The sequence below is a fragment of the Pseudomonas sp. Cab53 genome (assembly GCF_018325965.1).
Classification (GTDB): Bacteria; Pseudomonadota; Gammaproteobacteria; order Pseudomonadales; family Pseudomonadaceae; genus Aquipseudomonas; species Aquipseudomonas chlororaphis_E.
The window spans coordinates 4,446,196-4,676,881 of sequence record NZ_AP021902.1 but is presented as its reverse complement, the minus strand read 5'-3'; the positions used below and the strand labels follow the sequence as shown (position 1 = coordinate 4,676,881).

193 protein-coding genes, 8 tRNA genes, 9 pseudogenes and 1 riboswitch (2 of these 211 running past the window's edge) are annotated in these 230,686 nt (G+C 62.1%); of the genes and pseudogenes, 124 read left to right on the top strand and 86 right to left on the bottom strand.

The features are described from left to right. From rlmD to KI241_RS20325, 4 genes are all read left to right on the top strand, one after another. A protein-coding gene (rlmD, locus tag KI241_RS20340) for a 23S rRNA (uracil(1939)-C(5))-methyltransferase RlmD (protein WP_042728529.1) crosses the window boundary here: on the top strand, positions 1–1,143 show its 3' portion. Its footprint begins 228 nt before the window's first position; the window shows 1,143 of its 1,371 coding nt (coding positions 229–1,371); the start codon falls outside the window, past its left edge; the stop codon is at positions 1,141–1,143. A 101-nt stretch (positions 1,144–1,244) separates the two neighbouring features. Further along, complete coding sequence (gene relA / locus KI241_RS20335; protein ID WP_042728530.1) at positions 1,245–3,491, top strand: GTP diphosphokinase; 2,247 nt, start codon at positions 1,245–1,247, stop codon at positions 3,489–3,491. Positions 3,492–3,602: 111 nt separating this feature from the next. Further along, a complete protein-coding gene (gene mazG, locus KI241_RS20330) occupies positions 3,603–4,436 on the top strand; it encodes a nucleoside triphosphate pyrophosphohydrolase (protein WP_212802938.1) in 834 nt (277 codons plus the stop codon). Positions 4,437–4,462: 26 nt separating this feature from the next. Continuing rightward, on the top strand, positions 4,463–5,002 hold the full coding sequence (locus KI241_RS20325; RefSeq protein WP_042728532.1) for a DUF2058 domain-containing protein: 540 nt from the start codon (positions 4,463–4,465) through the stop codon (positions 5,000–5,002). A gap of 134 nt (positions 5,003–5,136) precedes the next feature. Here the strand turns inward: KI241_RS20325 and KI241_RS20320 are convergent, their stop codons facing one another. From KI241_RS20320 to purM, 4 genes are all read right to left on the bottom strand, one after another. Continuing rightward, a complete protein-coding gene (locus KI241_RS20320; protein ID WP_042728533.1) occupies positions 5,137–5,331 on the bottom strand; it encodes a hypothetical protein in 195 nt (64 codons plus the stop codon). A 382-nt stretch (positions 5,332–5,713) separates the two neighbouring features. Beyond that, the gene (locus KI241_RS20315; RefSeq protein ID WP_042728534.1) at positions 5,714–6,427 is read right to left on the bottom strand and encodes a DUF3108 domain-containing protein; all 714 of its coding nucleotides are present in this window, start codon (positions 6,425–6,427) and stop codon (positions 5,714–5,716) included. 8 nt (positions 6,428–6,435) lie between these two features. Next, positions 6,436–7,086: a phosphoribosylglycinamide formyltransferase gene (gene purN, locus KI241_RS20310; RefSeq protein WP_042728552.1), complete on the bottom strand. Its 651-nt coding sequence runs from the start codon at positions 7,084–7,086 to the stop codon at positions 6,436–6,438. A gap of 11 nt (positions 7,087–7,097) precedes the next feature. After that, entirely contained in the window at positions 7,098–8,156 is a 1,059-nt protein-coding gene (gene purM / locus KI241_RS20305) for a phosphoribosylformylglycinamidine cyclo-ligase (protein ID WP_042728535.1), read from the bottom strand. Positions 8,157–8,521: 365 nt separating this feature from the next. On the opposite strand from purM, the gene KI241_RS20300 reads away from it, so the two are divergent. The 5 genes from KI241_RS20300 to KI241_RS20280 all read left to right on the top strand — a co-directional run bounded on the left by KI241_RS20300 (position 8,522) and on the right by KI241_RS20280 (position 13,085). Further along, positions 8,522–9,580 (top strand): DUF2066 domain-containing protein, encoded by a 1,059-nt coding sequence (locus KI241_RS20300; protein WP_042728536.1) that lies wholly within the window; start codon positions 8,522–8,524, stop codon positions 9,578–9,580. Positions 9,581–9,612: 32 nt separating this feature from the next. Beyond that, positions 9,613–10,686: an AI-2E family transporter gene (locus tag KI241_RS20295; protein ID WP_047736531.1), complete on the top strand. Its 1,074-nt coding sequence runs from the start codon at positions 9,613–9,615 to the stop codon at positions 10,684–10,686. 156 nt (positions 10,687–10,842) lie between these two features. Next, positions 10,843–11,547, top strand: coding sequence for a DnaA regulatory inactivator Hda (gene hda, locus KI241_RS20290; RefSeq protein ID WP_042728538.1), 705 nt, complete (start codon positions 10,843–10,845; stop codon positions 11,545–11,547). A 212-nt stretch (positions 11,548–11,759) separates the two neighbouring features. Further along, the gene (locus tag KI241_RS20285; RefSeq protein ID WP_042728539.1) at positions 11,760–12,386 is read left to right on the top strand and encodes an NlpC/P60 family protein; all 627 of its coding nucleotides are present in this window, start codon (positions 11,760–11,762) and stop codon (positions 12,384–12,386) included. Positions 12,387–12,551: 165 nt separating this feature from the next. Further along, a complete protein-coding gene (locus tag KI241_RS20280) occupies positions 12,552–13,085 on the top strand; it encodes a C40 family peptidase (protein WP_047739478.1) in 534 nt (177 codons plus the stop codon). A 167-nt stretch (positions 13,086–13,252) separates the two neighbouring features. Here KI241_RS20280 and KI241_RS20275 read toward each other — a convergent pair whose 3' ends face one another. Both KI241_RS20275 and KI241_RS20270 read right to left on the bottom strand, forming a co-directional pair. Further along, positions 13,253–14,563 (bottom strand): sorbosone dehydrogenase family protein, encoded by a 1,311-nt coding sequence (locus tag KI241_RS20275; RefSeq protein ID WP_123578405.1) that lies wholly within the window; start codon positions 14,561–14,563, stop codon positions 13,253–13,255. A gap of 67 nt (positions 14,564–14,630) precedes the next feature. Continuing rightward, positions 14,631–15,215 carry a hypothetical protein gene (locus KI241_RS20270; RefSeq protein WP_047736529.1) on the bottom strand — a complete coding sequence of 195 codons (585 nt, stop codon included), beginning with the start codon at positions 15,213–15,215 and terminating at the stop codon, positions 14,631–14,633. A 149-nt stretch (positions 15,216–15,364) separates the two neighbouring features. After that, positions 15,365–15,602, top strand: a riboswitch (cobalamin riboswitch). Positions 15,603–15,683: 81 nt separating this feature from the next. Between KI241_RS20270 and cobO the strand changes: the two genes are divergently transcribed. From cobO to KI241_RS20205, 13 genes are all read left to right on the top strand, one after another. Next, positions 15,684–16,310 carry a cob(I)yrinic acid a,c-diamide adenosyltransferase gene (cobO, locus tag KI241_RS20265; RefSeq protein WP_212802937.1) on the top strand — a complete coding sequence of 209 codons (627 nt, stop codon included), beginning with the start codon at positions 15,684–15,686 and terminating at the stop codon, positions 16,308–16,310. Further along, positions 16,307–17,698 carry a cobyrinate a,c-diamide synthase gene (locus tag KI241_RS20260; protein ID WP_212802936.1) on the top strand — a complete coding sequence of 464 codons (1,392 nt, stop codon included), beginning with the start codon at positions 16,307–16,309 and terminating at the stop codon, positions 17,696–17,698. The genes cobO and KI241_RS20260 overlap by 4 nt, the downstream gene beginning before the upstream one ends. Beyond that, the gene (gene bluB / locus KI241_RS20255) at positions 17,695–18,345 is read left to right on the top strand and encodes a 5,6-dimethylbenzimidazole synthase (RefSeq protein ID WP_212802935.1); all 651 of its coding nucleotides are present in this window, start codon (positions 17,695–17,697) and stop codon (positions 18,343–18,345) included. Before KI241_RS20260 ends, bluB begins: the two co-directional genes overlap by 4 nt. Further along, a complete protein-coding gene (gene cbiB / locus KI241_RS20250) occupies positions 18,342–19,250 on the top strand; it encodes an adenosylcobinamide-phosphate synthase CbiB (protein ID WP_212802934.1) in 909 nt (302 codons plus the stop codon). The genes bluB and cbiB overlap by 4 nt, the downstream gene beginning before the upstream one ends. Beyond that, positions 19,243–20,235, top strand: coding sequence for a threonine-phosphate decarboxylase CobD (gene cobD / locus KI241_RS20245; protein WP_123578402.1), 993 nt, complete (start codon positions 19,243–19,245; stop codon positions 20,233–20,235). Before cbiB ends, cobD begins: the two co-directional genes overlap by 8 nt. Next, positions 20,232–21,683, top strand: coding sequence for a cobyric acid synthase (locus tag KI241_RS20240; RefSeq protein WP_212802933.1), 1,452 nt, complete (start codon positions 20,232–20,234; stop codon positions 21,681–21,683). Before cobD ends, KI241_RS20240 begins: the two co-directional genes overlap by 4 nt. A gap of 130 nt (positions 21,684–21,813) precedes the next feature. After that, positions 21,814–22,335, top strand: coding sequence for a bifunctional adenosylcobinamide kinase/adenosylcobinamide-phosphate guanylyltransferase (gene cobU / locus KI241_RS20235; protein ID WP_212802932.1), 522 nt, complete (start codon positions 21,814–21,816; stop codon positions 22,333–22,335). Next, positions 22,332–23,387, top strand: a complete 1,056-nt coding sequence (cobT, locus tag KI241_RS20230; RefSeq protein ID WP_212802931.1) for a nicotinate-nucleotide--dimethylbenzimidazole phosphoribosyltransferase — start codon at positions 22,332–22,334, stop codon at positions 23,385–23,387. Before cobU ends, cobT begins: the two co-directional genes overlap by 4 nt. Further along, a complete protein-coding gene (gene cobC / locus KI241_RS20225; RefSeq protein ID WP_212802930.1) occupies positions 23,384–23,959 on the top strand; it encodes an alpha-ribazole phosphatase family protein in 576 nt (191 codons plus the stop codon). Before cobT ends, cobC begins: the two co-directional genes overlap by 4 nt. A 4-nt stretch (positions 23,960–23,963) precedes the next feature. Beyond that, on the top strand, positions 23,964–24,695 hold the full coding sequence (locus KI241_RS20220; RefSeq protein ID WP_212802929.1) for an adenosylcobinamide-GDP ribazoletransferase: 732 nt from the start codon (positions 23,964–23,966) through the stop codon (positions 24,693–24,695). A gap of 197 nt (positions 24,696–24,892) precedes the next feature. Beyond that, positions 24,893–26,860, top strand: coding sequence for a hypothetical protein (locus KI241_RS20215; RefSeq protein WP_042732426.1), 1,968 nt, complete (start codon positions 24,893–24,895; stop codon positions 26,858–26,860). A 198-nt stretch (positions 26,861–27,058) separates the two neighbouring features. Then, positions 27,059–29,263: an autotransporter outer membrane beta-barrel domain-containing protein gene (locus KI241_RS20210; RefSeq protein WP_042732427.1), complete on the top strand. Its 2,205-nt coding sequence runs from the start codon at positions 27,059–27,061 to the stop codon at positions 29,261–29,263. A gap of 166 nt (positions 29,264–29,429) precedes the next feature. After that, positions 29,430–30,926 carry a hypothetical protein gene (locus KI241_RS20205; protein WP_212802928.1) on the top strand — a complete coding sequence of 499 codons (1,497 nt, stop codon included), beginning with the start codon at positions 29,430–29,432 and terminating at the stop codon, positions 30,924–30,926. Positions 30,927–31,067: 141 nt separating this feature from the next. Here the strand turns inward: KI241_RS20205 and KI241_RS20200 are convergent, their stop codons facing one another. The 3 genes from KI241_RS20200 to KI241_RS20190 all read right to left on the bottom strand — a co-directional run bounded on the left by KI241_RS20200 (position 31,068) and on the right by KI241_RS20190 (position 37,319). Then, positions 31,068–36,110 (bottom strand): RHS repeat-associated core domain-containing protein, encoded by a 5,043-nt coding sequence (locus KI241_RS20200; protein WP_212802927.1) that lies wholly within the window; start codon positions 36,108–36,110, stop codon positions 31,068–31,070. A gap of 49 nt (positions 36,111–36,159) precedes the next feature. Next, on the bottom strand, positions 36,160–36,633 hold the full coding sequence (locus tag KI241_RS20195; RefSeq protein WP_212802926.1) for a hypothetical protein: 474 nt from the start codon (positions 36,631–36,633) through the stop codon (positions 36,160–36,162). Between the two features lie 200 nt (positions 36,634–36,833). Continuing rightward, complete coding sequence (locus KI241_RS20190; RefSeq protein WP_123578393.1) at positions 36,834–37,319, bottom strand: hypothetical protein; 486 nt, start codon at positions 37,317–37,319, stop codon at positions 36,834–36,836. A gap of 173 nt (positions 37,320–37,492) precedes the next feature. On the opposite strand from KI241_RS20190, the gene KI241_RS20185 reads away from it, so the two are divergent. From KI241_RS20185 to KI241_RS20160, 6 genes are all read left to right on the top strand, one after another. Next, positions 37,493–39,298, top strand: coding sequence for a hypothetical protein (locus KI241_RS20185; protein WP_212802925.1), 1,806 nt, complete (start codon positions 37,493–37,495; stop codon positions 39,296–39,298). A 46-nt stretch (positions 39,299–39,344) separates the two neighbouring features. After that, positions 39,345–41,738 (top strand): hypothetical protein, encoded by a 2,394-nt coding sequence (locus KI241_RS20180; protein ID WP_212802924.1) that lies wholly within the window; start codon positions 39,345–39,347, stop codon positions 41,736–41,738. Positions 41,739–41,772: 34 nt separating this feature from the next. After that, complete coding sequence (locus KI241_RS20175) at positions 41,773–44,172, top strand: hypothetical protein (RefSeq protein WP_212802923.1); 2,400 nt, start codon at positions 41,773–41,775, stop codon at positions 44,170–44,172. A gap of 41 nt (positions 44,173–44,213) precedes the next feature. Beyond that, positions 44,214–47,108 carry a hypothetical protein gene (locus KI241_RS20170; protein ID WP_212802922.1) on the top strand — a complete coding sequence of 965 codons (2,895 nt, stop codon included), beginning with the start codon at positions 44,214–44,216 and terminating at the stop codon, positions 47,106–47,108. Between the two features lie 126 nt (positions 47,109–47,234). Further along, positions 47,235–50,888, top strand: a complete 3,654-nt coding sequence (locus KI241_RS20165) for an RHS repeat protein (protein WP_212802921.1) — start codon at positions 47,235–47,237, stop codon at positions 50,886–50,888. A gap of 6 nt (positions 50,889–50,894) precedes the next feature. After that, complete coding sequence (locus KI241_RS20160; RefSeq protein WP_148049541.1) at positions 50,895–52,556, top strand: fibronectin type III domain-containing protein; 1,662 nt, start codon at positions 50,895–50,897, stop codon at positions 52,554–52,556. 95 nt (positions 52,557–52,651) lie between these two features. Here KI241_RS20160 and KI241_RS20155 read toward each other — a convergent pair whose 3' ends face one another. Next, positions 52,652–52,927, bottom strand: a complete 276-nt coding sequence (locus KI241_RS20155; RefSeq protein ID WP_042730083.1) for a LuxR C-terminal-related transcriptional regulator — start codon at positions 52,925–52,927, stop codon at positions 52,652–52,654. A 235-nt stretch (positions 52,928–53,162) separates the two neighbouring features. Here KI241_RS20155 and KI241_RS20150 point away from each other — a divergent pair, with 235 nt between their 5' ends. From KI241_RS20150 to KI241_RS20140, 3 genes are all read left to right on the top strand, one after another. Further along, positions 53,163–53,567 carry a MarR family transcriptional regulator gene (locus KI241_RS20150; protein WP_212802920.1) on the top strand — a complete coding sequence of 135 codons (405 nt, stop codon included), beginning with the start codon at positions 53,163–53,165 and terminating at the stop codon, positions 53,565–53,567. Positions 53,568–53,619: 52 nt separating this feature from the next. Further along, on the top strand, positions 53,620–54,828 hold the full coding sequence (locus KI241_RS20145) for an MFS transporter (protein WP_042730081.1): 1,209 nt from the start codon (positions 53,620–53,622) through the stop codon (positions 54,826–54,828). Positions 54,829–55,009: 181 nt separating this feature from the next. Then, positions 55,010–55,561: a glutathione peroxidase gene (locus KI241_RS20140; RefSeq protein WP_047736510.1), complete on the top strand. Its 552-nt coding sequence runs from the start codon at positions 55,010–55,012 to the stop codon at positions 55,559–55,561. Positions 55,562–55,650: 89 nt separating this feature from the next. On the opposite strand, the gene KI241_RS20135 is transcribed toward KI241_RS20140, so the two are convergent. The 3 genes from KI241_RS20135 to KI241_RS20125 all read right to left on the bottom strand — a co-directional run bounded on the left by KI241_RS20135 (position 55,651) and on the right by KI241_RS20125 (position 58,114). Continuing rightward, complete coding sequence (locus KI241_RS20135) at positions 55,651–56,931, bottom strand: outer membrane protein transport protein (RefSeq protein ID WP_042730079.1); 1,281 nt, start codon at positions 56,929–56,931, stop codon at positions 55,651–55,653. Between the two features lie 144 nt (positions 56,932–57,075). Continuing rightward, positions 57,076–57,558 (bottom strand): hypothetical protein, encoded by a 483-nt coding sequence (locus tag KI241_RS20130; protein ID WP_042730078.1) that lies wholly within the window; start codon positions 57,556–57,558, stop codon positions 57,076–57,078. 331 nt (positions 57,559–57,889) lie between these two features. Then, positions 57,890–58,114: a hypothetical protein gene (locus KI241_RS20125; protein WP_212802919.1), complete on the bottom strand. Its 225-nt coding sequence runs from the start codon at positions 58,112–58,114 to the stop codon at positions 57,890–57,892. A gap of 953 nt (positions 58,115–59,067) precedes the next feature. Here KI241_RS20125 and KI241_RS20120 point away from each other — a divergent pair. Together KI241_RS20120 and rmuC are read left to right on the top strand one after the other, a co-directional pair. Then, complete coding sequence (locus KI241_RS20120) at positions 59,068–59,391, top strand: sel1 repeat family protein (protein WP_080922070.1); 324 nt, start codon at positions 59,068–59,070, stop codon at positions 59,389–59,391. 189 nt (positions 59,392–59,580) lie between these two features. After that, positions 59,581–60,957: a DNA recombination protein RmuC gene (rmuC, locus tag KI241_RS20115; protein WP_212803893.1), complete on the top strand. Its 1,377-nt coding sequence runs from the start codon at positions 59,581–59,583 to the stop codon at positions 60,955–60,957. Between the two features lie 190 nt (positions 60,958–61,147). Here rmuC and KI241_RS20110 read toward each other — a convergent pair whose 3' ends face one another. Both KI241_RS20110 and KI241_RS20105 read right to left on the bottom strand, forming a co-directional pair. Further along, the gene (locus KI241_RS20110; protein ID WP_212802918.1) at positions 61,148–64,618 is read right to left on the bottom strand and encodes a PAS domain-containing hybrid sensor histidine kinase/response regulator; all 3,471 of its coding nucleotides are present in this window, start codon (positions 64,616–64,618) and stop codon (positions 61,148–61,150) included. A gap of 245 nt (positions 64,619–64,863) precedes the next feature. After that, entirely contained in the window at positions 64,864–65,403 is a 540-nt protein-coding gene (locus KI241_RS20105) for a TetR/AcrR family transcriptional regulator (protein ID WP_042732026.1), read from the bottom strand. 100 nt (positions 65,404–65,503) lie between these two features. On the opposite strand from KI241_RS20105, the gene KI241_RS20100 reads away from it, so the two are divergent. From KI241_RS20100 to KI241_RS20090, 3 genes are all read left to right on the top strand, one after another. Then, positions 65,504–66,700 (top strand): MFS transporter, encoded by a 1,197-nt coding sequence (locus tag KI241_RS20100; RefSeq protein WP_042732027.1) that lies wholly within the window; start codon positions 65,504–65,506, stop codon positions 66,698–66,700. Positions 66,701–66,803: 103 nt separating this feature from the next. Next, the gene (locus KI241_RS20095; RefSeq protein ID WP_212802917.1) at positions 66,804–67,952 is read left to right on the top strand and encodes a TDT family transporter; all 1,149 of its coding nucleotides are present in this window, start codon (positions 66,804–66,806) and stop codon (positions 67,950–67,952) included. A 101-nt stretch (positions 67,953–68,053) separates the two neighbouring features. After that, complete coding sequence (locus KI241_RS20090; protein ID WP_047736499.1) at positions 68,054–69,928, top strand: MFS transporter; 1,875 nt, start codon at positions 68,054–68,056, stop codon at positions 69,926–69,928. A 105-nt stretch (positions 69,929–70,033) separates the two neighbouring features. Here KI241_RS20090 and sugE read toward each other — a convergent pair whose 3' ends face one another. The 3 genes from sugE to rdgC all read right to left on the bottom strand — a co-directional run bounded on the left by sugE (position 70,034) and on the right by rdgC (position 72,512). After that, a complete protein-coding gene (gene sugE / locus KI241_RS20085) occupies positions 70,034–70,348 on the bottom strand; it encodes a quaternary ammonium compound efflux SMR transporter SugE (protein ID WP_042732581.1) in 315 nt (104 codons plus the stop codon). 129 nt (positions 70,349–70,477) lie between these two features. Further along, positions 70,478–71,446: a bile acid:sodium symporter family protein gene (locus KI241_RS20080; protein ID WP_042732580.1), complete on the bottom strand. Its 969-nt coding sequence runs from the start codon at positions 71,444–71,446 to the stop codon at positions 70,478–70,480. Positions 71,447–71,591: 145 nt separating this feature from the next. Then, positions 71,592–72,512: a recombination-associated protein RdgC gene (gene rdgC / locus KI241_RS20075; RefSeq protein ID WP_042732579.1), complete on the bottom strand. Its 921-nt coding sequence runs from the start codon at positions 72,510–72,512 to the stop codon at positions 71,592–71,594. A 160-nt stretch (positions 72,513–72,672) separates the two neighbouring features. Here rdgC and KI241_RS20070 point away from each other — a divergent pair. The 4 genes from KI241_RS20070 to KI241_RS20055 all read left to right on the top strand — a co-directional run bounded on the left by KI241_RS20070 (position 72,673) and on the right by KI241_RS20055 (position 73,188). Continuing rightward, positions 72,673–72,748 (top strand) — tRNA-Val (locus KI241_RS20070). Between the two features lie 19 nt (positions 72,749–72,767). Then, positions 72,768–72,844: transfer RNA gene (locus tag KI241_RS20065), tRNA-Asp, on the top strand. Between the two features lie 175 nt (positions 72,845–73,019). After that, a tRNA-Val gene (locus KI241_RS20060) sits at positions 73,020–73,095 on the top strand. Between the two features lie 16 nt (positions 73,096–73,111). Next, a tRNA-Asp gene (locus tag KI241_RS20055) sits at positions 73,112–73,188 on the top strand. A gap of 140 nt (positions 73,189–73,328) precedes the next feature. Here the strand turns inward: KI241_RS20055 and KI241_RS20050 are convergent. Together KI241_RS20050 and KI241_RS20045 are read right to left on the bottom strand one after the other, a co-directional pair. Continuing rightward, entirely contained in the window at positions 73,329–74,465 is a 1,137-nt protein-coding gene (locus KI241_RS20050; RefSeq protein ID WP_123578381.1) for a catalase family protein, read from the bottom strand. Positions 74,466–74,496: 31 nt separating this feature from the next. After that, on the bottom strand, positions 74,497–76,302 hold the full coding sequence (locus KI241_RS20045) for a di-heme-cytochrome C peroxidase (RefSeq protein WP_212802916.1): 1,806 nt from the start codon (positions 76,300–76,302) through the stop codon (positions 74,497–74,499). A gap of 270 nt (positions 76,303–76,572) precedes the next feature. On the opposite strand from KI241_RS20045, the gene KI241_RS20040 reads away from it, so the two are divergent. The 9 genes from KI241_RS20040 to KI241_RS20000 all read left to right on the top strand — a co-directional run bounded on the left by KI241_RS20040 (position 76,573) and on the right by KI241_RS20000 (position 86,184). After that, complete coding sequence (locus KI241_RS20040) at positions 76,573–77,286, top strand: FKBP-type peptidyl-prolyl cis-trans isomerase (RefSeq protein WP_003204577.1); 714 nt, start codon at positions 76,573–76,575, stop codon at positions 77,284–77,286. 290 nt (positions 77,287–77,576) lie between these two features. Then, positions 77,577–78,032 (top strand): YkvA family protein, encoded by a 456-nt coding sequence (locus KI241_RS20035; RefSeq protein ID WP_053145990.1) that lies wholly within the window; start codon positions 77,577–77,579, stop codon positions 78,030–78,032. A 115-nt stretch (positions 78,033–78,147) separates the two neighbouring features. Next, the gene (locus tag KI241_RS20030) at positions 78,148–78,489 is read left to right on the top strand and encodes a helix-turn-helix transcriptional regulator (protein ID WP_042728960.1); all 342 of its coding nucleotides are present in this window, start codon (positions 78,148–78,150) and stop codon (positions 78,487–78,489) included. Further along, positions 78,486–78,857, top strand: coding sequence for a hypothetical protein (locus tag KI241_RS20025; RefSeq protein WP_003179080.1), 372 nt, complete (start codon positions 78,486–78,488; stop codon positions 78,855–78,857). The genes KI241_RS20030 and KI241_RS20025 overlap by 4 nt, the downstream gene beginning before the upstream one ends. Beyond that, entirely contained in the window at positions 78,858–79,259 is a 402-nt protein-coding gene (locus tag KI241_RS20020; protein WP_123578379.1) for a sel1 repeat family protein, read from the top strand. It begins immediately after the preceding gene. A 220-nt stretch (positions 79,260–79,479) separates the two neighbouring features. Continuing rightward, positions 79,480–84,249, top strand: a complete 4,770-nt coding sequence (locus KI241_RS20015; protein WP_212802915.1) for an RHS repeat-associated core domain-containing protein — start codon at positions 79,480–79,482, stop codon at positions 84,247–84,249. A 10-nt stretch (positions 84,250–84,259) separates the two neighbouring features. Further along, positions 84,260–84,682: a hypothetical protein gene (locus KI241_RS20010; RefSeq protein WP_244868239.1), complete on the top strand. Its 423-nt coding sequence runs from the start codon at positions 84,260–84,262 to the stop codon at positions 84,680–84,682. Positions 84,683–85,013: 331 nt separating this feature from the next. Beyond that, the gene (locus KI241_RS20005) at positions 85,014–85,367 is read left to right on the top strand and encodes a hypothetical protein (protein ID WP_212802914.1); all 354 of its coding nucleotides are present in this window, start codon (positions 85,014–85,016) and stop codon (positions 85,365–85,367) included. A 478-nt stretch (positions 85,368–85,845) separates the two neighbouring features. Further along, on the top strand, positions 85,846–86,184 hold the full coding sequence (locus KI241_RS20000; RefSeq protein ID WP_244868238.1) for a hypothetical protein: 339 nt from the start codon (positions 85,846–85,848) through the stop codon (positions 86,182–86,184). A 270-nt stretch (positions 86,185–86,454) separates the two neighbouring features. Here the strand turns inward: KI241_RS20000 and KI241_RS19995 are convergent, their stop codons facing one another. Then, positions 86,455–88,242, bottom strand: coding sequence for a bifunctional diguanylate cyclase/phosphodiesterase (locus tag KI241_RS19995; RefSeq protein ID WP_212802913.1), 1,788 nt, complete (start codon positions 88,240–88,242; stop codon positions 86,455–86,457). A gap of 127 nt (positions 88,243–88,369) precedes the next feature. Continuing rightward, entirely contained in the window at positions 88,370–90,448 is a 2,079-nt protein-coding gene (locus KI241_RS19990) for a carboxy terminal-processing peptidase (RefSeq protein ID WP_185057641.1), read from the bottom strand. A 139-nt stretch (positions 90,449–90,587) separates the two neighbouring features. Here KI241_RS19990 and KI241_RS19985 point away from each other — a divergent pair, with 139 nt between their 5' ends. Then, positions 90,588–91,550 carry a zinc-binding dehydrogenase gene (locus KI241_RS19985; protein ID WP_042728943.1) on the top strand — a complete coding sequence of 321 codons (963 nt, stop codon included), beginning with the start codon at positions 90,588–90,590 and terminating at the stop codon, positions 91,548–91,550. Between the two features lie 147 nt (positions 91,551–91,697). Here KI241_RS19985 and KI241_RS19980 read toward each other — a convergent pair whose 3' ends face one another. The 6 genes from KI241_RS19980 to KI241_RS19955 form a co-directional block, all read right to left on the bottom strand. Next, the gene (locus KI241_RS19980) at positions 91,698–92,351 is read right to left on the bottom strand and encodes an HAD family hydrolase (protein WP_042728944.1); all 654 of its coding nucleotides are present in this window, start codon (positions 92,349–92,351) and stop codon (positions 91,698–91,700) included. A 34-nt stretch (positions 92,352–92,385) separates the two neighbouring features. After that, positions 92,386–93,375, bottom strand: a complete 990-nt coding sequence (locus tag KI241_RS19975; RefSeq protein WP_212802912.1) for an ABC transporter ATP-binding protein — start codon at positions 93,373–93,375, stop codon at positions 92,386–92,388. Further along, positions 93,372–94,172 carry an ABC transporter permease gene (locus tag KI241_RS19970; RefSeq protein WP_047736488.1) on the bottom strand — a complete coding sequence of 267 codons (801 nt, stop codon included), beginning with the start codon at positions 94,170–94,172 and terminating at the stop codon, positions 93,372–93,374. Before KI241_RS19970 ends, KI241_RS19975 begins: the two co-directional genes overlap by 4 nt. Next, positions 94,159–94,995, bottom strand: a complete 837-nt coding sequence (locus KI241_RS19965) for an ABC transporter permease subunit (protein ID WP_161796101.1) — start codon at positions 94,993–94,995, stop codon at positions 94,159–94,161. The genes KI241_RS19970 and KI241_RS19965 overlap by 14 nt, the downstream gene beginning before the upstream one ends. Positions 94,996–95,000: 5 nt before the next feature. After that, the gene (locus KI241_RS19960) at positions 95,001–95,807 is read right to left on the bottom strand and encodes an alkaline phosphatase family protein (RefSeq protein WP_047736487.1); all 807 of its coding nucleotides are present in this window, start codon (positions 95,805–95,807) and stop codon (positions 95,001–95,003) included. A gap of 186 nt (positions 95,808–95,993) precedes the next feature. Next, the gene (locus KI241_RS19955) at positions 95,994–97,061 is read right to left on the bottom strand and encodes an ABC transporter substrate-binding protein (protein WP_042728949.1); all 1,068 of its coding nucleotides are present in this window, start codon (positions 97,059–97,061) and stop codon (positions 95,994–95,996) included. Between the two features lie 350 nt (positions 97,062–97,411). On the opposite strand from KI241_RS19955, the gene KI241_RS19950 reads away from it, so the two are divergent. Continuing rightward, positions 97,412–98,143: a UTRA domain-containing protein gene (locus KI241_RS19950; protein ID WP_042728950.1), complete on the top strand. Its 732-nt coding sequence runs from the start codon at positions 97,412–97,414 to the stop codon at positions 98,141–98,143. 8 nt (positions 98,144–98,151) lie between these two features. Here the strand turns inward: KI241_RS19950 and KI241_RS19945 are convergent, their stop codons facing one another. The 7 genes from KI241_RS19945 to minC form a co-directional block, all read right to left on the bottom strand. After that, entirely contained in the window at positions 98,152–98,334 is a 183-nt protein-coding gene (locus KI241_RS19945) for a hypothetical protein (protein ID WP_003179103.1), read from the bottom strand. Between the two features lie 139 nt (positions 98,335–98,473). Then, entirely contained in the window at positions 98,474–99,763 is a 1,290-nt protein-coding gene (locus KI241_RS19940; protein WP_042728951.1) for a M18 family aminopeptidase, read from the bottom strand. 101 nt (positions 99,764–99,864) lie between these two features. Further along, entirely contained in the window at positions 99,865–100,959 is a 1,095-nt protein-coding gene (locus KI241_RS19935) for a hypothetical protein (RefSeq protein WP_212802911.1), read from the bottom strand. A gap of 55 nt (positions 100,960–101,014) precedes the next feature. Continuing rightward, complete coding sequence (locus KI241_RS19930) at positions 101,015–101,650, bottom strand: RluA family pseudouridine synthase (protein WP_042728953.1); 636 nt, start codon at positions 101,648–101,650, stop codon at positions 101,015–101,017. Between the two features lie 183 nt (positions 101,651–101,833). Next, positions 101,834–102,088, bottom strand: coding sequence for a cell division topological specificity factor MinE (gene minE, locus KI241_RS19925; protein WP_003179111.1), 255 nt, complete (start codon positions 102,086–102,088; stop codon positions 101,834–101,836). Beyond that, on the bottom strand, positions 102,088–102,900 hold the full coding sequence (gene minD, locus KI241_RS19920) for a septum site-determining protein MinD (protein ID WP_042728954.1): 813 nt from the start codon (positions 102,898–102,900) through the stop codon (positions 102,088–102,090). Before minD ends, minE begins: the two co-directional genes overlap by 1 nt. A 201-nt stretch (positions 102,901–103,101) precedes the next feature. After that, positions 103,102–103,839, bottom strand: a complete 738-nt coding sequence (gene minC / locus KI241_RS19915) for a septum site-determining protein MinC (protein ID WP_042728955.1) — start codon at positions 103,837–103,839, stop codon at positions 103,102–103,104. A gap of 118 nt (positions 103,840–103,957) precedes the next feature. Between minC and KI241_RS19910 the strand changes: the two genes are divergently transcribed. Both KI241_RS19910 and KI241_RS19905 read left to right on the top strand, forming a co-directional pair. Further along, complete coding sequence (locus tag KI241_RS19910) at positions 103,958–104,890, top strand: lipid A biosynthesis lauroyl acyltransferase (protein ID WP_042728956.1); 933 nt, start codon at positions 103,958–103,960, stop codon at positions 104,888–104,890. 36 nt (positions 104,891–104,926) lie between these two features. Continuing rightward, on the top strand, positions 104,927–106,087 hold the full coding sequence (locus tag KI241_RS19905) for a patatin-like phospholipase family protein (RefSeq protein WP_042728957.1): 1,161 nt from the start codon (positions 104,927–104,929) through the stop codon (positions 106,085–106,087). A 142-nt stretch (positions 106,088–106,229) separates the two neighbouring features. Here the strand turns inward: KI241_RS19905 and KI241_RS19900 are convergent, their stop codons facing one another. The 6 genes from KI241_RS19900 to puuE form a co-directional block, all read right to left on the bottom strand. After that, positions 106,230–107,015 carry an outer membrane protein OmpK gene (locus KI241_RS19900; protein ID WP_042728958.1) on the bottom strand — a complete coding sequence of 262 codons (786 nt, stop codon included), beginning with the start codon at positions 107,013–107,015 and terminating at the stop codon, positions 106,230–106,232. 472 nt (positions 107,016–107,487) lie between these two features. Then, positions 107,488–108,768: a urate hydroxylase PuuD gene (locus tag KI241_RS19895; RefSeq protein ID WP_212802910.1), complete on the bottom strand. Its 1,281-nt coding sequence runs from the start codon at positions 108,766–108,768 to the stop codon at positions 107,488–107,490. Between the two features lie 52 nt (positions 108,769–108,820). Then, positions 108,821–109,324, bottom strand: a complete 504-nt coding sequence (locus KI241_RS19890; RefSeq protein WP_053146020.1) for an ureidoglycolate lyase — start codon at positions 109,322–109,324, stop codon at positions 108,821–108,823. Between the two features lie 122 nt (positions 109,325–109,446). Further along, positions 109,447–110,442, bottom strand: coding sequence for an allantoicase (gene alc, locus KI241_RS19885; protein WP_212802909.1), 996 nt, complete (start codon positions 110,440–110,442; stop codon positions 109,447–109,449). A 64-nt stretch (positions 110,443–110,506) separates the two neighbouring features. After that, on the bottom strand, positions 110,507–111,022 hold the full coding sequence (gene uraD / locus KI241_RS19880) for a 2-oxo-4-hydroxy-4-carboxy-5-ureidoimidazoline decarboxylase (RefSeq protein ID WP_212802908.1): 516 nt from the start codon (positions 111,020–111,022) through the stop codon (positions 110,507–110,509). After that, positions 111,019–111,960 (bottom strand): allantoinase PuuE, encoded by a 942-nt coding sequence (gene puuE / locus KI241_RS19875; protein ID WP_042732410.1) that lies wholly within the window; start codon positions 111,958–111,960, stop codon positions 111,019–111,021. The genes uraD and puuE overlap by 4 nt, the downstream gene beginning before the upstream one ends. Positions 111,961–112,372: 412 nt before the next feature. On the opposite strand from puuE, the pseudogene uraH reads away from it, so the two are divergent. Continuing rightward, positions 112,373–112,725: pseudogene (gene uraH / locus KI241_RS19870) on the top strand (hydroxyisourate hydrolase). A 94-nt stretch (positions 112,726–112,819) separates the two neighbouring features. Here the strand turns inward: uraH and KI241_RS19865 are convergent. The 5 genes and pseudogenes from KI241_RS19865 to KI241_RS19845 all read right to left on the bottom strand — a co-directional run bounded on the left by KI241_RS19865 (position 112,820) and on the right by KI241_RS19845 (position 121,169). Continuing rightward, complete coding sequence (locus KI241_RS19865; protein WP_212802907.1) at positions 112,820–114,418, bottom strand: hypothetical protein; 1,599 nt, start codon at positions 114,416–114,418, stop codon at positions 112,820–112,822. Positions 114,419–114,568: 150 nt separating this feature from the next. Continuing rightward, complete coding sequence (locus tag KI241_RS19860) at positions 114,569–118,288, bottom strand: calcium-binding protein (RefSeq protein ID WP_212802906.1); 3,720 nt, start codon at positions 118,286–118,288, stop codon at positions 114,569–114,571. A 138-nt stretch (positions 118,289–118,426) separates the two neighbouring features. After that, positions 118,427–119,055, bottom strand: a pseudogene (locus KI241_RS19855) (LysE family translocator). Between the two features lie 61 nt (positions 119,056–119,116). Next, positions 119,117–120,466, bottom strand: coding sequence for an NCS2 family permease (locus KI241_RS19850; protein WP_047736479.1), 1,350 nt, complete (start codon positions 120,464–120,466; stop codon positions 119,117–119,119). Positions 120,467–120,728: 262 nt separating this feature from the next. Continuing rightward, positions 120,729–121,169 (bottom strand): MarR family transcriptional regulator, encoded by a 441-nt coding sequence (locus KI241_RS19845; protein ID WP_047736478.1) that lies wholly within the window; start codon positions 121,167–121,169, stop codon positions 120,729–120,731. Positions 121,170–121,250: 81 nt separating this feature from the next. Here KI241_RS19845 and KI241_RS19840 point away from each other — a divergent pair, with 81 nt between their 5' ends. Then, positions 121,251–122,417, top strand: a complete 1,167-nt coding sequence (locus KI241_RS19840; protein WP_042732862.1) for a PLP-dependent aminotransferase family protein — start codon at positions 121,251–121,253, stop codon at positions 122,415–122,417. Between the two features lie 149 nt (positions 122,418–122,566). Here the strand turns inward: KI241_RS19840 and KI241_RS19835 are convergent, their stop codons facing one another. The 5 genes from KI241_RS19835 to KI241_RS19815 form a co-directional block, all read right to left on the bottom strand. Further along, the gene (locus KI241_RS19835) at positions 122,567–122,938 is read right to left on the bottom strand and encodes a glutathione S-transferase N-terminal domain-containing protein (protein WP_212802905.1); all 372 of its coding nucleotides are present in this window, start codon (positions 122,936–122,938) and stop codon (positions 122,567–122,569) included. 100 nt (positions 122,939–123,038) lie between these two features. Next, entirely contained in the window at positions 123,039–123,584 is a 546-nt protein-coding gene (folE, locus tag KI241_RS19830; RefSeq protein ID WP_042732311.1) for a GTP cyclohydrolase I FolE, read from the bottom strand. Positions 123,585–123,661: 77 nt separating this feature from the next. Next, the gene (locus KI241_RS19825; protein WP_053146321.1) at positions 123,662–124,219 is read right to left on the bottom strand and encodes a Smr/MutS family protein; all 558 of its coding nucleotides are present in this window, start codon (positions 124,217–124,219) and stop codon (positions 123,662–123,664) included. A gap of 73 nt (positions 124,220–124,292) precedes the next feature. Further along, positions 124,293–124,613, bottom strand: coding sequence for a hypothetical protein (locus tag KI241_RS19820; RefSeq protein WP_042732310.1), 321 nt, complete (start codon positions 124,611–124,613; stop codon positions 124,293–124,295). A gap of 132 nt (positions 124,614–124,745) precedes the next feature. Beyond that, a complete protein-coding gene (locus KI241_RS19815) occupies positions 124,746–125,336 on the bottom strand; it encodes a cysteine hydrolase family protein (RefSeq protein ID WP_042732309.1) in 591 nt (196 codons plus the stop codon). 253 nt (positions 125,337–125,589) lie between these two features. Here KI241_RS19815 and prmB point away from each other — a divergent pair, with 253 nt between their 5' ends. Beyond that, positions 125,590–126,498 carry a 50S ribosomal protein L3 N(5)-glutamine methyltransferase gene (gene prmB, locus KI241_RS19810; RefSeq protein ID WP_042732308.1) on the top strand — a complete coding sequence of 303 codons (909 nt, stop codon included), beginning with the start codon at positions 125,590–125,592 and terminating at the stop codon, positions 126,496–126,498. Positions 126,499–126,561: 63 nt separating this feature from the next. Here the strand turns inward: prmB and KI241_RS19805 are convergent, their stop codons facing one another. Further along, positions 126,562–127,356 carry a hypothetical protein gene (locus KI241_RS19805; RefSeq protein WP_042732307.1) on the bottom strand — a complete coding sequence of 265 codons (795 nt, stop codon included), beginning with the start codon at positions 127,354–127,356 and terminating at the stop codon, positions 126,562–126,564. 98 nt (positions 127,357–127,454) lie between these two features. Further along, on the bottom strand, positions 127,455–128,420 hold the full coding sequence (locus tag KI241_RS19800; protein WP_212802904.1) for an alpha/beta fold hydrolase: 966 nt from the start codon (positions 128,418–128,420) through the stop codon (positions 127,455–127,457). Between the two features lie 142 nt (positions 128,421–128,562). On the opposite strand from KI241_RS19800, the gene aroC reads away from it, so the two are divergent. From aroC to KI241_RS19785, 3 genes are read left to right on the top strand one after another with little or no spacing between them, the layout of a single operon-like run. Beyond that, positions 128,563–129,654: a chorismate synthase gene (gene aroC, locus KI241_RS19795; protein WP_047736471.1), complete on the top strand. Its 1,092-nt coding sequence runs from the start codon at positions 128,563–128,565 to the stop codon at positions 129,652–129,654. 34 nt (positions 129,655–129,688) lie between these two features. After that, positions 129,689–130,834, top strand: coding sequence for an MFS transporter (locus KI241_RS19790; RefSeq protein ID WP_212802903.1), 1,146 nt, complete (start codon positions 129,689–129,691; stop codon positions 130,832–130,834). A 34-nt stretch (positions 130,835–130,868) separates the two neighbouring features. After that, positions 130,869–131,411 carry an acireductone dioxygenase gene (locus KI241_RS19785; protein ID WP_212802902.1) on the top strand — a complete coding sequence of 181 codons (543 nt, stop codon included), beginning with the start codon at positions 130,869–130,871 and terminating at the stop codon, positions 131,409–131,411. Positions 131,412–131,539: 128 nt separating this feature from the next. Here KI241_RS19785 and KI241_RS19780 read toward each other — a convergent pair whose 3' ends face one another. Then, positions 131,540–131,818 (bottom strand): DUF3509 domain-containing protein, encoded by a 279-nt coding sequence (locus KI241_RS19780; RefSeq protein ID WP_042732342.1) that lies wholly within the window; start codon positions 131,816–131,818, stop codon positions 131,540–131,542. Between the two features lie 362 nt (positions 131,819–132,180). Between KI241_RS19780 and KI241_RS19775 the strand changes: the two genes are divergently transcribed. The 4 genes from KI241_RS19775 (at position 132,181) to KI241_RS19760 (ending at position 135,655) form a co-directional block, all read left to right on the top strand. Continuing rightward, the gene (locus tag KI241_RS19775) at positions 132,181–134,007 is read left to right on the top strand and encodes a long-chain-acyl-CoA synthetase (RefSeq protein WP_042732341.1); all 1,827 of its coding nucleotides are present in this window, start codon (positions 132,181–132,183) and stop codon (positions 134,005–134,007) included. A gap of 94 nt (positions 134,008–134,101) precedes the next feature. Continuing rightward, the gene (locus tag KI241_RS19770) at positions 134,102–134,620 is read left to right on the top strand and encodes an ankyrin repeat domain-containing protein (RefSeq protein WP_042732340.1); all 519 of its coding nucleotides are present in this window, start codon (positions 134,102–134,104) and stop codon (positions 134,618–134,620) included. A 242-nt stretch (positions 134,621–134,862) separates the two neighbouring features. Further along, positions 134,863–135,393: a hypothetical protein gene (locus KI241_RS19765; protein ID WP_047736468.1), complete on the top strand. Its 531-nt coding sequence runs from the start codon at positions 134,863–134,865 to the stop codon at positions 135,391–135,393. 70 nt (positions 135,394–135,463) lie between these two features. Continuing rightward, positions 135,464–135,655, top strand: coding sequence for a PLDc N-terminal domain-containing protein (locus KI241_RS19760; RefSeq protein ID WP_042731740.1), 192 nt, complete (start codon positions 135,464–135,466; stop codon positions 135,653–135,655). A 60-nt stretch (positions 135,656–135,715) separates the two neighbouring features. On the opposite strand, the gene KI241_RS19755 is transcribed toward KI241_RS19760, so the two are convergent. From KI241_RS19755 to gcl, 9 genes and pseudogenes are all read right to left on the bottom strand, one after another. Next, positions 135,716–136,921 (bottom strand): MFS transporter, encoded by a 1,206-nt coding sequence (locus KI241_RS19755; protein WP_042731741.1) that lies wholly within the window; start codon positions 136,919–136,921, stop codon positions 135,716–135,718. 294 nt (positions 136,922–137,215) lie between these two features. Then, a complete protein-coding gene (locus KI241_RS19750; protein ID WP_042731742.1) occupies positions 137,216–138,214 on the bottom strand; it encodes a sulfate ABC transporter substrate-binding protein in 999 nt (332 codons plus the stop codon). 85 nt (positions 138,215–138,299) lie between these two features. Further along, the gene (locus KI241_RS19745; protein WP_042731743.1) at positions 138,300–139,124 is read right to left on the bottom strand and encodes an ion transporter; all 825 of its coding nucleotides are present in this window, start codon (positions 139,122–139,124) and stop codon (positions 138,300–138,302) included. Positions 139,125–139,145: 21 nt separating this feature from the next. Continuing rightward, a complete protein-coding gene (locus KI241_RS19740) occupies positions 139,146–140,048 on the bottom strand; it encodes an urea transporter (protein ID WP_042731744.1) in 903 nt (300 codons plus the stop codon). Positions 140,049–140,216: 168 nt separating this feature from the next. Continuing rightward, positions 140,217–141,631: pseudogene (pyk, locus tag KI241_RS19735) on the bottom strand (pyruvate kinase). Beyond that, positions 141,621–142,900 (bottom strand): annotated as a pseudogene (locus KI241_RS19730) (glycerate kinase). Before KI241_RS19730 ends, pyk begins: the two co-directional pseudogenes overlap by 11 nt. A 149-nt stretch (positions 142,901–143,049) precedes the next feature. After that, positions 143,050–143,940 carry a 2-hydroxy-3-oxopropionate reductase gene (locus KI241_RS19725; protein ID WP_042731747.1) on the bottom strand — a complete coding sequence of 297 codons (891 nt, stop codon included), beginning with the start codon at positions 143,938–143,940 and terminating at the stop codon, positions 143,050–143,052. Positions 143,941–144,102: 162 nt separating this feature from the next. Beyond that, positions 144,103–144,885: a hydroxypyruvate isomerase gene (hyi, locus tag KI241_RS19720; RefSeq protein ID WP_212802901.1), complete on the bottom strand. Its 783-nt coding sequence runs from the start codon at positions 144,883–144,885 to the stop codon at positions 144,103–144,105. Positions 144,886–145,053: 168 nt separating this feature from the next. Then, positions 145,054–146,828, bottom strand: a pseudogene (gcl, locus tag KI241_RS19715) (glyoxylate carboligase). Positions 146,829–147,095: 267 nt separating this feature from the next. Here gcl and KI241_RS19710 point away from each other — a divergent pair. Together KI241_RS19710 and KI241_RS19705 are read left to right on the top strand one after the other, a co-directional pair. Continuing rightward, complete coding sequence (locus tag KI241_RS19710) at positions 147,096–147,536, top strand: heme-binding protein (protein WP_123578363.1); 441 nt, start codon at positions 147,096–147,098, stop codon at positions 147,534–147,536. A 209-nt stretch (positions 147,537–147,745) separates the two neighbouring features. After that, a complete protein-coding gene (locus KI241_RS19705) occupies positions 147,746–148,204 on the top strand; it encodes a transposase (protein WP_212802900.1) in 459 nt (152 codons plus the stop codon). Positions 148,205–148,334: 130 nt separating this feature from the next. Here the strand turns inward: KI241_RS19705 and KI241_RS19700 are convergent, their stop codons facing one another. Beyond that, positions 148,335–148,940, bottom strand: a complete 606-nt coding sequence (locus KI241_RS19700; RefSeq protein ID WP_047736459.1) for a TetR/AcrR family transcriptional regulator — start codon at positions 148,938–148,940, stop codon at positions 148,335–148,337. 130 nt (positions 148,941–149,070) lie between these two features. On the opposite strand from KI241_RS19700, the gene KI241_RS19695 reads away from it, so the two are divergent. Continuing rightward, the gene (locus tag KI241_RS19695; RefSeq protein ID WP_047736458.1) at positions 149,071–149,985 is read left to right on the top strand and encodes a DUF808 domain-containing protein; all 915 of its coding nucleotides are present in this window, start codon (positions 149,071–149,073) and stop codon (positions 149,983–149,985) included. Between the two features lie 131 nt (positions 149,986–150,116). Here the strand turns inward: KI241_RS19695 and KI241_RS19690 are convergent, their stop codons facing one another. Next, positions 150,117–150,905 (bottom strand): VacJ family lipoprotein, encoded by a 789-nt coding sequence (locus KI241_RS19690; protein WP_042731486.1) that lies wholly within the window; start codon positions 150,903–150,905, stop codon positions 150,117–150,119. After that, a complete protein-coding gene (locus KI241_RS19685; RefSeq protein ID WP_042731485.1) occupies positions 150,898–152,196 on the bottom strand; it encodes a serine/threonine protein kinase in 1,299 nt (432 codons plus the stop codon). The genes KI241_RS19690 and KI241_RS19685 overlap by 8 nt, the downstream gene beginning before the upstream one ends. 372 nt (positions 152,197–152,568) lie before the next feature. On the opposite strand from KI241_RS19685, the gene KI241_RS19680 reads away from it, so the two are divergent. From KI241_RS19680 to KI241_RS19670, 3 genes are all read left to right on the top strand, one after another. Then, a complete protein-coding gene (locus tag KI241_RS19680; RefSeq protein ID WP_042731484.1) occupies positions 152,569–153,423 on the top strand; it encodes a glycine betaine ABC transporter substrate-binding protein in 855 nt (284 codons plus the stop codon). 311 nt (positions 153,424–153,734) lie between these two features. Continuing rightward, positions 153,735–154,046 carry a DUF485 domain-containing protein gene (locus KI241_RS19675; RefSeq protein ID WP_042731483.1) on the top strand — a complete coding sequence of 104 codons (312 nt, stop codon included), beginning with the start codon at positions 153,735–153,737 and terminating at the stop codon, positions 154,044–154,046. Beyond that, a complete protein-coding gene (locus tag KI241_RS19670; RefSeq protein ID WP_042731482.1) occupies positions 154,043–155,701 on the top strand; it encodes a cation acetate symporter in 1,659 nt (552 codons plus the stop codon). The genes KI241_RS19675 and KI241_RS19670 overlap by 4 nt, the downstream gene beginning before the upstream one ends. Before the next feature lie 308 nt (positions 155,702–156,009). Here KI241_RS19670 and gltA read toward each other — a convergent pair whose 3' ends face one another. Beyond that, on the bottom strand, positions 156,010–157,299 hold the full coding sequence (gene gltA, locus KI241_RS19665) for a citrate synthase (protein ID WP_042731481.1): 1,290 nt from the start codon (positions 157,297–157,299) through the stop codon (positions 156,010–156,012). Positions 157,300–157,664: 365 nt separating this feature from the next. Between gltA and sdhC the strand changes: the two genes are divergently transcribed. From sdhC to KI241_RS19610, 11 genes are all read left to right on the top strand, one after another. Continuing rightward, positions 157,665–158,039 carry a succinate dehydrogenase, cytochrome b556 subunit gene (sdhC, locus tag KI241_RS19660; RefSeq protein ID WP_024780620.1) on the top strand — a complete coding sequence of 125 codons (375 nt, stop codon included), beginning with the start codon at positions 157,665–157,667 and terminating at the stop codon, positions 158,037–158,039. Further along, positions 158,033–158,401 (top strand): succinate dehydrogenase, hydrophobic membrane anchor protein, encoded by a 369-nt coding sequence (gene sdhD / locus KI241_RS19655; RefSeq protein WP_042731480.1) that lies wholly within the window; start codon positions 158,033–158,035, stop codon positions 158,399–158,401. The genes sdhC and sdhD overlap by 7 nt, the downstream gene beginning before the upstream one ends. Positions 158,402–158,404: 3 nt before the next feature. Then, positions 158,405–160,177, top strand: a complete 1,773-nt coding sequence (gene sdhA, locus KI241_RS19650) for a succinate dehydrogenase flavoprotein subunit (RefSeq protein WP_042731479.1) — start codon at positions 158,405–158,407, stop codon at positions 160,175–160,177. An 11-nt stretch (positions 160,178–160,188) separates the two neighbouring features. Then, the gene (locus KI241_RS19645) at positions 160,189–160,893 is read left to right on the top strand and encodes a succinate dehydrogenase iron-sulfur subunit (RefSeq protein ID WP_039594133.1); all 705 of its coding nucleotides are present in this window, start codon (positions 160,189–160,191) and stop codon (positions 160,891–160,893) included. A gap of 261 nt (positions 160,894–161,154) precedes the next feature. Then, entirely contained in the window at positions 161,155–163,986 is a 2,832-nt protein-coding gene (locus KI241_RS19640) for a 2-oxoglutarate dehydrogenase E1 component (RefSeq protein WP_042731940.1), read from the top strand. A gap of 42 nt (positions 163,987–164,028) precedes the next feature. After that, entirely contained in the window at positions 164,029–165,255 is a 1,227-nt protein-coding gene (gene odhB, locus KI241_RS19635) for a 2-oxoglutarate dehydrogenase complex dihydrolipoyllysine-residue succinyltransferase (protein WP_042731939.1), read from the top strand. 110 nt (positions 165,256–165,365) lie between these two features. Next, positions 165,366–166,802, top strand: a complete 1,437-nt coding sequence (lpdA, locus tag KI241_RS19630) for a dihydrolipoyl dehydrogenase (protein ID WP_042731938.1) — start codon at positions 165,366–165,368, stop codon at positions 166,800–166,802. Positions 166,803–166,997: 195 nt separating this feature from the next. After that, a complete protein-coding gene (gene sucC / locus KI241_RS19625) occupies positions 166,998–168,164 on the top strand; it encodes an ADP-forming succinate--CoA ligase subunit beta (protein WP_003179235.1) in 1,167 nt (388 codons plus the stop codon). Further along, positions 168,164–169,048 (top strand): succinate--CoA ligase subunit alpha, encoded by an 885-nt coding sequence (sucD, locus tag KI241_RS19620; protein WP_003179236.1) that lies wholly within the window; start codon positions 168,164–168,166, stop codon positions 169,046–169,048. Before sucC ends, sucD begins: the two co-directional genes overlap by 1 nt. A 483-nt stretch (positions 169,049–169,531) precedes the next feature. Beyond that, entirely contained in the window at positions 169,532–170,845 is a 1,314-nt protein-coding gene (brnQ, locus tag KI241_RS19615) for a branched-chain amino acid transport system II carrier protein (protein ID WP_047736455.1), read from the top strand. Positions 170,846–171,121: 276 nt separating this feature from the next. Further along, positions 171,122–171,859, top strand: coding sequence for a DUF599 family protein (locus KI241_RS19610; protein WP_042732018.1), 738 nt, complete (start codon positions 171,122–171,124; stop codon positions 171,857–171,859). Between the two features lie 73 nt (positions 171,860–171,932). Here KI241_RS19610 and KI241_RS19605 read toward each other — a convergent pair whose 3' ends face one another. Continuing rightward, positions 171,933–172,184, bottom strand: a complete 252-nt coding sequence (locus KI241_RS19605; protein ID WP_041024944.1) for a hypothetical protein — start codon at positions 172,182–172,184, stop codon at positions 171,933–171,935. A 157-nt stretch (positions 172,185–172,341) separates the two neighbouring features. Here KI241_RS19605 and KI241_RS19600 point away from each other — a divergent pair, with 157 nt between their 5' ends. The 4 genes from KI241_RS19600 to KI241_RS19585 all read left to right on the top strand — a co-directional run bounded on the left by KI241_RS19600 (position 172,342) and on the right by KI241_RS19585 (position 176,066). Beyond that, complete coding sequence (locus tag KI241_RS19600) at positions 172,342–172,818, top strand: PaaI family thioesterase (protein ID WP_042732019.1); 477 nt, start codon at positions 172,342–172,344, stop codon at positions 172,816–172,818. After that, complete coding sequence (locus KI241_RS19595) at positions 172,815–173,276, top strand: PaaI family thioesterase (RefSeq protein ID WP_042732020.1); 462 nt, start codon at positions 172,815–172,817, stop codon at positions 173,274–173,276. Before KI241_RS19600 ends, KI241_RS19595 begins: the two co-directional genes overlap by 4 nt. Before the next feature lie 87 nt (positions 173,277–173,363). Continuing rightward, a complete protein-coding gene (gene htpG / locus KI241_RS19590) occupies positions 173,364–175,268 on the top strand; it encodes a molecular chaperone HtpG (protein WP_212802899.1) in 1,905 nt (634 codons plus the stop codon). A gap of 69 nt (positions 175,269–175,337) precedes the next feature. Beyond that, positions 175,338–176,066, top strand: a complete 729-nt coding sequence (locus tag KI241_RS19585; RefSeq protein WP_212802898.1) for a dienelactone hydrolase family protein — start codon at positions 175,338–175,340, stop codon at positions 176,064–176,066. Between the two features lie 159 nt (positions 176,067–176,225). Here the strand turns inward: KI241_RS19585 and KI241_RS19580 are convergent, their stop codons facing one another. After that, entirely contained in the window at positions 176,226–177,086 is an 861-nt protein-coding gene (locus KI241_RS19580) for a pirin family protein (RefSeq protein WP_047736453.1), read from the bottom strand. A 142-nt stretch (positions 177,087–177,228) separates the two neighbouring features. Between KI241_RS19580 and KI241_RS19575 the strand changes: the two genes are divergently transcribed. After that, the gene (locus KI241_RS19575; protein WP_212803891.1) at positions 177,229–178,221 is read left to right on the top strand and encodes an amidohydrolase family protein; all 993 of its coding nucleotides are present in this window, start codon (positions 177,229–177,231) and stop codon (positions 178,219–178,221) included. 92 nt (positions 178,222–178,313) lie between these two features. Beyond that, positions 178,314–178,778, top strand: coding sequence for a DUF3859 domain-containing protein (locus KI241_RS19570; protein WP_042732938.1), 465 nt, complete (start codon positions 178,314–178,316; stop codon positions 178,776–178,778). 222 nt (positions 178,779–179,000) lie between these two features. Here the strand turns inward: KI241_RS19570 and fabB are convergent, their stop codons facing one another. The 5 genes from fabB to KI241_RS19545 all read right to left on the bottom strand — a co-directional run bounded on the left by fabB (position 179,001) and on the right by KI241_RS19545 (position 185,942). Further along, positions 179,001–180,221, bottom strand: a complete 1,221-nt coding sequence (gene fabB, locus KI241_RS19565; RefSeq protein WP_042732937.1) for a beta-ketoacyl-ACP synthase I — start codon at positions 180,219–180,221, stop codon at positions 179,001–179,003. 11 nt (positions 180,222–180,232) lie between these two features. Next, a complete protein-coding gene (fabA, locus tag KI241_RS19560; RefSeq protein WP_003204400.1) occupies positions 180,233–180,748 on the bottom strand; it encodes a 3-hydroxyacyl-[acyl-carrier-protein] dehydratase FabA in 516 nt (171 codons plus the stop codon). A 236-nt stretch (positions 180,749–180,984) separates the two neighbouring features. Continuing rightward, positions 180,985–182,886, bottom strand: coding sequence for an ATP-binding protein (locus KI241_RS19555; RefSeq protein WP_042732924.1), 1,902 nt, complete (start codon positions 182,884–182,886; stop codon positions 180,985–180,987). Beyond that, the gene (locus tag KI241_RS19550) at positions 182,883–183,815 is read right to left on the bottom strand and encodes an ABC transporter substrate-binding protein (protein ID WP_212802897.1); all 933 of its coding nucleotides are present in this window, start codon (positions 183,813–183,815) and stop codon (positions 182,883–182,885) included. The genes KI241_RS19555 and KI241_RS19550 overlap by 4 nt, the downstream gene beginning before the upstream one ends. Next, positions 183,816–185,942, bottom strand: a complete 2,127-nt coding sequence (locus tag KI241_RS19545) for a TonB-dependent receptor (RefSeq protein ID WP_042732865.1) — start codon at positions 185,940–185,942, stop codon at positions 183,816–183,818. Between the two features lie 199 nt (positions 185,943–186,141). Here KI241_RS19545 and KI241_RS19540 point away from each other — a divergent pair, with 199 nt between their 5' ends. The 8 genes and pseudogenes from KI241_RS19540 to KI241_RS19505 all read left to right on the top strand — a co-directional run bounded on the left by KI241_RS19540 (position 186,142) and on the right by KI241_RS19505 (position 192,482). Then, complete coding sequence (locus KI241_RS19540) at positions 186,142–187,167, top strand: NAD(P)H-dependent glycerol-3-phosphate dehydrogenase (RefSeq protein ID WP_047736449.1); 1,026 nt, start codon at positions 186,142–186,144, stop codon at positions 187,165–187,167. Positions 187,168–187,195: 28 nt separating this feature from the next. Further along, on the top strand, positions 187,196–187,543 hold the full coding sequence (locus tag KI241_RS19535; RefSeq protein WP_042732571.1) for a DUF4389 domain-containing protein: 348 nt from the start codon (positions 187,196–187,198) through the stop codon (positions 187,541–187,543). Next, positions 187,540–187,992: a phosphohistidine phosphatase SixA gene (gene sixA, locus KI241_RS19530; protein WP_042732570.1), complete on the top strand. Its 453-nt coding sequence runs from the start codon at positions 187,540–187,542 to the stop codon at positions 187,990–187,992. The genes KI241_RS19535 and sixA overlap by 4 nt, the downstream gene beginning before the upstream one ends. A gap of 209 nt (positions 187,993–188,201) precedes the next feature. Beyond that, positions 188,202–188,645: a hotdog fold thioesterase gene (locus KI241_RS19525; RefSeq protein WP_042732569.1), complete on the top strand. Its 444-nt coding sequence runs from the start codon at positions 188,202–188,204 to the stop codon at positions 188,643–188,645. 151 nt (positions 188,646–188,796) lie between these two features. Further along, the gene (locus tag KI241_RS19520; RefSeq protein ID WP_042732568.1) at positions 188,797–189,591 is read left to right on the top strand and encodes an alpha/beta hydrolase; all 795 of its coding nucleotides are present in this window, start codon (positions 188,797–188,799) and stop codon (positions 189,589–189,591) included. Beyond that, positions 189,588–190,439: an alpha/beta hydrolase gene (locus KI241_RS19515; RefSeq protein ID WP_042732567.1), complete on the top strand. Its 852-nt coding sequence runs from the start codon at positions 189,588–189,590 to the stop codon at positions 190,437–190,439. The genes KI241_RS19520 and KI241_RS19515 overlap by 4 nt, the downstream gene beginning before the upstream one ends. 129 nt (positions 190,440–190,568) lie before the next feature. Further along, positions 190,569–191,385, top strand: a pseudogene (locus KI241_RS19510) (DUF4892 domain-containing protein). Positions 191,386–191,445: 60 nt separating this feature from the next. Next, a pseudogene (locus tag KI241_RS19505) lies at positions 191,446–192,482 on the top strand (AI-2E family transporter). 138 nt (positions 192,483–192,620) lie between these two features. On the opposite strand, the pseudogene KI241_RS19500 reads toward KI241_RS19505, so the two are convergent. The 3 genes and pseudogenes from KI241_RS19500 to KI241_RS19490 form a co-directional block, all read right to left on the bottom strand. Next, positions 192,621–193,354 (bottom strand): annotated as a pseudogene (locus KI241_RS19500) (EF-hand domain-containing protein). 143 nt (positions 193,355–193,497) lie between these two features. After that, positions 193,498–194,541, bottom strand: a complete 1,044-nt coding sequence (locus KI241_RS19495) for a HAMP domain-containing sensor histidine kinase (protein WP_212802896.1) — start codon at positions 194,539–194,541, stop codon at positions 193,498–193,500. Beyond that, positions 194,541–195,299 carry a response regulator gene (locus KI241_RS19490; RefSeq protein WP_042729943.1) on the bottom strand — a complete coding sequence of 253 codons (759 nt, stop codon included), beginning with the start codon at positions 195,297–195,299 and terminating at the stop codon, positions 194,541–194,543. The genes KI241_RS19495 and KI241_RS19490 overlap by 1 nt, the downstream gene beginning before the upstream one ends. 291 nt (positions 195,300–195,590) lie before the next feature. Between KI241_RS19490 and pyrF the strand changes: the two genes are divergently transcribed. Beyond that, entirely contained in the window at positions 195,591–196,289 is a 699-nt protein-coding gene (gene pyrF / locus KI241_RS19485; RefSeq protein WP_161796108.1) for an orotidine-5'-phosphate decarboxylase, read from the top strand. A 125-nt stretch (positions 196,290–196,414) separates the two neighbouring features. On the opposite strand, the gene KI241_RS19480 is transcribed toward pyrF, so the two are convergent. Beyond that, on the bottom strand, positions 196,415–197,419 hold the full coding sequence (locus KI241_RS19480; RefSeq protein WP_047736445.1) for an NADP-dependent oxidoreductase: 1,005 nt from the start codon (positions 197,417–197,419) through the stop codon (positions 196,415–196,417). 224 nt (positions 197,420–197,643) lie between these two features. Here KI241_RS19480 and KI241_RS19475 point away from each other — a divergent pair, with 224 nt between their 5' ends. From KI241_RS19475 to KI241_RS19465, 3 genes are all read left to right on the top strand, one after another. Next, the gene (locus tag KI241_RS19475; RefSeq protein WP_212802895.1) at positions 197,644–198,405 is read left to right on the top strand and encodes an SDR family oxidoreductase; all 762 of its coding nucleotides are present in this window, start codon (positions 197,644–197,646) and stop codon (positions 198,403–198,405) included. A 205-nt stretch (positions 198,406–198,610) separates the two neighbouring features. Beyond that, complete coding sequence (locus KI241_RS19470) at positions 198,611–200,008, top strand: PLP-dependent aminotransferase family protein (protein ID WP_212802894.1); 1,398 nt, start codon at positions 198,611–198,613, stop codon at positions 200,006–200,008. A 110-nt stretch (positions 200,009–200,118) separates the two neighbouring features. Further along, complete coding sequence (locus KI241_RS19465) at positions 200,119–202,083, top strand: methyl-accepting chemotaxis protein (protein ID WP_042729938.1); 1,965 nt, start codon at positions 200,119–200,121, stop codon at positions 202,081–202,083. Between the two features lie 142 nt (positions 202,084–202,225). Here the strand turns inward: KI241_RS19465 and KI241_RS19460 are convergent, their stop codons facing one another. Beyond that, positions 202,226–202,984, bottom strand: a complete 759-nt coding sequence (locus KI241_RS19460) for a hypothetical protein (protein WP_042729937.1) — start codon at positions 202,982–202,984, stop codon at positions 202,226–202,228. 371 nt (positions 202,985–203,355) lie between these two features. Here KI241_RS19460 and KI241_RS19455 point away from each other — a divergent pair. The 4 genes from KI241_RS19455 (at position 203,356) to KI241_RS19440 (ending at position 203,769) form a co-directional block, all read left to right on the top strand. Beyond that, positions 203,356–203,431 (top strand) — tRNA-Glu (locus KI241_RS19455). Positions 203,432–203,433: 2 nt separating this feature from the next. Continuing rightward, a tRNA-Gly gene (locus KI241_RS19450) sits at positions 203,434–203,509 on the top strand. A 105-nt stretch (positions 203,510–203,614) separates the two neighbouring features. Next, positions 203,615–203,690, top strand: a tRNA-Glu gene (locus KI241_RS19445). A gap of 3 nt (positions 203,691–203,693) precedes the next feature. After that, a tRNA-Gly gene (locus KI241_RS19440) sits at positions 203,694–203,769 on the top strand. A gap of 102 nt (positions 203,770–203,871) precedes the next feature. Here KI241_RS19440 and KI241_RS19435 read toward each other — a convergent pair. Next, a complete protein-coding gene (locus KI241_RS19435; protein ID WP_212802893.1) occupies positions 203,872–204,741 on the bottom strand; it encodes a response regulator transcription factor in 870 nt (289 codons plus the stop codon). 275 nt (positions 204,742–205,016) lie between these two features. Here KI241_RS19435 and KI241_RS19430 point away from each other — a divergent pair, with 275 nt between their 5' ends. From KI241_RS19430 to KI241_RS19375, 12 genes and pseudogenes are all read left to right on the top strand, one after another. Continuing rightward, positions 205,017–205,208, top strand: a complete 192-nt coding sequence (locus tag KI241_RS19430) for a pilus assembly protein PilA (RefSeq protein WP_042729935.1) — start codon at positions 205,017–205,019, stop codon at positions 205,206–205,208. Positions 205,209–205,345: 137 nt separating this feature from the next. Next, positions 205,346–205,537: a Flp family type IVb pilin gene (locus KI241_RS19425; protein ID WP_042729934.1), complete on the top strand. Its 192-nt coding sequence runs from the start codon at positions 205,346–205,348 to the stop codon at positions 205,535–205,537. 144 nt (positions 205,538–205,681) lie between these two features. Beyond that, entirely contained in the window at positions 205,682–206,212 is a 531-nt protein-coding gene (locus KI241_RS19420; protein ID WP_042729933.1) for a prepilin peptidase, read from the top strand. Between the two features lie 2 nt (positions 206,213–206,214). Continuing rightward, positions 206,215–207,543: an ATPase AAA gene (locus tag KI241_RS19415; protein ID WP_042729932.1), complete on the top strand. Its 1,329-nt coding sequence runs from the start codon at positions 206,215–206,217 to the stop codon at positions 207,541–207,543. Positions 207,544–207,558: 15 nt separating this feature from the next. After that, positions 207,559–208,370: pseudogene (gene cpaB / locus KI241_RS19410) on the top strand (Flp pilus assembly protein CpaB). Between the two features lie 74 nt (positions 208,371–208,444). Further along, on the top strand, positions 208,445–209,779 hold the full coding sequence (locus KI241_RS19405; RefSeq protein WP_123578348.1) for a TadE/TadG family type IV pilus assembly protein: 1,335 nt from the start codon (positions 208,445–208,447) through the stop codon (positions 209,777–209,779). A gap of 8 nt (positions 209,780–209,787) precedes the next feature. After that, positions 209,788–210,267: a TadE/TadG family type IV pilus assembly protein gene (locus KI241_RS19400; protein WP_047736442.1), complete on the top strand. Its 480-nt coding sequence runs from the start codon at positions 209,788–209,790 to the stop codon at positions 210,265–210,267. Further along, positions 210,267–210,761, top strand: coding sequence for a TadE/TadG family type IV pilus assembly protein (locus tag KI241_RS19395; RefSeq protein ID WP_047736441.1), 495 nt, complete (start codon positions 210,267–210,269; stop codon positions 210,759–210,761). The genes KI241_RS19400 and KI241_RS19395 overlap by 1 nt, the downstream gene beginning before the upstream one ends. Next, entirely contained in the window at positions 210,755–211,975 is a 1,221-nt protein-coding gene (locus KI241_RS19390; RefSeq protein ID WP_042729927.1) for an AAA family ATPase, read from the top strand. Before KI241_RS19395 ends, KI241_RS19390 begins: the two co-directional genes overlap by 7 nt. A gap of 3 nt (positions 211,976–211,978) precedes the next feature. Then, complete coding sequence (locus tag KI241_RS19385) at positions 211,979–213,415, top strand: CpaF family protein (RefSeq protein WP_047736440.1); 1,437 nt, start codon at positions 211,979–211,981, stop codon at positions 213,413–213,415. Then, positions 213,412–214,398: a type II secretion system F family protein gene (locus KI241_RS19380; protein WP_042732753.1), complete on the top strand. Its 987-nt coding sequence runs from the start codon at positions 213,412–213,414 to the stop codon at positions 214,396–214,398. Before KI241_RS19385 ends, KI241_RS19380 begins: the two co-directional genes overlap by 4 nt. 27 nt (positions 214,399–214,425) lie before the next feature. Next, positions 214,426–215,391, top strand: a complete 966-nt coding sequence (locus KI241_RS19375; RefSeq protein WP_042732752.1) for a type II secretion system F family protein — start codon at positions 214,426–214,428, stop codon at positions 215,389–215,391. 456 nt (positions 215,392–215,847) lie between these two features. Here KI241_RS19375 and KI241_RS19370 read toward each other — a convergent pair whose 3' ends face one another. The 5 genes from KI241_RS19370 to KI241_RS19350 form a co-directional block, all read right to left on the bottom strand. Continuing rightward, positions 215,848–216,120: a DUF3613 domain-containing protein gene (locus KI241_RS19370; RefSeq protein ID WP_042732918.1), complete on the bottom strand. Its 273-nt coding sequence runs from the start codon at positions 216,118–216,120 to the stop codon at positions 215,848–215,850. Positions 216,121–216,142: 22 nt separating this feature from the next. Further along, the gene (locus tag KI241_RS19365) at positions 216,143–216,856 is read right to left on the bottom strand and encodes a tetratricopeptide repeat protein (protein ID WP_123578347.1); all 714 of its coding nucleotides are present in this window, start codon (positions 216,854–216,856) and stop codon (positions 216,143–216,145) included. Positions 216,857–216,912: 56 nt separating this feature from the next. Further along, the gene (locus KI241_RS19360) at positions 216,913–218,136 is read right to left on the bottom strand and encodes a type II and III secretion system protein family protein (protein WP_042732920.1); all 1,224 of its coding nucleotides are present in this window, start codon (positions 218,134–218,136) and stop codon (positions 216,913–216,915) included. Positions 218,137–218,577: 441 nt separating this feature from the next. Next, on the bottom strand, positions 218,578–218,985 hold the full coding sequence (locus tag KI241_RS19355; protein WP_024776930.1) for a PA2817 family protein: 408 nt from the start codon (positions 218,983–218,985) through the stop codon (positions 218,578–218,580). 139 nt (positions 218,986–219,124) lie between these two features. Next, positions 219,125–221,572 (bottom strand): acyl-CoA dehydrogenase, encoded by a 2,448-nt coding sequence (locus KI241_RS19350; RefSeq protein WP_212802892.1) that lies wholly within the window; start codon positions 221,570–221,572, stop codon positions 219,125–219,127. 275 nt (positions 221,573–221,847) lie between these two features. Between KI241_RS19350 and KI241_RS19345 the strand changes: the two genes are divergently transcribed. From KI241_RS19345 to KI241_RS19330, 4 genes are all read left to right on the top strand, one after another. Continuing rightward, on the top strand, positions 221,848–222,507 hold the full coding sequence (locus tag KI241_RS19345) for a transglutaminase family protein (protein WP_212802891.1): 660 nt from the start codon (positions 221,848–221,850) through the stop codon (positions 222,505–222,507). 46 nt (positions 222,508–222,553) lie between these two features. Beyond that, on the top strand, positions 222,554–223,177 hold the full coding sequence (locus tag KI241_RS19340) for a glutathione S-transferase (RefSeq protein ID WP_042728803.1): 624 nt from the start codon (positions 222,554–222,556) through the stop codon (positions 223,175–223,177). Between the two features lie 132 nt (positions 223,178–223,309). Beyond that, positions 223,310–224,242, top strand: coding sequence for an ABC transporter ATP-binding protein (locus KI241_RS19335; protein ID WP_042728804.1), 933 nt, complete (start codon positions 223,310–223,312; stop codon positions 224,240–224,242). Further along, entirely contained in the window at positions 224,239–225,018 is a 780-nt protein-coding gene (locus KI241_RS19330; protein WP_042728805.1) for an ABC transporter permease, read from the top strand. Before KI241_RS19335 ends, KI241_RS19330 begins: the two co-directional genes overlap by 4 nt. 93 nt (positions 225,019–225,111) lie before the next feature. Here the strand turns inward: KI241_RS19330 and KI241_RS19325 are convergent, their stop codons facing one another. Further along, a complete protein-coding gene (locus KI241_RS19325) occupies positions 225,112–225,627 on the bottom strand; it encodes a DUF2062 domain-containing protein (RefSeq protein ID WP_042728806.1) in 516 nt (171 codons plus the stop codon). A 144-nt stretch (positions 225,628–225,771) separates the two neighbouring features. Here KI241_RS19325 and KI241_RS19320 point away from each other — a divergent pair, with 144 nt between their 5' ends. From KI241_RS19320 to kdsB, 6 genes are all read left to right on the top strand, one after another. Then, positions 225,772–228,018 (top strand): DNA internalization-related competence protein ComEC/Rec2, encoded by a 2,247-nt coding sequence (locus KI241_RS19320; RefSeq protein WP_212802890.1) that lies wholly within the window; start codon positions 225,772–225,774, stop codon positions 228,016–228,018. A gap of 95 nt (positions 228,019–228,113) precedes the next feature. Continuing rightward, complete coding sequence (locus tag KI241_RS19315) at positions 228,114–228,749, top strand: MotA/TolQ/ExbB proton channel family protein (RefSeq protein ID WP_161796100.1); 636 nt, start codon at positions 228,114–228,116, stop codon at positions 228,747–228,749. Next, on the top strand, positions 228,746–229,174 hold the full coding sequence (locus tag KI241_RS19310) for a biopolymer transporter ExbD (protein ID WP_042728809.1): 429 nt from the start codon (positions 228,746–228,748) through the stop codon (positions 229,172–229,174). The genes KI241_RS19315 and KI241_RS19310 overlap by 4 nt, the downstream gene beginning before the upstream one ends. Next, positions 229,174–230,184: a tetraacyldisaccharide 4'-kinase gene (gene lpxK / locus KI241_RS19305; RefSeq protein WP_212802889.1), complete on the top strand. Its 1,011-nt coding sequence runs from the start codon at positions 229,174–229,176 to the stop codon at positions 230,182–230,184. Before KI241_RS19310 ends, lpxK begins: the two co-directional genes overlap by 1 nt. 25 nt (positions 230,185–230,209) lie before the next feature. Continuing rightward, positions 230,210–230,395 (top strand): Trm112 family protein, encoded by a 186-nt coding sequence (locus KI241_RS19300; protein WP_042728811.1) that lies wholly within the window; start codon positions 230,210–230,212, stop codon positions 230,393–230,395. After that, positions 230,392–230,686: the 5' end (the start) of a 3-deoxy-manno-octulosonate cytidylyltransferase gene (gene kdsB, locus KI241_RS19295; protein ID WP_212802888.1), read on the top strand. Its footprint extends 470 nt past the window's final position; 295 of the gene's 765 nt are visible here — the first part of the coding sequence; its start codon is at positions 230,392–230,394; its stop codon lies off the right edge, out of view. Before KI241_RS19300 ends, kdsB begins: the two co-directional genes overlap by 4 nt.

Here is a 230,686-nt window from a genome sequence, read left to right as displayed (position 1 = left end):
GAGCGGGTGTTCCTGCCCAGTGAACTGCGGCGCCCGGCGCCTTGCGTGCACGCCGGTCGCTGTGGCGGTTGCAGCGTCCAGCATCTGCCCCACGCCGAACAGCTTGCCCTGAAACAGCGCATGCTCGCCGAGCAATTGTCGCGGGTGGCCGGTGTGGAACCGGAGCAATGGGCCGCGCCACTGAGTGGCGCCGAATTCGCTTATCGGCGCCGTGCCCGCGTGGCCGTGCGCTGGGATCAGAAGGCGAAACGACTCGAGGTGGGGTTTCGCGCCGCTGGCAGCCAGGACATCGTCGCCATTGATGATTGCCCGGTGCTGGTACAGCCCTTGCAGCCGATCATGAGCCGCTTGCCGGACATGCTCAGGCGCTTGAGCAAACCCCAGGCGCTGGGACATGTGGAGTTGTTCGCCGGTTCGTCCCTGGCAGTGCTGCTGCGGCACATGGCGCCGCTGTCCGAGGCCGACCTGACGATCCTCAAGGATTTTTGCGACTTCCATCAGGCCCAGCTGTGGCTGCACGGCGAGGGCGAGCCGCAACCGGTGGCGCCGGGCCAGGCCCTGGGTTACCGCCTGGACACCTGGGCGCTGGAGCTGGCCTACCGGCCGGGGGATTTCATCCAGGTGAACGCCCAGGTCAATGAGGCGATGATCGTTCAGGCCTTGCAATGGCTGGCGCCGCAGCCCGATGAGCGGGTGCTGGACCTGTTCTGCGGCCTGGGCAATTTCGCCTTGCCGCTGGCCCGGACGGTGCGTGAAGTGGTAGCCGTGGAAGGCGTGCAGACCATGGTGGACCGTGCGGCGGCCAACGCTGTCAGCAACAATTTGAATAACACTGCCTTTTTTCAGGCCGATTTATCCCAGCCCCTGACGGCTGCGCAGTGGATCGGCGAAGGCTTTTCTGCGGTACTCTTGGACCCACCCCGTGACGGCGCTTTCGAGGTGGTACGCAAGCTGGCGTCCCTGGGCGCCAAACGGTTGGTTTATGTATCGTGCAACCCGGCAACTTTGGCCCGGGACACGGTCGAACTGATCAAGCAGGGCTACCGGTTAAAACGTGCCGGGATTCTCGATATGTTTCCTCAGACGGCGCATGTCGAGGCCATGGCGTTATTTGAAGCGAGCCAGGATGGCTTGTCCGACTGACCCGTTCGTGCCACCCCGCCACGGTCCTGGGCGGACACACGGGCAATGAAGGTCAGCGATGTTGACGCATTGAATCTGCGTCGTAGGGAAGGTAAGCAAAGATGGTACAGGTGAGAGCGCACCAGCCGATCAACACCGACGGCAGTATCAATCTCGAGGCTTGGCTCGATCACACGGTCAGTATCGACATGGTGCTCGATCGTGAAGCCTTGAAAGAGGCCTGCGAGTTCGCTCGTGAGGCCGAGCAACAACACAATGCGGCGAAGAACCTCTGGTCCGAGGGCACCTCGAGTTTCCAGACGGGGCTTGAGATCGCCGAGATCCTTGCCGACCTCAAGCTCGACCAGGATTCGCTGGTGGCGGCGGTCTTGTACCGTGGCGTGCGCGAAGGCCAGATCCAGCTCTCGGTGGTCAGCCAGCGCTTCGGCCCGGTGGTCGCCAAGCTGATCGACGGCGTGTTGCGCATGGCCGCTATCAGCGCCAGTCTCAGCCCGCGCCACTCCATGGTCCTGGGCACCCAGGGCCAGGTGGAGAACCTGCGCAAGATGCTTGTGGCGATGGTCGATGACGTGCGCGTCGCGCTGATCAAGCTGGCCGAGCGCACGTGCGCCATCCGCGCCGTCAAGGCGGCGGACGATGAAAAGCGCAACCGGGTCGCCCGGGAGGTGTTCGACATCTATGCGCCCCTGGCCCACCGCCTAGGCATCGGTCATATCAAGTGGGAGCTGGAAGACCTGTCTTTCCGCTACCTGGAGCCGGATCAGTACAAGCAGATCGCCAAGCTGTTGCATGAGCGGCGCCTGGACCGCGAGCGCTTCATCACCGACGTGATGACCCAGTTGCGCGAAGAGCTGCAGGCCACCGGCGTGGAAGCCGACATCAGCGGCCGGGCCAAGCACATCTATTCGATCTGGCGCAAAATGCAGCGCAAGGGCCTGGAATTCAGCCAGATCTACGACGTTCGCGCCGTTCGGGTGCTGGTCCCGGAAATGCGCGATTGCTACACCGCGCTGGGGATCGTCCACACCTTGTGGCGGCACATCCCCAAGGAATTCGACGACTACATCGCCAACCCCAAGGAAAACGGCTATCGCTCGCTGCACACCGCGGTGATCGGCCCCGAGGGCAAGGTGCTGGAAGTGCAGATCCGCACCCACGCCATGCACGAGGAAGCCGAGCTGGGTGTTTGCGCGCACTGGAAATACAAGGGCACCGACGTCAAGTCCGGGTCCAACCACTACGAAGAGAAAATCTCCTGGCTGCGCCAGGTCCTTGAGTGGCATGAGGAACTGGGCGACATCGGTGGCCTGGCGGAACAACTGCGCGTGGACATCGAGCCGGACCGGGTCTACATCTTCACCCCCGACGGCCACGCCATCGACCTGCCCAAGGGCGCGACGCCGCTGGACTTTGCCTACCGGGTCCACACCGAGATCGGCCACAACTGCCGTGGCGCCAAGATCAACGGGCGGATCGTGCCGCTCAACTACAGCCTGCAGACCGGCGAGCAGGTCGAGATCATCACCAGCAAGCACGGTACGCCGAGCCGCGACTGGCTGAACCCGAACCTGGGCTACATCACGACTTCGCGGGCACGGGCGAAGATCGTCCACTGGTTCAAGTTGCAGGCCCGCGACCAGAACGTCGCCGCCGGCAAGACCCTGATCGAGCGCGAACTCAGTCGCCTGGGCCTGCCCCAGGTGGATTTCGACAAGCTGGCCGAAAAGGCCAACATGAAAACCGCCGAAGACATGTTCGCCGCCCTCGGTGCTGGCGACCTGCGCCTGGCGCAACTGGTCAACCTGGCCCAGCAACTGGTGGAGCCGGAACGCGGCAACGAGCAACTGGAGCTGATCCCGCGCAAGGCCACCGGCTACAAGCCCGGCAAGCGCGGCGACATCCAGATCCAGGGCGTGGGCAACCTGATGACCCAGATGGCCGGCTGCTGCCAGCCGTTGCCGGGGGACGCGATCGTGGGCTACATCACCCAGGGCCGTGGCGTCAGCATCCACCGCCAGGATTGCGCCTCGGTGCTGCAACTGGCCGGCCGCGAGCCGGAGCGGATCATCCAGGTCAGTTGGGGACCGGTGCCGGTGCTCACCTACCCGGTGGACATCGTCATCCGCGCCTACGACCGCTCCGGTCTGCTGCGTGACGTGTCCCAGGTGTTGCTCAATGAGCGGATCAACGTGCTGGCGGTCAACACCCGCTCGAACAAGGAGGACAACACCGCGCTGATGTCCCTGACCATCGAGATTCCGGGGCTGGATGCGCTGGGGCGGTTGTTGGGGCGGATTTCCCAGTTGCCGAACATCATCGAGACCCGGCGTAATCGGACGCCGGGTTGAGCCCCTCACTGATTGTGGGAGCGGGCTTGCTCGCGAAGGCGGTATGTCAGAAACACTAATGTTGACTGACCCACCGCCTTCGCGAGCAAGCCCGCTCCCACAGGGTTACTTATGTACAGCCTTGAAGACCTGCTCCACCTGATGAACCGCCTGCGGGATCCGCAATACGGCTGCCCGTGGGACGTCAAGCAAACCTACGCAACCATCGTCCCCCACACCCTGGAAGAAGCCTATGAAGTGGCCGATGCCATCGAGCGCGGGGACTTCGATCATTTGCAGGGAGAGTTGGGCGACCTGCTGTTCCAGGTGGTGTATTACAGCCAGTTGGCGCGGGAAGAAAACCGTTTCGAATTCGCTGGCGTTGTCGACAGCATCACCCGCAAGCTGATTCGTCGCCATCCCCATGTGTTTCCCACTGGCGACCTATACGCGCCGCTGGATGTGCCGCGCCTGAATGAAGAACAGGTCAAGCAGCGTTGGGAAGCGATCAAGGCAGAGGAGCGGGCCGAGAAAGCCTCGGCGCCCGAGCAATTGTCGTTGCTCGACGATGTGCCCGGTGCCTTGCCGGCGCTGTCGCGCTCGGCGAAATTGCAGAAGCGTGCCGCCCAGGTCGGTTTCGACTGGCCCGGCCCGTTGCCGGTGCTCGACAAGGTCCGGGAGGAGCTGGACGAAGTGCTTGAAGCCATGGCCGACAACGACGCGGCGGCCATCAGCGACGAGATCGGCGACCTGCTGTTCAGCGTGGTGAACCTGGCCCGCCACCTCAAGGTGGACCCGGAAACAGCCTTGCGCGGCGCCATTGGCAAGTTCGAGCGGCGGTTCCGATTTATCGAACAGGCATTGCGCGACACCCGCCGTCCCATGGAAGATTGCACCCTCGAAGAGTTGGACGCCTTGTGGGGCGAAGCCAAACGTCAGGAAAAGAATTTGCCCAGCTGTGGCTGAGGCCGTTGCCTAAGTGAGTAAGCACCATGAGCCTTTCCCTTCGCGACCAGTTGCTCAAAGCAGGGCTGGTCAACCAAAAGCAGGCCAAGCAGGTCGGCAAAGAGAAACAGAAGCAGCAGCGCCTGGCCCACAAAGGCCAGATCGAACTCGATGACTCCCAGCAGCGTGCCGCCCAGGAAGCCATGGCCGAGAAGGTCAAGCGCGACCAGGAGCTTAATCGCCAGCAGCAGGAAAAAGCCGAGCAGAAGGCCCGGGCCGCGCAGATCAAGCAATTGATCGAGGTCTCGCGCCTGCCGAAGCTGAACACCGAGGATTACTACAACTTCGTCGACGACAAGAAGGTCAAGCGCCTCTCGGTCAACGCCCTGATGCGCAACAAGCTGAGCAGCGGCTCGCTGGCGATCGTCCATCATGCCGGCGGCTACGAAGTGATTCCGCGCGAGGCGGCCCTGAAGATTCAGGAGCGCGACCCCAAGCGCATCGTCCAGCTCAACACCCAGACCGAAGAAGTGGACGCGGACGATCCGTACGCGGCGTATCAGATTCCTGATGATTTGATGTGGTAAGCCGGACGGCGAGGTAAACGCGGAACCTGTGGGAGCGGGCTTGCCCGCGAAGACGGTGTGTCAGGCAACGATTGTGTCGACTGACCCACTGCTATCGCGAGCAAGCCCGCTCCCACAAGTGTTCAGCGCTGATCTCAGGATTCAGCCGTCTCCCGCGAGCGCGTCATTTCCTGGTATTCCAGCTCGGCCTTGTAACGGTTCGCCTCGGTCTCCGAGTGGAACATCCCCACCAGCAAATCCTGTTGATGCACATCCCAGATCCGGATACCCGCCGCAATGGCTTCGTGGGACATGTGGGCATCATCGCGTTCATTTACTTTCACAGTCATCTTGCAAGCTCCAATCTCTGTCATCTGCAGCAAGGCGTGTGCAGGACTTTGTTATAGATTTGGATAGCCAGCTAAGTAAATGCCTGGAAGCGTTAAGAAGTTTTCATGAAAAGTGCAGCAGTCCTGCAGGCCAGGCAGGGCGTGGCATTCGGTCGCAGGTGGTTTTTCATGAAGAAGTTTTCATGTTGCGGCGGTAAACCTTGAGTGAAAGCGCAACCCTGTGGGAGCGGGCTTGCTCGCGAAGGCGGAGTGTCAGTCGGCCTCAATGTTGTTTGACACACTGCTTTCGCGAGCAAGCCCGCTCCCACAGGGTCATTGGGTGGTCATGAAATCCAGGCAACAAAAAGCCCCGCGTTGGCGGGGCTCTTGATCGCGGTGTGGATCAGCTGCCTTTCACAGCCTTCCCGTTGACCGTACCGTCCTGGAGCATGATGTTGTACTCCTTGCCGTCGGTCTCGACCTGTTGCAGGCGCACCAGCAGGTAGTCCCAGTCCTTGGCGAACCAGAGCACGGTGATGCGCTTGCTTTGCGTCGGGTCGCGCACGCGCTCGACCTTGATGGCGTCGATCTGGCCGGCCTTGGTCTCGACTTTTTCCGAACCCAGCACGCGGAAGTCATAGGTGTCGACTTCGCCATCGTCGACCACCTGATAACTCATGCTTTTCTTGCCGGCCGCGACGTCGTGCTGCAAGGCCAGTTGATAGGTGGACTTGTCGACCATGCCCCGGTTGAGCGGCAGCTTGACCGCATCGCCACGGTCGGTGCCGGTGACCATCTTGGTGTTCCAGTCGAAGTCCAGGTCGGCCTTCTTGGCCTTGCCCAGGCCACCGCGTTCGAAGTGGTAGGACTGGGGCAGCAGGGTGTCCTTGTCCAGGGTCAGGGTGCTTTCTTCGGTCAGGCTGGCGATCATCATCGAAGCCTTGAAGCTCAGCTTCCAGGTGCCGTTGGCTTCCTTGGTCAGGCTGCGTTCGGCGGTGCCGCTCATGGGCAGCTGTTTCCAGTCGGCGGTGTAGCTGGCGGAGAACGGTTGAAGTTCCGAAGCCTGTGCCAGGGGCAGGGCAAGCAGAGCGCAAGCGAAGAGCAGGGCGCGACGCATAAAATCTCCTAGTGTCGAATCAAATGGCCGCTGGCGGCGAGCAACTGGCCGTCCAGTGAGGCCCCACGATCGTCGAGGGTAAGCCGTCCTTCGGCAAACCAACGCACGGCCATCGGGTAGATCTGGTGCTCCCGGGCGTGAACCCGTTGCGCCAGGCTTTGCGGCGTGTCGTGCAACTCTACCGGTATTACTGCCTGTACGACCAGTGGTCCGCCATCGAGTTCCTCGGTGACGAAGTGCACGGAGCAGCCGTGTTCCGTGTCTCCGGCCTCCAGGGCACGCTGGTGAGTGTGTAACCCTTTGTATTTGGGCAGCAGCGAGGGATGGATGTTGAACAAGCGGCCCTGGTAGTGCCGCACGAAGCCCGCGCTGAGGATGCGCATGAAGCCGGCCAGCACCACCAGTTGCGGATTGAAGGTGTCGATCTGTTCGATCAGCGCGGCGTCGAAGGCTTCGCGGCCTTCGAAGGCCTTGTGATCGAGGACGCAGGTGTCGATACCCGCGTCCCGGGCGCGTTGCAGGCCGTAGGCGTCGGCGCGGTTGGAAATCACCGCGCGGATACGGACCGGGCTGTCGCCGGTCCGCGTGCTGTCGATCAGGGCCTGCAGGTTACTGCCGGTGCCGGACAGCAGCACCACGACGTTACAGGTTGCAGGCATCCGTTCGTGCATCAGTGCGCCTTGAGGTTTTGCAGCTCGACCTGGGCAGCGCCTTCGGCGGCGGTGGCGATCTGGCCGATCACCCAAGGCTGTTCGCCGGCTTCACGCAGCACGTTCAGGGCGGTTTCGACGTGCTCCTGGGCCACGCAGATGACCATGCCCACGCCGCAGTTCAGCACGCGGTGCATCTCGGTTTCGTCGACGTTGCCTTTTTCCTGCAGCCAGTCGAACACCGCCGGGCGGGTCCAGCTCGCCACGTCGACCACGGCCTGGGCGCCTTTTGGCAGCACGCGCGGGATGTTGTCCAGCAGGCCGCCACCGGTGATGTGGGCCATGGCCTTGACGGCGCCCGTGTCCTTGATCAGCTTGAGCAGAGGCTTGACGTAGATGCGGGTCGGGGCCATCAGCAGGTCGGTCAGCGGCTTGCCGTCGAGCTGGGTGTTCTCGATGTCGGCACCCGAGACTTCGATGATCTTGCGGATCAGCGAGTAGCCGTTGGAGTGCGGGCCGGAAGACGGCAGGGCGAGCAGGGCGTCGCCGGCGGCGACTTTCGAGCCGTCGATGATCTCGGCTTTCTCGACCACGCCGACGCAGAAGCCGGCCAGGTCGTAGTCTTCGCCTTCGTACATGCCAGGCATTTCAGCCGTTTCGCCGCCCACCAGGGAGCAACCCGACAGTTCGCAGCCGGCACCGATGCCGGTCACGACCTGGGCGGCGGTGTCGACGTTCAGCTTGCCGGTGGCATAGTAATCGAGGAAGAACAGTGGCTCGGCGCCGCAGACCACCAGGTCGTTCACGCACATGGCGACCAGGTCGATGCCGATGCTGTCGTGCTTGTTCAGGTTCAAGGCCAGGCGCAGCTTGGTGCCGACGCCGTCGGTGCCCGACACCAGCACCGGTTGCTTGTAGCCGGCCGGGATCTCGCAGAGGGCGCCGAAACCGCCCAGGCCGCCCATGACTTCCGGGCGCGCAGTGCGCTTGGCGACGCTCTTGATGCGTTCGACCAATGCTTCACCGGCGTCGATGTCTACACCGGCGTCCTTGTAGCTCAGGGAGGGTTGCTTGCTCATGATCCAGGCCTTTAGGGGGGATTTCTGGGTAACGACCGACTGCCGGGGCCATTGAATAACCGTTGTACGAATTATTCCGGATGCCCGACGGTTGCCGGTCTGCGAAGGCGCGCGATTTTATCAGGCTTGTGGGGCAGCGGCCATCCTCGCGCCGACGGGCAGGGACATATCCACGGAAAAAAACCGATATTTCTTATTTTGGTACTGCGCGACGCGGCTGTATAAGGTGGAGCGGTAACCGGCTATGGTGATGACAGTGCGAAACTTCCATCGGGTGGGTGAATGTTTTGCCCGATGCCGTGGTCACAGCCATGCTCAATCTTCTCCACACGGCCTGTTCCAGCCGTTATGTCCGGGAATCTTCCATGCGTTTGTTCAAATTCTTGTCCGTGGGTTGCCTGTCGCTGATCAGCCTGGCGAGCCATGCCGAAACCGTCAATGGCCTCTATCAAGTATTCGAGCCGGTCAGCAACCAGACGCCGGAGGAGCGCAACCAGGCGACGCTGCGCGCCCTGGACACGCTGGTGCTGCGCCTGACCGGCGACGCCAAGGCCGCACAGAACCCCGGCCTGGCGGCGGTCCGCAAGGACCCGCAGCAAATCATTCTCCAGTACGGCTACGACGCGGGCCCTCCGGAAAGCCTGAAGGTCGACTTCGACCCGGCGAGCACCGACCGTGCGCTGCGCTCGGCGGGGTTGTCGCTGTGGAGCGCGAACCGGCCGTCGATCCTGGGCTGGTGGCTGAACGATTCGGTCGAGGGCTCCAGCCTGGTGGGTGATGGCCAGGCCAGCGCGGCGCCACTACGGCGTGCCGCGCAACATCGGGGCCTGGCATTGCACCTGCCGCTGGCGGACCTGAGCGAGCAGATCGTCGCCACCGCGCCGAACCTGGAAGGCACCGACCCGGCGCCGTTGCAGGCAGCGTCGGAGCGTTACGCGGCGGATGCGTTGCTGGCAGTCCATGCCAAGGAAGAGGGCGGGCAGTGGCACGGCACCTGGCGCCTGTGGCTGGGCGACCAGCGCGAGCAAGGCACGGCCCAAGGGGCCGATCCGGCGGCGCTGGCCGACGCGGTCATGCTGGCGGTGAGCCAACGCCTGGCGCCGCGCTTCGTCGCCAAGCCGGGCCTGGCCAGCGAGCAACTGCTGGAAGTGCAGGGCATGAACCTTGAGCGCTACGCGGCGCTGTCGCGCCTGCTCGAACCGTTCGCTGGGCAGTTGCAGCGGGTCGACGCTGACCGGGTCCTCTATCGGGTCAACGGCAGTGCCGACCAGTTGAAGGCGCAATTGGCCCTGGCGAAACTGCAAGAGATCCCGGTGGGTGACGCCCCGGCACCCGCACCACAGACGCCACCCGCCGTCGATGGCGCGGCCCCGGTAGCGGCGCCTGCGCCGGCGCCAACCGCCAATCTGCGTTTCCGCTGGTAGGTTTTCTTTCTTTATATAGCTAGGAGTGGTTCATGGGTGATACGCGGCGTTGGTTCTGGTTGGGTGGGGTCGCCCTGCTGTTTGCATTCATCTATCTGCTGCACCCGATCCTCACGCCGTTCCTGGTTGCGTTGCTGCTGGCCTATCTGTTCGATCCGGTGGTCGATCGCCTGGAAAAATTCGGCCTGTCGCGAACCTGGGGCGTGGTGGCGGTGTTCGCCCTGTTCACCTTGATTGTCAGCGCCTTGTTGTTGGTGCTGGTCCCGATGCTCGCCAAGCAGTTGGTGCGCCTGTATGAGTTGGCCCCGCAGATGCTGGACTGGTTGCAGCACACCGCGATGCCTTGGGTGCAGTCGAAGCTGGGGCTGGCGGACGGCTTCTGGAAGTTCGACAAGGTCAAGGCGGCGATCAGCGAGCACATGGGCCAGACCACCGACATCGTCGGCGTGGTGCTGAGCCAGGCCACGGCCTCGAGCCTGGCGCTGATCGGCTGGCTGGCGAACGTGGTGCTGATTCCGGTGGTGGCCTTCTACCTGTTGCGGGACTGGGACCTGATGATGGCGAAGATCCGCAGCCTGCTGCCTCGTCATCGCGAAGAACACATCATGGCCCTGACCGGCGAATGCCACGAGGTGCTGGGGGCGTTCGTGCGTGGGCAACTGCTGGTGATGGTCGCGCTGGGCTTCATCTATGCGGCCGGGTTGATGCTGGTAGGGCTGGAACTGGGCCTGTTGATCGGCATGATCGCCGGGTTGGCGGCCATCGTGCCGTACATGGGCTTCGTGATCGGTATCGGCGCGGCATTGATTGCCGGGTTGTTCCAGTTCGGCGGCGACCTGTACCCCATGGTGGGCATTGTGGCGGTGTTCATGGTGGGCCAGGCGCTGGAAGGCATGGTGCTGACACCGTTGCTGGTGGGCGACCGGATCGGCCTGCATCCGGTGGCGGTGATCTTCGCGATCCTGGCGGGCGGCGAGTTGTTCGGCTTCACCGGAATCCTGCTGGCGCTACCGGTGGCGGCGGTGATCATGGTGCTGGTGCGACACATGCACGACCTGTACAAGGATTCGGACATCTACAGCGGCACCGAAGACCCCGAGCTGTAGGAGCAACGTCAGGAAAACCGTCGATCCCTGGTGCTGTCGCTGCAAACCTTTGATTTTGCTCGTGGTCCGGCGCATTGTGCGGTCCGCGCCACGGGTATAAACTTTGCCAACTTTACACAGAGGCCACTCGCGGCTCCCCGCAGCCGTTCAGTCAGCATGAAACCGATTCAGCTGCCCCTAGGTGTGCGTCTGCGTGATGACGCCACCTTTATCAACTACTACCCAGGCGCCAATGCCGCTGCACTCGGCTATGTCGAGCGGCTTTGCGAAGCCGACGCTGGCTGGACCGAGAGTCTGATTTATCTGTGGGGCAAGGACGGAGTAGGGCGCACGCACCTGTTGCAGGCCGCTTGCCTGCGGTTCGAGCAGTTGGGCGAGCCGGCGGTGTACCTGCCGCTGGCCGAGTTGCTGGACCGCGGTGTGGAAATCCTCGACAACCTTGAGCAGTACGAACTGGTCTGTCTGGACGATCTCCAGGCCGTTGCCGGCAAGGCCGACTGGGAAGAAGCCCTGTTCCATCTGTTCAACCGCTTGCGCGACAGCGGTCGGCGCTTGCTGATCGCCGCCTCGACGTCGCCACGGGAGCTGCCGGTGAAGCTGGCGGATCTCAAGTCCCGGCTCACCCTGGCACTGATTTTCCAGATGCGCGCGCTGTCCGATGAAGACAAGCTGCGTGCCTTGCAACTGCGTGCTTCCCGTCGTGGCCTGCACCTGACCGACGAAGTCGGGCATTTCATCCTCACCCGTGGCACCCGCAGCATGAGCGCGCTGTTCGAATTGCTCGAACGTCTCGACCAGGCTTCCCTCCAGGCTCAGCGCAAGCTGACTATTCCTTTTTTGAAAGAAACTTTGGGCTGGTAGAACCGTTGTCTGTAGTGGCCCTTGGCCGTGTCCGGACGCGACGAAACCCGCGTTCCTGCTGGGTTGCAGGCTACGTGACATTCAAAATGGGCTTAAGTGCTTAGATGTAAACGCAAAACCGGGAAGTCACATTTTCATCGATTGAATTTGCAAATGAGGTTGATAGAGGGCATAGTCTCGCCATCTTTACTACTTCAGCCACGGTCGTGCCCATGCTAAATCGCTTCGCACCCCTCGTGCCTCTCGCACTCGTTACCCTGTTGTTCGGTTGCGCTGCCCACACTCCAGTGTCTCAGCAAGTACAACAACCACAGGTTCAGAACACCGTTACCGCCCAGTCTTCCTCCGTGTCCTTCCAGGAAGAGATGGCCAACGACAAAGAGCTGGCAGCGTTCGCCGGCAACAAGCCTTACCAGCTTCCGGTGCTGGCCGACAGCATCCTGGAACGCGGCATGTCGTTGATCGGCACCCGTTACCGCTTTGGCGGCACCTCCGAAGCCGGCTTCGATTGCAGCGGTTTCATCGGCTACCTGTTCCGCGAAGAGGCCGGCATGAGCCTGCCACGTTCGACGCGGGAAATGATCAACGTGAACGCCCCGCTGGTAGCGCGCAATCAACTGGAACCTGGTGACCTGCTGTTCTTCAGCACCAGCGGCCGTCGCGGGCGCGTCAGCCACGCCGGTATCTACCTGGGCGACAACCAGTTCATCCATTCCAGCAGCCGCCGCAGCGGCGGCGTGCGAATCGACAGCCTGGGCGACAGCTACTGGAGCAAGACCTTCATCGAAGCCAAGCGCGCCCTCGCCATGGCTCCGACTGTGGTCACCGCTCGCAAGTAAGCGCACAGTTTGTAAGGCAAACTTAAAGTCTTACTTGAAGTTTGCCTCATAGCCGCTAGAATCCATGATCATTGATTGATGGCAATCCGCCTGCGTACCTCGCAGGCGGATTTGTTTTCATGCCCACGGCAGAAAAGCCGCATCCAGATCAGGATTGTTCTGCATATGTCGACGTCGGCCCGCCTTGCTCTCATGTGTCTCGCCGCGCTGCTCAGCGCTTGCGCCAGCCGTACACCGCCACCCGCGCCGGTACGGGCTCCGGTGGTCTTTGCCCCCTCACAAACCTTTTCCCCGGCCGCTGAAGACGTGCTCTTCCGGGCGTTGGGCCTGGTGGGCACGCCGTATCGCTGGGGCGGCAATACGCCGGATTCGGGGTTTGATTGCAGTGGCCTGATCGGCTACGTCTACCGCGACGCCGCCGGTATCTCGTTGCCGCGCTCCACGCGCGAAATGATCGGCATGCGCGCGCCGGACGTCGGCAAGGAGGCGTTGCAGACCGGTGACCTGGTTTTCTTCGCCACCAATGGCGGCTCACAGGTCAGCCATGCGGGGATCTATGTGGGGGAGGGGCGTTTCGTGCATGCGCCGGCCACAGGCGGGACGGTCAAGCTCGACAGCCTGTCCAAGGCCTATTGGCAGAAAGCCTACCTGGGTGCCAAGCGGGTATTGCAGCCGGAGCATCTGGCGCGTAATCCCTGAGTGGTTGCGCTGACCTTTGTGGCGAGGGGATTTATCCCCGTTGGGCTGCGAAGCAGCCCTAAAAATAGCTGCCTAACCGCGAGAACCCGACACAACGGGGTTTCCGGCTTTAGGACTGCTTCGCAGCCCAACGGGGATAAATCCCCTCGCCACAAAGGTGAGCGGCGTTACTTACCCGACACCCGCCAGATCTTGTTCCCCACGTCGTCAGCCACCAACAGCCCGCCCTGTTTATCGATTACCACGCCTACCGGCCGGCCCTGGGCTTTTTCGTCGGCATTGAGGAACCCGGTCAGCACATCCACCGGTTGTCCTACCGGCTTGCCGCCGCTGAACGGTACGAAAATCACTTTATAGCCACTGTGAGGCTTGCGGTTCCAGGAACCGTGCTGGCCGATGAAGGCACCTTCGGTGAAGGGCGCGGGCAAGCGGCTGCCTTCGGCGAAGGTCAGGCCCAGTGACGCCGTGTGGGGGCCGACGGCGTAGTCCGGGGCGATGGCCTTGGCCACCAGCGCCGGGTTCTGCGGTTCGACGCGCACATCGACGTTCTGCCCGTAGTAGCTGTAGGGCCAGCCATAGAAGGCGCCGTCCTTGACCGAGGTGATGTAGTCCGGCACCAGGTCGCTGCCGATCTCATCCCGCTCGTTCACCGCCGTCCACAGCGCGCCGCTGCTCGGCTCCCAGGCCAGGCCGTTGGGGTTGCGCAGGCCCGAAGCGAAGATGCGGTGGCTGCCGCTGGCCCGATCGACTTCCCAGATCGCCGCCCGGCCTTCTTCGGCCTCCATGCCGTTCTCCGCCACGTTGCTGTTCGAGCCCGTGGTGACGTACAGCTTGCTGCCGTCGCGACTGGCGATGACGTTCTTGGTCCAGTGATGGTTGAGGGTGCCGCCGGGCAGGTCGACGACCTTGGTCGGCTGAGCGGTGATTTGCGTGTCGCCTTCCTTGTAGGGGAAGCGAATCAGCCGGTCCGTGTCGGCCACGTACAGGTCGTTGCCCACCAGGGTCATGCCGAACGGCGAGTTGAGGTTCTCCAGGAAGACGGTGCGGGTCTCGGCGACGCCATCGTGATTGGCGTCGCGCAGCAGCGTGATGCGGTTGGGGCTGGGCACCCCGGCACCGGCGCGGCCCATGACCTTCTTCATCACCCAGCCACGGATGCCCTTGGCGTCATCCGGTTTGGGCGGGGCGTTGGTCTCGGCCACCAGCACATCGCCATTGGGCAGGACGTAGAGCCAGCGCGGATGGTCCAGCCCTTGGGCGAATGCGCCCACTTGCAGGCCCGGGGCCGCGGTCGGCTTGGCACCCTGTGGCCAGCCGATGGCTTCGGCGATGTTGACGGTGGGAATCAGGGTCTTGTTCGGCTCGGGCAGTTTCGGCGCCGGGCCGGTGCCGTCGGACACCTGCAAGGTAGAAGACTCGCCACAGGCGGCGAGCCCGACGGCAAGGGCGAGGATCAGTAAATGGGGTGGCTTGAGCATGCTGGCTTCCCTATGAATGCATGTGGTTATTCATAGAGAAGCGTAGATGCCCGTATGGTTCAACCCATCAGCCGTGGGCCTGCTTGAACAGCACGGCAATGCCCGGATGGTAATGGCCGCTCTCGTTGCGCAACTTGCGATAGGCGTAGGGGAAGTACCAGGCCACGGCGCAGGTGTTTTCCTTCTGCAGGTCGTCGAGCATGTCCTGCAATTCTTCCGGCGTGGCGCTCTGCTGGGCTTTTTGCGGCGCCACGAACAGGCAGCCGAGCTTCAAGTCGCTGGCATAGCTGATGCGCTTGGCATCGCTGGTGATTTCGGCCAGAGGCTGGGTCAGGTTCAGGTGGCTGACCTTGGGCCAGCGCTGGGTGGCCTGGATGAAGGCGCGCTCCTCGCTGCTGGCAATGAACAGATCGGCGCTGGCGTTGCGTTCGCCTTCTTCGTTCTGCTTGCGGGTGGGGGTGTCTTGCAGCGTGACCATCTCGGCCATCCAAGCCGCGGCCGACAGCAATCCGAGGTTGGCCTTTTCATCGTGCCAGTAGGGCGTGTCGTTATCGCCGCGCAGGGCGTTGTAGCGGTCGATGCAGTCAAACCAGCGCTCCAGCATCGGGCGCAGGAATTCCAGCTTCGGATTGCTGATGATCATGCCTTGCATACATTTTGCCCTCTTATTCTTGTGATATCGGGGTAATGTCTATTTGATATCACTTGCTGCAGCCTGACACAAGATTGGCGTCACTTTATTGATCCGGGCCAATGGCCGGTGAACCAGCTTTAATTGACGCTCCACCCCCAACCCTCTAACCTTCGCCGCTTGTTTCAGGTGCTTTGTGGCCATGGCCGACAGAGTGAAACAGGGAAGCCGGTGAGTGCACACGAACCCGGCGCTGCCCCCGCAACGGTAAATGAGTCAAGGTTGCCCACAAGCCACTGTGTCCTAGGATGTGTACGAAATAGTTACATAGCCTAGCCATGGGAAGGCGCGCAGCCCGGCACACGCCACTCATGAGCCCGGAGACCGGCCTGATTCATCCAACGGCGTCACGGTGGGCGATGCCAGGCTTTGTTGCCGTCCTTTTTCGTGCCTGCCCGCCGTTATTCCATCCCAACGGAGGCTTCCCCCATGTCCGGTTCCCCCCACATTGACGCGCCCGATCGCGACGAGCGCCACCTGGCGCGCATGCTGCGCAAGAAGGCGGTGATCGACGAACGCATCGCCAACTCGCCGAATGAATGCGGCCTGCTGCTGGTGCTGACCGGCAACGGCAAGGGCAAGAGCAGCTCGGCGTTCGGCATGCTGGCCCGGGCCATGGGCCACGGCATGCAATGCGGCGTGGTGCAGTTCATCAAGGGGCGCAACAGCACCGGCGAGGAACTGTTTTTCCGCCGTTGCCCCGAGCAGGTGCGCTTTCACGTCATGGGCGAAGGCTTCACCTGGGAAACCCAGGACCGCCAGCGCGACATCGCCGCCGCCGAAGCGGCCTGGGCCGTCTCGCGGCAATTGCTCAGCGATCCGGCCATCGGCCTGGTGGTGCTCGACGAGTTGAACATCGCCCTCAAGCACGGTTACCTCGACCTCGATCAGGTGCTCAGTGATTTGCAGGCGCGTCCGCCGATGCAGCATGTCGTAGTGACCGGACGCGGCGCCAAGCCTGAGATGATCGAGCTGGCCGATACCGTGACCGAGATGGGCATGATCAAGCATGCGTTCCAGGCCGGGATCAAGGCGCAGAAGGGCGTCGAACTGTGAGTGATGTCGCCCTGAGCCGCCATTGTCCGGCGGTGCTGATCGCGGCCCCCGCTTCGGGCCAAGGCAAGACCACCGTCACCGCCGCCCTGGCGCGCCTGCATCGCAATCGAGGGCGCAAGGTGCGCGTCTTCAAGTGCGGCCCGGACTTCCTCGACCCGATGATCCTCGAGCGTGCCAGCGGCGCGCCGGTCTACCAGTTGGATATGTGGATGGTCGGCGAGCAGGAAAGCCGGCGACTGCTATGGGAAGCCGCCGCCGAGGCGGACCTGATTCTGATCGAAGGGGTGATGGGTTTGTTCGACGGCACCCCGTCCAGTGCCGACCTGGCGCGGCATTTCGGCGTGCCGGTGCTGGCGGTCATCGACGGCACGGCCATGGCCCAGACGTTCGGCGCCCTGGCCCTGGGCTTGGCGCGCTACCAGCCGGACCTGCCATTCGCCGGAGTGCTGGCCAACCGTGTCGGCACCTTGCGCCACGCGCAGTTGCTCGAAGGCAGCTTGACCGAAGGCCTGCGTTGGTACGGGGCGCTCTCGCGGGAAACCGGCATCGAGTTACCCAGCCGCCACCTCGGTCTGGTCCAGGCCAGCGAATTGAATGACCTCGACCTGCGCCTCGATGCCGCCGCCGATGCCCTGGCCGGCAGTTGCGAGGTCGCGTTGCCGCCCGCCGTCGAGTTCGCCGCGCCTGAAGTCATCAACCCCGAGCCCTGGCTCGACGGCGTGCGCATCGCTGTGGCCCGGGACGAAGCGTTTGCGTTCACCTACGGCGCGAGCCTGGACCTGTTGCGGGCCATGGGCGCGAAACTGCACTTCTTTTCGCCGATTCATGACACCGAGCTGCCTGAGGCTGACAGCCTTTACTTGCCCGGCGGTTACCCCGAGCTGCACCACGTTGCGTTGGCTGAAAATGCCGCGATGCTGGCGGCGATCCGGGCTCATCATTCAGCCGGCAAGCCATTGCTCGCGGAGTGCGGTGGCATGCTGTATCTGCTGGATTGCTTGACCGACGTCGACGGCACCCGCGCTGAACTGCTGGGCTTGCTGGCCGGCGAAGCGCAGATGCAAAAACGCCTGGCGGCCCTGGCGCTGCAATCGGTGGAGCTGCCGGAAGGCACCTTGCGCGGGCACACTTATCATCATTCGTTGACCAGCACCGAGCTTGCGCCGATTGCCCGGGGGCACAGTCCCAATGGCGGGCGTGGCGCGGAAGCGGTTTTCCGGCAAGGACGGATGACGGCTTCCTATGTGCATTTTTATTTTCCGTCCAATCCGCGGGCGATTGCCGCGTTGTTTGCGCCTGATCTTGAGGCCGCCTTCGCGAGCAAGCCCGCTCCCACATTTGAACACCTGACCCCTGTGGGAGCGGGCTTGCTCGCGAAGAGCCCATGACCGACACCGCTTTCTCCCAGGCCGAACGCGACGCTGTCTACCGCGCCATCGCCGAGCGCCGCGACATGCGCCATTTCAGCGGCGGCACGGTCGAGCCGGCCTTGTTGCGCCGCTTGCTGGAGGCTGCGCACCAGGCGCCCAGCGTCGGCCTGATGCAACCCTGGCGCTTCATCCGCATCAGCGACCGCGCCTTGCGCCGCGACATCCATCGGCTGGTGGAGCAGGAGCGCGTGCGCACCGCCGAGGCCCTGGGCGAGCGCAGCGATGCATTCATGAAACTCAAGGTCGAAGGCATCAACGATTGCGCCGAAGTGTTGGTGGCAGCGTTGATGGACGACCGCGAGCGGCACATCTTCGGTCGCCGGACCTTGCCGGAAATGGACCTGGCCTCGCTGTCCTGCGCGATCCAGAATCTGTGGTTGGCCTCCCGCGCCGAAGGGCTGGGGATGGGCTGGGTGTCGCTGTTTGAGCCCCAGGCCCTGGCCGATCTGCTGGGCTTGCCCGCCGGCGCCAAGCCGCTGGCGATCCTCTGCCTGGGCCCGGTCGAGGGGTTTTATCCGGCGCCGATGCTCGCCCTCGAAGGCTGGGCGCAGCCGCGTCCGCTGAATGAACTGCTGTATGAAAACCGTTGGGGAGTGAGCCCATGAGCGTGGCGTTGCTCAGTGCCGCCGCGGTGGCCCTGGATGCGCTGCTGGGCGAGCCCCGGCGCGGCCATCCACTGGTGGCATTCGGCGGTTTCGCCGAGCGTATCGAACGGCGTTTCAATGCTGGAGGGCGTGGCTGGCGCAGCCATGGGGTGACGGCCTGGATCATCGCCGTGGTGCCGCTGACATTGCTTGCCACGGCACTGTCCTGGGCACCGATGGTGGGGTGGCTGGTGGAGATCCTGACGTTGTACTGCGCCCTTGGCCTGCGCAGCCTCGGTGAGCACGTCGAACCGGTGGCCCAGGCGTTGCGCAGCGGCGATCTCGAAAAGGCGCGCCAGCGCGTCGGCTACCTGGTCAGCCGCGAAACCCGCGAGCTGGACGAAACCGCCGTGGCCCGCGCCGCCACCGAATCGGTCCTGGAAAACGGCAGCGACGCAGTGTTCGCCGCGCTGTTCTGGTTCGCCGTGGCCGGCGCGCCTGGCGTGGTGTTGTACCGGTTGAGCAACACCCTCGACGCCATGTGGGGCTACCGCAACGAACGCTTCGAGCGCTTCGGTTGGGCGGCGGCAAAAATCGATGACTTGCTCAACTACATCCCGGCGCGTTTGGTGGCGCTGACCTACGCGCTGCTCGGCAAGACCCGCCTGGCCCTCACGTGCTGGCGCCGCCAGGGCCCGACCTGGGACAGCCCGAATGCCGGGCCGGTGATGGCCGCCGGTGCCGGTGCCCTGGGGGTCGAGCTGGGCGGGGCGGCGGTGTATCACGGCGAACTGCACCAGCGCCCGCCGCTGGGCGAGGGCGTGCCGGCGAGTGCCGACTCCATCGATCGCGGCTGGCAATTGGTCCAGCGGGGGGTATGGTTGTGGTTGCTGATTCTTTGCCTGGGAGCTGAGTTCTATGCTTGAGCACGGTGGGCGCCTGCGCAACGCGGCCCTGCACTATGGCATCGCCGAGGCTGACTGGCTCGACTTGTCCAGTGGCCTTGCGCCGTGGCCATTCGACATTCCGCCGATACCGCCGCGCGCCTGGGCTCGTTTGCCGGAGACCGACGACGGCCTGGAGCAGGCAGCCTGCGACTACTATGGTGCGGCGCAGGTGTTGCCGGTGGCCGGTTCGCAGATGGCGATCCAACTGCTGCCGCGCTTGCGCCGGGCCGGCAAGGTCGGCGTGTTATCACCGTGCTATGCCGAGCACGCTGAAGCTTGGCGTCGCAGCGGCTACATCGTGCGCGAAGTGCTCGAAGCCGAAGTGGATTTCTTCCTCGACAGCCTCGACGTGTTGGTGGTGGTCAACCCGAACAACCCCACCGGCGTGAGCCTGGACCCCGAGCGCCTGCTGGACTGGCACGCCCGGCTGGCCCAGCGCGGTGGCTGGCTGGTGGTGGACGAAGCCTTCATGGACGTCACCCCGCAACACAGCCTGGCCAGGCACAGCCATCAGGTCGGGCTGATCGTGCTGCGTTCCTTCGGCAAGTTTTTTGGCCTGGCCGGGGTGCGCCTGGGGTTTGTCCTGGCCGAGCGGCATTTGCTCAGGCTGCTCTCTGAACAAGTCGGGCCGTGGGCCGTCAGCGGGCCGACCCGGGTGCTGGGCCAGACGTGCCTGCTGGACACCGCCGCCCAACTGCGCCAGCGCCAACGCTGCGAGCACACCAGCCAGCGCCTGGCCTCCACGCTGGAGCGGCATGGCTTCAAGCCCCAGGGCGGTTGCGGATTGTTCCAATGGCTGGTGACCGAACACGCCCAACCGCTTCACGGGTTCATGGCCCGGCGCGGCATTCTCCTGCGCGTGTTCGTGAACACCAGCAGCCTGCGCTTCGGGCTCCCGGCCGATGACCGCGAATTCCTGCGCCTCGAACAGGCTTTAGAGGCCTACGCCAAGGACACTCCATGACCACCCTGATGGTGCAAGGCACCACCTCCGATGCCGGCAAAAGTACCCTGGTCACGGCGCTGTGCCGCTGGGTTCGGCGCCAAGGCATCAGCGTGGTGCCGTTCAAGCCGCAGAACATGGCCCTCAACAGCGCGGTGACGGCCGACGGCGGCGAGATCGGCCGCGCCCAGGCGGTGCAGGCCCAGGCTGCCGGCCTTGAGCCGCACACCGACATGAACCCGGTGCTGCTCAAGCCCAACAGCGACACCGGCGCCCAGGTGATCATCCATGGCCGCGCCGTCACCAGCATGAACGCCGTGGCCTACCACGATTACAAGGCCATCGCGATGCAGGCGGTGCTGGCTTCCCACGCGCGCTTGAGCGCGGCCTACCCGGTGGTGATGGTGGAGGGTGCCGGGTCGCCGGCGGAGATCAACCTGCGCGCCGGCGACATCGCCAACATGGGCTTTGCCGAGGCGGTGGACTGCCCCGTGCTGCTGATCGCCGATATCAATCGCGGCGGGGTGTTCGCCCATCTGGTGGGCACCCTGGAGTTGCTGTCGCCCAGCGAACAGGCGCGGGTCAAGGGCTTCGTCATCAACCGCTTTCGTGGCGACATCGCCTTGTTGCAACCGGGGCTGGACTGGCTCGAAGCGCGTACCGGTAAACCGGTGGTGGGCGTGTTGCCCTACGTGATGGACCTGCACCTGGAAGCCGAGGACGGTCTCGACCAGCGCCAGGCCGACAAGGCCGAACAGGTGCTCAAAGTGGTGGTGCCGGTGCTGCCGCGCATCAGCAATCACACCGACTTCGATCCGCTGCGCCTGCACCCGCAGGTCGACCTGCAATTCATTGGCCCCGGCCAGGCGATCCCGCCGGCCGACCTGATCATCCTGCCGGGCTCCAAAAGCGTGCGCAGCGACTTGGCCTACCTGCGCACCAACGGCTGGGAAGCCGCGTTGCAGCGGCACCTGCGTTACGGCGGCAAGCTGTTGGGCATTTGCGGCGGCTTGCAGATGCTCGGCGAGCAGGTCCACGACCCGTTGGGCCTGGAAGGTGCGGCGGGCTCCAGTGCCGGCCTGGGTTTGCTGGACTTTGAAACGACGCTGGAATGCGAGAAGCAACTGCGCAATGTGCGAGGACGGTTGACTCTGGAAGACGCCGAGGTCCGCGGCTATGAGATCCACGCGGGCGTCACCACAGGCCCAGCCTTGGAACACCCAGCGGTGCAACTGGATGATGGCCGTTGCGATGGCGCCCAGAGCCTCGACGGGCAGATTTTCGGCACCTACCTGCATGGATTGTTCGAATCGCCTGCGGCCAGTAGCGCCTTGTTGCGTTGGGCGGGGTTGCTGGATGTACAGGCGGTGGACTACCACGGGTTGCGCGAGCGGGACATCGAGCGGTTGGCGGACCTGGTGGAGCAGCATCTGGATGTTGGGGTGTTGCGTGAACTCTGTGGGATCTAGGGTGATTGTGAGGCCCTCATCGCGAGCAAGCTCGCTCCCACAATGGGACGGTGTTCACAATCTCCTGTGGGAGCGAGCTTGCTCGCGATGAGGCCAGCCGCCACGGCGCCAATTTTGAAGGTAATGCACCATGCTCCAACTGATCCTGGGCGGCGCCCGCTCCGGCAAAAGCCGCCTGGCAGAAAAACTCGCCACCGACAGCCAATTGCCCGTGACCTACATCGCCACCAGCCAACCCCTGGACGGCGAGATGAACGCTCGCGTCGCCCAGCACCGTGCCCGGCGCCCGGCCGAATGGGCGCTGGTGGAGGAACCGCTGGCCCTGGCCCGAGTGCTGCGAGAACACGCCGCGCCTGGTCGCTGCCTGCTGGTGGACTGCCTGACCCTGTGGCTGACCAACCTGCTGATGCTCGACGACCCGCAGACCCTGAGTGCCGAGCGCGAAGCCTTGCTCGATGGTGTGGCCGCGCTGCCCGGTGAAATCATTTTTGTCAGCAACGAAACCGGCATGGGTGTCGTGCCGCTGGGCGAGCTGACTCGCCGTTATGTCGATGAAGCCGGTTGGCTGCATCAAGCCCTGGCCGAACGTTGTCAGCGCGTCGTGCTGACCGTCGCCGGCCTGCCCCTGACTCTCAAAGGTAGTGCGTTATGAATCACCGCTGGTGGCTGGACCCGTGCAAGCCCCTCGACACCCAGGCCCTGGAACAGGCCGCGGCCCGTCAGCAACAATTGACCAAGCCGGCCGGCTCCCTCGGGCAACTGGAAACGGTCGCGGTGCAGCTGGCGGGGCTGCAAGGACAGGTCAAGCCGAGGCTGGAGGCCGTGTCGATTGCGATTTTCGCCGGTGACCATGGCGTGGTGGCCGAAGGTGTGTCGGCGTTTCCCCAGGAAGTCACCGGGCAGATGCTGCTCAACTTCGTCAGCGGCGGGGCGGCGATCAGCGTCCTGGCGCGACAGTTGGGAGCCACGCTGGAGGTGGTGGACCTGGGTACGGTGACGCCGGCGCTGGACCTGCCCGGTGTACGCCATCTGCGCGTCGGGCCTGGCACGGCGAACTTCGCCCTGGGCCCGGCCATGACCGTGGCCCAGGGTGAGCAGGCATTGCAGGCCGGAGGCGACAGTGTGTTGCGGGCTGTCGCCGCCGGCAGCCAGTTGTTCATCGGCGGCGAGATGGGCATCGGCAACACCACGGCCGCCAGCGCCTTGGCCTGCGCCTTGCTCGATTGCCCGGTGGCGCATCTGGTCGGGCCCGGCACCGGATTGGACGCAGCCGGTGTCAATCGCAAGGCCCAGGTGATCGAACGTGCCCTGGCGTTGCACGCGGCCCAGCGCCACGACCCGTTGCAGACGCTGTTCAACCTCGGCGGGTTTGAAATCGCCGCGTTGGCCGGGGCTTACCTGGCCTGCGCCCAGCAGGGTGTCGCGGCGCTGGTGGACGGCTTCATTTGCAGCGTCGCCGCGTTGCTGGCGGTGCGTCTGAACCCCGAATGCCGGCCATGGCTGCTGTTCAGCCATCGCGGCGCCGAGCCCGGCCATCGCCATGTGCTGGAAACCCTCGGCGCCGAACCGCTGCTCGACCTCGGCCTGCGCCTGGGCGAGGGCAGTGGCGCGGCGCTGGCGGTGCCGTTGTTGCGACTGGCCTGTGACCTGCACGGGCAGATGGCGACGTTTGCCGAAGCGGCCGTGGCGGACCGCCCGGCATGACCTTGCACCTGGACCTGCTGCGCCACGGCGAAACCGAGTTGGGTGGCGGCTTGCGCGGCAGCCTCGACGACGCGCTGACCGCCAAGGGCTGGGAACAGATGCACGCGGCAGTCGCCCAAGGCGGCCCGTGGGATCGGCTGGTGAGTTCGCCACTGCAACGTTGCGCCCGTTTCGCCGAGCAGCTCGGTGCCCGCCTCGGCGTGCCGGTGCAGGTGGACAAGGACCTGCAGGAACTGCATTTTGGCGCCTGGGAAGGGCGCAGCGCGGCGGCGTTGATGGACACCGATGCCGACGCCCTGGGCCGCTTCTGGGCCGACCCCTACGGTTTCACGCCCCCCGACGGCGAGCCGGTGCTGGCGTTTTCCAGGCGGGTGCTGGCGGCCATCGAACGCTTGCACTGCGCCTATGCCGGACAGCGGGTCCTGCTGGTCAGCCACGGTGGCGTGATGCGCTTGCTGCTGGCCCAGGCCCGGGGCCTGCCGCGCGAACAACTGCTCAATGTCGAGGTCGGCCACGGCGCGTTGTTCGCCCTGCGGGTGACGTCCGGCCCGACCTTGACGGAAGAGGCCTGAGCCGATGCTGCCGTTCTGGATCGCCCTGCAATTTCTCAGCAGTCTGCCAGTGCGCTTGCCGGGCATGCCCGAGCCCGAACAACTGGGCCGCTCATTGCTGTTCTATCCGTTGGTAGGGTTGTTGTTCGGCGGCCTGCTCTGGTTGCTCGATGCGCTGCTGGGTGGGTCGCCGCCACCGCTTCACGCCGCATTGCTGTTGAGCGCCTGGGTCCTGCTCAGCGGCGGCCTGCACCTCGACGGCCTGGCCGACAGCGCCGATGCCTGGCTCGGCGGCTTCGGCGACCGTGAACGCACCTTGCTCATCATGAAAGACCCACGCAGCGGACCGATCGCCGTCATCACGCTGGTGCTGGTACTGCTGCTCAAATTCACCGCGCTGCTGGCGCTGATCGAGCAAGGCCAGTCCCTGGCGCTGCTCATCGTCCCGGTATTGGGGCGCGGCGCGTTGCTCGCTTTGTTTCTGACCACGCCTTACGTGCGCGCCGGTGGGTTGGGGCAGGCATTGGCCGATCATCTCCCACGGCGCGCCGGTTGGCAGGTGTTGCTAGGCGCTGCGCTGGGCTGCGTGTGGCTGGCGGGATGGTTGGGTGTGCTGGCCCTGCTGGTGGTCGCGGCGGTGTTCATCGGCGTGCGCCGGATGATGGTGAACCGGCTGGGGGGCTGCACCGGGGATACGGCGGGGGCGTTGTTGGAGTTGCTGGAGGTGGCGGTGTTGGTGGGGGTGGTGTTGGGTTGAACCGGGCTGGGTGACCTGTCAACTCTGACAGTATCGTGCTTCGAAAAATCGGCGCTTAATTTTGCTCAGGCTTCTAGAGCCGGGCGGAGCGACAGGGCTGGTGTTTCCTTTGGGCCGTGAGTCGAACCGCCGAACGCGTTTTGACAGGCCATGAAATCCCTTCATGGCTAAACCCAAACGGTTTTGGAGCGGCGAGCATGGCAGGTTCAAGCACACGTCCAACGGCGGAACAGGTACGGGCCAACTATCGCAAACAACTCTTCAAAGGAGGCGAGACGCTGGAGTTCAGAGCGCCCATCGTGGTGGATGCCATCCCCGGCGACGCCGACGGTTTGATACCCATCAGCAAAATCGACGCGCCCTTGCAGATCAAGATTCCTGAATGGCCAAATCGTCCGGATCCGGGACTTCCGTTCTTCAATAAGCTGTACTTGGATTGGAAACCTGCCAGTTCGTCGGAGTTTTTGGAGTTTCACAGTGAAGATGTTCCCGACAGCGGTGCGCTGCCCTCTGATCAATTTCCTCTGGACCGGCAAATTCCGCTGACGATCTTTGAAAGCTATGAAGGGACGTTTCAGCTCCGGTACCGAGTGAAGGAGTGGAACTCGTCCACAGAAACGCTATCTTTCACGGCGCCGATTACGATCGATAGGACGGGGCCCATCAGGCCCGACGTACCGGAGCGCATCATCATCCTGCCCCAACAGCCGATCACGACGGCCATCCTGGATCAGGATGGTGGCGTCAGATGCGAGATTCCTGATTTCACTGAAGACAAGAAAGAGTTTGTCACTGTTGCCGTAGCCTGGCTGGATAAGCCACCGACTTCGGACATGGATCCTGCGGACTTGGCGTATCTGGGATTGCTCCCTCCGACTCGGCAGATACTGGTGCCTAAAGATATCGTGACGCGCCTGGGCTCGAAACTTCACTATGTCGTGTATTTCCTGTTCGACAAGGCGGGTAACCGCAGCGATATGCCGTTCCCGGTTGAAGTCGTGGTCGCCTTGGGCAATCTACCGACCAATTTACGTGCTCCCAGCGTCCCGTTGGCTGCCGACAACCTCATTGATTGGGTCGATGCGGGTTTTCCAACCAAGGTGGAGATTGGCGAATACACGAACTGGGACGCCTACGACGGAATTGTCATCCGATGGGGAACCACCAAGCTTGCTGAGACGCCGGTTGGCTCGCACCTTCCGTTCCCGCTGCAAATCACCGTGCCCTGGACGCATATAAGGGATGAATATGACTTTAACGGCACTAATGTGCAGGTGACGGAAGTGGATTATGAGGTGCTGCGAGGTCCGTACCCGACTGCGTCTCCGGGCAAAATCGACGTCAACGTGGACTTGGCAATCCCTGGCCCGGGAACCGGGGATCCGGGGCCCATTAACCCAGCGTTGGAGTTGATCAGGTTCAAGAGCCACTCGAACAGCGATACCGAGTTGATCGAGGCTGATATTGGTGAACCCGCCTCGGCTTTCATAACGCTATACGATGATCCGCAGGTGGGCGACACGTTGACGCTTTACTGGAACGGCGTGGCGGTGTCCTCCCCTTATATCGTCGATGGCAGTGAAACGCCTAACCAGGAAGTTGAAAGAATCATTCCCTGGAGCGTCATACAACAGACGCCCGTGATGTCCCAATTGCCGATGTACTACACCCTGACTCGGACGGGTTTCACGAACAAACCGGAGTCGCGTCGTACCTTCGTCGATGTCAATGTCGAAGTTATTGATCTCGAAGAGCCTACCTTCCCGGATCAAGACGTTCCTTATCCGTTGAATTGCGAGGCGCTGGTTGAGCAAAACGGCGTATGGGGGATCCGGGTTCTTATTCCACCCTCCGTCCATGTGAAGAAGGATGTAGAGGTCAAGGCCGAATGGAAAACCTACGATAAGAGCGGCAGTGTAGAGTTGCCGAACACCGATCTTAAAGAAGACATCACCGTGACGGAGGACCAGGAAAGAGACGGCATTCATTGGTTCATTGAGTATGACAAGTATCTGAAACCGACCTATGACACCGGCGATCAGTACGGCTATGGAAAAGTGAAGTACACGATCAACATCCGCGGTCAGGACGTCAGTTCTGATCTGGTGACCGTGATGATCGCCGTATTCGAAAACGGGGGGCACTGTGTGATTCCCAGGCCGTGACGTGTTGCCTCGTTCGGTAGCAGGAGGGCGGTTGTCCTCCTGTTGCTGATGACAGGGTAATTCTTCCTGGTTGAATTCGGATTATTCCTACATACCCTGAGGAGCTGTCTCTCTATTATTCGCCGCCTTTGCAAGTTCAAGCACAGATCGTCGGTCACGGCGAACCTACTCTTTGACAGTTTACTTTTGCGGTGTCTGATGAAAGCTAAGAACTCCTTCGTATTGAGCCCATTATCGATATCTTTGAAGTGGGTAGCCCTCCTGCCATTGTTGATGGGCAGCACGCCTTTGCTGGCGCGGATCATCGACAACGACACGTTGGCGATCGACGGCAGCGTCGCCACCGATAACTACCTGCTCAGAAACAATGCCAGCCTGACGGCCAACGGTGCGACGACGAATCAGATTCGGGCTGAGCGCGGATCGTCCCTGACGCTCAACGGCTCGGTCGTGACCTCGGGTACCAGCAGCATCGGCATCGACTTGCTCGACAGCAACGCAACCATCCAAGGCAGCAACATCACCGGCACTGGCACCGGGCTGTCGTTGGGCAACGCGACGGGCAGTCTGCAAGGGTCCGCAGCCACCGTCACGGGCAGCACTATTTCCGGCGGTAATGTGGGGGCATTGGTCGGTGGGTTGAGTCAGTTGGACCTGAACCAAACCGTGCTGACGGGCACCAACGCGAACAGTTTTGGGCTGCAACTGGCCAATGGCCGGGTATCGGCCACCGCCAGTACGATTCGTGGTGGGCTCAATGGCATTGTGATGACCACGGACCAGAACGTATCGACCCCCGGGCGGCTGGTGCTCGATGGCACGACGGTCCAGGGCCAGACCGGTTCAGCGATCGTTGTCAATGATTTTGGCCTGCCGGCCACGACGGCCGACATTCATGTCGGCAACGGTTCGACCCTGATCGGTGGCAACGGCAGAATCCTGGAAGTCAAAGGCTCCTCGACCGCCAACATGACCGTCGACAACAGTCAGTTGGTCGGTGATGTCGTCGCTGACGGCGGGGCCACGGCCAATGTCACTCTGCAAAACCAGGCAACCCTGACCGGCCGGCTGGAGAATGTCGCTAACCTGGCAATCAATAGCCAGGCCCAATGGAACATGGTTGATAACGGCGCCGTGGGCAATCTGTCCATGGATGGCGGGTCGATCAAGTTCGGCAGCCCGACCGAGTTCTATAAACTGTCGGTCGGTGATCTGTCGGGCAACGGCACGTTCATCATGGATGCCAACTTCGCCACCGGCCAGGTCGATACGCTTGAGGTCACCGGTACGGCCACCGGCAACCACACGGTGCTAATGGGCAGCAGTGGCGCCGACCCGACCGGAGCGGGCGCCATACCGGTTATCCATATTGCCGCCGGTGATGCCCAGTTCTCCATGCTGAACGGGCCGGTGGATCTGGGCGCCTATTCCTACGACCTGATCAAACAGGGCGACAATGACTGGTACCTGGACATTGCCTCGCGGATCATCAGCCCTGGCACTCGGTCGGTGCTGGCGCTGTTCAACACCGCGCCGACGGTCTGGTATGGCGAGCTCAGCACGTTGCGCAGTCGCATGGGTGAAGTACGCAGGGATGCCAACAAGGCGGGTGGCTGGGTGCGTGCCTATGGCAACAAGTTCGATGTCAGCGCCAGCTCCGGCGTGGGCTATCAGCAGACCCAACAGGGGCTGTCGTTCGGTGCAGATGCGCCGTTGCCGATGGGGGACGGACAGTGGCTGGTCGGCTTGTTGGGCGGCTACAGCAAATCCGACCTGGATTTGAGCCGTGGCACCAGCGGTACGGTCGATAGTTATTACCTGGGCGCCTACACCACCTGGCTGGATGACGAAAGCGGCTACTACTTTGACGGCGTGATCAAGTTCAACCGCTTCCAGAATGAGTCCAAGGTGCAGCTGAGCGACGGCAAGAAAACCAAGGGCAACTATGACAACCATGGCGTCGGTGGGTCCCTGGAGTTCGGCCGGCACATTGCCCTGGCCGACGATTATTTCGTCGAACCTTATACCCAACTCTCGGGCGTGATTATCCAGGGCAAGGATTATGACCTGGATAACGGTCTGTCCGCTGAAGGTGACCGCGCTCATTCGCTGCTCGGCAAATTGGGGGCAACAGCCGGACGCAATTTCAATCTGGGCGAAGGCAAGGTGGTGCAGCCGTATGTGCGTGTCGCCTATGCCCATGAGTTCGCCAACAACAACGAAGTCAGGGTCAACGATAACAAGTTCAACAACGACTTGTCGGGATCTCGGGGCGAGCTGGGCGCGGGCGTGTCCATGACGCTGACCGACAAGGTCTCGATGCACGCGGATCTGGACTACAGCAACGGTGACAAGATCGAACAGCCGTGGGGTGTCAATTTTGGTGTTCGTTACAACTGGTGATCTGAGCGCTCACGAGGGGAGGGCCTCAGGGGCCGCCCGCGTGGTTTATAAGTGCGGTCATGAGGGCCAGACGTGAATGGGTGAGAACTGAATTTCATATTTCAACGCCCGCCGGCCAGGCCGACCACGCTAATGAGCCGGCTCGCTTTTTAGTGAGGCAACAGCCATGTCGAGTTCCAGAGACCAGCAGCGTTTCAATGAACCTAAAGTGGACCTCTCTCCGCCCGATATCATCGGAGTGCTCGACCCGGCTCCCGGTGGTGAAGAGAACCTGCTGCGCAAGGACGCCTGGCTGTTGCCGCTACGGGTTGAGTTCGACCTATGGAGTGACGCCGCTCAAGAACCCGGGATGACCGATACCGTTCGGTTGTTTTGGAGAGGGGCTAAGGTCGACGAAAAATTCCTGCAGGGCCCGGTCCAGGAGGCGGACCTCTGGTTGAGGGTGCCTGTCACCGAGCTGGATGAGGGCGTCCATTCCTTGTACTACCAAGTGTTGCCCTGGAATGGTTCGGTACCTCGTGAATGCGTCCCGGTGAACGTCACCATCGATAAAACCCCTCCCATACTGGCTGCCGACAGCGAACTGGTTTTCCCCTCTGAAGTCCTGCCTCCCAACAAGCTCACCGCCCATTACCTCGAATTGAACAACGACGAGGTGCGGGTCGATCTGCCAGCCTACACAATCCCGCGACCCTGGGACCGGATCACCTGGTACTGGGGCACCACCCCGGGCACCCAGGATCAGGCCGGCGTCATCGAGCTGGATGACCGGAATTTTTCCGACCCGGTGGTCGTCACGATCCCGGGCGACTTGATCCGGGACAGGGGAGAGGGCTGGCGCTACGTGTGGTATCAGGTGCAGGACCGTGCGGGTAACCTGAGCTTGCGTTCCGAGCCGGTCGAGTTGGATGTTTCCGCGACGCCTGTGCCGCGAGTGTTGCCGTGGCCTGCCGTCGAAGGTGCCGTGGGGGCCGGGCAGCAACAGACACTGGACCCGTTGGTGCCGCTTAACGGCGTGGTCATTGTGCAGGTCCCGCCAGAGGCGGTGATCTACCCTGGCGAAAAAGTCTGGGTGCAGTGGGGCGAACCGGGGACCCTGGGCGCGACCCGGGTGGAGCAGCCTGTCAGTTCCGGTTCACGTCGTTATCAGGTCGACATGCCGTACCTGGCCGCCCATATCGGCAGGGCGTTACCGGTGTCCTATGGGGTGATTGACGCCAGGGAGCAGGAACACCTGTCCGCAATACGTCAGTTGCAAGTGCAAACCCTTCCCAGCCAGCGACTCGAGGCCGTCCAGTGCGACGGCCTTTCCGGTGGCAACCTGAGCTACACCTCAGTGGCGCCTGAAGGCGCTCGATTGACACTGAAGAAATGGCCGCTTATCACCACGGATCATTGGGTCCTGATCACGATGACCGGCGTCAGCACGACAGGCCAGGACTCGTCGTTCGAAGCGGTGAGAAAACGCCCGGTGACGACGCAGGAGCTGGTTGCCGGGATTGGTTTCAGCACGGATGTCAGGGTGTCCAAGGTCTTCTTGAACACCCTGCAGCGCAACAGGCCGTTAACCGGAAAGGTTTATGTGAGTTTCGATGGCGGGCAGACATGGCCGCCGTTGGCGGCGCCTAATTTTCCGTTGTTGCAGTTGACGTTGGTGGGGTGAGGATGATCAAGTTTTTAGATTTTTAACGTGAATGTTGTGAGTGTTGTAAAGAGTAATTTGTGCCGAGGGATCTAGAGGAAAAGCCACAGAGTATGTGATTTTAGGGAACACATGCTCTGTGGCTTTTTTGATTCCTGATTATTAGTAGCCTGACGCTCCGTTGGTTGTTTTTACAACTAGTCCTCGCATAAGTCTAGCTTTCTTTCTTAGAGTTCCGGCGAGATCGTTGGATTCCTGTGCTGCTTTAGATAGTACCGGCGCGGCCGGCACCAAAACTCGAGAGTCGGTTGAGCTTGCACTTCTATCGCTAGTAGTGCTGCTACGGTGGCTGTTACTGCGGCTGCCAATACTATAGTCGATCTCTGGATCATCGCCTGGATAGGCTTGGACATCGCCTAACCCAAACTCGCGCGTCTGGTTGGAGTTTCGAGCAACGGGCTCGATATTACGAATGGCATTACTTGGCTGAGCCTTGGCGTTGCTCATAGACACATTGACACGAGGGAGTTTCATTGCACTTGTATTACCCATACTCCCTTTGCTTAAAGAAGCAGCAGCCCCAATCCCAACCCCAACCCCAACCCCAGTTGTAGCTGTAGCCCCCGCCCCGGCCCCCGCTCCGGCTCCCGCTGCCGCCGCTCTACTAAAAGTAGACCAGACACCTAGACTTACTAGACTGCCTATCGCAAGCAGGATGCCACCAATCGATATCATCGTAACGTTGTTCGTTGCCGCTCCTACTGACATCACTACAGCCCCAACACCCACTAGCGCTAAACCGACAAGGGCCGTGGCCGCCCCCCCGGTCGCCACCGCGGCCGCGACCGCAAAAACCAACGCCACAGCGGCACCCACCCAAACGCCCATCTTCTCCCAGAAGGACATCTTCTGCTTCGGCTGCTGGATCGGGTCGATGTAGTCCGGGTTGTCCGGGCGCGGTCCCCTGGCCCGATGCCCGGTCGGATCGCGAAGCGCAATCGGATTGCCCAGGCAATAGGCATAGGGGTTGGTCCCGCCCGCGTCGAACGGGCTGTCGGAATCCGGGCTGTGAAAGCGCATCAGGTTGGGGTTGTACACGCGGTAGCCGCGCCCCAGCAGGTACCAGTTGTCGTCGTCTTCACACACCTCACTGTTGAAAGCCAGCAGGCTTTGCAATTCATCATCGCTGCTGCGCATGCCGTAGGCGCTGTAGACGGCCGTGCGCACCTGCGATTGCGAGCATTCTCCGATGACGTTGGGGCTGGCATCGGTCATCAGCAAGACGGCCTGTTCATGGCCATCGATGGGCTGCTGGCCCAGGGGGCGCTCATCGTGGAACAGGTATTGGGTGCCGGTGCCGTTTTGCAGGGTGTGGCTCAGGGTATAGCCTTGGTAGAACCGCAGGGTTTCCTGTTCGTTACCGCGGCGAACACCCACCAGATGATTATGTCCGTCATAGCGATAGCTCAGTAGGGTCTGCCCCTGGGCATCCTTGACCGCCACCAGGCGTCCATGGTTGTCGTAGACCAATTGCCGGTTCTGGTCATCATTGAGCATCTGGCCGTTGGCGTCGTAGCTGAATTCCAGGAGGGCAGGGTAACCGCCGCTGGTGTAGGTGTGGGTGATGCGCTCCAACCGGCAAGGATCATCGGCGGCATAGGTGAACGCCGCGACGTCGGTAAGGTTGTCAGCGAATTGGGTGGTCACCCGTAGCAGGTTATCCAGATCATCGAACCGGAACACCTGGCTGGCGATGGCATTGCCATAGGCATCTTTGGGCAGGGTGCTGCCCGTGCATTTATGCTGGATGAGCCGGCTGCGCGCGTCATAGGCAAACTCCTCGTGGAGCAGGCTCTGGCCTTCCAGGAAGACGTGCCGCTCCTTGAGTTGATTGTCGTCCTGCCAGGCCTGGGTAATGACCCGCGGCGGTTGATTGTCGAAGGCCAACGTCCGTTCAATCTCACGACCCAGGGTGTCGTATGTGACGTCGGCGGTCAGGGTCGATTGCGGGCTGCGGGTCGTGGTGCGGTGCAGGCGGCCGAGTGTGTCGTAGGCGAATTCGGCCTGCAGCGCACCCTGGATGACCGTTTCGGCGCGTCCGGCAGCGTCATAGGTGTACCGGGTATCCAGGCCGTCGGTATGACTGCGCAACATCTGCCGCCCATGCAGGGAGGTCCGGTAAGTGGTTGCCATCCGCGTGCCGTCGGTGTCGGTCCAGCTTTCGTATTCCAGTTCACCGGTATCGGCGTAGCGATATTCACGCTGGCCATGCGTGTTTTGCGCGTGGGTGATCGCCCCGGTCTTGAGGTCATAGACATACGTCGCTGATTCATCCTTGGAGGTGGTGATCGCCAACGGCTGCTGGGTCAGTTCGGGTTTGTATTGGTAGTCGAAGACGTCGTTCGCCGGTGTAATCCGCTGGCTGGGCTGCATCTGGCCGCCGATGTAGCGAAACGCCTCGATGCGTGGGTTGGCCGTCGGACCGACACGGCGCTCCGTCAGACGCTGGAGGCTGTCAAACGACTGGGTGCCCAATTCCACTTCCGGCTTGGCGTTTCCCGTTACGGCGAGGCGGGTGATCTGCTCGTCAATGCAATGTGCGGCAAATGTCCGGCTGATGAGCGTGTTGTCGGGCAGCGTCGTGGTTTTCATGCGGTCATGGGCGTCGTAGGCAAAGTGCGTCGTGCGCTCCTGGCCATCGGCCAGCTCTTTTTGCTGGACGCAGTTGCTCTTGCCGTCATAGGTGTATTCGACCGCGCCGACGATGGGCAGCCCGCTTGTTTCAAGCAACTCGCGCAGATGTTCCGCGACCGGACGTTCAGGGTGTCCGTGGCATCGATCGATCAGCGGCTGCGCATCGAAGCGCTGGCTGCGCTCGAGCTTGCCGAATGCGTTGTACTCGGCTGCGCTCAGGTTGCTGATGAGCATCGTCGTTTCTGTGGCCGGCGTTTCCAGCCAGCGGTGCTCGGTCGGCCCGTTGCGGCCGAACGGTGACCACAGGTAGCGACTCACGACGCCATCGGCCTGGGTTACACGGTGGGCAAACCCCCAGGCATCGTATTCAAAGCCCTGGCGCAGGGGCATGGCGTTGTCGTCCAGCCAGTCGTAGTGGACTTCTTCAATCAGGTTGTCCAGCTTGTCGTACGCGGCGGTCAGCACCCGACGGGGCGCCTTGGCCTTCTCGGCCCGTTCCTGATAGACCACGCGTCCCAGGCCATCGAAGTGGCTGTAAGTCGTGACGCCCTTGACGTCCGTCATGCTCTGCGAGGCTTTCTGTCCGTCCGCGTTGGCCAACGTATAGGTGAAAATGCGTTCAGCCTGGGCGTCGGGCGACTCAGGTGAAACTGTTTCCTTGACGACCCGGCCCAGCGCGTCGTATTGGCGAAGCAACTGCACGCCATCGAGATCGTTGGACAGCACGGTTTCGCCGGTGATCAGCGAGTCTTGGCGGGACATGGTTTGCTCGATGCCGTCAAAACCGGTGAACAGCTCGCGAGTCTCCAGCACCGTCTCCCCGGCCAGCACGCTGACGAGCTTGGCGTACTCGTACCGATACGTACTGGTGGTGCCATTGAGCATGACTCGCTGGTTGAGCAGGCGGCCATGCAGGAAGGCGTCCCCAGGCAGTTCGTGGTATTCGAGCAGGGTTTGTTGCAGGGTCGTTTCCTGGGTGCCTTCCACCTGTACCAGGGTTTCGCTGTCGACTGCCAGCCAGGTGTCCACCCCACTGTTGATCAGCGGCGGATGCTCCGTATAACGCCGGCGGGTGCGCAAGGTCGGTGCCCCAGGCTCGCCCTGGGGCGAGGGAAACACGGTGGTGTCCTTGAGACGGCGGGTGAAGCGATCTGGCGGGCAACCGTCTTCCCCATGCTTGGAATAATAGTCATAGACGGTCCTGAGGCCGTCGGGCTCGACCCGCTCGGTCTGGTTACCGTTTTCATCGTAGGCGCTGCGCTCGGTTTCGGCGCGGTATTGGCTCGCGTCATTGTCCAGCTCCCAGCTGGTGGTGACCGCCTTGGGCATCTGGAACTGCGGAACCTGGCGCTCGAACGCCACGTCCTCGGCGTAATACTGGGTCGCAACACGCATGACGCAATGTTCCTGCGTGGTTTTTTCTTCGGTCAGCAAATGGAATCGGTTGTAGCGGCGCTCCACCTGGCGTACCGCGTTGCCACCGATCATCAGGCTGGCGGTACTGCCGTATTCGTAGCTGGCGCTCAGTTTGTACAGCGGGTCCATCCCTTCTTCCCAACTGACGGTTGCGCCGGCACCGAGGAAGTTGTGGGCGGTGTAGCTGAAGACTATCTCGACCATCGTGTCGTCGGCGGTGTCCAGGCCGAAATCGGGATAACTGCGATGGCGGGTCACCCGTGGCAGGTTGGGGCGCGTAACGCCACCGGGGTAGGGATGCCCGCTGTCGGTGTACTCGATGGTTTCACGACCACCGACCGGGGTCTTGACCTCGTGCAGGCAGAGTATGTTGCGAATCGGCCCGTTGCCGTAGCCAAAGCGCCAGGAGCCCTTGTCGGGGGTGGGCAGGATAATTTCGGTGACCCAACCGCTGGCGTTGAGCTTCATTTCATAGCGCGCCAACGCCGCGCCGCCGGGGCCGGCGTCGGGGCGCACGAGGATCTCCACCCATTCATCACCGCCGTGACGATTGATGCGCAGCAGTTCGCCCTGGGCGTCGCTGATGCTTTGCAGGCGCTGGCCACCACGGAACAACACGTAGGCCAGGGTCAGGCTGTGGCCGGTGGGCGCGGTGATGCTCACGGGCAAGGCCACCCGGTCGTTCTGGCTGCCACCGACCTGCAGGTGTTCGACCATGCCCGACTTGTGCAGGATGCGATAGCGTTCGTTGCCGAGGTTTTCGAAGTGGAAGGTGTCGAGTTTCTTCTCGCGAATGTCGGGAGTCGTCCCGCTGCCGGTGACCTTGAAGGTTTCGCCGGTGCTCAGGGCGAGGATGCCGTCATGGGGCGTGAATTGGGTCAGGTTGAGGTTCCAGCCGACCCCAAAGCCGGAGTCCAGGGTGTTGATCGGGTTGAAGGCCAGGCTCAATGGAAAGGCCGGGCCATTTAGCCAATTGTTCTTGACCTCGGGCAAGTCGATGGACACGGTGTACTGGCCGGTGCGCGGGTCAACGCCGCCCTGTACAAAACTCATGAAACCGAACGCCTGGGAGTTCACGGCTTTTGATGTGGTCATGGTCCGTTTCTCAACTATTAAGAGTCAATGCTTGAACATGATTTAAGATTTAAGGTGAAGGAGGTGCGGCCGATGTTTTGACTTGGACACAAGAAACTTTATCGCGGAATTCGGTTTTTATATTCAGGTCGACCATTTGCAGGGCGGGTTCGATGATCTCGCTTTTTTGAAAGGTGGTCAGGTATTCAATGGCAATAATGGTAGTGTTAGACTGCTTTTTTTTGGTTTTCAATAATACCCAGGAAGAGTTATCCAATAGTGCACATGAGACGTTGTCTGTCAGAAGAATAGTGGTGGCCGACGGTACTTCTGCCAGTTCGATTGTACGCGCCCTATCGCTCCAATCCTTGCACGGCTGTCCACTAAGAAAGCTGTAGGTCTTGGTTTCGCCAGGCCCCGGTACGGGTAAGGAACAAATCGCATTGTCCTTGTCCCTCAATATGATTTCTGAAAAGGCCGCGGTCGAATAGATCAGTTGACTGCCTAATAATAAACCGGCAGCCATTATTTTGATGTGGTTCATGATTGACATGTCCATATCGATAGAGAAGGAAAGTGCACAAGCAACATTAGCCTCAACGGTATCACCTCGAAGTTGATCTGAAACCTAACAGTTCTGTTAGTGGACAGTGTCGCGCCTGGAAATCTAGAGTGTGGTCTCCAATGTCCTGGAGGTTGAGCCGCCGCCAAGGGCCGCATAAAGCGTCCGGTTACCCAGTCCAATCAAGGCGAGGGCGGTGTGGCCGAGGTGGTGATATGGATGCAGGAAACCTTGTCCCTGAATTCGTTTTTTATTTGCAGGTCGATCATCTGCAAGCCTGGTTCTATGATCTGGTTCTTTTGAAAGGTCGTCAGGTATTCAATGGCAATGATGGTCGAGTTGGTCTGCTTTTTTGTGGTTTTCATGACCAGCCATGAATTGCTGGAGTATCGCCCGCAATCGCCTGATTCACTCATGATAATGGTCGTGGCAGAAGGGACGTTCGTCAGTTGAATGGAGCGGGCTCTATCGTTCCATCTCTCGCATTGCAGTGGCGCGTTGACAAAACTGTAGGCTTTAGTGTTACCAGGTTCCGGCACGGGTAAAGAGCAAATAGCGTTTTCGTTATCCCTCAATATAATTGTGCCCGTCGTTGAAAAGGCGGCGGCTGAATAAAGCAGTTGGCTGCCTAGCAATAAGCCGACAGCGATCGCTTTGATAGAAGGCATAGCACGTTCCATATCAATCATGAAAGAAGGCGGCACAACAGTAATTAGCCTCACGTTAACACTTTCATGGTGATCTGGAACCTAGCAGTTCTGTTAGTGGACAGTGTCTCGCCTGGAAACCTAGAGTGTGATCTCCGATGTCCTGTTGCACTCGAATTTTCGAGGACTATCAAATGGCGGATGTGAACCCTCGCCCGGAAATACCGGCGTTACAACCGGGTGATTGGATCGATCTGGAGCACATGCGCGGCGCTCCGCTGCTCAGCTATATCAAGTTTCCCGGCATGGGCATCGGCGACACGCTTTGGCTGAACTGGCAAGGGTGCGGCGCCCAGGGCGAAGCGGTCGATCTCATTGATTTTCGAGTGCAGGTGAGTAGCGAGGGTGGGTACACCCCGGAGCGGGGCATGCCGGTGAATCTGCCCAATGAGCTGCTTCAACGCCTGGACCAGGGATGGGGGCTCTATTCCTATGCCGTGGGTTCGCTGGATGCCCCCAACGACCCCAATGCAAAGGGGCCGGAATCGCTTCGCGTATTCTGCTACGTGGGAAGGCACCCTGAAGCCGTCAACAAGCTTCCCGTCCCGCACATAAAGGAATCTCATGACCGTTCGATAGACGCTGCGACCATCGGTTCGTCAGGTGCCATCGCGGTGATACCGCCTTACCAGGCCATGAGTGTCGGGGATACCGTGACCTTCCGTTGGCAAGGCTACTTTGCAGACAGCCCGGAACCCGTGCACGAGGACACCAGGGCAATCAGGGCCGAGCACGTGCGCCAGCCATTGACGTTTACCGTGCCCTTTATCGAAATTATCGGCATCGCGGGTGACTACGCCGATGTCAGTTACCGCGTCGAGTACGCTGGGCAGTCTGCGCCTGCCCGGTACAGCGAGTCGCAACAGCAGCGAATCGATATCGTGGCGCCCGGCTCCGCCTTGTTGCCCGCCATTACCGTCAAGGACTACACCGGTGGCCCGATCAACCCCGGGCACTATCCCGACGGTCTGACGCTGCTGGTCGAACCGGTCTATCCGGACATCCAGGAAGACGACTGGGTGGTGCTGTACTGGACGGGAAGCGAATCGGCCAAGAGTGTCACTCAAGCGCTACGGGTCGATCCCTCGATCGTGGACAGCACACGCATCGAATTTCACATCGAGCCTCAATGGCTGGCAGCCAACAGCAATGGCCAGGTGAAGGTGCTTTACCAGTACGCGCGAGCCGGCACGGCCCAAACGGCCGAACCCCTGGTGCTGGAGATCAGCAAGCCTCTGCATTTGCCGGCTCCGAGTGTCGAGGGCGCCACCGCGAATGGGGAAAACCAGGGCACATGGCCGGCAAGCACCAACGGCACTTTCGTCACCGTGCCCGACACGGCGGAAATCGGCTCGGGCACGGTGGAAGTGCATTGGCAGGGGCATCCCAATGGGGGGCGGTACATTACGACGACGCCAGTCTCGGGCAGGCGTTTTCAGATTCCTGCCACCGCTATTGCGGCCAACATGTCGACGGTCGCGCAAGGTCGCTATTTTCCGGTGTTCTATCGAGTGAACGGCGAGGACTCCGTCCATTTCAACCTGCTCGTCACGCCGCTGGACGCCAACCGCTACCCCTCGACGAGCTCCGTGCATATTACGGGCAACCAGATGTCTCGGAGCAACGTCCCCTTCAGCGGGGCCGATCTGGTCATTGAGTCCTCGGGCTACGACGCCTGGCCCTTCATGGCCGAGGGGCAACTGTTGACGATGGAAGCCGCGGGTATCAGCGATGCCGGCCCGGTCGTATTGCCGGTGCGTAACGCCCTGCCTGTGTCAGAGGCCGAATTCAGAAACAAGAAAATTACGGAAAAGTTACCGAAAAGCTTTTTGGAAATCTTACAGCTCAATGAACAGTTTTCATTAAAAGCACGTGTCAGTTTTGACGGCGGTGAAACGTTCACGGTCTTTAGAGATACCACGGCGACGCTGGTTAGATAAATCGAACTGCCGTTGCCGATCCGCTTTAGTGAGAGAGGGACTTATCATGGACAACAATTCCGTCGATACCTTGTTGGACTGGCTCAAGGAAAAACCCCGGACATTAGGTTGGGGGGCAATTCTGGCGTATGGGCGTAGTGAAACCAACAAGGTGTTGTTGCAGGAATACATCACCCGGTTCAGTTCCGGCGACTTCATGCAGCCCATCACTGAAGAGATTCGCGACAATATGACGCCGACCCATAAGGATTTTCTGCATAACTATCAAATGGACGCACCGCGACTTTCATTTGCCGGTTCCAAACTGCAGAAGTCTTCGGCCAAGTTGACGATGAAAGAAGTCGGCGGCACCCACTTGTCTTTCAGCAAGCAGGAGGGCGCACAGCAATGGTCGCTTACCCGGGTGTCCGAAAAGGATGTACTGGATGGGCCGGGGTTGAAGTTCGACATCGATCTCATGACGAGCACCGGCTCGGTCACTTCGGCGGGGCGGGTGGAACTGGACATTTCGAATGGCAGCGATTATCGCTTGATCGATATGCCGTCCGAGCATTTGCAGCGGGTAGCGGGGGAACGCTTCCAAGACCATTTCAAGGGGTTGCCGCAAGCGCAGAGAGTATTCGTGTTGAACGATTTGAGGTTCGAACCGGATCAGTTTTTGAAACCTTCGAAGTTTCATATTCGCACCCGTAGCAAGAAGGAATCGGGGGTCAGGTTGTTGGCTGACGAAGACGAAGGCGAGGGCGAGGTATTGCTGTTCGTCGCCATGGAGGGCGATGGGAATGGCACCGTGCCTATCGATAATGCGGACCTGAGGTATTTGTTGCCGGAGGGGCACTCGGCTACGGTGCTTTTGGGAAGCGAAATGTTGTTTAAAAGAATTATCGCTGAAGGCGTCAGGCGGACGCACACGTTGGAAGACGCCTTTCGTGCAGAGTTTGAAACCGTGAACGGCTTCACTGAGATGATCGGCTTTGGGGGGAAAGGGAAATACGCTGAACATTTTTACGACGGTACGCCTACAGCTGATCGCTATATTAAATTTATCCAGGTGGTGTCCTTGATTACCAATTTCTCCGATCACGGGGGAGGGCCGCAGCCAGGTCTTGCTTCGTTTCGTGTCCGTCGTGAGGCTGGAGAAATTGTATTGGATTGGCGAGGGACCAAAGAGCAATCATGCATTATTTTCTATAGTACCTTTCCACCCACTATCAGTGGGAATCTGGGGTCTGCATGGGAGTGTGTTTGGCGATTTAAATATAAGCTGGAGCCGCAAACCGGAAGGATAATGTTGGCGGTTGATGAAAGCAATGAGCTGTTTAAGGTCGATGTAAGTGTTGGGACCTATCAAGATCAGCCGCTTTTAATCCAAGACTTTCCGCGGATCAAGGCAAGTTTCGAGGGGATGATTGCTCCGTTTCTACGGCAGACGATTGAAACGTTTATAAGCCCGACGACAGAAATTAATGTCTTCACGCTTAATAGCTTGTTGTTCCGCAACGAAGACGCCGTCCGGTTCGACAGTGTTCATTGCCCTGGCGACATGGCAGCTTTCGGCCACGTCGGCCCCAGACAATCGGCCTTCAGCATCACTGAGCTGGAGCCCATCATCCCTCATACGGTTGCACACACGTTCACCACTGAGCCGCGTCGAAACGATTTGACGTGGTCGGTGCGCAACATTCTCGGTGAGACTGTTCCCAAGGGAACGATCACCAACACGGGTGTGTACACCCCCCCTACCGATGCTCAAATCCAGCGCAGTTCCGTCCGGGTGGTCATCACCGCCACCGACGGCACCCACACCAGCTCGGCGCTGGTGAGCGTGACGAAACGCAGCCTGTCGGTGAACCCGCTGATCATGATCGCCACGGCCGGTGACTCCCTGGGCCACGACGTCTCGGCCGGCGCCGTGGATGGCGGGCGGTTGGACTGGAGCATCCAGGATCCGGCCTCGGGGGCCGAGGTGCGGCCTAACCCCGCCGAGGGCAAGGACCATAGCTATGTACCGGGACCTGCCATCTCTAAATCCTCGCCCACCGTCGATACCATTGTGGTCACCAACCCACGGACTGGGGTGAGCGAAACCACCAGCGTGCTGGTGCTGCACCGTCAGGCAATCCTCCATGTGGTGATCAATGAAGCGGTCACCTTGCCGGAGAACCAACTCCAGTTGTCGATCATAGGGGACGATGGCCCGATCAATCCCGGTGACTGGAACGAGCAATGGCAGGTATTGCTGGGTGGCGGTTCTGCGCAAATCAATGCCACTACCGGTTTGCTGACGCTGAACCCTGCGGGGCCGGACAAGTTTGTGGTCATCACCGTCCTGGCCCCCCCTGCGAGGCCAGGTGGGGCTTCGGATGACGGCTACATCATTTTGCCGTTACCACTGTTCAGCGTCCCAGAAACAGTCCGGATGCTGTGCGATAACCCATAAATAGCTGGTCGATGCTCAACGAGAGGATTCAGTCATGGACATCAATTCCGTCGACACCTTGCTGGACTGGCTCAAAGAAAAACCCCGGACATTAGGCTGGGGCGCGATTCTGGCGTATGGGCGCAGCGAAACCAACAAGGTGTTGTTGCAGGAGTACATAACGCGGTTCAGTACCGGCGACTTCATGCAGCCCATCACCGAAGAGGTACGCGACAGTACCACGCCGACCCAGAAGAACTTTCTGCACAATTATCAAATGGACGCACCGCGGCTGTCATTTGCCGGTTCCAACCTGCAAAAGTCTGCAGCCAAGTTGACAATGAAAGAAGTGGGCGGCACCCACCTGTCTTTCACCAAGCAAGAAGGTGCCCAACAATGGTCGCTCACCCGGGTGTCCGAAAAAGATGTACTGGATGGGCCTGGGTTGAAGTTCGACATTGATCTCACGGCAAGCGCTGGCTCGGTCACCACGGCGGGGCGGGTGGAACTGGACATATCCAATGGCAGCAATTATCGCTTGATCGATATGCCCTCCGAGCATTTACAGCGGGTGGCGGGCGAACGCTTCAAGAACCATTTCAAGGGGTTGCCGGAAACGCAGAGAGTATTCGTGTTGAACGAGCTGAGATTTGAATCGGATCAGTTCTTGAAACCTTCCAAGTTTCATATTCGCACCCATAACAAAAAGGACTCGGGCGTCAGGCTGTTGGCCGATGAAGACGAGGGGGAAGGTGCCGTAGTCGTGTTTGTCGCCATGGAGGGGGATGAGAATGGCTATGTGCCTATCGATAATGCGGACCTGAAGTATCTCTTACCAGAAGGCCATTCTGTGACGGTGTTGCTTGCTTGCGACATGGTCAAAGAAAAAATTATGGCCAACGGCTTGAGAAAGGTTAATCAGCTTCCTGAGTTTGAGTATGATGACATTATTCGTAATGATGTTTTTTATGGCATTCGTGGAATGAAAGGTGGAATAAAAGAGCCTTGGGGTATGGTAAGTAATTCCAGGTTTGATATTGAAATTCCTAATCTTGAAATAAAGTTTTATAACGTGTATGAGGACTTTCCATCCTATTTTTCCTTTGTTACGCCAGGTTATCCGTCTTGGTTGGAGGAGGGCGCAGAGATAAAGTATTGCGGTTTGGCTGTCGTCGGTGTTCAAGTTCAGCCGAACGTTGTTTTGCGTAAATACAAAGGTGTGGAATATAACGTGCCGGCGCAAATATTACTTGTCTATGGCGGTGGTCTGAGTTTTGAGCTGCTAATAAAAAATGGGAATTTGGTTTTTGAAAGACGGACCGAGATGGTCGGTGCGCACCGATACGTGGCGAGTTCGAATGAGTTGAGTCAGTACCTGACGGCCGAGGATTGGGACGTGCTCGGAGAAATTTACCAGGATAAGTTGGTCGCGACTTTGGAGCCCGCCTATGAGCGTTTTATCTCTACCTTGCCAATCCTCAACGTTTTCACGCTGAACAGCCTGCTTTTTCGTGGTGAAAACTCGATCAGTCTTCAAAGTGCGCATACACCGACCGATTGGGCCTTGTTTGGCCATGTCGGCCCCAATCAATCCGCCTTCAGCATCACCGAGCTGGAGCCCATCATCCCCCATACCGTTCCACTGCAATTTCGGACCGAGCCGCCGCGCAACGACCTGACCTGGTCAGTGCGAAACATCCTCGGTGAGAACGTGCCCAAGGGCGTCATTACGTCCAGCGGCCTCTATACCCCGCCCACCGCCGCTGAAATCCAGCGCAGTTCGGTTCGGGTGGTGATCACCGCCACCGACGGCACCCACACCAGTTCGGCGCTGGTGAGCGTCACGAAACGCAGCCTGTCGGTGAACCCGCTGATCATGATCGCCACGGCCGGCGATTCCCTGGGCCACGACGTCTCGGCCGGTGCCGTGGATGGCGGGCAGTTGGACTGGAGCATCCAGGATCCGAGCTCGGGGGCCGAGGTGCGGCCGAACCCTGCCGAGGGCAAGGACCACAGCTATGTGCCTGGTCCTGCCATTGGCCAGTCATCACCTACCGTCGATACGATCGTGGTCACCAACCCACGGACCCGGGTGAGCGAGACGACCAGCGTGCTGGTGCTGCACCGGCCGACATTTCTTCAGGTGATGATCAATGAGGCGGTCAACTTGCCGGAGAACCAACTCCAACTGTCGATCATGGGCATGGACGGCCCGATCAATCCCGGTGACTGGAATGAGCAATGGCAGGTGCTGCTGGGCGGCGGTTCCGCGCAAATCAACGCTGCTACCGGTTTGCTGACACTGAACCCTGCCGGGCCGGACAGGTTTGTGGTTATCACCGTCCTGGCCCCCCCTGCGAGGCCAGGTGGGGCTTCGGATGATGGCTACATCATCCTACCGCTGCCGTTATTCACCGTGCCCGAGACGATCCGGATGCTCCGCGCCGATGGCTGAGCCAGTCACCGGCCGTTCCTGTTAATTGCTGGAGAATGATGATGTCGAACTCATTGGAAAGTTTGTTGACTCGCATGACGGGGCGCTCCATCACGAATGGATGGGGGGCGATCGTCGCGTTTGGTCGCGAGCAACTCAATCGTTTGCTGGAAACGCAATACCTGACCTGGTTGCACGAGGGGCGTTTCATCCCGCCCATCAGCGGCGTGGCGTACATCGATGATCGAACGGAGTCGATGACGCTGGACGGTTTGCTTCTGGGCAAGCCGGTGCTGTCATTTGCATCGGCATCGTTGAACCAGTCCATGGTGACATTGACCATGAACATCGTCAGCGGCACCTATACCGCCAAGAGTCATCCGGTCGGTGGCGGTGCGGTGCGCTTGTTGTCCAGTTTCACCATCACTGAAGCGATGGGCTACCACATCCAGATGAAGCTCAGCCTCAACCCCATCGTGGGGGAAGTGGATAAGCGCGGGCGGGTGACGCTGGATGTGGCCAGCGACCTGCAAATGACCTGTAACCTGGGCGGCATGACCGGGGTCGATAAGCACCTGGCGGCCTTGATCCAAAGTCGCCTGGCCGTGCTGCCCGAGGACCAGCGAATTTTTGAACTGGGGCTGTTCGATTTCAGTGGGTATAACCCCTTGAGCCCAACCGGCTTCTACATTCGCACACAAAAAGCCCCGGCGTCCGCCAACCCGGAAGATGGCGCGGTCCTGCTGTTCGTTCGGCTGAAGATCCATGACGAAAACGGCGACGGGCTGCCCGTTGAAGGCAGCGATTTCCCTTACCTGATCCCGGACGACAAAGCCGCAGGGAAGCCGCTGTACTCGGCTTCGCTGGTGCTCAACAGTGAGTGGATCGAACTGCTCGACGATGTGCAGCTGGACGTGCTGAAGAACCTGCTTTTTCCAAACGACAATGTGTTCGTCGAAAGTACCAATGGCCGCCATACGCCCCATGATCTCTTGGTGTTGGGCAATATCGAGTCGACCTCCGAAACGGTGACCGTCGAGCCGGCGTTCGTCAGCCTGAAAAGTGGTAGCGGCCCGCAGACGTTTGTCGCGCGTAAGAGCAACGGGTCCAGCGTCAGCGCCCAATGGAGTGTCAGCAATCCCTTGAGCCCATTGTCGGTGGGCGATATCACATCGAGTGGGGTTTATACGCCGCCAAGCCAGACACGCATGGGCAAGGAGCAGCAACCGGTCGTCGTGACCGCGCAATACATGAAAGAGGGCAGGCCGCAAAAGAGTTCAGCCCTGGTACTCAGTGTTTTTGAAAGCATGAACATTTCGCCACGGGTGTCCGTGCGTGGCGTAGGGAGCAACCCAACGCCTGTTGCGCTGACTGTGACGACCCTGGGCACTGGGAGTTTGCGCTGGCCTTCGCTTTCGCCGGACCAAGGCAGGCTGGAGGTCATTGATAACAACCACGCCACCTACACTCCGCCCGCCAGCCAGACCGACCCGTTGGCCATCCAGCGAATCCTGGTGACCGATACACAGACCGGCGAAACGATTGAAGCAAGCATCGTGTTGCTCAGGGCCGTGCACACACTGCCGGTCGAACCGGCCTATGTCGCCGCGATCACCGCCAGCGATCCGATTCAATTGTATGCCGACGTGCACCCTGAGGATGATGTTTTATGGGAGGTGGTCGGTGAGGGGAGTGTGGACGGCAATGGCGTATTCACCCCCCCGGCCCAACCCCGATTCCGGGTCAGTGTGGTGAGGTGTTCCTACCTGGTCAACGGCGTGGCCAGGGCGGCCGGCTTCAGCATCATCCAGCTGTCCCAACAGGTGCAACCGGAACCGCGCTGGCTGGAACTTGCGGAATTTTCAGTTGCGGTCAACAACGGCCTGGACCGTTGTTTCAGCAACGGCTTTCAACAGATACCTGTCATCGTCACCATTGCAACCAGTTCAGTCACCATCGGCGGCCAGGAAGTCTACATTCCAGTGAGCGATGCCGAGCTGGCGACGCTCAGGCTGGTCGATAAATTGACCAACAACACCGTGCCGTTCATTCCGGTAGGCCAGGAAGGCATTGAATATGGCAGCGACATCCCCTGGGCGGTCAGCAAGGCCAGGAATCGTTTCAGGTTCTTTTCGGCCACCGCCGCCAGAACGCAGGCGCTGGCGCCTCCTACACCCAAGAATAATGGCGTGCGTTATCGCGAGCTTTATATCCATGTTGCACGAGAAGGCAGTCATACCTTCTTTGCGCGATTCGATTCGCCCTATGGCACCCATAACTCCACGGACGATAGGGGGGAAAACCATGAGGTGACGGTGCAGGGCATCAGGCCCGCGACTCCCGCGCTGTCGAATTATGAGTTTAAACGTGAGCGCAGGTGGCAGGATAGCGACGGGCATGATGAACCGCCCAGTCAGACAAATCCGGAATGGGATTACTTCGGCTATTACCGTCAATCCGTTGATTACTGGTACCTCAGTTATTTGCGGCGCGGAATCGATCCGATTCTCTTCAGCACGCTGCAGATTGAAAACAATATTTCAACGATACAGTGGGAAAGTGAATTGATCGATGAGACTTACTTTAGCTACACCGGTTACGCCTTCAATCCCGCCAACTTCGAGAATAGCGACAGCCCGGCGCCCGACGGGTTGTCTTTCGATCCTTACTTGTGGGGGATGATGAGGGGCTTGCAGAAGAACCTGAAGACCGCATTCGACGGGGAACGGCCGGCCCAAGGCGAACTGGTGATCAGCCTGCACCGCACGGATGACGTGGAATATTGGTATGACGGACGGGCGGGCGGCGATAAGCGAAAACTGTATCGCCACAAACTGGACCCCGGCCTCCATCTTGTCCTGCTCGATGAAGAAGGCAATCGACATTCGCTGGCGGTTTCGTTCGAATCACCGACTAATGAAGACAGCCGTAACAAGTTGGTGCTGACACGAAGATGATCGGCCCGAATGGCTTGTGGGTGTTTGATGCAAGTCGGTTTGCCATTCAAGACAGGCCGGCTATCGCCTTTCTTTTTCGTGTGAATAAAGCATGTCGGTAGTTGCCTTTAATGAGGAAGATAAACCATGACCACTTCCAGTGCCGTGCACTCCCAGGCATTCAGTTTCATGAGTTATGTACAAGGTGGCGTTGACCCGCGCACCGGCCAGTACACCGTGTCCATCGACTTGCCCGAGGTCAAGAGCAATTGGCTGAACGGCCCGGCCTTTCCATTGAGCCTGGCCTTCAACCCGATCAACACCCTGGACTCCGGCTTTGGGGTCGGCTGGAACCTCAACCTGACCCAATTCACGCCCCATGACGGCATCCTCGCCCTGAGCACCGGCGAAACCTTCAAGGTCACCGGCAGCGGGACGACTCCCGACATTCGCGAGAAGAAACTCGACACCTTCCACTTCGAAAACCTCGGCAACGAACGCTATCGCGTGCTGCACAAGTCGGGCATGGTCGAACACCTGCAGGTCGGTGGCAGCCAGAACGACCGGGTGGCCTTGCCCGTGAGTATCACCGCGCCCACCGGCCACAGCCTGACCCTGGCCTACGTGTTGTTCCGCGGTGGCCAGCGCCTGCAGAGCATCAGCGACGCCCAGGGCGAACTGTTGCGCATCAATCGTCATGGCGGCGATGAATGGGTGGAGATCCTCGTGCGCCCCGACGCCGGCCCCGGCGGCGCGGCGTTGGCACGCTATGAAATGAAGCTCAACGCCAGCGGTTGGGTCACCGAAATTATCCTGCCCACCCCCGACAAGGGCTCCTGGCGCTTTGGCTACGGCAACGGGCCGATTCGCAATATCCTCTGCCTGCACGAGGTCAAGACCCCGGTCGGCGGCCGTGAAACCATCGAGTACGCCGACAGCGGGCATCCCTACCCCGGTGGCGTTACGCGCCCCAACCTGCCACGGGTCACCCGCCATCGCAGTTACCCCGATTTTGGCCAAGGGCACGCCGATGACACGCGGATCGAAACGGTTTACAGCTACACCGCCCACAACTTCCTGGGTGCCGGCGAAACCGTCAGTTGGGAAGAAGGAATGGACCCGCTGTACAAACTGAGCGCCAGCTACGAATACGGCAGTACCGCCAGCCTGATGATCGGTGGCAACGCGGTACGCCAGGTGGAGCGCCGCTACAACCGGTTCCATTTGCTGACCGAAGAAAAAACCACGCAGGAACATTGCGTCATGCGTGTTGCGACCCAGTATTACGCTGAGAACGTGGCGTTCGAGCGCCAGGTGCCGCAGTTCCAGATGCCCAAGGCGGTCACCACCAGTTGGGAACTGGACAATGACCCGAGTCAGTACCGCGCCGAAACCGCACTCAGTGCCTATGATGAAAACGGTAACCAGACCGAGCAGGTCGAGCCCAATGGCATCAAGACCGTCTACACCTACTACTTGAAAAATGGGGAAGACGGTTGTCCGCCGGACCGTTTTACCCGCAACCTCAAAGACACCACCGTGTTCCCTTCGTCCCAGGGCGAGCCTGGGGCACCGACCTTGCGCACTCGCCTGCGCTACACGGGCCATCCGCCGCTGATCAACAGTGGGATGGACGCCTGGCTGGCGGTCGACAGCGAAACCCTGGTACAGGTGGAAGGCGCCCAGGAAACGACCTTGCAGCAGACCCTGCTTGAATACCACGAGCTGCCGGGCGATGCCTTCCTGCATGGCCGCCTGCTCAACCAGCGAGTCATGCTCAATGGCACCACCCGTATGCAACGATACGAGTACGCGACCCTCACCAGCGTGATGGCCGGTGAGACGGTGCTGGAGACCACCGAAACCTTTATTGGACACGATGATGCGCCCGGTTTCGAAGTTCGTAAAAAGGTTGTCAGCGAAGACTCGTTGCTTCACGGGCAGCCTCTGCTGACCCGCGACGACAATGGCGTGAAGATCCGCTACACGTACGATGCGCTGAATCGTGTCGAAACTGAAACCGTTGCACCGGATGAACCGGCGTTCGAAGCCACGCGCCGTTACTCGTACCTGCTGACGGCGATGGATGGGCAACGGGCCGAGCAAGTGGTGACCGACGTCAAGGGCGTCAGGACCCGGACCCTCGTCGACGGGCTCAACCGCCCGGTACATGAAGAGCGTGATGACGCCGACAATCCGCTGCGTGCCCAGGAGTACCGGCAGACGTACTCGGCCAAGTATGACCCGTTGGGGAACCTGATCGAGGAAACGCAATACGATTGGCGGGGGGCGCTACAGGTGGCGCTGACCTCCACGTACGAGTACGACGGGTGGGCCATGCAACGCAGTGTCACCGGGCCGGACGGGGTCACGGTCCATGAAGAAACCAACCCTATGGGATCTGCGCAATGGTCAGGCCCCATCCAGACCCAATGGCGCGAGGGTCGTGGCACCGATGCCAAAGTCAGTGGCAGGACGGTGACCTACCTGAACCTGCTGGAAAAACCTGATCGCATAGAGCGCTTCGAGACCGATGGAACGCTGATCAGTCGGCACCGATACGGTTACGACGGTCTCGGGCGAACCGTCAAGGAGACCGATGCCCGTGATGCAACGACCGAGTACTCCTACGATGCCTTCGATCGCATGCTGACCACCGTCCTGCCCGGCGGCCCGACCGTCCGACGCGGTTACGCACTGCACAGTACAGATGACCTGCCGACCGAAATAAGTGTCGACGGTATCGAATTGGGCCAACAGGTTTTCGATGGATTGGGGCGCATGGTCGAATCGACCACGGGTGGCCGCACGCAGCGTTTTACCTACGAGCCCGGGCAGTCCCAACCGGCGACCCTGACCACTGCCAGCAATCAATTGATCCATTATGTCTATCAACCTCAGTTGGGCGAGGAGCCCAGCCAGCGGCGCTTGCCCGGCGATGTCACGGCCGAATACATACGCGATGGAAAAAACGCTCGACTCGTCAGTTGCAAGGAAAGTGGGCTGGAACTCTCCCGCGAGTACTTTTCGACCGGCGATTTGAAAGCCGAGACGCGCGTGCAAGAGGGCAATACTTATGCGATGAACTATGAATACAGCCGACTGGGCCTGCTGTTGAATTACACCGATGTACTGGCACAAACCCAGTCATACACCTATGACAGGACAACGAACCTGCTTGAGCGGACGCGTCTGGGCACGACATCCTCGGACTTTACCTTCGATAGCCTGGCGCAGCTCAGTTCGATCCGCACCGAGGACAGTAGCAGCGGGCAAAGCGTGACCATCCGCCTGGAGTACGACGGGATGGGGCGAGAAATACAGCGCACGTTTGACCTTGATGGCGTCGAGCAGCAACTGACCCAGGTGTACAACGAAGTGGATGCGTTGACCGAGCGAACCTTGCGCCAGGGACAGGTGTTATTGCGCAAGGAAGTTTACGAGTACGATCCGCGGGGGCGTTTGGTGCTCTACACCTGTGAAGGCAGTGAACCGCCTGTCGATCCTTACGGCAAAATCATTCTCTCGCAGGTATTCGGCTTCGATGCGATCGACAACCTGACCCGTGTGATTACGACGTCCCCCGAAGGTATCAATACGGCCCGCTATACCTACGACACCCAGAACCCGGCGGGGGACCCCGCGCAATTGCGCAAGGTGACCAATACCGGTGTTCCCGGGTATCCACCCGAAATACTGCTCGAATACGACGCAGACGGGCATATGATTCAGGACGAGGAAGGTCGTCATCTGGAGTACGACGCCTTGGGGCGCCTGACGCAAATCAGCGTCGCCGGATGAGCAACCATGGATCGCCCGTCCACCAACGATCCTTGCCAGCGTGCTGTCGTCGCCACGGCAGCACCGACCAGGATCTGCGCGCCAGGTCTTGTCAGGCACACGCAGGCACCGACCGCTGTCACGCTGAGCTGGGATGAGCCTTATGCCACGTGCCCTTTGTGCCCCAATGCAATTGGGTATGAAGTGGCCGTAGAAGGTTTTCCTGTAAAAACGGTGGCGCGCTCGCCCTGTGTAATGACGGGATTGATTGCGGATGTTTCCTACATCGTTCACATCCGGGCCATTGCAGCCGGGAATATTGTTTCCGAGCCTAGTGCGCACTTTATGCGCATAAGGCCTGCGCCTCCCAGCCAACCGGAAGATCTCAGGGTCACTGAAGTGTCGTTTGGGTCGGCGAAGCTTGATTGGGTGCCGTCCGGTAGCAACGTCGATACCGCTCGTTACCGGGTTTATCTGAATGATTTCATTGTCGGGCAGGTTGCTCGACCCACTTTCAACCTGCAGCACCTGCGCAGTGGCGTGCTCTATCGCGTGAAGGTCGTGGCTTTCAATGCAGCCGGTTCATCAGAGCCTGCTTTTGTCACGTTTAAAACCCAGCTCAAGCCGCCCTCGAATCTGAAACTGAAACACCGCGCCGGTGTGTGCAGGCTGTCCTGGGATCCCATGTTCGGTGCCTGGCCGACCCACGAGGTTTCGATTAACGGCAGGCATTTTTCAGCGGGGGCGCTCGGGTTGAATTTCGATCTCGATGAACTGTCTCCCGGTGCTCCGCCGCATGCCTTCAGATTCGAGGTGTATGCCAAGCTTGAAGAGCAGGTGTCGCAAACCACGACGTTCGAAACGATCCTCAATGATGTCGAGCCGCCTACCCAGCCTGGAAAGCCCGTGGCTATCAACATCACGGATCATTCGGTGGACCTGCAATGGCCACCGTCCAGCGACAATGTCGGGGTGACCGGCTACAGGGTTTTCGTGAATGGTTTTCCTTATATCTTCCCAAGTCCTGTTGCCAGCCAGCGAATCCTCGGATTGATCAACGGTGCCTATTACTGGGTGTTTGTGCGCGCGCTGGATGCCGATGGAAATCTTTCGACGCCAGGGCCGGTGACGGTATTCAAGACCGCCGGCGAGGCACCGGTCCCGCCACCCTTTGCGCCGACAGCGGTCAGCATCGCCCCGCTGACGTCGACTTCAGCCCAGTTGCAGTGGACGCAGGGCGAGGGTGAAATGGTGACGGGAACCAGGATCAGCATCAATGAAGAGTACAGAAATATAGGGTTTTCCAGGGAGTGCAGATTGGATGACCTGACCCCCGACATCGAGTATTCGATAACACTGCAAACGTTCGACTATTTCGGGCAGTTGTCCGAACCCTTTACATTGACCTACACACCCAGGGACACAACACCGCCCAGCGTCCCGGCAAATCTGCGAGAAACGGCTTCGACCGGCGACTCGGTGACATTGTCTTGGGATGCGTCAACGGACGACATCGGTGTGTGCGGCTATGTCATCTACAACGATCGCGAGTATTTCGATACCACCCCGCTCACTCACTACACTGTTGTCGACCTGCTTCCCGGTTCCTATACGTTTGGCGTCTGTGCGTTGGACACTTCCGGGAATGCTTCGGAGCCTGCTTCGAGAGTGTTTGAAGTCGGGGGCTAATGGTTCTAGGCGATGTTCGGGTGGGAAGAGGCCTGTGCGACACTTGCGTATCGTCACAGGTGTCCGGACCTGCATGGAAAATGGCAGCAGGGCACTTAGATCAACCCCTGCTCACGCGCAATCTTCCCCGCGAGATGACGGGAGCTGACGCCGAATTTGCGGCGAATGTTGTTGAAATGATAGTTCACGTTGGCTTCGCTGCAGGCGAAGATCACCGCAATCTCCCAGGAGGATTTGCCCACCTCGCTCCATTGCAGGAACTCCTTCTCCCGGTTGGTGAGTCGGACGACTTGGGATGGCTTGCTTTCGGTGGCTGCGAAGGGGGTCTGATACGACGAAGAATGTCCAGAATGCGCAGTGGTGTGGTACATGACTGCAACTCCCAATCATCATTAATGACGTGGGCCGGCGAAGTCTTCCTGCCGTTTGATGGCTGGGTTCGCACGACCTTTCTCCAGGCCCCTGGCCAGGGCTGAGGCACGGGTTTGTTATATCCCGATTCAAGCCCCCTGAAACCTGTCAGACATGACAGGTCGTGGTGTTCGGTCAGATGATTGCTGTCGTTAAAATTTGCATTCCGTCCAACGCGGGTATATACACGCACCCATGCTTGCTTCCCAATGCTTGTGCATCAACCTGCGTCGCGCCGCCCGTGGCGTCAGCAGGTATTACGACGGCGCCCTCGATGGCTTCGGGATCAACGTTGCCCAGTATTCTTTACTGGGCAACCTGGCCCGCCTGGATCAACCGAGTATTTCTTCCCTGGCCGAGGCCATGGGTCTGGACCGCAGCACCTTGGGGCGTAACCTACGGGTGCTGGAGGGCGAGGGGTTGGTGGCGCTGGCCGAGGGCGAGGACCTGCGTAACCGTATTGTCGTGCTGACCGACGCCGGGCATGCCCGGTTGGCGGCGGCGCTGCCGGCCTGGGAGGCGGCGCAACAACGCTTGATCGATAAGCTGGGCGCCGAGAAGCGCACGGCGTTGCTGGCCTTGCTGGACGAACTGGCGTAACGCCGGTTCGTTCGAATACAAGCGGGTATATACCCGCGAGCGGAGAATAATAATGACATCGATGTGGCGTACCTGTGGTTGGGTCCTCGTGGGCAGCGCGCTGATCCTGGCGTTGTCCCTGGGCGTGCGGCATGGCTTCGGCCTGTTCCTCTCACCCATGAGCGCCGAGTTCGGCTGGGGGCGTGGGGTGTTCGCCTTTGCCATCGCCTTGCAGAACCTGATCTGGGGCATGGCGCAGCCCTTCACCGGGGCGTTGGCCGACCGTTTCGGCGCGGCGAAAGTGGTGCTGGTCGGGGGCGTCCTGTATGCCCTCGGCCTGGTGTTCATGGGGCTGTCGGATTCGGCCTGGTCGTTGTCGTTGAGCGCGGGATTGTTGATCGGCATCGGCCTGTCCGGCACCTCGTTCTCGGTGATCCTGGGCGTGGTCGGCCGGGCCGTACCGCCGGAGAAACGCAGCCTGGGCATGGGCATCGCCAGTGCCGCCGGTTCCTTCGGCCAGTTCGCCATGTTGCCGGGCACGTTGGGGCTGATCGGTTGGCTGGGGTGGTCGGCTGCCTTGTTGGTGCTGGGCCTGCTGGTGGCATTGATCGTGCCGTTGGTGAGCATGCTCAAGGACGCGCCGTTGCCGGTGACCGGCCCCGAGCAAACCTTGTCCGAAGCGCTGCGCGAGGCGTGCAGTCATTCGGGGTTCTGGCTGCTGGCCCTGGGGTTTTTCGTCTGTGGTTTCCAGGTGGTGTTCATCGGCGTGCATTTGCCGGCCTACCTGGTGGACCAGCATTTGGCCGCCAGCGTTGGCACGACGGTGCTGGCCTTGGTGGGCCTGTTCAACATCTTCGGCACCTACACCGCCGGTTGGCTGGGCGGGCGCATGTCCAAGCCGCGCTTGTTGACCGGGTTGTACCTGTTGCGGGCCGTGGTGATCGGCCTGTTCCTGTGGCTGCCGGTGACCACCACCACGGCCTATCTGTTCGGCATGGCGATGGGCTTGCTGTGGCTGTCCACGGTGCCGTTGACCAACGGCACCGTCGCCACCTTGTTCGGTGTGCGAAATCTCTCGATGTTGGGTGGGATCGTGTTCCTGTTCCACCAGTTGGGTTCGTTCCTCGGCGGCTGGCTGGGTGGGGTGGTATACGACCGCACCGGCAGCTATGACTTGATCTGGCAGGTGTCGATCCTCCTCAGCCTGCTGGCGGCGGCATTGAACTGGCCTGTGCGTGAACGTCCGGTGGCGCGCCTGCAAGTTCAGGCCGGTGCCGCATGAGCCGCGTCGGCCCGTGGTTGGTGGCGCTCGGCGCCGGCTTGCTGCTGACCTTCGCCTGGTGGGGCTGGCAGCAGGGCGGCCTGGCGTTGATGCAATTGGGCATGGGAACCTGTTGAACGATGGACGAGGTCGGGCTCGGCGAGTAACGTCGTAGGCTGAATGCCTATAAGGAAATGCCGACATGCTGATGCGCTGGCTTGCTGTTCCGACGCTCCTACTGGCCGTAGCCGGCCCCCTATGGGCCGCCGATTGCCCACCGTTGCTGGAGGGCTCCTTGCCCAAGCTGCGGGCCAAGGAAACCATCGACCTTTGCCAGCGCTTCGCCGGCAAGCCGCTGGTGGTGGTCAACACCGCCAGCTTCTGCGGTTTCGCCCCACAGTTCAAAGGCCTCGAGGCGCTGAACCAGCGCTACAAGGACCAAGGGCTGCAAGTGCTGGGCGTGCCCTCCAATGACTTCAAGCAGGAGTCCAAGGACGGCGCTGAAACGGCCAAGGTGTGCTACGTCAATTACGGCGTGACCTTCACCATGACCGAGCCGCAACCGGTGCGCGGCGCCGACGCCATCCCGTTGTTCAGGCACCTGGCGGAACAGTCTGGCGCGCCGAAATGGAATTTCTACAAGTACGTCGTCGACCGCCAGGGCAAGGTCGTCGCCAGTTTCTCCAGCCGCATCAAGCCCGATGACCCCGAGTTCATCAAGGCCGTGGAAGCCGCCATCGCCTCCAAGCCCTGATCGCCGGCCACGAAAAAGCCCCGCGTCTTTGCAGAGTGCGGGGCTTTTTTTGCTTCAGTCGGCGGAGGGTTCAGCTTCGCCGTGAACCATCAGAAGCGGTAGGTTGCACCGACACCGAAGCCGTTGGCGCTGTTTTTGTATTCAGCGCTGTAGGATTGGCCCAGGGCGTTGGTTTGATTGATGCTGACTTTTTCCTCCTTGAGGTAGGAATACGCCACATCGATGGTCAGGTCGTCAGTCGGGCTCCAGCCAGCACCCAGGCTGAAGATGGTCCGGTCGCCGGTTGGGATGCGTGGCGAGCGGTCTTCATTGTTGGTAGGCGACTGGTCGAAGGACAGGCCGGTACGCAGGACCCACTGTTTGTTCAACTGGTAGGAGGTACCGATGGCGTAGGCCCAGGTGTCGTGCCAGTTCTGTTCTTCGGTGATGCTGCCCAGGAACGCAGGGGCCAGGGCGCCGCCAGCTGCCGTTACGCCTTCGTTGTTCACGGTGATTTCTTTCAGGCGGCTCCAACGGGTCCAGGTGCTGCCGGCATAGACCTTCCAGGCATCGTTGATCTCCTGGGTCACCGAGAAGTCCACCGATTCCGGGGTGGTGATATCCAGCGATGCGTCGTAGCGGCCGTTGTTGAGCAGGAAGGCAGGGGTACCGGCGCCTGGGTTCACTTCAGTGTGACCTTCGAGCTTGTACTTGACCTTGGAGTGGTAGGTCAGGCCGACGCGCGTGGTGTCGGTCGCCTGGACCAGCAAGCCGATGTTGTAGCCGTAGCCGATGTCGTCGCCCTTGATTTTCACATCACCGTCATTCGGCGACAGTGGGGTGGTCAGGGTCGATTCCAGCGCGCCGGAAATACGGTTGACGGTCGGACCGAAGCCGATCGAGACCTTGTCGTTGAAGGCATAGCTGACGGTAGGCTGGAAGGTCACGACCTTCACTTCGCTCTTGCTGCCGAAGTTGCCGCCCTGGAAGCCGTTTTCATAATCGGTGATGAGGCCGAACGGTGCGTACACACCGAGGCCGAAGGCCCATTGGTCATCGATCGGTTTGACGTAGAAGCCCATCGGAACGCCGGTGAGCGGGACCATGTCGCCCTTGTTGGTGCCGGCGTGAGTGCCGCTGGCATCGTCGATATCGGTGGAGGCATCAATAGCCGCGAAGCCGCCGGTCACTTGCTGGCGCTTGAGGCGCGACATGCCAGCAGGGTTGCCGAACACGGTGCTCGCATCATCGGCAGCAGAAGAACGACCGGCGAAACCAGTGCCCATGCCACTGATGCTTTGTTCGTTCAAGGCAAAGCCACTGGCGAAAAGTTGAGTGGATGCCAAGGTAACGGCAAGGCCAAGGGTGGTTTTGAGCATGATTTTTTTCATTGTTAGAACTCCTGATGGTCACCGGGGCGAAAATTACCAACATTTTCGTCCAAGCGCTATAGCCTGTATGGCTTGATTTAGAGCGGTTTTGTAGGACAATCCGACCAGATTTACGTCCGTTGTAGGAAGTTTCCAAATTCCCCATCAGCAAGCGACCGGATTCATGGATGAAACGCAGTTTTGCCAAGCGAAGGTGAAGTCTCGCAGGCGCCCCTGCGGGTGAAAGGTCTGGCGCCAGATGCGGGCCATGCCGAGCAGATCGTCGGCGTCGGGCAGGGCGGTGTTCTGTTCTTCCACCAGCAGCCAGGCGATGGCGGTGGCGTAGCGCAGGTTGACGGTCAGTTCCAGGTGCGGGCCGCTGAGAAAGGCGTGCTGGCTGGCCAGGCCACGGACCAGGCTGGCGCGTTCCGGGTCCAGCGCCAGGTAATGGTCCCACAGCGCCCGGTGGCGGGGTTCGGTGATGCGATACAGGCCGTGCCCGCGCCGGTCGTGCAGTGCAGAACCGAGGCCCGATTGGCTGGCGGCAATGCCCAGTAACAAGGATTCCGCCGTTGCGCTGTGGCGCTCCAGGTAAAGGAGCGTCGGGCGGATCACATATCGACACAGTTCGCTGGCAGCGATACCCATAAGACCCTCGAAGCGTGAAAAGGGCGGAGCCTGAAGGGTGTGGGCTTGGCAGCGGTGGATCGGTTCAGGCTCCGCCGGAAGCGGATCATGCCGCTTGAGTTGAAGTCTAGTGTCATATTTGCGCTGTAAAGGACTGTTTTTAAAACATCTTCGGCCAACGGTTATAACCCTTATATCCCTTGGTGCTTACGCCGTTTCGCTTTTCCCGGCCTTGCACGGCCGAATGTTGGGCATTGGCCGAGGCGTTTGCGCGCCCAGCGTGGGAATGATGAGGCAATAAAAAGCCCCGCTTTCTGGGCGGGGCCTTTGGGGTGTCAGCCTTGGCGGCGAATCAGGCAACCAGTGCCTGACGAGTACGCTCGATCACGGCCTGCAGCGGTTCTGCGCTGGAGTACTGATCGGGATACAGGCGTTCGCTGTGACGGGCGATGCCGTGTTCGTTGACTACGGTGAAGCTGAAGCAGCCTTTGCGAGCGGCCATGATCAGGCAGTTCATTGGGGCAAAAGCGTTGGTTAGGGTGCGGATGGCATCCTGGGTCTGGTTTTGAGTCGACATGTTATGGGTGTTCCTACAAATGACACGGTTAAGAACCGTGCAACGTTAAAACGTTCCAGTAACGTCGACCACCATTGGTCGAACGAAGAACCCGACTGGAACAAAGCAGCCAGTTTGAGCGCTATAGACAGTGCGCGCTTGGGCTGGCAGGTAGGTACTTAGGAGGGCAGGCAACACATCAGGGGCAAAGGTTCTGGGCCGGGGTGAAGATCCTGATCAATTTGCAGGTTGGTTCGGTCAGAGCAGTGAGCCTGGCAACACCCTTCGCATTCGATCAAAGGCTGTGTTGGCGCAAGCGTTACCTGGAAACCATCGAGGGGGCCGGTCTCTTTTTTTCGGTCAGGCGTCCGTGTTGGGATGGCTGACCGCAGAGAAGTGTTCGACCCGGAATTGACTTTCAGCTTGGTACTAACGCCGCGGATAGTAACGGATCGAATGACCGAAGGAAAGGAAATTGGTTAAAAAATATTCAAATGCCCGCAGAGACAGGGCGAAGGGGCACTAACTCTAGCACAAACGGCGCAGTGTTCGCTGATGGCTCGAGGCCATGCCCGCCGTGGGTTACACCAGGGTTATCCCCAGCTTCCACTGCGCGATGACACAAAAAAGCAGGCGCTTATAACCGCTTCGGGTGTTACTTGTGCACACTTGCTGCACCACTTGTCACCGTACTGTCATGTCGAAACAAACCCTTGCCAGTGCCTGCATCGAAAATTTAAGTCAATGAAAAACATCGCTTTTTTTTACTGGTGAAAAAATCGTCAGTTTGAGCGCAGGCCCCGTTCCACAGGGCTTTCGGCGAGTTCGAGGGGGGTTGTCCACTGAGTTATCCACAGCTTCTGTGGATTGTCCCAAGCGCTTGCTCTAGCACGGGCGTGCCGGTTTTTTTCGACTTTACCCGTGGGAAAAAAGGAGTAGAGTGGCGCGCCTTTCGATCTGTCCCGCAGTGCTTTATGAAGTTTCGCTCCGTATCAAATCCTGTTACCGGTACCCCTCCCAGTGTTACCCCAACCAAGCGCATTTCGATGCGGGTCGCCGAATGGCTGCTCGACAGCCCGCGCCTGGGAGAAAACCCCAGCGTCAAGCACTTGGCCGGTCGTTTGCTCAAGCAACCGGCCCGTGAAGGTGTGGTCGCCGCGCAAAGTCGTCTTGGACAGTTGATGTGCCGTGAATGCGGAAACGCCCGGGATCGGCGGATCGGGCATGACCTGTTGCGCCAGGCTGCCCGGGCCGGCGATTCCCGCGCCCGTCAGGCCCTCGGTGAAATCGACGACTGAAATCCAAGACCGCGCTGGGCAACGCCCCGCCAGCTTGGGTAACCTTCGGGCTTTATCTCTTACGCGGGAATTGTCATGGCGATGGATTTGACCAGCCTGTTGTTCGGCCTGGCGGGCGCGGCGGTGCCGTTGCTGGGTCTGGCCTGGCACCTGCAACGCCAGGCGAGCGCCGCGCAGGCCGAACAGGCCTTGCTGGAAGAGCGCCTGGCCACCGCGCACATGGCCCACGACGGCCTCAATGCCCAGCTTGATGCCTGCCGCGATGAGATCAGCGACCTCAGCCAGGCCAACGCCGCCAAGCAGGCCGAGCTTGCCGCCGCGTCCCGGGAAGTCGAGCTGTTGCAGATCGAGCGGGACAACGCTCGCGACGCAGCCCACGCCTGGAACCTGGAACGTGCCAACAAGGAAGCGGAACTGCGCCGCCTCGATGCCCAGGCGGCGTCGCTGCAAGCCGAGCTGCGTGAGCAACAGGAAAGCCATCAGCAACGCCTGGATGACCTGCAAGGTTCGCGGGACGCACTGCGGGCACAATTTGCCGAGCTGGCCGGGAAAATCTTCGACGAGCGTGAACAGCGCTTCGCCGAAACCAGCCAGCAACGCCTGGGCCAATTGCTCGACCCCTTGAAGGAGCGCATCCAGTCCTTCGAAAAACGCGTCGAGGAGAGTTACCAGGCCGAGGCGCGGGAGCGGTTCTCGCTGGGCAAGGAGCTGGAGCGGCTGCAACAGCTGAACCTGCGCCTGAGCGACGAGGCCACCAACCTCACGCGCGCGCTCAAGGGCCAGAAAACCCAAGGCAACTGGGGCGAGCTGATCCTGGAACGGGTACTCGAACACGCCGGCCTGGAGAAAGGTCGTGAGTACCAGACCCAGGTCAGCCTCAAGGGCCCGGATGGCGAGCGCTTCCAGCCTGATGTGCTGATTTATCTGCCTGGCGACAAGCAAGTGGTGGTCGATTCCAAGGTCAGCCTCACGGCTTACCAGCAGTATGTGGCCGCCGAGGATGACGCCATTGGCCTGCTCGCCCTCAAGCAACACGTGGGGTCGTTGCGGGCCCACGTCAAAGGCCTGGCCGGCAAGGACTACAAGCGCCTGGACGGTTTGCACAGCCTGGATTTCGTGTTGTTGTTCGTGCCGATCGAGGCGGCGTTTTCCGCTGCCCTGCAAGCCGAGCCGAACCTGTTCCAGGAGGCCTTCGACCGCAACATCGTGATCGTCAGCCCGACCACTTTGCTGGCGACGCTGCGGGTGATCGACAGCTTGTGGAAACAGGAACGCCAGAGCCAGAACGCCCGGGAAATCGCCGAACGGGCCGGGTGGCTGTACGACAAGTTCGTGTTGTTCATCCAGGACCTGGACGAGATCGGCAGTCGTCTGCAGCAGTTGGACAAGGCCTACAGCGCGGCACGCAACAAGCTGACGCAAGGGCGCGGCAACCTGATCAGCCGCAGCGAACAACTCAAGCTCCTCGGCGCCCGGGCCAGCAAGAACCTGCCGGCCGATTTGCTGGAGCGGGCGATGACGGATGGGGATGGGTTGCCGGAGTTGCCGGAAGAAACCCAGGGTTGATGAACTCCTTGAGTTTGGTGCAAAACCTGTGGCGAGGGGATTTATCCCCGTTCGGCTGCGCAGCAGTCGTAAACCGGCTTGTATGGTTCATCTGCTGCATCGCAGTGCCCAGGACTGGGGTCGCTGCGCAACCCAACGGGGATAAATCCCCTCGCCACAGGCTCAGTGCTCGGCTGGAGAACTCCAGTACCTACAACGGCAAATGCCGACTCAACAACGCCCTCAATGCCGCCGGTTTCACCGGCTTGGCCAGGTAATCCAGGCCTGCGGCGTGCACCTGGGCCACCGTTTCCGGCCGACCGTCGGCGCTGATCACCACCCCAGGCACCGGTTCACCCAGGCGCGTGCGCAACCAGGCCATCAGCTCGGTGCCGGTCTCACCGCCGTCCAGGTGAAAATCCACCAGCGCCAGTTGCGGCCGGCCTCCCTGGGCCAGCCAATGCTCGCATTCGTCACGGTTGCGCGCGGTCCACACCTGGCAACCCCAGCGCGTCAGCAGGCTGTTCATGCCGATCAGGATGCTGTCTTCGTTATCGACGCACAGCACCCGCGCGCCGCTGGGCAGATGGCCGTTGGGTTCGACCACCGCGCCAGGTGCGCTGGCCTGGGCCGCGGCCAGGGGCACGCTGACGCTGAATACGCTGCCTTGGCCGGGCCAGGAGCGCACGCGCAGGGTGTGGCCGAGCACGCGACATAGCCCGTCGGCGATCGCCAAGCCCAGCCCCAGGCCTTTTTCGGCGCGGGTCTGGTGGCTGTCCAGGCGTTTGAATTCTTCGAAGATGACTTGCTGTTTATCCTCGGCGATACCCGGCCCGCGGTCCCAGACTTCCAGGCACAGTTCGCCATTGCGTCGCCGGGCGCCCAGCAACACCGGCCCCTTGGCGTAGCGGAAGGCGTTGGTGAGGAAGTTTTGCAGGATGCGCCGCAGCAGCTTGATGTCGCTGTCGATGCGCAGTCGCGAGCCGCGCACCCGGAACTTCAGGCCCTGTTCCTGGGCCAGGACGGTGAACTCCGCGCCGAGGGTGTCGAACAGGTCATTGAGGACGAACGGCTTGCGCTCGGGATTGATCTTGCCGTTCTCCAGGCGGGAAATGTCCAGCAGGTCGGTGATCAGGTCTTCGGCCGAGCGCAGCGAACTGTCCAGGTGTTGCACCAGTTGCCGGGCTTCGCTCGGCAGGCCGTCGTGCTGGTGGGACAGCGCGGCGGAGAACAGGCGTGCGGCGTTGAGCGGCTGCATCAGGTCATGGCTGACGGCGGCGAGGAAGCGGGTCTTCGATTGGTTGGCCGCTTCAGCGGTGCTTTTCGCGTCGGTCAGCGCCAGGTTCAGTTGCGACAGTTCCCAGGTGCGCTCGGCCACCCGCTGCTCCAGGCCTTCGTTGGCTTCGGTCAACGCTTGTTCGGCCTCGCGGAACGCGGTGATGTCGGTGAAGCTCATGACGAAGCCGCCGCCAGGCATCGGGTTGCCGATCAGCTCGATGACCCGCCCGTTGGGGAACATCCGTTCGGACGTGTGGGCGCGACCCTGGCGCATCCAGTGCAAACGCCGGGCGACGTGCACCTCCGCCTCGCCGGGGCCGCAAAGGCCGCGTTCGGCGTTGTAGCGGATGATGTCGGCAATGGGCCGACCGACGCTGATCAAGCCGTCCGGGTAGTTGAACAGTTCCAGGTAGCGGCGGTTCCACGCCACCAACCGCAGCGACTGATCGACCACGCTGATGCCCTGGGTGATGTTCTCGATGGCGCCTTGCAAGAGTGCGCGGTTGAATTGCAGCACTTCCGAGGCTTCGTCGGCGATGCGCACGACGTCTTCGAGTTGCATCTCGCGGCCTTCGATCGCGGCCTTGACCACCGCCCGCGTCGACGAGGCACCGAGGACACCGGCCAGCAGGCGTTCGGTGTGGGCGATCCATTCGTTGTCGGCATTCTGGTTCGGGTTGAAGCCCTTGCCCTGGCGGTAGGCGAAGCGGATGAAGCTCTGCCGGGCCCGTTCCTCGCCCACGAAGCGGGCGGCCAGTTGCAACAGGTCTTCGATGCGCACCGCCAGCATCGAGCGGGCGTTGGGGCGGGCGCTGATTTCCTGGCCGATAAAGCGTCCGGCTTGCCAGTGTTCCGACACGCGGGTGCGCGACAGCACCGAGACCCAGGCAAACAGGGTGAAGTTGCCGGCCAGGGACAGCACCACGCCCTGGGTCAACGGGCTGATCGGCAGGTTCAACGGGTTGCCGTGCAGCCAGGCCAGGCCCGGGAAACTGTCCAGGGACCAGCCGAGGCTGTGGGCGGCGATCGGCAGCACCAGGGTGTAGAACCACAGGAAAATCCCGCTGGCGAGGCCGGCGAACACCCCGCGCCGGTTGGCCTGTTTCCAGTACAGCGCGCCCAGCATGGCGGGGGCCAGTTGCGTGACGGCGGCGAAGGCAATCTGGCCGATGGTCGCCAGGCTCGCGGTCGAGCCCAGCAACCGGTAGCTGACATAGGCCAGCAACAGGATCACCACGATGCTCACGCGGCGCACCGACAGCATCCACTGGCGGAACACCTCGAAGGGCCGCTCGGCGTTGTTGCGGCGCAGCAGCCAGGGCAGCAGCATGTCGTTGGAGACCATGGTGGAGAGCGCCACGCTGGCGACAATCACCATGCCGGTGGCTGCCGAGGCGCCGCCGATGAACGCCAGCAACGCCAGCGCCGGGTGGGCCTGCGCCAAGGGCAGGCTGATGACGAACGAGTCCGGCAGCACCGATCGCGGCAGCATCATTTGCCCGGCCAGGGCGATGGGCACCACGAACAGCGCGGCGAGGGCCAGGTAGGCGGGGAACACCCATTTGGCCAGGCGCAGATCCTGGGGCTCGATGTTTTCCACCACGGTCACGTGGAATTGTCGCGGCAGGCAGATGATCGCCATCATCGCCACGCCGGTCTGTACCACCATGGACGGCCAGTTGATGGTTTCCTTCCAGTATTGCTCCAGCCGTGGTGCGAGCATCGCCTGGTCGAACAGGTCGTCGAAGCCGTCGTAGAGGCCGTACGTCACGAACGCGCCGACCGCCAGGAAGGCGAACAACTTCACCAGGGATTCGAAGGCAATCGCCAGCACCATGCCGCGGTGGTGTTCGGTGGCGTCCAGGTTGCGGGTCCCGAACACGATGGTGAACAGCGCCAGGATCAGCGAGACGATCAGCGCGGTGTCCTGTGCGCGGGTGCCCATGGCGTCGGCGCCGGCACCTATCAACAGGTTCACGCCCAGGACGATGCCCTTGAGCTGCAAGGCAATGTACGGCAGCACGCCCACCAGGCAGATCAGCGCCACCACCACCGCCAGGGATTGGGACTTGCCGTAGCGGGCGGCGATGAAGTCGGCGATGGAGGTGATGTTCTCCTGTTTGCTGATCATCACCATCTTTTGCAAGACCCACGGCGCCAGCACCAGCAGCAGGATCGGCCCGAGGTAGATCGGCAGGAACGACCAGAGCTGTTCGGCGGCCTGGCCCACGGCGCCGAAGAACGTCCAACTGGTGCAGTACACCGCCAGCGACAGGCTGTAGACCCAGGCGCGCACCCGCGGCGGCAGCGGCGTGCTGCGGCGGTCGCCGTAGAAGGCGATGGCGAACATGATGGCCATATAGGCCAGGGCGACAACGGCGATCAGCCCGCTGGACAACGACATGGAGACTCCCGGACAAAGACACCGGGACTCGGGCCCGGCAGGACAGTCTCGCATGCCCGCTCGGGTTCGTCAGTGTCGACCAAGGTCGAGGCGTGGCGGGCTGTCGCGGGCGGGGGGACTCTTAGGTTATGCAGGGGAGGGCCTCATCGCGAGCAAGCTCGCTCCCACATTGCGTCCTGGGCGAACATAGATTTTGCGTTCGCGGCAGATCAAATGTGGGAGCGAGCTTGCTCGCGATGGCGGTCTTACTGAGCCAAAGCCATATCCACTAACCGATACAACTCCCCAACCTCAAGTGGCGCGGTAGCAAAGAGGATGCGGAACACTGTCGGTGCCACCACCAGGTTGATCCACCGTTCGACACCCGGGTTGGGTTCGTCGGGGTAGCGGTCGAAGATGACCTGCAACTGAGCGCCGATGATGCCCACGCAGTGCCCCGGCGTGGCGCAGGCCTGGATGTCGCGCATCATGTTGCGACCCGGTTCGGAGCTCATTTCGTCCAGGTACTGTTCGGCCCAGGCGCGTAGGTCGCCGCGCAGGCTGCCGGTATTGGCCGGCTCACTGTCGGGCCGCATGCGGGCGATGGCAACGTCGGCCAGCAGCGCCGCCAGGTCTCCCCAGCGCCGGTAGATGGTAGACGGCGTCACCCCCGCGCGCGCAGCAATTTGCGGCACGGTCAGGGTGGCGCGGTCCTGCGTTTGCAGCAAGTCGCGGACCGCCGAATGAATCGATTCCTGTACCCGGGCGCTTCTGCCGCCGGGGCGTAAACCTTCTTTGATAGCCATGAGGCGGACCTTAACACAAAGAATTTGCTTTAAGCAGGGGGCGAGTGCAGACTCCACAAAAGCAAATTATTAGCTTTTGTGGATTTGATGGAGCGTGCCCATGTCCCGTCCAGCTTCAACGCGAGCGAGCCTGATGTTCCTGGCGCTTACCTTGCTCGGTTTTCTCGCCGCGTCCAGCGCGCCGACGCCGCTGTATCACCTCTATCAAGAACAATTGCAGTTTTCTGCGGCGGTGCTGACGCTGATCTTCGGGGTCTACGCGTTCAGTCTGCTGGCGGCCCTGCTGACCGTAGGGTCGCTGTCGGATTACCTGGGGCGCAAGCCGGTGATCTTCGCGGCCCTGCTGCTCAACATCGTGGCCATGTTGTTGTTCATCAATGCCGGCAGCATCGGCTGGCTGATCGGCGCCCGGTTGATCCAGGGTTTCGCCACGGGCATGGCCACCAGCGTGCTGGGCGCTGCGTTGCTGGACTTCGACCGTCGCCAGGGGCCGCTGATCACCAGTGTCGCGCCCTTGCTGGGCATGGCGTGCGGGGCATTGGGCTGCGGCCTGCTCGCGGAGTTCGCGCCGCTGCCGCTGCAATTGACGTACTGGCTGCTGCTGGGGCTGTTCCTGGGCCAGGCGATCTATCTCTGGCGCCTGGTCGAAAGTGTCAGCCCACAACCGGGCGCCTGGCGTTCCCTGCGCCCGAGCTTGCATGTGCCGGTGCAAGCGCGTCGAGCCCTCTGGTTGACGCTGCCCTTGAACCTGTCGGCCTGGGCGGTGGGCGGGTTCTACCTGTCCTTGGCGCCGTCCCTGGTGCGGGCCGCGACGGGATCGACCTCCAACCTGATCGGTGGTGCACTGGTGGCCGTCCTGACACTCAGCGGCGCGCTGTCCATCTTCACGCTGCGTAACCAGGCGGCCGAGAGAATCCTGCGCCTGTCGGCCGGTTTGCTGGTGATCGGCCTGACCTTGGTATTACTCGCGGCTCACAGCGCCAGCCTGGCGCTGTTCTTCATCGGCACGCTAGTGACCGGCAGCGGTTTTGGCGGGGGCTTTCTCGGCGCGCTGCGCAGCCTCATGCCACTGGCCTTGCCCCATGAACGCGCCGGCTTGATGTCGGCGTTCTATGTCCTCAGTTACCTGGCATTCAGCCTACCTTCGCTGCTGGCCGGAAACCTGGTGCGCGTGTTCGGACTGATCCCGACCACCGATGGCTATGGCGCTGTGTTGATCGTGCTGGCGGTCGCTGCACTGTGGGGTTTGCTGCGCCAATCGCAAACCGTGGCCATAAAGACTGGAAGCAGTGCCTGAAGGTATTTGCAAAATCGATAACAGATAGAGAAATTACCCGTTATATAGATATTCGAGTCGGCTATAGCATGGCCTCACCTCAACCGAGGACAGGAGTTCTGCCATGCCATGCTGTGCCGCCAAGACCCGCTTGCGTCCCCTGAGCCATTTGCCCAGGCCACTGGAAGCCATTCGCCAATTCACCCCCAACTGGTTCGCCGTCACCATGGGCACCGGCGTGCTGGCGCTGGCCTTGGCGCAATGGCCGGGGAGCGTGCCGGCCTTGCGTGTGGTGGGTGAAGGGTTGTGGGTGTTCAATACGCTGCTGTTCATCCTGTTCGCCGGGCTGTATGCGGCCCGTTGGCTGTTGTTCTTCGATGAAGCGCGAAGGATTTTCGGCCACTCAACGGTCTCGATGTTCTTCGGTACCATTCCCATGGGGCTGGCGACCCTCATCAACGGCTTGCTGGTGTTCGGGCTGCCACGCTGGGGTGACGCCGTGGTGCCGTTGGCGCAAGCGCTGTGGTGGGTTGACGTAGCCATGTCCCTGGCCTGCGGTGTGCTGATTCCCTTCCTGATGTTCACTCGCCAGGAACACCGGATCGACCAGATGACCGCGGTATGGCTGCTGCCGGTGGTGGCCGCTGAAGTCGCCGCCGCCAGCGGCGGGCTGTTGGCGCCGCACTTGGCCGACGCCCACGCGCAACTGATCATGTTGATCACCAGCTACGTGCTCTGGGCCTTTTCCCTGCCGGTGGCGTTCAGCATCCTGACGATCCTGCTGCTGCGCATGGCCTTGCACAAACTGCCTCACGAGAACATGGCGGCGTCGAGCTGGCTGGCCCTTGGCCCGATCGGCACCGGTGCCTTGGGCATGTTGCTGCTGGGGGGCGAGGCTCCGTTGATCTTCACCGCCAATGGCCTGTCGGGTGTGGGTGAAATCGCTGCCGGGCTGGGCCTGGTGGCCGGCATCACCCTGTGGGGGCTGGGGTTCTGGTGGATGTTGATGGCCCTGCTGATCACCGCGCGATACCTGCGTGAGGGCATCCCGTTCAATCTCGGTTGGTGGGGCTTTACCTTTCCCTTGGGGGTGTATGCGCTGACCACCCTGAAACTGGCGGACCTGTTGGGGTTGGGTTTCTTCGACGTGTTCGGCAGCGTGCTGGTGGTGTTGCTGGCGCTGATGTGGCTGATTGTCGGCCGGCGCACGGTGATGGGGGCCTGGCACGGCGAGCTGTTTGTGTCACCGTGCATTGCCGGATTGGCAAAATAATCGCCGCGCCTCTCCAAGCCATGCATGGCGTGGGGTAATGTGTGGCCTGGATCGAAAAACGTTATTCCAATAAGCGTCCAGGCCACTCAGGAACACGGAAGATGAGTCACCCCTCGCAGTTCACCTTGCTACGCACGCGGCGTTTCCTGCCGTTCTTCATCACCCAGTCCCTGGGTGCGTTCAACGACAACGTGTTCAAGCAGTCGCTGATTCTCGCGATCCTTTATCGGCTGACCATCGAGGGCGACCGTTCGATTTGGGTCAACCTGTGTGCGTTGCTGTTCATCCTGCCGTTCTTCCTGTTCTCGGCTCTGGCTGGGCAGTTTGGGGAAAAATTCGCCAAGGATGCGTTGATCCGCCTGATCAAGCTGGGCGAGATCGTCATCATGGCGGTCGGCGCGGTGGGTTTTCTGTTCGATCACCTGTCGCTGATGCTGGTGGCGCTGTTCGCCATGGGCACCCATTCGGCGCTGTTCGGCCCGGTGAAATATTCGATCCTGCCGCAAGCCTTGCGTGAGGATGAGCTGGTCGGCGGCAATGGCCTGGTGGAAATGGGCACCTTCCTGGCGATCCTCGCCGGCACCATCGGCGCGGGGATCATGATGTCCTCGGCGCATTACGCGCCGGTGGTGTCGAGCGCCATCGTCGGCATCGCCGTGCTCGGCTACCTGGCCAGCCGCAGCATCCCGCGCGCGGCGGCGGCCTCGCCGCAGATGCGCCTGAACTGGAACATCTTCAGCCAATCCTGGGCCACCCTGAAACTGGGCCTGGGGCAAACCCCGGCGGTGTCCCGTTCGATTGTCGGCAACTCGTGGTTTTGGTTCGTCGGGGCGATCTACCTGACGCAAATCCCGGCCTACGCCAAAGAGTGGATGCACGGTGATGAAACCGTGGTCACCCTGATCCTGACGGTGTTCTCGGTGGGGATCGCGCTGGGGTCGATGCTCTGTGAGCGGCTCTCCGGGCGCAAGGTCGAGATCGGCCTGGTGCCGTTCGGTTCGTTCGGGTTGACGGTGTTCGGGCTGTTGCTGTGGTGGCACTCCGGCGGGATTCCCGACAGCGTCCAGGGGCATGGCTGGCTCGAGGTGCTCGGCTTCGGTCATGCCTGGCTGGTGCTGATCGACATCCTCGGCCTCGGTGTCTTCGGTGGCTTCTACATCGTGCCGTTGTACGCGCTGATCCAGTCCCGCACCGCCGAAAACGAGCGGGCCCGGGTGATCGCCGCCAACAACATTCTCAATGCCTTGTTCATGGTGGTGTCGGCCATCGTGTCCATCGTGTTGCTGAGCGTCGCCAAGCTGTCGATCCCGCAGCTGTTCCTGGTGGTGTCGCTGCTCAACGTCGGCGTAAACGCCTACATCTTCAAAATCGTGCCCGAGTTCAGCATGCGCTTCATGATCTGGCTGCTGAGCCATTCGATGTACCGCGTGGAGCATCGCAACCTGGACGCGATTCCCGATGAAGGCGCGGCGTTGCTGGTCTGCAACCACGTGTCGTTCGTCGATGCCTTGCTGATTGGCGGCGCGGTGCGTCGGCCGATTCGCTTCGTGATGTACTACAAGATCTACAACCTGCCGGTGCTGAACTTCATCTTCCGCACGGCCGGGACGATTCCGATTGCCGGGCGCCAGGAAGACATCCACATCTACGAAAAGGCCTTCAAGCGCATCGCCCAGTACCTCGCGGAGGGCGAATTGGTGTGCATCTTCCCGGAAGGCAAACTGACCGCCGATGGTGAGATCAATGAGTTCAAGAGCGGCCTGACCCGCATTCTCCAGGAAACCCCGGTGCCGGTGATTCCGCTGGCATTGCAGGGCCTGTGGGGCAGCTTCTTCAGTCGTGACCCGGCCAAGGGGCTGTTTCGCCGGTTGTGGTCGCGTGTGACCCTGGTGGCAGGGCCGGCAGTGGCGGTGGAGCTGGCGGAGCCGGCCAAGTTGCAGGCGTTGGTAGGCGAGTTGCGCGGGAGTGTCAGGTAGCACAGAGCTCCTGTGGGAGCGAGCTTGCTCGCGATAGCGATGTATCAGTCGACATAATGGTTAACTGATACACCGCGTTCGCGAGCAAGCTCGCTCCCACAACGATTATGCGCTGACCTTCAGCCCGATCAGCCCCGCCACGATCAGCGCCACGCTGGCCAACCGAACCAGCGCCATCGACTCACCAAACAGTATGATCCCGGCGATGACCGTGCCCACGGCGCCGACCCCGGTCCAGATCGCATAGGCCGTGCCCAGGGGCAGTTCCTTCATGGCCAGGCCGAGCAGGCCGAGGCTGATTACCATGGCGGCAATCGTCAGTGCAGTGGGGAGCGGGCGGCTGAAACCGTCGGTGTACTTCAGGCCGACTGCCCAGCCAACTTCGGCCAGGCCGGCAAAAAACAGAATGATCCAGGACATCGCAAACCTCCATCGAAGATGGGGTCGTCCCCGGATTGAGACTTGATCGACGGACGATTCAAGTGGCGGGGTCGTCCCCGCGCTCAAGGGGTAGAGTGCCCATTCTCGAGCACTCGATCAAGCCTGCGTTCAATCCACCGCCTGCTTCGCGGCGAGCGCCTCGCGGTCCTGCTTTTCGCTCATGCGCCGGAAATAAGTGGAGAGCAAGGCCCCGGAGATGTTGTGCCAGACGCTGAACAACGCACTGGGCACCGCCGCCAACGGCGAGAAATGCGCGCTGGCCAGGGCTGCTCCCAACCCGGAGTTCTGCATGCCCACTTCCAGCGCCAGGGATTTACGCTGGGCCAGCGGTAGCTTGAACAGGTGGCCGGTGAAATAGCCCAGCAGGAAGCCGAAGCTGTTGTGCAGCATCACCACCGCCATGATCAGCAGGCCCGATTCGGCTATTTTCGCCTGGCTGGCGGCAACGACCGCAGTGACGATGATGACGATGCTCACCACCGACACCAGGGGCAACACTTCCACCGCGTGGCGAACCTTGTCCCCCAGCAGGCGTTGTGCGACCACGCCCAGGACGATCGGCAGCAACACCACTTGCAGGATCGACCAGAACAGCTCCATGAACGACACCGGCAGCCAGGCCGAAGCCAGCAGCCAGATCAGTGCCGGCGTCAGCAGCGGCGCGAGCAGGGTGGTGACGGCGGCGATGGCGACCGACAGGGCCAGGTCGCCACGGGCCAGCCAGGTCATGACATTGGACGAGGTGCCGCTCGGGCAGCACCCCACCAGGATGACGCCGACGGCGATTTCCGGCGGCAGGTGGAACACCTGGCAGAGCAACCACGCCACGCCGGGCATGATCACGAAATGCGCCACCACGCCCAGGGCCACGCGCCAGGGATGACGGGCGACCTCGGCGAAGTCTTCGAGTTTGAGGGTCAGGCCCATGCCGAACATCACCAGCCCCAGCAGCGGCACGATGGCGCCTTTCAGGCCGATGAACCAGGCCGGTAGCAGGAACGCCACCACCGCGAAAATCAGTACCCAATAAGCGAAGGTATTGCCGACGAAGCGGCTCAATGCTGCCAATGCGCGCATGGCCAGATCCTTGTTATCAAATGAAACCCACAAACAATTGTGGGAGCGGGCCTGCTCGCGAACGCGGTGTATCAGTTAACCATTATGTCGACTGATACACCGCGTTCGCGAGCAAGCCCACTCCCACCGTTGAGATCACCCGCCGTTAGATTCCCTGCGGAATCTCTTCCCCGCCCAGCGCCTCGACCAACGCCGGCAGGAACTCGCCGAAAGTCAACATCATCAGCGTGAAGCTGGCGTCCAATTGGCCGAGGGCTTCGTCGCCGCCATCCTGCTCGGCCTGGTCCTGCAACAGGTCTTCGAACTTCAGGCGCTTGACCACCATCTTGTCGTCGAGCACGAAGGACAGTTTGTCCTGCCAGGCCAGGGACAGTTGCGTGACCACCTTGCCGGTGTTCAGGTGCAACTGGATCTCGTCGCTGGTCAGGTCCTGGCGCTTGCAACGCACGATCCCGCCGTCTTCGTGGGTGTCGCGCAGTTCGCATTCGTCCAGCACGAAGAAATCGTCGGCAGCCTTCTGGGTCTTGACCCAGTCGGTCATGATGGCGGTCGGGGCCATTTTGACCGTCAGCGGGCGCACGGGCAGGGTGCCGATGACTTCACGCAGGGTCGACAGCAGGTCTTCGGCGCGTTTCGGGCTGGCGGAGTTCACCAGGATCAGCCCTTGCTTCGGCGCGATGGCGGCGAAGGTGGACGAGCGGCGAATGAAGGCACGTGGCAGGAACGCCTGGATGATTTCATCCTTGAGTTGGTCACGCTCCTTCTTATAGACCTTGCGCATTTGCTCGGCCTCGATTTCCTCGACCTTTTCCTTCAGGGCATCGCGTACGACGCTGCCCGGCAGAATGCGTTCTTCCTTGCGAGCGGCAATCAGCAGGAAGTCCTGGCTGACATGCACCAGCGGCGCGTCTTCGCCTTTGCCAAACGGCGCGACGAAACCGTACGTGGTCAACTCCTGGCTTGCACATGGACGCGCCAGTTTGCTGGCCAGTGCAGTTTCCAACGCCTCGGCATCAACAGGCAGATCTTGGGTCAGGCGATAGATAAGCAGGTTCTTGAACCACATGGGGTGAGTCTCTCCTTTATACAAAGGGGGGCATTATTCTCTGCGCGGCGCCATAGGCCAACCCTTCGCTAAGCCTTTGGAAGGCCTGAAAAAATTAATTTAAAAAGTGCTTGCCAGCTTGAAGAGTGCTCCGTAGAATGCGCGCCACACCGAAAGCGAAGGGTGATTAGCTCAGCCGGGAGAGCGTCTGCCTTACAAGCAGAATGTCGGCGGTTCGATCCCGTCATCACCCACCATTCGTTTCAAGTGTTACGCGCAGCGGTAGTTCAGTCGGTTAGAATACCGGCCTGTCACGCCGGGGGTCGCGGGTTCGAGTCCCGTCCGCTGCGCCATATTTGGTTACCTGGAACACTGAACGCCAGGTCACCCCGAAAAGCCCGCTAACGCGGGCTTTTTGCTGTCTGTGGTTTACGCGGTGCGTGTTCTTCAGTTTTTTTGCTGAATTTTGCAATTAAATCAGCACGTTACAAAAAACTGTGAGAGAATGCGCCCCGCATCGAAAGTGCAGGGTGATTAGCTCAGCCGGGAGAGCGTCTGCCTTACAAGCAGAATGTCGGCGGTTCGATCCCGTCATCACCCACCAACTTTCAATGTTACGCGCAGCGGTAGTTCAGTCGGTTAGAATACCGGCCTGTCACGCCGGGGGTCGCGGGTTCGAGTCCCGTCCGCTGCGCCATATTCGGTCACCTGGAGCACTGAACGCCAGGTCACCCACAAAAAGCCCGCTCATTGAGCGGGCTTTTTGTTGCCTAGCGTTTATCAAGAGGGCGTTCCCACGCCCAGCGCGGGAGCGCCTCGACAGAATGCTTTGCGTGTCTACTGCTCGGCATTGCGACTGTGCCGGTAATCGCTGACGGCTTCATACACCGCTTTGCGCAGACGGTTGATACCACCGATGGGGCGGTGCGCCTCCAGGCCGAACCACGGATTGAACGACTGGTTATCACAGGCCAGGTTCAGCTTGGGGGTGTCGAAGTCCTGGGCGGGCACCTTGATGCGCGCAACGGTCTCGAACGGGGCATCACTTTCGCGCCATTCAATGCTGGTGTCTTCGATCGGCATGTACTTGCGCGGGTCCTGGCGCTGGACCTGCAAGACAAAGCACGCCGGCACGCGGTCTGTGGATAACTGCTGATTGAGGGCGCTGCGCAGGAAGTTGGGCAATGCCTGGTTCTGTGCGGGCAGGGTATAGGTCGGGCAACTGTCCGGGTCTGGCGCCACGCGAAACTTCGCATTGGCCGCGCCGAACTTGTAGGGCGATACCGAAAAGTACGTGGTCTGAGTCGGGCTGGCCGGTGGTGGTGAAAGGGTCGCCAGGGCGATGAACAGATGGCGAATCTGCCAACTGCGCGGGTCCACGCTCGGAAAGAAGGCCATGGCTTTCTTTCCATCGGCCTGGGCAGCCACATTCTGACGGTACTCGGCGACATCGCTGACGAAGAAGTTCGGATGGTTGAACATCACGAAATCCTGTTCGCCGTGTGATTGGCGGTCATCCAGCAGTTGCTTGCCGGGCACGTCCAGCAGCTTGATCGCCATCCCGCGCGCATCCCGCAGGCTGTCGAATTGAGGGTAAGCGTTGCCATTGGACAGGCGCATCGTCGCTTGCCAGACCTTGCCCGGCTCGGCGAACACACCCTGGCGCAACACGGCCGGCAGATCGTTCGGCACCTGCACCTCGGCCATGACGCAGCCGTGGGCCTTGGCGTGGGCGTCGCGCAGGTAGCGCGTGCCTTCGCGGTGTTGATCGACGATGCGGATCGCCGTCTGGATGATTTCCTGGGTCATGGCGGCTTCGCCGGGCGGTACCTGCTCCTGGTCAGGCACCGGGCCGCTGTGGTGCCAGGCGTACCAGGCCGTCGCCAGTGCCCAGCCGAGCAGCCCCAGGCCCAGCAGCCACAGGAGCGTCTTGCCCAAGAAGGCGCCGAGGCGCAGCCAGAGCGTGGTCAACATGGAGAAATCCTTTTGCGGGTGAGGTTCATCATTACAGTTGCGACTCCAGCGGTCCGCCCAGCACTTTCAGGTATTCCAGCAAAGCCCAGCGTTCCTGCGGTTGCAACAGCCGGCCAATGACGCCGTTGCCCTTTTCACCGGCGCGGAACTCATGACCGCTGTTGTGATTGCCGGTTATGCGGGTGTCGAAGAGAAAACCGTTGGTGAAGGCTTCGGTGCGATAACCGAGGTGTCGCGGGTCGTACTCGAAGTTGCCTTTATAAAAGGTGGTGGCCCGCTCGTCCTGGGGCGACAGCAGTTGGTAGATCGTCGGCACCGAGCCGTTGTGCAGGAACGGTGGCGTGGCCCAGACGCCCGCCAGTGGCCGGGCCTTGTAAGCGCGCAGCTCGCGCACGCCGATGGGCAGGCCGAAACCGTCCAGGGCCGGACGCTCGGCGGGGGTGACGCCGGCGTCGCGGTAGGCGCGGTTCTCGACGAACGCGGTGACATAAGCCAAGCCCTTGGCGACCGAGAGCTGGCTCAGGTCCAGCGGCTCTTTCGGGGTCGGGTGCAGTTGCACCTCCAGCTTCGCCAGCTCGGCCGGATCCCACTGCAGGCTGGTCAGGTCGAAGCGGTGGTCGGCGATGTTATTGGCGGTGCCCGGGTCGGTGCCGATCACCTGCACGGGCAGCATGTGCAGTTGTTGCACCGGCCGGTCGGGCCCCTGGATCACCTGGGGCACATGGCAGCCTGCACAATTTTCGTTGAACAGGGCGCGGCCCTTGGCGGCCAGGGGTTTGTCGATCGCGCCCAGCAGCGACTCCGGCCACGCGGGTGGCTTGAGCAGTTGCAAGGTCTCTTCGATCTTGTTCAGGTCGCGTACGCGTACGCTGGAAGGGTAGCGCGCGTCGCCTTGCAGCGGTTTGCCCTGGGCGTCGAAGAAACTCAACGTGGCGCCAACGCCCAGCGCCTCGCCGACGTTGCGGGCCATCGGTTGCTGGGCCGAGCCATTCCATTGCACCCAGTCGAACGTCCACATTTCCCACAACTGCGGGTAATCCACCGGGGCGTTGGCCACCCGGTAGTTGGCCGGCGAAATGGCGTCGCCGAAGCTGGCGTTGGCAATGCGGCCAAAGGCGTCGGTACGGCCGGGACCTTCTTCGGTCGGGTAGAGGCCGCGATGGGTGTCATTCCAGGCCACCCGCAAGAAGGTGTCGAGGGAGGCCTTGAACGCCTTGCGCAGGTCTTCATGACCGGCGTCGTAGTCGTTACCCAGGACCTGGCGGGCGAAACGTTCGAATTTCCACGGGTTGTAATAAGTAGAAACAAGACTGGCGACCAGTGCCTGTCCGAAACTGCCGCCGCGCAACGTCGGCACGCTGGAGGGCAGGACGTGTTGTGCCGAACCGCCATCGATCCGTATCGCCTGGCCCTTGAAGCGCAGTTCACCGGTGTGGCAGGCCGCGCAAGTGATGTCCAGGTATTCGTCGGTACCGCCCAGGTTCTGATGCCGGGCGAAACCCACTGGCAGGTTGCCGGGGTTATCGGGCGAGGCTTTCTGCGCCGGGTCCACCAGGAAGCCGAAACGCGCCAGGTACTCAGGCGAAGCGAACCGCTGTTGCGAAAACGGCAGTTCGAGGGCGGTGAACCAGTTGTAGCGCAGGCCTTTCACCTGGGTGCCTTGGGGGGTGAAGTAGTAGGTCTGACGCTCGGCGGCGCTCCATTGATCCAGGTAGTGCACCTTTTCGACGGGCGTGTAGAACGGCAGGCGAGGGTTGGCAACGTAGTACAGCACCACGGCCACGGCAATGACCAGCAGCGCGAGGAGCAGCCAGAGAAGACGAGAGAGAAGGCGCACGATAACGTCCTTGTTTTTTTGATATGCCCTTATGCCTCAGTGCCGCTTTACGGGCAAGTGGCCATTATCCTTTGCGTTGCGGCGAGGTGCTCATTTGTCTGTGTAGGTAACAGATGACAGAGCCTTCATCTGCCGAGGATTAAAAAGCGTTTGCCGACCTGAACTTATCCTCGCTTTGTGGCTCACATGCCGGTAGCCATTGGTCGTGGCCGCCTGATAAGCTCGCGGCTTTACTCGATTGCCCTTTAGGCGCATGAACAAGGAAATAGCATGAAACAGCATCGGTTGGCGGCGGCGGTGGCCCTGGTTGGCCTGGTACTCGCGGGTTGCGATTCGCAGACCAGCGTAGAGCTGAAAACCCCGGCGCAGAAAGCTTCCTACGGGATCGGCCTGAACATGGGCAAGAGCCTGGCTCAGGAAGGTATGGATGACCTGGACTCCAAAGCGGTTGCCCAGGGCATTGAAGATGCCGTCGGCAAGAAAGAACAGAAGCTGAAAGACGAAGAACTGGTCGAGGCTTTTGCCGCACTGCAAAAACGTGCCGAAGAGCGCATGGCCAAGATGAGCGAGGAGTCGGCAGCGGCCGGCAAGAAATTCCTCGAGGAAAACGGCAAGAAAGCTGGCGTGACCACCACCGCTTCCGGCCTGCAGTATGAAGTGGTCAAGAAAGCCGATGGCCCGCAGCCTAAGCCGACTGACGTGGTGACAGTGCACTACACCGGCAAGCTGACCAATGGCACCGTGTTCGACAGTTCCGTCGAGCGTGGCAGCCCGATCGATCTGCCGGTCAGCGGCGTGATCCCAGGTTGGGTCGAAGGCCTGCAACTGATGCACGTCGGCGAGAAGTACAAGCTGTACATCCCAAGTGACCTGGCCTACGGTGCCCAGAGCCCGAGCCCGGCGATCCCGGCCAACTCGGTCCTGGTGTTCGACCTGGAGCTGCTGGCGATCAAGGATCCGGCCAAGGAAGACGCTGCCAAGTAATCGCGTCTGCGCCAAGACAACGCCTCGCTCATGCGGGGCGTTGTTGCATCCGGGCATTGGAAATGTAAAAAAACCGAACGCACCTCGCAGGCTACAGTCATAGGCAATACGGGCGCTGTGCTAGCCGTAGACAGCCGGCCAAGTCAATGAAATATTGGGTTTTTTTTAGTGAGTAAAAAACGCCCGATCTGAGCCGGGGCCTTATGATACGGGGGCTTCAGCGGCGAAATGCAGCTCTGTTCACAAGGTTATCCACAATTTGTGTGGATAACATTTCAGTGGGAGAAAAAATGAAGGCGCCGTGGAATTTTGCGCGATTTCTACCGCTGGCCGGGCGTCTGCTGGCCCGTGGTCGTTTGCCCACCTTGTTGTTCGCCGTCGCCAGCAAAGGCGCCCGGGAGGGTGGCCGGCTAGGCAAGCTCAAAGAGGACCTGCGCCTGTTGCAGGCCTTGTGCCTGGCCTATTGGCGGGGCGAGTACCGGGCCGTCAGCGCCAAGTCGATGTTGTCGGTGGTGGCGGGGCTCATGTATTTCCTCAGCCCGCTGGACGCCATCCCGGACATCCTGCCGATGTTTGGCATGTTCGACGATATCGCCGTGCTGGCCTGGGTCATGAAAACCCTCGACACCGAACTCGAAGCGTTCCGGGCCTGGCGTTACCGACAATCCCCCGAGAAGCTGGCCCGGGTCGAAAGGCTGCCCGATACGCCGGAGCAACTCCAGCTCCAGCGCCACGAAAAATCCTGATCCCGCGCCGCTTGCCCCAGAGAATTCATCGCCCCGCGACCTCAGCCGTCATTTAGGATTACACTTCCAAGGAAAAAGGCTGACTCGCTAAGTGTTGTTGTCCTACGGGGTAGACATGGATATTCAAATAATCACCCGCGACGGAGAGCCCGAGTACGCGGTTTTGCCGTGGGATCAGTATCAGTCGTTGTTGAAGGCCGCCGGCCTCGATCAAGCACCGTCGCGCGAAGCTTCTGTCCGGCACGCGGCGGCACCCGACCAGGTTCTCCCTGGCCTGGATCAATTACGCAGTTTGCGCGAAGGGAAGGGCATCGCCATCGAGGCGCTGGCCCGCACGGTAGGTATCAGCCCGTCTTATCTGGCCTTGATCGAGAGCGGCGAGCGTCAGCCCGATGCCGCGATTCGGCGCAGTCTGGCCTGGGAGTTGACGGTGCCGGGTTGGAGGGACGAGTCGTGAGTGTACGCATCAGTCGGCAGCATTGGGATGGGTTGTTGGGGGAGTTGGACCAGGCGCGCCGCCAGCGCCATTTGTTGACGTACCGCGCCTTGCTGGAGCGCTTGCAATTGCCCAGCCCGGCAATGCAGACCTTGACCGCCGCCCTGGAGCACCTGGCGGCACTGGACGCCCGGGCGGAACAACCGCTGCGCAGCTCGCTGGTGATCAGCCAGGGCGCCAGCCGGTTGCCGCGCACCGGTTTCTTCGAGTGCGTCGAGCGCCTGGGCCGGTTTTCCGGGCCTTCCGATGGTGTGGCCGCCGCGTCCTGGCACGCCTCGGAAGTGGTCCGAGTGTTTGAATACGAATACCCCGAATCGGCGGAGGCCTGAGTGCTCTGGCGACTCAAGGCGCGGGCCGGCTATTGGCTGGCGCGACGCTTGTTTCACTGGTCATGGTTCGTCCGCCAGCCGCGTGGCTGGGCTTGGCTCGAAGGCCAGTTCGCGCGCATGGCGAACCTGGGTGACGCAGGGGCGCAAAGTTTCTACGGGCATATCCTGACGTTCCGTGGCCAGGGGCTTGGCGCACGTGAGGAAGGCCTGCGCCTGCTGCGGCTGGCGGCCCTGGCGGGGGATGGCAAGGCGGCCTATCAGGTTGGCGTGATCAGCCTGGCCGGCAGCGCCAGCAAGGCGCCGGATCCGGCTGAAGCCGCCCGCTGGTGGGCCTTGGCAGCCAAGGCCGGGCACCCGTTGGCCGAGGACAAGCTCAAAGCGCTCGAAGCCGGCGACCGTTAGGTTATCCACAGCTTGCCGGGCGCTCGCCGTTTGCGCGAGCGCCCCACTGCGGGTTGTTCTGGATGCATGTATTTAGAGAATCGGCCTACAGTCCCTGCTGTATTTCCTGACTTATTTCCCTTTTTATCCCCGGCAAAGTCTCGCGCTCCCTGAGCGCTGCGAGACGTCTGCCCATGTTCGACTGTTTTTGTCTGCTGATCCTTGAACGAGCGATGGCCTGATGGACCAGGTGAGTCGCGTCGAGCAGGCGCTCGACAGCTTCAAGGACACCCTGACGGTCTACCGCGAACAGCTCGAACGCTGGTACAGCCGGGCTGCGGACCGGGCCAGTCATGCCGCCGACGTGCCCTCGCTGATGGGCATGGAGCGACTGATCCGCTTCGGCGACAGCCTCACCGCGGTGAGCACCGGCGACGAAGATTTTCTCTCCACGGTCACCCAATGCCCACAGGGCGGGGTGATGACCATCGAGAGCAAGCTGGAGTCGGTGTACGACATTCCGTTGGGCGACATCGTGGTGCACGTGGTAGCGGTGGACACCGGCGAGGTCACGCCGGTCACCCTGGATGCCCAGGGCCTGGGCACCTTCAACGGCGAGGCGGGCAAGCGCTATCGGGTGCATGTCCAGGACGAGGTTTCACCGGCGCAGCTCCAGGCCCTGTTTTCTTCCTACGATGGCCTGAGCAAGGAGCTCACGGACTGGCTGCGCGGCGAGTGGCAGGGGTTCAAGCCTCAGTGGGCGCAGCAGTCTGCGGCCAACTCGGCGGCGGCGGTCGGCAATGGCCTGCTTGCCGGCAGTTGGGCAGCGATTGAAAGCGTGTGGGACAGTATCACCCTGCTCAGCGACATCCTCAAGGATCCCGCCCGGTTCCCTGACCGCCTGGGCGCCAGTGCCGCGCAGTTGCAAGACCTGGCGCAGGACGCGCCGCAGGTGATGGCCAAGCTGCAAATGCTGGCCAGCGACGAAGCGGCGCTGTTTCTGCTGGTGCGCACCGCCAGCCTCTGGCTGGAGATGTTGCCGCCCAGCGAAGTCGCCGGCGCAACCGCCGAGGCCATGGCGATGGGGGCGGTGCAACTGGTGATTGACCTGCTGATCGGGGTCGTCCTGACCTTTGCCGGCGCGGGTGCCGCAATCGCTTACCTGTCGCTGCGCCTGGTTCGCGTGGGGGAACGTGTGCTGGCAGCCGCCCAGCGCTTCGTCAGCGCGATGTTCGCCGTGGTCAACGGCTTCATCGTCTATGTGGACCGCTACAAGACCGTCGCGGCCCGAGGCGTTGCCAGCGCGGTGAAAAAGGGCCGGATGCAACTGCGTTGGGACGCCCAGCGCAACACCACGCTGAAAAAAAACGAAGTCCACGACGATGTCCCCGCCCAATCGAAGAACCCCAACGGTGACAGCGCCGACAGCGCGGCCCTGACCCGTACCAGCGGGTGCCCGGTGTCGATGGTCACTGGCGAAGAGCTGTTGACCCTGGAGGACGGCACGCTCGAGGGGCGCTTGCCGTTTATCTTCACCCGCCTGTACCGCACCAGCGCCGTTGAACTGGACATCGGCCTGGGGCGCGGCTGGAGCCATGCCCTGGCGCATCGCCTGCAACTGGAGGATGAGCAGGTCACCTGGATCGATCAGGAAAATCGCCGCACCACGTTCCCACGGCCCAATGCCCGGCGCCCGGCCATCCATAACAGCCTGGCGCGGGCGGCCATCTACCTGGGCAGCGAGCCCGACGAACTGATCATCGCCCAACCGGGCGAACGGGCGCCTTTCCTGCATTTTCGCGACGGTCACCTGGCCGCCCTCAGCGACCGCTACGACAACCGCCTGACGATCCAGCGCAACATTTACGGCGACATCTGCCGCCTGGACAACGGCGCCGGCCGCGCGCTGCGCCTGCGTTATCAACAGCGGCACCTGATGGCCGTCGATTACCAGTCTTTTCAGCCGGCCACCACCCTGGATGACCCTTGGCGAACTGAGCAGACATTGGCGTCCTACCGCTATGACGGACGTTTCCGACTGATCGAGGCGACCAATGCAGCAGGTGAAAGCGAACGCTACGACTACGACGACCAGCACATCATCCTCCAGCGGCAACTGGCCGGTGGCGCGAGTTTCTACTGGGAGTGGCAGGGCGTCGGGCAAGCGGCCCGCTGCGTACGGCACTGGGCTTCGTTCGCACAGATGGACAGCCGCTACACCTGGGGCGACGACGGCAGCGTCACGGTCCGGCACCTCGACGGCAGTGAAGAAGTGTACGTCCACGATGACCGCGCGCGGTTGGTGCGCAAGGTCGAGCCCGATGGTGGCGAACATCTCAAGGCCTATGACGAACAAGGCCGATTGGTGGCCGAGCAGGATCCGCTAGGGGCCGTCACCGAATACCGCTACGACGAAGTCGGTCAACTGGTGGCGCTGATTCCGCCTGTGGATGAGCCCACCTCCTACGAGTACCGCAACGGTTTCCTGCACGCCCGCACCCAAGGCACAGGCCGCGACAGGTCTGTCTGGACTTACCGGCGTAACGCCCAGGGCGACGTGGTCAGGTCCATCGACCCCGAAGGAAACAGCACTTTCTACAAATACGATGCCCGCGGCTGCCTGGTGGAGATCAGCCACCCTGACGGCAGTTTTCATGACTTCGCCTGGAACCCGCTCGGCCAACTGACGGAAGAGGTCATGCCCGACGGCAGTCGCCGGCGTTTTTCCTACGATGTGCTGGGGCGCTTACTGACCCGCCAGGACGAACACGGCGCCCTCACGCATTACCAGTGGGACCCCGTGGGCCGTCTGCTCAAGACGACCCTGCCCAACGGCGCCAACCGGGCCTGGACCTACAACGCCTACGGCAAGGTTACCTCCGAGCGCGACGAACTGGGGCGTGTCACCCGTTACGAATACGCCGATGACCTGCACCTGGTCAGCCGCCGGCGCAATCCCGATGGCAGCGAACTGAAGTACCGCTACGACTCGGCGCGGCTGTTGCTGACGGAAATCGAAAACGAATCCGGCGAAAAATATCAGCTGGACTACACGCCCAACGGTTTGATCCGACAACAAGTCGGTTTCGACGGGCAGCGTACTGCCTACGTCTATGACCTCAACGGCCACCTGCTGGAGAAAACCGAGCACGGCGAGGACGGCACGCAACGGGTCACCGCTTACCAGCGCGATGCGACCGGGCGATTGCTGGTCAAGACCTTGGCCGACGGCCAGGCGATTCGCTATCGCTACGACGGCCGGGGTCGGCTGGTGGAGGTCGATGACGGCACCGACCATCCGCTGGCCTTCGAATACGACGCCCAGGAACGGCTGGTCGCCGAACACCAGGGCTGGGGCACCCTGCGCTATCGCTACGACCTCTGCGGGCGCCTCAACCACCTGCGCCTGCCGGATCACAGCCAGCTCGACTTCCACCACGCCAAGGGCGGTGCGCTGACCGCCATCGACCTCAATGGCAAGCGACTCACCGAGCATCGATTCCAGGGCGGCCGGGAAGTGCAACGCCAACAGGGCCTGTTGCTCAGCGAATACGGTTACGACGAGCAAGGTCGCCTCAAGGCCCAGACCGTGTGGCAACACCAGCAGCAGCTGTTCTGGCGCGATTATGCCTACAACGCCAAAGGCAACCTTGAAAGCCTGGCCAACCACCGCAATCGCCGCCACTACCAGTACGACCCGATGGATCGCCTGGTCAGCATCCAGTATTCCCACACCGACCCGCCGGAACGCTTTGCCCACGACCCGGCCGGCAACGTGCTGCTGCACGACCGTCCGGGCCCGACCACCCTCAAGGGCAACCGCCTGCTGACGGAGGGGGACCGCCACTACGACTACGACGCTTTTGGAAACCTGATCCGCGAGCGCCGTGGCAACGTCCCCAGCCTTGTCGCCGACTATCGCTACGACTGCCAGCACCGCCTGATCGGTGTTACCACGGCGGACGGTCGCGAAACGTCCTACCGCTACGACGCCTTCGGCCGACGCATCAGCAAGACCGTGGACGGCCTGACCACGGAGTTTTTCTGGCAAGGCGACCAGATCGTCGCCGAAAGCAGCCCGCGCCACCACCGCAGCTACCTCTACGAACCCGGCACCTTCCGCCCTCTGGCGATGCTCGACGGCAAGGGCCTGAACGCCTGCCCGTTCTACTACCACCTCGACCACCTGGGCACCCCCCAGGAACTGACCAACCACGCCGGCGAAGTGGTCTGGTCGGCGCGCTACACCGGCTACGGCAAACTCATCGCACTCGAGCACGGCGGCGGCCAACAACTCGAGCAGCCCCTGCGTTTCCAGGGTCAATACTTCGACCCGGAAAGCGGCCTGCACTACAACCGGCATCGCTACTACAATCCCGAGACCGGCCGCTACCTGACACCCGACCCGAGTAAGTTGGCGGGCGGGCTCAATGGGTATCGATACACCCTGAACCCGACGGGGTGGGTGGATCCGTTGGGGCTGGTGGATTGTCCGGGGAAGGGCGGGTGCAGACCGGCGGTTGGGGAGCAGGATCCGGCGGATAAGGTCTGGGTAGATGAGGGTGAGCCGCGGTTGCCAAAGCCAACCGCTGCTGAGTTGGCTGAGAAAGAGGTCAGACGTTTAGACAGGGAACAAGGCATGCACATGGTTGGTAAGCATAGTCCAGCGGTTCCAGACCAGAAGTGGAAGCGGCGAGCAATTGATGGTACGGATCCCATTACCGGCAAGACTCCTTGGCATAGGAAAGGGAATCCAAGTTCGAGATTTTACAGTTGGGAGTTACAGTTAAAAGCTTATGAGTTAGCAATGTCAAAGAAAAATAGCGGTCATGTGCTACTAATGGATAAGAGCGGAAGCAAATATCTACGAGCGGATTTTCCGGGTGCAGGAGAGGGGTATATTCCAAATCCTAAGGATCCAACCAATCCGAAGCTGGTAAAAATGAATCGTATAGAAATGAAGTTTGATCGGGATACCGAAGCCCCATTTACGCTGTACCCAATTAAATAGGAGATGTAAATTGGTTGATCCTAGTACTGGCCGGCCTTACATGCCAACACCTGCATATTTTTTAGGTTGTTTCGATATATACGATCGGGAGGAAACGTTAGGTGAAGAGCTTGAGAAGTTTGATCCAAATAATCCGCTGGATCGAGAGGTTTTAATTCTAAACTATTCGCTAACCAAGAGTTGGCGAATTACCTATAGACAAAAATTTCTCCTTTATAAAAGCTTAGAAGATGCGCTGCGAGATAGCAGTTATGACTTTCAGGCCCTATTGGAACATGATGATCAGGCCTGCTCATCGCTCCCTAACGGGTGGGATACAATGAACAATCCTAGGGTTTTTTTTGAAGATATATATAAGTTCGCAAGTAAAGTATGGGCAGACGATCTCCGCAAAGCTGAAGCTGAAGATAGATCTACTTGGGACTATGTGTAGGTAATGAGAATATTTGATGGGGGTAAGCAAGAAATAGGAGGAAATTCAGAAGATTCAGCGGCAGGCCAGGATCAAGAGACTAGCTTTGCCAATCAACTCTTAGTCGTGGTTTGTCCCTGATATGGTTCTAGATATCAATTGAACGCAATATAGGGTGATGCTCGTTTTTAGGCGTAATGATTTGTTTGAAAGTACTAAGCCAGTCGATTTTGGGTGACCGATTGGAGAGGAAATATAACCGAGACGGTTTATAATACAATACATGCGATCATGCGATAGCTATATTGAATGAAAATGGTGATCCAATAACAGCTTATACAGGGCCGAAAAAATGAAACCCAAACCAAGCATGATGCCGCTGATCGGGTTGTTGTTTGTATTTAATATTGAGAATGTTTGTGACGAAAAGCGGGAGGCGCTGATAGTTTCAAAAAACATAAATGTCGATTCCGAGCTCTGTGAGTTGTTTGATATTTTGCTTAAGCCGGAGTTTTTGCGTTATCCATCCGGCGCGCAGAGTAAGTATATTGAAACAATCAGCTATTATCTGGAGATTGGCGATAGTTTTGATGATTTGTTTGAAGATGTGGATACATATTTTGATCAAGAAATTCATGAGCGGCGACACTTTATGGAAGTATTGCTGAGCTGCCTCAAGCGCTATCACTCAGAGAATGCTCCATAAGCCTAAAGTCATAGAGAAATTGAAGTTGAGAAAGTTTAGAAAATATGGTTCGTATACACCTAATGAAAGTTCAACAGAAAGCCGCGCCGGAAATGTAAAATCCCCCAAGCCAAGGCAGTGGTACGCTAACTGTAGTACCAAGTTCAATAGTTTTCGAATACAGCATCAAGCCATAAATGAGGCACTGAGCCGAGAGGAAAGAGGGCTTCCACGTTTTACGGGGGAAGACAAGAGAGGGAATCCAGTAGTGCGTATGTATTTGCCCAAGGTTGGGCAGGGGTATATACCCAATATAAATGATAGAGAGAATCCAATATTTCAAAGTGAAATTAATGTATTTGAAGTCAGGTTCGATTACGAAACACTACGTCCGATCACTGCTTATCCTGTAGGAGGTTTTAATGTTGATGCATCCGTTTCTTGATCGGCCCTATGATCCTCAGATAAGTCATTTTCTCGGCGGCTTCGAAATATATGATTGCGAAGAGTCTTTGGGGAGGAGCTGTCGCAGTATAATGTCGATTGTGCCAGAGATCGGAAAGAGCTGATTTATAAATACGTGGTTCATCGTTTTAGGAAGCTGAGTTATCGTCACAAGTTTTTGTTTTTTGGTGTACTTGCAATTGCACTCGACGATCCGGCATATGACTTTGGTGAAGCGTTCGAACACGAAGTGGTTTCACATTCAGCCCTTCCACCGGGATGGGATGAAATGGAGGATTCCAGAGTTTTCTTTGAGGATATCTATAAATATCTAGCAGAAGAGTGGAGCGAAGAGCTTGATAAAGCCAGCCAAGAAGACCCTGCAAACTGGTAGTTCAGATAAGGAAAATGGCTGATGCTGGTAGTTTAGAGGAAGAAGTTGAGTTTTTCTATTGTTTAACTAACATGCGCCACCAATCCACTTTGTGGCGAGGGAGCTTCCTCCCGCTGGGCTGCGAAGCGGCCCCAAAATAGCCTACTCGATCTACCAGACACACCGAGGTGTTGTTCAGAAGGGGCTGCTACGCAGCCCAGCGGGAGCAAGCTCCCTCGCCACAAGGTTAGTGTCAGGCGTTCGGGCCGAGGGCGGCAGTGGGGAATCCGCTCAAACCGATAACCCCAACTCCACTACAGCCTCCCGCTCAACCAAACCATCAACCAAATACACACTCCCCCCCAAAATCTCCTTGGCATGATGCTTCGCCTGCGAAGCCAGTTCCGCCAGTTGGCTGGCATCCAACGCCTCGCAGGCGTCCGAGCGCAGGTGCACGACGCCGATGGACAACGACAGCAGTGCAAACTCCTGGCGTACGCCCTGTCGATTCAACGCCGTGAAACAGCCGGCTTCCAGGTGTTCCGGGCGGTAGAAGCGGCGGCAGTGGGTCTGGAAGTCGGTCAGGAGTTGGTCCAGGCGCTTGCGCCAGTCTTCCGGGCCGAGGACCAGGAGGAAGTCGTCGCCGCCGATGTGGCCGACGAAGTCGCGACTGGGGTCGATGCGTTCGTTCAGGCATTGGGCCAGGCACAGCAGCACTTCGTCGCCGCGGCCGTAGCCGTAGATGTCGTTGAAGGGTTTGAAGCTGTCGATGTCCACGTAGCAGATCACCGACTCTTGGCGCTGCTGGAGCAGGCGCGTGAGGCATTGCTGGATCGGTACGTTGCCCGGCAGCAGGGTTAGCGGGTTGGCGTAGCGAGCCTGTTGGATCTTCAGTTCGGTGATCAGCTTAAGCACGTCGATCACCCGGCCCAGGCCCATGTAGCCGCCATTGAGGGTGATGATGAAGTCTTCTTCGATGCGCTGTCGGGCCCGGCTGGTGATGAGGCGGCTGACTTGCTGCAGCGACTGGCTCAACTCCACCGCGAGAAAATCATCGCTCATCAGCCGACTGATGGGCTTGCGGGCGAACAGGTCGGTGGCGAAGGGCTTGAGCAGGGCGTCCGAGAGTGAATGGCGATGAACGATGCCGCAGGGCTGGCCCTGGTCGTCCAGCACGGCCAGGGAATTGAGATTGGCCTGGCGCCGGAACGCGTCCAGCACGATGGCCGTCGGTGTGTTGTGAGCCACGGCCGGTTGTTCGTTGAGCAACGCGCCGAGGTCGTTGACTTCATCGGTCAGCGTCACCGCGCCGCCGTCCTGGCGGGGCATCAACGCCCGGGCATCGCGCGAAGGCTGTTCATGGGGACGGGCGAGCAGGTAACCCTGGACCAGGTCGACGCCCATTTCGATCAGCACCGCCAGTTCTTCCGGCAGTTCTATCCCTTCGGCAATCACCTGGGCCCGCGAGGTGCGGGCGATCTTCAGGATCGAGCCGACGAACTCGCGCTTGAGCGCATCCTGGTGAATGCCGTCGATGAAATGCCGGTCGATCTTCACATAGTCGGGGCGCAATTCGGACCACAGCCGCAGGCTCGAATAGCCGGCGCCCAGGTCGTCCAGGGCAATGGAAAACCCCATTGCCCGGTAGTGATGCAGGGCGGTCTGCAGCAGTTGGAAATCATCGATGGGGGTTTGTTCGGTCAGTTCGATCACCACCTGGCTGGGCGGGATGCCGAAATCCTGTAGCAGTTGCAACGTGCGCCCGGTCTCATGGGCCGATTCCAGCAGGGATTCGGGCGAGACGTTGAGAAACAGCTTGCCCGGCAGCTTTTGCTCGTTGAAGCGCTGGCAGGCGCTGCGGCGGCAGGCCAGTTCCAGTTCGCTGAGACGCCCGGCCTGGCGGGCGACGGAGAGCAGGGCGATGGGGGAGTGCAGCGGGCTGTTCGAGGGGCCGCGCGTCAGGGCTTCATAGCCGATGATGCGTCGTTCAGAGAGGCAGATGATGGGTTGGAACAGGCTGTGCAAACCGCTTTGAGCCAGAATTGAACTCAAGGCACTCAGCTGTTCTGTCGTGGTCATGGCGATCTCTGGCGATAAAAAAAGGACCGGGCGACCCCTGCCGGGGCGCCCCGTCCTGTATTTCACGACAGACTGATGTCATTTTGATGACAGCTCGGCGAGTGTCACCATTAAATGGCCATCATCTTCAGTGTTTGGCGATCGCCGTGTTGAGTTTCAGGTAATCCAGCAGGATCCGCCCGGTCTCGCTCAGGTAGGCATCGTCTTCCGGCTTGGTTTTTTCCGGCTCGGTGATCAGGTCCTCGTCTTCTTTCTTCAGTTCCTTGAGCGGCTCTTCGCCCTTGGCCTTGCGACGCAGGTTTTCCATGGCCAGTTGCTTGGCCTCGATATCGGCGTGTTGTGCGCGACGGTCGGCTTCGTTGAGGGAGACGGTTTTCTCCAGCATCAATTTCTGCGCCAGGGCCAGCTTGTCACGGATGAACACGAACTCCGCGTCCTGGGCCGTGCGGCTGTCATGCTCGGCCTTGAGCTGGGCCAGGAACGGCTTGAACGGGTCAAGCTCGGGCTTGATCGCCGGCTTGATGGTGTCCCACGGCATCGCCTCGGGCAGGGCGCTTTCACCGATTTCCTTGGTGTCGATGATCGACGGGTAATCGATGTCAGGCAGCACGCCCTGATGCTGGGTGCTCTGGCCGGAAACCCGGTAGAACTTCGCCAGGGTCAGTTTCAGCTCGCCATGGTTGAGCGGCTGGATGGTCTGCACCGTGCCCTTGCCGAAGGTCTGGCCGCCGATGATCAATGCGCGGTGGTAGTCCTGCATGGCGCCGGCGAAAATCTCCGAGGCCGAGGCGGACAGGCGATTGACCAGCAACGCCATCGGGCCTTTGTAGAACGCACCTGGGTTTTCATCTTCCAGCACATCCACCCGGCCGTCGGCGTTACGCACCAGTACGGTCGGGCCCTTGTCGATGAACAGGCTGGTCAACTCGGTGGCTTCCTGCAAGGAGCCGCCGCCGTTGTTGCGCAGGTCGATGACCACGCCGTCGACCTTGTCCTTCTGCAGCTCGGTCAGCAGCTTCTTGACGTCGCGGGTGGTGCTCTTGTAGTTCGGGTCGCCGGCGCGGAACGCCTTGAAGTCCAGGTAGAAGGCCGGGATCTCGATGACGCCGAGCTTGTAGTCCTTGCCGTCCTGCTTGAGGTTGAGGATCGACTTCTTCGCCGCCTGCTCTTCCAGCTTCACCGCTTCACGGGTGATGGACACGATCTTGCTGGTCTGATCGTTCGGCGCATTGCTCGCCGGGATGACTTCCAGGCGCACCACCGAGCCTTTCGGGCCACGGATCAGCTTGACCACTTCGTCCAGGCGCCAGCCGACCACGTCGACCATTTCCTTGTTGCCCTGGGCCACGCCGATGATCTTGTCCGCCGGGGCGACCTGTTTGGTCTTGTCCGCCGGACCGGCTGGTACCAGGCGCACGATCTTGACCTGGTCGTTGTCGCTTTGCAGCACGGCGCCGATGCCTTCCAGGGACAGGCTCATGTTGATGTCAAAGTTTTCCGCGTTATCCGGCGACAGATAATTGGTGTGCGGGTCGTAGGACATGGCGAAGGTGTTGATGTACGCCTGGAAGATGTCTTCGGCACGGGTCTGGTCCAGGCGGGCCAACTGGTTCTTGTAGCGCTTGGTCAGGGTTTCCTGGATCTGCTTGGGCTCCTTGCCGGCGATCTTCATGCGCAGCACCTCGTCCTTGACGCGTTTGCGCCACAGGTCATCGAGTTCGGCGGTGCTCTTGAGCCAAGGGGCGTCCTTGCGGTCCACCAGCAAGGTTTCCTTGGCATTGAAGTCGATCTTGTCGACGCCCTTGTTCAGCTCGGCCAAGGCGTAGTCCAGGCGCGACTTCACGCGGTCCAGGTAACGCTTGTAGATGATGAACCCGGCGTTCAGGTCGCCGCTCTTGAGGAAGTCGTCGAACTGGGTTTTCCACTTGTCGAATTCGGCGATATCGCTGGCCAGGAAATAACTGCGCGAGGGATCAAGCAGCTTCAGGTAGCTGTCATAGATGATGACCGAGCGCGCGTCATCGAGCGGCGGTTTGCTGTAGTGATGACGCTTGAGCAATTCGACGACGTTAAGGCTGGCGATCACCTCGTCGCGATCAGGCTGAAGCTTGTCCCAGCTGTTGGCTGCGAACGTATCGCTCGACAGTGGCAACAGGCCGAGGCCAATGACAAGCGCGAGGGCGGTGCTGGGGAACAGTTGCTTCATGCTGATTCGACGCAGGGACAATTGATAACGCATATTAGGCCGTCTTTGAAGTCGCCGGTTCCATGTGGCCCGGGCGCATAATGCAAGAAAGCCCGGCGTTACAGCAGCGGGCCCAGTCGAGACTCACTATGGAGGCACCGTGAAAGCATTGCAAGGCGTTGAAGGCCAAGTGGTATGGGCGGATGAGCCAAGTCCCGTGTGCGATGTAGGACAAGTGCGCATTCGTGTGGCGGCGGCTGGCTTGAATCGAGCCGATTTGTTGCAAAAAGCCGGGCATTATCCGCCGCCGCCCGGTGCCAGCCAGGTGTTGGGGCTGGAATGTTCCGGGGTGATCAGCGAGGTCGGCCCGGGCGCCTCCTGGCAGGTGGGCGACCGCGTCTGCGCGTTGCTGGCCGGCGGCGGCATGGCCGAGGAAGTGGTGGTCGACGGTCGCCATGTGTTGCCGGTGCCCGAAGGCCTGTCTTTGGCTGAAGCCGCCGCGCTGCCTGAGGTCTACAGCACCGCGTGGCTGAATCTGTTTCAACTGGCGGCGCTCAAGCCGGGTGAAAAAGTGCTGTTGCACGCGGGCGCCAGCGGCGTTGGTTCGGCCGCGATCCAGCTGTGCAAGGCGTTCGGCAACCCGTGCTGGGTCAGTGTCGGCTCGGCTGATCGACTGGCCTATTGCCAAGCGTTGGGCGCCCAGGGCGGCGTGGTGCGCACCGATGATATCGAGCGGCTGAACGACCTTGGCCCCTTCAACGTGATCCTCGATCCGGTGGGGGCGAGCTATGCCCAGCTCAACGTGAAACTTTTGTCAGTTGACGGGCGCTGGGTCATGATCGGGCTCATGGGCGGTCGCACGGCCGAGTTCGACCTGGGCCAGGTGTTGGGCAAGCGCATCCAGTTGCTCGGCTCGACCCTGCGCAGCCGCGACGATCAGTTCAAGGCCGACCTGATCAGCGAGTTGGGCCAGCAGGTCTGGCCGTTGTTCGCCGAGGGTCGCTTGAGTCCGCAGTTGGCCAAGACCTTTGCCATCCAGGATGCGGAGGCGGCGTTTGCGGAGTTGGCGACCAACCAAGTGTCCGGGAAGGTGGTGTTGGTGGTTGATGCGAGCTTGAGTTGAGTTTGGCGCCTGTGGGAGCGGGCTTGCTCGCGAAGACGGCGGTCCATCCGAAATCGATTCAGGCTGACCCACCGCTTTCGCGAGCAAGCCCGCTCCCACAGGGCGATTCAGGTTGTATTGCGTTCACTGCTCCCAACGTGGGCCGGGTTATTTCCAGGTGTGAATCGGCCATCCGGCGGCTTCGGCATGGGCCTTCAGGACCGGGTCCGGGTTGACCACATGGGGATGGTCCACCCGCTGCAACAACGGCAGGTCGTTGCGTGAGTCGGAGTAGAAGCTGGCGCCTTCGAGGTTTTCTTCCTCGGCGTCCAGCCAGTCCAGCAGCCGGGTGATCTTGCCTTCGCGGTAGGTCAGGGTGCCCACGGTCTTGCCGCTGTAGACCCCATGGGCCACTTCAAGCTCGATCGCCAGGACCTCGTCGATGCCCAGGCGTTCGGCAATCGGCTTGACCAGGTGCGTGCCCGAGGCCGAGATCACCAGGATCCGGTCGCCAGCCTTGCGGTGTTCGGCGATGGTGCGGGTGGCGTCGCTGAAGATGATCGGCTCGATGACGTCCTCCACCCACGGCGCCACCAGGTGTTCGATTTCCTCCGGCGTGCGGCCGATCATCGGTTCCAGGCTGAAGTCCATGTACGCTTCCATGCGCAGCTTGCCGTGGCTGTAGGCGTCCATCAGTTCGTTGTTGCGCCGCATGAACGACTCGGGATCGACCCAGCCCAGGCGTCCCATCTGTTCGCTCCAGAGGGTGGCGCAGTCGCCGTGGATCAGGGTTTCGTCCAGATCAAAAATTGCCAGGGCCATCAGCGCGCTTCTCTCTTCAGAATCAACAAGGCCATCAGGCTACCTCACACAGGGCCGACGGATCGATGGAAAGCGCCAGGCGGGCGCCATCAGGGTGCAGGTCGGCGGCCGAGCGATTGAGCACGTCCACCACCAGTTCCACGCCACGGGCCTCGACCCGATAGCGGATCACGTTGCCGAGCAGGCTGTGGCTACGGATCAGTGCGTTCGGTTCGCCGTTGCGATTCAGCTCGATGGCTTCCGGGCGAATGGCGATGCGCCCGTTCACTGGCCGCTGCAACAGGCGGCTGGCGCTGTCGGCGTCCAACAGGTTGTAGTTGCCGATGAAGCCGGCGGCGAACACATCGACGGGCGCCGTATACAGGGTTTCGGCATCGCCGCTCTGTACGATCTTTCCCTGGTTCATCAGGAAAATCCGATCAGACATGGTCAGTGCTTCTTCCTGGTCGTGTGTGACGAAGATCGTGGTCAGGCCGAGTTCGCGCTGGATCTGACGGATCTGTTCGCGCAGGTGCTTGCGAATCCGCGCATCCAGGGCCGACAGCGGTTCGTCCAGCAGCAACAGGCGCGGGCGGGTCACCAGGGAGCGGGCCAGGGCGACACGCTGGCATTGGCCACCGGACAACTGATGGGGATAGCGCGCGGCGAAATCGTGCAGCTCCACCAGGCGCAGGATCTCCAGCACCCGCTGGCGGCTGTCCTGGGCCTCGACCTTTTGCATGCGCAGGCCGAAGGCGACGTTCTGTTCGACGGTCATGTTGGGGAACAGGGCGTAGCTCTGGAACACCATGCCGATCCCGCGCTTCTGCGGGCTCAGTGGGACGATGTCCTGGCCGTCCAGCAGGATCTGGCCGGCGTCCACGGCGGTCAGGCCGGCGATGCAGCGTAACAGCGTGGACTTGCCGCAGCCGGACGGGCCGAGCAGGGTGACGAACTCGCCCTGGCCGATCTGGCAGTTGATGTCGCTGAACACCGGCGTGCCGGCGTAGGTCTTTTGCAGGTGTTGGACGCTGACGTAGCTCATTGGCTTTTGTCCTTGTTCAAGATGTTGGCCGCCCAGGTCAGGACCAGTACGAAGAAGAAGTAGGAAATCACCAGCGCGCTGGTGAAGTGTCCGCTGCTGTTGCGCATGTTGTTGAGGTAAACCTGCAAGGTTTCATAGCGGGTGCCAACGAGGATGTTGGCAAACACGAACTCGCCGAAGAGGAACGAGAACGACAGCAGCAGCGCTACCATCAAGCCCTTGCGCAGGTTTGGCAGCACCACCAGCACGGCCGCCTGGAACGTGCTGGCGCCGAGCAGTTGGGCGGCGTCCATCAGGTCACGCAGGTTGATGGCTTGCAGGTTGTTGGTGATCGCCCGGTACATGAACGGCAGGGCCACGGTGAAGTAGCAGCCGATCAGGATCCAGGGCGTGCCGACCATCGCCAGCGGTCCGGAGCCGTAGAGTTGCAGCAGCCCTACCGACGACACCACCGGCGGCACCGCGAAGGGCAGCAGGATGAGGATGTTCATCAGCGCATCGAGTTTCGGGAAGTGGTAATGCACCACGAACAGCAGCGGCAGGATCAGCACCACCGACAGCACCAGCGCGCCCACGCAGACGATCAGCGACTGGCCGAAGGCGCTGAGAAAGCGCGGGTCGCTCCACAGCTGCACGTACCACTTGAAGGTGAAGCCCGCCGGCAGCACGGTGGCCGACCAACTGCTGGCGATGGAGTACACCAGCGTGCCGGCCAGGGGCAGCAGCAGGACGGCGAACAGCAGGTACACCACCGCCCGATGATAAAGCCCGGCGGGGCTCGATTCAGCGCGAGACATGGTAGCTCCTCTTGAGTAGCAACTGATGGACGATGGTCACCAGGGTCATCAGCGCCACCAGCACCACGGCCAGGGCGCTGGCCAGGTTCGGGTCCAGGGAGATGTCGCCGGAAACCATCGCGGCGATGCGGATTGGCAGGACGTTGAAGTTACCGGTGGTCAGCGCATAGACCGTGGCGTAGGCGCCCAGGGCGTTGGCCAGCAGGATCACGAACGTGCCCAGCAACGCCGGGGTCAGCACCGGCAAGCCGATGTGCCGCCAGAACTGCCAGCCGTTGGCGCCCAGCAGTTCGGCGGACTCGCGCCAGTCTTCGCGCAACGCGTCGAAGGCCGGATAGAGCAGCAGCACGCCCAGGGGGATCTGGAAGTAGGTGTAGAGGATGATCAGCCCGGTTTTCGAATACAGGTTGAAGTCCTCGATAATCCCCGCCTGCTTGAGCATGAGGGTGATGCTGCCGTTGAAGCCGAGCAGGATGATGAAGGCGAAGGCCAGGGGCACGCCGGCGAAGTTGCTGGTCATGTTGGCGAAGGCGTTGACGAAGTTGCGCAGCCGCGAATCGACCCGGCGCAGGGAGTAGCTGCCGAGCACGGCGATGATGATGCCGAATACGCTGGACCAGAAACTGATCTCCAGGCTGTGCTGGATCGCCTGCAGGTAGAACTTGGAACTGAAGATCTTGCTGAAGTTGGCCAGGCCCCAGCCGAACTCTTCCGATTCCAGGCTGTTGACCAGCACCCAGAGCAGCGGGGCGATCTGGAACACGATGAAAAAAATCGCGAAGGGCACCAGGCACAACGCTGCCAGCCATTTGCCGCGCGTCATGGCGTTCACTTGAGTAATTCCTGGCAATAGGGTTTGTCGTGGTCGATGCCGAGCAACTGGCACACGGTGCCGCACAGTTCGAGCTGCCGGGGCGTCGCGGCGGGGTCGAGGCTGAAGCCGTCACCGAGGACGAACAGCGGCACTTCCCGTTCTTCGGCCAGCAGGCCGTTGTGGGAGCGGTCATTGTTCATGCCGTGGTCGGCGGTCACCAGCACCTGGTAGCCGGCGTCGAGCCAGGCTTGCAGGTAGACCGCCAGGTTGATGTCGGCCGAGCGGGCGCTGTTGCGGTACTGCGGCGTGTCGAGGCCATGCTGGTGGCCGGCGTCGTCGATGTTCATCGGGTGCACCAGCAGGAAGTTCGGCTGGTGGCGTTGGCGCAGGTGTTCGGCGTCGGCGAACAGGTGCGAGTCGGGGTAGTGGTCATTCCAGTAGAAATGCCCGTATTGAATGGGCAGCCCGGGGTTCTCGACATGCCGATCCCGACCGGCTGCGAACGGTGAGGCGTTGTAGAGCTCGCTGATCCAGTGGTAGGCCGCGGCCGCCGTGCTCAGGCCCGCGTCGGTGGCGTAGTGGAAGATGCTGCGCTGGTTGGACAGGCGCGAGACGTTGTTGTGCACGATACCGCTGTCGATGGGCGCGACGCCGGTGAGGATGCATTCGTAGAGTGGGCGGGACAGGGCCGGCAGTTCACATTCCAGTTTGTACAGCGCCGCGCGTCCTGCGCCGACATAAGCCTGCAAATGTCCCATGGCGTGCCGGGCGACTTCGTAATTGAGGCCGTCGAGCAGCACCAGGATGACGTTGTGCTTCATGGATACCAAAACTCCGGATGGACACCAGAAAACTCGGATTCACCGCAGGTCCAATGTGGGAGCGAGCTTGCTCGCGATGAGGGCGTGTCAGTCGACATCAATGCTGGCTGATACACCGCTATCGCGAGCAAGCTCGCTCCCACAATTGGATCTTCGTTGGATATCCGAGCGGGGCTGACTAGCGCCTCACTGCATATTGATGATCACTTCTTCCTGCCATTTCTGTGGCAGGGCCTTGGAGGTTTTCTCCCAGGCGTCGGCGTCCTTGATCGGCGTGACGTGCTTGTACTGCTCGTTCGGCAGCAGCTTGGCCTTGACCTCTTCCGGCAGGGTCAGGTGCTCGGCGCGGATCGGCCGGGCGTTGCCCTTGGCCAGGTTGATCTGGCCGGCGTCGCTGAAGATGTATTCGCGGGTCAGCTTGGCGGCGTTCGGGTGCTTGGCGTATTTGTTGATGATGGTGGTGTAGCCGGAGATGACCGAACCATCGGACGGGATCAGCACGACGTAGTCATCCGGGTTGGCCATCTTGGCCTTGTAGCTCAGGCCGTTGAAGTCCCAGACCACGCCGACTTCCACTTCACCCTTTTCCATCGTGGCGATGGTCGGGTTGGCCATGGACAGGCGACCTTGCTTGGCAATCTCGGCAAACATCAGCAGGGCCGGTTGCAGGTTCTTCTCGTCGCCACCGTTGGCCAGTGCGGCGGCCAGCACGCCGTTGGCGGCCTGGGCGGCGGTGCTCACGTCACCAATGGAGACCTTGTACTTGCCGCCCTTCAGGTCAGCCCACTTGGTCGGTACGTCGGAGCCGTGCAGCAGTTTCTTGTTGACGATGAATGCGATGGTGCCGGTGTAGGCCAGCGCCCAGTTGCCATCCTGGTCCTTGGCCCAGGCCGGGACCTGGTCCCAGGTGCTTGGCTTGTAGGGTTGGACCACACCCTGCTTGACCGCGATAGGGCCGAAGGCGGCACCGACGTCGCCGATGTCGGCGCTGGCGTTGTCTTTCTCGGCGGCGAACTTGGCGATTTCCTGGGCCGAGCTCATGTCGGTGTCAACGTGCTTGAGGCCGTATTGTTTCGCCAGGTCTTCCCAGGTGCCTTTCCAGTTCGCCCAGTCATCGGGCATGCCGACGCTGTTGACGGCGCCTTCCGCTTTCGCAGCGGCTTCCAACGTTTTCAGATCGGTATCAGCGGCCATGGCGGCGGTGCACATGGCAATGGTCGAGCCTAACAGTGATGCCAGGAAAAGCTGTTTCATCCGAAGCTCCTATGGGCGTTTTCAACGCTGCGATTGCGGTTGTGTTGGTCTAGGTCAGCAATACCTGAGCCAATGTAGGCGAGCCCTGTGACATTTTGATGTCGGCGCCGCGGGGGCCGGCAAATCCCAGGTGCGTGCGGGTTGGCCACCGAGTAAGCGTAGACCATGGTTAAACAGCTGATTTGAAAGGACTTGGCCGGTTGTTTGCACAGTGCAAGGCCTACCGTTCGGCGCCTTTGTCATCTGCCAGTCATGTGCAATGCCTAGGCTTGCTGGAAGAAGCAGCGGGGTCGCCAGGTGGGCGATCGCGCCCCGGAACAGTGCTGGTCTAGTCCAGATAGGTAACGTTGATGCGCATCGATGCAACCAAGGCGGTGACAGCCATCGGACAGGTCCTGCAAGAGCAGCTCGACCATGGGTTGCTGGCGCCGGGTAGCAAGCTACCGGCCGAGCGCAAGCTCAGTGAGTTGTTTGGCACCACGCGCATTACCGTGCGTGAAGCCTTGCTACAGCTGGAAGCCCAGGGGCAGATTTATCGGGAAGAGCGCCGGGGCTGGTTCGTCTCGCCCCCTCGGCTGGCCTACAACCTGATGCAGCGCAGCCATTTCCACGCCATGGTCACGGCGCAAGGGCGGGTGCCTTCCACCCAGGTGATCTCGGCGCGCCTGCAACCGGCCTCGGCGGCGGTGTGTGCCTGGTTGCAGTTGCCGGCGCTGTCGAGCGTGATCCAGATCTGCCGGGCGCGGCGTATCGATGAGCGCCTGGTGTTGTACGTCGAGCATTACCTGAACCCGCAGTACTTTCCGGGCATCCTCGAATTCGACCTCAACCAGTCCATGACCGAGCTGTACGCCCGGCACTACGACCTGCACTACGGTCGGGTGAAGTTCGAAATCGTGCCCACCTCACTGCAACCGGAAGCCGCGGCGGCGCTGAAGGTGTCGGTGGGCAGCCCCGGGTTGCGCATTGCTCGGGTCAACTACGACCAGCATCAGCGGCTGATCGACTGCGACCTGGAGTTCTGGCGACACGATGCGATCCATGTCGGCGTCGACGTGCCGGAGCAACCGGCGCAGACCTGAGGGCAAGGTCAGAGCGACTCGTTGAGCTTGGTCAGGATCTTGAACACCACCGTGGCGAGGATCAGCAGCATGCCGATCCACATGGCAAACACGCCGACGTTCTTGTCACGGAAGTTGAAACCGATGGCCAGCAGGATCATGCCGGCGATGATCGGCACCAGCATGGCATTGAAAGCAGACATCGAGATCATGGCGACGGCCTTGTCGGAGAGGGCGATAAGGTCAGTCTAGTTGGGGTTTGGCTGGGGTGTGATGATCCCAGTCAGTGCCTTGGGTCGAACGCTGTTGTGGCGAGGGGATAAATCCCCTCGCCACAGGGAATCGTTCTGATCAGGGCAATTCGCGAGACGCATAGAACGCGCTCAACACCTTCACCAGGTGCGCCAGGTCATGGCTGCCGCACAGTTCGCGGATCGAGTGCATGGCGAAGGTCGGCAGGCCGATGTCCACGGTGCGCACGCCCAGCTGGCTGGCGGTGATCGGGCCGATGGTCGAGCCGCAGCCCATGTCGCTGCGCACCACGAAGCTTTGCACCGGGACTTCTTCGGCCATGCACAGGTGGCGGAAGAACCCGGCGGTTTCGCTGTTGGTGGCGTAGCGCTGGTTGCTGTTGACCTTGATCACCGGCCCGGCGTTGAGCTTGGGGCCGTGGTTGGCGTCGTGCTTGTCGGCATAGTTGGGGTGTACGCCGTGGGCGTTGTCGGCCGACACCAGCAGGGATTTCTGAATGGTGCGTACGAACTCTTCACCTTCCGGCAGCAAGCGACGCAGGGTCTGTTCCAGCATCGGCCCGTCGGCGCCACACGCCGAGCAAGAGCCGACTTCCTCGTGGTCGTTGCACACCAGCACGCAGGTTTCTTCGGTGTCGGCATTGAGCAAGGCTTGCAGCCCCGCATAGCACGACAGCAGGTTGTCCAGGCGCGCGCCGGCAATGAAATCGCCGTGCAGACCAATGACCGCGGCACTTTGGGTGTCGTAGAAACTCAACTCGTAATCGAGCACCACGTCGGCGTTCAGGCCGTGTTCGCGGGCCAGTTGATCGGTGAGCACGGCGCGGAAGTCGACGCGTTCGTCGCCGGCGAACTGGGCGAGGATCGGCGGTAGCTCGTTCTGCGGGTTGATGGCCCAGCCCTGGTTGGCTTCGCGATTGAGGTGGATGGCCAGGTTCGGAATCGTCGCGATCGGTGCCTTGAAGTCGATCAGCTGGCTCTCGACCTTGCCATCGCGGCGGAAGGTCACGCGCCCGGCCAGGGACAGGTCGCGGTCGAACCACGGCGCCAGCAACGCGCCGCCGTAGACTTCCACACCCAGTTGCCAGAACCCATGGCGTTGCAGTTCCGGTTGCGGCTTGACCCGCAGGCACGGGCTGTCGGTGTGGGCGCCGACCAGGCGAATGCCGTCATGCAGCGGGGCGTTGCGACCCAGCTTGAAGGCGATGATCGAGGAGTCGTTGCGCGTGACGTAGTAGCGACCGTTGGCCTCGGTGGTCCAGGTGTCGCGTTCGTCCAGGCGCTGGTAACCCGCCGCCTCCAGGCGTTGGGCAAGGCTGGCGGTGGCATGGAAAGGGGTGGGGGAGGCCTTGAGGAAGTCGATCAGGCCCTGGTTCAACTCTGCGCGCATAAGTAACTCCAGACAGCAATGGGCGGCAGTTTACCCCATCGACCGTCTGCATTGCAGGCACAATCCCGGCGATGCGAGCCTCGCCGGGGTCTTGCTCGCCATCAGCCCGAAGTGGCGACTCGCTCGCGCAGGTGAGCCATGATCAGGGCCTTGTCCTGTGGCCTGGACGGTTCCGGCAGGTCCCGTGGCCAGCGTTCCAATTGGCCAAACAGCCGCTGCTGGCGCTGTGGGTCCAGGCGCTGAATTTCCCGTGCGGCCGAATCCCACCAGTGATGCCGGCAGAGGTCGTAGTACGGATGGCTCGGCGCCGCGCTGCCATACAACAGGTCGCGGCCGATCTTGCGCGCCGCGCCGCGCTGGTTGCGCAACTTCCACTTGATTGTCAGGCGCCGCCAGGCCGTCGGGAACGGCTTGCTGCGCGGTACTTCATGGCAACGCTCCACCAGCGCTGGCCTGAAGGCTTCGCCGTGCTGGGCGAAGAAGTGTGCCTGCATGGTGTGGAAGAAGCGCTTCTCGGCGAAGTAGTGATACACCTGCCGCCTGGTTTCGCGCACGGTCGCGTGTCGCAAGCCGAACGAAATGGCGATCTGCTCGATGGTGTGGATGTCGAAGCCGCCTTCGGTCCACTGATCGATCCGTTCGATGGCCTGGGCCAGCAGGCCTGCATCGTTGTCGGTCACGCCGCACAAACCGCTGTTGTAGAGCTTGAAGCCGTTGCCCCGGTTCACGCCGTGGGCGGCCAGGTGCGTGCCCAGTCGACGGTAATCCTCGCGCTCGCAGACGTAGTCCCAGTCGTACTCGAAGCTGTCCATCAGGTACTGCCCCGGCTGGATCTGCTGGAACAACAGGTCGGGGTCGTCGAGGAACAGCGTATCGGTGTCGACGAACAGGGTCTTTTGCGCCAGCGTCAGGCCCGCTGCGATGGCGCAAGCCTTACGACGGTGAATGTAGCCATGCTCGCCCTGCCATTGCGCCAGCCGTTCGGCGCCCAGGGCAAGGGTCTCGACCGGCCAGCCCTGGAAGTCCTCGGGGCGGTCAGTGAGAACCCGGATGCGCGGCAGGGTCGACGGCTTGCCGTGGGCCAGGGCGGTCAGGATGCTGAACTTGGCCTCGTGGCGGTAGACGTCCTGGTCGCCGTAGACCAGGTAGAGCAACTGGTGGGGGACTTTGTCGACAGGGGTTTCGTGTAGAGCCATAACCGGATTGCCAAACCTTAAATCGAGGGGAGCCATCTGTTGTGTACCGCGGTGCTCAGAAGGGTGCCGGGCATTCGAAGCGCAGGCGTTCGCCGCTCAGTGGATGGGTGAAGCTCAGCATGCTGGCGTGCAGGCACAGGCGTGGCCAGGCGGCCAGGGCTTGCGGGTGGGCGTAGAGCCCGTCGCCCAGCAACGGATGACCGATGGAGAGCATGTGCACGCGCAACTGGTGCGAGCGCCCGGTGATGGGGGTCAGTTCGACCCGGCACCAGTCGCCGCAGCGCTCCAGCACGCGCCAGAACGTCAGGGCGTGCTTGCCGTGTTCGTGGTCCACCACGTGGCGAGGCTTGGTCGGCGGGTCGTAGCGCAGCGGCAGGTCGATGCTGCCACTGTCCAGCGCCGGTTGGCCCCAGCACAGGGCGGTGTAGGCTTTTTCGGTTTCGCGGTCATGAAACTGCCGGGACAGTTCGCGATGGCTGTCCGGGTCGCGGGCCAGCAGGATGATGCCGGAGGTTTCCCAGTCCAGTCGGTGCACGATTCGCGCTTCCGGATAGCCGTTTTCCTGCAGGCGGGTGATCAGGCAGTCCTTGTTGTCGTCGGCCCGACCGGGCACGGACAGCAGCAGGGTCGGCTTGTCGACCACCAGCACGGCGGCGTCCTGGTGGATGATGCGAATGTTGGACAGGGGCATTGCAGACAGTCTCTTTACAAACGCCAACGGCGGCTCGGGCCCGGCCCTCGTGGGAGCGAGCTTGCTCGCGAAGGCGGTGGCACATTCAAGATCAATGTGTCTGGAAAACCGCGTTCGCGAGCAAGCTCGCTCCCACAAAAAAGGCTGTGGGGACCCGAGCCGCCGTGGCTCCCGCAGGATCTATCAGCGATCCGGCAGGGTGATATTGAGTTCCAGAATCGAGCAACTGCCCTGGCTTTCAAGTGCCACGTGCACGTCATCGCTACCGATGTTGACGTACTTGCGGATCACTTCCACCAGTTCCTTCTGCAAGGCCGGCAGGTAGTCAGGGGTGCTGCGTTGGCCGCGTTCGTGCGCCACGATGATCTGTAGACGCTCTTTCGCGACCGAGGCGGTACTGGGCTTTTTGTTGGCACGAAAGAAGTCAAAAAGATTCATTACCTACCTCCAAACAGGCGCTCGAAGAAACCTTTCTTCGTTACATCGAGGAATCGATGCTCCACGGTCTTGCCCAGCAGGCGATCGACGGCATCGCTGTACGCCTGGCCGGCGTCGCTCTGGTCGTCAAGAATCACGGGCACGCCCGAGTTGGAAGCCTTGAGTACGGCCTGGGATTCGGGAATCACACCCAGCAGGGTCACGGCGAGGATTTCCTTGACGTCTTCGACGCCGAGCATTTCGCCGTCGCTGACCCGTTGCGGGTTGTAGCGGGTCAGCAGCAGGTGTTCCTTGATCGGCTCTTCGCCGTTTTCGGCGCGGCGCGATTTGCTCGCCAGCAGGCCCAGCATGCGGTCGGAGTCACGTACCGACGACACTTCCGGGTTGGTCACCACGATCGCCTCGTCGGCGAAGTACATGGCCAGGTGGGCGCCTTTCTCGATACCGGCCGGGGAGTCGCAGACCACGAACTCGAAGTCTTCCTTGAGTTGCATCAGGACTTTTTCCACGCCTTCCTGGGTCAGCGCGTCCTTGTCACGGGTCTGGCTGGCGGCCAGCACGTAGAGGTTCTCAAGGCGCTTGTCCTTGATCAGGGCCTGTTGCAGGTTCGCTTCGCCGTTGACCACGTTGACGAAGTCATAGACCACGCGACGCTCGCAACCCATGATCAGGTCGAGGTTACGCAGGCCGACGTCGAAGTCGACGATGACTGTCTTGTGCCCGCGCAGAGCGAGGCCGGTACCGATAGCGGCGCTGGTGGTGGTCTTACCCACACCACCCTTGCCGGATGTAACCACGAGAATCTTGGCCAAGGTGTTTCACCCCTAAGGAAAAAGGACTTTGTCAGCCCCTGAAAAACATCTCTGGAAAACTGCTGCAAGTGGACAGGCCTGGCGGGAATCGGACTGGGGGCGGGATTTACCTCCGGTAAATACTGCCTGGTCCTGTTTCCTGCGTCGTTTAAGCCGTTTTCGCTACGTTTTAGAGATGCTTGGAAAATGCGGCAGTATCCGTTAAAGCCGAATGATGTTCAACACGTCGCCCGACAGGCTGATCTGTACGCCGGCGCCCCACAGCGGGTCGCGGCGCAGGTCTTCGGAGACCTTGTATTGTCCGGCGATGGAAACCAGTTCAGCGCTCAATTGCTGACAGAAGATCCTGGCCTTGGTATCGCCCTTGACGCCGGCCAGTGCGCGACCGCGCATCGGGCCGTATACATGGATGTTGCCATCGGCCAGAAGTTCCGCACCCGGGCTGACCGACGAGACGATGACCAGATCGCCACCCTGGGCATAAATCTGTTGCCCGCCGCGTACGGGCGAGGTGATGACCCGTGTCGGCTTGACGGTTGGCTCGGGTGGTTTTTCCGGGGTTTTCCTGGTGTCGACCGGGCTCAGTTCCAGCACCCGCTCGCGGGCACCGGACGGCGGCAGCACCGGAATGTCCACGGCGATGGCGGCGGCGATGTCCTCGATGCGGCTGGCGCGGATGGCCAGGGTGCGCAGGCCGTGATGGCGGCACACGCGCATCAGGCCTGGCAGGTCCACCGCGCCTTCGCCGGGCGGCAGTTTGTCCAGGGCCAGCACCAGTGGGGCGTTGCTGAAGAAATTCGGTGCCTGGGCGACTTTTGCCGCCAACTGCCGGTCAAGGCTCTCCAGGTCGTTGCGGGCCAGCTCCAGCACCGTAATGGCGAGCATGCTGCCCTTCAACTGGAACACGGGATCTTGGTCTAGCGGTTCGGTTTGGCTCATGGTCGGTGTACAACGACTTGTCGCTAAAAGTGCCGAGACTTATAACGAGATCGTCCGCGAGCCGCAAGCCGGGTCGAACGATGTAGAATGCGCGGCCCATGTCTTTGTGGAAGCTGTAATGGATCGCCCGCGTTTTCGAGCTGCTTTTTTTCATCCGCGTTTCTGGCTGCTGTGGTGCGGCCTGGGGCTGTTGTGGCTGGTCGTCCAGCTGCCGTATCCGTTGCTGCTGCGGGTCGGTCGTGCATTGGGTGCACTGATGTACCGGGCCGCCGGCGACAGACGGCGCATTGCCCGCCGCAACCTGGAGCTGTGTTTCCCGGAAAAGTCCGCTGCTGAGCGCAAGCGCCTGCTCAAGGAAAACTTCGCGTCCACCGGCATTGCCTTCTTCGAAATGGCCATGAGCTGGTGGTGGTCGCGTTCGCGCCTGGCCAGGCTGGCCCATGTCGAGGGGCTGGAGCACCTCAAGCAGGCCCAGCGCGAAGGCAAGGGCGTGATCCTGATGGCGCTGCACTTCACCACGCTTGAAATCGGCGCAGCCTTGCTCGGCCAGCAGCACACCATCGATGGCATGTACCGCGAACACAAGAACCCGCTGTTCGACTTCATTCAGCGCCGAGGCCGCGAGCGGCACAACCTCGATTCCCTGGCGGTGGAGCGTGACGACGTGCGCGGCATGCTCAAGCTGCTGCGTGCCGGCCGGGCGATCTGGTACGCGCCGGATCAGGATTACGGCGCCAAGCAAAGCGTGTTTGTGCCACTCTTTGGTATCCAGGCGGCAACGGTCACCGCGACCACCAAGTTCGCTCGCCTGGGCAAGGCGCTGGTCGTGCCGTTCACCCAGGAGCGCCTGGCCGATGGCAGCGGTTATCGCCTGGTGATCCAGGCGCCGCTGGCGGATTTCCCAGGGGAGAGCGAGGAAGCCGATTGCATCCGCATCAATCAATGGGTCGAGCAATCGGTGCGCGATTGTCCCGAGCAGTACCTCTGGGCCCACCGGCGCTTCAAGAGCCGCCCACCGGGCGAGCCCAAGCTGTACGACAAACGCGGCTGAGTTTTTTTTGATATCCCTTGAGCACGGAGCATGGCGATGACCCCAGCTGAACCCGTTACAGGTTTGATTCTTTCCGGTGGCGGGGCTCGGGCAGCGTATCAAGTGGGGGTGTTGGCGGCGATTGCCGAGTTGCTGCCCGAGGGCGGGCAAAATCCCTTTCCGGTGATCGTCGGCACGTCGGCGGGGGCGATCAACGCCGTCAGCCTGGCGAGCGGGGCGATGGACTTCAAGAGCGCCATCGAACGGCTGACAGCATTCTGGCGAACGGTGCGCAGCCACCAGGTCATGCGCAGCGACTGGCGCGGCGTGCTGGGCCAGGCGACACGCTTCATCACCCACAGCTTGCTGGGCCTGGGGGCCAAGTTGCCGGTGGCGCTGATCGACAGTTCGCCCTTGCGGGCGCTGCTGGAGGCACAGTTCCACGCCTCGGGCATCGAGCAGGCCATCGCCGAGCAACAACTGCGGGCGGTGGCGGTGACGGCCTTCGGCTATGAATCCGGCCAGGCCGTGACGTTCTACCAGGGCCGCGGCACCATCGATGCCTGGCTGCGGCATCGGCGCATTGGCGTGCCGGCGCTGTTGTCGGTGGAGCACCTGCTGGCCAGCTCGGCGATCCCGCTGTTGTTCGCGCCGGTCAAGATCGGCCCGCAGTATTTCGGCGACGGTGCGGTGCGGCAATCGGCGCCGATCAGCCCGGCCCTGCACCTGGGCGCCAACCGCGTGCTGGTCATCGGCGTCAGCGGCAACCCTCGGGGCGCTGGCGGGCAAACCCCCTCGGAGCGAAGCTACACCGGCCTGCAACCGACCCTGGCGCAGATCGGTGGGCACATGCTCAACAGTACCTTCATCGACAGCCTGGAAAGCGACATCGAGTTGCTTCAACGTTTGAACGGCTTCAGCCACCTGTTGCCCGACGACGTCCCGGCTCATGCCCTGGGGGCGGCACCCGTGGACGTGCTGGTGATTTCCCCGAGCCAGCCCATCGACGAAATCGCCGCGCGCCATCGCCAGGAGCTGCCTCGTGCGCTGCGGGTATTCCTGCGCGGCCCGGGCGCGACCAAGACCAGCGGCGCGGGCGTGCTGAGCTACCTGTTGTTCGAGGCGGGGTATTGCAGCGAACTGATCGAGCTGGGCCGCCAGGATGCGCTGGCCCAACGCGAGGCGTTGAGTCGGTTTTTGCGGTTGGCTCAGGAATGACAAAGAAGGTCAGTCAACTCAGAATCCCTGTGGGAGCGGGCTTGCTCGCGAAAGCGTCGGGTCAGCTTGCATCCAGGCCGGATGTGCTGCCGTCTTCGCGAGCAAGCCCGCTCCCACAGGGGGATTAGCTGCGGGCTGAATATCAGAAGTGATACTTCAGCAAAAAGCTGGTGTTGCTCTGGTTGGTCTTGAACCCTTCGCTGTCTTCGATCCCGTACTTGTTCTTCCAGTAGTCATATTCCACCCCCACGTACAGCTGCTTGTCGCCCAGCTTCAGGGCCTTGCCCAGGTCGTACTTGATCTGCGGGTTGATGTGCAGGTTGGCGTGGTAGGTGCCTTTGGAATTACGGTCGTTGTCCACCACCCAGTCGATGAAACCGTCGATCAGGATGTCGGACGAGCCCACGGGAAGGGTGTAGGCCCAGACCGGGGTGATTTGCCAGACGTTGTCGCCGGCGCGTGGGCCTTCGGTCTGGCGGTTGTAGAAGTTCAGCTGGAAGTAATCGAAGCCGGGAATCGCCAGGTCGAAGCCCGGGCCGATCAGGTAGGACTCGTTGTCGCCTTCGCCGAACTCATACGTCATCGCCAGCAGCACGTCCTTGATCGGGCCCAGTTCCAGTTTCTGGTCGAAGATCTTGCCGAACGACAGGCGTGGGCTGAACTCGCCGTAGTAGGTGTTCGGTCCCGCCTGGCCGTCTTCCTTGCCGTTGTAGAAGATCCGGTCGAGGAAGAAGAAGTTGTCCCCGTATTTCCAGGCATCGGCGTGCTCGAAGGTCACGGTCTGCTGGATGCGCGGGTTGACCTGGAAATCCTTGCCGTACAGGTAGGTCAGGCTGTTGTTCTGCCACTGGAACAGGTCGTCGGCCATGGCCTGGCCGCCGGCCAACAAGGATCCTGCGACGATCAGGCTGGTGCACGTGCGTTTCATTCGGTTTGCTCCCAAAGGTAAGTTGGTACCGCTTTTTTCAGTCAGCGCTCTGGTGTGGCGCCTTTTTTCACGGAGTTAAAACATCCGTTCGGTCAGCTTTTTGCTCGTGACAAGCGCTGACAGCGAGCGTCGTGCCTGTTCCGCCATGGCGGCGAAGGCTCGATCAGCCGTGTTGCAACAGTCGAAAAGGGATTTCAGGACGCCTGCGCGCAGCGTTGGAACACGCGGGCGTGTGGGTCAGGGTCTGAGTATTGTTATGAGGCGTTCGGGGTCGAACGGGCGCGCAGGATACGGGCTTGTCTCGACGGGCTCAAGTGCCGTGCGGCGGCGCCTGGACGACGGGCCTGGGGCAGGGAGGCAGGGTTGGATCATCCGGTGCTTTCCTCTTGTTTTTATTGTTGAGGCAGGCCGTCGCTGGCGGGCGGCCGGTCGTGTGCCGGCTGCCCGTCAGCGGTATCGTGTGGCGCGGTTCTCAGTGGGTCTGCGCGCCCTGGTTGATCCAGGCGCCGATCAGGTCACGTTCCTGCTGGGTCATCTGGGTGATGTTGCCCAGGGGCATGATCTGGTTGGTCACGGCCTGGGCCTGGATGCGCGCGGCCTGTTCCTTGATCTGCTGCGGCGTGTCGAACATCACCCCGGCCGGCGCCGCGCTGAACAGCGGGCTGGTGGGCTTGGCCGAGTGGCAGACCGAGCAGCGTTCCTGGATCACGTTGTGGACCTTCTCGAACGACGGGCCCTGGACGTTGGAGGCCTGGGCAGGTTGTGCCGCCGGCTTGGCACCCCCGCCCACGGCGGTTTCCGGCAGTGGCTGATACTCGATGGTCGCCGGGGCCTTGGCGACCTCCGGGGCGCTCGATGGAGGCTTGGGCCCGGTGACATACGCCAGGCAAATCATCGCCAGGGCGCCGACCGGCAATGTCCAGGCAAACCGGTTGCTGTCGTGGCGGGTGTTGAAGTAATGACGCACCAACACCGCGGCCACGGCGATACCGGCCAGGATCAGCCAGTTGTATGGGCTGCCGTAGGTGCTCGGGAAGTGGTTGCTGATCATGATGAACAGCACCGGCAGGGTGAAGTAGTTGTTATGGCGCGAGCGCAGCAACCCCTTGGCCGGCAGGGCCGGATCGGGCGTGCGGTTCTCGGCGATGGCGGCCACCAGGGCGCGCTGGGCCGGCATGATGATGCGGAACACGTTGCCGACCATGATCGTGCCGATCACCGCGCCGACGTGCAGGTAGGCACCACGACCACTGAACACCTTGCTGAAGCCATAGGCCGCCGCGATCAGCAGCACGAACAGGATCCCGCCGAGTAGGGCAGGGCGCTTGCCCAGGGCCGAGTCGCAGAGAAACGAATAGATGAACCAGCCGGCGAACAACGAGCCGAGGCCCAGGGCCACGCCTTGCGGGCCGCTCAGTCCGCTGCCGGGTGCCAGCAGGTAGACGGTCGGGTTCCAGTAGAACACCACGCACAGCAGCGCAATGCCCGACATCCAGGTGAAGTAGGCTTCCCACTTGAACCAGTGCAGGTTGTCCGGCATGGCCGGTGGCGCGAGTTTGTATTTTTCCAGGTGATAGATGCCGCCACCGTGGATGGCCCACAGGTCGCCGGCCAGGCCGCTCCTGGGGTTGACGCGGTTGAGGTTGTTTTCCAGCCAGACGAAGTAGAACGACGCGCCGATCCAGGCCACGCCAGTGATCATATGAACCCAGCGAACGCTCAGGTTCAGCCATTCCAGCATATGTGCTTCCACAGTCTTTACCTCTCGCCCGTCACGCTTGTTTTCGCGTGATCGGACGCTTCTCTTATTGGTGGGGATCGAGGATCAAACACTCATCCTCTATGAAGAAATGCTCATCGCAGTTATTGCCTGTGCCACTGCGATCAACCACCAGGAAGTCATCCCGCTTTTCGATCGTCAGCACCGGGTGGTGCCAGACGCCGCGATGGTAATTGATGCCCTGCCTGCCGTTGGTGACGAAGGCACGGGCCAAGCCTGATACAGGTGCATCGCCAAGTGGCGCGACCACGATCAGAAAGGGGTTGCCGAGCAGCGGAATGAAGGCCTGGCTGCCCAGCGGATGACGCTCCAGCATGCGCACGGTCAACGGCATCTGCAGCGCGTCGGCGCGGAAGATGCTGATGATCGCCTTGTCGTCCGGCAGCGCGGTTTCAACCGTCGCCAGGCGATGGAAGCGCATGGTCGAACCATTGTTGATCATGAAGTGATCGCTGCCGTCGGTTTCGATCACGTCACCGAACGGGGCGAAGGCTTCTTTGGTCAAGGGTTCGATCTTGAGTGTGCGCATGCTGGTCTTCTTATCTTGAATTCTGTGTTGTTTGTTGTGCCGCCATCGCGAGCAAGCTCGCTCCCACAGGGGAATGCATTTCAAATGTGGGAGCGAGCTTGCTCGCGATTTGGGTTCACCCCTTATTTCGATACCTTGCCAAGCACGCGCAGGCGGCTCACCCCACCATCCGGGAACACATTCAGGCGGATGTGGGTGATCGGCCCCAGGGCCTTGATCTGCTCGGCGAAGGTGTGTTCGGCGTGCATTTCCAGTTTCTGGCTCGGCAGCAGTTCACGCCAGAACAGCGACTGGGTTTCGATCTGGCTGTCGGTGCCGCCCTTGACGAACGCGCCCTGGATCGAGCAGCTGTCCGGGTAGTTGCCCTTGAAGTGCAGGGTGTCGACGATCACTTTCTCGACGATGCCGGCATGGCCCAGGGCGACGATCACCCAGTCATTGCCTGGGGTGCGACGCCGGGCGGTTTCCCAGCCGTCGCCCATGTTGACGCCACGGCCTGGGTTGAGGATGTTGCTCATGCGGCCGAAGTGTTCGTCGGAGCAGGCCAGGGCGCGACCGCCGTTGAGGGCGGCGGCCAGGTCGATCTGTTCGTTGTTGCCCACCGCCGACCAGTCGCGATGCGGAATGCCGTAGACCCGCAGCCGGGCCACGCCGCCATCGGGGTAGATGTTGAAGCGCAGGTGGCTGAACGCCTGGTCGTTACTGATCTCGTGGTAGTGGTGGCTGTTGCCTTGCAGTTCGACGGCCGACAGCACTTCAGTCCACTGGGTGTTGTCGTCCGGCTCGCCTTCGGCCAGGAAACAGGCTTCCAGGGACGCCGACGGCGGGTAGTTGCCGGTGAAGAATGAAGTGTCGATGTCCACGCCCTTGATGGTGCCGGCCACGCCCAGGCGGATCACGGCGCTGTCGTAGCCTTCGAAGCGCTTGCGACGCGATTCCCAGCCGTCCATCCATTTGCCATTGTCATCGAACACGCCCTCTTTCCAGACGGCCGGGGTCGGTTGGAACAGGCGATTGGCGTCGGCGAACCAGTCGTCGGTGACCGAGATGATCTTGGTGCCGAGACGGGCGTCGGCCAGGTTGACGAACTTCTCGAAAGGTACGGCGTAAGCTTTCATTCTTCTTGTCTGCCTTTGAATAAGTTGGCTGGGGATGCTTGCAAGCCCTGGAGGCGGCTGCTCGCTAAAGGGTCAGTAATCGGAACAACGCGATCTTGTTGATCTCCGCCAGCGCGCATTTGAACTCGGTGTCTACCGGGTTGTGGATGCGCGTTTCGAATGCCGCGAGGATCTGGTGCCGGTCGCTGCCTTTTACCGCCATGATGAAGGGAAACCTGAACTTGGCCTTGTAGGCGTCGTTCAGCTCGGTGAAGCGCTGGAACTCTTCGCTGGTGCATTGGTGGATACCGGCGCCGGCCTGTTCATGCGTGCTGGCTTCGGTCAGTTGGCCCTGGACGGCCGCTTTGCCGGCCAGGTCCGGGTGAGCGTTGATCAGGGCCAGTTGGCTGGCGTGATCGGCGCTCAAAAGGATGTCGCTCATGCGCTGGTGCAGGGTTTCGATCTGGTCGATCGACGGATCCTGGCCCAGGTCGAACGCCTTCTCGGCCACCCATGGCGAATGTTCATAGATGTCGGCGAAGGCCTCGATGAAGGCTTCGCGGCTCAGGGTGGATGGCTTGAGGGTCTGGAACGCGGTCATTTCGACGCTCCTGGCTTCGATGCGCCGGGGCAGGGATGGACCTGTTGCCAGTGACGGGCGATGTCGACGCGGCGGCTGAACCAGACCTGCTCGTGGCGCTTGGCGTATTCGAGGAAACGCTTGAGCGAGGCAAGGCGGGCGGGGCGGCCGATCAGGCGGCAGTGCAGGCCGATGGAGAGCATCTTCGGCGCTTCGGCGCCTTCGGCATACAACACGTCGAAGGCGTCCTTGAGGTACTGGAAGAAGTCGTCGCCGTTGTTGAACCCCTGCACCTGGGTGAAGCGCATGTCATTGGTGTCGAGGGTGTACGGGATCACCAGATGCGGCTTGCCGTTGGGGGTGTTGGGTTCCCAGTAGGGCAGGTCATCGTCGTAGGTGTCGCTGTCATAGAGGAAACCGCCTTCTTCCATCACCAGCCGACGGGTGTTGGGACCGGTGCGCCCGGTGTACCAGCCCAATGGACGTTCGCCGGTGATTTCGGTGAGGATGCGGATCGCTTCGAGCATGTGCTCGCGTTCCTGGGCTTCGTTCATGTACTGGTAGTCGATCCAGCGGTAGCCATGGCTGCAGATCTCGTGACCGGCGGCGACCATGGCGCGGATCACGTCCGGATGGCGCTGGGCGGCCATGGCCACGGCGAAAATGGTCAGCGGGATGTCGAATGACTTGAACAGCTTGAGGATCCGCCAGACACCGGCACGGCTGCCATACTCGTACAGCGACTCCATGCTCATGTTGCGCTCGCCCTGCAGCGGTTGCGCCGCGACCATCTCCGACAGGAACGCTTCGGATTCCTTGTCGCCATGCAGGATGTTGCGCTCGCCACCTTCCTCGTAGTTGAGGACGAAGGACAGGGCGATACGGGCATTGCCCGGCCACTGGGGATGGGGAGGGTTACTGCCGTAACCGATCAGGTCGCGTGGGTAGTCAGCGCTCACTGCAGTCTTCCTTCTTGTTCGAACCATGTAGGTGGCGCCCCGGTGATGGATCTTGGGCTGGCGTCACGACGATGGAGTGATTGTATACAACTTTATGTGCAGTTTGTAAGCCTGAATTTTCGCAATTTTCGCACTTGCCCGGTATAGGCCTACGCTGCAAGAAATCTGCCCGTTTGGTCAATTAACCGATAGAAGCTTAGCGTATCTGCTGGTTTGGCGGCAGATTGGCGCGGACCCAGGGACGATGGAGTCGGCGGAAAAGTTTCTGTTTTTTATTGTGTACAATTTTCTTTTAAAGTGTCTTAATTCGCTCATCGCCGCGCCCGTTCGTGCTCCGAAACGGTGCGGCCTGTCTTTCAACCGATCAGGAGGCGTCGGGCCGGACTGCCCTGCAGCGAGGCGCGCACAATCAATGGGACGTTTGACTACTCACGTTTTGGATGCTGCACATGGCTGCCCGGGCAGTTCGATCAAGATTGAACTGTACCGCGTGGAAGGCTCGCACCTGCAGCAGGTCGCCAGCGCGCTGACCAACAGCGATGGCCGTTGCGACGCGCCGCTGCTGCAAGGGGATGACTACCGTTCGGGGGTCTATCAGTTGCAGTTCCACGCCGGTGACTACTACCGCGCCCGGGGGTGCAACTGCCCGATCCGGCTTTCCTCGACGTGGTGGTGTTGCGCTTCGGCATTTCAGCCGAGCAGGAGCACTACCACGTGCCCCTGCTGATTTCGCCGTATGCCTATTCAACTTATCGAGGCAGCTGACCCCAAGCAGCAGCCTGGTCCTGGAAGCCATTGCGCATGTAGCTTCCCTGGTTTTTCGCCCGCCCACACTGCGGGCTTTTTTTTGCTTGCAGGTTTACAGCCGGGCGTTGTCATCGCGGATGATGAAGACGGTGTCGGCGACGCCTGGCAGGATCTGCGAACCACCCTTGAGCCAGACGATCCTGTTGGCCTCGTGGGCGTCCTTGACGGCTTGCGCGGCGGCGTCGCCGACCTGGGTTTCCAGGTTCATGCCGGTTGTGTTGGGGTTGTTGTGCGTGGGCAAGGACAGCTTCGGGATCCGGGTGCGGTGCAGGCTCATGAAAAACAGATAGTCGTGCCCCGTGCGTCGAAAGACCAATGCCGGAAAACTGTTGAAGTTGTTGGGCTCCATGACCGTGTAACCATTGCGGGTCAACAGGCCGGCCATGAAGCGCTTGAAGTCTATGGTCGAGTAGGTCGAGAGAAAGTATTCCCACTGCTGCCTGAACCGCATGGGGTCGAAGTCCAGCCGGTTTAATGCACCTGTCGAGGACGGGGCGGGCAGGTCGATGGCGCGGGAGGTGTTGGTGATTCCTGCCGTGGTGGGAAGCGTCGACAGCATCAGCAACGGATCGCTCCATTGCGGGTGAGGGGAAGGAGTGGCGTGTTTCCAGCTGTGGAAAATCTGCCGCAGAGCGGTCAGTCCTGCGGCGTCGGCATACGGGGAGCTGTTGGCCAGTTCGAACTGCCTCCTGGCGATGTTTTCCAGGGTAACGGTGGTGACCTCCGGAAAAATGTCCCTGACGTGAGCCGTCAATGTTTTTTCGAACGGCAGCCGGGCGTCGATTTCCCAGTGATCGTGCGGCGGAACACGTATCACGGCCCTGGGCTGTTCTTCGGGCGTGTGCCTGAGAATGGCCTCCAGCACATCGAAATCATAGGCCGGATGCAGGGGCGGCTGGATGTACAGGATCGGGAATTCCCGCGCGTCCATGCGGCTCATCACCTTGTAGTGGACACCGCTCACGGTGATGAACTGGGGCAGTGCGAGCGTTGGCTTGAACGCCCACTCCGGCCTGAACACTGGCGGGGGTTCTACGCTGGCTTCGTTTTGCGGTGTCGGTGCCGGAGTCGTGCGCTGGCGCTTGGGCGCCGTCGCTTCGTATGAATCATCGTCCGACAGGCTGTGCAAGGTCATGGTCAGCGAGGCGTCGCTGCTGTCCGACTCGACCGCAACGGCAACCCGCCGCCACAGCAGGCTGCCTGCCACTTGTTCCAGGCGTGGCCCGGAGGCGACCAGCTCGGCGCTGGAGCGGGCCCTGTGGTGGCCTTCGGCATCGTGGCCCAGCAGCACCGTCCCGCCTTCTTCCAGTTCGACGTACGTGCGTGTCCTGAATGTGCGGATGCCCGAGGTGGCGTCGGGCGCTGATAACAGGGGCACCAGTTCCGGCGAAAGGTAGTAGGGGGCCAGCGAAAGGGCGCCGGGCAGCGTGTCGACGGGCGCCGGTGAACTGATGTCGGAGAGATGGACAGGGCTGTGCAGAGGCTCTGGCGCCTGGGTGTCGCTTCCCGATGACGAACTGGAGGTCGTCTCAACGCCATCTCCCCTGACGGGGTTCCTGGGCAATGTTTGTGCCTGCGTGTCGCGCTGGCTGTGGGGCGCTTCGGGCGGTTGGCCTGGCACCGTGGGCCGGATAGGGCGTTTTGGACTCATGGAATGTGTCTGCTCTTGAGTTGAACAAAATGGTCGAGCCTGCGGCCTGTCGCGCTGACAGGCTGGGGCCTTGAAGATGTTCAGTGAAAAAGAGCAGGCGGGTGCACTACATAGATATGGCGCTCGAACGAACCTTCGGCAGAATCCGCATCAAGACGGCGATTGCTCGGGTAGCACCGCATCGAGCGTGCGAACCCAGGTGGAATAGGGGAGTTCTGCGCCGAACGTCGGGCTCAGGCTGACGGCGTAGGCCAGCATCAGCGACCTGCTCAACGTGAAGCCCTCCATCAGTTTCACGCACTGTTCCCGCAACAGGCGCAGGGCGTTGTCGCCCAGGGGTGGGTGCTGGCTGAGGCCTTCGCGGACGAGGTCCTGATAGACCTGGAGATGGTGGTCGCACAGCTCGGTCTTTTTCAGCTGATGCGCCGTGATGACCCGCGAGGGGTCCGTATCAAGGCGCCATCGACGAGCCTGAAGGTGATAACTCAAGGTGCCGGGTGAATCGTCCTTGAGGGCCATGTGGGACACCTTCAAGGACTCGGACGACAGCTTGGCCAGTTCGCTAGGCAACGGCGCGTCGGCATCGATCATGGGCGCCAGGTAGCGGCCATCCAGCGATTCGACGTAAACCCGCTCGAACAGGCTGTCGACGCCATAGACGACACCCGGCGCGGTAATCACCCGTATCCGGTCGACCAGGTCTTGCGCTTCATGGGCAGGTAGATGGATGACCGTTGCGCCGATGTGCAACCGGTTGGACGCGAGGGTGATCTCGACCTGGCCGAGGGCCGTGGCATCGAGCTCCCAGGTGGAGGCATGGGGTAAGCGGGGGTTGGCATTGGCCAGTGCGCCCGGCGTGGACAGGCGCAGCGTCACGTTCGGGCTCAGGTGAACCAGGTACGTCGCGCCCTGGCCGATCAGGACTTCGACACCGCTTTGGTGCGCAGAGGCCGTGAGCTTGGCGCAGGTCGCCCGGTGGCCCATGTAATGGGGCGTTTTATCCAGGGGTTGGAGGTACGCGTAACGCTTTCGGGTGGGCGTGAGCGCCTGGGGCGTTTCGGCTTTCCAGCTCACGGGGGCTTTGTGGATGAAGCGCTTGTCCAGCAACAGGCCGTAGTCGGGAGTGGGTTGGGCCAGGCGGTATGACGCGCCGTCATTCATGACCAGGATGAACACGTGCTGCGACACCAGGGCGGAAAAGGCCCGGCGCCCGGTTGGCTTGTCGCGCGCGGTGTAGCGCTCGTCGGAACTGGCCAGATTGTTCAGCACGACCCGGCTTTTGCCAAAGTGCAGCGTCAGGCCACATTCGCCGTACCTGACGCTGTCCCCTTCGTCGTCCTGGGTGACATGGGCGTTGTAGTGGGCCTCGATCCGGGTCAACGCCGCGTGGCTGTAGTCCAGGTGAAGCGTGGTGGAGCAGTCACTTTTGTGCCTGACGTTAAGGGTGGTGAGCTCCACTCGCCGGGACACGTAATGGCTGGTGTCTCTGTCGTGGGCGATCGACAGCTCGCTGTGATCATTCAGGATGCTCGGGTTTCGCGGTGTGCCTTGCTGCACCATGATGGCTTCGACGGCGAGCCGGTTGCCATCCTCGAGGGTGTCGGGCAGGTCGGGCACCCAATGGAAGCCGTCCTGGGTGACGAAGGTCAGCCGGCTGTTTTGCAGTGCCCTTGGGTAGGCCGTGTCGCTGTAGACATTGTTGACGGTCACAGTGCGAACGTCCCAGTCGTTTGCATCGAAGCAGGCCGTCATCACCAGGTTGCCGGCTTCGATGGCCCAGCTTTCGATCAGGTCCGCGCGCCAGTCCAGGGCGATGATGCTGTGGTCCACGCCGTCTTCGCTGATCCAGACATGGCCGGAGCGATGGGCGATGGCATAGACGTCGGTCCCCGGGCCGCCATCTGCGTTGCGGTTGCTGGCGCCGAGGATGAAAATCCGGTCATCCCCGGCGCCGGCCTCGATTGAATCGTGGCCGCGGGACTTGAGAGTGTTCGAGCCGGCCGTTCCCTTGATGACGCTGGTGCCGCCCTCACGGATCTCGACGTGTTCGATGCCTTCCAGGACGGTCGCGCGGTAGGCGCCGCTCGCCGCTCCGGCGATGACGCTGACTTGCCCGGCCTCCAGGTCGACGTGATAACCCAGTCGCGGCGCCGGGGAGTTGCTGTTTCGGCCGGCCAGGATCAGCGTGTCGCTGCCCGCGCCGCCCACCAGGCGATTGGGCGAAGGCGCCGGTTCCTGCGCGAGGATCTGCGGCGAGCCCTCGAAAATGAACACGTCATCTTTCGTCCCGCCGGTCAGCGTTTTCAGACCGCTGGCGTAATGGAACACGTTGGGTTTGTTTTCTGCGCCCAGGAGGGTGTCGTTGCCACCGCCGATGTACCAATGAATGCCTTTGTGATCCTCCGCTGCTTCAATGACGGCACCGGGCGTCTCGGCGGTGACGCCGTCGCGTGCATCGATCGTGTCATCGCTGTCCTGGATCCGCGGGCGCACGGTCGTCGCCGGCTGGCGCTTGCCGGTCCACCAGTTCCAGGTGTTGTAGGTCACCGGTTCGAGTTCCACGGTGAACGTGCCGTTCACGATTGCCTCGGTACTGTCCTTCAACGGCCCCCTGAGCAGCTTCAAGGCGTTGGCCTGGAGTCGTTGGGTGTGCTCGGCGGTGGCCTTGGCGACCAGGTAGCGATCACGGATTTCGTCATCCGGGCTGATCATCCAGAAGGCGAACCAGCCCGTACGCAAGCGTTCATGGACGGTGAGCTGCAGGTAGTCGTCGATTTCATCGACTTGACGGATGGCGCCCCAGATTTGTGAGCCAACCACCAGAATCAGCCCTGCGGCCAGGCCCGCGGGTCCGGCCGAGGTGAACCCGGCCAGCGCGGCGACACCCAGGGTCACGGCCATGGCGGCGCTGGTGACGCTCAACGCGGCGCTGACGTAGTGATCGGTGGCCTCGCTGCCGGTGGCGGAGGCGGCGGTCTTGAAGGCGTCGACGGCGGCGATGATGTCGAAAGGCAGGGTCAGTACGCTGGCAATCAGGCCACTTCCACGGGCCAGGCGGATGGCGAACATGGTCTTGCCGAAGTCCTCCAGAGAGCGTTGGCCGGCCTTGATCATCTGGGTGGCTTGTCGGGTCACCAGTGCCTCGACGCCGATGGACGCCACCTCGGCGCTCACGCTGGCACCGTTGAACAGCGTCTGGTAGGCGTCCTGGTCGCGGATGGCGTCTTGCAGGCCTCGCAGGCCGCTATAGATACCGAAAGCCTGGAGGCCCAGGCCGGTAGGAATGAGCACATGGCTCTTGGTCTGGCTCAACCAGCTCAGCGACTGTTGCGCCAGGCCACGGCTGTCGAGGTTCTGGGCCAGTTTCAAGAGCCGCTCCAGCGTACTCCGGTTGCTGCCCGGCTCAACCTGGATTTGCCAGGGTTGCCCCAGCAATGGGCGCGCGGCCCGGGACCGCAGGCTGGCCATTTCGAAGAGTAGGGTGGGCAGGCGATAGTCGTTGGCATCGGCGGTGAGTGTCAGGCGGGTTTCGAGGGCATCCGGGTCGAGCTGCAGTGAATCCAGGAAAAAGCGGCTGGGGATGCGAAAGAACGTGTTGTCACCGTTCAGCGGCTGCCCATCGGTCGTCGCACCCAGTGCGTCCAGGGCTGAACGGGTGATGGTTACGGAGCCGATGTGGAGCGGGCCGTAAAGTTGATCGACGACCTTGAGCTGGGCGTGTCTGTGGGCGTCTTCGGGGCTGGGCGGCGCCGCATTGGCCGCCCGAAAATCGAGTGTCTGGGGGCTGTGTTCATTCGTGTGCAGACCCAGGTCCGTGACAACGACACCGTGGTCGTCAGGGGCGGAGTGGGGCGGGGTAACCTCGGCCATGGTGAACTTCCTTGTTCAACGGTACGTGAATGGCCTTCTATGTAAGGTGTTTTCCCTGGGGTGTATATCGATGGGTTGTTGCCATGTTTTGCCAAGGTCTGGGCTCGAAGGGCGCAGGCCATCCGTGGTGAAAGACGCTCAGTGGGCGGACATCAGCGATGCCGCGCCCGCGCCACCGAACAGGCCGGCACTGATGCGGTTGAACCAGCTCTGGCCCTTGCCCGTGCGCAGGTACCGCGCCGCACCGTGGGCGCCGAGCCCGTAGGCCAGCTTGCACAGCAGGTCGAGGACGGTCCAGGTGGCGATCATGATCAACAGTTGGGGCAGGAACGGCTGTTCGGTGCTCAGAAACTGCGGCAGGAAGGCGGCGAAGAACAGGATGTCCTTCGGGTTGCTGGCGCCCAACACGAAGGCCCGGCCGAACAGTGCGCGAAAGCGCGGCACGGCGGCGGCCTGGGGCACCTCGGCGCCCTGGGAGGGCTGGCGCGATTGCTGCCAGCTCTGCCAGGCCAGGTAGAACAGGTACAGCGCGCCGGCGATTTTCAGGCCGCTGAAGAGTTTTTCCGAGGCCAGCAGCAATGCGCCGAGCCCCAGCGCCGAAGCGCTCAGCAGGCAGATCGAGGCAATCACCCCGCCAAGGAATGCCGGGTACGAGCGTCGCAGGCCGTAGTTCAGGCTGTTGCCGATCATCAATAGCGACAGGGGCCCGGGATGAGGATCACCACCAGCGCGGCGCCACTGAACAACAGCCAGGTTTCCAGATTCATTGCTTTGCTCCTGATGTACAAAAGCCTCACCCAAGGGTGAGGCGGTGGATAGGGGGGCCGCTTACAAGAAGATGAACTTGGCGATGAAGATCGCGCAGAGCACCCACAGGCTGACGGAAATGTCCTTGTGCTTGCCGGTGCCGGCCTTGAGCACCACATAGGTGATGAAGCCCAGTGCGATGCCGTCGGCCACCGAGAATGTCAGAGGCATCATGATGGCCGTGACAATGGCCGGGATGCTGTCGGTCGGTTCGTCCCATTCGATGTGCGCCATGCCGCCCATCATCAGCATGGCGACGTAGATCAGCGCGCCGGCGGTGGCGTAGGCCGGGATCATCCCCGCCAGTGGCGCGAAGAACATCGCGGCAATAAATAGCACACCGACGGTCACGGCGGTAAGCCCCGTGCGACCACCCGCGGCCACACCGGCGGCGCTTTCTACGTAGCTGGTCACGGGCGGCACGCCGACCATGGCGCCGAAGACACTGGAGGCGCTGTCGGCCTTCAGGGCGCGGGACAGGTTTTCGATCTTGCCGTCGGCCTTCACCAGCCCGGCGCGCTGGGCAACGCCCATCAAGGTGCCGGCGGTGTCGAACATGTGCACGAACAGGAAGGCCAGCACCACGCTGATCATGCTGATGTTGAACACGCCGGCCACGTCCATGGCCATCCAGGTCGGCGCCAGGCTCGGCGGCGTCGACATCACGCCGTTGTAGTGCACCAGCCCCAGGCCCCAGCCGGCCAGAGTCACGGCAATGATGCTGATCAGGATCGCGCCGAACACCCGATGGTAACTGAGCACCGCGATCATCAGGAAGCACACGGCGGCCAGCAGCGGGCCGGGTTCACGCAGCGAGCCGAGCTTGATCAGGGTCGCCGGGCTGTCGACGACGATCCCGGCGGTTTTCAGGCCGATCAACCCAAGGAACAAGCCGACCCCGGCGCCCATGGCGAACCGCAGGCTTACCGGAATGCTGTTGAGCAGCCACTCGCGCACCCGCGACAGGGTCAGGAACATGAACAACACGCCGGAAATGAACACCGCGCCCAACGCGGTTTCCCAGTTGTAGCCCATGGTGCCGACCACGGTGTAGGTGAAGAATGCGTTCAGACCCATGCCTGGCGCCAGGCCCACCGGCCAGTTGGCGTACAGCCCCATCAACAGGCACCCCAGCGCGGCGGCGATGCAGGTGGCGACAAACGCGGCGCCGTGATCGATGCCGGCGTCGGCCATGATGTTGGGGTTGACGAAAATGATGTAGGCCATGGTGATGAAGGTCGTCAGGCCGGCAATCAATTCGGTCTTCACCGTGGTGCCGTGCACGCTGAGTTTGAAGATGCGCTCCAGCCAGCCACTGCGTGATGGCGGCGAGAGGTCCAGCGTCTGGGCTTCGGGTTTGCGGCTTTCCACAGCGAGTACTCCTCAACAGTTTTATTGTTATTTCCAGCACCGCAGACCCTGAGGAGGGCTGCGAGGCTTTGAGGCAGGTAAGGCTGGCGACGTTTTGTTGACCTATTGGTCAGGAACTCGCACGAAGCGAATTATGCTTTTGTATACAAATAAAGCAAATAATGTTTTTTGTGTTGTGGACTAAAAAACGGGGGGAGAAGGATATATCGGCGTTCGCGAGCAGGCTCGCGAAAGCGTCAGCCCGGAAAACTGCGGGCCGGAATCAGTCCGCAGGCCCCTTGCCGAGCGCCTGGTTAACCGCGAGCCAGCCATTGACCGCGGTCTCCCCGGCCTCGGCGAACACCCGCTCCAGCAATTTCACCTGCTCACGTCGCAGCGCCTGCTCGAACCGCTCGCCCTCGGACGTCAATTCCAGCAGCCGCTTACGCTTGTCGGTCTCGGAGGCGAGGCTGTTGACCAGATGCATTTCCATCAACTGGCGCAACGGCATGTTCAACGCCTGCTTGCTGACGCCGAGTAGCGCCAGCAGTTCTTTCACGCTCAACGACGGGTAGCGGGCGATGAAGAAAACGATGCGCTGATGGACCCGGCTCAATCCGCGGCGCTCAAGCATTTCATCGGCCTTGGCGGTGAACGCCTGGTAACCGAAGAAGAACGCTTCCATGGCCATTTGCTGTGAAGTTGGGTTTTTAAGGTCAAGCATATTGACGTATCCAGAAAGAGCGAGGTAATTTCGGTCAACCAGTTTGACTCATTTTCCCAGCGACCGGCTACAGGTGACCCCATGGCTTTTTCCGAACGTGTCTCGCGCCTCAAAAGCTCCTTGATCCGAGAAATCCTCGCCGCGGCGCAGCGCCCTGAAGTGATGTCGTTCGCCGGTGGCCTGCCGGCCGAAGCCATGTTGCCGAAGGTGGAGTGGGCAGCCATGCCGCTGTCCATGGGCCAATACGGCATGAGCGAAGGTGAGCCGGCGCTGCGCGAAGCCCTGGCAGCGCAGGCGCGTTCGCTGGGCCTGGCCTGTGAAGCGAGCCAGGTGCTGGTGGTCAGCGGCTCCCAGCAAACCCTCGACCTGGCGGCCAAGTTGCACATCGACGTGGGCACCGAAGTGCTGCTGGAAGCGCCGACGTACCTGGCGGCGCTGCAGATTTTCCAGTTGTTCGGTGCCGCTTGCATCACCGTGCCCCTGGAGGCCGATGGCCCCGACCTGCACGCGCTGCGCGCCCGACTGGAGCGGCATCGGCCCGCGTTCATCTACCTGATCCCGACGTTCCAGAATCCGTCGGCGGTACGCTACAGCGAGGCCAAGCGCGATGCCGTGGCGGCACTGCTGGACGAGTTCGGGGTCACCCTGGTGGAAGACGAGCCGTACCGTGAACTGACCTTCGACGGTGCCAGTGCTACGCCGATTGCCAGTCGCCTGAAGAAGGCCAGTTGGATCTACACCGGCACCGTGTCGAAAACCCTGCTGCCGGGGCTACGGGTGGGGTACCTGATCGCCAGTCCGGATCTGTTCCCGCACCTGCTGCGGCTCAAGCAGTCGGCTGACCTGCACACCAATCGCATCGGCCAGTGGCAGGCGCTGCAATGGATCGGCACCGAGCAGTACCGTCATCATTTGAGTGAGTTGAGGGATTTTTACCGGGACCGGCGTGATCGGTTCCAGGCGGCGCTGCAAACGCACTTTTGCGACATCGCCGATTGGAACGTGCCCCAGGGCGGGCTGTTTTTCTGGCTGACCCTCAAGCAACCGCTGGACACCCGCACGTTGCTCGCCACCGCGCTGGCGGCCGACGTCGCGTTCATGCCCGGGGAGCCGTTCTTCCCCGAGCCGGACCAGCATCCGGGGCACCTGCGCCTGAACTTCAGCCACATTGACCCGGCGCGACTGGATGAAGGGTTGCGTCGATTGGCGGGGGTGGTGCGGGCGGCGCTGGCTGCGCAGGCGGCTTGATAACGCGCAGTTTTGCGGGGGCTGTGCGGGCCTCTTCGCGGGCAAGCCCGCTCCCACAGGAATGGATGTGAATAAAATCCTGCATTCACACTGAACCGTTGTGGGAGCGGGCTTGCCCGCGAAGAGGCCCAGCATTCACTGCAAAATCATCAGACTGCCGAAAACCGCTTATCCAGATACTCGATGATCACCTTGGATTCATACATCCAGGTGGTCTGGCCATCTTCTTCAATACGCAGGCACGGCACTTTGATCTTGCCGCCTTGCTCCAGCAGCGTCTGGCGATCCTGTGCGTTGTTCTTCGCATCGCGCAACGCCACCGGCACGTTCAGGCGGCGCAGGGTGCGGCGGGTCTTCACGCAGAACGGGCAGGCGTGGAACTGGAACAGCGTCAAGCCGCGGGCAGCCTGGTCGACCTGCGCCTGGGCTTGCGCCGGGCGTTGTTTCTTGCCGGGACGGGTGATGAAGTTGATGAAGATGATCAGTTGGCCCAGGCCAACTCGAAGCGCTTTGACGATCACGGTATAAGTCTCGTGGCACGGGAAGAGGGCGCGCAGCTTACCTGATTTTCACGGGCGAAAAAAAACCGGCCATCGATGCCGGTTTTCTTCGCGAAACGGTTTACTTGATGAGGCTGAGGAATTCCATGCGCGTCGCGGCATTTTCGCGGAACTCGCCAAGCATCACCGAGGTGATCATCGAGGAATTCTGCTTTTCCACGCCGCGCATCATCATGCACATGTGCTTGGCCTCGATCACCACCGCCACGCCCAGGGCGCCGGTCACCTGCTGGATCGCATCGGCGATCTGGCGGCTGAGGTTTTCCTGGATCTGCAGGCGACGTGCGTACATGTCGACGATGCGCGCGACCTTCGACAGCCCCAGCACCTTGCCGCTCGGGATGTAGGCGACATGGGCCTTGCCGATGAAAGGCAACAGGTGGTGTTCGCACAGCGAGTACAACTCGATGTCCTTGACCAGCACCATTTCGCTGTTGTCAGAGCTGAACAAGGCACCGTTGGTGACTTCTTCCAGGGTCTGTTCGTAGCCGCGGCAGAGGTACTGCATGGCCTTCGCAGCGCGCTTGGGCGTATCGAGCAGGCCCTCGCGGGAGACGTCCTCGCCCAGTTGGCCGAGAATCGCGGTGTAATTCTGTTCCAGAGACATGAAACTACCTGTGGGATTTTACGCAAAGGGCAAGGGTACGGTGGCGGACACGGCGCTGCAAGCTCGGCAATCGAGGGCTACTCGTCGCGACCTTCCATCATGGTGCGCTTGAGCATCACGTAGACCGCCCCGGCACCGCCATGTTTCGCCTGGCAGGAGGTGAAACCCAGCACTTGCGGGTGCTGGCGCAGCCAGGTGTTGACGTGACTCTTGATCATCGGCCGCTTGCCGTCCAGGCGCACGGCCTTGCCGTGGGTGACGCGCACGCAGCGGATTTCGAACCGGGTGGCTTCGGCCAGGAAGGCCCAGAGGGTTTCCCGGGCCTTTTCGACGCTCATGCCGTGCAGGTCGAGGCTGCCCTCGAAAGGGATCTGGCCGACCTTCAGCTTGCGCATCTGGCTTTCCTGGACGCCGTCGCGCGCCCACATCAGTTCGTCTTCGGGGCCGACGTCGATCACGAACTGATCGGACAGGCCGTCCACGGTCGTGGCATCGGTGCGCACGGTGGCGGCTTGGCGCAGCTTGGCGATCTGGGCGCGATCGGCCTTGGGCTTGCCGGTCTCGGCACGGTCGTGTTTGATCGGTTTTACGCCCTGGATCGCACTTTTGAACAGGGAAAAGTCGTCGTCTTGCATGTCAGCCTCCGCGAAGCCGGCCAGTTTACCCAACTCTGGCGGGATCAGGCGCGACAAAACGTCGGATGGCGGCTCAGTCGTGTTTTTTCATCAGGTGCGGAGCCATGGCCAGCTCCAGGGATTGACGGGCGCGACGGCGGCAGCGGCGCCAGAGCCAGACGCCCAGCCACAGAACGAGCAGGCCGACCGCCAGGATGATGGCCGAACCGAGCGGGGTGGCGTTCAAGTCGCCCAGCGCGGGCGGACGGCCCAGCAGGCTGGCGGCACCGGCCATGGCCAGCAGGACACCAAGTGTTGCCAGCAGCGCAGCGATTGCCGCGCCAATACGAAATCGCCAGTTGCTCGGGCCTTTGGGCCGCAAGCGACGTGCGTCAAAACCATCGGATAACTTCATTCCGATCTTCCTCAATGGGTATCGGCCCTTCGACCGGAAGATGTTCGGGTTGTTCCTGACACCAGGGCAATTGCGGCAAATGAGAGGCTTTTACGGATGAGCGGCGAAAGTGGCCGCTCATCGAAGGATCGATCAGATGAAGTCCCGGGTCAGGGCCAGGGTGGCGAAGTTGTCCGCCATGATCGCCATTTCGGTCTGGTGCACATGCTCGGCGCTGAGCACGCCGCCCTTGTGCGGCAGGTCGCGGGTGGCGCAAGCATCTTCCACCAGGGTGCAGCGAAAGCCCAGGTTCTTGGCCGCGCGCACGGTGGTACTGACGCTGGAGTGGCTCATGAAGCCGCAGACGATCAGGTCCAGGGGGCCGAACTCTTCCAGGCGCTTCTTCAGTTCGGTGCCGTGGAAGGCGCTGGGCAGCAGCTTGCCGATGATGGTTTCGTCGTCCTGGGGTTCGAGGCCCGGAATGAACTCGCCGCGTTCGCCTTGTGGATCGAACAGCCCGCCATGGGTGCCCAGGTGGCGCACATGCACGATCGGCCGACCGGCTGCCCGGGCCGCGCCGAGTAGCTGCTTGATGTTCGCGACTGCTTCATCCATGCCGCTCAGGGCCAAGGGGCCGGCGAGGTATTCCTTCTGGGCATCGATGATGATCAGGGTCGCTTGACTCAGGTTGGCTGCTGCGTAGCCGCGGCCGCTGAGTTGAAACATCGTTTTTGGAACGGACATTCTGGGGCTCCTTCGGGTGGGGCTTTTGCGACATTGTCCTCTGGCTGAGCGGTTCTGTGAATCGCTTCGATTGCAAGCGGCGCCGTTGCTGGCCTACAGCCTTGTCAAGATGCTCGTCTTGTTCAATAGGTTGCGCAAAAAACGGATAGATCCTACGAATGCCTCGGAGTTTTTCTTTCGTCCTTGAGGCGTGTTTGGGTGGGGCGCGTTTGACTGGTAGACTCGCCCGTCGATTTTTCTGGAGTTTGCCGCCGTGATCACTTCCCGCCTTCGCACCCTGCGCGACCATATCCGTTGGGCCGTCAGCCGTTTCCATGGGGAGGATCTGTTTTTCGGCCATGGCACCGACAACGCCTGGGATGAAGCCCGCCAACTGGTGTTGGGCGCACTCCACCTGCCGTGGGAAATTGCCGATAGCTACCTGGATTGCCGCCTCGAAGACGAGGAACTGGTCCACGTGCAGCGCCTGCTGCGCCGGCGTATCGACGAGCGCATCCCGGCGGCCTACCTGCTGGGCGAGGCCTGGTTCTGCGGGATGTCGTTCATTGTCGACGAGCGCGTACTCGTCCCGCGCTCGCCGATTGGCGAGCTGATCGAAAAACGTTTCGAGCCCTGGTTGGGCCAGGCGCCTGCGCGAATCCTCGACCTGTGCACCGGCTCCGGCTGCATCGGGATCGCCTGCGCCTACGAGTTTCCGGAAGCCGAAGTGGTGCTGGCCGACCTGTCGTTCGAAGCGCTGGAGGTGGCGAACCAGAACATCGAGCGCCATGGCGTCGACGAGCGGGTGTTCACGGTCCAGGGCGATGGCTTCGACGGCCTGCCGGGGCAACGTTTCGACCTGATCGTGTCGAATCCGCCTTACGTCGACGCGCAGGATTTCGCCGACATGCCCCAGGAATACCAGCACGAGCCGGCGCTGGGCCTGGCCTGTGGCGAGGATGGCTTGAACCTGGTCCGGCGGATGCTGGCCGAGGCGGCTGATCACCTGACCGAGAAGGGCTTGCTGATTGTCGAGGTGGGCAACAGCCAGGTCCACGTCGAGGCGCTGTACCCTGAGGTCGATTTTGCCTGGCTGGACTTCGAGCGGGGCGGCCATGGCGTGTTCATGCTCAGCGCCGAGCAGTGCCGCCAGCACCAGGGGCTGTTCGCTTCACGGGTTTGATCTTCTGGATTGCCGATCGCTTTTTGTGGCGAGGGAGCTTGCCAGCCCCCTCCCAGCCGGTCATCAATGCCGCGTCGCAATCCAAATCAATAATCCCGCCTGGAACATGGCAAATGCCACCAGGCAGGTGATGGTGAAGCGCAGGCCGGTGTCTTCGCGCTTGAACTTGTTGACCTTCTCTTCCTGCTGCTTGAGCCGGACTTCCTGTTCCGCCAAGTTCTGCTCGGCTTGTTGCAACATCTGCGCGGCTTCGAGAATCTCCACGAACTGCAGCTTCTCGGTATTCCAGTCTCCCACCAGGTCGCCGACGTGGGTCGCCTTGACGCTGCCCTTGAGGTGCTGGGCGTCGGCGTAGACCACTTCGAAACCCTGGGCCTTGAGAAAACGGTCACGGCGCAGGCGGGTGTCTTCGTTCAGCGCGTCCTTGTTGTTCAGGTCGCTGCCTTCGACCCGGTAGCCCGACCAGCGTTTCTTCGCCCAGGTGATGCCCTGGGCGGCGAGGAAGCGGCCGATGCCACGGTTCATCGGCTCGATCTGCAGGTTGTCCGGGGAAAAGGTCAGGCGCTTTTCGACGTGATCGGCCCAGACATCTAGGTGATTCTGTTCCTTGCGCACGCGCTGGCCGGGCAACTTGATGCTCAAGCGCAACAGGCTGCGCTCCTTGCTGTGGCGTTCGGCATAGCTGAATTCGACGAAGCGCAGCGGGCGCGCACCGGTGGCGCGGTCGGTCTTGAGCGGGGCCAGCCGGAGCATTTTGTGATGCTCGGCTTGCACGTCCGCCCAAGGCAACTGCTCCGCAGGCGTGGCGGTCGCTTCGGTAGGGGCTTCGGTATCGGGTGAAGTGGGTGTTTCAGTCATAACGGCAAATCCTGTCCTGGCCGGCGGGTCGGCAGCGATTGCGCTGCCCGACACCGGTTTATCGGCCGTTTTCGCCGGGACTGGAGGGCTAAAAGCGTTTAACGGGTAGCGATCGAGCGAATGAACGCCGGGATGCGCGTGCCCAGTTCAGCGGCCAGGGGACGGTTGGGGTCCTTGTAGGAAGCCAGTTGTTGTTTCACGTCCTTGGGCACGATGCGCAGGACATGATTCATGCCCTCGACCAGCGCCAGTTCGGCGTCGGGCTTGGCGGCTTTCAACTGCCGGGCATCGTCGACACTGACCTGAATGTCATGGCTGCCCTGGATGATCAGGGCGGGCACCTTCAGCGCCGCGAACGCCTGGGCCGGGTCCTGGCGGAACAGCGAGATCAGGTACGGCTGCACGCTGGGGCGGAAAATCACTTGCAACGCAGGCGGCACGTTCGCGTCGGGCTGGCCGGCCTTGAGGCTGTCGAGCAACTCGTTGCTGCGCAACATCAAAGGTGCCGGCAGGCGGCTGGCCAGTTGTTGGCGCAGGAGCTGGTCGATGGGCCGGGCGCTGCCGGACAACGAAATCACGCCCGCGGCGTTGGCCTGGGGCGCGGCGAGGCTGGCGATCAAGGCGCCTTCGCTGTGACCTAGCAGAATCACCGGGCCCATTCGCGGATCGGCGGCCAGCTTGCGGCTCCAGGCCAAGGCATCGGCCACGTAGGCTTCGACGCTCAGGTTACGCTCGTCCGGCGTTGCGGCCAGGCTGGCGGCCACCCCCCGCTTGTCGTAGCGCACGCTGGCAATGTCGTGCCTGGCCAGGAGCCAGGCCAGGCGCTTGAGGCTGTCGTTGCGCCCGCCCTCCGGGTTGTTGCCGTCGCGATCGGTCGGGCCGGACCCGGAAATGATCAGGACCACCGGCACCGGCGTGTCGGACTTGGGCAGCAGCAGCGAGCCGAACAGTTCGCCGTTGCCCGTATCGATGCTGATCGGACGTTGCAGCACCGTGGCCTGGGCCAGGCCGGAAAACAGGCCGATGAACAGGGTAACGCTCAAGACAAGCAGGTTTAACATCATCACGCCATTAGTTGCGAAGGTGCCGGTTGGACTGGCGCCGACCGAGAAGGTTCGAGGATGAACTACGCGGGGAGCCTGCGTATACTGGCGTCCACTACGAATCCAAGGTTGAGTTTCTCAGCGATTTCACGGAGCACCCTGCATGTCCGGCAATACCTACGGCAAGCTGTTCACCGTCACCACCGCGGGCGAAAGCCATGGCCCGGCGTTGGTCGCCATTGTCGACGGCTGCCCGCCGGGCCTGGAGATTGCCCTGGAGGACCTGCAGCGTGACCTCGACCGCCGCAAGCCCGGCACCAGCCGCCACACCACCCAGCGCCAGGAAGCCGATGAGGTCGAAATCTTGTCTGGCGTCTTCGAAGGGCGCACCACCGGCTGCGCCATCGGCCTGCTGATCCGCAACACCGACCAGAAGTCCAAGGACTACTCGGCCATCAAGGACCTGTTTCGCCCGGCCCATGCCGACTACACCTACCATCACAAGTACGGTGAGCGCGACTACCGTGGCGGCGGCCGCAGTTCGGCCCGGGAAACCGCCATGCGTGTGGCGGCCGGGGCCATCGCCAAGAAATACCTGGCCAGCCAGGGCATCGTCATCCGCGGCTACATGAGCCAGTTGGGCCCGATCGAAATCCCGTTCAAGACCTGGGACTCGGTGGAGCAGAACGCGTTCTTCTGCCCCGACCCGGACAAGGTGCCGGAACTGGAGGCCTACATGGACCAACTGCGTCGTGACCAGGATTCGGTGGGCGCGAAGATCACCGTGGTGGCCGAAGGGGTCATGCCCGGCCTCGGCGAGCCGATCTTCGACCGCCTCGACGCCGAGTTGGCCCACGCGCTGATGAGCATCAACGCGGTGAAAGGCGTAGAGATCGGCGCCGGTTTCGCCTGCGTCGCCCAACGGGGCACGGAGCACCGCGATGAGCTGACCCCGCAGGGCTTCCTCAGCAACAACGCCGGCGGGATCCTCGGCGGCATTTCCTCGGGCCAGCCGATCGTCGCGCACCTGGCGTTGAAGCCCACGTCCAGCATCACCACGCCGGGCCGCTCCATCGACACCCAGGGCAACCCCGTGGACGTCATCACCAAGGGCCGTCATGACCCCTGTGTCGGCATCCGTGCCACGCCGATCGCCGAGGCCATGATGGCGATCGTGCTGATGGATCACCTGCTGCGCCATCGTGGCCAGAACGCCGATGTACGGGTGAGCACCCCGGTGCTGGGTCAGCTTTGATGGCTGACCTGCCGGCCGCCGTGGCCTGACGACCATGGCGGCAGTGCCGTACTGGCGGCTCTCCAGTTTCTACCTGTTCTATTTCGCGTTGCTCGGTTCGACGGCGCCGTTCCTGGCGCTGTACTTCGATCACCTGGGGTTCAACGCGGCGCGCATTGGCGAACTGGTGGCGATCCCCATGCTGATGCGCTGCGTGGCGCCGAATATCTGGGGTTGGCTGGGAGATTACACCGGCCGACGCCTGGCCATCGTGCGCTTTGGCGCCCTCTGCACGTTGTTGGCCTTTTCGCTGATCTTCATCGACAAAAGCTACGCCTGGCTGGCGATGGTGATGGCGTTGCATGCGTTCTTCTGGCACGCGGTGCTGCCGCAGTTCGAAGTCATCACCCTTGCGCACTTGAGCGGGCAGGCTTCGCGCTATAGCCAGATCCGCCTGTGGGGTTCCATCGGCTTCATCATCACGGTGGTGTTGCTGGGGCGGTTGTTTCAATGGCTGAGCCTGGACATCTACCCGGTGGCGCTGGTGCTGATCATGGCCGGTATCGTGCTCGCCAGCTTCTGGGTCCCCAACGCCCAGCCGTTGCAGGGGCCGCGGGTGGCGGGGGAGGGCTTCGTGCGGCAATTGCGCAACCCCGGCGTGCTGGCGTTCTACGTCTGCGTGGGCCTGATGCAGGTCAGCCATGGGCCGTATTACACCTTCCTGACATTGCACCTGGAGCAGTTGGGCTACAGCCGTGGGCTGATTGGCCTGCTCTGGGCGGTCGGCGTGGTGGCGGAAGTGCTGGTGTTCCTGCTGATGAGCCGGATCCTGGCGCGATTTTCGGTGCGCCGTGTGCTGCTGGCCAGTTTCCTGTTGGCGGCGTTGCGCTGGTTGCTGCTGGGTTCGTTGGCGGAGTTTCTCTGGGTGCTGTTGTTCGCCCAGGTGCTGCACGCGGCGACCTTCGGCAGTTTCCACGCCGCGGCCATCCATTTCGTGCAACGCAGTTTCGGCCCTCGCCAGCAGGGCCAGGGCCAGGCGCTGTATGCGGCGTTGGCCGGCACCGGCGGGGCATTGGGCGCCCTGTATTCCGGCTACAGCTGGAACGCCCTGGGCGCCAGTTGGACATTCAGCCTGGCCAGCCTAGCTGCCCTTGCTGCTGCCGTTATCATTGCGACACGCATGCAAGAGCACCGGCCATGAGCCTTCGAACCATTATTTTCCTGGAGCCATTGTCATGAGCAGCCTGTCCGTCTACCACGTCTCGACCCCCGATCTGCCGAACAAGGTGCTGACTCACTTCGAAGACATCGTCGCGACCCTGGCCGAACAGGGCGTTCGCTTCGATCGGTGGCAGCCTGCGGCGAGCATTCCCCCCGGCGCTCGCCAGGAAGACATCATCGCGGCCTACAGCCACTCGATCGATGCCCTGATGACCGAGCGCGGCTACGCCTCGGTGCAGGTCATGCGCGTGACCCGTGAGGATCGGCAAAACGCCGAGCTGCACGCCCGCTTCCTTGAAGAGCACAGCCAGGCTGAAGAGGAAGTACGATTTTTCGTCGCGGGTCGTGGGCTGTTCGCTCTGCACATCGACGATTACGTCTACGCCGTGCTGTGCGAAAAGAATGACCTGATTACCTTGCCGGCTGGAATGCCGCGCTGGTTCGACATGGGCGAGCAACCGCATTTCATTACGCTTCGCCTGGCGAACGCCGAGTGCGCCGATGCGCAATTCACCGGCAACGACATTGCCGGCCGGTTCCCGCGCCTGGAAGACTAAAAAACCGTGGGAGCGAGCCTGCTCGAAAGCGGTGGGTCAGTCGGCGGAAAGGCTGGCTGATGTTCCGTCTTCGCGAGCGGGATCGCTCCCACAAAGGGGTGTTTCTGCTGGTTCCTGAGGGGCCAGGATCAGGCGCTGTGATAGGTCGGCAGGGCGAAACGGTGCTGGCTTTGCAGCATGGCAATCTGTGGCAACTCGCTGGCTTGTTCGGCCAGGTCGCGGCGGATTGCGCTGATGGCCCAAGACAGCTGGTCGCCGGCATGCAGCTGGGCATAGGAAATCGTGCGCTTGAACAGTTTGCCTTCGCTGTTGCGCAAGGTCAGCAGGATGCCGCCATCCGGGCGGGCTTGGGTGGTCACTTCATAGTTGGAAAACAGGGACGCGAACTTCTCTTGAATCATGTTCATATTTGACTGCTCCATGGTCTTGTTAGCAAACCGTGGAGGGGTAGTTGCAGTGTCTGTGCCAGCCTCGCTTGATTTAAAAAATACTTTAAAAACAACAGCTTAAAAAAATATACGATTTTTGGTTTCGTGCATCTTGCATGAATGGCCATCGTGCATCCTGCATTTTGCGGGGTGGAACCAACTTTTTGGGAACCAATTGCCCTCCCGGCGCTCCCGCTTCGCCTGCGGCTGTTTGCGGATACAAAACATTGCAAAAACCGCATGTACAGCGTCGCTAGCCCAGGCGTACTTTCGAGCGCAATCGAGCTGCAGTCCCCGCCAACACAAAAACAGGCCCACAGGGTCGGACAGGGAAGAACACCATGAGTCGGACAACCGGCGATGCCATCACCTGGGGCATGATGTTGCGCAAGTTGCCCGCCATTGCCAGGGTCGTGCCGCGAATCGTCAAGGGCATGAAGCTGGCCAACGTCCAGGACCCGACCCAGCCTTGCGGCCTGGGCTGGTGCTTCGAACAGGCCGCCCAACGCAACCCCCGGGGCGCGGCGCTGCTGTATGGCGATACCGTGTTGAGTTATGCACAGGTCAATGAGCAGGCCAATCGCATCGCTCACTACCTGTTGGCGCAGGGCATCGGGAAGGGCGACTGCGTGGCGGTGTTCATCGAGAACCGGCCCCAGTTGTTGATCACCGTGCTGGCGGTGGCGAAGGTCGGCGCGGTCAGCGCCATGGTCAATACCGCCCAGGTGGGAGACGCCCTGGTGCACAGCCTGGCCCTCGTTGCGCCCGTCGCCATCGTGGTGGGCGAGGAACGGGTCGCGGCGTTCGACGACGTGCGCCGCCGTGTCGGGCTGCCGCAGGCTCGAACCTGGTGGGTGGCGGACGAGGACAGCGCCGGTGTTGCGCCCGGGTTCGTCGACCTGATGACTGGCAGCAATGAAGCGTGCGCCGAAAACCCGGCGTGCAGCCGACAGGTGTTCTTCAACGACCCTTGCTTCTATCTCTACACCTCGGGCACCACGGGCTTGCCGAAGGCCGGGGTGTTTCGCCATGGGCGCTGGATGCGCACCTCCACCAGCTTCGGTTTGATTGCCCTGGACATGCAGCCCGACGATGTCCTGTATTGCACCTTGCCGCTGTACCACGCCACGGGCCTGTGCGTGTGCTGGGGCGCGGCGATCTGCGGAGCCTCGGCCCTGGCGATCCGGCGCAAGTTCAGCGCCAGCCAGTTCTGGAACGATGTGCGTCGTTACCGGGCGACCACCCTGGGCTATGTCGGCGAGCTGTGCCGTTACCTGATCGACCAGCCTGCCGGCAGCGAGGACCGCCGGCACGGGGTGAAGAAAATGGTCGGCAACGGCTTGCGACCGGGAGCCTGGTCAACCTTCAAGTCGCGCTTTGGTGTCGAACACGTCTGCGAGCTGTACGCGGCCAGCGACGGCAACATCGGCTTCACCAATGTCCTGAATTTCGACAACACCGTCGGCTTCTCGCTGATGGGCTGGGAGCTGGTGCAATACGACCACGACAGCGGCCTGCCTTTGCGCAACCTGCAAGGGCGCATGCAGAAAGTGCCCAAGGGCCAACCGGGCCTGTTACTGGCACGGATCGACGACAAGGCACCGCTGGACGGCTACACCGACCCGGCCAAGACCGAGAAGATCATCTACCGGGATGTCTTCGCGCCTGGCGATCGTTACTTCAACACCGGCGACCTGCTGCGCAACATCGGCTTCGGCCATGGGCAATTCGTCGATCGCCTCGGCGATACGTACCGCTGGAAGGGCGAAAATGTCTCCACCACGGAGGTGGAAAACGTGCTGCTGCAACATCCGCAAGTGGCCGAGGCGGTGGCCTATGGCGTGGAGATCCAGGGCACCAACGGCCGGGCCGGCATGGCGGCGATTACCCCGTCCGAATCCCTGGCGACCCTGGATTTCAGTGAGCTGCTGCAATTCCTGCACGGCAAGTTGCCGGCGTACGCGGTGCCACTGTTCCTGCGCATCAAGGTGAAAATGGACACCACCTGCACCTTCAAGTACCAGAAGACCCGCCTCAAGGCCGAAGCGTTCGACCCTTGCGTCACCGGTGACGAGCCGGTCTATGCGTGGCTGCCCGGCACCACGACCTACGTGCGGGTGGACCGGTCGCTGGCCGACCAGATCCAGGGCGGGCAATGGCGCTATTGATCCTGGCTATCGGCGGTACAGAGAAAAAAGGGATGACAGGGTCCGGGTCCGTCGGGAAACTAGCCGCTTTGCGAATGCCCAAAGGGAGTGACCCATGTCCGATACAAGCCGCCAGATGACCCCGGAAGAGGCTGCGGAGTTTGCCGAGCAGGTGTTCAACGTCGCCCGCCAGGGTGACGCCGCCATGATGGCTGCGTTGCTGAGCAAGGGCCTGCCGCCCAACCTGCGCAACCACAAGGGTGACACCTTGCTGATGCTGGCCGCCTACCACGGGCATGTGGAAACGGTAAAAGTCTTGCTGGAACACAAGGCCGACCCGGAAGTGCGCAACGACAACGGCCAGAGCCCGATTGCCGGCGCGGCGTTCAAGGGCGACCTGGCCGTGGTGTCGGCGCTGGTGGACGGCGGCGCGCAGGTGGAGGGCTCATCCTTCGACGGTCGCACCGCGTTGATGATGGCGGCGATGTTCAATCGAGTGGAAATCGTCGACTACCTGATCAGCAAGGGGGCCGATCCGCGAGCCAAGGACGCCAACGGCGCCTCGGCCCTGGACGCCGCCCGGACCATGGGCGCGGTGGACACGACGGCGCAGTTGGAGAAGTTGTTGGGCTGATCTCTACTGGTGAGGCTTGAGCCCTTGCACGACTTTGTGGCGAGGGGATTTATCCCCGTTGGGGCGCGAAGCGGCCCTAACCTGATAACTCGGTGCATCAGAACTATTTTGGGGCTGCTTCGCAGCCCAGCGGGGATAAATCCCCTCGCCACAAAAAGCGTGATGCAGCAGCTCCATTTCAATCCTGGACAGATGGAGTATCCTGCGCGCCCTCGCATCCCCTTATCCACAGGATCCACCCCATGAAAGCCGCCCTCGTCGAACTCATCAGCAAAATCAGCTCTGGCTGCCTCGGCGAGGCTGACATTGCGCGAATCGCCGACGAAGCGGCCCAGGCCTACGCCGATCCGGCGGCTTTCCTGGCGGCCAATCCGGACGTCAACTACGACGACACCTTCCCGATTCCGCTGGGTGAGTGGGTCGTGGTGGGCAGCCTGCCGGATACCGTGCTGTTCCAGGCCGACACCTACGTCGAACTGTTCGAACAGATCGTCGCCTCGTTCGGCCCTGGCGTGGCGTTCAACCTCAAGCCCAAGCAACTGGCGAAAACCGAGGCGCTGACCGCCCTCAACCGCATCCAGATCCAGATGAGCAGCCTGAGCAAGGAAAGCGGCGGCTATGTGCTGATGAACTTCAGCCAACTGCTGGACGATGAGTTGCAGATGGTGCTGGTGTTCGGCGACGACGTGCCGCGGGTGCTGCAATTGTGCGCGCAAGTGGGCATCGCCGCTGCGCCGGCCCTGGAAGCCCTCAAGGTCGCGGTCCACGTCTGAGGCAATAAACGGAACCCTTGGCGCGGCCCAGCTATCCTAAGTGTGGCTATCACTATTAGGGAGCGACACCATGGGTTCCACCTTCAATGGCCTGATCGGCCTGATTATCCTGGCGCTCGATATCTGGGCGATCATCAATGTGCTCAAGAGCGGTGCTGAAGTGGGGATGAAAGTCCTGTGGGTGCTGCTGATCCTGCTGTTGCCAGTGCTGGGCCTGATCATCTGGGCGATCGCCGGGCCGCGTGGCAATGTACGGGTCTGACCCTCGATGAAAAATGCCCGGTCGCGATGGCGCCCGGGCATTTTTTTTGCCGCTCGATCCTCAAGCCGTCGCCAGGGATGCCTTGCGCGAAGCACTCAAGAAGCTCAGCAGCACCAGCAGCGGGAATGCACTGCCGACAATCACCACCCACAGCCAGCCACCGTGTTCGTACACCGCGCTGGCAATCGATGAACCGAACGCGCCACCGACGAAGATGCTGGTCATGTACAGCGCATTCAGACGGCTGCGGCTTTTGGCATCGAGGGTGTAGATGGTGCGTTGGCCCAGCACCATGTTCATTTGCACGCAGAAATCCAGGACCACGCCGGTGACGGCCAGGCCGATGACGCTGTAGAGCGGATGGATGAACGCCGGCAGGAAGCTCAGGCTGGCGAACAGCATCGCCAGCAGCGAAGCCACGCGGGTATGGCCGGCATCCGCCAGGCGACCGGCAATGGGCGCAGCGATGGCACCCAGGGCACCGACGAGGGCGAACAAGGCGATTTCGGACTGGGACAAGCCATGGTTGCGTGCCAGCTCCAACGGCGCGGCGGTCCAGAACAGGCTGAAGGTGGCGAACATGCCGGCCTGGTAAAGCGCACGCTGGCGCAACAGCGGTTGCTGGCGCAGCAGGGTGCCGAGCGAGCGCAGCAACTGACCATAGGAGGCACGATGGTCGGGCTGGCGCTTGGGCACGGTCAGCGCCAGGACGATGCTGATGGCTGCCATCAAGGCAGCCGCGATCATGAACATCGCGCGCCAGCCGAAGTGGTCGGCCACCACGCTCGCCACCGGCCGCGCCAGCAGGATCCCCAGCAGCAAGCCGCCCATGATGCCGCCCACGACACGCCCGCGGGTTTGCTCCGGGGCCAGGTGCGCCGCCAGGGGGATCAGCACCTGCACCGACACCGAGCTGAAGCCCACCAGCAGCGAGACCAGCAGGAACACGTTGGGCTGATCGGTGAACGCCGCGCCCAGCAGGCTGGCAATCGATACAAAGGTGGTGACGATCATCAGGCGGCGGTTTTCCAGCAAGTCACCCAATGGCACCAGGAAAAACAACCCCAGGGCATAACCGATCTGGGTCAGCGAGACGATCAGGCTGGCCATGGTGCTGCTCAGGCCCACGTCGGGGGCGATCAGTTCGATGATGGGTTGGGCGTAGTAGAGGTTGGCGACGATAGCGCCACAGCAGAAGGCAAAGAGCAGGACCATGCCTCGCGTCAGGCTGGCGCCGGCGTGCAGGGTGGGGGAATGGGCACTCATGGCAAACTCGTCAGTCAACAGGTGGGATGGCGAGAGGCTAAAGCGTTATGGCGCTCGAGGACAGGCTTTAGGGCTGATAACAGACATGCTTGCGCTTGATGATGAGCTCATCGAGAGAGCGCTTGCGCTGTCTTTGTGGCGAGGGGATTTATCCCCGTTGGGCTGCGAAGCAGCCCCCAAAATGCAGCCGACGCGTTTTGTCTGAAACACAGCGGTGTCCGATTCCAGGACTGCTGCGCAGCCCAGCGGGGATAAATCCCCTCGCCACAGGACCGCGCATGACTCATTTTTTTCTTACTGGCCGCTGTAGATCTGGTCGAAAATCCCGCCGTCATTGAAGTGGGTCTTCTGCACGGTGCGCCAGTCGCCGAAGGTCTTTTCCACCGACAGGAAATCCACTTTCGGGAAGCGGTCGGTGTACTTGGCCAACACGGCCGGGTCCCGTGGGCGCAGGTAGTTGGCGGCGGCGATTTCCTGGCCTTCTGGTGACCAGAGGTACTTGAGGTAGGCCTCGGCCGCGGCGCGGGAGCCTTTCTTCTCGACCACTTTGTCCACCACGCTCACCGGTGGCTCGGCTTCGGCGGAGACGCTGGGGTAGACCACTTCGAACTGGTCGCGGCCGAACTCCCGGGCGATCATTTCCGCTTCGTTTTCAAAGGTCACCAGCACATCGCCGATCTGGTTGGTCATGAACGTGGTGGTGGCGGCGCGGCCGCCGGTATCCAGCACCGGTGCCTGCTTGAACAGCTTGCCGACGAAGTCCTTGGCCTTGTTCTCGTCACCGCCGTTCTTGAGGACATAGCCCCAGGCCGACAGGTAGGTGTAGCGGCCGTTGCCGGAGGTTTTCGGGTTGGGCACGATCACCTGCACGCCGTCCTTGAGCAGGTCGGGCCAGTCTTTCAGCGCCTTGGGGTTGCCCTTGCGCACGATGAACACCGTGGCCGAGGTGAACGGGGCGCTGTTGTTCGGCAGGCGGGTGACCCAGTTGTCCGGGACCAGCTTGCCGTTGTCCGCCAGGGCGTTGATGTCGGTGGCCATGTTCATGGTGATGACATCCGCCGGCAACCCGTCGATCACTGAGCGCGCCTGCTTGCTGGAGCCGCCGAAGGACATCTGCACGGCGATGTTTTCGTTGTGCTCGGCTTGCCAGTGTTTCTGGAAGGCCGCGTTGTAGTCCTTGTAGAAATCGCGCATCACGTCGTAGGAAACGTTGAGCAGGGTCGGGGCGGCATGGGCCAGGTTGCCGAAGGCCAGGCCGGCGGCGAGAAGGGAGGCGCCAAAGAAGTTCTTCACTGCGAATTCCTTTTTATTGGGACGGGGAGTGCCGGGCAAACTAGCCGCAAGCGCATAGGTCTTCAAGCATTTAAAAGTACTTTGCTTATTCCAATTTCTTGAACAGCGCGTTGCCACAACGGGCACAAAAGGCCGCCGCCTGTTCATGGCTGTTCTTGTTGCACACCGGGCAGTCATGCTTGAGCTGATCGCCGCGCATGGCGGTGGCCAGTTCGGCGGTGAAAATGCCGGTGGGCACGGCGATGATCGAGTAACCGGTGATCATCACCATGGAGGACACCACCTGGCCCAGCGGCGTCTTGGGCACGATGTCGCCGAAGCCCACGGTGGTCAGTGTCACGATAGCCCAATAGATGCCCTTGGGAATGCTGGTGAAGCCGTGCTCGGGGCCTTCGATGACATACATCAAGGTGCCGAACACCGTCACCAGGGTCGAGACGCTGACCAAAAAGACGATGATCTTCTGCTTGCTGCCCCGCAATGCCGCCATCAGGTAGTTGGCCTGCTTGAGGTAGGGGCTGAGCTTGAGCACGCGGAAGATCCGCAGCATGCGGATGATACGAATGATCAGCAGGTACTGGGCATCGCTGTAGTACAGCGCCAGGATCCCCGGCACGATCGCCAGCAGATCCACCAGCCCATAGAAACTGAAGGCATAGCGCAACGGCTTGGGCGAGCAGTACAGGCGCAAGCCGTATTCGACGATGAAGATGAAGGTAAAGCCCCATTCGATGCCGGCCAGCACGGACGCATAGTCCTGATGCACGCTGTCGATGCTGTCGAGCATCACGATCACCAGGCTGGCGAGGATGATCAACAACAAGGTGCTGTCGAAACGCCGGCCGGCCACGGTGTCGGTCTGGAAAATCATGATGTAGAGGCGTTCACGCCAATTGTTGTTGCTGTCCATACCCATCGCCTGATCTCGGAATCAGCGAAGCCTAGGGTGATTGCCCCGCAGAGCGCAAGGCGCAGCATCGAGACGGGCCTGGTGCCAGGTGCGACGGCTGGCCTGGACCAGCCAGCAGGCCAGGATGAAGGGGGCCGTCAGCGGCGCCAGGCCGAGGGCGCCGAAGCCCGGCGTGAGCAGGATCGCCAGCAGGATGCCCGTCAACGGCAGCCACGGCCGGCGGCGGTGCGGGCTGAGGGCCAAAGCCACCAGCGCCGGGTTGTAGCCGGCCAGGCCGGACAGGGCGGCGGCGTGGTCAGTGTGCAGCAGGGCGACGCCCAGGCCGGCGACCGAACCGAACAGGGCCCAGCCTGCGGCGCGTCGGTTGGCGAGCAACAGGCCCAGGGCAATCAGTGCCCCGGCCCATGGGCCGTCGAGCAGCATGACCTGGCTCAATCCGTTCAACGGCGCGGCCAGCAGGTTGGGCAACGTCAGGGCCGCCGGGGGTGGCGACGCTGGCGGCGTGGCGAACGCCAGCAGCAGCCAGCCCAGTCCCACGAACGGCGCTGTGTAGGCGGGCAGGCTGCGGGGGCTGCGGGTTCGCTTGAGCCATTGCTGGGTCAGCATCGCGCCGAGACCACCGCCGGCGATGACCAACGGCGGCAACAGGATGGACCCGGGCAAGGTGAGGCCCAACAACAACCCCAGCAGGATGCCGTTGTAGCTGAACAGCCCGGCCTGGCGATCCGCCTTGGGGTAGCCGCGCCGCTGGGCCGTGAGCAACCCGGCCACGCCGCCGAGCAATGCCCCTGCGAACAGGGCCGGGGCGCCAAGCAGGATCGCCAGCAGGCACAACAGGCCGCACAGCGGATGGCGCTGGAGGAAAATCTGGCTGAAGCCGTTGAGCAGGGCGGTGGCCCAGTCGGGGCAGTGGGTGTTGGGCATGGTTGTGTGTCTGATAAACCAGGGTGATCCCTTCGCGAGCAAGCCCGCCGCAGCGTTCACCAAGCCCCTATCGGAGCGTAACGCTGTTTACTCAAGGTCCATCACTTACCACGGGGCGGTGACGTCCTTGTGGGAGCGGGCTTGCTCGCGAAGAGGCCAGTACAGGCGCTAGATCAATGTCTCGATACGCAACGAATTGGTCGACCCGGTTGCCCGAACGGCACGCCTGCGGTGATCAGCAGGGTGTCGCCACGCTGGGCCATGCCTTGGGCCTGGGCGATTTCCAGGGCGGTGGAGCACACCTCGTCCACTTGCCGCAACCGGTCGTTGACCACCGAGTGCACGCCCCAGGCCACCGTCAGGCGGCGCGCGGCGGCGAGATTCGGCGTGAGGTTGAGGATCGGCACCGTTGGCCGCTCCCGCGCCGCCCGCAGGCTGGAGGCGCCCGACTCGCTGTAGTTCACCAGCACCGCCACCGGCAGGATGCTGCTGATGCGGCGGATGGCACAACTGATGGCGTCCGACACCGTGGCCTCGGCTTTCGGCCGGCTGACGTCCAGTTGCGCCGGGTAGTCGGGGCCGTTTTCCACCTGGCGGATGATCTTGCTCATCATCTGCACCGCCTCGAGGGGGTAGTCGCCCGACGCGGTTTCCGCCGAGAGCATCACCGCGTCGGCCCCTTCGGCCACGGCGTTGGCCACATCGGTGACCTCGGCGCGGGTCGGCGCCGGCGAGAACCGCATCGACTCGAGCATCTGCGTGGCGACCACCACCGGTTTGCCGAGGGCGCGGCAAGTGCCGATGATGCTTTTCTGGATCTGCGGCACGCTTTCGGCCGGCACTTCGACGCCCAGGTCACCGCGGGCAACCATGATCGCGTCGCACAGTTCAGCGATTTCCCGCAGTTGGTTCACCGCCGATGGTTTCTCGATCTTCGCCATCAGGAACGCCTTGTCCCCGATCAGGGCCCGGGCTTCGCGGATGTCGTCGGGACGCTGGACGAACGACAGTGCCACCCAGTCCACGCCCAGCTCCAGGCCGAAGCTCAAGTCGCGCCGGTCCTTTTGGGTCAGCGGACTCAGGTCGAGCACGGCCTGGGGCACGTTCACGCCCTTGCGGTCGGACAGCTCGCCGCCGTTGAGCACCTCGGTGTCGATGGCGTCGCTGTGCCGTGCCGTCACCCGCAGGCGCAACTTGCCGTCGTCCAGCAGCAGGTCCATGCCGGGCTCCAGGGCCGCGATGATTTCCGGGTGGGGCAGGTTGACCCGGCGTTGATCGCCCGGCGTCGGGTCCAGGTCCAGGCGCAGGGCCTGGCCGCGTTGCAGCAGCACCTTGCCGTCGGCAAACCGGCCGACCCGCAGTTTCGGGCCTTGCAGGTCCATCAGGATACCCAGCGGGTAGTTCAACTGCTGTTCGACGTCACGAATCCAGCGGTAGCGCTGGGCGTGATCGGCGTGGTCGCCGTGGCTGAAGTTCAGGCGGAAGATGTTCACGCCGGCCTGCACCAGGTCGCGGATGTCATCGATGCCACGGGTCGCGGGGCCGAGTGTGGCGAGGATCTTGACCTTCTTGTCAGGCGTCATGTTTGGGGGCCTCGAGAATCAGGATGGCGCGAAAGTCGTTGACGTTGGTGCGGGTCGGCTCGGTGATGATCAGCCCGTCCAGTGCGGCGAAGTAGCCGTAGCCGTTGTTGTCGTCCAATTCATCGCTGGCGTTCAGGCCCAGTTCGGCGGCGCGGCGATAGCTGTCCGGGGTCATGAGGGCGCCGGCGTTGTCCTCGGAGCCGTCGATGCCGTCGGTGTCGCCGGCCAGGGCATAGATGCCGGGATACCCCTTGAGGCTGTCGGTCAGGCTCAGGAGGAATTCGGCATTGCGGCCCCCCGGCCATGGCCGCGCACGGTGACCGTGGTTTCGCCGCCGGACAGGATCACGCACGGGGCCGGCAAGGGCTGGCCGTGCAGGGCGATCTGCCGGGCGATACCGGCATGGACCTTCGCCACCTCCCGGGATTCGCCTTCCAGGTCGCCGAGGATCAACGGGCTGAAGCCGGCCTGACGGGCTTTCACGGCAGCCGCTTCGAGGGACTGCTGGGGCCGGGCGATCAGCTGGAAATGGCTGCGGGCCAGGCTCGGGTCGCCAGGCTTGACGGTTTCCGATTCCGGGCTTTGCAGCCAGGCGCGCACGGAGGCGGGGACCTCGATGTGGTAACGCTTGAGGATCGCTAGGGCCTCGGCGGAGGTGCTCGGATCGGCCACGGTAGGGCCGGAGGCGATGACCGTGGCGAGGTCCCCGGGCACATCGGAAATCGCATAGGTGTAGACCGTTGCCGGCCAGCAGGCCTTGCCCAGGCGCCCGCCCTTGATCGCCGAGAGGTGCTTGCGGACGCAGTTCATCTCGCCGATGGTGGCGCCGGACTTGAGCAGGGCTTTGTTAATCGATTGCTTGTCGGCCAGGGTGATGCCGGCCGCGGGCAGTGCCAGCAATGCCGAGCCTCCACCGGACAGCAGGAAAATCACCCGGTCGTCCTCGGTCAGGTGACTGACCAGTTCCAGCACTCGCCGGGCAACCGCCAGGCCGGCTGCATCGGGTACCGGGTGGGCGGCTTCCACCACTTCGATTTTCTCGCAGGGCGCGCCATGGCCGTAGCGGGTTACCACCAGGCCCGAGACCTCGCCCTCCCAGCAGCGCTCGACCACCTGGGCCATGGCGGCGGCAGCCTTGCCGGCACCGATGACGATCACCCGGCCGCTGCGGTCGCGGGGCAGGTATTGTTCAAGGACGTGCTGCGGATGCGCCGCGTCGATGGCCGTGGCAAACAGCTCGCGCAGCAATTGTTGCGGATCGACCGACATGGCGGGCTCCCGGGTTCTTATTGTTTTGAAGTTGATGCAGGCCTTGTGGGAGCGAGCTTGCTCGCGATAGCGGTAATTCAGACAACATCATTGTTGAATGTGAAATAGCCATCGCGAGCAAGCTCGCTCCCACAGGGTTTTGTGGTGGATCAGTTATCGCGGATCGAGAAATTCGCCATGTGCTCCAGGCCCTTGATCAGCGCCGAGTGATCCCAGTTGCCGCCGCCGAGGGCCGCGCAGGTGCTGAACACTTGCTGGGCGTTGGCGGTGTTGGGCAGGTTGATGTTCAACTCCCGGGCGCCTTGCAGGGCCAGGTTCAGGTCCTTCTGGTGCAGGCTGATGCGGAAGCCTGGGTCGAAGGTGCCCTTGATCATGCGTTCGCCGTGGACTTCCAGGATCTTCGACGAGGCGAAGCCGCCCATCAGGGCCTCGCGCACCTTGGCCGGGTCCGCGCCGTTCTTCGCGGCGAACAGCAGCGCCTCGGCCACGGCCTGGATGTTCAGGGCGACGATGATCTGGTTCGCCACCTTGGCGGTCTGGCCATCGCCATTGCCGCCCACCAGGGTGATGTTCTTGCCCATGGCCTGGAACAGCGGCAAGGCGCGTTCGAACGCCGCGCTGTCGCCGCCGACCATGATGCTCAGGGTGGCCGCCTTGGCGCCGACTTCGCCGCCAGACACCGGCGCATCGAGGTACTGCGCGCCTTGTTCATTGATCTTCGCCGCGAACGCCTTGGTGGCGGTGGGGGAGATCGAGCTCATGTCGATCACCACCTTGCCCGCGCCGACGCCAGCCGCCACGCCATCGGCGCGGAACAGCACGTCCTCGACCTGAGGGGTGTCCGGGACCATCACGATGATGAACTCGGCTTCCTGGGCCACTTCCCGTGGGTTGGCCAGCGCCACCGCGCCGCCGGCCAGCAGGTCAGCCGGGGCCGCGTCGTGGTGCTGGGACAGCAACAGACTGTGACCGGCCTTTTGCAGGTTCAATGCCATGGGGTGGCCCATGATGCCGGTGCCGATGAATCCGATTTTAGCCATGGGGGAAATCCTCTTGTTGTCTAGGGCCCGGTGTTTCTGTGGCGAGGGAGCTTGCTCCCGCTGGGTCGCGAAGCGGCCCCAGAAATCGTGCCGGGTAAAATCATGCGTCTGCTTCGCAGCCGAGCGGGAGCAAGCTCCCTCGCCACAAAAGCTCGCGCGGCATCAGATCGCGTTATGGTTTTTCAGCCAGCCCAGTCCCGCTTCGGTGGTGGTCAGGGGCTTGTATTCGCAGCCGACCCAACCGGCATAACCGATGCTGTCCAGGTGTTCGAACAGGAAGCGATAGTTGATCTCGCCGGTGCCCGGCTCATGGCGTCCGGGGTTGTCCGCCAGTTGCACGTGGTTGATCTCGCCCAGGTGCGCGGCCAGGGTCCGGGCCAGGTCGCCTTCCATGATTTGCATGTGATAGATGTCGTATTGCAGGAACAGGTTGGCGCTGCCCACCTGCTCGCGGATCGACAGGGCCTGGGCGGTGTTGTTCAGGTAGAAGCCGGGGATGTCGCGGGTGTTGATGGCTTCCATCACCAGTTTGATGCCCTTGGCTTGCAGCTTCTCGGCCGCGTACTTGAGGTTGGCGACGAAGGTTTTCTGCACCAGGGCCTCGTCACAGTTCTGCGGGCGGATCCCGGCCAGGCAATTGACCTGGGTGTTGCCCAGCACCTGAGCATAGGCAATCGCCAGGTCGACACCGGCGCGGAACTCCTCGACCCGGTCCGGCAGGCAGGCAATACCGCGTTCGCCCTTGGCCCAGTCACCGGCCGGCAGGTTGAACAGCACTTGGGTCAGGCCATGGGCGTCAAGCTGCGCCTTGAGTTCGGCGCTGCTGTAGTCGTAGGGGAACAGGTACTCGACCCCGCTGAAACCGGCCTTGGCGGCCGCTTCGAAACGGGCGAGGAAATCCTGCTCGGTGAACAGCATGGACAGGTTGGCGGCGAAACGCGGCATGACAATCTCCTGTAGAGGTGTAGGGACCCTTGTGGCGAGGGAGCTTGCTCCCGCTTGAGTGCAAAGCACTCACAAAATGGGCTGCTGCGCAGCCAGCGGGAGCAAGCGCCCTCGCCACAGGTCCGGTGATGTCCTTCATGAACAGCAGTGCCTGTGGAGGCGTCAGTGTCAGTCAAGCAACGAAATGGCCGTCGGCGCATCGTTGCCCACCAGCGCCAGGTCTTCGAATTCGTTGACGGCGTTGATCTCGGTGCCCATGGAAATGTTGGTCACCCGCTCCAGGATAACCTCGACAATCACCGGCACCTTGAACTCCTCGATCATGGCCTGGGCCTGGCGCAGCGCCGGCTGGATGCCGGACGGCTCGAACACCCGCAACGCCTTGCACCCCAGGCCCTCGGCCACGGCGATGTGGTCCACGCCATAACCGTTGAGCTCTGGCGCGTTGAGGTTATCGAAGGACAGCTGCACGCAGTAGTCCATGTCGAACCCGCGTTGCGCCTGGCGAATCAGGCCCAGGTAAGAGTTGTTCACCACCACATGGATGTACGGCAGCTTGAACTGCGCGCCCACCGCCAGCTCTTCGATCATGAACTGGAAATCATAGTCGCCCGACAGCGCCACGACCTTGCGGCTCGGATCAGCCTTGACCACCCCCAGCGCGGCCGGAATGGTCCAGCCCAAGGGGCCTGCCTGGCCGCAGTTGATCCAGTGGCGCGGCTTGTAGACGTGCAGGAATTGCGCGCCGGCGATCTGCGACAGGCCGATGGTGCTGACGTAGCAGGTGTCCTTGCCGAACACCTGGTTCATTTCCTCGTACACGCGCTGGGGCTTGACCGGCACGTTGTCGAAGTGGGTCTTGCGCTGCAGGCTCGCCTTGCGTTGCTGGCAGTCCTGCACCCAGGCGCTGCGGTCCTTCAACTTGCCGGCGGCTTGCCACTGGCGGGCGACTTCGATGAACAAGGTCAGGGCCGAGGCTGCGTCGGAAACGATGCCTAGGTCAGGTGTGAACACCCGGCCGATCTGCGTGGGCTCGATGTCCACGTGAATGAAGGTGCGGCCCTCGGTGTAGACATCCACCGAGCCGGTGTGACGGTTGGCCCAGCGGTTGCCGACGCCCAGCACCACATCGGACTTGAGCAGCGTCGCGTTGCCGTAGCGGTGGGATGTCTGCAGGCCGACCATGCCGACCATCAGCGGGTGATCGTCGGGGATCGTGCCCCAGCCCATCAAGGTCGGGATGACCGGGATGCCGGTCAGCTCGGCGAACTCCACCAGCAGCTCACTGGCATCGGCGTTGATGATGCCGCCGCCCGCTACCAGTAATGGCCGCTCGGCCTGGTTCAGCAGGCTCAGCGCCTTCTCGATCTGCACGCGGTTGGCGGCAGGCTTGGCCAGGGGCAGTGGTTGGTAGGCGTCGATGTCGAATTCGATCTCGGCCATCTGCACGTCGAAGGGCAGGTCGATCAGCACCGGGCCCGGGCGACCGGAACGCATTTCATAGAAGGCTTTCTGGAACGCGTAGGGCACCTGGCCAGGCTCCAGGACGGTGGTCGCCCACTTGGTCACCGGCTTGACGATGCTGGTGATGTCCACGGCCTGGAAGTCTTCCTTGTGCAGGCGGGCGCGGGGGCCTGGCCGGTGATGCACAGGATCGGGATGGAGTCGGCGCTGGCGCTGTAGAGACCGGTGACCATGTCGGTACCGGCCGGGCCCGAGGTGCCGATGCACACGCCGATGTTGCCCGCTTTGGTGCGGGTGTAGCCCTCGGCCATGTGCGAGGCACCTTCCACATGGCGAGCGAGGACGTGATCGATGCCGCCCACTTTTTGCAGGGCAGAGTACAGCGGGTTGATCGCCGCACCCGGGATGCCGAAGGCGGTGTCCACGCCTTCGCGGCGCATCACCAGGACGGCGGCTTCGATTGCTCTCATTTTGCTCATGCTTTTGTGCCTCTTACGTTTTGTAATTGTATACAAGCTGCTGTGCGTCGAGTGTATTCACGCTAAGCGGCGCAGGTCAATCCATTTTCTCAAGCGCCTGTTTTATTCGTCGAAAGCCCACGGGGAAGGGTGTTTTTCGTCAGTGTAGGGGCTTTGTGATAATTATTGTATACAAAAATATATTTTGTTGTGTTCTATTTGTGGTGTTCGGTTTTGCTTGAAGTGAAACCCGAAAGGCTCTCCCATCACAAAAAAAGGACAGCACCCATGAGCGCTCTAACCTTGAACGTCGCCGTCAACCTGGCCGGCCAAGCCCTTGCCGCCGGCCGCGAAATCAGTGCCGCCCCCCTGACCGTCGCCATCCTCGACAGCGGCGGCCACCTGATCGCCCTGCAACGCGAAGACGGCGCGAGCCTGCTTCGTCCCCACATCGCCATCGGCAAGGCCTGGGGCGCCATCGCCCTGGGCAAGGGCTCGCGCCTGCTGGCCCAGGACGCCCAACAACGCCCGGCCTTCATTGCCGCGCTGAACAGCCTGGGGCAGGGCAGCGTGGTACCGGTTCCGGGTGGGGTGTTGATCAGGGATCAGGACGGGAGGGTGTTAGGGGCGATTGGTGTGAGTGGTGATGTTTCGGATGTGGATGAGCAGGTGGCGGTCAGGGCGGTGGAGGCGTTGCAGTTGAGGGCGGATGCGGGGGTGGTCGCTTGATTTCGTTGTGAATGGACTGGCGCCTTCGCGAGCAAGCCCGCTCCCACAGGTTAGTGGACACAAAATGTATGAACACCAGAAACCCCCTGTGGGAGCGGGCTTGCTCGCGAAGGCGATCGACCAGACACATCCGGCTAAAGGTTGGCCCCAGGATTCTCCAATTCCAAAGCTAGCCTTTCAGGACTTCATCCAGGAAAGGACTCGATGGAATGCCTGCACGTTCAGCTTCGCATCGCCTGCGCATCGGTCGATGGGCAGAGCCAAATCGCATCTATCTGCTGACAGCCAACACGTTGGAGCGCGAACCTGTTTTCGGGGACTACGGTCTGGGCAGAATAGTTATCCACCAGTTCAGGGCAATAGAGAAATGTGGCATTGCAGACTCGTTGGCTTTCGTCGTAATGCCTGACCATTTTCATTGGTTGATCCAACTGCATCGCGGCTCTTTAGGGCAGTTGATGTGTCAGGTGAAATCTTTAAGTGTCAGGGGCGTCAACGAGAAGTCTGGGAGAACGGGGAGTCTCTGGCAGCAGGGCTACCATGACCGGGCGCTGCGACGGGAAGAAAATCTGGTCAAGCTTGCCCGGTATGTCGTGGCCAACCCATTGCGGGCCGGTTTGGTCAAACGGTTTGGCGACTATCCTTTGTGGGATGCGATCTGGGTTTGAGCTTAAATCGAGTCGGCCCATTCGCGAGCAAGCCCGCTCCCACAGGGGGTTGCGGTGTCCATATCTTTCGTATCAACCATCAGCACCTGTGGGAGCGGGCTTGCTCGCGAATAGGCAGCGACTCGGTGTATCAGCCTGTCTCACACCCTTTCAACACCAACCGGGTAATCGTCTGCGCCGCCGCTTCGTAATCGGCTTCATCCAGCTTCGCCTTGCCGGTGATGGCGGTGATCTGCCAGTCGAAATCAGCGTAGGTCTGGGTGGCGGCCCAGATGCTGAACATCAGGTGGTTGGGGTCGATGGGGGCGATCTGGCCGCGGTTGATCCAGGTCTGGATGCAGTCGATGTTGTGCCGGGCCTGGGCGTTGAGTTGTTCCACCAGGTCGGGGCTCAGGTGGGGGGCGCCGTGCATGATTTCGCTGGCGAAGACCTTCGAGGCGAAGGGCAGGTCGCGGGAGATGCGGATCTTGGAGCGAATGTAGTGGCTGAGCACTTCACTCGGTACGCCGTCGGCATTGAAAGGGGTGGACGCCTGGAGGATCGGTTCGATGATGCTTTCCAGGACCTCGCGGTAGAGGTTTTCCTTGGATTTGAAGTAGTAGTAGACGTTGGGTTTGGGCAGGCCGGCCTTGGCCGCGATGTCGCTGGTCTTGGTCGCGGCGAATCCCTTGTCGGCAAATTCCTCGCTGGCGGCACGCAGGATCAGTTCTTTGTTGCGCTCGCGGATAGTGCTCATAAACCCAGGGGTTCCTTGCCTGTTCTGGCGGTGGCGCATGGTAGCACCGGCCTCGCGCGGCGCTCAAGAATGCCCCGAGGGCCGCGGCTCGCGGTATGCTGCGCGGCATTATTGTTCAAGGAGCCCCTCCATGGCTGGAAGCAGTTTGCTGGTACTGATCGACGACATCGCCACCGTGCTCGACGACGTAGCGTTGATGACCAAGATGGCCGCCAAGAAAACCGCCGGTGTGCTGGGCGACGACCTGGCGCTCAACGCCCAGCAAGTCTCTGGCGTGCGTGCCGAGCGGGAACTGCCGGTGGTCTGGGCCGTGGCCAGGGGCTCGTTCATCAACAAGTTGATCCTGGTGCCCTCGGCGTTGGCGATCAGTGCCTTCGTGCCCTGGCTGGTGACGCCGCTGCTGATGGTGGGCGGTGCCTACCTGTGCTTCGAGGGCTTTGAAAAGTTGGCCCACAAGTTTCTTCACAGCCCGGCCGAGGACCAGGCCGGACACGCGCAGTTGGCCCAGGCAGTGGCTGACCCGGCGGTCGACCTGGTGGCTTTCGAAAAGGACAAGATCAAGGGCGCGGTGCGCACCGATTTCATCCTCTCGGCGGAAATCATCGCCATCACCCTGGGTACGGTGGTCGATGCCACGCTGACCCAGCAGGTGATCGTGCTTTCCGGCATCGCCATTGTCATGACCGCCGGCGTCTATGGCCTGGTGGCGGGGATCGTCAAGCTCGACGACCTGGGGCTCTGGCTGACACAAAAGCCGGGGCAGGCCGCCCAGCGTATCGGCGGCGCCATCCTGCGCGCCGCGCCCTACATGATGAAAAGCCTGTCGGTGATCGGCACGGCGGCGATGTTCTTGGTGGGCGGCGGCATCCTCACCCACGGTGTGCCGGTGGTGCACCACTGGATCGAAGGTGTGGCGGCCAGCGCCGGCGGCGCGGGGTTCATCGTGCCGATGTTGCTCAATGCGGTGGCGGGGATCGTGGCGGGTGCGGTGGTGTTGGCGGGGGTGATGGCAGTGGGCAAGATCTGGAAAGCGTTGAAGGGCTAGACCTGGCAACGCAAAACAACTGTGGGAGCGGGCTTGCTCGCGAAGGCGGTGTGTCAGTTAGCACATAGGTTACCTGACACACCGCCTTCGCGAGCAAGCCCGCTCCCACACTGGTTTTGGGGGCGCCCAAACTACTCGGCAATCTGCAACTTGCGCGACTCCGTGTACACGTAGCGGACTTTTTCATACTCGAACGGCGAGTTCAGCTGGCCGTAGCGGAAGCTGGTCTGGTAACGCTTGTCCACGCCTCGCAGGAGCAGCAGTTCCGGGTGGTTGGCGCTGACTTCGGCGACGTTCAGGAAGTTGATCGCCGATTCGGCGGTGTAGTCCACCAGCAAGCCCGAGGTGTCGCGCAGGTTCGACGGGCCGAAGATCGGCAGCACGAAATACGCGCCGGCCGGTACGCCGTAGAAGCCCAGGGTCTGGCCGAAGTCTTCGCTCTGGCGCGGCAGGCCCATGGCGGTGGCGGGGTCCCACAGGCCGGCGATGCCGACGGTGGTGTTGAGCAAAAGCCGCGCCGTGGTCTCCATCGAACGCTTGCCCTTGAACTGCAACAGGCTGTTCATCAGGTTCGGCACATCGCCCAGGTTGTTGAAGAAGTTGCTGACCCCGGTGCGCACGAAGCTGGGGGTGATGTAGCGGTAGCCATCGACGACGGGCAGGAACACCCATTGGTCGAAGCGGTAGTTGAAGTGATAGACCCGGCGGTTCCAGGATTCCAAAGGGTCGTACACGTTCAGGGCGTTGAGGGTCGAGCGCTCGAATTCGCGCTGGTCCAGCCCCGGGTTGAACTTGAGCTTGGTCAGTGGTTCCTTGAAGCCATCCGGGTCCACCACCGCTGGCGCAGCGGTCTTGCCGTCGTCGGCGTGCACCATGCCCGCCCCCAGGAGCGCCGCAATAAGCAGGAGATATTTAGCCACGGAAGAACTCCAGCATGGCGTCGCTGTTGACGCGGTAGTTAAGGTTGCCGCAGTGGCCGCCCAGTGGATAAACCGTCAGGCGATCGCCAAAGGTCTTGCGCAGGAAGCCCAGGTCGCCCGGGCCAAGGATGACGTCGTCGGCGTTGTGCATGACAGCGATCTTCGAACTGGCCTGCAGGTAATCCTTCAATGCATACAGGCTGACCTGGTCGACCAGTTGCAACAGGCTGCCGCCGTCGGTGCGCGCGCGCCACATCGGGATCACCTGCTCGGTGAGGTAGCAGTCGAAGTCGCATTGCAGTGCGCGCTTGAGGAACGGCGTCAGGCTGGTGCTTTCGGTGATCGGGAACTTGGGCGGGATGATCAGGCCGCGACGGTTGATCAGGTCCGACGTGAACGCGATGTCGGCCGCCGAGAAGCGGAAGGACGTGCCGATCAGCATCGCCATCTGCTCGTTGCTCAGGTGTTGCTTGGATTGCTGGAAGTCGTAGAGCAGGGCGTCGTTGAGGTCGATGTAGCCTTTTTGCTGGAAGTAGCGGGTCAGCTTGTTCAGCACCAGCTCATAAAAGGTGGTGGTGCTGTTGATGCCCTTGACCTGGGTCTGCACCAGCTTGTCCAGGTTGGTGATCGAGGTGTAGAGGTTCACCGGCGGGTTGAGCAACAGGACTTTCTTGAAGTTGAAGCTGCGCCGGGTTTCGTCCAGGTGCGCGACGAAGGCCGCATCCAGTGCGCCCAGGCTATAACCGGTGAGGTAATACTCGGTCACCGGCAGCTTGGGGTTTTGCGCACGCACGGCCTGCATCACCCGGTACATGTCCTCGGCGTCTTCCTTGGAAATGCCCGGTGTGGCGAAGCGTGAAGCCGCGCTCATGAAGTCGAAGCTGGTGGGCGATGACAGCTGCACCACGTGGTAGCCGGCCTTGTAGTAGAGGCGCTTGAGGTATTCGTTGAGGCTGCTGTCGTAGCGCGCGCCGGTGCCGGCGATCAGGAAGATCAGCGGTGCCGGCTTGTCCTGGGTGGCCAGGCGGTAGGTGAGGCTTTTCACCGGCCAGAAGTTGTCCGGCAGGATGAACTCGCGTTCCGGGCGCAGTTTCAGGCTGTGGTCGGACTGATTGATGTCCTCGATCAGCGGCAACTCCGGGCGCAGGTCCGGCGGGGTGGTGGCAATGGTCGCCTCGAACGGGTTGGTCAAGGGGTAGCCATAACTGGCGGCGTCAATATCTGCCGCCAGCGCGGACGCACTCAGGATAAGGCCGCCGAAGAGGGCAGCGAAGCGCAAGGAACGGAGCATGACGAGATCCCTAAGAGGAAGGTGCCGAATGAGGTTCGCAGCCTATGACCACCGAAGCGAAGCCAAGTGCCATGATCGGCACGAAACAGGCACGCAGTGGGTGCAATAGTAGCGGGACGATACACGTTCGGCCCCGGTGATGGCTAGTTGGGCGCTGCGTGTCGCAGCTGGCGTTCTGATGTCGTTTCTCGGTTTATCGAGGTCGCTGACAGAGCAGGATACGGATCGGCGCAGGTTGATGATCGACGCGTCAGTACTCCACTGGCGTTCGAACCGGTTTGGGTGAGCGAGCGTGATGGGGGCGCTGTGACCATAACAACACGTTGACGCTGCTCGGCATCCGTCGGGCGCAGCACTTTCGGGGAAGTAACGATGAAGATGCGACGACTCTTGGGCGCAGGTGCCGCACTGGTACTGGCGATCAGCTCCACACTGGCCAGTGCCGAAACCAAAACCCTGAGCATCGGCTACGTTGACGGCTGGTCCGACAGCGTCGCGACCACGCACGTCGCGGCCGAAGTCATCAAGCAGAAGCTGGGCTACGACGTGAAGCTGCAAGCGGTGGCGACCGGGATCATGTGGCAAGGCGTGGCTACCGGCAAGCTCGACGCCATGCTCTCGGCCTGGCTGCCGGTGACGCACGGCGACTACTGGGCCAAGAACAAGGACCAGGTGGTCGACTACGGTCCCAACTTCAAGGACGCCAAGATCGGCCTGATCGTGCCTGAATACGTCAAGGCCAAGTCCCTCGAGGACCTGAAGACCGACGACTCCTTCAAGAAACGCATCGTCGGCATCGACGCCGGTTCAGGCGTGATGCTCAAGACCGAACAGGCCATCAAGGACTACGACCTGACCGGCTACCAACTCAAGGCCAGTTCCGGCGCCGGCATGATCGCCGAGCTGACCCGTGCCGAGAAGAAGAACGAATCCATCGCCGTGACCGGCTGGGTACCGCACTGGATGTTCGCCAAGTGGAAACTGCGCTTCCTGGAAGACCCGAAAGGCGTCTACGGCGCGGCTGAGACCGTGAACAGCATCGGTAGCAAGGAACTGGACACCAAAGCGCCGGAAGTGGCTGCCTTCCTGAAGAAATTCCAATGGGCTTCGAAAGACGAAATCGGCGAAGTCATGCTGGCCATCCAGGAGGGTGCCAAGCCTGAAGCCGCTGCCAAGGACTGGGTCGCCAAGCACCCGGACCGCGTCAAGGATTGGACTGGCAAGTAATCCGCCTGATCCAGTGATCCCGAAAGCCGCATGACGTCGTGTCATGCGGTTTTTTTATGCCCGCCTATTTTGAACATTGTCCATAACCTTGTAGGAGCGGGCTTGCTCGCGAAAGCGGCCTGCCTGCAAATCAGGTATTGCCTGGCGCACCGCCTTCGCGAGCCAGCCCGCTCCTACATGAATCCGTGAAAAATGTCGGGAAACTGGCAAAACCGTCATGTCGTTCTAATACTAAGGTCGTCTGGAACCTGGCCTTGGGCCGCATAGAGTAGAGTCGTTCCAACTTAAATTGTGCTGCGAGGATAAAAACAATGAACGACAGCATTTACCTCTCGATTCAAAACAGCCCGCGCTTCAAGGAGCTGGTGAGAAAAAGGGAAAGGTTCGCCTGGATTCTCTCGGCGATCATGCTAGGGCTGTACGCCGGATTCATCCTACTGATTGCCTACGGGCCACACGTGCTCGGGGCCAAGATCGCGCCCGAGTCGACGATCACCTGGGGCATTCCCATCGGTGTCGGCCTGATTATCTCGGCTTTCATCCTGACCGGTATCTACGTGCGACGTGCCAATGGCGAGTTCGACGACCTGAACAATGCGATTCTCAAGGAGGCTCAGCAATGATCCGGCGTCTACTGGCTCTCTCGAGCATTGCAGCGTTCGCCCCGGGTGCCTGGGCGGCTGAGGCCCTGACCGGGGCCGTGCAGAAACAACCGCTCAACGTCTCGGCCATCATCATGTTCGTGGCCTTCGTCGGCCTGACCCTGTGCATCACTTACTGGGCGTCCAAGCGCAGCAAGTCGGCCAGTGACTACTACGCCGCTGGCGGCCGGATCACCGGTTTCCAGAACGGCCTGGCGATTGCCGGTGACTACATGTCGGCGGCGTCCTTCCTGGGGATTTCCGCCCTGGTATTCGCTTCCGGCTACGACGGTCTGATCTACTCGATCGGCTTCCTGGTGGGCTGGCCGATCATTCTGTTCCTGATCGCCGAGCGCCTGCGTAACCTGGGTAAATACACCTTCGCCGACGTGGCGTCCTATCGCCTGGGGCAGAAGCAGATCCGGACCCTGTCGGCCAGCGGCTCGCTGGTGGTCGTGGCGTTCTACCTGATCGCGCAGATGGTGGGCGCCGGCAAGCTGATCCAGCTGCTGTTCGGCCTGGACTACCACGTCGCGGTGATCCTGGTGGGCATCCTGATGTGCCTCTATGTGCTGTTCGGCGGCATGCTGGCCACCACCTGGGTACAGATCATCAAGGCAGTGCTGTTGCTGTCGGGTGCTTCGTTCATGGCTTTGATGGTCATGAAGCACGTGAACTTCGACTTCAACATGCTGTTCTCCGAAGCGGTCAAGGTTCACCCTAAAGGTGAAGCGATCATGAGCCCGGGTGGCCTGGTGAAGGATCCGGTTTCGGCCTTCTCCCTGGGTCTGGCGCTGATGTTCGGTACTGCTGGCCTGCCGCATATCCTGATGCGCTTCTTCACCGTGAGTGACGCCAAGGAAGCGCGCAAGAGCGTGCTGTACGCCACAGGCTTCATCGGCTACTTCTACATCCTGACCTTCATCATCGGCTTCGGCGCGATCCTGCTGGTCAGCACCAACCCGGCCTTCAAGGACGCGGCAGGTGCCTTGCTCGGTGGCAACAACATGGCGGCGGTGCACCTGGCCGACGCGGTGGGTGGCAGTATTTTCCTCGGCTTTATCTCGGCGGTCGCCTTCGCGACCATCCTGGCGGTGGTGGCCGGCTTGACGCTGGCAGGCGCTTCGGCGGTGTCCCACGACCTGTACGCCAGCGTGATCAAGAAAGGCAAGGCCAACGAAAAGGACGAGATTCGCGTCTCGAAGATCACCACCATCGCCCTGGCGGTGCTGGCAATCGCCCTGGGCATCCTGTTCGAGAAGCAGAACATCGCGTTCATGGTGGGCCTGGCGTTCTCCATCGCGGCGAGCTGCAACTTCCCGGTGCTGCTGCTTTCGATGTACTGGAAGAAGCTGACCACCCGTGGCGCCATGATCGGCGGCTGGCTGGGCCTGGTCAGTGCCGTGGGCCTGATGATCCTGGGCCCGACCATCTGGGTGCAGATCATGGGTCACGAGAAGCCGATCTACCCGTACGAGTACCCGGCGCTGTTCTCGATGGCCATTGCCTTCGTGGGCATCTGGTTCTTCTCCATCACCGACAAGTCGGCTGAAGCGGCCAACGAGCGGGCGCTGTTCTTCCCGCAGTTCGTGCGTTCGCAGACGGGCCTGGGGGCGAGTGGGGCGGTTAACCATTAATAGAACAGTGGCGAGTTGCAAGCTTCAAGCTGCAAGTTAGAAGCGGTGCAGCATAGGAAAATACCCCTGTCGAGAGACAGGGGTATTTTTTTGTGCCTGGACTAAAGAGGTGATCAGGTCTGCCGCCATCGCGAGCATGCTCGCTCCCACACTGGAATGCGGTCGCCTGTGGGAGCGAGCCTGCTCGCGATAGCGGCAGCCCCCCTCACCACAGATCAAAGCGCTTACAAACAAAACGGCCCCTGCTCTTATATAAGAAGCAGGGGCCGTTCCGGTGCAGCTTGAGACCTTAATGCAAGGCCCGGGTCTTACTTGCGATCTTGCAGCTCGGTGATGTCACGCGACTCGTAGCCGGTGTACAGCTGGCGCGGGCGGCCGATCTTGTACGGGCTGGAGAGCATTTCCTTCCAGTGGGAGATCCAGCCGACGGTCCGCGCCAGGGCGAAGATCACGGTGAACATGCTGGTTGGAATGCCGATCGCCTTGAGGATGATCCCCGAGTAGAAGTCGACGTTCGGGTACAGCGAGCGCTCGATGAAGTACGGGTCGGTCAGGGCGATCTCTTCCAGGCGCATGGCCAGTTCGAGTTGCGGATCGTTCTTGATCCCCAGTTCCTTGAGCACTTCGTCGCAGGTCTGCTTCATGACGGTGGCGCGCGGGTCGCGGTTCTTGTAGACCCGGTGACCGAAGCCCATCAGCTTGAACGGATCGTTCTTGTCCTTGGCCTTGGCGATGAACTTGTCGATGTTCGAGACATCGCCGATTTCATCGAGCATGGTCAGTACCGCTTCGTTGGCACCGCCGTGGGCCGGGCCCCAGAGTGCCGCGATACCGGCGGCGATACAGGCGAACGGGTTGGCACCCGACGAGCCGGCCAGGCGTACGGTGGACGTGGAGGCGTTCTGCTCGTGGTCGGCGTGGAGGATGAAGATCCGGTCCATGGCCTTGGCGAGCACCGGGCTGATCGGTTTGATCTCGCACGGGGTGTTGAACATCATGTGCAGGAAGTTTTCTGCATAGTTCAGGTCGTTGCGCGGGTACATCATGGGCTGGCCCATGGAGTACTTGTAGACCATGGCTGCCAGGGTCGGCATCTTGGCCACCAGGCGGATCGCAGAGATTTCGCGATGCTGGGGGTTATTGATGTCCAGGGAGTCGTGGTAGAAGGCCGAGAGGGCGCCGACAACGCCGCACATGACGGCCATCGGGTGGGCATCGCGACGGAAGCCGTTGAAGAAGGTCTTCAGCTGCTCGTGAACCATGGTGTGGTTCTTCACGGTGCTGACGAACTGGGCCTTTTGCTCTGCGGTTGGCAGCTCGCCGTTGAGCAGCAGGTAGCAGGTTTCCAGGTAGTCCGATTTTTCAGCCAGTTGCTCGATCGGGTAGCCGCGGTGCAGCAGGATGCCGTTGTCGCCGTCGATGTAGGTGATTTTCGACTCGCACGAGGCGGTCGACATGAAACCTGGGTCAAAGGTGAAACGGCCCGTGGCCGTCAGGCCCCGTACGTCGATTACATCGGGACCAACGGTGCCGGTTAAAATGGGCAGCTCGACGGGGGCTGCGCCCTCGATGATCAACTGCGCTTTTTTGTCAGCCATGTGGCCTCCTATTAATGCTTGGAATCATCAGACAGACCCCCCACGCAGGGCCCGCACCACTATAGTGAGATAAATCCGAAAGTCAATTTGCCTAAAGTCTTGCTCCAGAAGGCTTTAACCGGACTTTTTCCGCGAAATTACCTGCCGTTTACGCCTTTTGTCTGGTATGTGCAATGCGCTATTAGGGGAAGGTGAACGCGTTGTCATTAGTAGCCTAACTGTCTATACTCGGCCACCGACCGCCAGGGGCTTTTGGGCCTGCTTTCTTGGGGGTCGTCACTCCCTGGGTGGTGAGTACCTGACCAGTGCGCGCCGCAACAACTTTGCCCTGATTGTTAGGGGCTCTTCAGTGTGAAAAAAAAGCCGTGAAAAGCCAACGACCTGTAAACCTAGACCTAAGGACCATCAAACTCCCAGTCACTGCTTACACGTCCATTCTTCACCGTATCTCCGGTGTCATCCTCTTCGTCAGCCTGGCCATCATGCTTTACGCATTGGACAAGTCGCTCGACTCGGAAGAAGGCTTCGGTCAGGTGAAAGCGTGTCTGACCAGTCCGCTAGCCAAGCTAGTGATTTGGGGCATCCTGTCCGCCTTGCTGTATCACCTGGTTGCCGGTGTGCGCCACTTGATCATGGATATGGGCATCGGTGAAACGCTGGAAGGCGGCAAGCTGGGCTCGAAAATCGTTATCGCCGTTTCCGTGGTGGTGATTGTTCTGGCAGGAGTCTGGATATGGTAACCAACGTTACGAACCTCTCGCGTTCGGGCCTTTATGACTGGATGGCGCAGCGTGTGTCTGCGGTCGTTCTCGCGGCTTACTTCATTTTCCTGATCGGATATGTCGTGGCAAACCCTGGCCTTGGCTATGCCCAATGGCACGAACTGTTTGCAAACAACTGGATGCGTATCTTCAGTCTGCTGGCCCTTGTCGCACTGGGCGCTCACGCCTGGGTCGGCATGTGGACCATCGCCACCGACTACCTGACGCAAATGGCGTTCGGCAAGTCGGCGACTGCCATACGTTTCCTTTTCCAGGCGGTATGCGGCGTCGCGATGTTCGCGTACTTCGTCTGGGGTGTGCAGATTCTTTGGGGTATCTGATTCATGGCTAACATTCCTACGATTTCTTTCGACGCCATCATCATTGGTGGCGGCGGTGCCGGCATGCGCGCAGCGCTGCAACTGGCGCAGGGCGGTCACAAGACTGCCGTGATCACCAAGGTTTTCCCGACTCGTTCGCACACTGTTTCCGCCCAGGGCGGCATCACCTGCGCCATCGCTTCGGCCGACCCGAACGATGACTGGCGCTGGCACATGTACGATACCGTCAAGGGTTCCGACTACATCGGTGACCAGGACGCTATCGAATACATGTGTCAGGAAGGCCCGGCCGCGGTGTTCGAGCTGGACCACATGGGCCTGCCGTTCTCCCGTACCGAAACCGGCCGCATCTACCAGCGTCCGTTCGGTGGCCAGTCCAAGGACTACGGCAAGGGCGGGCAGGCTGCCCGTACTTGCGCGGCCTCCGACCGTACCGGTCACGCGCTGCTGCACACCCTTTATCAGGGCAACCTGAAGGCCGGCACCACGTTCCTGAACGAGTACTACGCCGTTGACCTGGTGAAAAACCAGGACGGCGCCTTCGTCGGCGTGATCGCGATCTGCATCGAAACCGGCGAAACCACCTACATCCGTTCCAAGGCCACCGTGCTGGCGACCGGCGGTGCAGGCCGTATCTACGCCTCCACCACCAACGCCCTGATCAACACCGGTGACGGCGTTGGCATGGCCCTGCGTGCTGGCGTGCCGGTACAAGACATCGAAATGTGGCAGTTCCACCCGACCGGCATCGCCGGCGCCGGTGTACTGGTCACCGAAGGCTGCCGTGGTGAAGGCGGCTACCTGATCAACAAGCACGGCGAGCGTTTCATGGAGCGTTATGCTCCGAACGCCAAGGACCTGGCCGGTCGTGACGTGGTTGCCCGTTCGATGGTCAAGGAAATCATCGCCGGCAACGGTTGCGGCCCGAATGGCGACCACGTGATGCTCAAGCTCGACCACCTGGGCGAGGAAGTGCTGCACAGCCGCCTGCCAGGCATCTGCGAGCTGTCCAAGACCTTCGCCCACGTCGACCCGGTCGTCGCGCCGGTGCCGGTCGTTCCAACCTGCCACTATATGATGGGCGGCGTTGCCACCAACATCCATGGCCAGGCAATCACCCAGAACGCCGAAGGCGTCGACCAGATCATCCCTGGCCTGTTCGCAGTGGGTGAAGTGGCGTGCGTATCGGTTCACGGTGCCAACCGCCTGGGCGGCAACTCGCTGCTCGACCTGGTGGTCTTCGGTCGTGCCGCCGGCCTGCACCTGGAGAAGGCGCTGAGCGACGGTATCGAATACGACGACGCCACCGACGCCGACATCAACGCGGCCCTGGCCCGTCTGTCCGCCCTGAACGAGCGCACCGATGGCGAAGACGTCGCCACCCTGCGTCGCGAGCTGCAAAGCTGCATGCAGAACTACTTCGGTGTATTCCGTACCGGCGAATACATGCAGAAGGGTATTGCCCAGCTGGCGCAATTGCGTGAACGAATCGCCAACGTGAAGATCAACGATAAATCGCAGGCGTTCAACACCGCCCGTATCGAAGCGCTGGAGTTGCAGAACCTGCTGGAAGTGGCCGAAGCCACCGCCATCGCCGCAGAAGTGCGTAAAGAGTCCCGTGGCGCCCACGCCCGCGAAGACTACGAAGACCGAGACGACGAAAACTGGCTGTGCCACACCTTGTACTTCCCGGGTGAAAAACGCGTCGCCAAGCGTGCCGTGAACTTCTCGCCGAAGACTGTTCCGACTTTCGAACCAAAAGTCCGGACTTATTAAGGGTGACCGCTATGTTGCAAGTCAGTGTTTATCGCTACAACCCTGATCAGGACGCTGCGCCGTTCATGCAGGATTTCCAGGTCGATACCGGTGGTAAGGACCTGATGGTGCTGGACGTGCTGGCCCTGATCAAGGAACAGGACGAGGGCTTCTCCTACCGTCGCTCCTGCCGCGAGGGCGTTTGTGGCTCCGACGGCATGAACATCAACGGCAAGAACGGCCTGGCCTGCATCACGCCGTTGTCGGCCGTTGTGAAGGGCAACAAGCTGATCGTTCGTCCGCTGCCAGGTTTGCCGGTGATCCGTGACCTGGTCGTCGATATGAGCATCTTCTACAAGCAATACGAGAAGGTGAAGCCATTCCTGCAGAACGACACGCCGGCTCCGGCCATCGAGCGTCTGCAGTCCCCGGAAGAGCGTGAGAAGCTCGACGGTCTGTACGAGTGCATCCTGTGCGCCTGCTGCTCGACCTCGTGCCCATCCTTCTGGTGGAACCCGGACAAATTCCTGGGCCCGGCCGCCCTGCTGCAAGCGTACCGCTTCCTGGCAGACAGCCGTGACACCAAGACGTCCGAGCGTCTGGCCGCACTGGATGACCCGTTCAGCGTATTCCGCTGCCGCGGGATCATGAACTGCGTCAACGTCTGCCCGAAAGGCCTGAACCCGACTAAGGCCATCGGTCACGTACGTAACATGCTGCTGCAAAACGGCGTGTGATTCAGCTGCTGTACCCGTAGAACCGCTGTACCCGTAGAGGCTAGGGCGCGGGCTTCAACCCGCGTCGTAGCATAACCAGAACAGCCGCTCACAAAGCGGCGGTTCTTATTTTGAAGAAATGAGACAAGCAGGGGCATCCGGGCTGGTACCCGGACTATCAGCGTGATCCTAAGTGGCTTGTTTTAGTCGCTGCACTCGGACTTCTGCAAGTTTGCTCGGTGTTTTCGCCGGTGGTGTTCCCCTAATCGAGGGTGACCAAGCATGCAAGAAAGCGTGATGCAGCGCATGTGGAACAGTGCCCACCTCTCCGGTGGTAACGCTGCCTATGTGGAAGAGCTCTACGAGCTCTACCTGCACGACCCTAACGCTGTGCCAGAAGAATGGCGCACCTACTTTCAGAAGTTGCCGGCTGACGGTAACTCTGCCACTGATGTTTCGCACTCGACGATTCGCGATCATTTCGTGCTGCTGGCGAAGAACCAGCGCCGCGCCCAACCGGTATCTGCCGGTAGCGTGAGCAGTGAGCACGAGAAGAAGCAAGTCGAAGTGCTGCGACTGATCCAGGCCTACCGGATGCGCGGCCACCAGGCAGCCCAGCTGGACCCGCTGGGGCTGTGGCAGCGTCCTGCACCTGCAGACCTGTCGATCACTCATTACGGCTTGACCAATGCCGATCTTGATACGACCTTCCGTGCCGGCGACCTGTTCATCGGCAAAGAGGAAGCGAGCCTACGCGAAATTCACGAAGCGTTGCAGCAGACATATTGCCGCACCATCGGCGCTGAGTTCACGCACATCACCGACTCCGAGCAGCGCCAGTGGTTCCAGCAGCGTCTGGAAAGCGTTCGTGGCCGTCCGACCTACTCCGCCGACATCAAGAGCCACCTGCTCGAGCGCGTCACGGCCGGTGAAGGCCTGGAGAAATACCTGGGCACCAAGTATCCAGGTACCAAGCGTTTCGGCCTGGAAGGCGGTGAAAGCCTGATCCCGATGCTCGACGAGCTGATCCAGCGTTCCGGTTCCTACGGCACCAAGGAAGTCGTCATCGGCATGGCCCACCGTGGTCGCCTGAACGTACTGGTCAACACCTTCGGCAAGAACCCGCGCGAGCTGTTCGACGAGTTCGAAGGCAAGAAGAAGGTCGAGCTGGGTTCCGGTGACGTGAAGTACCACCAGGGCTTCTCGTCCAACGTGATGACCACCGGTGGCGAAGTCCACCTGGCGATGGCGTTCAACCCGTCCCACCTGGAAATCGTTTCCCCGGTGGTCGAGGGTTCGGTTCGCGCCCGCCAGGATCGTCGCAACGATCCGACCGGCGAGAAGGTGTTGCCGATTTCCATCCACGGTGACGCGGCATTCGCCGGTCAGGGCGTGGTCATGGAAACCTTCCAGATGTCGCAGACCCGCGGTTTCAAGACCGGCGGCACCGTGCACATCGTGATCAACAACCAGGTCGGTTTCACCATCAGCAACCCGCTGGACTCGCGTTCCACCGAGTACGCCACCGACGTCGCGAAAATGATCCAGGCGCCGATCCTCCATGTGAATGGTGATGATCCGGAAGCCGTGCTGTTCGTGACCCAGCTGGCCATCGACTACCGCATGCAGTACAAGCGCGACGTGGTGATCGACCTGGTCTGCTACCGTCGTCGTGGCCACAACGAGGCCGACGAGCCAAGTGGCACCCAGCCGCTGATGTACCAACAGATCGCCAAGCAGCGCACCACCCGTGAACTGTATGCCGAGCGCCTGACCCAGGCCGGTGTGCTGAACGCCGAGCGCGTCCAGGAAAAAGTCGATGAATATCGCAACGCCCTGGACAACGGCCTGCACGTGGTGAAAAGCCTGGTCAAGGAACCGAACAAAGAGTTGTTCGTGGACTGGCGTCCTTACCTGGGCCACGCCTGGACCGCTCGTCACGACACGCGTTTCGACCTCAAGACCTTGCAGGAACTGTCCGCCAAGCTGCTGGAAATCCCGGAAGGCTTCGTGGTCCAGCGCCAGGTCGCCAAGATCTACGAAGACCGTCAGAAGATGCAAGCCGGCGGCCTGCCGATCAACTGGGGCTATGCCGAAACCATGGCGTACGCGACCCTGGCATTCGAAGGTCACCCGATCCGCATCACCGGCCAGGACGTAGGCCGCGGTACTTTCTCGCACCGCCATGCGGCGCTGCACAACCAGAAAGACGCCAGCACCTACATTCCGCTGCAACACCTGTACAAGGGCCAGCCACGTTTCGACCTGTACGATTCGCTGCTGTCCGAGGAAGCCGTCCTGGCGTTCGAATACGGTTATTCCACCACCGAGCCGAATGCGCTGGTGATCTGGGAAGCCCAGTTCGGCGACTTCGCCAACGGTGCCCAGGTGGTTGTCGACCAGTTCATCACCAGCGGCGAGCACAAGTGGGGTCGTCTCTGCGGCCTGACCATGCTGTTGCCACACGGTTATGAAGGGCAGGGGCCGGAGCACTCCTCGGCACGTCTGGAGCGTTACCTGCAACTGTGCGCCGAGCACAACGTGCAAGTGTGCGTACCGACGACCCCGGCGCAGATCTACCACCTGCTGCGTCGCCAGGTCATCCGTCCGCTGCGCAAGCCGCTGATCGTGCTGACGCCCAAGTCGCTGTTGCGCCACAAACTGGCGATCTCCACGCTCGAGGACCTGGCCGAAGGCTCGTTCCAGACCGTTATTTCAGAAATCGACACGCTGGACGCGGCCAAGGTGACTCGCCTGATCCTGTGCAGCGGCAAGGTCTACTATGACCTTCTGGAAAAACGTCGTGCCGAAGGCCGCGAAGACATCGCCATCGTGCGTATCGAGCAGCTCTATCCGTTCCCGGAAGAAGACCTGATGGAGGCCATCGCGCCTTACACCAACCTCACCCACGTGGTGTGGTGCCAGGAAGAACCGATGAACCAGGGCGCGTGGTACAGCAGCCAGCATCACCTGCGTCGCAGCATCGGCAACCATAACAAGGCCCTGGGCCTGGAATATGCCGGCCGTGATGCTTCTGCTGCACCTGCGTGTGGTTATGCGTCGATGCACGCCGAGCAGCAGGAAAAACTGCTGCAAGATGCCTTCACTGTTTAATGCCTTCGCGCACCTGAAACCGAATTTAAGGAACCACAGATAATGGCTATCGAGATCAAAGCCCCCACTTTCCCGGAATCGGTTGCCGATGGCACCGTTGCCACCTGGCACAAAAAACCGGGCGAGGCCATCAAGCGTGACGAACTGATCGTCGACATCGAGACCGACAAGGTCGTGCTGGAAGTCCTGGCGACCGCCGACGGCGTGCTGGGCGAGATCGTCAAGAACGAAGGCGACACCGTTCTGTCCGACGAAGTGCTGGGCTCGATCGTTGAAGGTGGCGCTGCCGCCGCTGCTCCGGCCGCTGCTGCCGCGCCGGCCGCCGCCCAGGCTGCTGCTCCGGCTGCCGACGGCGAAGACGATCCAGTCGCTGCGCCGGCTGCCCGCAAGATCGCTGAAGAAAACGGCATCAACATCGCTTCCGTTGCCGGCACCGGCAAAGGCGGTCGCGTGACCAAGGAAGACGTCGTGGCTGCCGTTGCCGCGAAGAAAGCCGCTCCAGCGGCTGCTGCTCCGGCCAAGGCTGCCGCTCCGGCCGCCGCTGCGCCTGTCTTCGCCGCCGGCGACCGCACCGAGAAGCGTGTACCGATGACCCGCGTTCGCGCCACCGTGGCCAAGCGCCTGGTCGAAGCCCAGTCGAACATGGCCATGCTGACCACCTTCAACGAAGTCGACATGACCGAAGTCATGGCCCTGCGTTCGAAGTACAAGGACCTGTTCGAGAAGTCCCACAACGGCGTGCGCCTGGGCTTCATGTCGTTCTTCGTCAAGGCAGCCACCGAAGCGCTGAAACGCTTCCCTGCCGTCAACGCGTCGATCGACGGTTCCGACATCGTCTACCACGGCTATGCCGACATCGGTGTCGCGGTCTCCAGCGACCGTGGCCTGGTGGTTCCGGTGCTGCGTAACGCCGAGCTGATGAGCCTGGCCGAAATCGAAGGCGGCATCGCCACCTTCGGCAAGAAGGCCCGTGACGGCAAGCTGTCCATCGACGAGATGACCGGCGGTACATTCACCATCACCAACGGTGGTACATTCGGTTCGATGATGTCGACCCCGATCGTCAACCCACCGCAAGCGGCGATCCTGGGTATGCACAACATCATCCAGCGTCCGATGGCGGTCAATGGCCAGGTTGTGATTCGTCCGATGATGTACCTGGCGCTGTCCTACGATCACCGCCTGATCGACGGTAAAGAAGCCGTGACTTTCCTGGTAACCATCAAGAACCTGCTTGAAGATCCGGCTCGTCTGCTGCTGGACATCTGATCTCGCCGCGAGGGCCGGTCTGTCGACCGGCCTCTTGCTGAAACAATCGGTCTCGTCCCACGACGGTCGCCACAAGCGGCCGTCCGGTTTGATTCGAAAAGGAATGACTCATGACTCAGAAATTCGACGTGGTAGTGATTGGTGCGGGCCCTGGCGGCTATGTAGCGGCCATCAAGGCTGCACAACTTGGCCTTAGCACTGCCTGCATCGAGAAATACACCGACGCGGAGGGCAAACAGGCCCTCGGCGGTACTTGCCTGAACGTCGGCTGCATTCCTTCCAAGGCGCTGCTGGACAGTTCCTGGAAATACAAGGAAGCGAAAGAAAGCTTCAACGTCCACGGCATCTCCACCGGCGAAGTCAAGATGGACGTCGCCGCGATGGTTGGCCGCAAGGCTGGCATCGTCAAGAACCTGACCAGCGGTGTTGCCACCCTGTTCAAGGCCAACGGCGTAACCTCGATCCAGGGCCACGGCAAGCTGCTGCTGGGCAAGAAGGTCGAAGTGACCAAGCCAGACGGTTCGGTTGAAGTCATCGAAGCCGAGAACGTCATCCTGGCACCGGGCTCGCGCCCGATCGACATCCCGCCAGCCCCGGTCGATCAGAACGTGATCGTCGATTCCACCGGCGCCCTGGAGTTCCAGTCCGTGCCTAAGCGCCTGGGCGTCATCGGTGCCGGCGTGATCGGCCTCGAGCTGGGTTCGGTATGGTCGCGCCTGGGCGCGCAAGTGACCGTGCTGGAAGCCCTCGACACCTTCCTGATGGCTGCCGACACCGCAGTCTCCAAGGAAGCGCTGAAGACCCTGACCAAGCAAGGCCTGGACATCAAGCTGGGCGCTCGCGTGACCGGTTCGAAAGTCAACGGCGAAGAAGTCGTTGTCAACTACACCGACGCCAATGGCGAACAGACCATCACTTTCGACAAACTGATCGTTGCGGTCGGCCGTCGTCCGGTGACCACCGATCTGCTGGCTGCCGATAGCGGCGTTGAAATCGATGAGCGTGGTTTCATCCAGGTTGACGATTTCTGCGCCACTACCGTACCGGGCGTCTACGCCATCGGTGACGTGGTTCGCGGCATGATGCTGGCGCACAAGGCGTCCGAGGAAGGCATCATGGTTGTCGAGCGCATCAAGGGCCACAAGGCCCAGATGAACTACGACCTGATCCCGTCGGTTATCTACACCCACCCGGAAATCGCATGGGTCGGTAAAACCGAGCAGGCCTTGAAAGCCGAAGGCGTTGAAGTTAACGTCGGCACCTTCCCGTTCGCCGCCAGTGGCCGTGCCATGGCTGCCAACGACACCGGCGGTTTCGTGAAAGTCATCGCCGATGCCAAGACGGACCGCGTATTGGGCGTTCACGTCATTGGCCCAAGCGCTGCCGAGCTGGTACAGCAAGGCGCGATCGGTATGGAATTCGGCACCAGCGCTGAAGACCTGGGCATGATGGTCTTCTCCCATCCGACCCTGTCCGAAGCCTTGCACGAAGCGGCCCTGGCCGTGAATGGCGGCGCCATCCACGTGGCCAACCGCAAGAAGCGTTAATAAACAATAAGAAACCACGGCGGTTCGGCCCGTCGTGAGCCTTGCGAGCAAGACTCACCGCGGAATGTCCGCTGGACGCAGTCTTGCGTAGCCGAACCGGGCGACCGGAACGCTACGCAAGCAGCAGTCACAGGTGGTGCGGCACTCAATGGTGCAGCACCGAATGCGCAGTACCTAACGAAGACGGTAATAAGCATGAATCTTCACGAGTATCAGGGTAAGCAGCTGTTCGCTGAGTACGGCCTGCCAGTATCCACAGGCTACGCGGTAGACACCCCGGAAGCGGCAGCAGAAGCTTGCGACAAAATCGGCGGCAGCGAATGGGTTGTCAAAGCCCAGGTTCACGCCGGTGGTCGCGGTAAAGCGGGCGGCGTCAAGCTGGTTCGCAGCAAAGAAGACGCCAAAGCCTTCGCACAGCAGTGGCTGGGCAAGCGTCTGGTGACTTACCAGACTGACGCCAACGGTCAGCCAGTCACCAAGATCCTGGTCGAGTCGTGCACTGATATCGCTAAAGAGCTGTACCTGGGCGCTGTCGTTGACCGTTCGAGCCGTCGCATCGTGTTCATGGCCTCCACCGAAGGTGGCGTGGACATCGAGAAGATCGCGCACGACACCCCTGAGAAAATCCTCAAGGCCACCATCGATCCACTGGTTGGCGCACAGCCATTCCAGGGTCGCGAGCTGGCTTTCCAGCTGGGCCTGGAAGGCAAGCAAGTCACTCAGTTCGCCAAGATCTTCGTTGGCCTGGCCAAGCTGTTCCAGGACCACGACCTGGCGCTGCTGGAAGTGAACCCGCTGGTGATCAAGGCTGACGGCGACCTGCATTGCCTCGATGCCAAGATCAACATCGACGCCAACGCCATGTACCGTCAGCCTAAGCTGAAGACTTTCCACGATCCGTCCCAGGACGATCCGCGCGAAGCGCACGCTGCCAAGTTCGAACTGAACTACGTGGCCCTGGAAGGTAACATCGGCTGCATGGTCAACGGTGCCGGCCTGGCCATGGGTACCATGGACATCGTCAACCTGCATGGCGGCAAGCCAGCCAACTTCCTCGACGTAGGCGGTGGTGCTACCAAGGAACGCGTAACCGAAGCGTTCAAGATCATCCTGTCCGACACCAACGTCGCTGCAGTACTGGTCAACATCTTCGGCGGCATCGTTCGTTGCGACATGATTGCCGAAGGCATCATCGGCGCCGTGAAGGAAGTGGGCGTGAAAATCCCGGTTGTTGTTCGCCTCGAAGGCAACAACGCTGAGCTGGGCGCTAAAGTACTGGCAGAAAGCGGTTTGAACATCATCGCTGCTACCAGCCTGACCGACGCTGCTCAACAAGTTGTCAAAGCTGCGGAGGGCAAATAATGAGCGTCCTGATCAATAAAGACACCAAGGTTATCTGCCAGGGTATTACCGGTTCGCAAGGTAGTTTCCACACCCAGCAAGCCATCGAATACGGCACCAAGATGGTTGGCGGCGTAACGCCAGGCAAAGGCGGCACCGAGCACCTGGGCCTGCCAGTGTTCAACACCGTGAAGGACGCTGTAGCCGCGACTGGCGCCACCGCCAGCGTGATCTACGTTCCAGCTCCTTTCTGCAAGGACTCCATCCTTGAAGCAGCGTTCGGCGGCATCAAGCTGATCGTTTGCATCACCGAAGGCATCCCGACCATCGACATGCTGGAAGCCAAGGTCAAGTGCGACGAGCTGGGTATCACCCTGATCGGCCCTAACTGCCCAGGCGTGATCACTCCAGGCGAATGCAAGATCGGCATCATGCCAGGTCACATTCACTTGCCAGGCAAGGTCGGTATCGTTTCCCGTTCCGGCACCCTGACCTACGAAGCGGTCAAGCAGACCACTGACGCCGGTTTCGGTCAGTCGACTTGCGTCGGCATCGGCGGTGACCCGATCCCAGGCTCGAACTTCATCGACATCCTGAAGCTGTTCCAGGAAGACCCGAAGACCGAAGCGATCGTCATGATCGGTGAGATCGGCGGCTCGGCCGAAGAAGAAGCGGCTGCCTACATCAAGGCAAACGTGACCAAGCCGGTTGTTTCCTACATCGCTGGTGTGACTGCTCCTCCGGGCAAGCGCATGGGCCATGCTGGCGCAATCATCTCTGGCGGCAAAGGCACTGCAGACGAGAAATTCGCTGCGCTGCAAGACGCAGGCGTGAAAACCGTGCGTTCGCTGGCAGACATCGGCAAGGCCCTGGCCGAGCTGACTGGCTGGGAAATGAAGAAGTAAGCTTCGGCTGACTGATTCGTTCCAGCAACAAAGGCCACCTTCGGGTGGCCTTTGTCGTTTTCGGCCGTCGTATTTGTGGCTGTAGGGCTTCTTGTGGCGAGGGGATTTATCCCCGTTGGGCTGCGAAGCAGCCCCAAAATAATTGACCGCAATTTGTCTGGAGGGACGCGGTTGCCTGGTTGGGGCTGCTTCGCAGCCCAGCGGGGATAAATCCCCTCGCCACAGGTCATCTGCTTTCCAGAGAGGCAGTGTGGGATAAATAGATACGTAAACGCGACACAAAAATGTCGTGTATCGGATACTTCGCCCCGTAACAGTGCGTTTGTCAGGCAAATTCGTTAGGCTAGCAGCCATTTTTGCGCTCGCGGCCCACAAGGCAGCGACGCGCTAAACGGGTCGGTCTGATGCGGATCGGCAGCATTTCCCTCTACCCCTAAGGGAAATCCCTCTCTAAATTCCGATTCAGTAGTGTGGTTTCCTTAAATGAAAGTGTTGAAAGGCCAGGATATCCTGGCGCTTGGTTTCATGACATTTGCCCTGTTCGTCGGGGCTGGCAATATCATCTTCCCACCTATCGTCGGTTTGCAGTCCGGGCCTCATGTCTGGATGGCGGCGCTGGGCTTTCTGATCACGGCAGTCGGCTTGCCGGTCATCACCGTCGTTGCCCTGGCCAAGGTCGGTGGCGCGATGGATGCCTTGAGCAGCCCCATCGGCAAGATCGCCGGAGGCTTGCTGGCAGCGGTGTGCTACCTGGCCGTCGGTCCGCTGTTCGCCACGCCGCGTACCGCCACCGTTTCGTTCGAAGTCGGCCTGGCGCCGCTGACCGGCGAAAGCCCATTGGCGTTGTTCCTCTACAGCGCCGTGTATTTCCTGCTGGTGTTCTTCATCTCGCTCTACCCGGGCCGCCTGCTGGACACCGTCGGGCGCTTTCTCGCGCCGCTGAAGATCATTGCCCTGGCCGTGCTGGGCATCGCCGCGTTCGCCTTGCCGGCGGGCGACATCGGCGTGGCGACTCCCGAGTACGTCGCGGCGCCGTTTTCCCAAGGTTTCATCAATGGCTACCTGACCATGGATACCCTGGGTGCGCTGGTGTTCGGCATCGTCATCGTCAACGCGATCCGTTCCCGGGGCGTCGAGTCCCCGGCCCTGATCACCCGCTATGCCATCATTGCCGGGTTGATCGCCGGGGTGGGCCTGGCGCTGGTCTACGTCAGCCTGTTCCGCCTGGGTTCGGGCAGCCATGAGGTGGCGGCGGGGGCGACCAACGGTGCGGCGGTGCTGCATGCCTACGTGCAACATACGTTCGGCAGCCTGGGCAGCGGTTTCCTCGCGGTGCTGATCTCCCTGGCATGCCTGGTGACGGCGGTTGGCCTGACCTGCGCTTGTGCCGAGTATTTCAGCCGCGTCCTGCCACTGTCCTACAAGACCCTGGTGGTGATCCTGGCGGCGTTTTCGCTGCTGGTGTCCAACTTGGGCCTGACCAAGCTGATCGCATTCTCGATCCCGGTGCTCACGGCGATCTACCCGCCGTGCATCGCGCTGGTGGCGCTGAGCTTCTGCAAGGACTTCTGGCACGAGCAAGGGCGCATCGTTGGCCCGGTGATGCTGGTGTCGTTCCTGTTTGGCCTGATCGACGCCCTCAAGGGCGCCGGGCTGGCGGACTGGATGCCGGCCCAACTGGCCCACCTGCCGCTGAGCGAGCAGGGCCTGGCCTGGCTGGTGCCGTCGGTGATGACCCTGGCGGTGGCCGTGGTCTGCGACCGGCTGCTGGGCAAGCGCAGCGAAGCGCTGGCCTGACCCGGCTCTTGCGCCAATGACGAAATGCCCCGTATCAATCGATACGGGGCATTTTTTTTGTGTGCGGTGTCTTTTTTCGTGGGCTAACGTCGAAGCAGTGTCTCGAAAGGCTTGCACACAACCTTGTGGGAGCGAGCTTGCTCGCGATAGCGCCAGATCAGCCAACATCAATGTGTCTGATGGACCGCAATCGCGAGCAAGCTCGCTCCCACAAGGTCGGCATTTCAAGATACGTCTGGCTTTAGACGTCATGTTTTTGGACACACAGGAAATCGAATGTCATTCATCCAAGCCAACCTGATCCATCTGCTTGCCGCCGCCTGGTTCATCATCTGCTGGGCCGGCTATACCCGCTATGCCACCTGGAAGGCCCGCGACACCGCGTGCCTGGCCAGTGTGATGCACTTGTACCGCGAGGACTGGATGCGCCGCATGCTGCTGCGCGAGAACCGCATCGCCGATGCCAGCGTGATCGGCAACCTGGAGCGCAACGCGTCCTTCTTCGCCTCCAGCACGTTGATCATCCTCGCCGGCATCCTGACTGTCCTGGGGGCGTCTGACCGAGCGGTGTCGTTGCTGGCGGACCTGCCGATGGTGCAGCAGGCGTCCCAGGGCATGGCGGAAGTCAAGTTGCTGTGCCTGGCGCTGGTGTTCGTGTATGCGTTCTTCACGTTCAGCTGGTGCATGCGCCAATACAACTTCGCGGCGGTTTTGGTAGGGTCGGCGCCGATGATCGGCGAGCGCCATGTGTCGGAGCAGGAGCGCAAGGCCTTCGCCCTTCGGGCTGCGCGGGTTATTTCGATGGCCGCCAACCAGTTCAACTTCGGCCTGCGCTCTTATTATTTCGGCATGACCATGTTGGCCTGGTTCGTCAGCCCCTGGTTATTCATGTTGATGAGTGCGGGCGTGGTGTTTGTGCTGTATCAGCGTGAGTTTCACTCCGATGTACTGGATGTCATGGTCTATACGCCGACTGAAGTCCCGGCCCCGGAAGTCCTCAAGGACGTGGCATAACGGTTTCGTTCGCTGAATGGCAGGCAAAGAAAAACCCGCACCAGGCGGGTTTTCTTTTGCCGCTAAAACCGGATCAGTTGGTTTTAGGCGCTGTAGCGGGGGCTTGTTCCTGCGCGGCGGCTTTGTTCGCTTCGGCCTGATCTTTGGCAGCTTCGGCGTTTTCTTTCGCGGCGTCGTTCACTTTATCCTGTGCTTTGTTCATGTCTTGCTGAGCTTGCTCAGCGTGTTGGTTGGCATCTTGAGCTTTGTCCTCGGATTTTTTATCGCAGGCAGCGAGACCCAGGGAGGCGGCCAACATCAAGGCAATAGCTAAAGTCTTACGCATGGGGTGTTTCTCCTTATGGAAATAACTACTGGCCTTTTGAGCACAGCCCCGGAGATTAAGTTCCAGCGTTGTCACAGATATATAACGTTGCCGTGCAATGGAACTTTATCGGTCACGGCTGATATCAGCTTTCGTCACTTATCCGAGCATTAATCACATGGCCGAAGACCCCGTTTTTGAGCGTGCGACACGTTTTTTGTCGGCGCTGCGGCATTGCCAGGTATTGGGTTTGAAACTCCACAGTGCCAGCCCTGAAGGTTTGACGGTGATCCTGCCGTTCAGCCCCCGAATCGTCGGAAATCCCCTGACCGGCATCATCCACGGTGGCGCATTGACGTCTCTGATGGACACCGCGTGCGGCATGTCGACCCTGTGCGTGCTCCCGCAATTCGAGGTTTGCCCGACCCTGGACCTGCGCATCGACTATATGCACGCCGCCGAACCCCACAAGGACGTCTACGGTTTTGCCCAATGCTATCGGGTGACGCCGGATGTGATCTTCACCCGTGGAATCGCCTACCAGGACGATCCCGAGCAACCCATCGCCCATGTGGTGGGCACGTTCATGCGCCTGGGCCAGCATGCCAGGGGCATCCCCCCGCGCAGCCCGTCCGTCGCGGTGGGCACGCCATGAGCGAGATCACCCGCGAACACCTGCGCCAGGCCTGCGAGCAGGGCGACTACGCGCTGCTGCTGGCCTCGATCCCTTACGCACAGCTGATTGGCGTCGAATGCTCGCGCGAGGGCGACGGGTTGCTGTTTCGCCTGCCAGCCAACCAGGACAACATTGGTAACCCTTTACTCCCGGCGATCCATGGTGGGGTCATCGCCGGCTTCATGGAGCTGGCGGCGGCCGTTCATCTGCTGATCGCCACCGGCGTGCCGAGCGTGCCGAAGATCATCGATTTTTCCCTGGATTACCTGCGCGCCGGCCAGTTTCGCGACACGTACGCCCGGTGCCAGGTCTGGCGCCAGGGGCGCCGGGTTGCCAACGTCGCGATCACGGCCTGGCAGGACGTCGAGGCCGAACCGATCGCCACCGCTCGGGCGCATTTCAAGATCCAGGAGCCCGGGAAAGCCGATCGCCCTTGAAATCATCCGGGTTGCCCCCACCTTGTGGACATCCCGCCGCCAATCTCAGCGAGGCGGACACCACCATCCACTTGGAGTTTGATGACCATGAGCGTGGAAACTCAAAAGGAAACCCTGGGCTTCCAGACCGAGGTGAAGCAACTGCTGCACCTGATGATTCACTCGCTGTATTCGAATAAGGAAATTTTCCTTCGCGAGCTGATCTCGAACGCCTCTGACGCCGTCGACAAGTTACGTTTCGAAGCCCTGTCCAAGCCTGAGCTGCTTGAAGGTGGCGCCGAACTGAAAATCCGTGTGAGCTTCGACAAGGACACCAAGACCGTCACCCTCGAAGACAACGGCATCGGCATGAGCCGCGAAGAGGTGATCACGCACCTGGGCACCATCGCCAAGTCCGGCACCGCCGACTTCATGAAGAACCTGTCGGGCGACCAGAAGAAGGATTCCCACCTGATCGGCCAGTTCGGCGTCGGTTTCTACTCGGCGTTCATCGTTGCCGATCGCGTGGAAGTGTTCAGCCGCCGTGCCGGCCTCGCCGCGAGCGAAGGCGTGCACTGGTCGTCCAAGGGCGAGGGCGAGTTCGAAGTCGCCACCGTCGACAAGGCTGATCGCGGCACCCGCATCGTGCTGCACCTCAAGTCCGGCGAAGACGAATTCGCCGATGGCTGGCGCCTGCGCAACATCATCAAGAAGTACTCCGACCATATCGCGCTGCCCATCGAGCTGCCGAAGGAAGTCACCGCCGCCGAGGGCGAAGAGAAGCCTGAAGTGGAGTGGGAAACCGTCAACCGCGCCAGTGCCCTGTGGACCCGTCCACGCACCGAGGTGAAGGATGAGGAATACCAGGAGTTCTACAAGCACATCGCCCACGACTACGAAAACCCGCTGAGCTGGAGCCATAACAAGGTCGAAGGCAAGTTGGAATACAACTCGCTGCTGTACGTGCCGGCCCGCGCGCCGTTCGACCTGTACCAGCGCGAAGCGCCACGCGGCCTGAAGCTGTACGTGCAGCGTGTGTTCGTGATGGACCAGGCCGAATCGTTCCTGCCGCTGTACCTGCGCTTCATCAAGGGCGTGGTGGATTCCAACGACCTGTCGCTGAACGTCTCGCGGGAAATCCTGCAGAAAGATCCGATCATCGACTCGATGAAGTCGGCGCTGACCAAGCGTGTCCTGGACATGCTGGAGAAGCTGGCGAAGAACGAGCCGGAGCAGTACAAGAGCTTCTGGAAGAACTTCGGCCAGGTGATGAAGGAAGGCCCGGCCGAGGACTTCGCCAACAAGGAAAAAATCGCCGGCCTGCTGCGCTTTGCCTCGACCCAGGGTGACGACGGCGAGCAGATCGTGGGCCTGGCCGATTACCTGGCTCGCGCCAAGGAAGGGCAGGACAAGATCTACTACCTGACCGGCGAGACTTATGCACAGGTCAAGAACAGCCCGCATCTGGAAGTCTTCCGCAAGAAAGGCATCGAAGTGCTGCTGCTGACCGACCGCATCGACGAATGGCTGATGAGCTACCTCAGCGAGTTCGACGGCAAGAGCTTCGTGGACGTGGCGCGGGGCGACCTGGACCTCGGCAACCTGGATTCGGAAGAAGACAAGAAAGCCGCCGAGGAAGTCGCCAAGAGCAAGGAGGGCCTAGTCGAGCGGATCAAGACCGCCCTGGGCGATGCCGTCAGCGAAGTGCGAGTCTCGCACCGCCTGACCGACTCCCCGGCGATCCTGGCCATCGGCGAGCAGGACCTCGGCCTGCAGATGCGCCAGATCCTCGAAGCCAGCGGCCAGAAAGTCCCGGACTCCAAGCCGATCTTCGAATTCAACCCGGCGCACCCGCTGGTGGAGAAGCTCGACAACGAACAGAGCGAAGAGCGCTTCGGCGACCTTTCCCACATCCTGTTCGACCAGGCCGCCCTGGCGGCGGGCGACAGTCTGAAGGACCCGGCGGCCTATGTGCGCCGCCTGAACAAGCTGTTGGTTGAGTTGTCAGCTTAAGCAGTGCAGGAAAAACCCGCTTCGGCGGGTTTTTTCATTTCTGGTGTTCCATTTAGAAAGGAGTGGATCATGAGTCAGGTAACGGTTCGTCCGCTGGTCTATCAGATCGAAGGCCAAACCTATGAAGGTCGCCTGGCCTTCGACGTCAGCCAACAGGGTTCGCGTCCGGGGTTGTTGATGGCGCCCAATTGGATGGGCGTGGGGGCAGGGGCCGAAGAGATCGCCCAGTCGGTGGCGGCCAATGGCTACGTGGTATTGATTGCCGACCTGTATGGGCAGACGGTGCGCCCGGGCAATGCCGACGAGGCCGGGGCGGCGATGATGCCCCTCAAGAATGATCGCGCCCTGCTGCGCAAGCGCATGCAAGCGGCGTTCGAGCAACTGCAAAGCCAGGGCGAGGCGCAGGTCGACACGTCCAGGCTGGCTGCGTTCGGCTTCTGCTTCGGTGGCTGCTGCGCCCTGGAACTGGCCCGCAGCGGTGCACCGCTCAAGGCCGCCGTCTCGTTCCATGGCTCATTGGATACGCCTAACCCGGCGGATGCGCACAATATCAAGGGCGCGGTCCTGGTGATGCACGGCGCGGCCGATCCGTTGGTGCCGAAAGAGCAACTGCCGGCCTTCGAAGACGAAATGACCGCTGCCGGTGTGGATTGGCAACTGCTGAGCTACGGCGGCGCGGTGCATTCGTTCACCGACCCTCACGCCAACGTCCCGGGTAAGATGATGTACAACGCCAAGGTTGCCGCTCGCGCGTTCAGATCGATGCATAACCTGCTGGACGAAGTGTTCAAGGGCTGATGTTGTGCCCGGCTTGGCACGTTTTTAGTGTCAAGGCTGGCCCCTTCGCGAGCAAGCCCGCTCCCACATTGGATCTGTGCTTACCCACACGGTATGGGTAGCTCGATCATTGTGGGAGCGGGCTTGCTCGCGAAGGGGGCCTGACATCCAACATGGGATTCAGGGCAACTCGATCCGCTCGTTTTCCCCTGGCACTGTCGGCCAGTCCCCGGCCGCCCAGCGCCGGCGGGCTTCATCGATGCGGGCCGGGTCGCTGGAGACGAAATTCCAGTTCATCCGTCGCGGCCCGTCCAGCGGCGTGCCGCCGAACAGCACGGCATGGCAGTCGCTGTCGGCGAACAGGGTCATTGTTTGCCCGGCCGGCAGGATCACCAGCGCATGGGGCTCCAGCGGCTCGCCGTCCAGCAGCGCCTCGCCGCTCAACACATACAGTGCCCGCTCCTCATGTTCGGTGGGGATCAGCAGGGTCGTCGCGGTTTGCAGGTTCAGTTCGGCATACAGCGTCGGTGACAGCACCGGCACTGGCGACTCCAGGCAGAAACCCGAGCCGGCGATCATGCGGATGCGCACACCCAGGTTGTCGCTGACCGGCAGGCTGTGCGCCGGATGATGGCTGTAGTGCCCGGGGCCCTGTTCGTGGGCCTTGGGCGAAGCCAGCCAGACTTGCAGGCCGTGGAGGCTGAAACCACTGGCCAGCAACGGGGCGGGAGTGCGTTCGACATGGGCGATGGCGCTGCCGGCGGTCATCCAGCTGACATCCCCGGCGTTCACCACCTGGTCGGAGCCAAGGCTGTCCTTGTGCTGTAACTGGCCCTCGAACAGGTAGGTGAGGGTGGACAGGCCGATGTGGGGATGCTGGCGAATGTTCATGCCTGTACCAGCCGGGTAGCGGGTCTGCAGCATGTGGTCGAAAAACACGAAGGGCCCGACGCTGCGGCATTGGGCGGACGGCAGCGGACGCAGGATCGGCTGGCCTTCGACATCTTCGGCGCGGGGGCGAACGATCAGGGGGGCGGTCATGGGGCTTCCAGGTTGAGCAATGGAGGCTCGCAGCATAACCCGCCATCGCCTTCCACGGCACAGGCGGCTGAACCCGAGCGGGACGAGAGGGGTCTATGCTGTTCATGGCCTTTGGAGTCTGCCTGTGTCCTTGTCCCGCCTGATGGTTGCCGGGTTGCTGGCGGTGTCCAGCAACGCCGTCTTGGCCCGCGAATACGCCTACAGCGATGCGCACCTGCACTATGTCGATTTTTTCCAGGAAACCGCCGGGATGCCCAAGCTGCTCCAGGCGATGGCCGACAATCGCATCGAACATGTGATGATCTCCGGCATTCCGGTGGCCAAGAAATGGCACGAAGACGAGCCCAAGCGCCCGCGCTACTACGCCGGTGACGATGCGGACGCCTACTGGTACAGCGCCACCGATGTGATCGTGGCCGCGGCGGTGAGCAAGCTGACCGCCGAGCAACGCCCGCATTTCCATCCGTTCCTGTCGGGCTTCAACCCCAACGACAAGAATTCCGACGCCCACATCCAACGCATGCTCGACCTGTACCCGGGGCTGTGGCAGGGCATCGGCGAAGTGTTCACCCGCCATGACGACCTCACGGCATTGACCTCGGGCGACACGCCGCGCGCCAACAACGAGGCCATGACACGGATCTATCATCTGGCGGCCGAGAACGACCTGCCGGTGATGCTGCATTCGAACATCACCTCCAAGCGTGAGAAAAATCCGCTTTACCTGGCCGAAATCGAAGAGCCGCTGCGCAATCACCCGCACACGCGCTTCATCTGGGCCCACGCCGGCACCAGCAAGGAAATCCATCGACACCAGAAGCAGTTGGATTTTCTCCTGCCGACCCTGACCCGGCTGCTGGAATCCTACCCGAACCTGTACATCGACCTGTCCTGGAGCCTGCTCACGCCGTATCTGCTGGACGAGGCAGGCAAGCCCCGTCAGGCTTGGGTGGAGCTGGTAGAGCGTTTTCCAGAGCGGTTCATGGTGGGGTCGGACGTGGTGGGCCGTTTCAACAAGGTGGGCAAGGAGCTGCGCAGTTTCGACCCGTTCCTGGATGCCTTGCCGGAAGACGTGGCCAGGAAGGTGGCGCGGGATAATTTCCTGGCGGTGTTGCCGCGTTCCGTCCCCAAATGAGCAAGCGTTGTAGCAATGGAGAATGACTTTTTGTCATCAGTCTGTCACCACGGCGTCATACCCTCGCGCTCATCTCAATCAAGGAGCGCACTATGCACCTCACCCGTTCAAGCGCACTGGTCGCGCTGTTGTTGACCTGCGGCCTGGCGCAGGCCGAAGTCCGTGTCGAAGGCCCGGTGGAATACGGCGTGTTCGAAGGGCCCAAGGCCGAACTGCAATCGGGGGAGCGGGTCCTGCGTCGCAGCAACGAGCAGATCCGCCAGACCGAGAGCGTACCGGCCAAGCTGGGCACCAAGTTCGGCATGCGTTACCAGTTGGCGGGCAAGGTCGCGGATGACCAGCCATTGACGCTCCTGTACTTCACTCCGGGGATCCGCACCCCCGATGGCGTGCGTCACGACAAATTCGAAGTCGTGCAGAAGCTGGTGCCTGGTGCGCCACAGGATGTCATGGCCTATGAGTTCACCGAAAGCCATGAGGTGGTGCCGGGGGAGTGGCGGTTCATGGTGTTCCAAGGGGATCGCTTGTTGACGCAGCAGCGGTTCGTGGTGCGCTGATACCCATTCATCTATTGGAGTGTGGGAGCGGGCTTGCTCGCGAAGGCGGAGTGTCAGCCAGCCTGTCTGTAGCTGATGCACCGCTTTCGCGAGCAAGCCCGCTCCCACAGGGAATCGCTGTGAATGCACCCTTCCCACAGCGGGACTGCGCTGCGTTCAGCTGGCATAAAAAAACGCCCCGAACCAGTCGGGGCGTTTTCCTGTGTGATGTAGCGGTGGGGCTTACTTGCCCTGCCAGCGCTTGAGGACCAGGGTGGCGTTGGTGCCGCCGAAGCCGAAGCTGTTGCTCATCACGGTGTCGATGGTGGCGTCTTCGCGCGTCTTGGTCAGGATTGGCATGTCGGCCACTTCCGGATCCAGTTCGTCGATGTTGGCCGAGCCGGCCATGAATTTGCCTTCCATCATCAGCAGGCAGTAGATCGCTTCGTGAACGCCAGCGGCGCCCAGGGAGTGACCCGACAGGCTCTTGGTGGAGCTGATGGCCGGGGCCTTGTCGCCGAACACTTCGCGCACACCTTTCATTTCCGCGACGTCGCCGACCGGGGTCGAGGTGCCGTGGGTGTTCAGGTAGTCGATTGGCGTGTCTACGGTGGACATGGCCATCTGCATGCAGCGGATGGCGCCTTCACCGCTTGGCGCGACCATGTCGTAGCCGTCGGACGTGGCGCCGTAGCCCACGATTTCGGCGTAGATCTTCGCGCCACGGGCCAGGGCGTGTTCCAGCTCCTCGACCACCACCATGCCGCCACCGCCGGCGATGACGAAACCGTCACGCTTGGCGTCGTAGGCGCGGGAGGCTTTGTCCGGCGTGTCGTTGTACTGGCTGGACAGGGCGCCCATGGCGTCGAACAGGAACGACTGGCTCCAATGTTCTTCTTCACCGCCGCCGGCGAACACGATGTCCTGCTTGCCCATCTGGATCTGCTCCATGGCGGTGCCGATGCAGTGGGCACTGGTGGCGCAGGCCGAGGAGATCGAGTAGTTCAGGCCCTTGATCTTGAACGGGGTGGCCAGGCACGCCGAAACGGTGCTGCCCATGGTGCGGGTGACGCGGTACGGGCCCACGCGCTTGACGCCTTTTTCGCGCAGGATGTCCAGCGCTTCCATCTGGTTCAGGGTCGATGCACCGCCGGAGCCGGCGATCAGGCCGGTACGCACGTTGGAAACCTGCTCGTCGGTCAGTCCGGAGTCAGCGATGGCGTCCTTCATGGCCAGGTAGGCGTAGGCCGCCGCGTGGCCGACGAAACGGTAGATCTTGCGATCGATCAGTTCTTCGAGATTGAGGTCAATGGAGCCGGAAACCTGGCTACGCAGACCCATTTCGGCGTATTCCGGGTTGAACCGGATGCCAGGGCGACTTGCACGCAGGTTAGCGGTGACGGTCTCTTTGTCATTGCCCAGGCACGAAACGATGCCCAGACCAGTGATAACGACGCGGCGCATGCGGATAACCCTTAGAAGTTGTCAGTGGAGGTGAAAACGCCAACCCGGAGGCCTTCGGCGGTGTAGATCTCGCGCCCGTCCACGGCCACCGAACCATCGGCAATGGCCATGTTCAGCTTGCCCTTGAGGACGCGTTTGATATGAATGTTATAGGTGATTTTCTTCGCGGTCGGCAGGACCTGACCAAAGAACTTCACTTCGCCCGAACCCAGGGCGCGACCACGGCCCGGCAGACCCTGCCAGCCGAGGAAGAAACCGACCAGTTGCCACATGGCATCGAGGCCCAGGCAGCCCGGCATCACCGGATCGCCTTCGAAATGGCAGGCGAAGAACCACAGGTCCGGAGTGATATCCAGCTCGGCGACCAATTCACCTTTGCCGTACTTGCCACCCTCTTCGCTGATATGGGTGATGCGATCCACCATCAGCATGTTCGGGGCGGGCAGTTGCGCGTTACCTGGGCCGAACAGCTCACCGCGACTGCAGCGCAGCAGATCTTCCCGGGTAAAGGCGTTTTGTTTGGTCATGCGAGCTCCTCAATAGTCCCCTGCGGCAGGGTGGGGCAAATCTTCCCGGTCGATCGAAGCGGTCATGCCTCGAATCGACAGCCTACTCATAGACTATTGCGTTGTAGTGAAAGTCACAGCACACGGGAAATGAATGTACACCTGTGCACTGAAATTTTTATTCAAGCCCCAATCGAGGCATGTTCGGGTGCCTAAGACTGCCGCACTTTCGCCTTTCACGCCAGTCGCAGATGGTCCTAGCCCACCCAGCGCTGCAGAATCTGCTGCAGGTCAATCCGTTTGAACGGCTTGGCCAGGTAGTCGTTCATGCCGGCGGCCAGGCAGGCTTCGCGGTCGCCCTGCAAGGCGTTGGCGGTCAGGGCGATGATCGGTACTGCGTCGCGCCCCGGCAACCGGCGGATCTGGCGCGTGGCCTCGTAGCCATCGATGATCGGCAGCCGGCAATCCATGAGAATCGCCTCGAATGCCTGGCTTTCGGCACTGCGCACGGCCTGGGCGCCGTCGGTGGCGACACTGACGGTGAAGCCCAGGCTGCGCAGCATGGCCTGGGTGACGGTCTGGTTCACCGGGTTGTCTTCCACCAGCAGGATGTTGCGGCCCGCGCCGTCGCCTTTGTCGGCCGGCTGCTGCGCCGCCAGCACCGGCGGCGTCTGCCGCGACAGCGCCAGCGGGATCTCCAGGGTGAACACCGAGCCGTGGCCTTCCTCGCTCTGGGCGCGCAGCGTCCCGCCCATGCGTTCGGCCAGGGTGCGGGCGATCGGCAGACCGAGGCCGGTGCCGCCGTAGCGCCGGGAAATCGAGCTGTCGGCCTGCTGGAAGGCGTCGAACATGCGCTCCAGGGTCTCGGCGGCAATCCCGATGCCGCTGTCGCGCACGGTGCAGGTGAACCACAGCAGCTCGTGGTCGAGGGCCTGCCACTGGCATTGCACGGTCACTTGGCCTTGCTCGGTGAACTTCAGGGCATTGCCGATCAGGTTCACCAGGATCTGGCGTATGCGCGTCGGATCGCCCTGGACCTGCAAGGCCTGCATGTCCTCGGGAATCAGCAACTCCAGGCCCAGCTGGCGTTGTGCGGCGCTGTGCTGGAACGACTGGGCGCAACTGCCCACCAGTTCCGCCAGGTTGAACGCAATGTGTTCCAGTTCCAGGGCCGAGCGTTCGATGCGCGAGAAGTCGAGGATGTCGTTGATCACCTTGAGTAGGTGCTCGGTAGACTCCGACGCCAGGGTCGTGTACTCGTGCTGCTCGTCGCTCAGGCGGGTGGTTTCCAACAGTTGCAGCATGCCCAGCACGCCGTTCATGGGCGTGCGCAATTCATGGCTCATCATCGCCAGGAACTCGGACTTGGCGCTGTTGGCTTTTTCCGCTTCCTCACGGGTCTGGATCAGTTGCGCGATGGTCTGGTGCTGTTCCCGGCTGGCTTGCTCCAGGCCGTCGGCCAGGTTGTTGATGTGCCGTGACAAGGCCCCCAGCTCCGCATCGTCGACGATGGGCAGCGGGGTGCTGTAGTCCCCTTGCTGGATGGCCTTGACCGCGTTGCCGATGTCGCGGATCGGCTGCGACAGGTCGGTCGCCAGGCGGCGTGCCACCAGGAAGGTGAACAGCAGGGCGAACAGCGCCAGGATCGCCGCCTTGAACAGGATCTCCTGTTGCCGCTGGCTGAAGGCGTCGCTGGACATGCCGACGATCACTCGGCCCAGGTAATCCTCCACCGGCGCCTCGACGGATGTGCTGTTGCCCTGCAGGAAGTCATTGTTCAGGGTGATGCGTTGCAGGCGCACCGGGGACTGGAAGACCTCGATCTGCTGGGAGTGGCTGCGAGCCTGCTCGGGCTGTTCGACGTACACCAGCACCTTGCCGGTGCTGTCCTGCACTTCGAGAAAGCGCACGTGGGGCGTCGCCAGGGTCGCCGTGAGCAAGCTTTCGAGGACATCGTTGTTACCGGAAATGACGCCATACTCCGTGGCCGGCGCCAGTTGGTTGGCGATCAGTTGCCCGGTGTGATTGAGTTCCTGGCGCAAGTCCTGGATCCGCACGAAGGTGAAGAAGCTGATCAACAGGACGGTCAGCAGCAACGCCGGGCCGAGGGCGATGAGCTGGGTGCGGGTGTTGATGTCCCAACGGCGACGCAAGGTCATGGGCGGTGTTCTCCTTCGGCCAACGTTGCAGCGACGGATTCGGCATCAATCGGTTCGATCCCCAGCGAGCGGGTGACCTGGCGGTTGCCCAGGACTTTGAAACGGGCCGGGTACAACGTGCGCGGCCAAGTCGTGGCGGGGCGATCGAGCAGTTCGTCGAGGATCGCCAGCCAGTCGTCCTGGTCGCTGTAGGTGCTCGCCAGGCTGCCGGCCTTGACGAAGGCGGCGCTGGGGCCGATTAACGGTCGTTGCCGGGCGTAGCTGCTGAGCAACAGGTTTTTCACGGTCTTGGGGTTGTACAGGTCGGGGTCGTCGAGGCCCAGCAGCACGTCGCTCTGGCCCAGCAGGTTTTGCAGGGGGCGGCTGTCAGCGGTGTCGTCCCAGCGTTCGGTGACGATTTCCAGGCCCAGCGGCGCGGCGGCCTGGCGGATGTCGTTGAGCAAAAACTCGCTGTGCCCGTCGTACAGCACGCCGACCCGACGCAACTGCGGCAGGATCGCGCGGATCAGGCGCAACTGCCGCACCACCGGCGGGTCGCTCCATAGCAGGCTCAGGTGATTGGGCGTTGCCTCGCCCAGGCGGTCGCGGGCTTGCAGCCGGCTGATGCGCAGAACCAGTGTGGCCGGCCCGCGGGTGTCTTGCAGGCGCCAGTCCAGGCTGGGCAGGTCGAGCAGGACCAGGCGGACATTGGCGGGCAGCTTATCGGGCGTCGGCAGGCTGGCCAGCGGCGTGAATCGCACACTGTCTTCCGGACGCAGGGCTTTCAGGGCCTGGGTAAAGGACTGCACGCCGGGGCTGTCCTCGGCGCCGGTGAGCACGATCTCGGCGGCCCGGGCCTGGATCGCCGTCAGCCCGACCATGAGCAGCAGCCCCAGCGCCAGCCTTCGGCAGCCACGCAATGGCGTCCTTCGTGCAGGGGCCCGGCACATTTAGAAGGACAACTCTGCGCTGAAATACAGCACATGGCGGGAATCGTAGCGGTTGTCGACGAACGTGGTCGGTTCGTCGTCCAGGCGCTGTTGCAGGGTGCCCGCCAATTCCAGGCTGGCCTTGCCCAGGGGAATGCGCCGGGCGACCCGCGTGTCGACCCGTTCGAAGCGGTAGCCGTCCAGGGCGTTGGCGGCGTAATAGAACACCGCGCTGTTCCAGCCCTGGCCCCAGTCCCGCAGCCAGCCGGCCGAACCGCTGTTGCGGGCGGTCAGTTGCTCGTCGAGGGGGTTGCTCGCCTGGGCGTCGACGTAGGCGTAGGTCAGGCGCAGGCGGTCGGCGCCGGTCATGCGCCAGTCGAACTGGGTTTCAGCCCCGGAGAACTGTGACTGGTTGCTGTTGCTGGCGATGTATTGGTTGTTGCGCAGCGGTTCGCTGATCATGCCGGTGATTTCGTCGTGGAACAGCTTGACATCGACAGTCAGGCCCAGGTCCATGAAATAGCCGTTGTAGCCCAGCTCCCGGGAACGCATGTGTTCCTGTTCCAGGTTGCCCGGGCCACGGGTCACGACGAAATAGCGGGCGCTGCGCTGGCCGAAGGCGGACGGCTGCAGATTGGTGACCTGGTAGCTCCAGTTGACGTTGTTCTCGAACATGTCCGGCGAGCGCACGGCTTCGGAGTACACCGCGCGCAGGCCATGGCGCGGGGTGATCAGGTAGTTGACGGCCACCCGGGGCGTCAGCGAGCTGCCGGTCAGGCGCGCGTCCTCGAACATGGCGCCACCCTGCAGCAGCCAGTGTTCGCTGGCCCGCCATTCGAGTTGGCCGAACAGGCGCCAGGTGGTGTCGTCCAGCGTGCCGTTGAAGTACGTCTCGGAGTCGGCCCGGTCGTAGCGGTAATTCGCCCCGGTCACCAGTCGCAGGCTGTCGGACAGGCTCAGGGTGTCCTGGATTTCCAGGTCGTAGCGCGATTCACGGGTGCTCTGGTCGATGTCCCCGCACAGGGTTTGCGAGGCGCCGTTGCGCCACTGGTCGATCACCTGGTTGGCCAGTGCCTGTTCCTGCGGCGTGCCGCCGGGTGGCGCGCCGGTGCGGGTGAAGGACGGCATGTTGCGCGCCAGCTTCTCGGCGTAGTTGGGGTTGAGCTGCCACAGGTCGGTCAGTTGCGGGCTGAAGGAGACTTCGGCGTCACAGGCCCGCCAGGTCTGCTGGCGATCCCAGTGCTGGATCGAGCCTTGTACATAAAGGCTGTGGTCGGGGTCCAGGTCGAGGTTCCAGCGCAGCGAACCGGCGTAGTCCTTGGCGATGACGTCGGAGTTATCCCCAGCGGCGGTGATCCCGGCAAACACCGGGTGGTAGGTGTAGGGCCGCTGGTTGGTGCCGTCCTTGGCGTTCAATTGCCAGTCGATGCTCTGTCGTTCGTCCAGGGTCTGGCTGACCGACAGGTTGAAGCGCTCCAGGCGACGGCTGTCGCGGTAGTCCGCCCCGTTGCGGTCACTGTCGAAGCCGTCGTCTTCCTGGCCGGACAACGACAGGCGCAGGTCGCCGCCTTCCCAACCGCTGCCCTGGCTGGCGTACCAGTCGCTGATGCCGCGCTGGCCGCGCGTGATCTTCAGGCGGGTGCCGTGGCTGTCGGCCGGGGCGCGGGTGATGATGTTGACCACGGCCATCAGCGCGTTTGCGCCGTAGCTGACGGTGTTGGGCCCCCGGAAGACTTCGATCCGCTCGATGTCTTCCATGGCCACCGGAATGTCGCTCCAGTCCACGGTGGCCAGGCCGGCGCGGTACACCGAGCGGCCGTCGATCAGCACCTGCATGCGCCGGGCTTCGCTGGCGTTGGTGCCGTGGTAGTTCACGGCGGCCTGGTTGCCGCTGATGTTGCCGACCATCATGCCCGGCACCAGCCGCAGCAGCTCGCTGATATCGCGGGCGCCGCTGGCCTTGATCAATTCGCTGTCGAGCACGGTCATGCTGCCGGGCACGGCCGCCGGCGATTGCTTGAGCCGGGTGGCCGTCAGCACCTGGGGCAGGGGCTGGCTGTCCACGAACAGGTCGTCGCCCAGCACTGGCGGGCTGATGATCAGCGCCAATAGCAGGGTCGAACCGGAGCGGGAAGGGCCAACGGGCACGGTGCAGCCTTTGATAATAGGAGAATGGCGCGCATGGTAACTGAGCTGAACGACTTTTCCATTCACGTTGACAGCATTTTCCTAGGAATTGATGGTCAGCTTCCTACAGTCGTCGGTAATTGTTGCCGGGGCTGGTCGCGCTGCGGCCGCTCCGTATAATGCCCCGCATTGCCACTTGGTATGGATGAACGGATTGCATATGACTGATCAGCGCCCGATTGCGGTCCTGGGAGGCGGGAGCTTCGGAACCGCCGTGGCCAACCTGCTGGCCGAGAATGGCCACCCGGTGCGCCAATGGATGCGTGACCCGGAGCAGGCCGAGGCCATCCGGGTCAACCGCGAGAACCCGCGTTACCTCAAGGGCATCAAGATCCGCCCGGAAGTGGAACCGGTCACCGACTTGCAGGCGACCCTCGACGACAGCGAGCTGTTTTTCGTCGCCTTGCCGTCCAGCGCCTTGCGCGCGGTCCTGGCGCCCCACGCTGAACGCCTGAGCGGCAAGTCGTTGGTGAGCCTGACCAAGGGCATCGAGGCGCAGACGTTCAAGCTGATGAGCGAGATTCTCGAAGACATCGCCCCCAAGGCCCGCATCGGGGTGATTTCCGGGCCGAACCTGGCGCGCGAGATCGCCGAACACGCGCTCACCGCGACGGTGGTGGCCAGTGAAGACGAAGCGCTGTGCCAGCAGGTCCAGGCTGCGCTCCATGGCCGCACCTTTCGCGTCTATGCCAGTGCCGATCGCTTTGGCGTGGAGCTGGGCGGGGCGCTGAAGAACGTCTATGCGATCATCGCCGGCATGGCGGTGGCGCTGGGCATGGGCGAGAACACCAAGAGCATGCTGATCACCCGGGCGCTGGCGGAAATGACCCGCTTTGCCGTCAGCCAGGGCGCCAACCCGATGACGTTTTTGGGCTTGGCCGGGGTCGGCGATCTGATCGTCACCTGTTCGTCACCCAAGAGCCGCAACTATCAGGTCGGGTTTGCCCTTGGCCAGGGCCTGAGCCTTGAAGAAGCCGTCTCGCGCCTGGGCGAAGTGGCCGAGGGGGTCAACACCCTCAAGGTGCTCAAGGCCAAGGCCCAGGAGGCCGGGGTGTACATGCCGCTGGTGGCCGGGTTGCATGCAATTCTGTTCGAGGGGCGTACGCTGGAACAGGTGATCGAATTGCTGATGCGCGGCGAGCCGAAGACCGACGTCGATTTCATTTCCACCAGCGGTTTCAACTGAGTCTTTTGACCGCAAGCAGGAGCGAGCCATGAACGATCCGAAAGGACAACCCCAATACGAATCCATCCTGCTGCGTGTGCTGTGGATGGTGATCTACCTGCTGGTCTGGCAGGTGGCGCAGTTCATCCTGGGCGCCGTGGTGCTGGTGCAGTTGATCTATCGGCTGATCTACGGCGCGCCCAGCGCCAGCCTGATGAATTTCGGTGACAGCCTGAGCCAGTTCCTGGCGCAGATCGGCCGTTTTGGCACTTTCCACAGCGACCAGAAGCCATGGCCGTTCGCCGATTGGCCCACTCCGCGCACGCCCGAAGGTGAAGCGCCGCACGTCGTGGCGCCGGCCGCGCATCCGGTCCGGGACGAAGAGCCCAAGCTATGAAACTCTGGGTATTGCGTCATGGCGAGGCCGAGCCCTACGGCAACTGTCCCGATCCCGAGCGGGCCCTGACCGAACACGGGCGCGAGCAAGTGCTGCACAGTGCCGCGCACCTGATCGGCCAGCCGTTGGCGGCCATTTACGTCAGCCCGTACCGGCGTGCCCAGCAGACCGCGCAACTGGTGCGCCAAGCGCTGGGGTTCGAGCCGCAGCTGATCACGGTCAACTGGCTCACGCCGGAGACACGGCCGCAAAAGGTTTTGGAACACCTGGCGGACCAGGCCCCGGTGCTGCTGGTCAGCCACAACCCGCTGGTGGGCAGCCTGCTGGGCCTGCTGCAACACGGCCACCTGCAACAACCCGAACAGGTGCAGACCGCCGGCCTGGCCGAACTGGAAGGCGACCTGCCGCTGGCCGGGGCGATGACGCTCAAGGCCCTGCGGCACCCCTAGGCTCTGTTTGAAAAGTCTTGAGACGAAGGTCAGGCAAGGCGAAAACCGGCGAGGAACGGCCGGGGTCGCGCTCGACTTTACTGGAGTAAATGAGCATTCCGAGCCGGTTTTCAACGCAGCATGAACGAGTATCAAGGCTTTTCAGACAGAGCCTAGGCTGTGTACGAAATGCAAGCGGCCACAATAACAACGATAAAGGAATGAACACGATGAGTCTGTGGCGCAACACCCCCAACCTCGAACAACTCAACGCCGCCGGTAAAAACACCATCAGCGAAGTGCTCGACATTCGTTTCGAGTCGTTCGACGACGAGTCCCTGACCGCGAGCATGGTGGTCGATCACCGCACCCACCAACCCTTCGGCCTGTTGCATGGCGGCGCGTCGGTGGTGTTGGCCGAGACGGTCGGGTCCATGGCCGCTTACCTGTGCGTGGACACCAGCAAGTTCTACTGCGTGGGCCTGGAGATCAACGCCAACCACCTGCGTGGCGTGCGCAGCGGACGGGTCACCGCCACGGCACGGATGGTCCACCTGGGCCGCACCACGCAGGTCTGGGACATCCGCTTGACCAACGACGACGGCAAGCTCAACTGCGTATCGCGCCTGACCATGGCGGTGGTGCCGCTCGGCGAGCAACCGCCGGCGCGGTGAAGCGCTGGGAGCTGCAAGCTATCAACTTGAGGCTTGCAGCTTCTGTCTATAGCCCAAGCTCGACTGTCATCATTCCTGGCAGTTACGGTCATTGCCGCGTCGGTGGCTTGTGCGCAGAATCGGTGCCAGTTCCCCCAATGGATCGGCTGTCATGTCGCAACAGGTATTTTTCGCCCACGCCAACGGTTTCCCCTCGGCCACCTACGGCAAGCTGTTCGCCGCGCTGGCGCCGCAGTACGAGGTCGCGCACCTGGAACTGCACGGCCACGATCCGCGCTTTCCGGTGGACGACAACTGGCACAACCTGGTGGACGAATTGATCCATCACCTGGAACGCCAGCCGGCGCCGGTATGGGGTGTCGGCCATTCCCTGGGTGGTGTGCTGCACCTGCACGCGGCGTTGCGATGCCCGCACTTGTACCGAGGCGTGGTCATGCTCGATTCGCCGGTGCTGACCCGCACCGACCGGTGGGTGATCCTGGCCGCCAAGCGCCTGGGCTTCATTGATCGCCTGACCCCGGCCGGCCGGACCCTGGGCCGGCGCGAGGAGTTCGCCGATCTGGCCTCGGCGCGGCAGTATTTCGCCGGCAAGACGCTGTTCCGCGGCTTCGACCCGGATTGCTTTGACGCTTACCTGCAACACGGCCTGCAGCCGGTGGGCGACCGCTTGCGGTTGCGCTTCGACCCGGCCACGGAAATCAGCATCTATCGCGGCGTGCCGCACACCAGCCCGGGCCGGCCCCGCACGCTCCAGGTGCCGCTGGCAGTGGTGCGTGGCCGGCAGAGTCGCGTGGTGATGCGCCATCACACTCGATCGGTGCGGCGCATGCCCCATGGCGAAGCCCTGAGCATGCCCGGCGGCCATATGTTCCCCCTGGAGCGGCCGCAAGACACGGCCAACCTGCTCAAGGACCTGTTCCAGCGTTGGCAGGGGCATCGCCCATGAGCACGGTCGAAGAGGTCCGCCTGAGCCTGCCGCATATCGAGTTGGCAGCCCACCTGTTCGGCCCGGAAGAGGGCCGTCCGGTGATCGCCCTGCACGGCTGGCTGGACAACGCCAACAGTTTCGCCCGGCTGGCCCCGCGGCTGGCGGGCTTGCGGGTCATCGCCCTGGACATGGCCGGCCATGGTCATTCCGGGCATCGGCCGGCCGGTGCCGGTTACGCGCTCTGGGACTATGCCCATGACGTGCTGCACGTCGCCGAACAACTGGGCTTGAAACGTTTCGCCCTGTTGGGGCACTCCATGGGCGCCATTGTTTCGCTGGTGCTGGCCGGCGCCTTGCCGGAGCGGGTGACGCACCTGGGGCTGATCGACGGCGTCATCCCGCCCACCGCCCAGGGCGATGGCGCGGCCGAACGCATGGGCATGGCCCTGCAAGCGCAAATGGATTTGCAGCACAAACGCAAACCGGTCTACAAAACCCTCGACCGGGCCATCGAGGCACGCATGAAAGGCCTGGTGGCGGTCAGTCGCGAGGCGGCCGAGCTGCTGGCCCAGCGCGGACTGATGCCGGTGCCTGGTGGCTACACGTGGCGCACCGACAACCGCCTGACCTTGCCATCGCCGCTGCGCCTGACCGACGAGCAGGCCATGGCGTTCGTGGCACGGGTCGCCTGTCCCGCGCACCTGGTGGTGGCGGCCGACGGCATGCTGGCGCGGCACCCGGAGTTGCTGGAGCGTCTACCCTTCAGTCATGAGCAGTTGCCGGGCGGCCATCATTTGCACCTGAATGACGAAGGCGGCGCCGCGCTTGTAGCAGACTGTTTCAATCGGTTCTTCAGCGTTTCTTGACTTGCGCCGGGCAACTGTCGAGGCTGGGCGGGTTGAAAGGGAGACAACCATGACAGACCGCTGCTTACCCGCCCCGTGGTGCACCGACGACGCTTGTCGCGTCCGGGCGCTCCAGGCCACGTCGATCCGATGAAATCATCCGTCCATTCACTCGTCCTGCTGGCGCTGGCCTGCTTGGGCCCGGCATCGTTCGCTGCCGATGTGCCGGGCAGTCGCGACCTGGAGGGCGTGCCACGCATGCCCGATGCCCAGATCGTCGATTACCGGCAAACCAATGACCTGGAACGCGTCTATCCCATGGGCTCGATCCGCCGAATCAGTGGCCAGCTGCGTTTCGACGGCCAGGTCGACGCCCGGGCAACGTGACCTCGGTCACCTACGAACTGCCGCCCGAACATTCCGCGACCCAGGCCTTCACGGCGGCGCGCGAAGCGTTGCAGAAGCAGGGTGCCGAGCTGTTGTTCTGGTGCCAGGCCCGCGATTGCGGCGAAAGCAGCCTGTGGGCCAACGAGGTCTTCGGCAACGCCAAGCTCTACGGTGCCGACAACGGCCAGGCCTACCTGCTGTTGCGCCTGGCGCCCCCGGCGGACAACACCTTGATTGCGCTCTATGGCATCACCCGCGGCAATCGCAAGGCCTACCTGCACGTCGAACAGTTTGCGGCGAATGCCGCGCTGGGGATTTGCTGCCCACTTCGGCGACCCTGCTGCGCCAGCTCAAGGACACCGGGGTGCTCGACTTGCCGCGCCTTGGCGGTGAGCCGGACGATACCTGGCTGCGCCTGTTGTCCCGGGCATTGAACCTGGATACGGGGCTGCGGGTCAGTATTGCCGGCCCTCGGGCCGAAGCGTGGCGGCAGGCGCTGGCGGGCCAGGGGGTGCGGGCCGCGCGCCTGGAAGCCGCCAGTGGCGACGCGCCGGGCCTGCATCTGGAACTGCTGCGATAAGCTGTGGCGGGTCGCGGGCCTCACGCCGTGGCCCGCCCTGGACATTTTTCGAGACCTTACATGCTCAATAACGATCGGCTGTTGGTGCAGATTCTGCTCCTGGTGTTGTTCGGCGCAAGCCTCTGGGTGATGGCGCCGTTCTGGTCGGCGCTGTTCTGGGGGCGGTGCTGGCGTTTGCCAGTTGGCCGTTGATGCGCCTGCTGACCCGCTGGGTCAATGGTCGCGAGTCCCTCGCGGCGGGGCTGTTGACGGTGGGGTGGATGCTGTTGGTGGCGGGGCCGCTGGTGTGGCTGGGGTTCAACCTGGCCGATCATGTGCGCGATGCCACGGCGTTCATCCGCGATGTGCAGGTCGATGGCCTGCCCGACGCACCGGCCTGGCTGGGCGGCTTGCCGCTGGTGGGTGGGCGGCTGGTGGCGATCTGGAACAGCATCGACCAGCAGGGCGCGGCGATGATGGTCACCCTCAAGCCGTACCTGGGACAGGTCGGCAACTGGTTGTTGGCCCGCAGCAAGCAGATTGGTGGCGGCATGCTCGAACTGACCCTGAGCATCGTGTTCGTATTTTTCTTCTATCGCGATGGCCCGCGCCTTGCGGCGTTCGTCCATGGATTGCTGGAGCGCCTGATCGGCGACCGCGCCGGTTACTACATCGAGTTGGTGGCCGGGACGGTACAACGGGTGGTCAATGGCGTGATCGGCACTGCGGCGGCCCAGGCCCTGCTGGCCTTGATCGGCTTCCTGATCGCTGGCGTGCCGGGCGCGCTGGTGCTGGGGATCGTCACGTTCCTGCTGAGCCTGATCCCCATGGGCCCGCCGCTGGTCTGGATTCCGGCCACGGCCTGGCTGGCGTGGAAAGGCGAGTACGGGATGGCGGTGTTCCTCGGCATCTGGGGCACGTTCATCATCAGCGGCGTGGACAACGTGCTCAAGCCCTACCTGATCAGCCGGGGCGGGAACCTGCCGTTGGTCATCGTGCTGCTGGGCGTGTTCGGCGGGTTGATTGCCTTCGGCTTCATCGGCCTGTTCATCGGCCCGACCTTGCTGGCGGTGGCGTACAGCCTGTTGACGGACTGGAGCAAAAGCCAGGCACGCTAGCTTGAACAGCACCTTCCGGAACCCAAAACCGTGGCGAATCGGGCGGCCCAGCGGGCGCCGGCGCCCTCGCCACGGAGTCTTCTAAGCCCTGAGGTCGACGCGTAGCCTGACGCCCTCGCCGCCAGGTTCGCCGTCGTCTCAGGTCGCCACGTTCAGGTGCTTGCCCACGGTCGCGACGCTGTCCAGCGAGTACTGCCGGCTGAGGTTGGCGATCATCCTGCCCAAGGCCTCGCTGGCACTGTCCTGGTCGGTGGTGCTGTCGCTGTCGCGGTTCGCCTGCAAGGCGCTGGTCAGTTCGCTGGCGGTGATGCTGCCGTCGTCATCGGCATCGAGCTGGCTGAACAGCTCGTCGCTGGAGGCCTGTTGAGGGGCGGCGGTGGGGCGAGGCTGGCGGCGAGTTCGTCGGCGCTGACGGTGCCGTCCTCATTCTTGTCCAGGGCCGAGAACACCTGTTGGCTGTCGGCATTGCTGCCGGCACTGGCCAGACCGCTGCTCAATTCGTCGCTGCTGACCACGCCGTCACCGTCGGTGTCCAGGGCGCTGAGCAACGCATCGGCCAGTTCGGTATCGGGCGCCTGGCTCCGCGGTGGCGGTGGTGGCGGGGCCATCGCCGCCATTTCCTCGCTGCTCAAGTCACCGCTGCCGTCACTGTCCAGGTCGTCGAAGTTGTCGCTCAGGCTGACCAGGATACCGTCGTCGCTTTTTTGCGACAGGGCGCTGCTCAGTTCATCCTGGTCGATCGAACCGTCGTCGTTGCTGTCGAGCCGGCCAAGCAGTTCCTTCTGGAATGACTGGCCGTGGGCACTGTGGGTCGAGGTATTGCTGGTGCTGGTGTATGACGCGTAATTGCTGGCGCTGACGCTGCCGATCATGGGCACTCTCCTTGGGCTGGTGTTGCCGGCGGGTGCACCGGCTCAAGCAGCGTCGGCGGGCCAGTTGTCGTGGGTGTGTGGCGTTTGTATCGCAGGCCATACACAGCCCCGGCTCACCCTTGAACCCTGTGGGAGCTGGGGGCTCAGGTGCGTGGCAGGTGGATGACGGCCGTCAATCCGCCGCCCGGTGTTTCTTCCAGGTTCAACTGCCCGCCGAGGCGTTCGGCGGCTTCCCGGGCGATGGTCATGCCCAGGCCGACGCCGCCGGAGTTGCGGTTGCGCGAGCCTTCCAGGCGATAGAAGGGTTCGAACACCGCTTCACGCTTGTCTGGGGCAATGCCGGGGCCGTGGTCGATGACCCGGATCAGCACCCGGTCGCCCTGGTCGTCCAGGGTGATCAAGGCGTGGCCCGCATAGCGCAGGGCATTGTCCATCAGGTTGTTGACGCACGAGCGCAGCGCCATCGGCTGCACGTGCAGCGGCGCGCACGCGCCACTGGCCTGTACGTCGGCGCTCTGGTCCTGAGCGTTTTCGCTCAGCGATTCCACCAGGGCCTGCACGTCCATCCATTGCAAGGCTTCGCTGGTGCGCTGTTCATGCAGGTAGGTGAGGGTGGCATCGAGCATGCCGATCATGTCGTCCAGGTCCTGGCGCATCTGGCCTTGCAGCTTTACGTCGTCGATCTGCTCCAGGCGCAGCTTGAGCCGCGACAGCGGCGTGCGCAGGTCGTGGGACACCGCGCCGAGCATGCGTGAACGCTGCTGCACCTGCTCGCGAATCCGTTGCTGCATCAGGTTGAACGTATGGGCTGCCTGGCGCGCCTCGCGTGGGCCGTCCTCGGCCAGCGGCGGGCTGTCGAGGTCTTCGCTCAGGCGTTCGGCGGCGTTGCTCAGGCGCTGGATCGGCCGGGTCAACAGCTTGGCGCCATACCAGGCGGCCACGATCAGGAACACGAACTGCAACGTCAGCGGCACCACCGGCCCGCCGAACCACGGACGCTCGGCATGCTCGGGCGGAGGGCCGAAGGGCGGAGGGCCGTCGCCATGCTGGGTAAACTCGGGTGGCGGTCCGGGCGGCGGCTTGTCGTAGACGGAAAACCAGGCAAAGGCCAACAGGTGCGCCAGGACAATCGCCAGCAGCAGGACGCCAAACAGCCGGCCGAACAGGGAGTCGAGGCGCAGCCGCATCAACCGATGTCCCGGGCGTCGAACAGATAGCCCTCGCCACGCACGGTCTTGATCAATTGCGGGGCCTTCGGGTCGTCGCCCAGTTTCTGGCGCAGGCGCGAGACCAGCAGGTCGATGCTGCGGTCGAACGCCTCGATGGAGCGTCCACGGGCGGCGTCCAGCAGTTGTTCGCGGCTGAGCACCCGGCGCGGTCGTTCGATGAACACCCACAGCAGGCGGAACTCGGCGTTGGACAGCGGCACCACCAGCCCGTCGAGGGAAATCAGTTGGCGCAGCACGCTGTTGAGCCGCCAGTTATCGAAGCGGATGTTGGCCCGTTGTTCGCTGCGGTCGTCGCGTACCCGGCGCAGGATGGTCTGGATACGGGCCACCAACTCCCTGGGCTCGAACGGTTTTGCCATGTAGTCATCGGCACCCAGTTCCAGGCCGATGATGCGGTCGGTGGGTTCGCAGCGGGCGGTGAGCATCAGGATCGGGATGTCCGATTCGGCCCGCAGCCAGCGGCACAATTGCAGGCCGTCTTCACCAGGCAGCATCAGGTCGAGCACGACCACGTCGAAGTGCTCGGCCTGCAACGCCTGGCGCATGGCCGCGCCATCGGTCACACCGCTGGCGCGTATGCCGAAGCGGGCCAGGTAATCGATCAGCAGTTCGCGGATCGGCACATCGTCGTCGACGATCAGCGCCCGGGTGTTCCAGCGCTTGTCGTCGTCGCACGCTTTGTGATCATCGGCATTTGCAACAGGGGTGTTCTGCATGGATGCATCATCTGCCAGGTAAGCTGCCAATCGCAAAGGAGGCGGCAAGGTTGAGGCTTCAGCATAGGCTTCGGACCGCGAGGCGTGAAGCGCTGAAAGGACGGGGTGCGGCGGCAGACGGTAGCGTGCCGGCGTATTGGGGGCGTGTCAGCCCTGTATCGACTTCGACACAAAGGCCGGGATCGTCCATGCTCGGGGTGGACGCGGTGAGATTTACCGATCATCGGGTCCCCCAGTGGCGCTGGTTCCGCTACAATGCGCGCCGATTTCGACTTGCCTGAGAGCCCGCTCATGTCCGCCTGCCAGACGCCCATCATCGTCGCCCTGGATTTCCCTACCCGTGACGCCGCCCTGAAGCTGGCCGACCAGTTGGACCCCAAGCTCTGCCGGGTCAAAGTCGGCAAGGAACTGTTCACCAGTTGCGCGTCTGAAATCGTCGGCACCCTGCGTGACAAGGGGTTCGAGGTGTTCCTGGACCTGAAATTCCACGACATCCCCAACACCACCGCCATGGCCGTGAAGGCCGCGGCCGAGATGGGCGTCTGGATGGTCAACGTGCACTGTTCCGGCGGCCTGCGCATGATGGCGGCCTGCCGCGAAGTGCTGGACCAGCGCAGTGGCCCGCAACCGCTGTTGATCGGCGTAACCGTGCTGACCAGCATGGAGCGCGAGGACCTGGCCGGGATCGGCCTGGACATCGAGCCTCAGGAACAAGTGCTGCGCCTGGCAGCGCTGGCCCAGAAAGCGGGTCTGGACGGTTTGGTCTGCTCGGCCCTGGAAGCCAATGCACTGAAGACCGCGCACCCGTCGCTGCAACTGGTGACCCCGGGGATTCGCCCGGCGGGCAGCGCCCAGGACGACCAGCGCCGTATCCTGACCCCGCGCCAGGCGCTGGACGCCGGTTCCGACTACCTGGTGATCGGCCGTCCGATCAGCCAGGCCGTCGATCCGGCCCAGGCGCTGGCGGCGGTCGTGGCCGAACTGGCCTGACCTGATACCGAAGATCCCTGATGTGGGAGCGAGCTTGCTCGCGATAGCGGTATGTCAGTCAATATCAATGTTGACTGACAGGGCCCCTTCGCGAGCAAGCCCGCTCCCACATCAGGTGTTTTGTGTCAGACCTTGAGTACCAACTTTCCGAAGTTCTCCCCGCTGAACAGTTTGGTCAGGGTTTCGGGAAACGTCTCCAGGCCTTCGACGATATCTTCCTTGCTCTTGAGTTGCCCCTTGGCCATCCAGCCCGCCATTTCCTGGCCGGCGGCGGCGAACTGCGCGGCATGGTCCATGACCACGAAGCCCTCCATGCGCGCCCGGTTGACCAGCAGCGACAGGTAGTTGGCAGGGCCCTTGACCGCTTCCTTGTTGTTGTACTGGCTGATGGCGCCGCAGATCACCACGCGGGCCTTGAGGTTCAAGCGGCTGAGCACGGCATCGAGGATGTCGCCGCCGACGTTGTCGAAATACACGTCCACGCCCTTGGGGCATTCGCGCTTGAGGCCAGCCTGGACGTCTTCGCTCTTGTAGTCGATGGCCCCGTCGAAGCCCAGTTCATCGATCAGGAACCTGCATTTGTCGGCCCCGCCGGCGATCCCCACCACGCGGCAGCCCTTGAGCTTGGCGATCTGCCCGGCAATGCTGCCTACCGCACCGGCGGCGCCCGACAGCACGACCGTCTCGCCGGCCTTTGGCGCGCCCACATCCAGCAGGGCGAAATAGGCCGTCATGCCGGTCATGCCCAGCGCTGACAGGTAGCGCGGCAGCGGGGCCAGTTTCGGATCGACTTTGTAGAAACCCCGTGGCTCGCCGAGGAAGTAATCCTGCACCCCCAGCGCGCCGTTGACGTAGTCCCCCACCGCAAACCCCGGGTTGTTCGACGCAATCACCTGGCCAACCCCCAGGGCTCGCATCACTTCGCCAATGCCCACTGGCGCGATGTACGACTTGCCCTCGTTCATCCAGCCGCGCATGGCCGGGTCCAGGGACAGGTATTCGTTTTTCACCAGGATCTGGCCGGCGGCCGGTTCGCCGACCGGTACTTGCTGATAAGTGAACGTCTCGCGGGTCGCCGCGCCCACCGGGCGCTTGGCGAGCAGGAATTGGCGATTGGTCTGGGCAGTCATGGCTGGCACTCACGATGAATGAAGCCTTGTTGATAGCCCTTCGAGACAATTGCCGCAAGGTTTGCCGGCCCAGCGAATGCACTTCGATCCAACGCAGTGATAGTGGCGCCGGGCTCGTTATCACTGGCGCCCATGAGCCACCCACCGGCGCCTGGATAGTGCTGCCGCGCTGCACGGGGCCGTGGCTACACTGGCGAAACATCGCATTCTTCGAGGAACTGACAATGAGCATGACGTTTTCCGGGCAGGTCGCCGTGGTCACGGGCGCTGCCGCAGGCATTGGCCGGGCGACCGCCCAGGCCTTCGCCGCGCAAGGCTTGAAGGTGGTGGCGGCCGACCTGGATGTGGCGGGCGGCGAGGGCACGGTGCAGGCGATTCGCGAGGCGGGCGGCGAGGCGGTGTTCGTGCGTTGTGACGTGACGCAGGAAAGCGATGTGCAGAACCTGATGAATGAGGTGATCCACGCCTACGGTCGTCTCGACTACGCCTTCAACAACGCCGGGATCGAGATCGAGAAGGGCAAGCTGGCCGACGGCACCGTCGATGAGTTCGAGGCCATCATGGGGGTCAACGTGAAGGGCGTCTGGCTGTGCATGAAATACCAGTTGCCGTTGCTGCTGGCCCAGGGCGGCGGGGCCATCGTCAATACGGCCTCGGTGGCGGGCCTGGGTGCGGCACCGAAAATGAGCATCTATGCGGCCTCCAAGCATGCGGTGATCGGCCTGACCAAATCGGCGGCCATCGAGTACGCCAAGAAAAAAATCCGCGTGAATGCGGTGTGCCCGGCCGTGATCGACACCGACATGTTCCGGCGAGCCTATGAAGCGGACCCGAAGAAAGCTGACTTCGCTAATGCCATGCACCCGGTGGGACGGATCGGCAAAGTCGAAGAGATTGCCAGCGCCGTGCTGTACCTGTGCAGCGATGGCGCGGCCTTTACCACCGGCCATTCCCTGGCGGTGGACGGCGGTGTCACGGCGTTCTGAGGACGTGTCACCTGGCTTGTAGGAAAAAGCCCGCACTGGTTGCGGGCTTTTTCTTGGTTGGTCGAAAAAGCACCGACGCGGTCCATCAAAGTATTTCAAAGGGTGTGAAACGGCTGCTTTGGCGGGTTTGTCGTACATCGCCGCAGGGCCGCCTGTGCTTAACTGTTTCCGGAAATAAAACAAACGCTTAGGAGTCTGGTCACTCATGGAATTGAGAATCGACCGACAGGCCCTGGTGCCTGTCGTGCAGCAAATTGTCGACGCGCTGACCGGCTGGATCCGCCAGGACGCCGTGCAGCCGGGCACGCGCTTGCCGTCTATCCGGCAACTGGCACGGCAGAACCTGCTCAGCCAGTCGAGTGTCAACGAGGCCTGTGAGCGTCTGGTCGCCCAAGGGGTGTTGGCGTCCCGGCATGGCTCAAGCTTCTTCGTCGCGCCACCGCCTTCCCTCGGCCTCGCATCCAACGACGGAACCTGCCCGGAACACCCGCCGCTGGCACGCGGCGGCCTTGCCGACAACTCGGCGTGGGCGCTGAAGCTGGGGGCCGGCGGGCTGCCTGAGCGCTGGCGCGAAAGCGACGACCTGGGCTATGCGATCCGCCAGGTCACCCGCACCGACATGGCGGGGCTGTTCAGCTACAGCACGTCGTTGGGCTTGCCCGCCCTGCGTGAGCAACTGTCCCGGCGCTTGAAGCAACTCAATATCGTGGCCGCGCAAGACCTTATCCTGACCACCCACGGCGCTACCCAGGCGTTGGACCTGATCGTGCGGACACAGCTGGCGCCGGGCAGTTGCGTGGTGGTGGAGAGCCCCGGCTACCCGAAACTGTTCGAGCTGCTGAGGCTGCACGGCATCGACATGCTCGAACTGCCCAGGACCCCGCGAGGCCCGGACGTCGAGGCTTTGCAGACTCTGCTGGCGACGCATCGACCCCATGCGCTGTTCGTCAACAGCGCCTGCCATAACCCGACCGGCAGTAGCCTGTCCCTGGGGGTGGCGCAACGCTTGTTGGCGCTGGCCCGGGAACACGGGATGCTGGTGATCGAAGACGATGTCTACGCCGATTTCCAGGGTTCGACACGCACCCGCCTGGCGGCCCTGGACGCCGATGTGATCTATGTAGGCAGTTTTTCGAAAACCCTGAGCAGTTCGTTGCGAGTCGGGTTCGTGGTGGCGCCTGCGCCCATCATCGCCCGGCTCAGTGAGGTCAAGGAGGTCACGAGCCTGGGCGTTTCACGGTTCAGCGAAGCGGTGCTGGCCAATCTCCTGGCCAACGGTGCCTATCGCAAGCTGGTGCAGCGCCAGCGGCAGCGTTTGGGGGGCGACATGGCGGCTGTGTTGCAGGTGCTGGAGGAGGCCGACTGGGAGGTGTTCGGCAAGCCGACCGGGGGGCTGTTCATCTGGGCACGCCCACCGTTATGCGACTACGCTGGAGTGCAGCGTCTGGCCAAACGGTTCGGTGTGCAGCTGTCTTCGCCCACGGCCTTCAGCCCTTCAGGCGCCGACAGCCAGTGGCTGCGGATCAATGTGGCTTATGCCTGTGATCCGAGGGCGTTGGCGTTTTTCCGGGGCGCGGCCCTGGATCGACCTCGAGTGTCCTGAAAACGACGCGGCTGTAGCTTTTTGCCATTATTCCGACGCCAGCATCTTGTGTTGCAGGGCGTCTCGTTGCGAATCTGCGAACAACACACACTGGCAGAGGACTGAGCGCAATGATTTCGGCCGTGCAAGGACGTTTTGCCAACCTGGGTATGGCAAAGAAACTGGGTATCGGGTTTGTCCTGGTATTGTTGCTCACGGCCGTGGTCGCGGCCATTGGCGTGTGGTCCTTGCGCACCATCAGCCTGCGTTTCGACGGACTCAAGCAGATGTCCTCCCTCAACAGCGAACTGCTGAAGGTGCGCTTGCTCGAGCAGGAATACGCCTTGCGCTCCGACCCCAAGACGGCCGACACCCTGCGCAAGGGGGTCGACGGCCTGGTGGCCCAGGCCGATGCGCTCAAGGCCCAGACACCTGAAAACCTGTCGGTGATGAACGATGTGCAACAGGCGCTGGCGGATTACCGCAAGGCGTTCGATGAATTCGTCGGGTTGAGCCAGAGCAAGGACCTGGCGCTGGAAATGGCCAGTTGGTCGGTGTCCAGTGTCGCCAACAACCTGGACGTGTTGCAGGCCGGTCTGGCGGACGACGGCGCCTACACCCTGAAGGATTCCGAGGGCAAGGAGGGCGCCGAGTTCATCGAGCAGGCCAACCAGGTCAGCGAAGTGTCACGGTTGATGCTGCAGGCCATGAACGAAGCGCGCGTACGCCTGGACCAGAGCCGCAAAGGCAGCGAGGACGCCGGGCAAGGCCCGATCGAGCAGGCCGAGCAAGCCATGAAGCAGGCCGAGGCGCTCAAGACCCAGGTCAAGGATCCGGGCTACCAGACCGTGCTCAACGAGGTGGCCGGGCACATTGCCGGTTTCAACACGCAACTGGCCGAGTACACCGGCCTGTTGGCGAAGGAAAAAGGCGTCTACCAGGAACTTCACGAGCGTGCCGGCCAAGTGGTGGAGCGGGTCAACCAGGCCTACGCCGCCGAAGACCATGCCATGCAGGCGGAGTTGAAAAAGAACTCGCTGTTGATCATCGGCTCGTCGGCCCTTGCCCTGCTGGTGGGGTTGATTGCCGCCTGGGTCATTACCCGGCTGATCGTTGCGCCGCTGCGCAGCGTCATCCGCGTGGCCCAGCAGATCGCGGCGGGGGACCTGAGCGCCACGGTGCAGGTGACGCGCCGGGATGAGATCGGCCAGTTGATGCTCGCCATGCAGCAGATGGGCGCGGGGCTGAGCGGCATCGTCAGCGGCTTGCAGGCGGGTATCGAACAGCTCGCCAACTCCGCGCAATCGCTGTCGGCCGTGACCGAACAGACCAACCTGGAAGTCAGCAGCCAGAAAGAGGAGACCGAGCAGGTTGCCACGGCCATGAACCAGATGACCGCCACGGTGCATGACGTGGCCCGCAATGCCGAGGAAGCGGCCCTGGCGGCGCAGACGGCCGATGACAAGGTCGAGAGCGGTCAGCAGGTGGTGCGCCAGAGCATGGTGCGTATCGAGCAGTTGGCCGACTCGGCCACGTCGGCCAGTTCCAGTATCGAAAGCCTCAGTGCCGAGATCCAGAACATCGGCACGGTGCTGAGCGTGATCAAGAGCGTCGCCGAACAAACCAACCTGCTGGCGCTCAACGCTGCCATCGAGGCCGCACGCGCTGGCGAGCAGGGTAGGGGGTTTGCGGTGGTGGCTGACGAGGTGCGGGCCCTGGCCAGACGCACGCAGCAGTCCACCGAAGAGATCGAGCGGTTGGTGAGCGCATTGCGTTCAGCGGCCCAGGCTTCCGTGCAGCAGATCCAGAGCAGCGGCGAGCTGGTGAAGATGGCTGTCAGCGATGCGCTGCAAACCGAAAGTGCCTTGGGCAGTATTGCCGCGGCGGTGTCGTTGATTCAGCAGATGAACCAGCAGATCGCGGCGGCCGCCGAACAGCAGAGTTCGGTGGCCGAAGAGATCAACCGCAGCGTCACCAGTATCCGTGCCAGCGCCGATCAATCGTCCCTGGCGATGCAAGGCAATGCCGCTTCCAGCATCGAGCTGGCGCAGTTGGGGGTTGAGTTGAAGGGGATGGTGGGGCATTTCAGGCTGTGAGCCGCCATAGCTGGCTCACCGATGGAGGAGCGCGTAGCGAGGAGGGGATCCACTGTCGAGCACGCAGCGCTCGTACATTCCAGGGCTGCCGCGCAGCCCTGCGGGTATAAATCCCCTCGTCACCCTGAGGTTCGACGAGGTCTCAGTCGTAGACCTTCTTCTTCTTCCACTCGTCGTTCATTTCGTCTTCCTTCAAGCCTTCGGTCAACTGGTTGACCTCGCCTTCGACCGGCTTGGTGCTGGCCAGGACCATTGCGTTGGCGCGGGCCAGGAGCTTTTCGAGGTAGTCGAGCTGTTCGGCGTAGACCTGGGGCTCCTGCTGTTTGCGCAGATACTGCACGCCGCGTTCGAACGCCAGGCGGGCCTGGCCCGGTTGTTCCTGTTGCAAGGCTTGCTGGCCGAGGTTGTTGAAGAACTCGATGTGCAGCAGGACCAGGATATGCCGCACTTCGCGGACCCAGCGCTTGGCTTCGTTGGGCGGCAGGAAGCCGTCCTGGGCGGCACGGGTGATCTGGCCGTGGAGGGCTTCGAGCAGGAAGCGAACGTCCTTGGCCTTGGCTTCGGTCAGGATCGGTGCCGGCGGATTGCCCACCGGGATCGATTCACCTTGTGCTGCCAATGCGGTCAGTTCGTCCAGGCGTGCCTTGACCGCGGTATTGGTCTTGTCCAGGTTCAGCAGGCGCTGGCAGACGTTCATCTCAAGGCGCGTCAGCAGCAGTTTCAAGGCCGGCGTCATCAATTGCCCGGGGAAGGTTTCGGTGAGCTCGCCACAGCGCCGCATCCGGTCGTTGAGTTCAACCTTGGTGCGGACCTTTTCCAGCTTGTTGTTTTCCACCACATGGTTCATGTAGCCAATGGCGATCAACAGTGCGATCCCGGCTACGACGAGCAGGGTGATCATGAGTGGTGTCACCGGTAAGACCTCTTTATTGGGGTACGCATGTCATGAGTGTAGTGGCTTGGCTTTTAAGCGCATAGGCCTGAGCGGCGCGATTAGACGGGCGTCGTGCTGTTTATAGGGAATGCGGCTCAATGGCTGCACATTGCCACTATTTGCCGGATGCGACTATAGCGCCTTGGCGGGCGACAGAATATAGGCGTCAGAGACCGGGCGAGCAAAATCGGCGAATCGCCCTCAAACCCTGGGAAGTCATTGATTTAAATAAATTTATATCTGGGGGTTGACGACCTCCCAATCCATCCATAGAATGCGCGCCACTTACAGCGTAAAGCACTCAGCGAAACGCGATAAGCAGTGAATGTTGTACGTGTGTCCCCTTCGTCTAGTGGCCTAGGACACCGCCCTTTCACGGCGGTAACAGGGGTTCGAGTCCCCTAGGGGACGCCAATGCGGGAATAGCTCAGTTGGTAGAGCACGACCTTGCCAAGGTCGGGGTCGCGAGTTCGAGTCTCGTTTCCCGCTCCAATTTTAAACAGCGTTGCTTTCGGGCAGGGCTGAGTGAAACCAGAAACGTCATCTTCGGATGCGGGTCTGGGCACTGGAACACACACCATGTGTTCCGGGCAGCGTGTCCCCTTCGTCTAGTGGCCTAGGACACCGCCCTTTCACGGCGGTAACAGGGGTTCGAGTCCCCTAGGGGACGCCATTTGCGGGAATAGCTCAGTTGGTAGAGCACGACCTTGCCAAGGTCGGGGTCGCGAGTTCGAGTCTCGTTTCCCGCTCCAAATTCAAGAAAACGCCGCTCATTGAGCGGCGTTTTTTTATGCCTGGAGAAAAGTCATCGAGCCGACTGTGGATAACCCAATGAGCCCTGGGGCGTGCCGGGGTCATCCCTCCAGGCTCTGCACCAAGCTGTCGAGCGCCGCTGTGCTGGCCTCGTCGGGCACTGCTTGCGATGGGCTCGCGACGCGCAGTTGCTGTGCCGAGCGATATTCGCTGGGGGTGCAACTGGCGTATTGCTTGAACGCCCGGGCGAAATAGGACGGGTCCTTGAAACCGGCCTCGTAGCCGATGCTGGTGATCGGCATCTGGCTGTTGTCGAGCAGTTCCTTGGCGAAACTCATGCGTTTGTTCAGCACGTAATCGGTGAAGCCCAGCCCGTTGGCCTCCTTGAACAGGCGGCTGAAGCGAAAGGTGGTCATGCCACAACGCTTGGCAAGATCGCGCTGGTCGATGCTTTCGCGAAAATGCTGGTCGATGTACAGCATGATGTGGCTCAGGGCCTGGTGCTTCTGGTGTCCGGAGGTCAGGCGAATGCTGTCGGGCAGGGTGGGGGCGTGGTCGATCTGCGAGGTCTTGCCCCGGCCATTGGCAGTACGGCGCAATTCGCACAATTGCACCACGGCCGTCAGGTAGCGCTTGCGCTCGTTGGCGGGCAGGGGCAGCACCATGTATTCCCAGACGCTGGAGCGCATCGCCCAGACCGCAAGCTCTTCGGAGTGCTGCACGGTGAACATGGTGATGGGAATCGTGGGCGCGGTGCGCTTGATCTCCAGCAGCCGGCGCAGCCCCGGCGTGTCGGGCCGGTCGAAATGGATGCAGATCATGTCGACCTGTTCGCCACTGGGCAACATGGCGCTCTTGGCCAGCGTGCAGTCGCAAGCGTCCTCGAACTGGGCGACCAGTTCCCGGGTGGAGCGATCGTGCGTCAGATCGAACCACAACAGCTTTGGCTTTCCAGTCAGATGTGGCGCCATAGGACGACTACCCAGCGGTTCTTGCTGCCCTTTAGCTAGCAGTATTGCCAATGTGCTATCACTTCGCCGAATAAATTTTCATAAGCCCGCCCCCCTTGGCGCCAGGCCGCGGACCGCCTGCGCCCCCGCCGACCCACACCTGGCCTGGGGCGCAAAATAATCCTAGGGATGTGCAAAATCCTCCTAACGACCCTCCACCCCTCATGACTAGGGTTGCATCAGGCAGTTCGCAATGTGCTGCCCCCTTGCGAAAACAACCCGATGAGGTGCGCGAAATGACTCTTCAAACAATCAAGGCTTCGGTACTGAAGTTCGCCAAAGATGAAGACGGCCTGACCATTGTGGAATACGCCGTGGCCGGTGGGTTGATCACGGTGGCCGTGGCCGCGATGTTCATCCTGCTGGGCAGCGCCGTGAACACCAAGATCACCGCCCTGTGTGCGGCGGTCAAAGGCGCTGCGTGCTAACGGCCACCCCGGTCGGGAAGCGCGGTGAAGCCCATCGAGGCGCTGGTTTCGTCGAGGGTTGAAGCTTCGATGACGTCTTGCTGGGTTTTACGCCGCTCCTTCCCGCGATGTGTTGCGATTGATGTGAGGTAACTGACATGACCCTTCAAACAATCAGAACTTCGATCAGTAAGTTCGCCAGGGATGAAGATGGCCTGACCATCGTCGAGTACGCCGTCGCCGGCGGGCTGATCACCGTGGCGGTGGCCGCCATGTTCGTCCTGCTGGGCGGAGCCGTGAATGACCGGATCACTGCACTGTGTGCCGCCGTGAAAGGTGCGGCCTGCTGACCGTCATTGCTACCAAGCGTGCAGTGAAGCCTATCGAGGCCACCGGTTTTCGTTTTCGCCGACCCACGCGGCGGATGACCGCTTGATAGGTTTCCTCAGGTGCAGTGTCGCCTGCCAATGATCATTAGATGAGGGAGACGCATCATGTCCATGGAGTTGCTGGTGTCGACGTTACTGCTGCTGGGGTTGCTGGGTTTGGCGGTGGTGAGCGACCTGCGTCGCCATCGCATCCCCAACGCGCTGGTCCTGGCAGGGTTGGCCCTGGGTTTGGCGAGCCAGGCCAATGCAGGCGGGCTCGGTGCAGTGGGCGACAGTGTGCTGGGCATGTTGATCTGCTTCGCGCTGTTCCTGCCCATGTATGCCGTCGGCGGCATGGCGGCCGGCGACGTCAAGCTGATGACCATGGTCGGCAGTTTCCTGCCCTTTCATTACGCCCTGTGGGCCGCGCTGTTCAGCCTGATTGCCGGTGGCGTGTGTGGCTTGCTGATGGTGCTGGCCCGCGGTCAGTTGTTGCAGACCCTCGGGCGCTACTGGTTGATCCTGCGGGCCCAGGCGTACCTGGCGCCTGGCTCGGATGAGGTGGCCGGCAAGCCGTTTCCCTACTCGATCGCGATCCTGATCGGCACCTTGAACAGCGTTTACTGGCAGTTGGTCGCCGGCGGCTGGGGAGTGTAGTCATGCACGTCATCAATGATAGTGATGCCTACCCCAGCGAGCGGGAGGCGGTGCAACGCCTGGCACCCCAGCCGTGCACCATCCGCGACACCGGCCTGAGCGACAGTTTCCTGGGTGAGTTGGTGTGCAAGCACCTGCATGACGCCGGCGTGCTGGACCTGCCTCGGCTGGTAGAGCGCCTGGCCCTGACGGGCGCCGTGCTGGAAGAAGTCCTGGCGTTCCTGCGCAAGGACGGTCGTGTCGAAGTCCTCGGCCAGGTCGGCCAGGCCAGTGTGCAGTCGTTGCGTTACGGCCTGACCGAGCGCGGTCGCAATTTTGCCCGTGACGCCCTGGCGCGCAGCGGCTACATCGGGGCGGCGCCGTTTCCGGTGAGCACCTATCGTTCGCTGATCAAGATCCAGACCATTCACCACGGCCGCATCACCGCCACTGACATGAATCGCGCCCTGGCAGGCGTGGTGCTGACCCAGGGGATGCTCGACCAGTTGGGCGTGGCGCTCAATTCCGGCCGGGCGATCATGATCTATGGCCCGGCGGGCACCGGCAAGACCTATGTCAGCAGCCGGCTGATCCGTCTGTTTGCCGAAGCGATCTGGGTGCCCCACGCCATCGTCATCAACGAGTCGGTGATCGAGATCTACGACCCGCAAGTGCACCAGCGCCTGGATGACAATCGTCAATCGAACAACCTGATGCTCAATGAGGGCATCGACCGCCGGTTGCTCTGCTGCAAACGCCCGATCGTCATCACCGGCGGCGAGTTGAGCATGGAACAGCTGGACGTGCGCTATGACCCCTTTACCCGCCAGTACCAGGCGGCCTTGCAGCTCAAGGCCAGCAATGGGTTGTTCATCATCGATGACATGGGCCGCCAGCGCATGGCGCCGGCCGAGCTGCTCAATCGCTGGATCGTGCCCATGGAAGAGAAGCGCGACTTCATCAACCTGGGCGGTGGCCGGCACTGTGAGCTGCCGTTCGACCTGGTCCTGGTGTTTTCCACCAACCTCAATCCCTTGGAACTGGCCGACGAGGCCTTCCTGCGGCGCATTGGCTACAAGGTGCAGTTCGGCTACCTCAGGCCCGAGGAGTACGAGCGCATCTGGCGCCAGGAATGCGAGCGCCTGGGCATCGCCCATGACCCGTTGCTGGTGCGCTATGTGCTGCAGCGTTTGTACGCCGGTGAAGGCATGCCGCTGGTGCCTTGCCATCCTCGCGATCTGCTGAACATGGCGCTCGATCGCCAGCGTTACCTGGGCGGTTCCGGACCGCTGTTGCCGCAGGAGTTGGAATGGGCCTGGCACAACTATTTTGTCCAGCTCGACTTTCTTTGATTCGGAGATACCGACATGAGCTCCCGTACGCTTTCGCTGATAGGCGTTTCTCTGGTAATGGGCCTTGGTGCCGCATGGATGGCCGATTCCTGGCTGAGCGCACGACTCAATGCCACCCCGATGACCATTTGCGCAGCGTGGTGGTGGCCACGGTGGAAATCCCCTTCGGGCAGATGGTCGAGGCCCAGCAGGTCACGACCGTGCGAATGCCCATGGACACGATTCCGGACGACGCCTTCGACTCCAGCGAGCAGGCCATAGGCAAGATCGCCACGTTCGACATCCTGCGCGGCGACATTGTGCGCAGTGCCCGTTTGAGCGAGCACCTGGGCGGCAGCACCCTGGCCTCGCTGATCGCCCCCGACAAGCGTGCCATCTCGGTACGGGTGGATGATGTGGTCGGCGTGGGCGGTTTCCTGTTGCCGGGTAACCGGGTCGACGTTCTGGCGACGAAAAACACCGCGGCCGGCAGCAACAACGCCGTGTCCCGCACGCTCCTGGAAAATCTGCGGGTACTGGCGGTGGACCAGACGGCCGGCACCGACAAGACCCAGCCGGTGGTGGTGCGGGCGGTGACGCTGGAGATGACGACCACTGAAGCCGAGGCATTGGTGACCGCGCAGACCGAAGGCAAGCTGCAACTGGCCCTGCGCAACCCGTTGAACCTGGAGAAAAAAGCCGTGGCCGTGGCGCCGACACCGGTCGCACCGGTCGTGGCGGTGGCCGCACCGGCTCCAAGGCCTGTGGTGCAACGCATCGCCAAGGCGCAGGACAGTTCGATCACGGTGATCCGTGGGGTCGAGCGCAGCGTCATCAACCTTCGCTAGCAGGCCCCGGCGCCATCGGGCTGGCCAGGCGATGGCAATGCCGATCCTCTCCCTCAGTCAGCGAGGATGCGACGATGAAACACAGTATCCGGCAGCCTTTCACGGTGCCTCGGCGCCAGGGAGGGGCGGTGAGTGTGTTGATGGTGATCGCGTTGGTGGCGATTTCCATGATGGCGGCACTGGCCCTGGACGGCGGACACATGTTGCTGAACAAGACGCGCCTGCAAAATGCGGTGGACGCCGCCGCCCTGAGCGGCGCCAAGACCCTGAGCCAGGTCAGCGGCGGCCTCAACATGGCCAGCACGACCCGGACAGCGGCCCTGGACACCTTGAACAAGAACGCCCAGGCCTCGGGCAACGCTGAACTGGCCACCGCTGTTGCCGGTAATCCGGGTGCCTTTGCCGTGGTGGAGCTGGCCAGCAGTGTCTACGGACCGTTTTCCTATCCTGGCCCGGCGAATGCCAAGTACGTGCGGGTGTCGGTGTCCAGCTATCAGTTGAATGGTTTTTTCTGGAATTTCGTGCAGTCGATGGGCAGCGCCGGCCTGGGCGCTAAAAGCGTGGCCGCCATCGCCACTGCCGGCCCCAGTCCCACCGCGCCCTGCGACCTGGCCCCGCTGATGGTTTGCGGCGACCCCACGCAGTACAACCCGGGGGCGGGCAATTTCTGGGGGTATCACTTCGGTGACCTGGAAGTCTTGAAGACGGCCGCAGGCAACACGTCGCCCATCGGCCCCGGCAATTTCCAGTTGCTCGATTTTGGCTCAGGCGGCAGCGCGGTGCGCGAAGACCTGGCGGGCGGTGGTTCGGTCTGCCGCAGCGTCGGGGACAACGTCCAGACCGCGCCCGGTAACAAGGCCGGCCCGACGTCCCAAGGCATGAATACACGTTTTGGGATCTACAACGGCCCGGTCAGTGCGTCGGACTATCCACCGGACCTGGTCACCGCCTCGAGCACCCCGGCGATGACCTACAACGACACGCTCTCCCAGGCGCAATACAAAGGCAAGCCTGTGACGTCGAGCAACGGCGATCTCTCGGCCGGCGGCGAGGCGATCCAGGACTACAACGACTGGCGGACCAAGGTTGCCGCCTGTGTGGCCGGTGGCGCGAGCGGTTGCCAGAGCAACGGCGTGTTCGAGCGCCGGATGCTGAAGATCGTGGTCGGCAACTGCACCGGCAAGCAGGGTGGTTCGACGTCGATCCCGGTGTTGGGGTTCGGTTGCTATTTCGTCGTGCAGCCGGTGGATGGCGGCGGCTCGGACTCGCTGGTGTTCGGTCAATTCGTCCGGGAGTGCGAAGGCGACGGCGTACCGGGCCCCACGCCTTCGAGCGATGCCGGGCCGCAGATCATCCAGCTCTACAAGACCTATCTCAACGGCAGCGGCACGCCGAGCACCGACTCGTAGGAGGCGCCATGGGACTTGCCCGATTTCAATCACCCCGCGCCCAGCAAGGGGTGGCGCTGGTGGAGTTCACCCTGGTGCTGCCGGTGTTGCTGTTGTTGCTGTTGGCCTTCGGCGAGTTCGGCCGGATGCTCTACCAGTACAACGTGCTGCTGCAGGCCAGCCGCGATGCTGATCGTTTCGTCGCCAGCCAGGCCTGGAATGGCACCCTTGGTGGCGTCGCCCTGAGCAACACGCTCCAGACCCAGACCCGGAACGTGGCGGTGTATGGCGTGCCCAGCCAGGCCGGCAGCGCCGTGCTGTCGGGGTTGACCACGGCCAACGTGCAGGTCGCCGCCGTCGGCACCGACCACGTGCGCGTCACCATCACCTACACCTTCTGCCCGGTGATTGGCGCGGGCAACTGCACCGGGTCGATCCCGGGGTTGTTCGGCGCCGCCATCCCGCTGGGTATCCCGCTGGTGGCGACCACTGTCATGAGGGCGTTGTGATGAACGGCAAGCACATGGGCGGTACATACATCGTGGAGTTTTCCTTCGTCGGCCTGCTGGTGTTCGTCCTGCTGTTCGGCGTGGTGGAGATGGGCCGGCTGTACTTCACCGCCAATGCCCTGGACGAGGCCGCGCGACGCGGTGCGCGCCTGGCAGCGGTGTGCAACATCAGCGACCCGGTGGTGCTGCGCCGGGCGATCTTCAATGCCGCGACCGACGCCGGCACCAGCCAACTGATCAGCAGCCTGGCGACCTCGAACCTGGCGCTGACCTACCTGGATGTCAACGGCGCCGTGGTGGCGAACCCCGCCGACACGGTCAGCGCCACCGGCTTCCGGGCCATTCGCTACGTCCGGTTGAGCGTGCAGAACTACGTTTTCAATCTGTTCATTCCCGGGCTGGGCGTGCCCATTACCTTGCCTGCGTTCCAGGCAACCTTGCCACGCGAAAGCCTTGGGCGTCATTCCGACTCCGCGGAGATCACACCATGCTGAGTACCAGGGAAAACCCACTTGCGACCGTTACCGGCAAAGCCGGGCTGCGGTTACTGATCAGCAGCCGCGACGCCACGTCTCTGCGCGACCTGCAGTGTGTCTGCCAACGCATGCCCTGCCTGGAAGTCAGCACGCGGCTGGTGAGCAACGGGCATGTCGACCCACTCTACGGCCTGGACCGGATGCCCGACTTGTTGCTGTTGCGGGTCAGCCACCTGTGGCGCGAGGAGTTGGCGGCCTTGCTGCAACGCCCGGCCCATGAACGCCCACCGATGCTGGTGTGCGGGCCGCTGGGCGAACAGGACGGCATGCGCCTGGCGATGCAGGCCGGTGCCCGGGATGTGCTGCCTGAACCGGTCGCCGAAACGGAGTTGGTGGCCGCCTTGAATCGCCTGGTGGCGGAGGTGCGCCTGGGCAACGGCGCCGAGGGCAAGCTGGTCGCCGTGATCAGTGCCAAGGGCGGTTCCGGCGCAACGCTGGTGGCGTGCAACCTGGCCCAGCAACTCAGCGCCCGGGCGGGCAATACCCTGTTGCTGGACATGGACCTGCAGTTCGGCAGCGTGACCCATTACCTGGACGTGGCACAGACCCATAGCCACCTGGAAGTGCTGCAACAGGTCGAAGACCTGGACAGCCTTGCCCTGCGGGGTTTCTGCAGTCATTTCAGCCCGACCTTGCACGTGCTCGGTGGCCGGGCCGGCGAATTGTGCCTGCCCCAGGACGCCCAACCCGAACAACTCGATGCCTTGCTGCAATTGGCCCGCGCCAGCTACGACTGGATCGTGGTGGACCTGCCGCGCCAGATCGACTCGCTCACCGGCTCTGTGCTGGAGCAGGTGGACCGGGTCTACGTGGTGGTGCAGCAGAGCGTCAGCCACCTGCGCGATGCCAGCGCCCTGGTGCGGATACTTCGCGAGGACCTGGGCGTGCGCGGCGACCAGTTGCAGATCGTGGTCAACCGCTACGACAAGTCGACGACGATCAGCCTCAAGGACATCGGCGAGGCCCTGCGCTGCGCGAACCTGTCGAAATTACCCAATGACTTCAACCTGGTCAGCCAGAGTCAGAACACTGGCGTGCCGTTGGGGCTGCATGCGCCGAAAGCTGCGATCACCGCCGCCTTGCGCGATTTGACCGAAGACCTGGTCGGTCACCAGATGGCCACGAACAAAGGCCTGTTCAAACGCGCCTTCAACCGTTTCTTCGGGGGATGACCCATGATCAGCGACTTCCGCACCCGCTTGCGCAAACAGCCCGCCAAACCCGGCCCTTCCAGCGTCCACGGCGACAGCCTCGCGGAGCCGGCCGAAGCCTTGATGGCCTGGGAACAGGCCGTCCCGGACGTGCTCTACGAAACCCGCACCCAGGTGACACCGGTGGAAGCCGAGTGGCGGGAAAAAATCTACCAACAGTTGCTCAAGGTGATGGACCTGTCACTGCTCGATGCCCTCGAGCAGGTCGAGGCCACGCGGCAGATTCGCGACATCTGCCAGCGCCTGCTGGACGAACATTCGGCGCCGGTGAGTTCCGCCAGCCGGCAACTGATCATCAAGCAGATCACCGACGAGGTGCTGGGCCTTGGCCCGCTGGAACCGCTGTTGGCCGACCACAGCGTGTCCGACATCCTGGTCAATGGCTTTGCCTCGGTGTACGTCGAGCGCTTCGGCAAATTGCAACGCACCGATGTGCGCTTTCGCGATGACCAGCATCTGCTGAACATCATCGACCGGATCGTCTCCAGCCTCGGCCGGCGCATCGACGAATCCTCGCCGCTGGTGGACGCCCGGCTCAAGGATGGCTCGCGGGTCAACGCGATCATCCCGCCGTTGGCCATCGACGGGCCGAGCATGTCGATCCGGCGTTTCGCGGTGGACCTGCTCAACACCGACAGCCTGATCCAGGTGGGCACCATGACCCCGGCCATTGCCTTGCTGCTCAAGGCCATCGTCCGTGGACGCCTGAACGTGCTGATCTCCGGCGGAACCGGCAGTGGCAAGACCACCATGCTCAACGTGCTGTCCAGTTTCATTCCCCACAACGAACGGATCGTCACCATTGAGGACTCCGCCGAACTGCAACTGCAGCAACCCCACGTGGTCCGCCTGGAAACCCGGCCTTCGAACATCGAGGGGCGGGGTGAGGTGAGCCAGCGTGAACTGGTGCGCAACAGCCTGCGGATGCGCCCCGATCGCATCGTGATCGGTGAAGTGCGCGGCGCCGAGGCGCTGGACATGCTCACGGCCATGAACACCGGTCACGACGGCTCCCTGACCACCATCCACGCCAATACGGCTCGCGATGCCCTGGGGCGCATCGAGAACATGGTGTCGATGACCGGGGCTACGTTTCCGATCAAGGCAATGCGTCAACAAATTGCCTCGGCCATCGACGTGGTGATCCAACTGGAGCGTCAAGAAGATGGCAAGCGACGGGTGGTCAGCATGCAGGAGATCAACGGCATGGAAGGGGAGGTCATCACCATGACCGAGATTTTCTCTTTCGTGCGCCAGGGCATCGGTGAACACGGCGAAGTGCTCGGCGATTATCGACCCAGCGGCATGATCCCGGCGTTCCGCGAGGTGTTGGCCAAGCGCGGCATCGAGTTGCCACTGAGCCTGTTCCGCCCTGAATGGATGGAGGCGCGGCAGTCATGAACGGTATTCCCGGCGAATTCATCCTGATTTTCCTTGGCATGGTCTTCATCGCGGTCTTTCTGCTGTCCCAGGGCGTGGTGGTGCCGGTGTTCGGCGAGGCCGGCAAGATGCGCAAACGCATTCGTGGGCGCTTGCACGTGCTGGAGAAGGCCAACCATTTGCCCAATATGCAGACCGTGTTGCGGCACAAGTACCTGACACGCCTGTCGCCCCTGGAAGCTCGACTCGAGCAGTTGCCGTTCATGGCCAGCCTGACGCAGTTGATCGAGCAGGCCGGCCACGAGTACCGCGCCTACCGGGTGATGCTGCTGGGCCTGGTCCTGGGTGCGGTGGCGGGAGCGTCGGTGCTGATGGTGACGCCGCTCTGGTGGGTGGCGCTGCTGACCACGCTGGCCGTCACCTGGTTGCCGGTGCTGAAGATCCTGCGTGACCGCAGCAAGCGCTTCAACGCGTTCGAGGAAGGCCTGCCGGACGCGCTGGACGCCATGTGCCGGGCCCTGCGCGCCGGCCATCCGTTCAACGAAACCTTGCGCCTGGTTGCCGACGAGCACAAAGGGCCGGTCGCCCAGGAGTTCGGCTTGACCTTCGCCGACATCAACTATGGCAACGACGTACGCCGGGCGATGCTGGGCCTGCTGGAGCGCATGCCGAGCATGACGGTGATGATGCTGGTGACGTCGATCCTCATCCACCGCGAGACCGGCGGCAACCTCACCGAAGTGCTGGAACGCCTGAGTCGGTTGATTCGCGGGCGCTTCCGCTTCCAGCGCAAGATCCGCACGTTGTCGGCCGAAGGTCGCATGTCGGCCTGGGTGCTGGTGGCGATTCCCTTTGTGCTGGCGATCGCCATCGTGCTCACCAGCCCCAGCTACATGCCGGTGCTGCTCAATGATCCGATCGGCCACAAGCTGATCATCGGCGCCTTCTGCGCCATGCTGGTCGGGATTTTCTGGATCCGCAAAATCATCCGGATCCAGGTCTGATCGCTGCCCTGACACGAGGTATCAGTCATGGATTATTTGCTCGGGTTGTTCAGTCGGTTTACCGGGAGCGAGGAACTGGCGCGCCTGTTGTTCATTACTGCGATTGGCGTGAGTACCGTGCTGGCGGCGGTGGCCGTGCTCCTGCTGCTGGTGGGCCTGCAAGACCCGGTGCAGCGGCGCCTGGCGCTGATCAAGCGGGGTTATTCGGGCAGTTCGGCGGCGCAGGAGGCACCGGGTAACCTGCAACTGCTGCTGGAGCGGGTGGGCCAGCGCTTCGCTTCGGCCGACCCGGCCCGTACCTCGGCGACCCAGACCCTGCTGACCCATGCCGGTTACCGCTCTGCATCGGCGGTGCAGGTCTACTGGGCCGTGCGCCTGATGATGCCGCTGGCGCTGCTCGGCCTGGCGGTACTGGTGATGCCGTTGATCAAGGTGTCCGGGGTGGTCGTGCTGCTGGCGGTGACGACGGTGACCGGTCTCGGCTGGCTGCTGCCGTCGCTGTATGTCGGCAAGCGCAAGCAGGCGCGCCAGGGCCGGCTGCGTGCCGCGTTCCCGGATGCACTGGACCTGATGGTGGTGTGCGTCGAATCAGGCCTGGCCTTGCCGACGACCATCGAGCGAGTGGCCGAAGAAATGGCGGTCAGCCAGGCCGAACTGGCCGAAGAACTGGCCTTGGTCAACGCGCAGATCCGCGCCGGCATCACCAGCACCGAGGCCCTCCGGCAACTGGCCATGCGCACTGGGCTTGAAGACATCCAGGGGTTGGTCAGCCTGTTGGCGCAGAGCATTCGCTTCGGCACCAGCGTGGCCGATACCTTGCGCATCTATGCCGACGAATTCCGCGACCGGCGCACCCAGGCCGCCGAGGAAATGGGGGCGAAAATTGGCACCAAGCTGATCTTTCCACTGATTTTCTGCCTGTGGCCCAGCTTCTTCCTGGTCGCCATCGGCCCTGCGATGATTGGCGTGTTCAGGGCGTTCGGGAACATGTAGGCGGGTGATCCTTCATTAGCCGAACAGTTGTGGCGAGGGCGCTTGCTCCCGCCGGGCAGCGCAGCGGCCCTCGCTCCTTGGCGGCGGCTGCGCACCCGAGGGGCAAGCGCCCTCGCCACGGCGTACCTCCTGTTTCCAGGACTCAGCATGCCCCCGTGGCGAGGGGGTTCATCCCCGCTGGGGTGCGCAGCCACCCCTCGATGCCAATCCCCTTCGAACAGATACCCCGAGCGCCCAGGTTCAGGGCCGCTGCGCGCCCAACGGGGATGAATCCCCTCGCTACAAAGTAGAGTGACAACAGACCTATCCCGGCTAAACACAACATGTGGCGAGGGCGCTTGCTCCCGCTCGGGCGGCGCAGCGGCCCTTGCTTTTGGCAGCTGCTGCGCACCCGAGCGGGAGCAAGCGCCCTCGCCACGGTACGGTTTAAAACCTTTGTTCAACCCACCTCGTACTTCATTTGCTGCCGCTGCTGATGTCCCCGCCCGTGTCCTGGTCAAAGAATTCCGGAATGGGATAGTTGAAGCTATTGAGCCAGCGCTGCATGGCCAGTTCGCGCTCGGCGGCCGAGGCGGTCTGCAAGTGGGTGGACGCCACCACGCCGCGGATCTGCAGTTGCATCCAGCTTTCGGTACCTTGCTGGGCTGTCGAGGAGGGGCCCGGGTCGATCGCCCAGGCCGGGGTGGACAGGCACAGCGTGCACACGATCATCAGTTGTTGGGTTTTCATCTCATGGACTCCTCGTCACGCTCTACTTGACCGCGCCGGATGAGGCATCGACGACCTCTTCCAGGCGGTTCGCTTGCGACGTTGCTGCGTTGGGGGCCGAGCCTCTGATTCTTTCGGCGCGGGCCTGGGCGTCCGCGATCTGCTGGGGACTGAGCTTGGCCATGCTTGCCAGTTCGGCCGCCTGCTTCCAGTTGTCCTGGTAGATCAACAGGGTCACCATGTTGAGCGCCGCCAGGGCGTCGGATTGCTGGAGCTCCATGGCGGTCATGAACTCGAAGCGCGCTTGGGGAATGCGTTTCTGATTGAGGTAGACGACCCCCAGGTCATTGCGGATCTTGCCTTCGGTCGGGGCCATTTTCGCGGCCCGTTCCAGGTGCTCCGTGGCGCTCGCGTTGTCGTTCTTGACGGCGGCCAGTTGGCCCAGGCCATGTTCGCCGTCGGCGGCCAGGCAGGTTCCGAGCAGGCTTCTATACAAGGGCTCCGCCTCGCTGCGCCCCATCAGGCGCAATACCCGGGCCTTGCGCAGGCGCACCTGGACCAGGTCCTCGGGCAGGCGTTCCAGGTTCGCCAGGCTGGCGTACAAGCGCCCCTCGTTGGCCATGTCGTCGGCCATGTTGAGGGCCAGCTCCTGATCGGCGCTGGGCTTGGCGCAATGGGACGGGTCCGACGCCACCACGCCATGGCTGGAACAGCCGGCCAGCATCAATGTTGCGGCTACCGCGATTGCTGCTTTCATGGAATATCCCCTCGCAATGGGTTGGACGCCAGGCGCCAGGTACTTAGGGCGCCGGCTCATTGGGAAAGCCCGCTGCGGTTATCGAACTCGCCATGTTCGAGGAAATACATGCGATAGAAATTCGGGTCGTAGTTGCGCAGTTGCTCGCCCGGTAATGTCGGCAGTTGTGCATTGGCGGCCAAGGGCTGGACCAGGTGCGGCGTGACGATCATCAACAGCTCGCGTTCCTCGCGGTCGATGGAGTGGTCGCGGAAGAACGCGCCCAGCACAGGGATATCACCCAGCCCCGGAAGCTTGTTCACCTGTGAGCTGTTGCGCGTGCTGATCAGGCCGCTGATGACAAAGCTTTCGCCGTCGGCCAGGGCAATGCTGGTATCGGTACGGCGCACGGTGAGCGCTGGCACCAGGGTCCCGGCGATGTTCACGGCATTGGTGAAATCCAGCTCGCTGACTTCCGGCGCGACCTTCAGGGCGATGCGGTTCTGGCCGATGACAGTGGGGGTCAGGGTCAGGCGAATACCGAACTCCTTGTACTCGATGGACACGTTATCGCTGCCGGAACTGGGCACCGGGATCGGCACTTCGCCGCCGGCCAGGAAACTGGCGCTCTGTCCGCTGAGGGCCACCAGGCTCGGCCGTGCCAGGGTGTAGGCAAAACCGCTGCCCTCCAAGGCATTGATCATCAGCAGGGTTTTACCGGTGGCGAACGACAAGTTGAACATGTCGTTGTTGACCGGCAGGGAAGGGCGCACCACCCCGCCGATGGTGGGCAGGGTCCTCGGCGAGCCGAACAGGAAGTTGCCACGGGTGCCGAACAGCGACGTCGAGGCTTCCTTGAGCTTGGTCCGGCTGACCTCGACGAAACGGATGTCGGTCTGGACCTGGGCAAGCAGCATCGGGTCTTCGGAGGGCACGCTCGCCACGCTGGTCAGCGCGGCCGTGGCCCGACCCTTGACGAAAACCATGCTCTGGCGGGGTATTTTCGAGCAATCCGTCCAGACCATCAGGCTGGTGGCGCCCGGTGCCAGGCCGGTGAGAATGAAAGCGTCACTGCCACTGGGTTGTACATCGGCAATTTTCGGGTCACCCACCGCCAACTTCGTCACGGGGGCGAGGATGCGCAGTTCGTTCTGCAAACCCTGGCCGACCTCGAAGGTCGCTGGCAGACTGTCTAACTGGGAACAATCGGCGGCAACGGCCTGCGCCGTTTCCAGGCCGAAGCCCATCCAGAACAGACCATGGATAACGTGTTTCAAAGCAAGCGCGGTACGCTGGTTCATAGGATGATCCTCGACAGACTGGCCGTCCCTAGGCTTAACCAATTGCCTCGGATCATCGATGGGCCCGGGCTGCCCCCTATCGCATCACCCGGGACAAGGCCGGGTGGACGAGCGGACGGCTGCAATGGACGGCTCCCTTGAAGGGCAATTTGCCAGCCACCGTGCTCGGTTCTGTTGACGGTAGTTCACCTATGGCAAAGCGCCACGTCAAAAATGAAAAAAACGTCTGAAAAGTGGCGGTGGTGAAATTCATGACAGATTGCGCGTCAATAAACTGTCTTTTTGGTGAGATGGGGATCTTTGGGAGCGCTTCGCGAGCAGGGGGCGAGTGGTTATGGGAGCGATCCTGCTCGCCAGCGGGCCCATGACCATCGCCGCCGACAAGCCATAAAAAAAGGCCCGCTGAGTGATCCAGGCGGGCCTTTGTGTGTCACGGCGCAATCAATGCTTGCTGTCCTGGTCGGACATTGCCAGCAACTGCTTTTCCTGGTTCCAGTCGAACGGCTCGTCGTTTTGTTCGGCTTCGAAACGACGCTCCTCCAGGGCCTGGTACAGGTCGATTTCTTCATCGGGCATGTAGTGCAGGCAATCACCGCCGAAGTACCAGAGCAGGTCGCGTGGCACCAGGTGGGCGATCTGTGGATAGCGCACGATCACCTGGCACAAGAGGTCCTGGCCCAGGTACTGGCTTTCGATCGGGTCGACTGGCAACTGGGCACGCAGTTCGTCGAAGCGCTCCAGGAACAGGGCATGGCTTTCTTCGGGAACCTGTTCGGCCTCACCTACGGCGACCAGGATGCTGCGCAAGTGGTCGAGCAGGACAAGATGATCGGCAACGACATTGGACACGAGATAAGTCCTCAAGAGCAAAACGGGCGCAGGAGTATAAAGCCCCCGCGCCGGCTTTTACATGGCCGCGGATCAGTGGGACATCGCGGCGAGGGCGCCTGCTCCCGCGGGACGGTGCAGCAGGCCCCTCGTCACGGACTCAGCGGACCTTGGCTTCGGCCAGTGTCAGCGCCTCCTTGTCGAAGTCATCCACGTCGATGACCTTGCGCCGCGCCGCTTCGGCCACGCGCAGGGCCTCGGCTTCGCCGGCTTGCAGCACCCCGGCTTGGAGGGCGGCATCGATGAGGGGTTCGCCCGGCGCCGGGTCGAGCTGACCTTGCTTGAGCGCGACGTGGAGTTTTTTCTGCGCCGGATGCGCGGCGCCCAGCAGGTCGGCGGCGTGCTGCAGGGCACCCACCGGATCGTCCGCCGATTGTGGACGGTAGCAACCCTGCAGCAGTTCTTCGAGGGTCGGATCACCCTTGGCCCGGCCTATCACCGCGGCCACCTCGGCATCCAACCTGTCGCTCGGGCCCTTGTGGCGACGGCCGAACGGGAACACCACTCCACGCAACAGACAACCCAATACCCGATTCGGGAAGTTGGCCAGCAGTTCGTCCAGCGCACGTTCCGACTGGCCGAGGCTTTCCTCCATGGCCCAGGTGAACAGCGGCGCCATGTGGTCCGGCGAATCCAGGTCGTGGTAGCGCTTGAGTGCCGCGGACGCCAGGTAAAGATTGCTCAACACATCCCCCAGGCGTGCCGACAGTCGTTCACGACGCTTGAGCTCGCCTCCCAGCAGCATCATGCTCAGGTCCGCCAGCAGGGCGAATGCCGCCGCCTGCCGGTTGAGGGCGCGGAAGTAGCCCTGGCTCAAGGCATTGCCCGGTGCGTGTTCAAAGCGGCCGAGGCCCAGGTTCAACACCAGCGTGCTGGCGGCATTGCTGATGGCGAAGCCAATGTGCTTGAGCAACAGGCCGTCGAATTCCACCAGGGCTTGGTCCTTGTCCTCACGGGTGGCCAGGGCCATTTCCTTGAGCACGAACGGATGGCAGCGGATGGCGCCCTGGCCGAAGATCATCAGGTTGCGCGAGAGGATGTTCGCGCCTTCGACCGTAATGAAGATCGGCGCCCCTTGCCAGCTGCGGCCCAGGTAGTTGTTCGGGCCCATGATAATGCCCTTGCCACCGTGCACGTCCATGGCGTGGCTGATGCATTCACGACCGCGCTCGGTCAGGTGGTATTTGAGGATCGCCGACAGTACCGAGGGTTTCTCCCCCAGGTCCACGGCGTTGGCGGTCAGCATGCGGGCCGCGTCCATCAGCCAGGCGTTGCCGCCGATGCGCGCCATGGCTTCCTGGATGCCTTCGAACGCTGACAGCGGGACGTTGAACTGCTCGCGCACCTGGGTGTACTGGCCCGTCACCAGGCTGGTGAACTTGGCCGCGCCGGTGCCCACCGCGGGCAGGGAAATCGAACGCCCGACCGACAGGCAGTTCATCAGCATCATCCAGCCTTTGCCGAGCATCGGTTGGCCGCCAATGAGGAAGTCCAGCGGGATGAACACGTCCTTGCCCCAGTTCGGCCCGTTCATGAACGCCGCGCCGAGTGGCAGGTGGCGGCGGCCGATGTGTACGCCCGGGGTGTCGGTGGGGATCAGTGCAAGGCTGATGCCCAGGTCTTCTTCGTCACCCAGCAGGTGGTCGGGGTCGTACGCCTTGAAGGCCAGGCCGAGGAGGGTGGCCACCGGGCCGAGGGTGATGTAGCGCTTTTCCCAGTTCAGGCGCAGGCCCAGGGTTTCCCGGCCTTGCCATTCGCCCTTGCAGATAATGCCTGTGTCGGGCATCGCCCCGGCGTCGGAGCCGGCCAGCGGCCCGGTCAGGGCAAAGCAGGGGATATCGTCGCCCCGGGCCAGCCGTGGCAGGTAGTGGTCGCGTTGTTCATCGGTGCCGTAGTGCAGCAGCAGTTCCGCCGGGCCGAGGGAGTTGGGGACCATCACCGTGGACGCCAGGTCGCCGCTGCGGGTCGCCAGCTTCATCGCCACCTGGGAGTGGGCGTAGGCGGAGAAGCCCTTGCCGCCGTATTCCTTGGGAATGATGAGGGCGAAGAAACCGTGCGTCTTGATATGGGCCCAGGCTTCGGGCGGCAGGTCCATGGCCTGGCCGATCTGCCAGTCACTGACCATCGCGCAGAGTTCTTCCGTCGGGCCGTCGAGGAATGCCTGTTCTTCCTCGGTCAACTGCACCTTGGGGTAGGACAGCAGCAGGTCCCAGTCCGGGCGACCGCTGAACAGTTCGCCATCCCACCACACCGTGCCGGCGTCGATGGCGTCGCGTTCGGTCTGGGACATGGGCGGCAGGGTTTTCTGGAACCAGTCGAACATCGGCGCGCTGAAATACCGGCGACGCAGGTCTGGCAGCAGCAGGGGAGCCGCGACGGCGGCGAGCATCACCCACAGAACCAGCATCAGCCACCCGGGGGCGTGGCTGAAAATGCCCATGGCCAGCAGGTAGACCGCGACGATGCCCAGTGCGGGCAACGGGGCGGTGCGCCGATGGGCCAGCCAGGCGATCCCGATGACCAGGACCAGTATCCACAACAACAGCATAGGTAATCCTCCGTGAACCAGGGCAAAACCGACCCACAGAGCTTAGACGGCCTCTGCAAAACCGGCGGTCGGCGCGATGTGATTGATTTCGTGGGAAACCCTGGATGCAGTGCGCCAGTCTGGTTGGCAACAGCCGTGGGAAATCGTTCGTTATCCAGGTGAGAAAACGCCATTGTTTGGCCGAAACGTCGTTATCGCTGCAACGGGGCTGTGGATAGACTCGGGTTTTGCCGATGCCAGCCACGATGGCCGGCGTTTCCCGGAGGCCTTCCTGCATGCAGTCCTACCTGACGCCCAGCCGCTTCATCGACAGCGATCATCCACAGGTCATCGCCTTTGCCGAGGCGCATCGCGGTGCCGACCGCGACCCTGTGGCGCAGGCGGTCTACCTTTACTACGCCGTGCGCGAGGCGGTGCGGTACAACCCGTATACCTTCAGTCGCGATCCGGCGACCCTGCGTGCCAGCCATGCGCTGAGCCACGGGGAAAGCTACTGCGTGCCCAAGGCCACGCTGCTCGCCGGCTGTGCCCGGCATTGCGGTATCCCGGCACGCATCGGCCTGGCGGATGTGCGCAACCACCTGTCCACGCCCCGTTTGCTGGCGTTGCTGCGCAGCGACGTGTTCGCCATGCACGGCTACACCGAGCTGTACCTGGACGGCCGCTGGGTCAAGGCCACGCCGGCGTTCAACCAGGGCTTGTGCGAGCTGTTCGACGTCGCGCCGCTGGAGTTCGACGGCCGCCACGACAGCGTTTTCCACCCGTTCAATCGCCAAGGCGCGAAGCTGATGGAATACATCACCGACCATGGGCAGTTCGCCGATGTCCCCGAAGCGTTCTTTTTCGGGCACCTGGAGAAATGTTATCCACACCTGTTCGGCGATCAGGCGCCGTCCTTGCTCGGCGATATGCGGGACGATTTGAGTCGCGGCTGATCCGGCGTATGCTGCTGCGGCACTTTGTCCATTGAAGGAAACCGTGATGCTGAAGATCTGGGGTCGCAAGAATTCGTCGAACGTGCGCAAGGCGCTCTGGTGTGCCGAAGAGCTGGGGCTGGCCTACGAGGCCATCGATGCGGGCGGCGCTTTTGGCGTGGTGGACACGCCTGAGTACCGGGCGAAGAACCCCAACGGCCGCGTGCCCATGATCGAGGATGACGGTTTCGTGCTGTGGGAATCCAACACCATTGTGCGCTACCTGCTGGCCCGCCACGCGCCGGATTCGGCCTGGTACCCGGCCGATGCCCAGGCACGGGCCGCCGCCGAGAAATGGATGGACTGGACCACTTCGTCTTTTGCCGCACCGTTTCGGACGGTGTTCTGGGGCGTGCTGCGCACCCCGGCCGAGCAACAGGACTGGCCTGCCATCCATGCGGCTATCAAGGAATGCAACGCTTTGCTGGCGATGGCCGACCGTGCATTGGGCGAGCAGCCTTATTTGAGCGGCGCGCAGATCGGCATGGGCGACATTCCCTTGGGCAGCTTCATTTATGCCTGGTTCGAAATGCCCATCGAGCGGGCTGCCTGGCCGAATCTGGAAGCCTGGTACCAGCAGTTGAAACAGCGTCCGGCCTACCGCAAGGCGGTCATGACCGCGTTGACTTAATACTTACTATCGACACGCGTGACTGTACTTGTGCGGCGACGCCCAGCACCATGGCCATCGTGCGCCGTGGTTGTTTTGCTCGCCGCGCGCCCTCATGTACTTCTTTCTTCCCTTCTTGGTGCGTAATCCGATATGAGTTCCGCTCTGTCCATCCGGCAGCTAACCAAAACCTACGGCAACGGTTTCCAGGCCCTGAGTGGTATCGATCTGGACGTCGCCGAAGGCGATTTCTTTGCCTTGCTCGGTCCTAACGGCGCCGGCAAATCCACCACCATCGGCATTCTTTCCACGTTGGTGAACAAGACCAGCGGCACGGTGAATGTCTTCGGCCATGACCTGGACCGCGAGCCCGCCGCCCTCAAGCGTTGCATTGGCGTGGTGCCCCAGGAGTTCAACTTCAACCAGTTCGAGAAGACCTTCGACATCGTCGTGACCCAGGCCGGTTACTACGGCATCCCGCCGAAGATCGCCAACGAGCGCGCCGAGCAGTACCTGACCCAGCTGGGGTTGTGGGACAAGCGCGACGTGCCGTCCCGTTCGTTGTCCGGCGGCATGAAGCGCCGCCTGATGATTGCCCGCGCGCTGGTGCATGAGCCACGCCTGCTGATCCTCGACGAACCGACGGCGGGGGTGGACATCGAGCTGCGTCGTTCGATGTGGACCTTCCTGACCGAGCTGAACCAGAAAGGCATCACCATCATCCTGACCACCCATTACCTGGAAGAGGCCGAGCAGTTGTGCCGCAACATCGGCATCATCGACCACGGCACCATCGTCGAGAACACCAGCATGCGGCAGTTGCTCGGCCAACTGCATGTGGAAACCTTTGTGCTGGACCTCAAGCACGACCTGAAGGCCGCGCCCCAGCTCACTGGTTACCCTGCGCGCCTGGTCGACAGCCATACCCTGGAGGTCCAGGTGGACAAGGCCGTCGGCATCACCGGGCTGTTCGGCCAGTTGGCCTTGCAGAACATCGAAGTGCAGAGCCTGCGCAACAAGACCAATCGCCTCGAGGAGTTGTTCGTGTCCCTGGTGGAGAAAAACCTGGCGAAGGTGGCGGTATGAGTTCCGAACTGCGCCCCAACCTGATTGCCCTCAATACCATCGTCTACCGTGAAGTGCGGCGCTTCATGCGCATCTGGCCGCAGACCCTGCTGCCGCCGGCGATCACCATGGTTCTGTACTTCGTGATCTTCGGCAACCTGATCGGCCGGCAGATCGGCGACATGGGTGGCTTCACCTACATGGACTACATCGTGCCGGGGCTGATCATGATGTCGGTGATCACCAACTCCTACGGCAACGTGGTGTCGAGCTTCTTCGGCAGCAAGTTCCAGCGTTCGATCGAAGAGCTGATGGTCTCGCCGGTCTCCCCCCACACGATCCTTATCGGCTACACCTTGGGCGGCGTCCTGCGTGGCCTGGCAGTGGGGTTGATCGTGACGCTGCTGTCGCTGTTCTTTACCCATCTGCAGGTGCATCATCTGGGGGTGACGGTCCTGGTGGTGGTGCTCACGGCGACGATCTTTTCGCTGCTGGGCTTCATCAACGCGGTGTTCGCGCGCAACTTCGATGACATCTCCATCATCCCGACGTTCGTGCTCACGCCGTTGACCTACCTGGGCGGGGTGTTCTATTCGATTTCCCTGTTGCCGCCGTTCTGGCAGACCGTTTCCCTGGCCAACCCGGTGCTGCACATGGTCAACGCCTTCCGCTACGGCATCCTGGGGGTTTCCGACATCAAGATCAGCATTGCGATCACCTTCATGCTGGTGGCCACTGTGGTGCTGTACATCGGTTGCTCGCGGTTGCTGGTCAGCGGGCGCGGCATGCGCACCTGACGTTCCCCTTGGGGAGCCAGCCTGCTCGCGAAGGCGTCAGCCAGCACGCCCCAAAAAAAGGGCCTCCAGCAATGGAGGCCCTTTTTTTGCCGGTCACATCCGGCTTTTCTTGCGCCGTTTCCACTGCCGGGTCACCCACCAGCGCCAGTAACTCATGGTGACGAAGTAGGCCAGGGCACCGAGCACCAGGCCGGTGACCACCGAACCGAGCAGGAACGGCTGCCACAACGTCGACAACTGGCCACTGATCCATTCCCAGGTCAGTTCTTCCGGCAGCGTCCGGGCAGGTACGTCCATCAGCCAGGCGCCGGTCTGGTAGGTGCAGAAGAACACCGCCGGCATGGTGATCGGATTGGTCAGCCACACCAGGCTTACGGCAATCGGCATGTTGCCGCGTACCGCGACGGCCAGTGCGGCAGCCAGCAGCATTTGCAAGGGAATGGGCAGGAATGCGGCGAACAGGCCGACGGCCATGGCGCGCGCGACGGAGTGACGGTTGAGGTGCCAGAGGTTGGGGTCATGCAGCAAGGTGCCGAGAAAGCGTAAGGATTTGTGTTCCCGGATGCTCTGCGGGTCAGGCATGTAACGTTTGAATAGGCGCCGGGGCATAAGGCTTCTCGGTCGGTTCAAAGCAGTAAGGCGGCAAGTATGTCCGGATTCTACGGTTGGCAGATTCAGACTTTGTGACAATTGATAACGCCCGGGGTGCCGCACAACGGCTAAGCCTTGAGAGGGCACTCTCAAGGACGGGTCATGCGCACAGGATTGGTCGCGCTTGCGCTGGGGCTGGTGGCCCCGGTTTTTTTCCCGGCGTTGCCGCCGCCGTGGCTGATGGTGGCGCTGCCGGTGCTGGCACTGATGGCCGTGCCGTTTCGAACCTACCCGCTGGGCTTCTTCCTGGGCGGATTGGCCTGGGCCTGTCTGTCGGCGCAGTGTGCGCTGGACGATCGGTTGCCTGCCGCGCTGGAGGGAGAAACCCGTTGGGTCGAAGGGCGTGTCGTCGGCTTGCCGCAATACAGCGACGGCGTGGTGCGCTTCGAACTGGCCGATGCCCATGGTCGTCGCGACCGGTTGCCGGCGTTGATGCGCCTCGCCTGGTTCGGTGGGCCGCCGGTCAGCAGTGGCGAGCGTTGGCGATTGGCGGTCAAGCTCAAGCGGCCCGCCGGGCTGCTGAACCCTCACGGTTTCGACTATCAGGCCTGGCTGTTGAGCCGGGGCATCGGCGCCACCGGAACCATCAAGGACGGTCGCCTGCTGCAGCCAGCTCAGGGCGCTTGGCGTGACGGGGTGCGCCAGGCGCTGGCGCGGGTCGATGCCCAGGGCCGCTCCGGTGCGCTGATGGCCTTGGTGCTGGGGGATGGTGCCGGGTTGAGCCGCGAAGACTGGCGGGTGTTGCAAGACACCGGCACGGTTCATCTGCTGGTGATCTCCGGGCAACACATTGGCCTGCTCGCCGGCCTGGTGTACCTGATGGTGGCGGGTGCGGCGCGCCATGGCCTGTGGCCGGCAAGGCTGCCATGGTTGCCTTGGGCCTGCGGCCTGGCCTTCATGGCGGCGCTGAGCTACGGCTTGCTGGCCGGGTTCGAGGTGCCGGTGCGGCGGGCCTGCGCGATGATCGGCCTGGTGTTGCTGTGGCGCTTGCGCTTCAAGCCTGCGGCCTCCTGGTGGGCCTGGTTGCTGGCGTTCGACGGGGTGCTGTTGTTCGATCCGCTGGCCTGCCTGCGGCCCGGATTCTGGCTGTCGTTCGCCGCCGTCGCGATCCTGATGTTCACCTTTGGCGGCCGCCTGGGGCCCTGGCGCTGGTGGCAGACCTGGACTCGCGCCCAATGGCTGGTTGCGCTCGGCCTGTGTCCGTTGCTGTTGATCCTGGGGCTGCCGGTGAGCCTCAGCGGGCCGCTGGCGAACCTGCTGGCGGTGCCCTGGATCAGCCTGCTGGTGCTGCCGCCGGCATTGCTCGGCACGCTGTTGTTGCCGGTGCCGTTCGTGGGCGAGGGCCTGCTATGGATCGCTGGCGGGCTGCTCGACGTATGGTTCAGGGGGCTGGCGTGGGTGGCCGGGCAACTGCCCGCCTGGACCCCGGCGGCGGTTCCGCCCTGGGCCTTGGGCATCGCCGCCCTCGGTGCGTTTGTGCTGCTGTTGCCCAAGGGCGTGCCGCTGCGTCTTTTGGGTTGGCCAATGTTGAGCTTGATGGTCTTTGCACCGCGGGAAAACCTGCCGCACGGGCAGGCCGAAATCTGGCAACTGGACGTGGGCCAGGGGCTGGCGGTGCTGGTGCGTACCCATGGCCATGCCCTGCTTTATGACGCCGGGCCACGCTGGGGCGACGCCGATGCGGGCGAGCGTGTCGTGCTGCCCACCTTGCGCAAGCTGGGGGTGCGCGAATTGGACCTGATGCTGCTCAGCCATGCCGATGCCGATCATGCCGGTGGTGCCCTGGCGGTGCGCAACGGGCTGCCCACCCGGCAACTGATCAGCGGCGATCCCGACGCGCTGCCCGAGGCGTTGCACGCCGGGCCTTGTGACAGTGGCCAGCGCTGGGAGTGGGACGGGGTCGGTTTCGCGCTGTGGCAATGGTCATCGGCCGAGGACAGCAACCAGAAGTCCTGCGTGTTGCGGGTGGAGGCGGGCGGCGAGCGCTTGCTGTTGACCGGCGACATCGACCGCCATGCCGAGCGCGCCTTGCTCGATGGCCCCCTGGCGGTGCCGATCCACTGGCTGGCCGCCCCTCATCATGGCAGCCGCAGCTCATCGTCGATGGCGCTGCTGGCACGTCTCAAGCCTCACTCGGTGCTGATTTCCCGCGGACAGGGCAATGCCTTCGGCCATCCACATCCCCAGGTGATGGCCCGTTACCGCCGGGCGGGGATGACGATCTACGACAGTGCCGAACAGGGTGCCATTCGTCTGCAACTGGGGGCCTTCGCACGGCCGCGTACCGAGGCCGGGCATCGCCGCTACTGGCGTGATCCACTGCCCGCCGGCCCCCCGGGCCGACATTGATCCAGCGCAAACGGGCAAGCGCCTATCGGCGAGTCGGGTCTTCCAAGGCGAGTCTGTGTGATAAAGTGGCGCACTTTTTCGAGGGGGCAGTCACTGTGTGGGAATTGGTCAAATCCGGCGGCTGGATGATGTTGCCGATCATTCTGAGTTCCATCGCGGCACTGGGTATCGTTGCCGAACGCCTGTGGACCCTGCGGGCCAGCCGTGTGACCCCGGAGCATCTGCTCGGGCAGGTCTGGGTCTGGATCAAGGACAAGCAACTGAACAAGGACAAGCTCAAGGAACTGCGCGCCAGTTCGCCCTTGGGGGAAATCCTCGCCGCCGGCCTGGCGAACTCCAAGCATGGTCGCGAGATCATGAAGGAGTGCATCGAGGAAGCCGCCGCCCGGGTCATCCATGAGCTGGAGCGCTACATCAATGCCCTGGGCACCATTGCCGCCATGTCCCCGTTGCTGGGCTTGCTGGGTACGGTGCTGGGCATGATCGATATCTTCAGCGCCTTCACCGGCTCCGGCATGACCACCAACGCCGCCGTGCTGGCGGGGGGCATCTCCAAGGCGCTGATCACCACCGCTGCCGGCCTGATGGTGGGTATTCCGTCAGTGTTTTTCCATCGCTTCCTGCAACGGCGCGTCGACGAGCTCGTGGTGGGCATGGAGCAGGAGGCCATCAAGCTGGTCGAGGTGGTGCAGGGCGACCGTGATGTAGACCTGGCCGGGGACAAGAAGTGAAATTCCGCCGCAAACCCCGGGAAAACATCGAGATCAACCTGGCGTCGCTGATCGACGTGGTGTTCATCCTGCTGCTGTTTTTCGTCGTGACCACCACCTTCACCCGGGAAACCCAGCTCAAGGTCGAATTGCCGCAGGCCGTCAGTGGCTCGCCGGCCGAGGACCAGCAGCTGAAGAACCTGGAAGTCACCATCAGCGCCGAAGGCGCGTTCTCGGTGAACAACCAGTTGCTGCCCAAGAGTGATTTGGCGAGCCTGATCGACGCCTTGCAGAAGGAGTCCGGCGGCGACACCAACCTGCCGCTGTCCATCAGCGCCGACGGCAAGACCCCGCATCAATCGGTGATCACCGCGATGGATGCGGCCGGCAAGCTCGGCTTCAGTCATCTGCGCATGACCACCGTCGAGGCGGCGCCCGCACCCTGATGGCCATGTCCGATCGTTTGCTTGCCGCCTGGTACCAGGGGCATCCGGCCCTGGCGCTGCTGCGGCCGTTGGAGTGGTTGTACCGGCGAGTGGTGGTGCGCAAGCGCGAGCGCTTCCTGGCCGGTGACGGCCCGATCTACCAGCCGCCCGTGCCGCTGGTGATGGTCGGCAATATCACGGTCGGCGGCACCGGCAAGACGCCCATGATCCTGTGGCTGATCCAGCATTGCCAGCGCAGCGGCCTGCGGGTTGGCGTGGTGAGCCGGGGCTACGGCGCCCAGCCGCCGCAATTGCCCTGGCGGGTCGAAGCCAGCCAGGGCGCCGACGTGGCCGGCGATGAGCCGCTGTTGATCGTCCAGCGCACCGGCGTGCCACTGATGATCGACCCGCAGCGCAGCCGCGCGGTCCAGGCGCTGTTGGAAACCGAACCGCTGGACCTGATCCTGTCCGACGACGGCATGCAGCATTACCGGATGGCCCGGGACCTCGAACTGGTGCTGATCGACAACGCCCGCGGCCTGGGCAACCGCCGGTGCCTGCCTGCCGGGCCGTTGCGCGAACCGGTCGAGCGCCTGCAATCGGTCGACGCCGTGCTGTACAACGGCGCTAGTGCGGATCGCGACGACGGCTTCGCCTTTGAACTGCGGCCCACCGCCCTGGTGAACCTGGCCAACGGCGAGCGGCGCGACCTCGACCATTTCCCGCCCGGCCAGGCGGTGCACGCAGTGGCCGGCATCGGCAATCCCCAGCGTTTCTTCAAGACCCTCGAAACGCTACACTGGCGACCCATACCGCACGGGTTTGCCGACCATGCCCAGTACAGTGCCCAGGCCCTGGACTTCTCGCCTGCGCTGCCATTGGTCATGACGGAAAAGGACGCGGTCAAATGCCGCGCCTTCGCCGGCCCGCACTGGTGGTACCTGGCGGTGGATGCTGCGCCGTCGCCGGCCTTCGCGGCCTGGTTCGACACCCAGCTGATGCGCCTGTTGCCGGATCGCCTTTTGCCTTAAACACCTTTTACCCAAGGGAATTTCCATGGACACCAAACTGCTCGATATCCTGGCCTGCCCGGTCTGCAAGGGTCCGCTCAAGCTCAGCGCCGACAAGACCGAACTGATCAGCAAGGGTGCTGGCCTGGCCTATCCGATTCGTGATGGCATCCCGGTGATGCTCGAAAGCGAAGCCCGCACCCTGAGCACCGACGAGCGCCTGGATAAATGACCACCGCCTTCACCGTTGTCATCCCATCGCGCTTCGCCTCGACGCGCCTGCCCGGCAAACCGTTGCTGGCGATCGCCGGCAAGCCGATGATCCAGCATGTCTGGGAACAGGCTTGCAAAAGCAGCGCCCAGCGCGTGGTGGTGGCGACTGACGATGCACGCATCGTCGAGGCCTGCAAGGGGTTTGGCGCCGAGGTCGTGCTGACGCGCGAGGACCACAACTCCGGCACCGATCGCCTGGCGGAAGTCGCGGTGAAGCTGGGTCTGGAACCGGAAGCCATCGTGGTCAACG

Bases quoted from the DNA above. Each gene is read 5' to 3' on its own strand.
- KI241_RS19675 (WP_042731483.1), top strand. From the start codon at position 153,735: ATGAACGACAGCATTTACCTCTCGATTCAAAACAGCCCGCGCTTCAAG.
- KI241_RS19705 (WP_212802900.1), top strand. From the start codon at position 147,746: ATGCCTGCACGTTCAGCTTCGCATCGCCTGCGCATCGGTCGATGGGCA.
- KI241_RS19535 (WP_042732571.1), top strand. From the start codon at position 187,196: ATGAACGATCCGAAAGGACAACCCCAATACGAATCCATCCTGCTGCGT.
- KI241_RS19970 (WP_047736488.1), bottom strand. From the start codon at position 94,172: ATGTCTCGCGCTGAATCGAGCCCCGCCGGGCTTTATCATCGGGCGGTG.
- KI241_RS19420 (WP_042729933.1), top strand. From the start codon at position 205,682: ATGTCCATGGAGTTGCTGGTGTCGACGTTACTGCTGCTGGGGTTGCTG.
- KI241_RS19370 (WP_042732918.1), bottom strand. From the start codon at position 216,120: ATGAAAACCCAACAACTGATGATCGTGTGCACGCTGTGCCTGTCCACC.
- KI241_RS20295 (WP_047736531.1), top strand. From the start codon at position 9,613: ATGGGTGATACGCGGCGTTGGTTCTGGTTGGGTGGGGTCGCCCTGCTG.
- KI241_RS20280 (WP_047739478.1), top strand. From the start codon at position 12,552: ATGTCGACGTCGGCCCGCCTTGCTCTCATGTGTCTCGCCGCGCTGCTC.
- KI241_RS20095 (WP_212802917.1), top strand. From the start codon at position 66,804: ATGCCATGCTGTGCCGCCAAGACCCGCTTGCGTCCCCTGAGCCATTTG.
- KI241_RS19395 (WP_047736441.1), top strand. From the start codon at position 210,267: ATGAACGGCAAGCACATGGGCGGTACATACATCGTGGAGTTTTCCTTC.
- KI241_RS19515 (WP_042732567.1), top strand. From the start codon at position 189,588: ATGAGCACGGTCGAAGAGGTCCGCCTGAGCCTGCCGCATATCGAGTTG.
- KI241_RS19335 (WP_042728804.1), top strand. From the start codon at position 223,310: ATGAGTTCCGCTCTGTCCATCCGGCAGCTAACCAAAACCTACGGCAAC.
- KI241_RS20015 (WP_212802915.1), top strand. From the start codon at position 79,480: ATGGACCAGGTGAGTCGCGTCGAGCAGGCGCTCGACAGCTTCAAGGAC.
- odhB (WP_042731939.1), top strand. From the start codon at position 164,029: ATGGCTATCGAGATCAAAGCCCCCACTTTCCCGGAATCGGTTGCCGAT.
- KI241_RS19905 (WP_042728957.1), top strand. From the start codon at position 104,927: ATGACCCCAGCTGAACCCGTTACAGGTTTGATTCTTTCCGGTGGCGGG.
- minC (WP_042728955.1), bottom strand. From the start codon at position 103,839: ATGAGCCAAACCGAACCGCTAGACCAAGATCCCGTGTTCCAGTTGAAG.
- KI241_RS20180 (WP_212802924.1), top strand. From the start codon at position 39,345: ATGGACAACAATTCCGTCGATACCTTGTTGGACTGGCTCAAGGAAAAA.
- KI241_RS20195 (WP_212802926.1), bottom strand. From the start codon at position 36,633: ATGAACCACATCAAAATAATGGCTGCCGGTTTATTATTAGGCAGTCAA.
- KI241_RS20205 (WP_212802928.1), top strand. From the start codon at position 29,430: ATGTCGAGTTCCAGAGACCAGCAGCGTTTCAATGAACCTAAAGTGGAC.
- KI241_RS19910 (WP_042728956.1), top strand. From the start codon at position 103,958: ATGGATCGCCCGCGTTTTCGAGCTGCTTTTTTTCATCCGCGTTTCTGG.
- KI241_RS20110 (WP_212802918.1), bottom strand. From the start codon at position 64,618: ATGTCGTTGTCCAGCGGGCTGATCGCCGTTGTCGCCCTGGCCTATATG.
- KI241_RS20240 (WP_212802933.1), top strand. From the start codon at position 20,232: ATGACCACCCTGATGGTGCAAGGCACCACCTCCGATGCCGGCAAAAGT.
- KI241_RS19360 (WP_042732920.1), bottom strand. From the start codon at position 218,136: ATGAACCAGCGTACCGCGCTTGCTTTGAAACACGTTATCCATGGTCTG.
- KI241_RS19480 (WP_047736445.1), bottom strand. From the start codon at position 197,419: ATGACTGCCCAGACCAATCGCCAATTCCTGCTCGCCAAGCGCCCGGTG.
- KI241_RS19780 (WP_042732342.1), bottom strand. From the start codon at position 131,818: ATGAACATGATTCAAGAGAAGTTCGCGTCCCTGTTTTCCAACTATGAA.
- KI241_RS19890 (WP_053146020.1), bottom strand. From the start codon at position 109,324: ATGCGCACACTCAAGATCGAACCCTTGACCAAAGAAGCCTTCGCCCCG.
- KI241_RS19790 (WP_212802903.1), top strand. From the start codon at position 129,689: ATGGCGGCAGTGCCGTACTGGCGGCTCTCCAGTTTCTACCTGTTCTAT.
- sucC (WP_003179235.1), top strand. From the start codon at position 166,998: ATGAATCTTCACGAGTATCAGGGTAAGCAGCTGTTCGCTGAGTACGGC.
- KI241_RS19760 (WP_042731740.1), top strand. From the start codon at position 135,464: ATGGGTTCCACCTTCAATGGCCTGATCGGCCTGATTATCCTGGCGCTC.
- KI241_RS20220 (WP_212802929.1), top strand. From the start codon at position 23,964: ATGCTGCCGTTCTGGATCGCCCTGCAATTTCTCAGCAGTCTGCCAGTG.
- KI241_RS20030 (WP_042728960.1), top strand. From the start codon at position 78,148: ATGGATATTCAAATAATCACCCGCGACGGAGAGCCCGAGTACGCGGTT.
- KI241_RS19865 (WP_212802907.1), bottom strand. From the start codon at position 114,418: ATGAGTCCAAAACGCCCTATCCGGCCCACGGTGCCAGGCCAACCGCCC.
- alc (WP_212802909.1), bottom strand. From the start codon at position 110,442: ATGAAAGCTTACGCCGTACCTTTCGAGAAGTTCGTCAACCTGGCCGAC.
- KI241_RS19385 (WP_047736440.1), top strand. From the start codon at position 211,979: ATGATCAGCGACTTCCGCACCCGCTTGCGCAAACAGCCCGCCAAACCC.
- KI241_RS19350 (WP_212802892.1), bottom strand. From the start codon at position 221,572: ATGCTGTTGTTGTGGATACTGGTCCTGGTCATCGGGATCGCCTGGCTG.
- KI241_RS20275 (WP_123578405.1), bottom strand. From the start codon at position 14,563: ATGCTCAAGCCACCCCATTTACTGATCCTCGCCCTTGCCGTCGGGCTC.
- KI241_RS19685 (WP_042731485.1), bottom strand. From the start codon at position 152,196: ATGCTCCGTTCCTTGCGCTTCGCTGCCCTCTTCGGCGGCCTTATCCTG.
- KI241_RS20135 (WP_042730079.1), bottom strand. From the start codon at position 56,931: ATGAAAAAAATCATGCTCAAAACCACCCTTGGCCTTGCCGTTACCTTG.
- KI241_RS19755 (WP_042731741.1), bottom strand. From the start codon at position 136,921: ATGAGTGCCCATTCCCCCACCCTGCACGCCGGCGCCAGCCTGACGCGA.
- KI241_RS20035 (WP_053145990.1), top strand. From the start codon at position 77,577: ATGAAGGCGCCGTGGAATTTTGCGCGATTTCTACCGCTGGCCGGGCGT.
- htpG (WP_212802899.1), top strand. From the start codon at position 173,364: ATGAGCGTGGAAACTCAAAAGGAAACCCTGGGCTTCCAGACCGAGGTG.
- KI241_RS19950 (WP_042728950.1), top strand. From the start codon at position 97,412: ATGCGCATCGATGCAACCAAGGCGGTGACAGCCATCGGACAGGTCCTG.
- KI241_RS19820 (WP_042732310.1), bottom strand. From the start codon at position 124,613: ATGAAGTTATCCGATGGTTTTGACGCACGTCGCTTGCGGCCCAAAGGC.
- bluB (WP_212802935.1), top strand. From the start codon at position 17,695: ATGACCGACACCGCTTTCTCCCAGGCCGAACGCGACGCTGTCTACCGC.
- KI241_RS19470 (WP_212802894.1), top strand. From the start codon at position 198,611: ATGGAATTGAGAATCGACCGACAGGCCCTGGTGCCTGTCGTGCAGCAA.
- KI241_RS19435 (WP_212802893.1), bottom strand. From the start codon at position 204,741: ATGGCGCCACATCTGACTGGAAAGCCAAAGCTGTTGTGGTTCGATCTG.
- KI241_RS19415 (WP_042729932.1), top strand. From the start codon at position 206,215: ATGCACGTCATCAATGATAGTGATGCCTACCCCAGCGAGCGGGAGGCG.
- fabA (WP_003204400.1), bottom strand. From the start codon at position 180,748: ATGACCAAACAAAACGCCTTTACCCGGGAAGATCTGCTGCGCTGCAGT.
- KI241_RS19860 (WP_212802906.1), bottom strand. From the start codon at position 118,288: ATGGCCGAGGTTACCCCGCCCCACTCCGCCCCTGACGACCACGGTGTC.
- KI241_RS19425 (WP_042729934.1), top strand. From the start codon at position 205,346: ATGACCCTTCAAACAATCAGAACTTCGATCAGTAAGTTCGCCAGGGAT.
- lpdA (WP_042731938.1), top strand. From the start codon at position 165,366: ATGACTCAGAAATTCGACGTGGTAGTGATTGGTGCGGGCCCTGGCGGC.
- relA (WP_042728530.1), top strand. From the start codon at position 1,245: ATGGTACAGGTGAGAGCGCACCAGCCGATCAACACCGACGGCAGTATC.
- KI241_RS19460 (WP_042729937.1), bottom strand. From the start codon at position 202,984: ATGATCACCCTGCTCGTCGTAGCCGGGATCGCACTGTTGATCGCCATT.
- KI241_RS20145 (WP_042730081.1), top strand. From the start codon at position 53,620: ATGACATCGATGTGGCGTACCTGTGGTTGGGTCCTCGTGGGCAGCGCG.
- KI241_RS20050 (WP_123578381.1), bottom strand. From the start codon at position 74,465: ATGTTGACCACGCTCTGGCTGCGCCTCGGCGCCTTCTTGGGCAAGACG.
- KI241_RS19725 (WP_042731747.1), bottom strand. From the start codon at position 143,940: ATGGCTAAAATCGGATTCATCGGCACCGGCATCATGGGCCACCCCATG.
- KI241_RS19960 (WP_047736487.1), bottom strand. From the start codon at position 95,807: ATGAAGCACAACGTCATCCTGGTGCTGCTCGACGGCCTCAATTACGAA.
- KI241_RS19745 (WP_042731743.1), bottom strand. From the start codon at position 139,124: ATGGACAGCAACAACAATTGGCGTGAACGCCTCTACATCATGATTTTC.
- KI241_RS20320 (WP_042728533.1), bottom strand. From the start codon at position 5,331: ATGACTGTGAAAGTAAATGAACGCGATGATGCCCACATGTCCCACGAA.
- KI241_RS20120 (WP_080922070.1), top strand. From the start codon at position 59,068: ATGAAGTTTCGCTCCGTATCAAATCCTGTTACCGGTACCCCTCCCAGT.
- KI241_RS19765 (WP_047736468.1), top strand. From the start codon at position 134,863: ATGAAAGCCGCCCTCGTCGAACTCATCAGCAAAATCAGCTCTGGCTGC.
- KI241_RS19400 (WP_047736442.1), top strand. From the start codon at position 209,788: ATGGGACTTGCCCGATTTCAATCACCCCGCGCCCAGCAAGGGGTGGCG.
- cobO (WP_212802937.1), top strand. From the start codon at position 15,684: ATGTCCGGTTCCCCCCACATTGACGCGCCCGATCGCGACGAGCGCCAC.
- KI241_RS19490 (WP_042729943.1), bottom strand. From the start codon at position 195,299: ATGCAGAACACCCCTGTTGCAAATGCCGATGATCACAAAGCGTGCGAC.
- KI241_RS19580 (WP_047736453.1), bottom strand. From the start codon at position 177,086: ATGACCGCCCCCCTGATCGTTCGCCCCCGCGCCGAAGATGTCGAAGGC.
- KI241_RS19375 (WP_042732752.1), top strand. From the start codon at position 214,426: ATGGATTATTTGCTCGGGTTGTTCAGTCGGTTTACCGGGAGCGAGGAA.
- KI241_RS19840 (WP_042732862.1), top strand. From the start codon at position 121,251: ATGGCTTTTTCCGAACGTGTCTCGCGCCTCAAAAGCTCCTTGATCCGA.
- KI241_RS20285 (WP_042728539.1), top strand. From the start codon at position 11,760: ATGCTAAATCGCTTCGCACCCCTCGTGCCTCTCGCACTCGTTACCCTG.
- hyi (WP_212802901.1), bottom strand. From the start codon at position 144,885: ATGCCGCGTTTCGCCGCCAACCTGTCCATGCTGTTCACCGAGCAGGAT.
- KI241_RS19845 (WP_047736478.1), bottom strand. From the start codon at position 121,169: ATGCTTGACCTTAAAAACCCAACTTCACAGCAAATGGCCATGGAAGCG.
- sdhA (WP_042731479.1), top strand. From the start codon at position 158,405: ATGGCTAACATTCCTACGATTTCTTTCGACGCCATCATCATTGGTGGC.
- KI241_RS19475 (WP_212802895.1), top strand. From the start codon at position 197,644: ATGAGCATGACGTTTTCCGGGCAGGTCGCCGTGGTCACGGGCGCTGCC.
- KI241_RS19600 (WP_042732019.1), top strand. From the start codon at position 172,342: ATGGCCGAAGACCCCGTTTTTGAGCGTGCGACACGTTTTTTGTCGGCG.
- KI241_RS19800 (WP_212802904.1), bottom strand. From the start codon at position 128,420: ATGATGTTAAACCTGCTTGTCTTGAGCGTTACCCTGTTCATCGGCCTG.
- KI241_RS19815 (WP_042732309.1), bottom strand. From the start codon at position 125,336: ATGTCCGTTCCAAAAACGATGTTTCAACTCAGCGGCCGCGGCTACGCA.
- purN (WP_042728552.1), bottom strand. From the start codon at position 7,086: ATGCCTGCAACCTGTAACGTCGTGGTGCTGCTGTCCGGCACCGGCAGT.
- KI241_RS19340 (WP_042728803.1), top strand. From the start codon at position 222,554: ATGCTGAAGATCTGGGGTCGCAAGAATTCGTCGAACGTGCGCAAGGCG.
- KI241_RS20190 (WP_123578393.1), bottom strand. From the start codon at position 37,319: ATGCCTTCTATCAAAGCGATCGCTGTCGGCTTATTGCTAGGCAGCCAA.
- sugE (WP_042732581.1), bottom strand. From the start codon at position 70,348: ATGTCCTGGATCATTCTGTTTTTTGCCGGCCTGGCCGAAGTTGGCTGG.
- KI241_RS20005 (WP_212802914.1), top strand. From the start codon at position 85,014: ATGAAACCCAAACCAAGCATGATGCCGCTGATCGGGTTGTTGTTTGTA.
- purM (WP_042728535.1), bottom strand. From the start codon at position 8,156: ATGAGCAAGCAACCCTCCCTGAGCTACAAGGACGCCGGTGTAGACATC.
- brnQ (WP_047736455.1), top strand. From the start codon at position 169,532: ATGAAAGTGTTGAAAGGCCAGGATATCCTGGCGCTTGGTTTCATGACA.
- KI241_RS19300 (WP_042728811.1), top strand. From the start codon at position 230,210: ATGGACACCAAACTGCTCGATATCCTGGCCTGCCCGGTCTGCAAGGGT.
- KI241_RS19770 (WP_042732340.1), top strand. From the start codon at position 134,102: ATGTCCGATACAAGCCGCCAGATGACCCCGGAAGAGGCTGCGGAGTTT.
- KI241_RS19640 (WP_042731940.1), top strand. From the start codon at position 161,155: ATGCAAGAAAGCGTGATGCAGCGCATGTGGAACAGTGCCCACCTCTCC.
- KI241_RS19695 (WP_047736458.1), top strand. From the start codon at position 149,071: ATGGCTGGAAGCAGTTTGCTGGTACTGATCGACGACATCGCCACCGTG.
- KI241_RS19670 (WP_042731482.1), top strand. From the start codon at position 154,043: ATGATCCGGCGTCTACTGGCTCTCTCGAGCATTGCAGCGTTCGCCCCG.
- KI241_RS19550 (WP_212802897.1), bottom strand. From the start codon at position 183,815: ATGTGCCGGGCCCCTGCACGAAGGACGCCATTGCGTGGCTGCCGAAGG.
- KI241_RS20080 (WP_042732580.1), bottom strand. From the start codon at position 71,446: ATGCGCGCATTGGCAGCATTGAGCCGCTTCGTCGGCAATACCTTCGCT.
- KI241_RS19740 (WP_042731744.1), bottom strand. From the start codon at position 140,048: ATGCCCAACACCCACTGCCCCGACTGGGCCACCGCCCTGCTCAACGGC.
- KI241_RS19525 (WP_042732569.1), top strand. From the start codon at position 188,202: ATGAGTCTGTGGCGCAACACCCCCAACCTCGAACAACTCAACGCCGCC.
- KI241_RS19965 (WP_161796101.1), bottom strand. From the start codon at position 94,995: ATGACGCGCGGCAAATGGCTGGCAGCGTTGTGCCTGGTGCCCTTCGCG.
- KI241_RS20100 (WP_042732027.1), top strand. From the start codon at position 65,504: ATGTCCCGTCCAGCTTCAACGCGAGCGAGCCTGATGTTCCTGGCGCTT.
- KI241_RS20270 (WP_047736529.1), bottom strand. From the start codon at position 15,215: ATGCAAGGCATGATCATCAGCAATCCGAAGCTGGAATTCCTGCGCCCG.
- KI241_RS19975 (WP_212802912.1), bottom strand. From the start codon at position 93,375: ATGAGCTACGTCAGCGTCCAACACCTGCAAAAGACCTACGCCGGCACG.
- lpxK (WP_212802889.1), top strand. From the start codon at position 229,174: ATGGCCATGTCCGATCGTTTGCTTGCCGCCTGGTACCAGGGGCATCCG.
- mazG (WP_212802938.1), top strand. From the start codon at position 3,603: ATGTACAGCCTTGAAGACCTGCTCCACCTGATGAACCGCCTGCGGGAT.
- KI241_RS19365 (WP_123578347.1), bottom strand. From the start codon at position 216,856: ATGAAAGCAGCAATCGCGGTAGCCGCAACATTGATGCTGGCCGGCTGT.
- fabB (WP_042732937.1), bottom strand. From the start codon at position 180,221: ATGCGCCGCGTCGTTATCACTGGTCTGGGCATCGTTTCGTGCCTGGGC.
- KI241_RS19990 (WP_185057641.1), bottom strand. From the start codon at position 90,448: ATGAAGCAACTGTTCCCCAGCACCGCCCTCGCGCTTGTCATTGGCCTC.
- KI241_RS20125 (WP_212802919.1), bottom strand. From the start codon at position 58,114: ATGTCGACTCAAAACCAGACCCAGGATGCCATCCGCACCCTAACCAAC.
- KI241_RS19785 (WP_212802902.1), top strand. From the start codon at position 130,869: ATGAGCAGCCTGTCCGTCTACCACGTCTCGACCCCCGATCTGCCGAAC.
- hda (WP_042728538.1), top strand. From the start codon at position 10,843: ATGAAACCGATTCAGCTGCCCCTAGGTGTGCGTCTGCGTGATGACGCC.
- KI241_RS19320 (WP_212802890.1), top strand. From the start codon at position 225,772: ATGCGCACAGGATTGGTCGCGCTTGCGCTGGGGCTGGTGGCCCCGGTT.
- KI241_RS20315 (WP_042728534.1), bottom strand. From the start codon at position 6,427: ATGCGTCGCGCCCTGCTCTTCGCTTGCGCTCTGCTTGCCCTGCCCCTG.
- KI241_RS19555 (WP_042732924.1), bottom strand. From the start codon at position 182,886: ATGACCTTGCGTCGCCGTTGGGACATCAACACCCGCACCCAGCTCATC.
- cobT (WP_212802931.1), top strand. From the start codon at position 22,332: ATGAATCACCGCTGGTGGCTGGACCCGTGCAAGCCCCTCGACACCCAG.
- KI241_RS19930 (WP_042728953.1), bottom strand. From the start codon at position 101,650: ATGCCCCTGTCCAACATTCGCATCATCCACCAGGACGCCGCCGTGCTG.
- KI241_RS20160 (WP_148049541.1), top strand. From the start codon at position 50,895: ATGGATCGCCCGTCCACCAACGATCCTTGCCAGCGTGCTGTCGTCGCC.
- KI241_RS19570 (WP_042732938.1), top strand. From the start codon at position 178,314: ATGCACCTCACCCGTTCAAGCGCACTGGTCGCGCTGTTGTTGACCTGC.
- KI241_RS19465 (WP_042729938.1), top strand. From the start codon at position 200,119: ATGATTTCGGCCGTGCAAGGACGTTTTGCCAACCTGGGTATGGCAAAG.
- KI241_RS19605 (WP_041024944.1), bottom strand. From the start codon at position 172,184: ATGCGTAAGACTTTAGCTATTGCCTTGATGTTGGCCGCCTCCCTGGGT.
- rdgC (WP_042732579.1), bottom strand. From the start codon at position 72,512: ATGTGGTTCAAGAACCTGCTTATCTATCGCCTGACCCAAGATCTGCCT.
- KI241_RS20210 (WP_042732427.1), top strand. From the start codon at position 27,059: ATGAAAGCTAAGAACTCCTTCGTATTGAGCCCATTATCGATATCTTTG.
- KI241_RS19700 (WP_047736459.1), bottom strand. From the start codon at position 148,940: ATGAGCACTATCCGCGAGCGCAACAAAGAACTGATCCTGCGTGCCGCC.
- KI241_RS20300 (WP_042728536.1), top strand. From the start codon at position 8,522: ATGCGTTTGTTCAAATTCTTGTCCGTGGGTTGCCTGTCGCTGATCAGC.
- KI241_RS19805 (WP_042732307.1), bottom strand. From the start codon at position 127,356: ATGACTGAAACACCCACTTCACCCGATACCGAAGCCCCTACCGAAGCG.
- KI241_RS20140 (WP_047736510.1), top strand. From the start codon at position 55,010: ATGCTGATGCGCTGGCTTGCTGTTCCGACGCTCCTACTGGCCGTAGCC.
- KI241_RS19325 (WP_042728806.1), bottom strand. From the start codon at position 225,627: ATGCCCCGGCGCCTATTCAAACGTTACATGCCTGACCCGCAGAGCATC.
- minE (WP_003179111.1), bottom strand. From the start codon at position 102,088: ATGAATCTTTTTGACTTCTTTCGTGCCAACAAAAAGCCCAGTACCGCC.
- uraD (WP_212802908.1), bottom strand. From the start codon at position 111,022: ATGACCGCGTTCCAGACCCTCAAGCCATCCACCCTGAGCCGCGAAGCC.
- cobD (WP_123578402.1), top strand. From the start codon at position 19,243: ATGCTTGAGCACGGTGGGCGCCTGCGCAACGCGGCCCTGCACTATGGC.
- sucD (WP_003179236.1), top strand. From the start codon at position 168,164: ATGAGCGTCCTGATCAATAAAGACACCAAGGTTATCTGCCAGGGTATT.
- KI241_RS19825 (WP_053146321.1), bottom strand. From the start codon at position 124,219: ATGCAAGACGACGACTTTTCCCTGTTCAAAAGTGCGATCCAGGGCGTA.
- cobU (WP_212802932.1), top strand. From the start codon at position 21,814: ATGCTCCAACTGATCCTGGGCGGCGCCCGCTCCGGCAAAAGCCGCCTG.
- KI241_RS19710 (WP_123578363.1), top strand. From the start codon at position 147,096: ATGAGCGCTCTAACCTTGAACGTCGCCGTCAACCTGGCCGGCCAAGCC.
- KI241_RS20040 (WP_003204577.1), top strand. From the start codon at position 76,573: ATGAAACAGCATCGGTTGGCGGCGGCGGTGGCCCTGGTTGGCCTGGTA.
- KI241_RS19900 (WP_042728958.1), bottom strand. From the start codon at position 107,015: ATGAAACGCACGTGCACCAGCCTGATCGTCGCAGGATCCTTGTTGGCC.
- KI241_RS19595 (WP_042732020.1), top strand. From the start codon at position 172,815: ATGAGCGAGATCACCCGCGAACACCTGCGCCAGGCCTGCGAGCAGGGC.
- KI241_RS19575 (WP_212803891.1), top strand. From the start codon at position 177,229: ATGGTTGCCGGGTTGCTGGCGGTGTCCAGCAACGCCGTCTTGGCCCGC.
- KI241_RS20130 (WP_042730078.1), bottom strand. From the start codon at position 57,558: ATGGGTATCGCTGCCAGCGAACTGTGTCGATATGTGATCCGCCCGACG.
- pyrF (WP_161796108.1), top strand. From the start codon at position 195,591: ATGTCCGCCTGCCAGACGCCCATCATCGTCGCCCTGGATTTCCCTACC.
- sdhD (WP_042731480.1), top strand. From the start codon at position 158,033: ATGGTAACCAACGTTACGAACCTCTCGCGTTCGGGCCTTTATGACTGG.
- cbiB (WP_212802934.1), top strand. From the start codon at position 18,342: ATGAGCGTGGCGTTGCTCAGTGCCGCCGCGGTGGCCCTGGATGCGCTG.
- KI241_RS19540 (WP_047736449.1), top strand. From the start codon at position 186,142: ATGACTGATCAGCGCCCGATTGCGGTCCTGGGAGGCGGGAGCTTCGGA.
- KI241_RS19520 (WP_042732568.1), top strand. From the start codon at position 188,797: ATGTCGCAACAGGTATTTTTCGCCCACGCCAACGGTTTCCCCTCGGCC.
- KI241_RS19390 (WP_042729927.1), top strand. From the start codon at position 210,755: ATGCTGAGTACCAGGGAAAACCCACTTGCGACCGTTACCGGCAAAGCC.
- KI241_RS19995 (WP_212802913.1), bottom strand. From the start codon at position 88,242: ATGACCACGACAGAACAGCTGAGTGCCTTGAGTTCAATTCTGGCTCAA.
- sixA (WP_042732570.1), top strand. From the start codon at position 187,540: ATGAAACTCTGGGTATTGCGTCATGGCGAGGCCGAGCCCTACGGCAAC.
- KI241_RS20105 (WP_042732026.1), bottom strand. From the start codon at position 65,403: ATGGCTATCAAAGAAGGTTTACGCCCCGGCGGCAGAAGCGCCCGGGTA.
- KI241_RS20325 (WP_042728532.1), top strand. From the start codon at position 4,463: ATGAGCCTTTCCCTTCGCGACCAGTTGCTCAAAGCAGGGCTGGTCAAC.
- KI241_RS19955 (WP_042728949.1), bottom strand. From the start codon at position 97,061: ATGAAACAGCTTTTCCTGGCATCACTGTTAGGCTCGACCATTGCCATG.
- KI241_RS20170 (WP_212802922.1), top strand. From the start codon at position 44,214: ATGTCGAACTCATTGGAAAGTTTGTTGACTCGCATGACGGGGCGCTCC.
- KI241_RS19430 (WP_042729935.1), top strand. From the start codon at position 205,017: ATGACTCTTCAAACAATCAAGGCTTCGGTACTGAAGTTCGCCAAAGAT.
- KI241_RS20200 (WP_212802927.1), bottom strand. From the start codon at position 36,110: ATGACCACATCAAAAGCCGTGAACTCCCAGGCGTTCGGTTTCATGAGT.
- KI241_RS20155 (WP_042730083.1), bottom strand. From the start codon at position 52,927: ATGTACCACACCACTGCGCATTCTGGACATTCTTCGTCGTATCAGACC.
- KI241_RS20215 (WP_042732426.1), top strand. From the start codon at position 24,893: ATGGCAGGTTCAAGCACACGTCCAACGGCGGAACAGGTACGGGCCAAC.
- KI241_RS19940 (WP_042728951.1), bottom strand. From the start codon at position 99,763: ATGCGCGCAGAGTTGAACCAGGGCCTGATCGACTTCCTCAAGGCCTCC.
- KI241_RS19680 (WP_042731484.1), top strand. From the start codon at position 152,569: ATGAAGATGCGACGACTCTTGGGCGCAGGTGCCGCACTGGTACTGGCG.
- KI241_RS19345 (WP_212802891.1), top strand. From the start codon at position 221,848: ATGCAGTCCTACCTGACGCCCAGCCGCTTCATCGACAGCGATCATCCA.
- gltA (WP_042731481.1), bottom strand. From the start codon at position 157,299: ATGGCTGACAAAAAAGCGCAGTTGATCATCGAGGGCGCAGCCCCCGTC.
- KI241_RS20175 (WP_212802923.1), top strand. From the start codon at position 41,773: ATGGACATCAATTCCGTCGACACCTTGCTGGACTGGCTCAAAGAAAAA.
- KI241_RS19610 (WP_042732018.1), top strand. From the start codon at position 171,122: ATGTCATTCATCCAAGCCAACCTGATCCATCTGCTTGCCGCCGCCTGG.
- KI241_RS19980 (WP_042728944.1), bottom strand. From the start codon at position 92,351: ATGGCCCTGGCAATTTTTGATCTGGACGAAACCCTGATCCACGGCGAC.
- KI241_RS19645 (WP_039594133.1), top strand. From the start codon at position 160,189: ATGTTGCAAGTCAGTGTTTATCGCTACAACCCTGATCAGGACGCTGCG.
- KI241_RS19945 (WP_003179103.1), bottom strand. From the start codon at position 98,334: ATGATCTCGATGTCTGCTTTCAATGCCATGCTGGTGCCGATCATCGCC.
- KI241_RS19380 (WP_042732753.1), top strand. From the start codon at position 213,412: ATGAACGGTATTCCCGGCGAATTCATCCTGATTTTCCTTGGCATGGTC.
- KI241_RS20185 (WP_212802925.1), top strand. From the start codon at position 37,493: ATGGCGGATGTGAACCCTCGCCCGGAAATACCGGCGTTACAACCGGGT.
- KI241_RS19495 (WP_212802896.1), bottom strand. From the start codon at position 194,541: ATGCGGCTGCGCCTCGACTCCCTGTTCGGCCGGCTGTTTGGCGTCCTG.
- KI241_RS19405 (WP_123578348.1), top strand. From the start codon at position 208,445: ATGAAACACAGTATCCGGCAGCCTTTCACGGTGCCTCGGCGCCAGGGA.
- KI241_RS20150 (WP_212802920.1), top strand. From the start codon at position 53,163: ATGCTTGCTTCCCAATGCTTGTGCATCAACCTGCGTCGCGCCGCCCGT.
- KI241_RS20165 (WP_212802921.1), top strand. From the start codon at position 47,235: ATGACCACTTCCAGTGCCGTGCACTCCCAGGCATTCAGTTTCATGAGT.
- folE (WP_042732311.1), bottom strand. From the start codon at position 123,584: ATGTCTCTGGAACAGAATTACACCGCGATTCTCGGCCAACTGGGCGAG.
- aroC (WP_047736471.1), top strand. From the start codon at position 128,563: ATGTCCGGCAATACCTACGGCAAGCTGTTCACCGTCACCACCGCGGGC.
- KI241_RS19935 (WP_212802911.1), bottom strand. From the start codon at position 100,959: ATGGCTCTACACGAAACCCCTGTCGACAAAGTCCCCCACCAGTTGCTC.
- KI241_RS20090 (WP_047736499.1), top strand. From the start codon at position 68,054: ATGAGTCACCCCTCGCAGTTCACCTTGCTACGCACGCGGCGTTTCCTG.
- KI241_RS19585 (WP_212802898.1), top strand. From the start codon at position 175,338: ATGAGTCAGGTAACGGTTCGTCCGCTGGTCTATCAGATCGAAGGCCAA.
- cobC (WP_212802930.1), top strand. From the start codon at position 23,384: ATGACCTTGCACCTGGACCTGCTGCGCCACGGCGAAACCGAGTTGGGT.
- KI241_RS19775 (WP_042732341.1), top strand. From the start codon at position 132,181: ATGAGTCGGACAACCGGCGATGCCATCACCTGGGGCATGATGTTGCGC.
- KI241_RS19330 (WP_042728805.1), top strand. From the start codon at position 224,239: ATGAGTTCCGAACTGCGCCCCAACCTGATTGCCCTCAATACCATCGTC.